This window comes from Corynebacterium ulceribovis DSM 45146, assembly GCF_000372445.1.
Classification (GTDB): domain Bacteria; phylum Actinomycetota; class Actinomycetes; order Mycobacteriales; family Mycobacteriaceae; genus Corynebacterium; species Corynebacterium ulceribovis.
On sequence record NZ_AQUY01000002.1, the window covers coordinates 1 to 229,488 of the forward strand.

The 229,488-nt window shown below is 58.8% G+C and carries 232 protein-coding genes, 4 tRNA genes, 1 rRNA gene, 1 other RNA gene, 1 pseudogene and 1 riboswitch (1 of these 240 only partly in view); of the genes and pseudogenes, 158 read left to right on the forward strand and 81 right to left on the reverse strand.

Annotated features, from left to right (window positions below):
- The first annotated feature begins 35 nt into the window (after positions 1-35).
- From rrf to A3EC_RS0105510, 3 genes are all read left to right on the forward strand, one after another.
- A 5S ribosomal RNA gene (gene rrf / locus A3EC_RS0105500) occupies positions 36-152 on the forward strand.
- A 216-nt stretch (positions 153-368) separates the two neighbouring features.
- Positions 369-1,133: a hypothetical protein gene (locus tag A3EC_RS13235; protein WP_018024178.1), complete on the forward strand. Its 765-nt coding sequence runs from the start codon at positions 369-371 to the stop codon at positions 1,131-1,133.
- 24 nt (positions 1,134-1,157) lie between these two features.
- Entirely contained in the window at positions 1,158-2,393 is a 1,236-nt protein-coding gene (locus tag A3EC_RS0105510) for an alpha/beta hydrolase (protein WP_018024179.1), read from the forward strand.
- 17 nt (positions 2,394-2,410) lie between these two features.
- On the opposite strand, the gene A3EC_RS0105515 is transcribed toward A3EC_RS0105510, so the two are convergent.
- Together A3EC_RS0105515 and A3EC_RS0105520 are read right to left on the reverse strand one after the other, a co-directional pair.
- Positions 2,411-3,055, reverse strand: coding sequence for a DUF3239 domain-containing protein (locus tag A3EC_RS0105515; RefSeq protein WP_018024180.1), 645 nt, complete (start codon positions 3,053-3,055; stop codon positions 2,411-2,413).
- Between the two features lie 57 nt (positions 3,056-3,112).
- The gene (locus A3EC_RS0105520; RefSeq protein WP_018024181.1) at positions 3,113-4,834 is read right to left on the reverse strand and encodes a DNA repair helicase XPB; all 1,722 of its coding nucleotides are present in this window, start codon (positions 4,832-4,834) and stop codon (positions 3,113-3,115) included.
- A 208-nt stretch (positions 4,835-5,042) separates the two neighbouring features.
- Between A3EC_RS0105520 and A3EC_RS0105525 the strand changes: the two genes are divergently transcribed.
- Positions 5,043-6,257 (forward strand): NRAMP family divalent metal transporter, encoded by a 1,215-nt coding sequence (locus tag A3EC_RS0105525; protein WP_018024182.1) that lies wholly within the window; start codon positions 5,043-5,045, stop codon positions 6,255-6,257.
- 12 nt (positions 6,258-6,269) lie between these two features.
- Positions 6,270-7,058, forward strand: a complete 789-nt coding sequence (locus tag A3EC_RS0105530) for a putative hydro-lyase (RefSeq protein WP_026162240.1) — start codon at positions 6,270-6,272, stop codon at positions 7,056-7,058.
- Between the two features lie 3 nt (positions 7,059-7,061).
- On the opposite strand, the gene A3EC_RS0105535 is transcribed toward A3EC_RS0105530, so the two are convergent.
- The 5 genes from A3EC_RS0105535 to A3EC_RS0105555 form a co-directional block, all read right to left on the reverse strand.
- The gene (locus A3EC_RS0105535; RefSeq protein WP_018024184.1) at positions 7,062-7,703 is read right to left on the reverse strand and encodes a GntR family transcriptional regulator; all 642 of its coding nucleotides are present in this window, start codon (positions 7,701-7,703) and stop codon (positions 7,062-7,064) included.
- 31 nt (positions 7,704-7,734) lie between these two features.
- Complete coding sequence (locus A3EC_RS0105540) at positions 7,735-9,531, reverse strand: acetyl/propionyl/methylcrotonyl-CoA carboxylase subunit alpha (protein ID WP_018024185.1); 1,797 nt, start codon at positions 9,529-9,531, stop codon at positions 7,735-7,737.
- Positions 9,528-11,255, reverse strand: coding sequence for a 5-oxoprolinase subunit B/C family protein (locus A3EC_RS0105545; protein WP_018024186.1), 1,728 nt, complete (start codon positions 11,253-11,255; stop codon positions 9,528-9,530). Before A3EC_RS0105545 ends, A3EC_RS0105540 begins: the two co-directional genes overlap by 4 nt.
- Entirely contained in the window at positions 11,252-12,025 is a 774-nt protein-coding gene (locus A3EC_RS0105550) for a LamB/YcsF family protein (RefSeq protein ID WP_018024187.1), read from the reverse strand. Before A3EC_RS0105550 ends, A3EC_RS0105545 begins: the two co-directional genes overlap by 4 nt.
- Positions 12,026-12,149: 124 nt before the next feature.
- The gene (locus tag A3EC_RS0105555; protein ID WP_040428294.1) at positions 12,150-14,531 is read right to left on the reverse strand and encodes a helicase-associated domain-containing protein; all 2,382 of its coding nucleotides are present in this window, start codon (positions 14,529-14,531) and stop codon (positions 12,150-12,152) included.
- Between the two features lie 52 nt (positions 14,532-14,583).
- Between A3EC_RS0105555 and A3EC_RS0105560 the strand changes: the two genes are divergently transcribed.
- A complete protein-coding gene (locus tag A3EC_RS0105560) occupies positions 14,584-14,787 on the forward strand; it encodes a hypothetical protein (protein ID WP_018024189.1) in 204 nt (67 codons plus the stop codon).
- 203 nt (positions 14,788-14,990) lie between these two features.
- Here the strand turns inward: A3EC_RS0105560 and A3EC_RS0105565 are convergent, their stop codons facing one another.
- Complete coding sequence (locus tag A3EC_RS0105565) at positions 14,991-15,584, reverse strand: resuscitation-promoting factor Rpf1 domain-containing protein (protein ID WP_018024190.1); 594 nt, start codon at positions 15,582-15,584, stop codon at positions 14,991-14,993.
- 12 nt (positions 15,585-15,596) lie between these two features.
- Positions 15,597-15,765: riboswitch (cyclic di-AMP (ydaO/yuaA leader) on the reverse strand.
- A 478-nt stretch (positions 15,766-16,243) separates the two neighbouring features.
- Here A3EC_RS0105565 and A3EC_RS0105575 point away from each other — a divergent pair.
- Complete coding sequence (locus A3EC_RS0105575) at positions 16,244-16,630, forward strand: cold-shock protein (RefSeq protein WP_018024192.1); 387 nt, start codon at positions 16,244-16,246, stop codon at positions 16,628-16,630.
- Between the two features lie 38 nt (positions 16,631-16,668).
- On the opposite strand, the gene A3EC_RS0105580 is transcribed toward A3EC_RS0105575, so the two are convergent.
- Both A3EC_RS0105580 and A3EC_RS0105585 read right to left on the reverse strand, forming a co-directional pair.
- Complete coding sequence (locus A3EC_RS0105580) at positions 16,669-17,190, reverse strand: DUF2771 domain-containing protein (protein ID WP_018024193.1); 522 nt, start codon at positions 17,188-17,190, stop codon at positions 16,669-16,671.
- Between the two features lie 34 nt (positions 17,191-17,224).
- Positions 17,225-18,103 carry a glutaminyl-peptide cyclotransferase gene (locus tag A3EC_RS0105585; protein WP_245532953.1) on the reverse strand — a complete coding sequence of 293 codons (879 nt, stop codon included), beginning with the start codon at positions 18,101-18,103 and terminating at the stop codon, positions 17,225-17,227.
- A 97-nt stretch (positions 18,104-18,200) separates the two neighbouring features.
- Here A3EC_RS0105585 and A3EC_RS11490 point away from each other — a divergent pair, with 97 nt between their 5' ends.
- Positions 18,201-18,830: a DUF3027 domain-containing protein gene (locus A3EC_RS11490; RefSeq protein ID WP_425386770.1), complete on the forward strand. Its 630-nt coding sequence runs from the start codon at positions 18,201-18,203 to the stop codon at positions 18,828-18,830.
- 21 nt (positions 18,831-18,851) lie between these two features.
- Here the strand turns inward: A3EC_RS11490 and A3EC_RS0105595 are convergent, their stop codons facing one another.
- Positions 18,852-19,142 carry a DUF2530 domain-containing protein gene (locus A3EC_RS0105595; protein ID WP_018024196.1) on the reverse strand — a complete coding sequence of 97 codons (291 nt, stop codon included), beginning with the start codon at positions 19,140-19,142 and terminating at the stop codon, positions 18,852-18,854.
- Between the two features lie 79 nt (positions 19,143-19,221).
- On the opposite strand from A3EC_RS0105595, the gene A3EC_RS0105600 reads away from it, so the two are divergent.
- Together A3EC_RS0105600 and A3EC_RS0105605 are read left to right on the forward strand one after the other, a co-directional pair.
- Entirely contained in the window at positions 19,222-20,712 is a 1,491-nt protein-coding gene (locus A3EC_RS0105600) for an NCS2 family permease (RefSeq protein ID WP_018024197.1), read from the forward strand.
- Positions 20,713-20,749: 37 nt separating this feature from the next.
- A complete protein-coding gene (locus A3EC_RS0105605; protein ID WP_018024198.1) occupies positions 20,750-21,598 on the forward strand; it encodes a TrmH family RNA methyltransferase in 849 nt (282 codons plus the stop codon).
- Here A3EC_RS0105605 and A3EC_RS11495 read toward each other — a convergent pair.
- From A3EC_RS11495 to A3EC_RS0105625, 4 genes are all read right to left on the reverse strand, one after another.
- The gene (locus A3EC_RS11495; protein ID WP_018024199.1) at positions 21,571-22,461 is read right to left on the reverse strand and encodes a DUF6928 family protein; all 891 of its coding nucleotides are present in this window, start codon (positions 22,459-22,461) and stop codon (positions 21,571-21,573) included. The genes A3EC_RS0105605 and A3EC_RS11495 overlap by 28 nt on opposite strands.
- An 18-nt stretch (positions 22,462-22,479) precedes the next feature.
- Positions 22,480-23,619, reverse strand: a complete 1,140-nt coding sequence (gene sepH, locus A3EC_RS11500) for a septation protein SepH (RefSeq protein ID WP_018024200.1) — start codon at positions 23,617-23,619, stop codon at positions 22,480-22,482.
- 106 nt (positions 23,620-23,725) lie between these two features.
- A complete protein-coding gene (serC, locus tag A3EC_RS0105620) occupies positions 23,726-24,859 on the reverse strand; it encodes a phosphoserine transaminase (protein ID WP_018024201.1) in 1,134 nt (377 codons plus the stop codon).
- 98 nt (positions 24,860-24,957) lie between these two features.
- On the reverse strand, positions 24,958-25,569 hold the full coding sequence (locus A3EC_RS0105625) for a hypothetical protein (RefSeq protein WP_156812864.1): 612 nt from the start codon (positions 25,567-25,569) through the stop codon (positions 24,958-24,960).
- Positions 25,570-26,167: 598 nt separating this feature from the next.
- Here A3EC_RS0105625 and A3EC_RS0105635 point away from each other — a divergent pair.
- Together A3EC_RS0105635 and A3EC_RS11505 are read left to right on the forward strand one after the other, a co-directional pair.
- Complete coding sequence (locus A3EC_RS0105635; RefSeq protein ID WP_018024204.1) at positions 26,168-27,463, forward strand: citrate synthase; 1,296 nt, start codon at positions 26,168-26,170, stop codon at positions 27,461-27,463.
- A gap of 150 nt (positions 27,464-27,613) precedes the next feature.
- Complete coding sequence (locus tag A3EC_RS11505) at positions 27,614-27,925, forward strand: FKBP-type peptidyl-prolyl cis-trans isomerase (RefSeq protein WP_018024205.1); 312 nt, start codon at positions 27,614-27,616, stop codon at positions 27,923-27,925.
- 106 nt (positions 27,926-28,031) lie between these two features.
- On the opposite strand, the gene A3EC_RS11510 is transcribed toward A3EC_RS11505, so the two are convergent.
- Together A3EC_RS11510 and A3EC_RS0105650 are read right to left on the reverse strand one after the other, a co-directional pair.
- Positions 28,032-29,252 carry an ABC transporter permease gene (locus A3EC_RS11510; RefSeq protein ID WP_018024206.1) on the reverse strand — a complete coding sequence of 407 codons (1,221 nt, stop codon included), beginning with the start codon at positions 29,250-29,252 and terminating at the stop codon, positions 28,032-28,034.
- On the reverse strand, positions 29,249-30,157 hold the full coding sequence (locus A3EC_RS0105650) for an ABC transporter ATP-binding protein (RefSeq protein WP_026162247.1): 909 nt from the start codon (positions 30,155-30,157) through the stop codon (positions 29,249-29,251). The genes A3EC_RS11510 and A3EC_RS0105650 overlap by 4 nt, the downstream gene beginning before the upstream one ends.
- A gap of 222 nt (positions 30,158-30,379) precedes the next feature.
- Between A3EC_RS0105650 and A3EC_RS0105655 the strand changes: the two genes are divergently transcribed.
- The 8 genes from A3EC_RS0105655 to gcvH all read left to right on the forward strand — a co-directional run bounded on the left by A3EC_RS0105655 (position 30,380) and on the right by gcvH (position 40,871).
- Complete coding sequence (locus tag A3EC_RS0105655; RefSeq protein WP_018024208.1) at positions 30,380-31,987, forward strand: FMN-binding glutamate synthase family protein; 1,608 nt, start codon at positions 30,380-30,382, stop codon at positions 31,985-31,987.
- Positions 31,988-32,006: 19 nt separating this feature from the next.
- Positions 32,007-32,870, forward strand: a complete 864-nt coding sequence (locus tag A3EC_RS0105660; RefSeq protein WP_018024209.1) for an aldo/keto reductase — start codon at positions 32,007-32,009, stop codon at positions 32,868-32,870.
- Between the two features lie 90 nt (positions 32,871-32,960).
- Positions 32,961-33,722, forward strand: a complete 762-nt coding sequence (locus A3EC_RS0105665) for an enoyl-CoA hydratase (protein WP_018024210.1) — start codon at positions 32,961-32,963, stop codon at positions 33,720-33,722.
- A 431-nt stretch (positions 33,723-34,153) separates the two neighbouring features.
- Positions 34,154-34,498, forward strand: coding sequence for a DUF485 domain-containing protein (locus tag A3EC_RS0105670; protein ID WP_018024211.1), 345 nt, complete (start codon positions 34,154-34,156; stop codon positions 34,496-34,498).
- 90 nt (positions 34,499-34,588) lie between these two features.
- Positions 34,589-36,154 carry a solute symporter family protein gene (locus A3EC_RS0105675; protein ID WP_425386771.1) on the forward strand — a complete coding sequence of 522 codons (1,566 nt, stop codon included), beginning with the start codon at positions 34,589-34,591 and terminating at the stop codon, positions 36,152-36,154.
- Between the two features lie 140 nt (positions 36,155-36,294).
- Positions 36,295-39,219, forward strand: a complete 2,925-nt coding sequence (gene gcvP, locus A3EC_RS0105680) for an aminomethyl-transferring glycine dehydrogenase (protein WP_018024213.1) — start codon at positions 36,295-36,297, stop codon at positions 39,217-39,219.
- Positions 39,220-39,229: 10 nt separating this feature from the next.
- The gene (gcvT, locus tag A3EC_RS0105685) at positions 39,230-40,426 is read left to right on the forward strand and encodes a glycine cleavage system aminomethyltransferase GcvT (protein ID WP_018024214.1); all 1,197 of its coding nucleotides are present in this window, start codon (positions 39,230-39,232) and stop codon (positions 40,424-40,426) included.
- A 55-nt stretch (positions 40,427-40,481) separates the two neighbouring features.
- Entirely contained in the window at positions 40,482-40,871 is a 390-nt protein-coding gene (gene gcvH, locus A3EC_RS0105690) for a glycine cleavage system protein GcvH (protein WP_018024215.1), read from the forward strand.
- 43 nt (positions 40,872-40,914) lie between these two features.
- On the opposite strand, the gene A3EC_RS0105695 is transcribed toward gcvH, so the two are convergent.
- The 5 genes and pseudogenes from A3EC_RS0105695 to A3EC_RS11515 form a co-directional block, all read right to left on the reverse strand.
- A complete protein-coding gene (locus A3EC_RS0105695) occupies positions 40,915-42,231 on the reverse strand; it encodes a TrpB-like pyridoxal phosphate-dependent enzyme (protein ID WP_018024216.1) in 1,317 nt (438 codons plus the stop codon).
- An 87-nt stretch (positions 42,232-42,318) separates the two neighbouring features.
- Positions 42,319-43,329, reverse strand: coding sequence for a DUF1906 domain-containing protein (locus A3EC_RS0105700; RefSeq protein WP_018024217.1), 1,011 nt, complete (start codon positions 43,327-43,329; stop codon positions 42,319-42,321).
- 109 nt (positions 43,330-43,438) lie between these two features.
- Positions 43,439-44,974, reverse strand: coding sequence for an FUSC family protein (locus A3EC_RS0105705; protein WP_245532964.1), 1,536 nt, complete (start codon positions 44,972-44,974; stop codon positions 43,439-43,441).
- Between the two features lie 337 nt (positions 44,975-45,311).
- On the reverse strand, positions 45,312-46,529 hold the full coding sequence (locus A3EC_RS0105710) for a NupC/NupG family nucleoside CNT transporter (protein ID WP_018024219.1): 1,218 nt from the start codon (positions 46,527-46,529) through the stop codon (positions 45,312-45,314).
- 47 nt (positions 46,530-46,576) lie between these two features.
- Positions 46,577-47,042, reverse strand: a pseudogene (locus tag A3EC_RS11515) (cytidine deaminase).
- Positions 47,043-47,232: 190 nt separating this feature from the next.
- Between A3EC_RS11515 and A3EC_RS0105720 the strand changes: the two are divergent.
- A complete protein-coding gene (locus A3EC_RS0105720; RefSeq protein ID WP_018024221.1) occupies positions 47,233-48,519 on the forward strand; it encodes a thymidine phosphorylase in 1,287 nt (428 codons plus the stop codon).
- 49 nt (positions 48,520-48,568) lie between these two features.
- On the opposite strand, the gene A3EC_RS11520 is transcribed toward A3EC_RS0105720, so the two are convergent.
- On the reverse strand, positions 48,569-49,828 hold the full coding sequence (locus tag A3EC_RS11520; RefSeq protein WP_018024222.1) for a TsoY family (seleno)protein: 1,260 nt from the start codon (positions 49,826-49,828) through the stop codon (positions 48,569-48,571).
- 209 nt (positions 49,829-50,037) lie between these two features.
- Here A3EC_RS11520 and A3EC_RS0105730 point away from each other — a divergent pair, with 209 nt between their 5' ends.
- The gene (locus tag A3EC_RS0105730) at positions 50,038-50,913 is read left to right on the forward strand and encodes an SDR family oxidoreductase (RefSeq protein WP_018024223.1); all 876 of its coding nucleotides are present in this window, start codon (positions 50,038-50,040) and stop codon (positions 50,911-50,913) included.
- Positions 50,914-50,918: 5 nt separating this feature from the next.
- Here A3EC_RS0105730 and A3EC_RS0105735 read toward each other — a convergent pair whose 3' ends face one another.
- The 8 genes from A3EC_RS0105735 to A3EC_RS0105770 all read right to left on the reverse strand — a co-directional run bounded on the left by A3EC_RS0105735 (position 50,919) and on the right by A3EC_RS0105770 (position 56,110).
- A complete protein-coding gene (locus A3EC_RS0105735) occupies positions 50,919-52,658 on the reverse strand; it encodes a pyruvate dehydrogenase (protein ID WP_018024224.1) in 1,740 nt (579 codons plus the stop codon).
- An 85-nt stretch (positions 52,659-52,743) separates the two neighbouring features.
- Positions 52,744-52,816: transfer RNA gene (locus tag A3EC_RS0105740), tRNA-Arg, on the reverse strand.
- Positions 52,817-52,935: 119 nt separating this feature from the next.
- On the reverse strand, positions 52,936-53,787 hold the full coding sequence (locus A3EC_RS0105745) for a CoA transferase (protein ID WP_018024225.1): 852 nt from the start codon (positions 53,785-53,787) through the stop codon (positions 52,936-52,938).
- Between the two features lie 86 nt (positions 53,788-53,873).
- Positions 53,874-54,068 (reverse strand): hypothetical protein, encoded by a 195-nt coding sequence (locus tag A3EC_RS0105750; protein ID WP_018024226.1) that lies wholly within the window; start codon positions 54,066-54,068, stop codon positions 53,874-53,876.
- A gap of 105 nt (positions 54,069-54,173) precedes the next feature.
- Positions 54,174-54,458, reverse strand: coding sequence for a mycoredoxin (locus A3EC_RS0105755; protein WP_018024227.1), 285 nt, complete (start codon positions 54,456-54,458; stop codon positions 54,174-54,176).
- Between the two features lie 10 nt (positions 54,459-54,468).
- Positions 54,469-54,765, reverse strand: a complete 297-nt coding sequence (locus A3EC_RS11525) for a glutaredoxin domain-containing protein (RefSeq protein WP_018024228.1) — start codon at positions 54,763-54,765, stop codon at positions 54,469-54,471.
- Positions 54,762-55,307, reverse strand: coding sequence for a dihydrofolate reductase (locus A3EC_RS0105765; protein WP_018024229.1), 546 nt, complete (start codon positions 55,305-55,307; stop codon positions 54,762-54,764). The genes A3EC_RS11525 and A3EC_RS0105765 overlap by 4 nt, the downstream gene beginning before the upstream one ends.
- Positions 55,304-56,110 carry a thymidylate synthase gene (locus A3EC_RS0105770; RefSeq protein WP_018024230.1) on the reverse strand — a complete coding sequence of 269 codons (807 nt, stop codon included), beginning with the start codon at positions 56,108-56,110 and terminating at the stop codon, positions 55,304-55,306. Before A3EC_RS0105770 ends, A3EC_RS0105765 begins: the two co-directional genes overlap by 4 nt.
- A gap of 108 nt (positions 56,111-56,218) precedes the next feature.
- Between A3EC_RS0105770 and A3EC_RS0105775 the strand changes: the two genes are divergently transcribed.
- On the forward strand, positions 56,219-56,461 hold the full coding sequence (locus A3EC_RS0105775) for an antitoxin VbhA family protein (protein WP_018024231.1): 243 nt from the start codon (positions 56,219-56,221) through the stop codon (positions 56,459-56,461).
- A gap of 1 nt (position 56,462) precedes the next feature.
- Positions 56,463-57,104 (forward strand): Fic/DOC family protein, encoded by a 642-nt coding sequence (locus A3EC_RS0105780; protein WP_018024232.1) that lies wholly within the window; start codon positions 56,463-56,465, stop codon positions 57,102-57,104.
- On the opposite strand, the gene A3EC_RS0105785 is transcribed toward A3EC_RS0105780, so the two are convergent.
- The 3 genes from A3EC_RS0105785 to pgi all read right to left on the reverse strand — a co-directional run bounded on the left by A3EC_RS0105785 (position 57,101) and on the right by pgi (position 60,251).
- On the reverse strand, positions 57,101-57,772 hold the full coding sequence (locus tag A3EC_RS0105785) for a DNA alkylation repair protein (RefSeq protein WP_018024233.1): 672 nt from the start codon (positions 57,770-57,772) through the stop codon (positions 57,101-57,103). The genes A3EC_RS0105780 and A3EC_RS0105785 overlap by 4 nt on opposite strands.
- Positions 57,773-57,776: 4 nt before the next feature.
- Entirely contained in the window at positions 57,777-58,535 is a 759-nt protein-coding gene (locus tag A3EC_RS0105790; RefSeq protein ID WP_026162252.1) for a 3'(2'),5'-bisphosphate nucleotidase CysQ, read from the reverse strand.
- A 72-nt stretch (positions 58,536-58,607) separates the two neighbouring features.
- Positions 58,608-60,251, reverse strand: coding sequence for a glucose-6-phosphate isomerase (gene pgi, locus A3EC_RS0105795; protein WP_018024235.1), 1,644 nt, complete (start codon positions 60,249-60,251; stop codon positions 58,608-58,610).
- A gap of 103 nt (positions 60,252-60,354) precedes the next feature.
- On the opposite strand from pgi, the gene A3EC_RS0105800 reads away from it, so the two are divergent.
- Positions 60,355-61,866, forward strand: a complete 1,512-nt coding sequence (locus tag A3EC_RS0105800) for an NAD-dependent succinate-semialdehyde dehydrogenase (RefSeq protein ID WP_018024236.1) — start codon at positions 60,355-60,357, stop codon at positions 61,864-61,866.
- Between the two features lie 34 nt (positions 61,867-61,900).
- Here the strand turns inward: A3EC_RS0105800 and A3EC_RS0105805 are convergent, their stop codons facing one another.
- Positions 61,901-62,194, reverse strand: coding sequence for a chorismate mutase (locus tag A3EC_RS0105805; protein ID WP_018024237.1), 294 nt, complete (start codon positions 62,192-62,194; stop codon positions 61,901-61,903).
- A gap of 78 nt (positions 62,195-62,272) precedes the next feature.
- Here A3EC_RS0105805 and pcrA point away from each other — a divergent pair, with 78 nt between their 5' ends.
- Entirely contained in the window at positions 62,273-64,735 is a 2,463-nt protein-coding gene (gene pcrA, locus A3EC_RS0105810; RefSeq protein ID WP_018024238.1) for a DNA helicase PcrA, read from the forward strand.
- A 3-nt stretch (positions 64,736-64,738) separates the two neighbouring features.
- On the opposite strand, the gene A3EC_RS11530 is transcribed toward pcrA, so the two are convergent.
- Entirely contained in the window at positions 64,739-66,235 is a 1,497-nt protein-coding gene (locus A3EC_RS11530) for a helix-turn-helix domain-containing protein (RefSeq protein ID WP_018024239.1), read from the reverse strand.
- A gap of 200 nt (positions 66,236-66,435) precedes the next feature.
- On the opposite strand from A3EC_RS11530, the gene prpD reads away from it, so the two are divergent.
- The 3 genes from prpD to A3EC_RS0105830 are packed head-to-tail and all read left to right on the forward strand — an operon-like array spanning position 66,436 to position 70,011.
- Positions 66,436-67,944 carry a 2-methylcitrate dehydratase PrpD gene (prpD, locus tag A3EC_RS0105820; protein WP_018024240.1) on the forward strand — a complete coding sequence of 503 codons (1,509 nt, stop codon included), beginning with the start codon at positions 66,436-66,438 and terminating at the stop codon, positions 67,942-67,944.
- Positions 67,944-68,849, forward strand: a complete 906-nt coding sequence (prpB, locus tag A3EC_RS0105825; protein ID WP_018024241.1) for a methylisocitrate lyase — start codon at positions 67,944-67,946, stop codon at positions 68,847-68,849. The genes prpD and prpB overlap by 1 nt, the downstream gene beginning before the upstream one ends.
- 16 nt (positions 68,850-68,865) lie before the next feature.
- Complete coding sequence (locus A3EC_RS0105830) at positions 68,866-70,011, forward strand: bifunctional 2-methylcitrate synthase/citrate synthase (RefSeq protein WP_018024242.1); 1,146 nt, start codon at positions 68,866-68,868, stop codon at positions 70,009-70,011.
- A 174-nt stretch (positions 70,012-70,185) separates the two neighbouring features.
- Here the strand turns inward: A3EC_RS0105830 and A3EC_RS0105835 are convergent, their stop codons facing one another.
- Positions 70,186-70,914: a M23 family metallopeptidase gene (locus tag A3EC_RS0105835; protein ID WP_018024243.1), complete on the reverse strand. Its 729-nt coding sequence runs from the start codon at positions 70,912-70,914 to the stop codon at positions 70,186-70,188.
- A 378-nt stretch (positions 70,915-71,292) separates the two neighbouring features.
- Between A3EC_RS0105835 and A3EC_RS0105840 the strand changes: the two genes are divergently transcribed.
- The 22 genes from A3EC_RS0105840 (at position 71,293) to A3EC_RS0105950 (ending at position 101,418) form a co-directional block, all read left to right on the forward strand.
- The gene (locus A3EC_RS0105840; protein WP_018024244.1) at positions 71,293-72,921 is read left to right on the forward strand and encodes a cell division protein PerM; all 1,629 of its coding nucleotides are present in this window, start codon (positions 71,293-71,295) and stop codon (positions 72,919-72,921) included.
- 4 nt (positions 72,922-72,925) lie between these two features.
- Complete coding sequence (locus A3EC_RS0105845) at positions 72,926-73,630, forward strand: type 1 glutamine amidotransferase domain-containing protein (RefSeq protein ID WP_018024245.1); 705 nt, start codon at positions 72,926-72,928, stop codon at positions 73,628-73,630.
- 10 nt (positions 73,631-73,640) lie between these two features.
- Entirely contained in the window at positions 73,641-74,261 is a 621-nt protein-coding gene (gene purN / locus A3EC_RS0105850) for a phosphoribosylglycinamide formyltransferase (RefSeq protein ID WP_018024246.1), read from the forward strand.
- A complete protein-coding gene (gene purH / locus A3EC_RS0105855) occupies positions 74,261-75,853 on the forward strand; it encodes a bifunctional phosphoribosylaminoimidazolecarboxamide formyltransferase/IMP cyclohydrolase (RefSeq protein WP_018024247.1) in 1,593 nt (530 codons plus the stop codon). Before purN ends, purH begins: the two co-directional genes overlap by 1 nt.
- Positions 75,854-75,928: 75 nt before the next feature.
- Positions 75,929-76,879, forward strand: a complete 951-nt coding sequence (locus A3EC_RS0105860; protein WP_018024248.1) for a sugar-binding transcriptional regulator — start codon at positions 75,929-75,931, stop codon at positions 76,877-76,879.
- A gap of 117 nt (positions 76,880-76,996) precedes the next feature.
- Positions 76,997-77,713, forward strand: a complete 717-nt coding sequence (gene deoD, locus A3EC_RS0105865; protein WP_018024249.1) for a purine-nucleoside phosphorylase — start codon at positions 76,997-76,999, stop codon at positions 77,711-77,713.
- Between the two features lie 4 nt (positions 77,714-77,717).
- Positions 77,718-79,148: an MFS transporter gene (locus tag A3EC_RS0105870; RefSeq protein WP_018024250.1), complete on the forward strand. Its 1,431-nt coding sequence runs from the start codon at positions 77,718-77,720 to the stop codon at positions 79,146-79,148.
- Between the two features lie 51 nt (positions 79,149-79,199).
- The gene (gene deoC, locus A3EC_RS0105875) at positions 79,200-79,853 is read left to right on the forward strand and encodes a deoxyribose-phosphate aldolase (RefSeq protein WP_018024251.1); all 654 of its coding nucleotides are present in this window, start codon (positions 79,200-79,202) and stop codon (positions 79,851-79,853) included.
- Positions 79,854-81,557: a phospho-sugar mutase gene (locus A3EC_RS0105880; protein WP_018024252.1), complete on the forward strand. Its 1,704-nt coding sequence runs from the start codon at positions 79,854-79,856 to the stop codon at positions 81,555-81,557.
- A 422-nt stretch (positions 81,558-81,979) separates the two neighbouring features.
- Positions 81,980-83,437 carry an ATP-binding protein gene (locus A3EC_RS0105885; protein ID WP_040428229.1) on the forward strand — a complete coding sequence of 486 codons (1,458 nt, stop codon included), beginning with the start codon at positions 81,980-81,982 and terminating at the stop codon, positions 83,435-83,437.
- Between the two features lie 295 nt (positions 83,438-83,732).
- Entirely contained in the window at positions 83,733-85,334 is a 1,602-nt protein-coding gene (locus A3EC_RS0105890) for a type I restriction-modification system subunit M (protein WP_026162255.1), read from the forward strand.
- The gene (locus tag A3EC_RS13045) at positions 85,331-86,464 is read left to right on the forward strand and encodes a restriction endonuclease subunit S (RefSeq protein ID WP_083879975.1); all 1,134 of its coding nucleotides are present in this window, start codon (positions 85,331-85,333) and stop codon (positions 86,462-86,464) included. Before A3EC_RS0105890 ends, A3EC_RS13045 begins: the two co-directional genes overlap by 4 nt.
- Before the next feature lie 414 nt (positions 86,465-86,878).
- Positions 86,879-87,118, forward strand: a complete 240-nt coding sequence (locus A3EC_RS0105905) for a hypothetical protein (protein ID WP_018024257.1) — start codon at positions 86,879-86,881, stop codon at positions 87,116-87,118.
- 297 nt (positions 87,119-87,415) lie between these two features.
- Positions 87,416-90,934 (forward strand): DEAD/DEAH box helicase family protein, encoded by a 3,519-nt coding sequence (locus tag A3EC_RS11540; RefSeq protein WP_018024258.1) that lies wholly within the window; start codon positions 87,416-87,418, stop codon positions 90,932-90,934.
- Between the two features lie 202 nt (positions 90,935-91,136).
- Positions 91,137-91,730: a TetR/AcrR family transcriptional regulator gene (locus A3EC_RS0105915; protein ID WP_018024259.1), complete on the forward strand. Its 594-nt coding sequence runs from the start codon at positions 91,137-91,139 to the stop codon at positions 91,728-91,730.
- A 198-nt stretch (positions 91,731-91,928) separates the two neighbouring features.
- Positions 91,929-93,527 (forward strand): carboxyl transferase domain-containing protein, encoded by a 1,599-nt coding sequence (locus A3EC_RS0105920; protein WP_018024260.1) that lies wholly within the window; start codon positions 91,929-91,931, stop codon positions 93,525-93,527.
- Between the two features lie 30 nt (positions 93,528-93,557).
- Positions 93,558-95,591 carry an acetyl/propionyl/methylcrotonyl-CoA carboxylase subunit alpha gene (locus tag A3EC_RS0105925; RefSeq protein ID WP_018024261.1) on the forward strand — a complete coding sequence of 678 codons (2,034 nt, stop codon included), beginning with the start codon at positions 93,558-93,560 and terminating at the stop codon, positions 95,589-95,591.
- 59 nt (positions 95,592-95,650) lie between these two features.
- A complete protein-coding gene (locus tag A3EC_RS0105930; protein ID WP_018024262.1) occupies positions 95,651-96,808 on the forward strand; it encodes an acyl-CoA dehydrogenase family protein in 1,158 nt (385 codons plus the stop codon).
- A 3-nt stretch (positions 96,809-96,811) separates the two neighbouring features.
- Positions 96,812-97,375 (forward strand): MaoC family dehydratase, encoded by a 564-nt coding sequence (locus tag A3EC_RS0105935; RefSeq protein ID WP_018024263.1) that lies wholly within the window; start codon positions 96,812-96,814, stop codon positions 97,373-97,375.
- A gap of 2 nt (positions 97,376-97,377) precedes the next feature.
- Positions 97,378-98,223: an HpcH/HpaI aldolase/citrate lyase family protein gene (locus A3EC_RS0105940; RefSeq protein ID WP_018024264.1), complete on the forward strand. Its 846-nt coding sequence runs from the start codon at positions 97,378-97,380 to the stop codon at positions 98,221-98,223.
- A 216-nt stretch (positions 98,224-98,439) separates the two neighbouring features.
- On the forward strand, positions 98,440-100,152 hold the full coding sequence (locus A3EC_RS0105945) for an AMP-binding protein (RefSeq protein WP_018024265.1): 1,713 nt from the start codon (positions 98,440-98,442) through the stop codon (positions 100,150-100,152).
- A 60-nt stretch (positions 100,153-100,212) separates the two neighbouring features.
- Positions 100,213-101,418, forward strand: a complete 1,206-nt coding sequence (locus A3EC_RS0105950) for an acetyl-CoA C-acetyltransferase (RefSeq protein ID WP_018024266.1) — start codon at positions 100,213-100,215, stop codon at positions 101,416-101,418.
- 49 nt (positions 101,419-101,467) lie between these two features.
- On the opposite strand, the gene A3EC_RS0105955 is transcribed toward A3EC_RS0105950, so the two are convergent.
- A complete protein-coding gene (locus A3EC_RS0105955) occupies positions 101,468-102,397 on the reverse strand; it encodes an AEC family transporter (protein ID WP_018024267.1) in 930 nt (309 codons plus the stop codon).
- 649 nt (positions 102,398-103,046) lie between these two features.
- Between A3EC_RS0105955 and A3EC_RS11545 the strand changes: the two genes are divergently transcribed.
- A complete protein-coding gene (locus tag A3EC_RS11545) occupies positions 103,047-103,838 on the forward strand; it encodes a hypothetical protein (RefSeq protein WP_156812865.1) in 792 nt (263 codons plus the stop codon).
- Between the two features lie 516 nt (positions 103,839-104,354).
- On the opposite strand, the gene rpsR is transcribed toward A3EC_RS11545, so the two are convergent.
- From rpsR to rpmB, 4 genes are read right to left on the reverse strand one after another with little or no spacing between them, the layout of a single operon-like run.
- Positions 104,355-104,606, reverse strand: coding sequence for a 30S ribosomal protein S18 (gene rpsR, locus A3EC_RS0105965; protein WP_018024269.1), 252 nt, complete (start codon positions 104,604-104,606; stop codon positions 104,355-104,357).
- Between the two features lie 9 nt (positions 104,607-104,615).
- Complete coding sequence (rpsN, locus tag A3EC_RS0105970; RefSeq protein WP_018024270.1) at positions 104,616-104,921, reverse strand: 30S ribosomal protein S14; 306 nt, start codon at positions 104,919-104,921, stop codon at positions 104,616-104,618.
- A gap of 3 nt (positions 104,922-104,924) precedes the next feature.
- A complete protein-coding gene (gene rpmG, locus A3EC_RS0105975; protein WP_018024271.1) occupies positions 104,925-105,089 on the reverse strand; it encodes a 50S ribosomal protein L33 in 165 nt (54 codons plus the stop codon).
- 3 nt (positions 105,090-105,092) lie between these two features.
- Positions 105,093-105,329 (reverse strand): 50S ribosomal protein L28, encoded by a 237-nt coding sequence (gene rpmB / locus A3EC_RS0105980; RefSeq protein ID WP_018024272.1) that lies wholly within the window; start codon positions 105,327-105,329, stop codon positions 105,093-105,095.
- Between the two features lie 529 nt (positions 105,330-105,858).
- Between rpmB and A3EC_RS0105985 the strand changes: the two genes are divergently transcribed.
- From A3EC_RS0105985 to A3EC_RS0106015, 7 genes are all read left to right on the forward strand, one after another.
- A complete protein-coding gene (locus A3EC_RS0105985; RefSeq protein ID WP_018024273.1) occupies positions 105,859-106,128 on the forward strand; it encodes a type B 50S ribosomal protein L31 in 270 nt (89 codons plus the stop codon).
- 15 nt (positions 106,129-106,143) lie between these two features.
- Entirely contained in the window at positions 106,144-106,317 is a 174-nt protein-coding gene (gene rpmF / locus A3EC_RS0105990) for a 50S ribosomal protein L32 (RefSeq protein ID WP_018024274.1), read from the forward strand.
- A gap of 277 nt (positions 106,318-106,594) precedes the next feature.
- The gene (locus tag A3EC_RS0105995; RefSeq protein ID WP_018024275.1) at positions 106,595-107,287 is read left to right on the forward strand and encodes a response regulator transcription factor; all 693 of its coding nucleotides are present in this window, start codon (positions 106,595-106,597) and stop codon (positions 107,285-107,287) included.
- Complete coding sequence (locus A3EC_RS0106000) at positions 107,284-108,738, forward strand: sensor histidine kinase (protein ID WP_018024276.1); 1,455 nt, start codon at positions 107,284-107,286, stop codon at positions 108,736-108,738. Before A3EC_RS0105995 ends, A3EC_RS0106000 begins: the two co-directional genes overlap by 4 nt.
- Positions 108,739-108,933: 195 nt before the next feature.
- Positions 108,934-110,154: a S1C family serine protease gene (locus A3EC_RS11550; RefSeq protein ID WP_245532954.1), complete on the forward strand. Its 1,221-nt coding sequence runs from the start codon at positions 108,934-108,936 to the stop codon at positions 110,152-110,154.
- Between the two features lie 40 nt (positions 110,155-110,194).
- Entirely contained in the window at positions 110,195-110,770 is a 576-nt protein-coding gene (locus A3EC_RS0106010) for a MogA/MoaB family molybdenum cofactor biosynthesis protein (RefSeq protein ID WP_018024278.1), read from the forward strand.
- A gap of 4 nt (positions 110,771-110,774) precedes the next feature.
- Entirely contained in the window at positions 110,775-111,002 is a 228-nt protein-coding gene (locus tag A3EC_RS0106015; protein WP_018024279.1) for a hypothetical protein, read from the forward strand.
- A gap of 120 nt (positions 111,003-111,122) precedes the next feature.
- Here A3EC_RS0106015 and mscL read toward each other — a convergent pair whose 3' ends face one another.
- The 4 genes from mscL to A3EC_RS0106035 form a co-directional block, all read right to left on the reverse strand.
- On the reverse strand, positions 111,123-111,551 hold the full coding sequence (gene mscL / locus A3EC_RS0106020; protein WP_018024280.1) for a large-conductance mechanosensitive channel protein MscL: 429 nt from the start codon (positions 111,549-111,551) through the stop codon (positions 111,123-111,125).
- 70 nt (positions 111,552-111,621) lie between these two features.
- On the reverse strand, positions 111,622-112,281 hold the full coding sequence (locus A3EC_RS0106025) for an SAF domain-containing protein (protein WP_018024281.1): 660 nt from the start codon (positions 112,279-112,281) through the stop codon (positions 111,622-111,624).
- 107 nt (positions 112,282-112,388) lie between these two features.
- Positions 112,389-112,610, reverse strand: coding sequence for an FmdB family zinc ribbon protein (locus A3EC_RS11555; RefSeq protein WP_018024282.1), 222 nt, complete (start codon positions 112,608-112,610; stop codon positions 112,389-112,391).
- 10 nt (positions 112,611-112,620) lie between these two features.
- Entirely contained in the window at positions 112,621-113,238 is a 618-nt protein-coding gene (locus A3EC_RS0106035) for a 5-formyltetrahydrofolate cyclo-ligase (protein WP_018024283.1), read from the reverse strand.
- Positions 113,239-113,354: 116 nt separating this feature from the next.
- On the opposite strand from A3EC_RS0106035, the gene A3EC_RS0106040 reads away from it, so the two are divergent.
- The 7 genes from A3EC_RS0106040 (at position 113,355) to A3EC_RS11565 (ending at position 120,023) form a co-directional block, all read left to right on the forward strand.
- Entirely contained in the window at positions 113,355-114,272 is a 918-nt protein-coding gene (locus tag A3EC_RS0106040; protein WP_018024284.1) for a UTP--glucose-1-phosphate uridylyltransferase, read from the forward strand.
- A 23-nt stretch (positions 114,273-114,295) separates the two neighbouring features.
- Positions 114,296-115,564: a molybdotransferase-like divisome protein Glp gene (gene glp / locus A3EC_RS0106045; RefSeq protein ID WP_018024285.1), complete on the forward strand. Its 1,269-nt coding sequence runs from the start codon at positions 114,296-114,298 to the stop codon at positions 115,562-115,564.
- A 36-nt stretch (positions 115,565-115,600) separates the two neighbouring features.
- Complete coding sequence (locus tag A3EC_RS0106050) at positions 115,601-116,275, forward strand: GNAT family N-acetyltransferase (RefSeq protein WP_018024286.1); 675 nt, start codon at positions 115,601-115,603, stop codon at positions 116,273-116,275.
- A 100-nt stretch (positions 116,276-116,375) separates the two neighbouring features.
- Entirely contained in the window at positions 116,376-117,623 is a 1,248-nt protein-coding gene (sepX, locus tag A3EC_RS0106055) for a divisome protein SepX/GlpR (protein WP_018024287.1), read from the forward strand.
- A 393-nt stretch (positions 117,624-118,016) separates the two neighbouring features.
- Positions 118,017-118,808 (forward strand): ferritin-like domain-containing protein, encoded by a 792-nt coding sequence (locus A3EC_RS11560; RefSeq protein ID WP_018024288.1) that lies wholly within the window; start codon positions 118,017-118,019, stop codon positions 118,806-118,808.
- Positions 118,809-118,871: 63 nt separating this feature from the next.
- The gene (locus tag A3EC_RS0106065; RefSeq protein WP_018024289.1) at positions 118,872-119,273 is read left to right on the forward strand and encodes a DoxX family protein; all 402 of its coding nucleotides are present in this window, start codon (positions 118,872-118,874) and stop codon (positions 119,271-119,273) included.
- Between the two features lie 21 nt (positions 119,274-119,294).
- Positions 119,295-120,023 carry a zf-HC2 domain-containing protein gene (locus tag A3EC_RS11565; protein ID WP_018024290.1) on the forward strand — a complete coding sequence of 243 codons (729 nt, stop codon included), beginning with the start codon at positions 119,295-119,297 and terminating at the stop codon, positions 120,021-120,023.
- A 6-nt stretch (positions 120,024-120,029) separates the two neighbouring features.
- On the opposite strand, the gene A3EC_RS0106075 is transcribed toward A3EC_RS11565, so the two are convergent.
- Positions 120,030-121,556 carry a dolichyl-phosphate-mannose--protein mannosyltransferase gene (locus A3EC_RS0106075; protein WP_018024291.1) on the reverse strand — a complete coding sequence of 509 codons (1,527 nt, stop codon included), beginning with the start codon at positions 121,554-121,556 and terminating at the stop codon, positions 120,030-120,032.
- Positions 121,557-121,591: 35 nt separating this feature from the next.
- Between A3EC_RS0106075 and rsmI the strand changes: the two genes are divergently transcribed.
- From rsmI to ssrA, 11 genes are all read left to right on the forward strand, one after another.
- Positions 121,592-122,479 (forward strand): 16S rRNA (cytidine(1402)-2'-O)-methyltransferase, encoded by an 888-nt coding sequence (gene rsmI / locus A3EC_RS0106080; protein ID WP_018024292.1) that lies wholly within the window; start codon positions 121,592-121,594, stop codon positions 122,477-122,479.
- A gap of 146 nt (positions 122,480-122,625) precedes the next feature.
- The gene (locus A3EC_RS11570; protein WP_018024293.1) at positions 122,626-124,407 is read left to right on the forward strand and encodes a BCCT family transporter; all 1,782 of its coding nucleotides are present in this window, start codon (positions 122,626-122,628) and stop codon (positions 124,405-124,407) included.
- Positions 124,408-124,453: 46 nt separating this feature from the next.
- Positions 124,454-126,295 carry a methionine--tRNA ligase gene (gene metG / locus A3EC_RS0106090; protein WP_018024294.1) on the forward strand — a complete coding sequence of 614 codons (1,842 nt, stop codon included), beginning with the start codon at positions 124,454-124,456 and terminating at the stop codon, positions 126,293-126,295.
- Between the two features lie 21 nt (positions 126,296-126,316).
- Positions 126,317-127,156, forward strand: coding sequence for a TatD family hydrolase (locus tag A3EC_RS0106095; RefSeq protein WP_018024295.1), 840 nt, complete (start codon positions 126,317-126,319; stop codon positions 127,154-127,156).
- 109 nt (positions 127,157-127,265) lie between these two features.
- The gene (locus A3EC_RS0106100) at positions 127,266-128,408 is read left to right on the forward strand and encodes a resuscitation-promoting factor (RefSeq protein WP_018024296.1); all 1,143 of its coding nucleotides are present in this window, start codon (positions 127,266-127,268) and stop codon (positions 128,406-128,408) included.
- A 21-nt stretch (positions 128,409-128,429) separates the two neighbouring features.
- Positions 128,430-129,302 (forward strand): 16S rRNA (adenine(1518)-N(6)/adenine(1519)-N(6))-dimethyltransferase RsmA, encoded by an 873-nt coding sequence (gene rsmA, locus A3EC_RS0106105; RefSeq protein ID WP_018024297.1) that lies wholly within the window; start codon positions 128,430-128,432, stop codon positions 129,300-129,302.
- Between the two features lie 27 nt (positions 129,303-129,329).
- Complete coding sequence (locus tag A3EC_RS11575) at positions 129,330-130,307, forward strand: 4-(cytidine 5'-diphospho)-2-C-methyl-D-erythritol kinase (protein ID WP_018024298.1); 978 nt, start codon at positions 129,330-129,332, stop codon at positions 130,305-130,307.
- 49 nt (positions 130,308-130,356) lie between these two features.
- Entirely contained in the window at positions 130,357-132,198 is a 1,842-nt protein-coding gene (locus A3EC_RS0106115) for an ABC-F family ATP-binding cassette domain-containing protein (RefSeq protein WP_018024299.1), read from the forward strand.
- A gap of 15 nt (positions 132,199-132,213) precedes the next feature.
- On the forward strand, positions 132,214-132,714 hold the full coding sequence (smpB, locus tag A3EC_RS0106120) for an SsrA-binding protein SmpB (protein ID WP_018024300.1): 501 nt from the start codon (positions 132,214-132,216) through the stop codon (positions 132,712-132,714).
- A gap of 114 nt (positions 132,715-132,828) precedes the next feature.
- Complete coding sequence (locus A3EC_RS0106125) at positions 132,829-133,473, forward strand: TetR/AcrR family transcriptional regulator (protein WP_018024301.1); 645 nt, start codon at positions 132,829-132,831, stop codon at positions 133,471-133,473.
- A 78-nt stretch (positions 133,474-133,551) separates the two neighbouring features.
- Positions 133,552-133,936: a transfer-messenger RNA gene (gene ssrA, locus A3EC_RS12740) on the forward strand.
- A 512-nt stretch (positions 133,937-134,448) separates the two neighbouring features.
- Here ssrA and A3EC_RS0106130 read toward each other — a convergent pair.
- The 6 genes from A3EC_RS0106130 to A3EC_RS11580 form a co-directional block, all read right to left on the reverse strand.
- Positions 134,449-135,027 (reverse strand): hypothetical protein, encoded by a 579-nt coding sequence (locus A3EC_RS0106130; protein ID WP_245532955.1) that lies wholly within the window; start codon positions 135,025-135,027, stop codon positions 134,449-134,451.
- 122 nt (positions 135,028-135,149) lie between these two features.
- Positions 135,150-135,758 carry a hypothetical protein gene (locus A3EC_RS0106135; RefSeq protein WP_018024303.1) on the reverse strand — a complete coding sequence of 203 codons (609 nt, stop codon included), beginning with the start codon at positions 135,756-135,758 and terminating at the stop codon, positions 135,150-135,152.
- Positions 135,759-136,535, reverse strand: coding sequence for an ABC transporter ATP-binding protein (locus tag A3EC_RS0106140; protein WP_018024304.1), 777 nt, complete (start codon positions 136,533-136,535; stop codon positions 135,759-135,761). It abuts the gene before it with no gap.
- Positions 136,536-136,537: 2 nt separating this feature from the next.
- Entirely contained in the window at positions 136,538-137,635 is a 1,098-nt protein-coding gene (locus A3EC_RS0106145) for a FecCD family ABC transporter permease (RefSeq protein ID WP_018024305.1), read from the reverse strand.
- Positions 137,619-138,848 (reverse strand): ABC transporter substrate-binding protein, encoded by a 1,230-nt coding sequence (locus A3EC_RS0106150; protein WP_245532956.1) that lies wholly within the window; start codon positions 138,846-138,848, stop codon positions 137,619-137,621. The genes A3EC_RS0106145 and A3EC_RS0106150 overlap by 17 nt, the downstream gene beginning before the upstream one ends.
- Positions 138,849-138,961: 113 nt before the next feature.
- On the reverse strand, positions 138,962-140,413 hold the full coding sequence (locus A3EC_RS11580; RefSeq protein ID WP_018024307.1) for a PepSY-associated TM helix domain-containing protein: 1,452 nt from the start codon (positions 140,411-140,413) through the stop codon (positions 138,962-138,964).
- Positions 140,414-140,559: 146 nt separating this feature from the next.
- On the opposite strand from A3EC_RS11580, the gene A3EC_RS0106160 reads away from it, so the two are divergent.
- Positions 140,560-141,057, forward strand: coding sequence for a hypothetical protein (locus tag A3EC_RS0106160; protein WP_156812868.1), 498 nt, complete (start codon positions 140,560-140,562; stop codon positions 141,055-141,057).
- Positions 141,058-141,065: 8 nt separating this feature from the next.
- On the opposite strand, the gene A3EC_RS0106165 is transcribed toward A3EC_RS0106160, so the two are convergent.
- The 5 genes from A3EC_RS0106165 to A3EC_RS12745 form a co-directional block, all read right to left on the reverse strand.
- On the reverse strand, positions 141,066-141,713 hold the full coding sequence (locus tag A3EC_RS0106165) for a DUF4352 domain-containing protein (RefSeq protein ID WP_018024309.1): 648 nt from the start codon (positions 141,711-141,713) through the stop codon (positions 141,066-141,068).
- A gap of 124 nt (positions 141,714-141,837) precedes the next feature.
- Positions 141,838-142,929 carry a GTP-binding protein gene (locus tag A3EC_RS0106170; RefSeq protein WP_018024310.1) on the reverse strand — a complete coding sequence of 364 codons (1,092 nt, stop codon included), beginning with the start codon at positions 142,927-142,929 and terminating at the stop codon, positions 141,838-141,840.
- Between the two features lie 31 nt (positions 142,930-142,960).
- Complete coding sequence (locus A3EC_RS0106175; protein WP_018024311.1) at positions 142,961-144,448, reverse strand: alanine/glycine:cation symporter family protein; 1,488 nt, start codon at positions 144,446-144,448, stop codon at positions 142,961-142,963.
- 87 nt (positions 144,449-144,535) lie between these two features.
- Positions 144,536-144,925, reverse strand: a complete 390-nt coding sequence (locus A3EC_RS0106180) for a fluoride efflux transporter FluC (protein WP_018024312.1) — start codon at positions 144,923-144,925, stop codon at positions 144,536-144,538.
- Positions 144,922-145,260 (reverse strand): fluoride efflux transporter FluC, encoded by a 339-nt coding sequence (locus tag A3EC_RS12745; protein WP_083879979.1) that lies wholly within the window; start codon positions 145,258-145,260, stop codon positions 144,922-144,924. The genes A3EC_RS0106180 and A3EC_RS12745 overlap by 4 nt, the downstream gene beginning before the upstream one ends.
- A 146-nt stretch (positions 145,261-145,406) precedes the next feature.
- On the opposite strand from A3EC_RS12745, the gene pgm reads away from it, so the two are divergent.
- From pgm to A3EC_RS0106195, 3 genes are all read left to right on the forward strand, one after another.
- Positions 145,407-147,068 (forward strand): phosphoglucomutase (alpha-D-glucose-1,6-bisphosphate-dependent), encoded by a 1,662-nt coding sequence (gene pgm / locus A3EC_RS0106185; RefSeq protein ID WP_018024313.1) that lies wholly within the window; start codon positions 145,407-145,409, stop codon positions 147,066-147,068.
- 68 nt (positions 147,069-147,136) lie between these two features.
- On the forward strand, positions 147,137-147,919 hold the full coding sequence (locus tag A3EC_RS0106190; protein ID WP_018024314.1) for a hypothetical protein: 783 nt from the start codon (positions 147,137-147,139) through the stop codon (positions 147,917-147,919).
- Between the two features lie 142 nt (positions 147,920-148,061).
- Positions 148,062-149,543, forward strand: coding sequence for a YeeE/YedE thiosulfate transporter family protein (locus tag A3EC_RS0106195; RefSeq protein ID WP_018024315.1), 1,482 nt, complete (start codon positions 148,062-148,064; stop codon positions 149,541-149,543).
- A gap of 34 nt (positions 149,544-149,577) precedes the next feature.
- Here the strand turns inward: A3EC_RS0106195 and A3EC_RS0106200 are convergent, their stop codons facing one another.
- Positions 149,578-150,828, reverse strand: coding sequence for a flavin-containing monooxygenase (locus A3EC_RS0106200; RefSeq protein ID WP_018024316.1), 1,251 nt, complete (start codon positions 150,826-150,828; stop codon positions 149,578-149,580).
- A gap of 177 nt (positions 150,829-151,005) precedes the next feature.
- Between A3EC_RS0106200 and A3EC_RS0106205 the strand changes: the two genes are divergently transcribed.
- From A3EC_RS0106205 to A3EC_RS0106220, 4 genes are all read left to right on the forward strand, one after another.
- Entirely contained in the window at positions 151,006-151,485 is a 480-nt protein-coding gene (locus A3EC_RS0106205; protein ID WP_051061038.1) for a MauE/DoxX family redox-associated membrane protein, read from the forward strand.
- Positions 151,486-151,534: 49 nt separating this feature from the next.
- The gene (locus A3EC_RS0106210; protein WP_018024318.1) at positions 151,535-152,242 is read left to right on the forward strand and encodes a DsbA family protein; all 708 of its coding nucleotides are present in this window, start codon (positions 151,535-151,537) and stop codon (positions 152,240-152,242) included.
- 78 nt (positions 152,243-152,320) lie between these two features.
- Positions 152,321-152,393 (forward strand) — tRNA-Ala (locus A3EC_RS0106215).
- Positions 152,394-152,563: 170 nt separating this feature from the next.
- A complete protein-coding gene (locus A3EC_RS0106220; RefSeq protein WP_018024319.1) occupies positions 152,564-153,829 on the forward strand; it encodes a tyrosine-type recombinase/integrase in 1,266 nt (421 codons plus the stop codon).
- A 48-nt stretch (positions 153,830-153,877) separates the two neighbouring features.
- Here A3EC_RS0106220 and A3EC_RS0106225 read toward each other — a convergent pair whose 3' ends face one another.
- The 8 genes from A3EC_RS0106225 to A3EC_RS12450 form a co-directional block, all read right to left on the reverse strand.
- Positions 153,878-154,114, reverse strand: coding sequence for a helix-turn-helix transcriptional regulator (locus tag A3EC_RS0106225; RefSeq protein ID WP_026162261.1), 237 nt, complete (start codon positions 154,112-154,114; stop codon positions 153,878-153,880).
- Positions 154,095-154,259, reverse strand: coding sequence for a hypothetical protein (locus tag A3EC_RS12925; protein ID WP_018024320.1), 165 nt, complete (start codon positions 154,257-154,259; stop codon positions 154,095-154,097). The genes A3EC_RS0106225 and A3EC_RS12925 overlap by 20 nt, the downstream gene beginning before the upstream one ends.
- 331 nt (positions 154,260-154,590) lie before the next feature.
- A complete protein-coding gene (locus tag A3EC_RS0106235) occupies positions 154,591-155,622 on the reverse strand; it encodes a hypothetical protein (protein ID WP_018024321.1) in 1,032 nt (343 codons plus the stop codon).
- Positions 155,615-156,202: a DUF6932 family protein gene (locus A3EC_RS0106240; RefSeq protein ID WP_018024322.1), complete on the reverse strand. Its 588-nt coding sequence runs from the start codon at positions 156,200-156,202 to the stop codon at positions 155,615-155,617. Before A3EC_RS0106240 ends, A3EC_RS0106235 begins: the two co-directional genes overlap by 8 nt.
- Positions 156,203-156,261: 59 nt before the next feature.
- A complete protein-coding gene (locus tag A3EC_RS0106245) occupies positions 156,262-156,735 on the reverse strand; it encodes a hypothetical protein (RefSeq protein WP_018024323.1) in 474 nt (157 codons plus the stop codon).
- A gap of 4 nt (positions 156,736-156,739) precedes the next feature.
- Complete coding sequence (locus A3EC_RS11585) at positions 156,740-157,108, reverse strand: helix-turn-helix domain-containing protein (protein ID WP_018024324.1); 369 nt, start codon at positions 157,106-157,108, stop codon at positions 156,740-156,742.
- A 55-nt stretch (positions 157,109-157,163) separates the two neighbouring features.
- The gene (locus tag A3EC_RS0106255) at positions 157,164-157,610 is read right to left on the reverse strand and encodes a hypothetical protein (protein WP_156812871.1); all 447 of its coding nucleotides are present in this window, start codon (positions 157,608-157,610) and stop codon (positions 157,164-157,166) included.
- A gap of 86 nt (positions 157,611-157,696) precedes the next feature.
- Positions 157,697-158,491 (reverse strand): helix-turn-helix transcriptional regulator, encoded by a 795-nt coding sequence (locus A3EC_RS12450; protein WP_018024326.1) that lies wholly within the window; start codon positions 158,489-158,491, stop codon positions 157,697-157,699.
- Positions 158,492-158,743: 252 nt separating this feature from the next.
- On the opposite strand from A3EC_RS12450, the gene A3EC_RS11595 reads away from it, so the two are divergent.
- The 50 genes from A3EC_RS11595 to A3EC_RS0106525 all read left to right on the forward strand — a co-directional run bounded on the left by A3EC_RS11595 (position 158,744) and on the right by A3EC_RS0106525 (position 196,897).
- Entirely contained in the window at positions 158,744-159,028 is a 285-nt protein-coding gene (locus A3EC_RS11595) for a helix-turn-helix domain-containing protein (RefSeq protein ID WP_040428233.1), read from the forward strand.
- Positions 159,029-159,058: 30 nt separating this feature from the next.
- Positions 159,059-160,009, forward strand: coding sequence for a ParB N-terminal domain-containing protein (locus A3EC_RS0106275; protein WP_018024329.1), 951 nt, complete (start codon positions 159,059-159,061; stop codon positions 160,007-160,009).
- A 1-nt stretch (position 160,010) separates the two neighbouring features.
- On the forward strand, positions 160,011-160,517 hold the full coding sequence (locus A3EC_RS0106280; RefSeq protein ID WP_018024330.1) for a hypothetical protein: 507 nt from the start codon (positions 160,011-160,013) through the stop codon (positions 160,515-160,517).
- An 84-nt stretch (positions 160,518-160,601) separates the two neighbouring features.
- Positions 160,602-161,045, forward strand: a complete 444-nt coding sequence (locus A3EC_RS0106285; RefSeq protein ID WP_018024331.1) for a hypothetical protein — start codon at positions 160,602-160,604, stop codon at positions 161,043-161,045.
- A 170-nt stretch (positions 161,046-161,215) separates the two neighbouring features.
- Positions 161,216-161,368 (forward strand): hypothetical protein, encoded by a 153-nt coding sequence (locus tag A3EC_RS12930; protein ID WP_018024332.1) that lies wholly within the window; start codon positions 161,216-161,218, stop codon positions 161,366-161,368.
- 211 nt (positions 161,369-161,579) lie between these two features.
- Positions 161,580-161,765, forward strand: a complete 186-nt coding sequence (locus A3EC_RS0106295) for a helix-turn-helix domain-containing protein (RefSeq protein ID WP_018024333.1) — start codon at positions 161,580-161,582, stop codon at positions 161,763-161,765.
- 2 nt (positions 161,766-161,767) lie between these two features.
- Entirely contained in the window at positions 161,768-162,118 is a 351-nt protein-coding gene (locus tag A3EC_RS0106300; RefSeq protein ID WP_040428235.1) for a hypothetical protein, read from the forward strand.
- Positions 162,111-162,374 (forward strand): hypothetical protein, encoded by a 264-nt coding sequence (locus A3EC_RS0106305; protein ID WP_018024335.1) that lies wholly within the window; start codon positions 162,111-162,113, stop codon positions 162,372-162,374. Before A3EC_RS0106300 ends, A3EC_RS0106305 begins: the two co-directional genes overlap by 8 nt.
- Positions 162,375-162,397: 23 nt before the next feature.
- Complete coding sequence (locus tag A3EC_RS0106310) at positions 162,398-162,724, forward strand: hypothetical protein (protein WP_040428237.1); 327 nt, start codon at positions 162,398-162,400, stop codon at positions 162,722-162,724.
- On the forward strand, positions 162,721-163,170 hold the full coding sequence (locus tag A3EC_RS0106315) for a hypothetical protein (RefSeq protein ID WP_018024337.1): 450 nt from the start codon (positions 162,721-162,723) through the stop codon (positions 163,168-163,170). Before A3EC_RS0106310 ends, A3EC_RS0106315 begins: the two co-directional genes overlap by 4 nt.
- Positions 163,163-163,696, forward strand: coding sequence for a hypothetical protein (locus A3EC_RS0106320; RefSeq protein ID WP_018024338.1), 534 nt, complete (start codon positions 163,163-163,165; stop codon positions 163,694-163,696). Before A3EC_RS0106315 ends, A3EC_RS0106320 begins: the two co-directional genes overlap by 8 nt.
- Positions 163,690-164,010 carry a WhiB family transcriptional regulator gene (locus tag A3EC_RS11600; RefSeq protein WP_018024339.1) on the forward strand — a complete coding sequence of 107 codons (321 nt, stop codon included), beginning with the start codon at positions 163,690-163,692 and terminating at the stop codon, positions 164,008-164,010. Before A3EC_RS0106320 ends, A3EC_RS11600 begins: the two co-directional genes overlap by 7 nt.
- 65 nt (positions 164,011-164,075) lie before the next feature.
- On the forward strand, positions 164,076-164,258 hold the full coding sequence (locus A3EC_RS0106330) for a hypothetical protein (RefSeq protein WP_156812873.1): 183 nt from the start codon (positions 164,076-164,078) through the stop codon (positions 164,256-164,258).
- Entirely contained in the window at positions 164,255-164,488 is a 234-nt protein-coding gene (locus A3EC_RS0106335; protein WP_018024341.1) for a hypothetical protein, read from the forward strand. Before A3EC_RS0106330 ends, A3EC_RS0106335 begins: the two co-directional genes overlap by 4 nt.
- Positions 164,485-164,913 carry a hypothetical protein gene (locus A3EC_RS0106340; RefSeq protein WP_018024342.1) on the forward strand — a complete coding sequence of 143 codons (429 nt, stop codon included), beginning with the start codon at positions 164,485-164,487 and terminating at the stop codon, positions 164,911-164,913. The genes A3EC_RS0106335 and A3EC_RS0106340 overlap by 4 nt, the downstream gene beginning before the upstream one ends.
- A gap of 301 nt (positions 164,914-165,214) precedes the next feature.
- Entirely contained in the window at positions 165,215-165,421 is a 207-nt protein-coding gene (locus A3EC_RS0106345; protein ID WP_156812874.1) for a hypothetical protein, read from the forward strand.
- A complete protein-coding gene (locus tag A3EC_RS0106350; RefSeq protein WP_018024344.1) occupies positions 165,418-166,107 on the forward strand; it encodes a hypothetical protein in 690 nt (229 codons plus the stop codon). The genes A3EC_RS0106345 and A3EC_RS0106350 overlap by 4 nt, the downstream gene beginning before the upstream one ends.
- The gene (locus A3EC_RS13240; protein WP_018024345.1) at positions 166,104-166,238 is read left to right on the forward strand and encodes a hypothetical protein; all 135 of its coding nucleotides are present in this window, start codon (positions 166,104-166,106) and stop codon (positions 166,236-166,238) included. Before A3EC_RS0106350 ends, A3EC_RS13240 begins: the two co-directional genes overlap by 4 nt.
- Positions 166,235-166,537 carry a hypothetical protein gene (locus A3EC_RS0106360; protein WP_018024346.1) on the forward strand — a complete coding sequence of 101 codons (303 nt, stop codon included), beginning with the start codon at positions 166,235-166,237 and terminating at the stop codon, positions 166,535-166,537. Before A3EC_RS13240 ends, A3EC_RS0106360 begins: the two co-directional genes overlap by 4 nt.
- A gap of 132 nt (positions 166,538-166,669) precedes the next feature.
- Positions 166,670-167,728, forward strand: a complete 1,059-nt coding sequence (locus tag A3EC_RS0106365; RefSeq protein WP_018024347.1) for an HNH endonuclease — start codon at positions 166,670-166,672, stop codon at positions 167,726-167,728.
- 449 nt (positions 167,729-168,177) lie between these two features.
- Entirely contained in the window at positions 168,178-168,657 is a 480-nt protein-coding gene (locus tag A3EC_RS11605; protein WP_018024348.1) for a MerR family transcriptional regulator, read from the forward strand.
- 717 nt (positions 168,658-169,374) lie between these two features.
- The gene (locus A3EC_RS0106380) at positions 169,375-169,620 is read left to right on the forward strand and encodes a hypothetical protein (protein ID WP_018024350.1); all 246 of its coding nucleotides are present in this window, start codon (positions 169,375-169,377) and stop codon (positions 169,618-169,620) included.
- On the forward strand, positions 169,577-171,061 hold the full coding sequence (locus A3EC_RS0106385; protein WP_156812875.1) for a terminase TerL endonuclease subunit: 1,485 nt from the start codon (positions 169,577-169,579) through the stop codon (positions 171,059-171,061). Before A3EC_RS0106380 ends, A3EC_RS0106385 begins: the two co-directional genes overlap by 44 nt.
- Complete coding sequence (locus tag A3EC_RS0106390; protein WP_018024352.1) at positions 171,058-172,506, forward strand: phage portal protein; 1,449 nt, start codon at positions 171,058-171,060, stop codon at positions 172,504-172,506. The genes A3EC_RS0106385 and A3EC_RS0106390 overlap by 4 nt, the downstream gene beginning before the upstream one ends.
- A gap of 11 nt (positions 172,507-172,517) precedes the next feature.
- Complete coding sequence (locus A3EC_RS12455; protein WP_018024353.1) at positions 172,518-173,753, forward strand: VG15 protein; 1,236 nt, start codon at positions 172,518-172,520, stop codon at positions 173,751-173,753.
- Positions 173,750-174,106 carry a hypothetical protein gene (locus A3EC_RS11620; protein ID WP_018024354.1) on the forward strand — a complete coding sequence of 119 codons (357 nt, stop codon included), beginning with the start codon at positions 173,750-173,752 and terminating at the stop codon, positions 174,104-174,106. The genes A3EC_RS12455 and A3EC_RS11620 overlap by 4 nt, the downstream gene beginning before the upstream one ends.
- Positions 174,107-174,303: 197 nt before the next feature.
- Positions 174,304-174,843: a hypothetical protein gene (locus A3EC_RS12460; protein ID WP_018024355.1), complete on the forward strand. Its 540-nt coding sequence runs from the start codon at positions 174,304-174,306 to the stop codon at positions 174,841-174,843.
- A gap of 49 nt (positions 174,844-174,892) precedes the next feature.
- Positions 174,893-175,825 (forward strand): phage major capsid protein, encoded by a 933-nt coding sequence (locus A3EC_RS0106410; protein ID WP_018024356.1) that lies wholly within the window; start codon positions 174,893-174,895, stop codon positions 175,823-175,825.
- Positions 175,812-175,997, forward strand: a complete 186-nt coding sequence (locus tag A3EC_RS0106415) for a DUF7302 family protein (protein WP_018024357.1) — start codon at positions 175,812-175,814, stop codon at positions 175,995-175,997. Before A3EC_RS0106410 ends, A3EC_RS0106415 begins: the two co-directional genes overlap by 14 nt.
- A 14-nt stretch (positions 175,998-176,011) precedes the next feature.
- On the forward strand, positions 176,012-176,485 hold the full coding sequence (locus tag A3EC_RS0106420; RefSeq protein WP_018024358.1) for a hypothetical protein: 474 nt from the start codon (positions 176,012-176,014) through the stop codon (positions 176,483-176,485).
- On the forward strand, positions 176,482-176,829 hold the full coding sequence (locus A3EC_RS0106425; protein WP_018024359.1) for a hypothetical protein: 348 nt from the start codon (positions 176,482-176,484) through the stop codon (positions 176,827-176,829). Before A3EC_RS0106420 ends, A3EC_RS0106425 begins: the two co-directional genes overlap by 4 nt.
- A 3-nt stretch (positions 176,830-176,832) precedes the next feature.
- The gene (locus tag A3EC_RS12935; protein WP_018024360.1) at positions 176,833-177,003 is read left to right on the forward strand and encodes a hypothetical protein; all 171 of its coding nucleotides are present in this window, start codon (positions 176,833-176,835) and stop codon (positions 177,001-177,003) included.
- 1 nt (position 177,004) lies between these two features.
- Positions 177,005-177,247, forward strand: coding sequence for a hypothetical protein (locus A3EC_RS0106435; RefSeq protein WP_051061021.1), 243 nt, complete (start codon positions 177,005-177,007; stop codon positions 177,245-177,247).
- Positions 177,247-177,603, forward strand: a complete 357-nt coding sequence (locus A3EC_RS0106440) for a hypothetical protein (RefSeq protein ID WP_018024362.1) — start codon at positions 177,247-177,249, stop codon at positions 177,601-177,603. The genes A3EC_RS0106435 and A3EC_RS0106440 overlap by 1 nt, the downstream gene beginning before the upstream one ends.
- 43 nt (positions 177,604-177,646) lie before the next feature.
- Complete coding sequence (locus A3EC_RS11630) at positions 177,647-178,258, forward strand: phage tail tube protein (protein WP_018024363.1); 612 nt, start codon at positions 177,647-177,649, stop codon at positions 178,256-178,258.
- 104 nt (positions 178,259-178,362) lie between these two features.
- Positions 178,363-178,641 (forward strand): hypothetical protein, encoded by a 279-nt coding sequence (locus tag A3EC_RS0106450; RefSeq protein ID WP_018024364.1) that lies wholly within the window; start codon positions 178,363-178,365, stop codon positions 178,639-178,641.
- Positions 178,642-178,694: 53 nt separating this feature from the next.
- Entirely contained in the window at positions 178,695-179,264 is a 570-nt protein-coding gene (locus A3EC_RS0106455; protein ID WP_018024365.1) for a hypothetical protein, read from the forward strand.
- Positions 179,265-179,280: 16 nt separating this feature from the next.
- Positions 179,281-185,226, forward strand: a complete 5,946-nt coding sequence (locus tag A3EC_RS11635; protein WP_018024366.1) for a tape measure protein — start codon at positions 179,281-179,283, stop codon at positions 185,224-185,226.
- Positions 185,219-185,968, forward strand: a complete 750-nt coding sequence (locus tag A3EC_RS0106465; protein ID WP_040428245.1) for a hypothetical protein — start codon at positions 185,219-185,221, stop codon at positions 185,966-185,968. Before A3EC_RS11635 ends, A3EC_RS0106465 begins: the two co-directional genes overlap by 8 nt.
- Positions 185,962-186,846, forward strand: coding sequence for a hypothetical protein (locus A3EC_RS0106470; RefSeq protein WP_018024368.1), 885 nt, complete (start codon positions 185,962-185,964; stop codon positions 186,844-186,846). The genes A3EC_RS0106465 and A3EC_RS0106470 overlap by 7 nt, the downstream gene beginning before the upstream one ends.
- A complete protein-coding gene (locus A3EC_RS0106475) occupies positions 186,843-188,006 on the forward strand; it encodes a hypothetical protein (RefSeq protein ID WP_018024369.1) in 1,164 nt (387 codons plus the stop codon). Before A3EC_RS0106470 ends, A3EC_RS0106475 begins: the two co-directional genes overlap by 4 nt.
- 13 nt (positions 188,007-188,019) lie before the next feature.
- On the forward strand, positions 188,020-189,120 hold the full coding sequence (locus A3EC_RS0106480) for a hypothetical protein (protein ID WP_018024370.1): 1,101 nt from the start codon (positions 188,020-188,022) through the stop codon (positions 189,118-189,120).
- On the forward strand, positions 189,113-190,273 hold the full coding sequence (locus tag A3EC_RS0106485) for a hypothetical protein (RefSeq protein ID WP_018024371.1): 1,161 nt from the start codon (positions 189,113-189,115) through the stop codon (positions 190,271-190,273). The genes A3EC_RS0106480 and A3EC_RS0106485 overlap by 8 nt, the downstream gene beginning before the upstream one ends.
- Positions 190,274-190,288: 15 nt before the next feature.
- Positions 190,289-190,939, forward strand: coding sequence for a carbohydrate-binding protein (locus tag A3EC_RS12465; RefSeq protein ID WP_018024372.1), 651 nt, complete (start codon positions 190,289-190,291; stop codon positions 190,937-190,939).
- 79 nt (positions 190,940-191,018) lie between these two features.
- The gene (locus A3EC_RS0106495) at positions 191,019-192,389 is read left to right on the forward strand and encodes a peptidoglycan DD-metalloendopeptidase family protein (protein ID WP_018024373.1); all 1,371 of its coding nucleotides are present in this window, start codon (positions 191,019-191,021) and stop codon (positions 192,387-192,389) included.
- A 5-nt stretch (positions 192,390-192,394) separates the two neighbouring features.
- Positions 192,395-192,748: a hypothetical protein gene (locus A3EC_RS0106500; protein WP_018024374.1), complete on the forward strand. Its 354-nt coding sequence runs from the start codon at positions 192,395-192,397 to the stop codon at positions 192,746-192,748.
- 432 nt (positions 192,749-193,180) lie between these two features.
- Entirely contained in the window at positions 193,181-193,570 is a 390-nt protein-coding gene (locus A3EC_RS0106510; protein ID WP_018024376.1) for a hypothetical protein, read from the forward strand.
- A 420-nt stretch (positions 193,571-193,990) separates the two neighbouring features.
- A complete protein-coding gene (locus A3EC_RS0106515) occupies positions 193,991-195,691 on the forward strand; it encodes an MFS transporter (protein ID WP_018024377.1) in 1,701 nt (566 codons plus the stop codon).
- Positions 195,692-195,703: 12 nt separating this feature from the next.
- Positions 195,704-196,126, forward strand: coding sequence for a pyridoxamine 5'-phosphate oxidase family protein (locus tag A3EC_RS0106520; protein WP_018024378.1), 423 nt, complete (start codon positions 195,704-195,706; stop codon positions 196,124-196,126).
- Between the two features lie 21 nt (positions 196,127-196,147).
- The gene (locus A3EC_RS0106525; RefSeq protein ID WP_018024379.1) at positions 196,148-196,897 is read left to right on the forward strand and encodes a fructosamine kinase family protein; all 750 of its coding nucleotides are present in this window, start codon (positions 196,148-196,150) and stop codon (positions 196,895-196,897) included.
- 32 nt (positions 196,898-196,929) lie between these two features.
- On the opposite strand, the gene nadE is transcribed toward A3EC_RS0106525, so the two are convergent.
- The gene (nadE, locus tag A3EC_RS0106530; protein ID WP_018024380.1) at positions 196,930-197,784 is read right to left on the reverse strand and encodes an ammonia-dependent NAD(+) synthetase; all 855 of its coding nucleotides are present in this window, start codon (positions 197,782-197,784) and stop codon (positions 196,930-196,932) included.
- 170 nt (positions 197,785-197,954) lie between these two features.
- Here nadE and ykgO point away from each other — a divergent pair, with 170 nt between their 5' ends.
- Entirely contained in the window at positions 197,955-198,077 is a 123-nt protein-coding gene (gene ykgO / locus A3EC_RS0106535; protein ID WP_003857945.1) for a type B 50S ribosomal protein L36, read from the forward strand.
- On the opposite strand, the gene A3EC_RS11645 is transcribed toward ykgO, so the two are convergent.
- Positions 198,074-198,649 carry a VOC family protein gene (locus A3EC_RS11645; protein ID WP_083879980.1) on the reverse strand — a complete coding sequence of 192 codons (576 nt, stop codon included), beginning with the start codon at positions 198,647-198,649 and terminating at the stop codon, positions 198,074-198,076. The two genes, ykgO and A3EC_RS11645, sit on opposite strands and share 4 nt — an antisense overlap.
- A gap of 321 nt (positions 198,650-198,970) precedes the next feature.
- Here A3EC_RS11645 and nrdH point away from each other — a divergent pair, with 321 nt between their 5' ends.
- From nrdH to A3EC_RS0106585, 9 genes are all read left to right on the forward strand, one after another.
- Entirely contained in the window at positions 198,971-199,204 is a 234-nt protein-coding gene (nrdH, locus tag A3EC_RS0106545; protein WP_018024382.1) for a glutaredoxin-like protein NrdH, read from the forward strand.
- Between the two features lie 99 nt (positions 199,205-199,303).
- The gene (nrdI, locus tag A3EC_RS0106550) at positions 199,304-199,777 is read left to right on the forward strand and encodes a class Ib ribonucleoside-diphosphate reductase assembly flavoprotein NrdI (RefSeq protein ID WP_040428360.1); all 474 of its coding nucleotides are present in this window, start codon (positions 199,304-199,306) and stop codon (positions 199,775-199,777) included.
- Positions 199,770-201,920, forward strand: a complete 2,151-nt coding sequence (nrdE, locus tag A3EC_RS0106555) for a class 1b ribonucleoside-diphosphate reductase subunit alpha (protein ID WP_018024384.1) — start codon at positions 199,770-199,772, stop codon at positions 201,918-201,920. The genes nrdI and nrdE overlap by 8 nt, the downstream gene beginning before the upstream one ends.
- Before the next feature lie 110 nt (positions 201,921-202,030).
- Entirely contained in the window at positions 202,031-203,023 is a 993-nt protein-coding gene (nrdF, locus tag A3EC_RS0106560; RefSeq protein ID WP_026162263.1) for a class 1b ribonucleoside-diphosphate reductase subunit beta, read from the forward strand.
- 382 nt (positions 203,024-203,405) lie between these two features.
- On the forward strand, positions 203,406-205,106 hold the full coding sequence (gene ctaD, locus A3EC_RS0106565) for an aa3-type cytochrome oxidase subunit I (protein WP_018024386.1): 1,701 nt from the start codon (positions 203,406-203,408) through the stop codon (positions 205,104-205,106).
- 198 nt (positions 205,107-205,304) lie between these two features.
- The gene (gene serB, locus A3EC_RS0106570) at positions 205,305-206,519 is read left to right on the forward strand and encodes a phosphoserine phosphatase SerB (RefSeq protein ID WP_169331403.1); all 1,215 of its coding nucleotides are present in this window, start codon (positions 205,305-205,307) and stop codon (positions 206,517-206,519) included.
- A complete protein-coding gene (locus A3EC_RS0106575; protein WP_018024388.1) occupies positions 206,516-207,253 on the forward strand; it encodes a peptidyl-tRNA hydrolase in 738 nt (245 codons plus the stop codon). Before serB ends, A3EC_RS0106575 begins: the two co-directional genes overlap by 4 nt.
- A 41-nt stretch (positions 207,254-207,294) precedes the next feature.
- Complete coding sequence (locus tag A3EC_RS0106580; protein WP_018024389.1) at positions 207,295-207,975, forward strand: hypothetical protein; 681 nt, start codon at positions 207,295-207,297, stop codon at positions 207,973-207,975.
- Between the two features lie 110 nt (positions 207,976-208,085).
- A complete protein-coding gene (locus A3EC_RS0106585; protein WP_051061022.1) occupies positions 208,086-209,129 on the forward strand; it encodes a phosphotransferase family protein in 1,044 nt (347 codons plus the stop codon).
- Here the strand turns inward: A3EC_RS0106585 and A3EC_RS0106590 are convergent.
- The 3 genes from A3EC_RS0106590 to A3EC_RS0106600 form a co-directional block, all read right to left on the reverse strand.
- Positions 209,124-210,722 carry an AMP-binding protein gene (locus A3EC_RS0106590; RefSeq protein ID WP_018024391.1) on the reverse strand — a complete coding sequence of 533 codons (1,599 nt, stop codon included), beginning with the start codon at positions 210,720-210,722 and terminating at the stop codon, positions 209,124-209,126. The two genes, A3EC_RS0106585 and A3EC_RS0106590, sit on opposite strands and share 6 nt — an antisense overlap.
- 122 nt (positions 210,723-210,844) lie before the next feature.
- Complete coding sequence (locus tag A3EC_RS0106595) at positions 210,845-212,872, reverse strand: ATP-dependent DNA helicase (protein ID WP_018024392.1); 2,028 nt, start codon at positions 212,870-212,872, stop codon at positions 210,845-210,847.
- 27 nt (positions 212,873-212,899) lie between these two features.
- Positions 212,900-214,222, reverse strand: coding sequence for a nicotinate phosphoribosyltransferase (locus A3EC_RS0106600; protein WP_040428364.1), 1,323 nt, complete (start codon positions 214,220-214,222; stop codon positions 212,900-212,902).
- Positions 214,223-214,291: 69 nt separating this feature from the next.
- Here A3EC_RS0106600 and clpS point away from each other — a divergent pair, with 69 nt between their 5' ends.
- The 8 genes from clpS to A3EC_RS0106640 all read left to right on the forward strand — a co-directional run bounded on the left by clpS (position 214,292) and on the right by A3EC_RS0106640 (position 220,075).
- Positions 214,292-214,591 carry an ATP-dependent Clp protease adapter ClpS gene (gene clpS, locus A3EC_RS0106605; protein ID WP_018024394.1) on the forward strand — a complete coding sequence of 100 codons (300 nt, stop codon included), beginning with the start codon at positions 214,292-214,294 and terminating at the stop codon, positions 214,589-214,591.
- Between the two features lie 21 nt (positions 214,592-214,612).
- Positions 214,613-215,170, forward strand: a complete 558-nt coding sequence (locus A3EC_RS0106610) for a DUF2017 domain-containing protein (protein WP_018024395.1) — start codon at positions 214,613-214,615, stop codon at positions 215,168-215,170.
- Between the two features lie 4 nt (positions 215,171-215,174).
- Positions 215,175-216,119: a P1 family peptidase gene (locus A3EC_RS0106615; protein ID WP_018024396.1), complete on the forward strand. Its 945-nt coding sequence runs from the start codon at positions 215,175-215,177 to the stop codon at positions 216,117-216,119.
- Between the two features lie 82 nt (positions 216,120-216,201).
- A complete protein-coding gene (locus tag A3EC_RS0106620) occupies positions 216,202-216,885 on the forward strand; it encodes a rhomboid family intramembrane serine protease (RefSeq protein ID WP_156812877.1) in 684 nt (227 codons plus the stop codon).
- A 14-nt stretch (positions 216,886-216,899) separates the two neighbouring features.
- On the forward strand, positions 216,900-217,775 hold the full coding sequence (murI, locus tag A3EC_RS0106625) for a glutamate racemase (protein ID WP_018024398.1): 876 nt from the start codon (positions 216,900-216,902) through the stop codon (positions 217,773-217,775).
- Positions 217,776-217,836: 61 nt separating this feature from the next.
- Positions 217,837-218,604, forward strand: a complete 768-nt coding sequence (locus A3EC_RS0106630; RefSeq protein ID WP_018024399.1) for an MBL fold metallo-hydrolase — start codon at positions 217,837-217,839, stop codon at positions 218,602-218,604.
- 59 nt (positions 218,605-218,663) lie between these two features.
- A complete protein-coding gene (gene rph, locus A3EC_RS0106635) occupies positions 218,664-219,434 on the forward strand; it encodes a ribonuclease PH (protein ID WP_018024400.1) in 771 nt (256 codons plus the stop codon).
- Positions 219,434-220,075: a non-canonical purine NTP pyrophosphatase gene (locus tag A3EC_RS0106640; protein WP_018024401.1), complete on the forward strand. Its 642-nt coding sequence runs from the start codon at positions 219,434-219,436 to the stop codon at positions 220,073-220,075. Before rph ends, A3EC_RS0106640 begins: the two co-directional genes overlap by 1 nt.
- Before the next feature lie 5 nt (positions 220,076-220,080).
- On the opposite strand, the gene A3EC_RS0106645 is transcribed toward A3EC_RS0106640, so the two are convergent.
- On the reverse strand, positions 220,081-220,461 hold the full coding sequence (locus tag A3EC_RS0106645; RefSeq protein WP_018024402.1) for a DUF3817 domain-containing protein: 381 nt from the start codon (positions 220,459-220,461) through the stop codon (positions 220,081-220,083).
- Positions 220,458-220,877 carry a hypothetical protein gene (locus A3EC_RS11650; RefSeq protein WP_051061023.1) on the reverse strand — a complete coding sequence of 140 codons (420 nt, stop codon included), beginning with the start codon at positions 220,875-220,877 and terminating at the stop codon, positions 220,458-220,460. The genes A3EC_RS0106645 and A3EC_RS11650 overlap by 4 nt, the downstream gene beginning before the upstream one ends.
- A gap of 95 nt (positions 220,878-220,972) precedes the next feature.
- Here A3EC_RS11650 and A3EC_RS0106655 point away from each other — a divergent pair.
- Positions 220,973-221,057 (forward strand) — tRNA-Leu (locus A3EC_RS0106655).
- Here the strand turns inward: A3EC_RS0106655 and A3EC_RS12750 are convergent.
- Entirely contained in the window at positions 221,021-222,061 is a 1,041-nt protein-coding gene (locus A3EC_RS12750; RefSeq protein WP_281163689.1) for an SLAC1 family transporter, read from the reverse strand. The genes A3EC_RS0106655 and A3EC_RS12750 overlap by 37 nt on opposite strands.
- The gene (gene bcp / locus A3EC_RS0106660) at positions 222,061-222,543 is read right to left on the reverse strand and encodes a thioredoxin-dependent thiol peroxidase (RefSeq protein ID WP_018024404.1); all 483 of its coding nucleotides are present in this window, start codon (positions 222,541-222,543) and stop codon (positions 222,061-222,063) included. The genes A3EC_RS12750 and bcp overlap by 1 nt, the downstream gene beginning before the upstream one ends.
- Before the next feature lie 89 nt (positions 222,544-222,632).
- Between bcp and A3EC_RS0106665 the strand changes: the two genes are divergently transcribed.
- From A3EC_RS0106665 to A3EC_RS12940, 3 genes are all read left to right on the forward strand, one after another.
- Positions 222,633-222,914: a DUF3618 domain-containing protein gene (locus tag A3EC_RS0106665; RefSeq protein WP_018024405.1), complete on the forward strand. Its 282-nt coding sequence runs from the start codon at positions 222,633-222,635 to the stop codon at positions 222,912-222,914.
- Positions 222,915-223,133: 219 nt separating this feature from the next.
- Positions 223,134-223,604 carry a hypothetical protein gene (locus A3EC_RS0106670; RefSeq protein WP_156812878.1) on the forward strand — a complete coding sequence of 157 codons (471 nt, stop codon included), beginning with the start codon at positions 223,134-223,136 and terminating at the stop codon, positions 223,602-223,604.
- A gap of 624 nt (positions 223,605-224,228) precedes the next feature.
- Positions 224,229-225,449 carry an IS30 family transposase gene (locus tag A3EC_RS12940; RefSeq protein ID WP_245532968.1) on the forward strand — a complete coding sequence of 407 codons (1,221 nt, stop codon included), beginning with the start codon at positions 224,229-224,231 and terminating at the stop codon, positions 225,447-225,449.
- Positions 225,450-225,537: 88 nt separating this feature from the next.
- Here A3EC_RS12940 and A3EC_RS0106680 read toward each other — a convergent pair.
- Positions 225,538-225,610: transfer RNA gene (locus A3EC_RS0106680), tRNA-Lys, on the reverse strand.
- A 342-nt stretch (positions 225,611-225,952) separates the two neighbouring features.
- Between A3EC_RS0106680 and A3EC_RS0106685 the strand changes: the two genes are divergently transcribed.
- Positions 225,953-227,152 carry a L,D-transpeptidase gene (locus A3EC_RS0106685; protein ID WP_018024408.1) on the forward strand — a complete coding sequence of 400 codons (1,200 nt, stop codon included), beginning with the start codon at positions 225,953-225,955 and terminating at the stop codon, positions 227,150-227,152.
- A gap of 3 nt (positions 227,153-227,155) precedes the next feature.
- On the opposite strand, the gene A3EC_RS0106690 is transcribed toward A3EC_RS0106685, so the two are convergent.
- From A3EC_RS0106690 to A3EC_RS12470, 4 genes are all read right to left on the reverse strand, one after another.
- Positions 227,156-228,130: an SdpI family protein gene (locus A3EC_RS0106690; protein ID WP_018024409.1), complete on the reverse strand. Its 975-nt coding sequence runs from the start codon at positions 228,128-228,130 to the stop codon at positions 227,156-227,158.
- A 71-nt stretch (positions 228,131-228,201) separates the two neighbouring features.
- Positions 228,202-228,555 (reverse strand): GntR family transcriptional regulator, encoded by a 354-nt coding sequence (locus A3EC_RS0106695; RefSeq protein WP_018024410.1) that lies wholly within the window; start codon positions 228,553-228,555, stop codon positions 228,202-228,204.
- A gap of 17 nt (positions 228,556-228,572) precedes the next feature.
- Positions 228,573-229,334: a hypothetical protein gene (locus A3EC_RS0106700; RefSeq protein WP_018024411.1), complete on the reverse strand. Its 762-nt coding sequence runs from the start codon at positions 229,332-229,334 to the stop codon at positions 228,573-228,575.
- Positions 229,331-229,488 carry the final stretch of an ATP-binding cassette domain-containing protein gene (locus A3EC_RS12470; RefSeq protein ID WP_018024412.1) on the reverse strand. 970 nt of this gene lie beyond the right edge of the window, so 158 of the gene's 1,128 nt are visible here — the last part of the coding sequence; the start codon falls outside the window, past its right edge — the gene reads right to left on this strand; it ends in the stop codon at positions 229,331-229,333. The genes A3EC_RS0106700 and A3EC_RS12470 overlap by 4 nt, the downstream gene beginning before the upstream one ends.

Here is a 229,488-nt window from a genome sequence, read left to right on the forward strand (position 1 = left end):
CACAACTATGGTTGTGTTTGTTGTTTCGTGTTTTTGTCGGTGGTTATAGCGGTGAGGTCACGCCCGGTCCCATTCCGAACCCGGTAGCTAAGCTTACCTGCGCTGATGGTACTGCACACGGGAGTGTGTGGGAGAGTAAGTCACTGCCGACATTAATTGTTTGTGGAGGAGTTCCGCCCCCTGTAGTTCTCAGGGGGCCGGGACTCCTCCACTTTTGTACCCATATGCAGAGGTTGTGGAAGGGCCTCATGCCTAGGGCATTTTTCGTGGCGTCGGTTGCTCATTTCTGCAACCTCTGGGTTAAGTTGGTCAAGCAACGATTCTGACCTGAATATATTTAGCGCGTCACTTTAAGGACTGATCGGAAAATGAACACCCCTTACGGCAACCAAGGCAATTACGGGCAGAACCAGAACTGGCAGCAGTCAGGCGTAGGGTATGGCCAGCAGGGGCATGGTCAACAGAACTACGGCCAGCAGAATTATGGTCAGCAACAGTTCGGCCAGCCCAACTACGGACAGTCTGCCGGCGGCTATCAGCAGCAGCCCGGCCAACAAGGCTATAGCCAACAGAATTACGGGCAACAGGCCTACGGCCAACAGAACTATGGTCAGCAAGGTTATGGACAGCAGGGTTACAACCAGTCCGCGTTCGGCCAGCAGCCTGGCGGTTATGGTCCCCAGAACTATGGCCAACCGCCAGCAAAGCGCGGTTCGAACAAACTGATGTACATCATCATCGCTGCTGTGGTCGCAGTGGTGGCCATTGGCGGCATCGCCCTTGTCATGGGCAGTGGCGGCCTATCGTCTGAGGACCGGGCAAAGACCGCCATCATGAATGACATCAAGAGCTATGGCAAGGGCCAAAAGCCTGGCAAAACAGACTTCAAGAAGGTGAATGAGGCCTTCTGTGAGGAGCAGAAGCTCTCCGATGAAGAAATTGCATCGTTAGAGAAGCTGACCGATGAACTTGGCGGCGCCGATGCCCAACCGGATGCCAGCAAGGTGCCGGAGCTGACGAAGGACGACATCGAAATCGATCCGAATGATGAAAACCGCGCCACCATCACCGACCCAGCCACGGGCATCAAGACCACTCTCATCAAGGAGAACGGCAAGTGGGTTTTCTGCTAACCCACCGCTGGTATAACTGGTGAGGTGAGCAATCCTACTGACCCTTCTGCAACCACTAACGGTTTCCGGCCGCTGACCTCCGAGGAAGAAAAACTCGATCAGCTGCTGGCATGGCTCGAAGAGCACACCACCCTGTTTTCTGCGTTAGCGCCCACGTTGATTCTCCAGGATCGCGCGACGCTATCGCCCGCAGAGTTTGCCGAATGGTCGGCGAAAGTGGAAGCTGCCCGTCAACAAGCAAATAACAATGCCGCCCGTCTCGGCGACGAAATCTCCCACGCCTCGCGGATGGTGCTGGGGGCCGCCGCCGACCAATCCCTGCCGTACCAACGCTATGCCGACGGGAAGGTGAGCTTCCGGGACGTTACGGTGCCAGTGACCACGTCCGGTTGGCACATCGACAGCTTGCCGCTTAGTGACGGAAGCAAGGACACCGCGCCAGCTATTGTCGGCGAGCCTGCGTCAGGCGCCGCAGCGGACACCAGCGTCGACGTACGCGTGTTTACCCCAACTAACCCGACGGGCAGCCTCATTATCGCGGCGCATGGTGGCAGCTGGTGGATGGGCAACGGAGCGTGCCGCGACATGCTCTTCGGGCCAGATGCGGCTGCGCTGGCGGAAGTTAGTGGGGCAGTGGTGCTCGACGTGGACTATCGGCTGGCGCCAGAGCATCCGTTGCCGGCGCCGATTAATGATGTGCTCGCGGTGACCCAATGGGCCCGCGACCATGCTGATGAGTTGGGAATTGACCCAGCCAAAATTGTGCTGTGGGGGACATCCTCGGGCGGGCACGTTGCGGCGCTGACAGCAGCAATTACTGCAGCCAGCGGTCGCGAGCCATACGCTGGGCTGTTGCTGACCATGCCGGCGTTGGACCTGACTGGGATTCGACCAGAGGTGTTGCGCGCGGTGTATGGGCAGCTGCTTGAAGATAGTTCGGCTTTTGTGTCGCCAGTGAAGATTGCGCCAGAGTTGTTACCGCCGACTCATGTCCAGCTGGCTGAACGCGAAGAGCTGGTGCGAGGCGGGGAGTCGTGGCCGGCGCCAGAGACCACTGTGACGACGCTGCTGGCGACCCACATTGTGGCCACACCGAAAGTCCAGCGTGAACGCATCGTGGACTTGGCTGTTGCGACGCTGCGGTTAACTAACACTGAACGGGACCTGCCGGAAGACCCAGACGCGACCTACTCTGCCGAAGCAGTGGACCAAGCCAACCGGCAGTCGTGGGGACCGGTGCTGCGGCCAGACGAACTCTAACGACGGACAGCCGCTGGCTAGTCCAGCGGGAGCAGGTCGAACTTGGTGGCGCGGACATCAGCGACACGATCGAGGTTGCGCCGCAGCGTGTGCCACTGCTGACCGTCAATATGCGCAATCGCATCGGCAACCACCTTGCGGTCTGGCGTGCCCCACGCAATCGGCATCGGGGAAATCTGATCCCACACCTCCTGGGCGCGCACGGAACGCCGGCCTGCCACCGCAACCGCAGGAACCTTTTCACCCTTGCGGCGAGCATGACCAGGCAGAGCCGTCACAGTGCGGAGCGCCAGCGCTGGACGAGGCGGGGCAGTCGGCTCCACAGCCATATTGACCAACGCCATAATCGTCATATCGCGGTCGCGAACCTCCGCAACCATCGCTGGGACCAGCGGGTAATTATCGAACACCTGCTGGGCGGTGCCAGTTTTCTTCGGGATAACCGGAATCAAAGCCAAGAACACCAGCGCCATGACACCCAGCATGATGGCCGCCATCCACGCCCACGGAGCACCGTCATTAAACAGGACGACTGCCACTGCACCGGCGACCAGCAGCACCGCCAGCACCAGTGCCGATGCCTGCATTCGTTTAGTGTCCCGGGAATACTCGTTATTCGCGGCGTTGAACTCCGGATCAACGGTGAACGAAAAGTCAGACATAGAACCCCTTTGCGTGCTGTGAATGGTGCTGCGAACTGTGCTGCATTTAATCAGTACTTAATCAGCTGCCGGAGGTAGCGTATCACCAGGCAACGACGGGCCCAGCAGCTCATCGGCGTCCACGATCCGGTAGGCGTAGCCCTGTTCGGCCAAGAACCGCTGCCGGTGCGCCGCATAGTCCGCATCCAACGTGTCCCTAGACACGACCGAATAGAAGTGTGCGGCGCCGCCGTCCTGCTTCGGGCGGAGCAACCGCCCAAGACGCTGCGCCTCTTCCTGACGGGAACCAAACGTGCCCGAAATCTGCACTGCGACTGATGCCTCTGGCAAATCAATCGAGAAGTTCGCGACTTTACTGACCACGAGTGTGGTTAATTCCCCGCGGCGGAAAGCGTCAAAAAGCTCCTCCCGCTTTTTATTGGACGTTTTACCTTCAATGACTGGCACGCCCAATTCCTCACCGAACTCTTCCAACTGGTCGAGGTACGCACCAATGATGAGTGTCGGCTCGCCCGGGTGTCGGTCCAGAATTTTCCGCACTACCGGCACTTTTGTGGCTGCAGTTGCGCACAGGCGGTAGCGGTCTTGGGAATCGGCGGTGGCGTAGACCATGCGCTCGGAATCCGTCATGGTGACGCGGACCTCGATGCAGTCCGCTGGGGCGATCCACCCCTGGGCCTCCATATCCTTCCACGGGGCGTCGTAGCGCTTCGGGCCAATCAAACTGAAGACATCGCCCTCGCGGCCATCTTCACGCACCAACGTGGCCGTCAGTCCGAGGCGACGGCGGGACTGCAAGTCGGCGCTCATCCGGAAAACCGGGGCGGGCAGCAAATGCACCTCGTCGTAAATGATCAGACCCCAATCGCGGGAGTCGAATAGCTCCAGCGCGCGGTATTCGCCCTTCGTCTTCCGGGTGACGACTTGGTAGGTGGCAATCGTGACGGGGCGGATTTCCTTCTTCTCGCCGGAGTACTCGCCGATTTCATCCGGGGTCAGGGTAGTGCGGCGCAGAAGTTCATCACGCCACTGGCGACCAGCGACAGTATTAGTCACCAGAATCAGGGTGGTGGCCTTTGCTTTTGCCATCGCTGTTGCGCCCACAATGGTTTTGCCGGCGCCACATGGCAGCACCACCACACCGGAACCGCCCGCCCAGAAGCTGTCGGCCGCCATCTGCTGGTAGTCGCGCAGCTGCCACGCCGGAACTTCCGGAACTTCCTCGGTGGCGGGTTTTCCCTCCTCCAGCAGCGCAATGTCATGAGCTTCACCGTCGACATAACCGGCGCGGTCCTCAGCAGGCCAACCAACTTTCAGTAGCTCCTGCTTGAGGCGACCGCGCTCAGATGGGTGCACTGTCCAGGTGGCGGCATCAATGGCCGCGCCCAGCATCGGCTTGATTTTCTTGTGGCGAATAATCTCTGCCAGCACCGCTGGGTCGGTGGACTCCAAGGTCAGGCCATGTGCCGGGTGCTTGACCAGCGTCAGTCGACCGTAGCGATCCATGGTGTCGGCAACGTCCAGCAACAGTGCCTGCGGGACCGGGAACCGGGAGTAGGTTTCCAGCGCGTGGACTACCTGTTCAGTGTCGTGGCCGGCGGCGCGGGCATTCCACAGTGCGAGGGGCGTGATCCGGTAGGTGTGGACGTGCTCTGGGGCACGTTCAAGTTCGGCGAAGGGTGCTAGGGCTACGCGGGCTGCTTCTGCGTTGGGGTGATCCACTTCTAATAGGACAGTTTTGTCCGACTGGACGATGAGTGGGCCGTCGCCAAATGCCACGGAGGCTCCTTCCGATGCCGGGGTTGGTGTAAACCACCATTATGGCATGTCCGTCAATTCTGTGGCCTGCGGAAGTCGGGTCGTCGGTGTGGTCGCGGCGCAGTGGTGGGGGTGATTTTCCCGGAAAGGGTTTACTAATCGTTCAACAATCTCTATATTTACGTTCAACAATCTCAAGTGACCTAGGTCACCGCCGAAAGGGAAATTGATGAGCGACACCCAAGCTATGTCACCCAAGAAGCGCGTAGCCGCTTCAGCCTCCGTGGGCGCAATGTTCCTCATGGCCACCAGCGCCATCGGCCCGGGCTTCATCACCCAAACCAGCCTGTTCACCGTCCAAATCGGGGCATCCTTCGCCTTCGCCATCTTGGTATCCATCCTCGTGGACATCGCCATCCAGCTCAATGTCTGGCGCGTCCTCGGCGTCACCGGCCAGCGCGCCAACGAACTCGGCAACGCCGTCCTACCGGGCCTTGGCTGGTTCATGGGCATCGTCGTATTCATCGGCGGTATCGTCTTCAACATCGGCAATATCGGCGGCACCGGCCTCGGCTTCAACGCCATGTTCGGCCTAGACCCACGCATCGGCGGCGCTATCTCAGCGCTCATTGCCGTGCTGGTGTTCGTCTCCAAGAAAGCCGGCCTCGCCCTCGACCGCATCGTGGTCATCCTCGGCGCCATCATGATTCTGCTCATGCTCTACGTCGCAGTGGTGTCCGCGCCGCCCGTTGGTGAAGCACTGAAGAACACCGTCATGCCGGAAGAAATCGACTTCCTCATTATCACCACCATTATTGGTGGCACCGTCGGCGGCTACATCACCTTCGCAGGCGCCCACCGCCTCATCGACTCCGGCATGACCGGCCCAGACTACGCCAAAGAAATCACTCGCGTGTCCGTCGCCGGCATCCTCGTCACGGGTGTGATGCGTGTGCTGCTCTTCCTCGCCATCCTCGGCGTGGTTGCCGGTGGTGTGGCGCTGTCCAAGGACAACACTGCCGCAGATGCTTTCCGCCACGCCGCTGGCGACATCGGTCTGCGAATGTTCGGCATGGTGCTGTGGGCCGCAGGCCTCAGCTCCGTCATCGGCGCGTCCTACACCTCGATTAGCTTCGTGACCAGCCAGAAAACCTCCCTGCGTACCCGCAATTTCCTCACCGTCGGCTTCATTGTGGTGTGTGCCATCGCCTACGTCATCATGAACCAGGCGCCGCAGAAGCTGCTGATTTTCGCAGGTGCCTTCAACGGCCTGATTCTGCCAATCGGCTTCACCGTGGTGCTGTGGGTACTCATTGCCCGCCGCGACCTGCTCCGCGGCTACAAGTACCCAATCTGGTTGATTGTCATCGGTGTGCTGTCCTGGGTCCTGACGATTTACCTCGGCTGGAATTCCTTCAGCAAAATCGGCGCAATCTGGGCTTAAGGAGACCGCATTATGCCCCATCCTGCACACGCAATGACACCTGCAGCGGCCCGCGCTCAATTCCGCGCCGGGCTGGTGGACCACACCTCGGGGTATAGCGCCGGTTACGCGCAAGCCAACTTGTTGGCCGTGCCAAAAGACTACGCCTTCGATTTCCTGCTCTTCGCCCAGCGCAATCCAAAACCGTGCCCCATCCTCGGCGTCCTTGAGGCAGGGCAGTACAACTCCGAACTGCTCCCTGGTGGCGATATCCGCACCGACATTCCGAAGTACCGGGTGTTTAAAGAAGGGGAGCTTATTGACGAAATCAGCGACGCTTCGAACTATTGGCGCGACGATCTCGTGTCCTTCTTAATCGGTTGCTCCTTCACATTCGAAGGGGCGCTGCAAAACGAAGGTATTTCGATCGCGCATATTGACCAAGGCCGCAATGTGCCGATGTATCGCACCAACATTGACTGCGCCCCAGCCGGTGTATTCCGCGGGAAGAAGGTCGTGTCTATGCGGCCGATTCCGGCGAGCCAAGTAGCGGACGCCGTGCGGATCACCTCCCGCTACCCAGCGGTCCATGGCGCCCCAATCCATGTCGGGGACCCAGCAGCCATTGGCATCACGGACATTAATCAGCCTGACTATGGCGAAGCGGTAGACATTCCTGCCGGAACCATTCCGGTGTTCTGGGCATGCGGGGTGACTCCGCAGTCAGTCGTGATGGAATCGCGGCCGTCGCTAGCAATTTCCCACGCACCGGGATACATGTTGGTCACCGACGTGCGGGACCTGCAGTATCAAGTGCCGTAACCGCTAATGCAGGCGCCTATCGAGCGGCAGCGTGCTCAGCTTTTCCCGGGTCGCCAACAGTGACTGCTGAAGCTGAGCGGCGGCAGCTGCTCGGTCGCCGACCTGCAGCTGCGCCACAATCTTCCGGTTCACAGCAACATAGTCCGAGTGAAACTCTGGGTGGCGCCGAGTCACGGTCAGGAACACCAGGCGCATCTGCGCCAGCACCTGCTCCATGGTGGTGTCCAAAATAGCTGAGCCTGCACCGGTGACAATTGCCCGGTGAAACTCCTGGTTGGTGTCGGCTACGAGCGCCGTCTCGCCAGCGGCAAGGTGTGCCTCGGCAGTGGAGACAATCTGATCGAGCGCAGCGATATCCAGATCCTCACCCCACAGCAATGCGGCTGGTTCCAGAAGAGAACGCGCCGTATAAAAATCATGAATTTCTGGCACGCCTGGTGACGCAATGAATACGCCGCGGTGCGGAATCCGAGTCACAATACCGCGCACCGTCAAAGTGGCAAATGCCTCCCGAAGCGTGTTTCGGGAGACATCTAAAGTTGCAGCGAGGTTAGCCTCATTCAGCTTCTCCCCGGGCTGGAACTTCCCGGAGGACACTGCCTGCAAAATTGCTTTTGTCGCTACACCGCGGGCTGATTGATCCATAGGTAGCACACTACCGCGCCCGTGTGAACTGCTAAGACACCACTGCCAGTACGTCGCCGCGCTGAACCTCATCGCCTGGGTTCAATGCAGCAAGCTGCACCTTGCCGGCCTGCGGCGCATGCACTGGCGACTCCATCTTCATCGCTTCAATAATGGCGATGGTTTGGCCTTCTTCGACCTCATCGCCGTCTTCGACCTTCCAGCCAACCAGGGTGCCGGTGTATGGGCACGGCACGCCGCCGCCGACACCGGTGGCCACCTCAGTGGCGGAGGCTTCTTGCGCCACGAAGGTACCGGCTGGGCGTGGTTCTGCTGGTGCAGCTGGCTTTGCGCCCCCAATCAGTGCGGTTGGGAAGGAAATGGTGTGCATTCGGCCGTCAATCTCAATACCGACATTGGTGCGGTCGACGTAGCCTTCTTCGACATCTTCCCAGCCGAAACCACGACCTGGCTGGTATTCCTTGTCCACCCAGTTGGTGTAGACATCCAAGCTCTCGCCGGTAAATGCTGGGTGACCAACAATATCGCGGTGGAATGGGATGACTGTGCGCACGCCCCGAATGGTCAATTCAGCCAGCGCATCTTCTGCCCGTCGCAAAGCAATGTCTCGGGTCGGGCCATGCACAATCAACTTTGCCATCAGGGAGTCGTACACACCTGGGATAGTGGAACCGGAACGCACACCGGCGTCGACCCGGATACCTGGACCGGTCGGGGCCTCAAACGTGGTGACGGTGCCTGGGGACGGCACAAAACCATTCGCAGCATCCTCAGCATTAATCCGGAATTCAAAGGCGTGACCAACCGGCTCCGGGTCCTGCGTGATAGACAGCGGCAACCCAGCGGCAATCCGGAACTGCTCCGCAATAATGTCCACGCCGGAGACAACCTCGGTCACCGGGTGCTCAACCTGCACGCGGGTGTTGACCTCGAGGAAGGACACCGTGCCATCCTCGGCGACAATGTATTCCACCGTGCCAGCGCCGGTGTAGTTCGCTGCCCGGCACAGCTTCCGGGAGCCCTCAATAATCTGCTCATTTTGTTCCGGCGTCAGGAATGGTGCCGGGGCTTCTTCGATCAGCTTCTGGAAACGACGCTGCACCGAGCAGTCACGGGTGCCAACCACAACGACGTTGCCGTGGGTATCGGCCAGCACCTGAGCTTCCACGTGGCGCGGCTTGGTCAAGAACTTTTCGACGTAGCACTCATCGTTGCCGAAGGCGGCGCGAGCTTCACGGCCAGCGGACAGGAAAGCTTCTTCAATGTCATCAATATTGTTGACGACCTTCAGCCCACGGCCACCGCCACCGAAAGCCGCCTTAATGGCAATTGGCATGCCGTACTGTTCGGCAAACGCGCGCGCATCTTCCCAGTTACTAATCGGATCCTGGGTGCCTGGGGCCAGGGGAGCGCCAGCAGTGGTGGCCAGCTGACGGGCGGCAACCTTATTGCCCAGGGTTTCAATCGCTTCTGGCGACGGACCCACCCAAGTCAGACCGGCGTCGATGACGGCGCGGGCGAAGTCCGCGTTTTCGGATAGGAAACCGTAACCAGGGTGCACCGCATCGGCGCCAGCGCGCACTGCAATGTCCAGCAGCGCTGGCACATTCATGTAGGTCTCTAGTGCGGAGACACCGCGCAGGGCGTAAGCTTCGTCGGCCGCTTGGATGTGCAGCGATTCGATGTCTGCTTCGGAGTACACCGCCACGGACTTCAGCCCGGCGTCGCGTGCGGCGCGGGCGATGCGCACGGCGATTTCGCCTCGGTTAGCAATCAGAACCTTGGAGACGTGGCCGGTGGGCGTGTGGGAAAGGTCTGGGGCGGTCATGAGAGCTCCTTGAAAAGTGGGGTGAGCGTATTGGGGTCAACCAGTTGGAAAGTGAGGGTGCCGCCTGGTGGCAGCTGACCTGCGATATCGAGGTCTTCAGGAATTACCGTGGCTATGACGGGGTAGCCGCCGGTGACAGCGTGGTCCGCGAGGAACACGACCGGCTGGCCATTCGGCGGCACTTGGACGCAGCCGCCGGACATGCCTTCGCTAGCCAGTTCACCGTCGCGGCAGCGGGTGAGCGGTGCTTGGCCTTCAGGTGCGGCTAGGCGCAGACCGATGCGGTTGGAGTGGCCGGTGACGGTCCAGGTGGTGTCGGCGAAGCGGCGTTGTTCGGATTCGGAGAACCAGTCATCGCGTGGGCCGAGGACGCAGCGCACGACACCGTGGTTGCCTTCGGTGGCTTTTTCGTCGGTGCCCCGTGGCCCAATTCGGATGGGGTTGACGGTGGCGCGGCGGACGGAGGTTTCCTCCAGGCTGCCGATGGACAGCACGTCACCGGCCTGTAGCGCGTCGGGGCCGAGCCCGGAGAGCATGTCCGTGGAGGAAGAACCGAGTACTTGGTGGGTGGCAAAACCACCGCGCGCGGCAATGTAGCTGCGCATACCAATTTCCGGCACCCCAACGGTGAGTGTCCAACCGGCGCGGACCTGGATTGGGGTGGCTAGGCCATGGCTGGTGACCGTCCCGAGCATATTGGTGGTGCTCACTGGGGTTTCGGCGCCGGTCACCGCGATAACGCTGTCCACGAGGGCAGTGAGTTTTAGCCCGCCGACATTCTCCAGCACCGCTGCTGCCGAGCTGTTGCCCACAACGTCGTTAGCCGTCCATGCGCTGGTGCGGTCCACAGCGCCGGAACCATTAACACCCAGGTCGGCGTAACCGGAGCGGCCTTGGTCTTGGTACACGGTGAGCAGTCCGCTGTTTTCAATGCGCACTGCCGGCCGGGATATCCCACCTGCGCGTCGTGGTTTTTTGCTTTGCGACGGAGCGGGCCGCGAATCGGGTTGCGGCGCATCGGAGTGGGCTGCGCCCGTCTGGTCGGTGTCGGCGCTAGTGCCACTGGCGGTGATGCTGGCGCTTGGTCGGACGGCGCGGTACGTGATGCGGTCACCAGGGCGCAGGTAGGCCGGATCGGTGGCGTAGGAATCCCACATTGGGGTGTCGGTGTGGCCGAGCAATTGCCAGCCGCCAGGGGATTGACGTGGGTATACCGCGGAGAACGACCCGGCTAGGCCCACCGCGCCCGCTGGTACTTCAGTGCGCGGGGAATCCAGCCGGGGGATATCCCAGTTGCCATGCTGCGGGTAGCAGTACATGAACCCGGGGGCGAAACCGCCGAAGGCACCGATCCAGGTTTCGGTGGTGTGCCGGGTGATGAGTTCCTCGGTGGTGATATTGAGCAGGTCGGCAACGGATTCGAGGTCCGCGCCGTCGTAGACCACGTCAATGCTGATTTCCCGGCCGCTACCGGCTGGGGTGGCTGGCGGCTGGAATGTTTTCAGGGCATGGAAGGCCGCGGTAGCGGCGGAGGCAGAGCCAACTTTCACCATGACGGTGGAGGCTGCGGCCACGATTTCGCGTTGACCGGGCAGCGGGTGGGCAGCTAGTTCGGCATGCCAGGCAAGGACATCATCCAAGGTGGGCAGGTCGACGAGCACCGCGCGGGTGCCGACTCGTCGGACACTCAGCGCTGGGGCGGGAATATGTGGCATAGCGGTCATGACGCAAAGCTCCGCTTCTCAATGCCCGCGGCTTTAAGCGCTTCAGTGATGGACCGAGTCATGTCGACTGCGCCAGGTGAATCACCGTGCACACAGATGGAATCGGCTTGTACTTTGATTTGGGTGCCATCGCTGGCGGTCAGGGTGCCAGTTTTTGCTAGTTCCACAACACGGTCGGCGACGAGCTTCGGGTCATGCAGGACCGCATTCGGTAGCCTGCGGGACACCAGGGTGCCGTCTGGGTTGTAGTTGCGGTCGGCGAAGGCTTCGCGGACCACGCGGACACCGGCTGCGTCGGCGATGTCAATGGCGATGGAGCCGGGCAGCAGCAGAAGTGGGACGTCGAGGTCGAAGGTGCGGTTGAACTTTTTGACTGAATCGACGACGACTTCGGCTTGTGCTTCGTGGTGCACGATGGCGTTGTATAGCGCGCCATGAGGTTTGACGTAGGAGACGCCGCGGCCGTTGACCCGAGCCAGCGTGTGAATCGCGCCGATTTGGTAGAGCAGCTCTTCGCGGAGTTCGGCGGGGTTGTAGTCAATGAAGCGGCGGCCGAAGCCAGGAATGTCGCGGTAGCCGGGGTGGGCGCCGATGGTGACGTTCGCTTGGGCAGCAGCCGCGATTGTCCGTGCGATTCCAACTGGTTCGCCGGCGTGGAAACCGCAGGCAACGTTGGCGCTGGAAATCAGCTCGATCATGGCAGTGTCATCGCTGACGGCATTACCGGCGGTTGCTTCGCCGAGGTCAGCGTTGAGGTCGATGGAGACCATTGGGCACCTCTTTCACCAAAACTGGGGGATTGTTCAACAATCGTTGGTGAAACTCTACTCACTTTTGGGTGAATAGTGAAGCGGGTCACGGTGTCAAGTGGGTAACAACCCCCGCCCAGTTCCGTTACTGACCAGTGACGTCGGTGATTCGGTGCAGCATGAAACGATGCACCGCTCCAGTGTCAGTGGCCACGGCATCCACCTGCCCACCAGTAACCGAAATCGGCTTGACTACTCGGGAGCCAGCCCGCCCATTGCGATCGACATAACTAATGGTCACAGTACGATTTCCGCGCGCCGCAGCTTGTAGTAGCGTGCGCAGTTCACTAGCGGCGATAGGCGAGTCGCCACTGTGTACTGTGTGCCCGCCCTGCTTGGTTGCCGCGCTTGCCGAATCCGCCCGTCGGATGGCCGCCACCGCCGCAGCAATGTGACCATCTCCGATCGTCGGTGCCCGCCGCATTCGGGGGGAAGCGACTTCCGTTTCGTCAAAAAGCCGAACTGGTTCCGGACGCACATTAATAACGCTTCCCTGGGAATCTTCCGGAATGGCGCGGTGCCCGGCATCACGGACTGCAGCAATGAGCTGCATCAGTGGCGCCTGACAAATCAACACCGTCGGCGCGAGCAACCGCAACCCAAGCGAACTAGCCGCCCGCAAGTTCATGATTTCCGCGAGCACAGCTGGCTCATCGCAGCGCAGGTAGCTGAGCGCCGGACCGCCGCGGAGCTGGCCTAGTCGCCGCGCAACATCATCGACCAAGTAGGTCACGGATTGCGGCACCGGCGTCAGCGAATTCTGCGTGAGGAACTGGGAAATCGCGGCGCCGGTCCACCCAGCCTCTAGCGCCCGACCCACCGACTCCGGGGTAATCCGATACATGCTGGCCAATCCGGGAGACTCCAGCTCCGCGCACGCACCCAGCATGGCGGCAGCCTCCGCGGTCAGCGGCCCCGGCGCCAGGATGGTCATATCGGCCTGCACCAGAATCTGCGATGTTGTCGGTGGCGTCAGCTTCTCCAGCGCAGCGACAGCATCCTCGTCGCTTGCCCCTGCCGCCGCGGCCGCTGACGACGACGCGAACATATCGCTGCCTACCTGCGGCACCACAATGCCAACGGCCTGCGCACTGGCCACCACCTGCTGCACCGTGGTTGCGGAGAACCGGTGCAGGTCCAACGGTGCGCGCCGCCCCATATCCGCCATCAGGTCGGCGGTGCGGTACTGCCCAGAGAGCTTAGTGACGGATTGGAGCAGCAAGCCCCGCAGGTCGCCAAGTGCTGGGTGCTGTGACTCTGGGCTAAAAAGTTCGCTGCTGCGCCACGGCGCCCACACGCTGTGTTGCCATGCCTGCAGAAGCATCGCCCAGCCCTGCGCAAGATCTGCTTCCAGCCAGGTATCGGCTTTCGCGGTGGGCGCCCAATAGTCATTGCCAGTGTCATTATCCGGCAGCGGTGATGGCGTACCGGACCCGATGAGGCCAGCGGCCTGTGCCAAACACGCAACCTCATGCATCTGCTCGGTGCTGACATCCAGCTCCGCCGTGAGCCGGCGCTGTTCGCGCACTCCGACGCCGCCGCTTTTGAGGGTGGCAGCGGGTTGAACGCTGAGCGTTTCGAGTAGCACCGTCACCAAGCGCGCGGTTTCTAAGGCGGTGCCAGCGGCCGCCTCGTCGGTGCTGGAAGCGACGGTAAGCTCCGCATCTGGCTGTGGGCGGAGCTGCGGCCGGATGTCGGCGGCGGATTGGCCGAGGAAGATGGTGCGCACTCGACGGGGCAACCGCACCGTCCCTTCGTTGACCCGCTGGAGCAGCCCGGCAGCAATCAAACGTGGCACGGGGGCAGCTGGATCTGCGTCACTTGCAGCATCTTTAGTGGAGCCAAGCCCGCCGGAGTCGGCAAGGGTCTGCAGCAGGCGGCGCTGCTGTGGGTCAATGTCAGCTAGTGCGTCGGCGATGGCTTCGGCATCGGCCTCAGAGTAGAGGCTGAGTAATGACCAGTCGGTGGGCAGCGCCGGCCAGACATCGGGGAGCACTTGGAGGTAGTCGGCGGTCGCGGAGTCTTTGCTGGCTTTGCTTGGCCGGCCGCTGAAAGTTCCGGTCGCGCCGGGCCCGTCGCCCCAGATAAGTCCGAACGTGCGCAGGGTATCGAGCGCGCCGCGGATATGGGTGACGGTTGGTTGCTCTCCCGCAGGGATTCCAGCTGCAGCAAGGGTGTCGCGCACATAGGCGGCGACGTCTGCGGCAGCGACCGCTTCGGTTTCAGCGCCGAGGTCCACAGCCGCTTCCAGCGTAGCTAGGGCGAGCGCGTCGAGGTGGGGGAGCGCATGGTGGATAGAGGCGCGCAGTTGCAGCCGCGCGGCGAGCATGTCGATGCCTGCGGGCGGAGGCGATACGGTGTCGGGTCGGTTTTTCAGTAATTCGGTGAGGAAGGCATCGTTCCGCGCTGCCAGCCATATCCGGAATGGGGGCAGTTCGGGGGATGTTTCTTCGGGTGAAATCGCCATGACCACCCCAGTTTAGCTATGAGAGGTGACTTAGTGCCGGTGGCATGCGATAATGACTGCCATGGCGAACATTGAAAAGAAGAACTACGTTGATCCGGGCTGGCCGCAGAACCTGGCCGCCGATGAGCACCCAGTAACCGAAATCGTGGCGAAGTGGGCTGGTGCGCTGAGCCCATTCGGTGAAGATGAGTTCCCAGTTCCAGCTGAGAACCTGCCTTACGTGCACCCATTCACCTCGATCAACCGCCCTAGCTAGTTCGCGTCCAGCATTCAGTTAGCTTTTTGACGGAAACAGGGGCCGCTTCCCGAGTGGAAGCGGCACCTTTTTGCGTGCCTAGATAGGTTCAAACGAGCTACACAAAAGCGCCTGCCCATGAGCTGAAATTGTCTCGCTCTGGACAGGCGCTTGTTGATGAAGCGGCGGCGAAAGCAATGGCTGCTTGGCTGCCACGCAGTCGCTTAGTTGAAGGCGTTGTATGCGCGGTTCAGCTCAGCGCGGTTGGCCTTGTAGAAGTTGTGAACTTCCTTTGGCAGAGCCAGGCCAGCGGAGCCGAAGGCGTCGACGAGAGCGGCGTATGCGCGGTCGATTTCCACAGCGTCGTCAGCCTTGGCCAGCTTGGCGACAGCCTGCTGTGCGGTTGGTGCTGGCTTCTTAGCAGCTGGCTTAGCTGCTGGCGCGGTGCGTGGGGTCGGTGCGGAGTTCAGGCCCAGACGTGCGGAGCATGCTGGCCATGCGCCCCAACCCTGACCTGCGAGTACCTTTTCGGCAACTGCGATCTGCTGTTCGCGGGTGGCCTGGTCAGCGGTTGCAGCGTACTTCTGGCCGCCGTATGCGTTCCAGGTCGATGGGGAGAACTGCAGGCCGCCGTGGTAGCCGTTGCCGGTGTTGATGGCCCAGTTGCCGCCGGATTCGCACTGTGCGAGACGATCCCAGTCGGAGTCTGGGGCAGCGGATGCGGTCGGTGCAAGCAGACCGGAGGTCACTGCGATGGCGCCGAAAGCGGCGACGGACAGGGTGGTGGAGCGGACGGTCTTCTTAGCGTGACGTGCCATTGTGGGTAAAGCCTCTCGTATTTCTATTCGCCGTCGAAGTTAGCTGTCGGGTTAGGGCGGAGGATGCCCTGCCGAATAATCGGCTTCACCCCTAGGCCACGGTTGTGACCAGACCAGCTGGCTTGCTGGGTGGTTTCTCCGACCTCGTCCAAAAGAAGAGAAAGATGTGCAGTATGGACTTCTTGCTCACCGCATTGATTGCCAGTCAGGACGAGGTTAGGCGGTGCCTGGCAACCGTTTGCGCGGCGCGTTGGGAACGAGCCTACCCGGTTTGTAACGAAATAGTCACGTTCTGGGTACATGAATGTTTCTGAGGGTTATCGTTTCGATATCAAAAGATGTTGACGTCTCAGCAGGTAGCGCAAAGGAATCGGGGGTTCCCCAAGGGGCTAGTGAAATTGCTAGAAGTGACGAAGGTCACTGTAATGCGTGCGAGGGGCTCAATAACAGTGGTCACACTAGTCACACGCGTGCCAGCGTAACTCGCCACCAGATGACCGCTGATTAACGTCAAAAAGCCCAAAAATTCGGTTTTGCACCCAGACGCGGTAGACTATTTAGTTCAATCTGCAGCACCAGCTGCACCGATTCGAAACTAAACTCAAACAAACCTCAATCAACGCAGTAATGCCTCACCCGAGAAATGGAGTGGTGACACTATGCCTATTGGCAAGGTGAAATGGTACGACCCAGAGCGTGGCTTCGGCTTCGTATCCAACCCCGGCGATGAAGATGTCTACGTCGGGCGGTCTGTGCTGCCGGAAGGCGTTGACGAACTCGACCGTGGCCAGCGCATGGAATACGAATACATTTCGGCTTCCCGTGGGCCACAGGTGCACCGGATTCTGGACCTAGGCAAGTCGCCGCGGGCAAAGAAGGCGCACAAGCACTCCGCAGAAGAACTCAACAGCATCGTCGCTGACCTGATGACTCTGCTGGAAAACGCGGTGCAGCCAGCACTATCCGCCGGCCGCTACCCGGACCACAAAACCGGGCGCCAAGTATCCGAGATTCTGCGCGCCGTCGCACGCGAACTCGACGCCTAAAGTCGCACGCCTAAGGCTGTAGCCCCAAGGCCGCACGCCTAGTGGCCAACCTCAATTGACCACACAACCTGCACCGGGGTTTCTTCATTATTGGAATCCCGGCCAATCAACAGAGACTGCACTTCGACTACCACTAGTCGGGCAGTCTCTTTTTTATCGCCGCCCACCTGCTTAGTCGGCTCAATCTCAATGCTGGATTCCTGATTAGCGGTGAAGTAGTCCTCAGAGTTCGCGGCAGGGTCGTCATAAATCCGCAGTAGCGACCAGTCGTGGTCGGCCACCTCAGGGTGAATATCCAACAGCATTTTCTCGCCCGCCGGAATCTTCACCAACGCCGGTTTGCGCTCAGAACAGGCCTCACCTGGCTTACACACCTGATACGGCAGCACTTCCGTTTCGGACCCGGCTACCTTCGCGGTCAGCGCGACCTCCTCCGGATTGGTGCCTGGCCGCTGGTTCCACCACTGCTGGAACACCACCGCGCCGGTCACAATGACTGCCACACCTGCCAGCATGGCGACCAAAATCCACAGGCGATTATCTTTACGCTTCGCTGCCACTTAATCCTCCGAGTAGACGATGCACCTCACCACTCTACTGCCCAGTGAACTCCACTTCGAACACGCGTGGCCAATACTTACCCGTGAGATACATCCGATCCGTGCCCGGGATATGGGCAATGCCATTGAGCACATCCGCCTGCGCTGCCTCCTGTTCCGTGAGCAGCCCAGACGCTTCCACCGCCGCCGTCACTTGCCCAGATTCGGGGTCAATGCGGTAAATCTCATCGCTTTGCCACACATTCGCCCACACCCCGGCCAGCGGCCCGTCCGCCACACACTCCAATTCATTGAGCATCGTGGTTGCCGCGCCGTTATTCGTGACGGTGAGTGTGCCGGTGGCATCGAATGTGTCGGGGTCGCGGAAAGTCAGGTCGCCGCTGCCATCGGACATCACCAGCTTGCCCGGCAGCGCGCACAGCCCCCACCCTTCACCGTCGTAGCTGGCGGTTCCGGTTTCCTTTAAGGTGTGAGCGTTGCGCTTAATGGCGGTGCCTGCTTTCCACGTCAGCTGCCAGACCGTGTCGCCAGTGCGGGTGAGACCTTCGCCGAACTGCTCCGGCGGCAAGTCCTGACTATCGCGTTGCCCGCCCGCCAGGTTCGTGCGGTAAATCCGCGACTGCCCGTACATGCCGGTGCTCACAATGAGGTCACCGTTGGCATCAACCTCCAGACCCTGGGTGAAACTCGTGCTATCCCAAGGGAAGTCAGCGACCACCGTGGGCGTTAATCGTTGCGGTTCCTTCGGCTGGGCGTCATTGCTTGTTGACGGATTGGTGCCACATCCGGCCAGCAGCAGCGCCGCCGCGCTCACTGCGACAACCGAGAAAAAGCCGGTGCGCGGCTGCCGACTTGAACGGGAAGGAAACGGGAACTGGGCGTGCATGCCCTCATCATGCCAGCGGTCAGCCATAATGAGGGGTGTGACTTCCCGTAACAAACGTCGACCGAAATCAAAGCACTTGCTCGGCGCAGCAGCCATTGACTTGGCGCGCCAAGCGCTGGAAGAGATGGACGAAGGCACGGTAGGTGACCATATGGGCGTGGTCCTCGGGGAGGATAACGTCGCAAGCCATCACTTTGAGGCGCATCTGCCGGGCTACCGTGGCTGGCACTGGGTGGCAGTCCTCGCGGCGGCCCCAGGCAGCGAACACCTCACCGTCTCCGAACTAGCGCTGCTGCCCGGTGACCGCGCACTGCAGGCCCCAGACTGGGTACCTTATGAAGACCGGATTCGTCCCGGTGACCTTGGCCCTGGGGACTTGATGCCACCTGCGCCAGATGACCCGCGCTTGGCGCCCAACCCGGACAATCCCGATGCCGACCCAGCCGAGCCTGGAAAAGTTCTGACCGCTGCAGGCCGGAAAGCTGCCATGAAACGGTGGCGACTCGGCGACACTGGGCCGGACGCCCCAATTTCGAAAACGGCAGAACCGCGGTGTCGCACCTGTGCTTTCCAGGTTCCAATTGATGGGGAAGTGGGCGAGCAGTTTGGCGTCTGCACCAATGAATATTCCGCTGATGGCCAGGTCGTGGCTCTGACCTACGGGTGCGGAGCTCATGCGGACACCCCGCAACCGGAAGTGGACCCGTATGCACCGCCGCAACGCTTCGACCAGATGCTGGACTACTCCGACTAGCCGTCGCGCCAGACTAAATCACTAGCCGTCGAGCCCGTCCTGGACCCATTGCGCGCCGCGGCGAACTGCGGTGCGCTGCCACGCGTACACACCCCAACCGAGTGCACCGGCAACCACACCTGCCCAGCACGTCAGTGCGGCTGCGGCCGTCCAACTGCTTTGGGTGGTGATGACAATGCCAGCTATGAGGAAGATCGCAATTCCGATGCCGAGCGCGGGCCGCGGATCATTGACAATGGCTGGTAGCTGCACTTCTTCTTTGTGTGCTGGTGGTGGCGCACTTTCCCCTGAGCTATCGGCACTGCTGGTCATTTGGCAATTTTCCTCCACAAGTGGAAATCTACCGGATGGACCAATTCCATAGTGACCGTCATAGACATAGGGGAACCAGATGACGCAACCTGACGTTGAGCAGCAGCCGCTGACCGAGCGGCCCGAGCCAACAAATTTCTTGGACCGCTACTTCCATATTTCGGAACGCGGCTCCAGCATCACCACCGAGCTGCGCGGCGGTGTTGTCACCTTCTTCGCGATGGCATACATCGTCATCCTTAACCCACTCATCCTCGGCACCGTCGCCGACCATGAAGGCACCACCTTGGGCATTGCCCCGGTAGCTGCCGCAACGGCTTTTGCCGCGGGGCTGCTGACCATCCTCTTCGGCATCATCGCCCGGTACCCATTCGGCCTCGCCGCCGGCCTGGGAATCAACACGCTGGTTGCCGTCACCTTCGTCGCCCATGAAGGCCTTACCTGGCCAGAAGCCATGGGCCTCGTGGTGATCAACGGTATTATCATCGTCATTTTGGCGGTGTCCGGCTTCCGCGAAATGGTGTTCCACGCCATCCCATCCGATATGAAGTCCGCTATGACGGTCGGTATCGGCATGTTCATCACCATCATTGGTCTGGTCGGCGCTGGTTTCGTCCGCCGCGTCCCAGACATCGCCGGAACCACTGTCCCAGTGGGCCTTGGCATCAATGGCTCCATCGCATCGCTGCCAACTCTGGTTTTCTGTGTTGGTCTGCTCATCTGCGGCATTTTGGTTGTTCGCAAGGTACCAGGTGGCCTGTTCATCGGTATTGTCGCCACCACCATTTTGGCGCTGATTGTCGAAGCCGTGAAGCCGTCCGGCCCGTCCTTCGTTGACGGTGAGCCAAACCCAACTGGCTGGAACCTTGCTGTGCCAACCGCCCCAGAATCCATTGGCGGTCTGCCAGACCTGTCGCTGCTAGGTAACGTCGACCTCTTCGGCGCTTTCCCACGCATCGGTTTCCTGTCGGTCACCATGCTGGTGTTCACCCTGCTGCTGGCCAACTTCTTCGATGCAATGGGCACCATGACCGGCCTGGGCAAGCAGGCTGGTTTGGCTGATAAGGATGGCGTGCTGCCAGACATGAAGCGCGCGCTGGTCGTCGAAGGCGCAGGTGCCGTCGTCGGTGGTGCGTTCTCCGTCTCCTCGAACACCGTCTACGTCGACTCTGCCGCTGGCATCGGTGACGGCGCACGCACCGGCTTGGCCAATATTGTCACCGGTGTGCTGTTCCTTGCCGCGATGTTCTTGACCCCGCTGTACGAAATTGTGCCGCTGGAAGCTGCCGCCCCAGTGCTGGTGGTTGTCGGTGCGATGATGATGTCGCAGGTCACTGACATTAACTGGCAGCGTTTCGACGTTGCCCTGCCGGCCTTCCTGACCATTGTCACCATGCCGTTTACCTACTCGATCGCCAACGGTATCGGCGTCGGGTTCGTCACGTTCGCCATCATGGGGCTGGCTGCTGGCCGCGGCAAGCAGATTCACCCATTGATGTACATCATCGCCGCACTGTTCCTGCTGTTCTTCGCTGCAGGCCCAGTCCAGTCCGCGCTGGCCGGCGCGTAACGGCCGCCGCTCCACGCGACCACGGCATTTTGTGACTATGTCCCGCACCACCGTGACTCCCATCCACATCACTGACCCAGCCGACCCACGTCTGGACGACATCCGCGACCTCAACCACAGCGACCGTCGCCCAGATCTCCCGGGCGGCAAAGGCTTGGTCATCTCTGAGGGCTTGCTAGTCACCCCACGCCTCATTGAGTCCAGGTTTCCGGTGGGTACCGTCGTCGGCTTCCCCGACAAGGTAAAAGCATTGCTTGATGACGAAAGGGTGTCGGAACTTCTGGCTGCTGACGATGCGGCGATCTACACCGTGGATCGCGACACTCTGAAAGAAGTCGCGGGGTTTGACATGCACCGCGGTCTGGTTGCCTGCGCAGCGCGAGCGCCGGAGCTTCCGGTCGCGGACATCATTGCCCAGTCCCGCACCTTAATGGTGCTGGAAGGGGTAGGTGACCATGAGAACATTGGCGCTATTTTCCGTAACGCCGCAGGCATGCATGTGGACGGCGTCTTGTTCGGCGCCGCCTGCGCGGATCCGCTGTTTCGGCGATCGGTTCGCGTTTCGATGGGGCAGGTGCTGCGGTTGCCGTTTGCAACGCTACCGGGCACCACGACGACGTGGCAGCGTTCTTTCGACATGCTCCATGACGCCGGCTTTCACACCGTGGCGATGACGCCAGCAGACGATGCCTCCGAACTGTGGGAAGCAATGGACCACGACAAGGTGGCCATTGTGGTGGGCGCTGAAGGGCCAGGCTTAACTCGGCATGCAATGCGGGCGTGTAGCCAGCGTGCCAAAATTCCGATGGCACCGGGCACAGATAGCTTGAATGTGGCTACCGCCGCGGCAATCGCTTGTTATGAGCGGTTGCGCTTTTGCAGCTGATTCCACACGGCGCGCCGGGCACGGTTAAGCCCTGAACCGGCTACTCGGAGCACCCGTTCTGTGGCAGACCAGCTAGTTTTCGCTGCGTCTTTGACCTTGTGCATAGCGTCACCGTCGACATCGCTATCGGCGACTTCGTAGTCGTCATAGCTATCAGCAGTATCTTCCTGGTCTTCGGTATGAGCTCGCTGGTATTCTGCAGCGAAGTCGACAGCAGATGTGCGGGGCGGCTTCCGGCCATCGACCGCAAAACCAGCCACTGGGATATCAAATTCATTGGCGGCTGGGTCGAATCCCAGCCAGTGCACCTGTGCCTCTGCAACTAGGTCCACTGGGTCGAATGGCAGGGAGATACCGCCGCGGTCACCGCCGCGTTTACCGGCCCAAAATGGCCCCTCGAAGCCTCCGGGGATTCCGATATCTTCGTAGATTTTGGTTTGAGACATGCACAAGCTGCGCACTAGCTTTCCAGCTCGCCAGTGGGCGTAACCTGCATGGCGGGTATCCGGTTCACTGTGGAATGCGAATACGTCAGTGGCTGAAATCTGCTCTAGCAGCCGAGGATCCACTGTGGACAGGTGCCGTGGGTCATCGAGCCGGACTTGCAGTACTGCTAGGCCGTTATAGCCCGCGACATAAATCTCAGCGGCGCCAACCGTGGCGGAGCGGTTGAGCGGGAAATCACCGAGGTGCGTGACTGGCAGCGTCGGGTTGAACTGAGCAAGGAACTTCCGGCCGAAGCCACGGTCGACTTTCGGATCGTTTGCAAGTACTTGCTTGGGTTCGGCGACTGTAGCAAACCAGAACGTGACAGCGGCGGCATGGTCAGAAGCCGACGACTGCGGGAAACTATTCGAGCTCATCACGGCTTCCTTTACACGCTATTTCTTACCCGTTGGCCGAACATCAAGCAGGACGTCGTCCCAGCTTGGAAGTACTGTCTTGCGACGGCGACGACGAGGCTGCTCTTCTTCTGGGTGCTGCAAGAAACTATCGGCTTCGGCATCGTCGACGTTCTGTGGCGCTTCCTCGGAAGGTTGTGACCCCGCGCCCACATGGCCGCCTGACTTTTCGTCCAGCACGATCCGGTCGGTGTCTGGACCTTGGCCACGGCCACCCTGGCCTTGTTGGGTTGGGGCATGCGAGCCAGCAGGGGTGCGACGCTGCGCAGTTGGGGCGGACGGCATCGCATCTTGGCCAGCAACATGATTGCTTGCGGCGCCACCCATCGGGCCCACTGCTGACAGGCTACGCACTGGGTTCGCAAAATCTGGGTCAATGAGGTCGGCAGCAATGTTGTTCCGAGCAACTGCAGTCGCAGCGCGACCGCCACCTGGGTGGAAGGACCATTCCGCGGTGCTGCTGGACAGTCCGACCTCAAAGTGCACGGCAATAATCCACTGGCCGGTGCGATCCCGCCAGGCATCCCATGTTGCTTCGGAAATGTCGTTGCCACGGGCAGCAAACGCAGTGTCGAGGACTTCCAGCAAGCTGAGTTCTGCTGGTCCATCGCTGCGCACTGGGCGAGCGTCTTTACCTAGCTCGGCGATGCGGGCCCGTTCGAGCAGAACTGGGTGTGCGAACGGCTCAATCTTGCGTTCTGCCATCCCGGTTTCTGCTGCAAGGTCATCGACAGAGGCCCCGGCGCGAACGCGGTCTTGGATTTCTCGAGGACGCAGCACAATGGTTGGTTTGGCAGGCTTTTCAGGTTCGGCAGGCGGTGCTGGCTGCTGAGGCTCAGCAGCAGCTTGCTTAGCAGCAGCTGGCTCCGCTGGTTTGTCCTCCCCAGACGCGGATTCCGGACTCTCGGAGTTCTCTGAGTCAGGGGTTTCGGCCGACTTGCTGTCGGAATTCGATGCCTGGTTTTCGTCAATAAGCAGTGCTTTGAGTTGACTAGTGACCGGCAGACGCATGCGGTTTGCCGTGGTGGCGGTGCCATCGGCGGAGTCGTCTGGGGCCACGAACTCGACGATGATCTCTTCGGCAGTGGATAGTTCTGCGTTGAACCGCAGCTCGCGCATGGATCCTCCTTAAAGATCAGTTCTAATAGCCCAGAATAGACGAAAGCCGCCGCATCCCCGTGGATTCCGGGGAAGCAGCGGCGTGTATGTCCGCAGGTTGGGCTAGTTAGGCCTGTGCCCAACCGTTGTCGAGGATGGTATCGATAGCGGCGGTCAGCTTCTCCACATCAGCAGTGTCGATAGCTGGGAACATGCCGATACGCAGCTGGTTGCGGCCCAGCTTGCGGTAAGGCTCGGTGTCCAGAACACCGTTCGCGCGCAGAATCTTCGCGATCTTGGCCGCATCGATGTCGTCGTTGAAGTCGATGGTGCCCACGACCAGGGAACGCTTCGCTGGGTCGGTGACAAATGGGGTGGCCTCAGCGCGGCCCTCAGCCCACTTGTACAGGTGGTTGGAGGAAGCGGTGGTGCGCTCCACCATGCCAGCCAGGCCGCCGTTTTCGTTCATCCACTTGACCTGGTTGTCCAGCATGAGCAGGGTGCCCACGGCTGGGGTGTTGTAGGTCTGGTTCTTGCGGGAGTTGTCAACGGCGGTCTTCAGGTCCAAGAATGCTGGGATGAAGCGGTCGGAAGCAGCGATCTTCTCGATGCGCTCAATTGCAGCTGGAGACATCGCAGCCAGCCACAGGCCACCGTCGGACGCGAAGCACTTCTGTGGGGAGAAGTAGTAGACGTCCGCCTGGGACATGTCGACTGGCAGGCCACCGGCACCGGAAGTTGCGTCAATAGCAACGAGCTGACCTTCGGAGCCTTCCGGGCGCACGATTGGCACCATCGCACCGGTCGAGGTTTCGTTGTGTGCCCAACCAATCAGGTCAACGCCTTCAGCGGTCTGTGGGGCAGGGGTGTCGCCGACCTCGGACTCAATGACAATTGGGTCTTCCAGCCATGGCGCCTGCTTAGCGGCCTTAGCGAACTTCGAGGAGAACTCGCCGTAAGAAAGGTGCAGGGACTTGTTCTCGATGAGGCCGAAGGTGGCCGCATCCCAGAACGCGGTTGCGCCACCCAGGGACAGCACAATCTCGTAGCCTTCTGGCAGGGAGAACAGGTTGGACAGGCCGTCACGGACCGAGCCGACAACGTCCTTGACCGCTGGCTGGCGGTGCGAGGTACCGATGATGTTCACTGCACCGTCGACAACTGCCTGCACCTGCTCAGGACGAACCTTGGATGGGCCACAACCGAAACGGCCGTCGGCAGGGAGTTGGTCTGCGGGCAAGACAGGGAACTGATCGGACATGGGCCAACCTTCTTTTCTTCTTCGACGCGGGTAAAGAATGTCAATATTCTACCCCGTATTTTATGCAAACAGGTGAAAGTATCCGGGCTTTGGGGGTATTAGCGGCCGGAAAGAATGTCGAGGACGTTGTTGGCGACGTCCGCCCAATTACTGCCGCCCTTCTTGCCGACAAGGTGCTTGATGGTTTCGTATTCAGCATCCGGGCAGCCTAGCGAGTTTTCGTATCGTGAGACGACAACCTTTGTGGCGTGGTCATTCTTCTTATTATCGGCTGCGTAAACCTCGATGACTGCTGAGTTCTTAGTTGAGTAGTCGTCAAGGCGAGGCGTCGAGTAGCACCGCACTGAAACTAGATTCAGTTTGTCATCGCCGGTGCCAATTGTTTCTGGGAAAGCGGTGTCGTCGGCGATGGCTTTCTCCTTCAGTGGGGACGAATCTGGGAAAGCGGGATTCTTTTCCATCCACTTGTCGATCTTCTCGGCTTTTGCGTTGCCATAGCCAATGACCACAGTATGGCCGGTGGTCCGTGTAGTCCGAGAACTAACGTTGTTCCTAGGGCTGTCACCCAGAATCTCACCACCAGAGGGCTTAAAGTCGGGGACGGTGGCGTTATAGGCGTTGGTGATCGTTACTGGCTCCGGTTCCCCGAGGCTGCAGGCGGTCAGGAACATGGTGGGGCAGGCGAGGGCTGCAAGAATAATTTTCTTCACATCTGCAGCCTATTTCATTGAGTGGTGTCTCTCTCATCAAATCGAGGTGGAGGGGGAGAATTTCGCGGATTTGGGCTAGGAAAAATGACCATCGATTGGCGTGGCACTCACATTTCGCCGAGTTAGCACGGTGAGTTTTCGCCGCATTTGGGGGCAAAGTTTGCGGTCTATAACTAGAAAGAAATGGGTTTTGCAAAGGTTGTGAAGATTGGTTTGAGGATAATTTCTAAATGAATGATTGGAGTTCACCCCGAGGGGGAGTGGTGGGGGGTAATAACGCTGTAGCCACCGTAAATGGCCGTGACGTGACGCAATGCACGTTTTCAGAGTAGAATTGAGGCAGCTAATTCCCCCCGCGGATTCCGCAATTTCTGCAAAGACTGTTGCGAGAGTCACACGTTTGTTAGTGTGTGTTCCAGTCCACGATTGTGGTGCACAATGAATACCGCAGGGGTTTCGGCTACCTGTGGCGCACTGTCTGAAGGTTTGACCGGGAAGGTTCGGCTTCGCAGGGCGGACATTCAGACATGCGGGTCACCGCAGAAGAAACTGCAGAGGGGTTAGCGCTCCTCAGAAGAAATAGAGCGAAAGGCTAGCTGTGGCTACTGAGAATTCTGACAAGGCTGTACTTCACTACCCTGGTGGCGAGTACGAGATGAACATCGTCAAGGCCAACGAAGGCAATGACGGTATCGATCTGGGCAAGATGCTGGCTAGCACCGGCTACACCACCCTTGACTACGGCTACGTGAACACCGGCTCGGTCGAATCGGAAATCTGCTACATCGACGGTGCAGAAGGCATCCTGCGTTACCGCGGTTACGACATCAAGGACCTGGCAGAAAACGCAACCTTCAACGAGGTCTCGTACCTGCTGATCAACGGTGAACTGCCAAACGAAGAGCAGGCCGCCAAGTTCAACACCAACATCCGCCGCCACACCCTGCTGGATGAGGACTTCAAGTCTCAGTTCTCCATCTTCCCGCGCAACGCGCACCCAATGGCAACCCTGGCTTCCGCGGTGAACATTCTGTCCACCTACTACCAGGACGAACTGGACCCACTGGTTCCAGAAAACAACGAACTGGCTATGTACCGCCTGATGGCTAAGGTCCCAATGCTGGCTGCATACTCGCACCGCGCCCGCAACGGTCAGCCATACATGTACCCAGACAACAGCCTGAACGCACGCGAGAACTTCCTGCGCATGATGTTCGGCTTCCCAACCGAGGACTACGAGGTTGACCCAATCCTGGTGAAGGCTCTGGACCGCCTGCTCATCCTGCACGCAGACCACGAGCAGAACTGCTCCACCTCCACCGTCCGCATGGTCGGCTCCTCCCAGGCGAACATGTTCGTCTCCATCGCAGCGGGCATCAACGCACTGTCCGGCCCACTGCACGGTGGCGCAAACCAGGCTGTTCTGGAAATGCTCGAGGAAATCGACAAGCAGGGCGGCGACGCGACCGACTACATGAACCGCGTCAAGAACAAGGAAAAGGGCGTCAAGCTCATGGGCTTCGGCCACCGCGTGTACAAGTCTTACGACCCACGCGCAGCCCTGGCCAAGGAAACCGCACACGAGGTCCTGAACCACCTCGGCGGCGACCACCTGCTGGACCTGGCCATGAAGCTGGAAGAGATTGCACTGGCTGATGACTACTTCATCACCCGTAACCTCTACCCGAACGTCGACTTCTACACCGGCCTCATCTACCGCGCGATGGGCTTCCCAACCGACTTCTTCACCGTCCTGTTCGCAATGGGCCGCCTGCCAGGCTGGATCGCTCACTACACCGAGCAGCTGAACGACCCGAAGAACAAGATCAACCGCCCACGCCAGATTTACACCGGCCAGGCACACCGCACCGTCACCCCACGCGACGCGCGCTAAAGCATTTGCTTATTGACGGCTAGGGTCGGCGTTCTTAGGAATGCTCTCCCTAGCCGTTTGGCGTTAACTCCCAACGATTTAAAAAGGACACCTGTANTGGCTGAACTCGAACGCCCAGAAGTTGAACCAAAGGTCGGCCCAAAGCCGGACATGCTGGAAATCAACGACATTGTTGTCGGCGACGGACCAGAATGCCCGAAGGGCGCCACCGTGAAGATCCACTACCTCGGCGTGGACTACGACACCGGTGAAGAATTCGACAGCTCTTGGTCCCGCGGCGAAGCCATCGAATTCCCACTGCGCAGCCTGATTTCCGGCTGGCAGCTGGGCATGCCTGGCATGAAGGTCGGCGGCCGTCGCGAACTGATCTGCCCACCGCACCTGGCCTACGGCCCAGCTGGCCGCCACCCACTCGGCGGCAAGACCCTGGTTTTCGTCATCGACTTGCTGGACGTGAAGTAAAACCAGTGCGCCACCGATAGTGGCGCCTATGAAAAGCCTGCTCGGAGAGATTCTCCAGAGCAGGCTTTTTCGTTATTGAAGCGTCCGCATGGTCGCGGACTAGGCACTATTTGGCGAGCTTCAGTGCCTTCGCCCACGTGACTCGTGCACCAGTCAGCATGATTGTGGCGCGGTAAATCCGGGCGCTGAGCCAGTTGACTGCCACCGTCGCAATGAACAGCAGCGCCGCAGACGACACCATCTGCACGTGACCGAATTCGCCACTGGCGTACATCAATGGGGCAGCGGCTGCCGAAACTGGCGGCAACCAACCAGCCACCTGCATGAACGTTGCGTCAGTGTTCATCCAGCCAAACATCGGCACATAAATGGTGAGCAAAGCAAGCAGCATCACTGGCATCTGCGCCGAAGACAGGTCTTCCGAACGACTCACAGTCGCACCAGTAGCGGCGTACATCGAAGCGAAGAAGAAGTACCCGAGCAGGAAGAAGAGAATCAAGTAGACCCACAGCATCAATGGCACATTGAGATCGATACCAAGATCCACCGTGCTCATGCCGATGGCGCCAATGAGTACCAACACTCCCATCTGAAGGAGCCCAACCGCACCAATGCCAAGCAGCTTGCCGGCCAGCAAGTCGAAAGGCCGAACGGTAGCCAACATGATCTCTACAACGCGCGACGACTTCTCTTCGGTGACCGACATACCGACGTTGCCGGCGAAAATCATAATTGCCATCATCATCAGACCCACGCCGACTAGGGCAACGAGAAGGGGCGCAATGGTCTCTATGCTGTCCTCTTCCTCGTCGAGATTCTCACTGGTGATGGTTGGCGAGCCTTTCAACTCAGCGACTTGTGCGGGGTCGACCCCGAGCCGTTCGAGGGCATTCGCCTCAGCCCAGCTAGCTAACGCGCTTTGAAGTAACGAATTCAACTCCCATTGCGGATTCTTCGACACCAAGCGCCAAGAATCTTGCCCATCTGCCTGAATCAACGCGGCCTTAGCGTCCCCGGATTCAACTACTTCGCGTGCCGTGTCTGGAGTGTCCACCACCATCGCCTGGTAATTCGGAGCGCCTTCCTGACCTGCTTGCGCGGTAATTGGCTTGAGGAACTCCGGTTCTTCCTGCACCACAGCAATCTGATCAGCTTCCGACTCAGATTTGCCGTCAGAGAGGAACGCCGTCAGTCCCATTGCGGCGATAATGCCGAGCACCATGATGACGAAGGTGGCAATGACGCTTTTGTTGCGGATGAATGCACCGAATTCGCGAGCGGCAACCAATTTGATGGCGCTGGCGGAAGAATATTTGTAGTCGCTCATTGGGCAATAACCTCCTGGTACAGCTCAGTCAGAGTTGGCAGCTTGCGGGCAAAGTGGTGCACCGGACCATGGGACAGTGCAGCGCGCAGTACCAGCTGGTCAGTGTCTTCTGGCGCGTCAGTTTCCAACGTCACCTGCGTCCATCCTTCTTTTTGCGCTACCGAGCGCACACCCGGCACATTGCCGGCCCAGCCAAATGGAGCGGTAGGGCAGTGCACCTCCAGAATCACTGAACCTGCGGCGCGCAGCTGCGCCACTGGGCCTTCGGCCAGCATTTTGCCGCCGCGGATAATGCCAACGCGGTCGCATAGGCGCTGCACCAGATCCAGCTGGTGTGAGGAAAACAAAACCGGAACGCCCTGCGCGGCACGTTGCTGTAGTGCGTCGGCCATCACTTGCACGGCGATCGGGTCCAAACCGGAGAACGGCTCATCAAGAATCAGGATCTGTGGGCGGTGCACCAGCGCAGCGGCCAGCTGGACGCGCTGCTGGTTACCCAACGACAACGTTTCAACTTTGTCGTCCTTACGGTCAGTTAAATTAAATGCCTCAAGCAGATCACTCGCGGACTGGCTGGCAGCCGCCTTATCCATGCCATGCAGGCGGGCGAAGTACACCAGCTGAGATTCGCAGCTGGCCTTCGGATAAAGGCCACGCTCTTCGGGCATATATCCCACGAGGCGACGCAGCGAATCGTCCATCGGCTGGTTTCCCACAAGCACTTGGCCAGAGTCCGCAGCCAACACTCCCATAGCAATCCGCATTGTTGTGGACTTTCCGGCACCGTTGGCGCCGACAAAGCCGTACGTCTCTCCGGGGTGGACGGTAAATGACATTTCGTCTAGAGCACGTAAGTCGCCATAGCTCTTACTCACTCGGTCGATGACAAGGGGATGACCAGCCATCTGAGCTCCTTCTTCAAGTGGGATTGAATGCGCATTCTCACAGTCTGTGCTTACTGAGAATGTTCCTACGGTCGAAGTTAATCGAAGAGCCGGATATGCGTTTGGGTAGGAAATCTGATTTCGCCCGAATATAAACGTCAATAAGCAGCGCCAACCTGTACCACCGGCCTAGTTAGTACCCGGGTGCCCCCGTCCGTTCAACAATGCTAGTAGCCTAAAAGCGTGATTAATCGTGCTGGAATTCTGGTCGTCCTTTTCCTATTCACAGCTGCCTCCGCCGCTTTGGCGTGGTTTGTATCGCCGTGGTGGTCCATCCTGGTGGCAATCGTTGTGTTCCTGGACTTGGTATGTGCCTACGACCTGGTCCAAACCAACCACTCCCTGCTCCGCAACTACCCAGTGCTAGGCCGGGCTCGCTACATCCTGGAGGCAATCCGTCCAGAGATGCAGCAGTACTTTGTAGAACGTAACTTCGACGGCCGACCATTCGACCGCGATACTCGAACCGTTGTCTACGAACGCGCCAAAGGCCTCGGTGCGAAAAAATCCTTCGGTACCGAACGGGAAATCACCGACCCAGGCTACGAATACCTGGTGCATTCCATGGCTCCGAAGGAAATGAAAACCTCCGACCCTCGCGTGCGGCTCGGCGGACCAGAATGCACCCAACCATACGACGCATCCATCCTGAATATCTCCGCCATGTCCTTCGGCTCGCTGTCACCGAACGCAGTCGAAGCGATGAATAAAGGCGCAGCCTACGGCAAATTTGCCCAGGACACCGGCGAAGGTTCCATCTCGCCGCACCACCTGAAGTATGGCGCTGACCTGTTCTGGCAGATCGGTACCGGTTACTTTGGTTGCCGCACCGCTGACGGCGGCTTCGACGAAGAGAAGTTCCGTGACAAAGCAGCCACCCCAGAGGTGAAAGCCACCTACCTGAAGGTGTCGCAAGGCGCGAAGCCGGGCCTTGGCGGCATGCTGCCGGGTGAAAAGGTTGACGAAGTCATCGCGGAAGTCCGTGGCGTGAAAGTGGGCGTCGGCGTGAACTCCCCAGCGCACCACCGCGTATACAGCACCCCACGGGAACTGATTCAGTTCATGGCGAAGATGCGGGAGCTCAGCGCTGGCAAACCAGTTGGCTTCAAACTGTGCGTCGGCTCCCGCGTGGAATTCCTGGCAGTAGTCAAGGCAATGCTGGAACTGGACATCTGCCCAGACTTCATCATTGTCGACGGTGCCGAAGGCGGTACCGGTGCCGCTCCACTGGAATACTCCGACCGCATGGGTATGCCACTGACCGACGGCCTGATGATTGTGCACAATGCCCTAGTCGGCGCTGGACTGCGTGACCGTGTGAAGATTGGTGCCTCCGGCAAAATTGTCACCGGTGTGGATATTGTCCGCCGAATGGCTATCGGCGCCGATTTCTGTAGCTCCGCTCGCGCCATGATGATGGCAACCGGCTGTATTCAGGCGCAGAAGTGCCACACCAACGAATGCCCAGTCGGTGTGGCAACGCAGGACAAGTCCCTGTGGAAGGGCCTGCATGTGGAGTCCCGCGGTGACCGTGTGCGCAACTACCACAATGCAACAGTGCGCCAGGCCGCGCAGCTGATCGCCTCCATGGGCCTGGAAGAGTTCGATGAGCTGGACCCATCCAAGGTGATGCGCCGCACGGACGTGACCCGCGCTGAAAGCTACGCTGAACTGCACAACTGGCTGCAGGAAGGCGAACTGCTAGAAGGCACTCGGTTTATCGGTTGGGCTGATGACTGGGATCGTGCGTCGGCAGATACTTTCTCTCCAAGCCGCCCAGCAAACGCCTAACTACGCGTAACCTAGGGGCATGAGTGATAACGTCGTGCCCCTAGAAATCCCAAGCACACAACTCAATGATGGCCAGTCCATGCCACAAGTTGGACTGGGCGTGTACAAAATGGATGATGACCAAGCCCAAGTGGCTGTGCTTGCCGCCATCCGGGCTGGTTACCGTCACATCGACACCGCAGTGTTGTACCACAATGAAACTGGTGTAGGCCGCGGTGTTCGCGACGCTATCGCCGAAGGTCTGGTCACCCGAGAAGACCTATTCATCACCACCAAAGTGTGGAATGACATGCAATCGGCGGATAACACCCGCAAGTCGCTGCAGGAGTCCCTGGACCGCATGCAGCTGGAATATGTCGACTTGGCGCTGGTGCATTGGCCAGCCCCGCAGTTAGGCACCTACATTGAGTGCTGGCAGACCCTGCTGGAAGCGAAGGACCGCGGCCTGATTCGCAGCGCTGGTGTGTCCAACTTCTTCCCTGAAGCGCTCGATGAGCTGGAGGAAGCGACTGGGCAGCGGCCGGTGTGTAACCAGATTGAAATGCACCCATGCTGGTCGCAGGCCGAGCAGCGTGAAGATAACGCGCGCCGTGGAATCGTGTCGGTGGGCTGGTCGCCGCTGGGGCGCGGTCGTCAGTTTGAGATGTCACCGATTCCGGAGTTGGCGGAAAAGTATGGCAAGACCCCAGCGCAGATTGTGCTGCGTTGGCATATTGAGCTGGGCAACGTGGTGATTCCGAAGACGACTAACCCAAGCCGCATGGTGGAGAACGCGTCCATTTTCGATTTTGCGTTGACTCCCGACGAAACTGCGGCCATTACCGCGCTGGATTCCGCCGATGGTCTCCAAGGAGGCGATCCGCGGACGTTCACCGGCGTTTAACCTGCTGCGTCCGCTGAGATAGCAGCGCACCTACCCCCACCGTGGTCATTTTTCCGCGGTGGGGGTTTTCTATCGCTACGCTAAGTTTTTGTGTTCGAAACTAACCCAGCTTCCCAAGACGTCATCTGCACCATCGACGGAAACGTCGCCCGGGTGCGGTTTAACCGCCCAGCAAAGCACAACGCACTGACTTCAGCGATGTGCCGGCAGGTCACTTCCTTCCTGCAGTCGCTTATTGACGATAAGGAAGTGCGTGTCGTGTTATTTGAAGGCACGGGCTCTTCGTTTTGCTCGGGTATGGACCTAGACGCCAAATTGACGGAGTCGACCTTTAGTGAAGATGCCCGTCAGATGCTGGATCTGATGCAGACCTTGCCGAAGCCAGTGGTGGCTAATATTCAGGGGCCTGCGGTGGGCGCAGGTGTGCAAGTGTCCCTGGCCTGTGATTTGCGGGTCGTAGGGAAGGACGCGTGGTTTCGGATTCCACCGGCGCGGCTAGGTATTGCCGTGGATAGCTGGACGATTCGGCGGGCGGCAGAACTGTTTGGCCCAGCGCGCGCTCGCGTCATGTTGCTCGCGGCGGAGCGGATTCCTGCTGAGGAAGCGTTTGCATGCCGCTTCGCGAGCATCTTGGGGGATAGCGCTGCGGCGGAGGAGTTTGTGGCGGAAGTTGCGGCGCTCGCGCCGCTGTCTCTCCAACATGCAAAGGTTGTGCTTAACAATGATGCAACACGTGATGCTGAGCTTGCGAACGAACGAGAAGCCTTTGCAGCGGTGTGGAAGTCCGAGGATTTAACCGAAGCGTTCTCAGCTCGGGCACAGAAGCGCCGACCAGTGTTCAAGGGGCAATAAAACAAGCTGTTTACCTGCAGAAATTGAGTAGCGGAACGCTGCTAGCTCCAATAGTTAATGCAGATTAACTGAAATGCTTCGGCTGTTTTTGCAGTGTGGCCCGCGTAATTGGCGGGGGGATTAGTGTTCCACATCACTATTTTCTTGATGAAAGTTAATTGCGATTGGGAAAGCTTGATATGCAGGGGTTTTGGTTGGCTTGGGGCGGTTTCCGCCCATGAAATGTTCTAAAATCAGCGCTAGATAGTTATTTTTCGGGGGTAGTAATTGAACTATTTCTAAGCTTTCTTGTGTCTTGGGTTACATATTGCAACCTTCACAGGGTAAGTTTCCTGCAAGAGCGTTAAAGGCGTGAGTTAACCCACATCTTGAGACGTTATGTGACTTAAGAGTCAGCAAGGCTCGAAGAGATATCAAGAGTAAGGACAACAATGTCGAATCCCAACCCGCAGGTGGCCGGGAAGCGCATCCCGACTCCGCAGGAGTATATGGAAGTTCAGAAGTCGCCTGAATTTTCCAAACTGCGCAGCACTTTCCTTGGCTTCACTGTTCCATTGACCGTCCTCGGTCTGGCATGGTTCATGGTCTACGTTTTGCTGGCCGTCTATGCGCCTTCCTTCATGGGTAAAGAACTTCCAGTCGTCGGCAACATCGGATTCCTCATCGGCATCCTCCAGTTCGTGACGACGTTCTTCATCACCTACCTCTACATTCAGTTCGCTAACAAGAAGCTTTCCCCTATGCAGGGCGAAATCGCACAGAAGCTGGAGGGCTAAGAAATGAGCCTCCTTACTAATGCATCCGCGTTCGCGCCGACCATCTTGGCGCAGGACGACACGCTGCCAGACACCAACCCAGTGCTGAACATGACGATCTTCGTCGCGTTCATCGTCATCACCCTGGCGGTTGTGACGTGGGTTTCCCGTGGCGGTAACAAAAAGTCTTCCTCCGAGTTCTACACCGGTGGTGCTTCCTTCTCCGGTACCCAGAACGGTCTGGCTATCGCAGGTGACTACCTTTCGGCAGCATCCTTCCTGGGTATTGTCGGTTCCGTCGCCCTCTACGGCTACGACGGCTTCCTCTACGCCATCGGCTTCTTCGTTGCATGGCTGATTGCACTGCTGCTGGTTGCAGAACCACTGCGTAACGTTGGTCAGTTCACCATGGCTGACGTGCTTGCCTTCCGTATGAAGCAACAGCCAGTCCGTGTGGCTGCCGCTTGCTCCACCCTGGGTGTGACCATCTTCTACTTGGTCGCGCAGATGGCTGGTGCCGGTGGTCTGGTCGCCGTGCTGCTGAACATCACTGATGCGAAGATGCAGGCCGTCGTGGTTGCCGTCGTCGGTGTCGTCATGATTGCTTACGTCCTCATCGGCGGTATGAAGGGCACCACCTACGTCCAGATGATTAAGGCAGTCCTGCTGATTGCAGGTGTTGCCATCATGACCGTGCTGGTCTTCGTCTCCATCAAGGGTGGCTTCACCGACCTGCTGGACCGCGCAGTTGAGCGCTCCTCTGAAGGCGTCAACGTCCTGGAGCCAGGTGCCAAGTACGGCAAGACTGAAGCTACCAAGCTGGACTTCATCTCCCTGGCACTGTCCCTGGTCCTGGGTGTTGCTGGTTTGCCACACGTTCTGATGCGCTTCTACACCGTGCCAACCGCTAAGGAAGCACGTAAGTCCGTTACCTGGGCAATCATCCTGATTGGTTCCTTCTACATCCTGACCCTGTTCCTGGGCTACGGCGCGGGTGCACTGGTTGGTCCAGAAGTCATTAAGAACGCACCAGGTGGCGCAACCGCAGCAGCTCCTCTGCTGGCGCTGGAACTCGGTGGCTCGGTCCTGATGGCCCTGATTTCCGCAGTTGCTTTCGCAACCGTGCTTGCAGTGGTTGCAGGTCTGGCAATTACCGCGTCTGCATCTGTCGGCCAGGACATCTACCAGGCTGTTATCCGCAAGGGTCAGGCAACCAACGAAGAGCAGGTTCGCGTTTCCCGCTGGACCGTCATCATCCTGGGTATTGTCTCGGTGCTGCTGGGTATCGCCGCAATGAAGCTGAACGTCGCCTTCCTGGTGTCCCTGGCATTCTCGGTGGCTGCGTCCGCTAACCTGCCAACCATCCTGTACTCCCTGTACTGGCGCCGCTTCAACACCACTGGTGCGGTCTGGTCCATCTACGGTGGTCTGATTTCCGCTCTGGTCCTCATCACCTTCTCGCCAGCAGTGTCCGGCGAGCCAACCGCGATGATTCCAGGCGCAGACTTCGCATGGTTCCCACTGACCTCCCCAGGTCTGGTCTCCATCCCAATCGGCTTCCTGGCAGGTATCATCGGTACCTTCATCGGCAAGCCAGACAACCTGCCAGAAAAGGCAGCAGAGATGGAAGTCCGCTCCCTGACCGGTGTGGGTACCGCAGAAGCTGTCGACCACTAAACGCGGCCGAACACAAACTACAACTGCAAAGCTACAACTTCATACTGTCCGAGACCCGCGGTGCGCTTCGACGCCCGCGGGTTTTGCATTGCCCATAAAGTCTCACACAGTCCGCCGTAGTGGCTCCTATGATGGAGACCATGAGTGCCTCATCCTTCGCCCGCCCGTACCGCGACCGGCATATCGGTCCGGACAGTTCCGAAACGAACGCCATGTTGGAGCGGCTGGGGTATGACTCAGTTGACGCTCTGATGGCCGCAGCGCTGCCGACAGACATCCGCCCTAGCGAGGTTCCACAGCTGACGAACCTGACGGAGCCGCTGTCAGAAGAGCAAGCCCAAGCCCAGCTGCGCCGCTTCGCCGATGCCAACACGGTGCTGCGCTCCTTTTACGGCCAAGGCTTCGCCGAAACTATCACTCCGCCCGTCATTCGCCGTGGTGTGCTGGAAGATGCTGGTTGGTATACGGCTTACACGCCGTACCAGCCGGAGATTTCCCAAGGCCGCTTGGAAGCGCTGCTGAACTTCCAAACCATGATTTCTGAGCTCACCGGCCTGCCCATTGCTAATGCATCACTGCTCGATGAGGCATCCGCGGTAGCCGAAGCCATTGGTCTGATGCGCCGCGCCAGTCGAAAAGGCAATCGGGTTCTGCTCGATGACCGGCTGCATCCGCAGGTTCTCGCGGTCGCACAGGCCCGCGCCCGCGCTATTGACGTTGACAGCGTTGTCACTAACCTCGCTTCCGGCATTGCGGGCGATGACATCATTGGTGCGGTCATTGCCTATCCAGGCACCGAGGGCGACATCACTAACCCCGAGCCGCTGATTACCGCGGTCCATGAGCGCGGTGGGCTTGCGACGGTGGTCACTGACCCGCTGGCACTGGTCACTTTGCGTGAGCCAGGCGCAATGGGCGCTGACATTGCAGTTGGTTCCTCGCAGCGTTTCGGCGTGCCAATGTTTTTCGGCGGTCCACATGCCGCCTATATGGCAGTCACCGATAAGTTGAAGCGGCAAATGCCAGGCCGCGTTGTCGGTGTGTCGGTAGACGCGGACGGTAACCCGGCCTATCGCCTGGCACTGCAGACCCGCGAACAGCATATTCGCCGGGAGCGCGCCACAAGCAACATCTGTACTGCGCAGGCCCTGTTGGCGGTCACCGCGTCGATGTATGCCGTGTGGCATGGGCCGGATGGCCTCAAGCACATCGCGTGGGGCATCCATGAGCTGGCGGTAGCGTTCGCCGATGCGGTCCGCGACGCCGGTGGGGAAGTGGCCCATGACCAGTTCTTCGACACCGTCACGGTGGTCGCCCCAGGGCAGGCCGCAGAGTTGGTGGCCGCGGCCGCCGCGGCAGGTTACCTCGTCAGAGAGCTTGATGACGATCATGTGACTGTCGCTTTTGGTGAAAGCGCAACCTGGGACGATGTGGCAGAACTAGGGGCTGTTTTCGGAACCGCAGCAATCTCGCAAGCTGAACCTTCCACGGTCGAAGCTGCGCCAACGGGCGAACCGCCGGCGCGCCGGGCAATCCCAGATGACGTTCTCCGCGACACTGAACCGCTGACGCACCGGAACTTCACCACGGTGCATTCAGAGACGCAGATGATGCGCTACCTGCGGGAACTAGCGGATAAGGATTTGGCGTTAGACCGCACCATGATCCCGTTGGGCTCTTGCACCATGAAACTGACCCCGACCGCTGGGATGGAAGCAATTTCTTGGCCTGCGCTAGCGAATATGCACCCCTTTGCCCCAGTGACGCAGACCGGTGGCTGGCGCGCATTGATTGCCCAGCTGGAGGACTGGCTTGCTCAGCTCACTGGCTATGCGCAAGTGTCTGTCCAACCGAATGCTGGTTCCCAAGGTGAACTTGCTGGGCTGCTGGCTATTCGCGGCTGGCACCTAGCTAATGGTGACACGATGCGCGACATTTGTCTGATTCCGCAGTCTGCCCACGGCACGAACGCGGCGTCGGCGGCGCTGGCGAACCTGCGGGTTGTCGTGGTCGCCACTGCTGAGGATGGTTCCATTGACTTGGCAGACCTAGACAACAAACTGGAGCAGCACGCGGGCCAAGTCGCCGCCATTATGATTACGTACCCGTCGACTCATGGGGTGTACGAAGATACAGTCCGCACTGTCTGCGACAAGGTGCATGCGGCCGGCGGCCAAGTGTATATCGACGGCGCGAACCTGAACGCGCTGACCGGTTGGGCACAGCCCGGCCAATTCGGTGGCGATGTCAGCCACTTGAACCTACATAAGACATTCACCATTCCGCATGGTGGCGGCGGCCCTGGAGTTGGGCCGGTTTGCGTCGCAAAGCACCTGGTACCGTACCTACCTGCCGACCCGAACGCGGCGGCCGACGGGGAAACCCACGGCGGTGTCCCGGTCACTGGTACTCGGTGGGGCAGTGCCGGAGTGCTGCCGATTTCGTGGGCGTATATCGCGATGATGGGGCCGGACGGACTGCGGGACGCCACCGCGTGGGCGGTGCTGGCAGCGAACTACCTGGCGGCGGAACTGTCGGAGTCGTACCCAGTGCTGTACACCGGCGCGAATGGGCTGGTGGCGCATGAATGCATCATCGATTTACGGGCATTGACCAAGGAAACCGGGGTGACTGCTGCTGATGTGGCGAAACGCTTGGTGGACTTTGGGTTCCATGCACCAACGCTGGCATTCCCGGTGCCGGGCACGTTGATGATTGAACCAACAGAATCGGAAGACCTCGGCGAACTGGACCGATTCATCGAAGCGATGCGGACAATTCGGCAGGAAATCGCCGAGATTTCGGATGGCGCGGTGAAAGTGGAAGAATCTGTGCTGCGCCGAGCACCGTTTACTGCGTACAGTGTGACCAGCAGCAACTGGGAGGAAACCTTCTCCCGGGAGCAGGCGGCGTTTCCAGTGCCGGGACTAGTGCGCAGAAAGTACTTCCCACCAGTGCGTCGAATCGACGACGCCTTCGGTGACCGTAACTTTGTGTGTACCTGCCCGCCGCCGGAAGCTTTTGACAGCAACTACATGTCAAAATCGGACCAATCGGACCAATAAGGAGAAATGCGTGACCTCGAACGAGTGGCGTAAGAGCCCGCTTCATGCCCAGCACGAAGCGCTTGGAGCAACCTTCACCCAGTTCGGTGGCTGGGAAATGCCGCTGAAGTACACCTCTGAGCTAGACGAACACCGAGCGGTCCGCGAGTCGGTGGGACTGTTCGACCTGTCGCACATGGGCGAAATCCGCGTGACCGGCAAAGACGCTGTAGCCTTCCTCGACCACGTCCTTATCTCCGCAATCGCACCGATCCTGGTGGGCAAAGCGAAGTACACCATGCTGGTCCAAGAAAACGGCGGCATCATCGACGACCTGATTGTGTACCGCCTCGGCGACGCCGAATTTATGCTGGTGCCAAACGCGTCGAACCGCTTGGAAGTATTTGAAGTGCTGTCTGAGCGGGTTGGGGCGTATGAAGTGACGCTTTCCGACGAATCAGGTGAAACGGTCTTGCTCGCCGTGCAGGGCCCACGCGCTGTGGACCTGCTGGAGACACTGCTGCCAGAAGAACAGCGGGAGGCACTCCATGAACTGCGTTACTACTCCTGTGGCACCTTCACCGTCAACGGCGTCGAATGCTTGGTGTCGCGTACCGGCTACACCGGCGAAGATGGCTTTGAAATCTACATCGGCTCCGAACACGGCGCTGACATGTGGAATGCCCTACTCGGGGCGGGGCAGCAGGGCGTTGAGCCGGCCATCGTTGACGAAGAAGACCCAATCGCTGCAGCAGTACTGAATGCTGTTGACGGCAGCAATGTGCTCAAGGTGATGCCAGCGGGTCTGGCTGCCCGTGACTCGCTGCGCCTGGAAGCTGGCATGCCGCTCTATGGCAAGGACCTTGGCCGCGACCGCACCCCGCTCGAGGCTGGCATGGAGCTGTTGCTTGGTCGGATGAAGCGCAACTACATTGGCCGCTCGAAGTTGGTGAACCAGCCGCAGCCAGATCAGCTGCTCATCGGTTTGAAGGGCGTGGGCCGCCGTGCTGCCCGCTCAGGCTATGAGGTTTTTGACAAGGAAGGCAACAAGGTCGGTGAAGTGACCTCTGGTGTGCTTTCGCCAACTCTGGGTTACCCGATTGCGCTGGCCTATGTGGATCGTTGGCAGACGAAGGTGGGTACGGAGCTCGAAGTGGACATTCGGGGGACCCGTCACCCCTTCGTGGTAACTCCTACGCCGTTTTACAACCGCAAGAAGCGCAAATAGGAAATACTGAATTCAGTATCTTTTCTAGGTAACCCCGTCCCGAAAGGAACCGGCAATGACTAACTTGCCAGCAGACTACTCCTACTCCGAAGAGCACGAATGGATCGACGCCACCGGTAACGTTGCCGGTCGCACCGTCCGCGTTGGCGTGACCAATGTGGCAGCGGAAGCCCTCGGTGAAATCGTATTCGTGGAGCTGCCAGTTGTGGGCGACACCGTCACCGCAGGTGAACCATGCGGCGAGATTGAGTCCACCAAGTCGGTCTCCGACATTTACTCCCCAGTGACCGGCACTGTCACCGCCATCAACGGTGAGCTGGATGCTGAACCAGGCACCATTAATGAGGACCCATTCGACGCCGGTTGGCTATTCGAAGTACAGGTCACTGAAGCAGGAGACCTGATGGACGCGGACGCCTACGCATCCGCGAACGACATCAAGTAGTGACTCACAGGGCCGGTAGCTACCGGCCCTCAGTGTGTGGTGTTTACAGGAAGTTGCCGTAGGACGGCAGGTCGAGGAAGCCGTTACCGGTCAGACCAATCAGGATGACTGGTCCGGTTCCTGGCGCGCCAGTGTGCTTAGCAGCTTCCGTCATTGCGGCCGCAATGGCGTGGTTAGACTCTGGTGCCGGAACAGTGCCTTCGCAGCGGGCGAATTCGATGCCAGCCGCAAAAGCGTCTTCCTGCTCAATGGCGACGGCGCTCATCAGGCCCTGCTCGACGGCGTGCGAGACCATTGGGCTCATTGCGTGGTAGCGCAGGCCGCCAGCGTGAATTGGGTCTGGCACAAATTCGTTACCAAGCGTGTGCATCTTCATCAGTGGGGTCATGCCCGCAACATCGCCGAAGTCGTAGCGGTATTCACCCTGCGTGAGCGATGGGCATTTCGCTGGTTCCGCCGCAATAATCTGCGGGGTGGTTTTCAGCTCTGGCATCACGTCAGAGCTCAGCATGCCGCCGATGAATGGGAAGGTGAGGCCTGCCAGGTTGGAGCCGCCGCCAGCGCAGCCGAAGATCATATCTGGGCCATCTTCACCGAACATCACCAGCTGCTTCATGGCTTCTTGGCCGATGATGGTTTGGTGCAGTACCACGTGGTTCAGCACAGAACCGAGGGTGTAGCGGGCGTTTTCAGACTGCACCGCCACTTCAATAGCTTCAGAGACCGCCATGCCCAGGGAACCTGGAGTCTCTGGGGCTTTTGCCAGCATTGCCCGGCCAGCTTCGGTTTTGTCCGATGGCGATGGGTTGACGGTGGCGCCGTAGATTTCCATCAACATGCGGCGGTACGGCTTGGAGTCGTAGGAGGCGCGGACTTGGAATACTTCCACGTCTAGGCCGAAGAACTGCGCGGCGAAGGCAAGGGATGCGCCCCATTGGCCAGCACCGGTTTCGGTGGTCAGGCGGGTGATTCCGTCGAGCTTGTTGTAGTAGGCCTGCGCGACGGCGGTGTTTGGTTTGTGGGAGCCAATCGGGGAGACCGATTCATTCTTGAAGTAGATGCGGGCGCTGGTGCCCAGCTTCTTTTCCAACCGGTGGGCGCGCGCCAGCGGTGATGGCCTCCAGATTTTGTAGATTTCCCGGATTGGTTCTGGGATATCAATGAATCGGTGTCCGGAGAACTCTTGGCTGACCAGTTCTGTTGCGAACAGCGCCGACATTTCTTCGTGGGTCAGCGGCTGCTTGGTGGCTGGGTTGAGGTGTGGTGGCATCGGTTCAGCGAAGTCCGCTGCCAGGTTGTACCAACGGGTGGGCATGTCTGCGTCAGCCAGGATGGCTTTTGTTGTTTCAGTCATGCCCATTAAAGCTACTCTGCCACGTGTGTCAGCTCACTATTGAGGACCGTTAGCTGGGCCTGCGGGAGGCCTGTTAGCCGGGCCTGCGGGAAACTAGCGCACGTACTTGAGAATCTGCGCTAGAACCTTGATGGCCTGCTGAATCTGCTGCATATTTGGCAGGGCATTGCCGTTCAGGGTTGGGATGCCTAGCTTCTTCAGCTCGGGTGGCAGTGGGATCATCGACGACAACGTAGGCGCCTGGCCATTGGTCGCCTGCTGGTTCTGCTGCGCTGGCTGGGACTGCTGTGCCGGCTTTTGCTGCACTGGCTTCGGCTGTGGGGTAGTGGTTGGCACGTCCACTGGCACGACTTTGCTGCCCGTGGCGCCTGGCTTCCACTGGCCCCAGTCACGGGTGTAGACATTGTTGACGTCTACCTCAACACCGCTGATGGTGGCCCGGTAGCCAGCTTTCTGGTGAATACTGGCCCGTGGGTGCAGTTTGCCTTGGGAACCCCAGTCGTGCTGCCAGAAGAAGCTACCCAGACCATCCTGGATGCACCACTGGATGGTGTTGTAGTTGCCGTAGACGCCCATGCTGTAGCCAGCAGCTTTCAGCGCCACTTGGCAGGCCTGCAGGTATGGCTTGACCTGGTTGGTGTACTGCGCGCGGGTGGGGTTGTCGTCAATAGCCATGTAGATCGGGCGGCCAGTTGGGCCACCAGCAGCCATATGCAGCGCAATTGCTTGCGGCACGTGGGTGGCAGCGCCCTTGGCACCGGTCAGCCAGTCCGCGGTGTTGGCGCGGCCGAATTGGTAGACCGAAGCGGTTTGCAGACCGAGGTTTGCCATGGCTTTGGTTTCGGCGAGGGTGACTGGCTTGCCTTTCATCCAGTCGGCGCCGGGGCGGCGCTGGGAGACGTAACGGACAGCGCCAATGTGACCTGCATTTTTCACAGCTGATGCTGCGGGTACGCCTGCGGAGAAGTCGATGACGGTACCGAGCACTGGGGCGGCGTGTGCTTTGGGTACCGGGAGGGCTGCGGTGGTGGCGGCAGCACCGGTGCCGATGGCAACTGCCGAGAGGATGGAACGTCGGCTGAAGGTGCGGGCGTTCTGGGTCATGACGAAAGGCTCCGTAACATTCGTAACATCTAAAACACATGTCACTCTAGTTACAGGAGTGTTACGGCGCTACTCCGCACTAGCCTTTCGCTATTCCTTGGCGGCAGCACTATCCCTTCGCTGCAGCGCGCACCTGCGTCGCCAAACCCTCAATCTCTGCCAGCGACAACTCTCGGTCCGGGTTCGCCGTGCAGTAATCCAAGAGGTGGTACCCGGCGGCCTGCACAGCCAGATGCTCCGGCTCCGCTGCTGCCGCTACGTCTGGGTGGTCCGCCGAAATCGCCTGCAACATCCGACGCTCCGCAAGCAGTTCGTACTGCAGGTCACGGCGTTGCTCCAAGGACTCAGCCGGCGTATTCGTCGCCAGCGACCCAATCAGGTTGCCCATCGCAGTAAACGACCGGGCGGTAATGTGCTCATGTTCAGCAACCTGCGCATTCGGGCGGAATAGCCACAGCGTCAACAACGCAAACACAAACGCAATTGCGGTTTCACCCAGACGCGACATCGCCACCGCACCCGCGTCGGAAGTCTGCCCGCCCATGAGCAGCGCCAGTGGGGTGGTGAAAATCACCGTGATGGCGTAGTTCTTCACCACAAAAATCTCCGCTGCAAACTGCGTGCACATCAATGCCACCAGCAGCAGTAACGCATTCGGTTCCAGCAGGAAAAACCCGACGTACAAGCAAATGCCAATAATCGAGCCCAGCATGCGGTGAATACCGCGCACAGTGCCGGGGATAAAGTTCGGTCCCCACTGCAGCGTGAGGAATACCGACACCACTGCCCAGTCTGGTCGGTCCAACTTCAGCGCAATCGACACCACAGACGCCGCGATGCAGGCCAATGCGATTTTCGAGGCAGTGACCATCGCATGACTGGTGCTGTGCGCCGACCGGTACATTCGAAACGCCATCGATGGCCGAGCCAGCGGAATCACGGTGCGGGTGGTGTCCACAAAAGCCGGGGTATCGCCCGCGCCAGCATCGGCTGCTGGGTCTGCTTGCGCCCGAGTGAGCTGAGCCAGTTCGAGTTGCGCGCGCGATGCTTTCTGCACCAGGTATTCCCGGTGCGGGTCAATGACGCGTCCGCCCAAAATCACCCGTGCGTCGGCCAGTGCGTTCCAGCATTCCGCCAAGGCGGTTTCCGCTTGGTGACGTTTTGAAACGCTGTGTCCGCCCGTTTCTTTAAAACTCTGCACAGCCCGCAGCAAAGTATTAACTGCAGCTTCCTCCGGACCACGCGGGTTAATCAGCCTCGGAGCCATGCCACACACCATCGCGGATGCCGCGCCGCATAGCGCCCACAATCCAACATGCAGTGGAGAAATGCCAATATGAGCAGTCATGGTTGCCGCGCCGGACACCATGACAATAAAGAACGGGCCAGGCGGGGGCAGACGCAGCGCATTGGCACAGTAGGCCAGACTGGTGGCCAGTGCTGTTGCCCAGATAGCTGACAGCAGCATCCACCAGTGGGAACCGCCGTCACCAATATTCGCCCACATCAATTGGCCGACGAATGCGCCACCGAGGCTGCCAGCGGTTAAGAGCGAACCAGCAATAGCGATGATGGAAATACGGGCACGATACGGGTGGCCTTCACCATAAATGACGGCGCAAGAACCGGCTGCCACCAGCAACATTTCCTGTTCGAAACCTAAAAGGTAGGCAATAAATCCAGGAATACCAATAGCTAGGGCAGCGCGAGTCGCGCCGGGCCAGCGTGGCCCGGGAGAGTTATAGGCCCAAAACAAGCGCCAGGGGTTCGGGCGGGCAGGAAGTGATTGCGGTGCAATTGGGTGACTTACTTCTGCTTCGCCGCTGGACACTGTGTACTAGGGCCTTTCTATATACGTCAAAAAGCGAGGTTTTTACTCCGCTGAATAACTTGGGGACCTATCCAGTCTAAGGGGCTTATGACAAAACCTGCTGGGAGGAGCTCGAGGGGCTGCACTTCCAGCGGGAATTGTTGATGGGAGATTAGGCGGCGACCACCACGCCAACGATGGCGGCGTTGAGCAGGTTCGTCAGGAAACCGCCGAGCAACGCCCATGGGCCCAGCTTGGCAACTTCACCGCGGCGTTCAGGGCACAGCCCGCCGATGGAGCCAATCTGAATGGCGATGGAAGACAGGTTCGCAAAGCCTGCCAAGGCGAAGGTGCTCAGCATGATGGCCTTTGGCGAGAGCTGATCCAGCATGCCGCTGAAGGAGGTGTAGCCAACGAACTCGTTGAGGATGGTTTTCTGGGCAATGAAGTTACCGACATGGGAGGCCTCAGCCCATGGGGTACCAATCAGCCAGGCCAGCGGAGCGAAGACAATACCGAAGAGGCCTTCCAGCGACCAGTTTTCTTGACCGAACCAGCCACCGATGCCGCCAATGATGGAGGAGAACATGGTGATCATGGCGATGAACGCAATCAGTAGGCAGGCAACCGCAACGGCAATCTTGCCGCCGGCCATTGCGCCGGAACCCATGGCGTCAATAACGTTCTCGGAGTTTTCATCTCGCACATCGCGCACGGAAGCATCCAAGTTGGACTTTTCGGTTTCCGGCATCAGGGCTTTGGCAATGATCAGGGAACCTGGGGCGTTCATCAGCGACGCGGCAAGCAGGTACTCCAGCGGCGCGCCCAGCAGGGAGTAACCAATCAGAGTCGAGCCAGCGACGGAGGCGAAACCACCGGTCATGCAGGCAAACAGTTCCGAGCGGGTCAGCTTAGGCAGGTATGGCGCAATGACCAACGGCGCCTCGGACTGGCCGAGGAAAATAACGGTCGATGCCCACACCGATTCAACCTTCGACGTGCCCATCAGCTTTTGGATACCGGAGCCGACAATGTCCACGAAAACTTGGATGACTCGGAGGTAGTACAGCACGCCGATGATGGCGCCGAGGAAAATAATGACCGGCAGCACATTCAGGGCAAAGACGAAGCCGCCTTCAAGTGGGAAGAGGCTACCGAACACGAAGGACGTGCCTTGGTTAGTGAAGTCGGTCAGTTTTTGTAGGCCATGGGAGACCGACTTCAGGGCGCGGAAGCCTGGCTCCCAGCTGAGCACCACAAACGCAAACAGGATTTGTAGACCAAAGCCGACCGCAAGGGTGCGCCATTTGATGTGTTTCCGGGATTTGGACAGCGCAAACACGATGCCAAAAATGAGCAAGATGCCGAGCAGGCCTTGGAGCCTATCCATTTGGAGTTGACCTCAATTCTGATATTGAGCGCAGGCGACCGGTGGAGCTAGAGGTCGTCGGGGCCGAAGGAGTGGGGAAGGATGGTGTCGAAGTCGTGCGATGCCGGGCCGGTAGGGCCTTCGACAATGACGCGTTGGCAGCCGAACTCATTGAGCACTTGGCGGCAGGCGCCACAAGGGAAAGTTGGGTTTGGGCTGTTCTTTAGACCGACAACCGCCGCCGCGAGGATGGTCGGGCGGTGGGGCTCTCCGGTGCCAGGGCCAGGGGCGCTGTCATTGGCGGAGGCAATCATGTGAAACGCTGCGTTGCGCTCGGCGCAGGTGCCGAGGGGGGTAGGAGGCGTTTTCGACGTTGCAGCCTGTGACGATGCGGCCGTCATCGAGGTAGAGAGCGGCACCGACTGGAAAGTGCGAGTATGGCGCGTAGGCGCGGGTGGCAGCGTCGCGAGCGAGTTCGATGAGCTCGGCGTCGGTTGGTGGGGTCGTCGTTATTGGGGCTGTGGTGGAGGCCATGATGTTCCTCATCTAGCTGGTGCTTTCACCATCGCACTCAGAACAACTCGTGAGAACATTAGTAAAAATCACCATTGACATTTGTTCTAGCTCTGATAATAATGAGAAGTGTCAACAACCACAAGCCCGTAAGTAGTGTGTCGGTTGTCACAGTGAGGGAAGGCCGACGCACCCCATCAGGAGGGAAATCGTGACCGAAAAATTCGATGCTGTGGACGTCATCCGCACTAAGCGCGATGGGGCTCGACTCAGCGACGACCAAATTGACTGGGTCGTCGACGCATACACCCGCGGCGTGGTCGCCGAGGAGCAGATGGCGGCGCTCAACATGGCCATCTTCCTCAAGGGAATGGACCGCTCTGAAATCTCCCGCTGGACCCAAGCCATGATTGACTCCGGCGAAACCATGGGCTTTGAGGCCCTATCCCGGCCAACCGCGGACAAGCACTCCACCGGCGGCGTCGGCGACAAGATCACCCTGCCGCTGGCACCACTGGTCGCCTCTTTTGGCGTTGCCGTGCCACAGCTGTCCGGCCGCGGCCTCGGCCACACCGGCGGCACCCTGGACAAGCTGGAAGCCATTCCGGGTTGGCAGGCTGACGTCACCAATGAGCGCCTGATGGAAATCCTGGAAGACCCAGGCTGCGTCATTTGTGCGGCCGGTGCAGGCCTGGCACCAGCGGATAAGAAGATTTACGCGCTGCGTGACATCACCGCCACCGTCGACTGCATTCCACTGATTGCCAGCTCGATTATGAGTAAGAAGATTGCCGAAGGTACTGCGTCGCTGGTGCTGGACGTCAAGGTCGGCTCCGGTGCCTTCATGAAGGACATCAACATGGCCCGCGAACTCGCCTCGACCATGGTGGAGCTGGGCAAAGACCACAATGTCATCACCACTGCGCTGTTGACAGACATGTCCACCCCACTTGGCTGCAAGGTCGGTAACGCACTGGAAGTGGAAGAGTCTGTCGAGGTGCTTGCCGGTGGCGGTCCAGCAGACATTGTTGAGCTGACGGTGGCTCTGGCCCGTGAAATGCTCACCGCAGCGGGCCAACCAGACGCCGACATCGAAGCGGCGCTGAAGGACGGCCGCGCGATGGACACCTGGAAGAAGATGATTCGTGCTCAGGGCGGCGACCCAGATGCCCCACTGCCAGTGGCGCCACACACCCACGACGTCATTGCCGATGCCGACGGCTACCTGACTGAACTTGACGCACTTGCTGTCGGTGTCGCGTCTTGGCGCCTTGGTGCTGGTCGTGCACGGAAGGAAGACCCGGTACAGAAGACTGCCGGTATTGAGCTGCATGCAGTTCGCGGCGACAAGGTGGTCAAGGGTCAGAAGCTGTTCACCCTGCATACAGAAACTCCAGAACGCTTCGATCGCGCCCTGGAGTCCTTGATGCCTGGTGTGAAGATTGGCCCAGAAGCACCGGAAGCTCGGGGCTCGGTGGTCCTGGACCGAATCGATTAGGCAAATATATCGGTCTTGCCTAGACCTGCGGTTTCCTTAAGCTGAAACCTTAAACCGAAACCTTGGCCTTAGCCGCTGGCGCAGCATCCGCGCTGGCGGCTTTAGTCATCTCTGCGCCGGTGCCGCGGAAAATCTGGTTCTTCATCAGCACGACAATCAGGCCAATGGTCGCTGCCTGAATCAGCCAAATCACAGCCAGGAGCGCGAAGTACACCGTGGAGTACTTGTCCACCACGCCGTTGGCCACCAGACCTGCGTGCACTGCGAAGTAGCCGAGCACACCCAGCGCCACACCTGGGCACACCATGGTGAACGCCACTGGCGACTGGTGCTTCTTGGTCAGAACGTAGTCATTGTAGAAACCGTTCGACTTCATAAACATGTGGCCGAAGAGTAGGAACGCTACCTGGATTGCCAGGCCAATGGTCAGCACCATGGCAACGGTCATGTTGTGGTTGCCTGCTTCGCCGGTGGCGTTGGCTTCAAAGAATGCCGCGCCGTGGGAGTTGCGCACGAAGGTGATGCCCCACAGGGTGACAATTGGTACTGGCAGCCACAGGGTTGCGGTGTTGACTGGTGCTAGGCCGTGGCGCAGCATCGACTTGATGCCCAGTGGCAGCATCGCCGCGAAAATCAGGATGGATACGGTGGCGAAGAAGATGGAGCCAGCCCAGCCGACGGAGGCGGTCGCCAGGTTTTGGCTCATTGCGGCGCCGGCAGCCATGCCCACGCCCACCATGGCGAAGGCAAACACGGCGAGGAGCTGGTTCAGACCGGTGTTTGCTTCAAACTTGAAATTGCCGCTGAAGATGTGGCGCGCAAAGCGGCCGTAGACGCGCAGTGCGTAGATCCCGATGGTGATGAAAATCGCCAGCGCTGCAGGTAGCGCAAATTCGATGATGTCCCACATGCGTGGCACCAGGGTGGCGCCGGAGACAAAAGCCACGTTCAGGGACATCGCCAGGGTCAGTGGCACAGCCATCAAGGTCACGCCCGCGTTGGAGTTGCGGGTGGTTTCAAACGCAGCGGTGCGGCGGAAGAGTGCGAATTCCTTCAGGTTCCACACGACCATTCGGATGTGCAGCAGCACAAAGGTGATGAGGCCGGCGTAGCCAATGATGATGGCGGCGCGCATCGGCGTTGGTCCGTCAGCCCATGCTGCCTGAATCGACTCGAAGGTCGGAATTGGGGTGCCTGGGTGCGGCGTGACGAACATGAACAGCATGAAGAAGAAGGTGGACATCCCGCCGAGCCCAAGGGCAGCGAGGAAGTACAGCGGCGAGTATTTTTCGCCGAGGTTGCGAAGCATCGTGTCGTTTCCTTTGGACAGACGGATAAATTTAAATACCCCGCGGGGTATGCGGTGGATAGTAAACCGGGTTGTCAGAAAAGGCAACAACACTGCGGTGGGCTGGGGGTAACCTCTGCTTTGCGACGGAATGGGTCACAACTCGCGTATCATCGCGCCCACAGTGCACGCCACTCAGCAAGTCGACTTCGACGGAAGTGAGAAACGCCATGACTGACCCACGGACAATCCACCCAAAACTCGACCCTGACGTGCAACACCAGCCGGAACCAGGGCTGGAAACACGGATGCAGCCGCAGGCCGATATCGGTCTCGAAAGTTATAAGGGCAGCGGCCGTCTCGCCGGCCGAAAAGCACTGATTACCGGCGGCGACTCGGGTATCGGCGCAGCCGTCGCCATTGCTTACGCTCGCGAAGGTGCAGATGTAGCCATCGCCTACTTGCCTTCCGAGCAGCCGGACGCCGACCGAATTATCGCTGCAATTGAGGATGCTGGCCAGAAGGCCTTCGCGTTCCCTGGCGATGTCCAAGACGCTCACCACTGCCAAGAACTAGTCGACAAAGCCGCAGATGCACTCGGCGGCCTCGACATCTTGGTCAATAATGCCTCCCGCCAAATCTGGCATGAGGGCATCGAGAATATTCCGGATGAGGAATTTGAAAAGACGATGCGCACCAACCTGTTCGGTAACTTCCGCGTCACCAAACAAGCGATGAAGTACCTCGAGCCAGGGGCCTCCATCATCTTCACCTCGTCCATTCAGGCTTATGAACCATCGGACACGTTGCTGGACTACGCCATGACCAAGGCAGCCATGAACAACCTGTCCAAGGGCCTGGCTACCCAGCTCACACCGAAGGGCATTCGCGTCAATGCCGTGGCACCAGGCCCGGTGTGGACGGTCCTGCAGCCAACTGACGGACAGCCACCGGAGAAACTGGATGGATTCGGCCAGCACACCCCATTGGGACGCGCCGGGCACCCAGTTGAACTCGCCGGTGCCTACGTCTTCCTTGCCTCTGACGAGGCAAGTTATGTCTCTGGTGAGACCTTGGGCGTCACCGGCGGCACGCCAACACCGTAGCCAGCTTATGGCCGCGGAATGTTGCGCATATTCGACGTCGCGAGCTCAAACATCCGACCAACACCGCCACCGAACACCGTCCGAGTAGCAGCCTTGGAAAAGCCCATAATCTGCTCCAAGGTGATATTTGGTGGGATCGACAGCGCATTAGGGTCGGTCACAACGTCAATAAGCACTGGGCCTGGTTCGGCGAGCGCGGCCGTTAAATCCTGCCGCAACCGCTGCGGATCCTCAATCCGAACCGATTTGATGCCGGCGCCCTCCGCAATCGCCGCGAAATTCACTGGGGCGTGGTCAGTTTGGAACTCCGGGTAGCCTTGGACCAGCATCTCCAGCTTCACCATGCCCAGCGACGAATTGTTGAAGGTGACGGTTTTCACGGGCAAGTTATGCAACTTCACGGTGAGGAGCTCGCCGAGCAGCATGCTTAAGCCACCGTCGCCGGACATGGAAATGACCTGACGGTTGCGGTCGGCGGCCTGCGCGCCGATAGCGTGGGGCAGGGCATTGGCCATCGTGCCGTGGCGGAAGGACCCCAGCATCTCTCGCCGGCCGGAAAAGTTGTTGATGTAGCGGGCGGCCCACACATTGCACATGCCGGTATCGGCGGTGAAAATCGCATCCTCTGCGGCGACCTCATCGAGGACGTCAGCCACATACTCTGGGTGAATCGGCGTGTGCTTATCCACGCGGGTGGTGTACGCCTCCACGACGGTATCGAGCTTCTTGTGGTGATTGCGCAGCTGCTTATCCAGGAAGCTGCGGTCAGTTTTCTCGTTGATATGCGGCAGGATGTTGTCAATTGTTGCCGCAACATCGCCGACGACAGGGTGCTGCACCGTGGTGCGACGACCGATGACGGCGGCATTGATATCGACCTGCGCAACGTTCTTCTTCGGCAGGAAATCGGAGTAGGGGAAGTCCGTGCCGAGCATAATCAGCAGGTCAGCGTCATTGGTGGCGTCGTGGCAGGCGCCGTAGCCAAGCAAGCCGGACATACCGACGTCAAAGGGATTGTCATACTGGATGAACATTTTGCCGCCGAGCGCGTGACCGATGGGGGCCTTGATTTTCTCGGCGAGGGCGAGAACCTGCTCGCGGGCGTCCTTGCAGCCATAACCGCAGAACAGCGCAACAGTGTCCGCCTCATTGATGGCGGCCACGAGGTTCGCAGCTTCGCGGGCATCGGGGAAGCAGACCGCCCGACCAGTGGCGTATTGCGAGTTGAGGAAGGTGTTGTCGTCGGCGTCCTGCATGGAAATGTCGCCCGGAAGGGCGAGCACTGACACGCCGTGGCCAGCCAGGGTTGACTGGATAGCGTTGTGTAGGACCCGGGCGCCCTGAGCTGGGGAGTTCACCAGCTCGCAGTAGCCAGAGCATTCCTGGAAAAGTTGTTCCGGGTGCGTTTCCTGGAAAAAGTTGGACCCAATCTGGAAACTTGGGATGTGCGAGGCGAGGGCAAGGACCTTCGCGCCGTTGCGGTGGGCATCGTATAGGCCCTGGATGAGGTGGGTGTTTCCGGGGCCGCAGGAGCCGGCGCACACGGCAAGTTCGCCGGTGACGAGGGATTCTGCGCCAGCGGCGAAGGCGGCGGCTTCCTCATTGCGGACATGCACCCATTCGATGCTGGACTCGCGGACGGCATCTGAAATGGGGTTCAGACTGTCGCCTACCAGCCCAAAGATACGCTTGACACCAATTTTTTCGAGTTGTGCGACTAGTTGCTCTGCGAAAGCGTGGGCCATGTCGATTCTCCTCTAAATAGCTGATTCGACTAACCCCAGTGTGCGTGCAGAAGGGGAGAGTTCGCTAGGAGTAGCAGAGGAAAAGCGCCCCAGAGAAGAATCGAACTTCCGACACCGTCTTTAGGAGAGACGTGCTCTATCCACTGAGCTACTGGGGCTTTCGCAGTGCGAACGCGGGCGTTCAAGCACTGCAATTAGCAACTATATATTCTGGCTAGCCGGTGAAGCGAACAGGGCTGCATGGAAACAGACGCACGAACCGGCCCGCAATCGAGCCTTAAGTAGCGACCAGCGGCACATCATGTTCTTCCGCCAGCGCCGCCCATTCCGCGGCCGTTCGAGTGGCAAGCACCCGGCCAATCTGCTCATGCGTGCACTCATCCTCGCTGAGCTCCAGCAAGGCCAACAGCCGGGCCATGAAATGCGGTTCCAACGCCGCCACCGCCACCCGACCCTCAGCAGTGTCATAAATCGAATACACCGGCAGCCCACCGCCCAGCAGCTGGTCCGGCCCAGTCAGTCCGGCTCGCAGTGGCGCGGACATCGCCACCGCGACATCAGACAGTGCCACTTCCCGGCGAACTCCAACCCCCAGACGACCGCGCGCCACCAGCGCTGTCGTTGCTTCCGCCACCGCCCGCTCGGCGCCAGCAAGATCAATAATCGTGGTTCGCGGCATATGTCCGTCAACAAGCAATCCGGCATCGGCCTGGTACGTCAGATCGTGGCCGGGAACGTCCGCCAACTCACCGGGGTAGCCGACAATATCCACCTGGCAGACCTGCGGATGGCGGGCATGCACGCTGGCGAAATCCAGACCCATGCGGCGCAGCGCCGACGCGCGCGAAGAGGTGAGCAGAATATCGGCGGCATCCAGCAGCTCCGCGATGTCGCGCTTACCGGCCTCCGACTTCACATCGACGGTCCGGAGCTCCTGGCCCACATGCAACTGCTCGTAAAACTCTGCCGCATACTGCTCCATCGGGTCGCCGGAAGGTGGCAACACCGTCACCACCTGCGCCCCGAGGGACTGCAGACGAGCGGCGGCGGCAGGGCCCGGCAGGTTCACCGCAATCGAAACAACACGGATGCCGTGCAGCGGAAGTTCAGCAGTTACGTCAAAACCCATGCCGCCATGGTAGGCAGCATGGGTCCGTAATTTTGGCGATTCGCAGTTTTACTGCATCGCCGGTGGGTGAGCAGTTCGCCGGTGGCTTAGTAGTTCGATGGTGGGTCGCTGGTGCCGAAGGATTCGTCCTGCCATTCATCGGCCAGCTTGTCAGGGTCTTCCGCGAAGTTACCGGAGGCATCACGCTCCTTCTGGGCTTCCTTCGCCTTGGCGTCGGCCGCTTCCTTCTTGGCCTTCCACTCTTCGCGGTCTTCGTTAGAAATCGGATTGTTGTTGCTCATCGTGTTCCCTTTCACATAGATCGGGTACTTCTTCGCAACTACCCATCGGGGGCAATCACTTAACCGCCACGGTAGCCCGCAAACCCCACCGCGTAAACCGTTTTCCTACGCTTCTTCGCGTTCTTTCAGCTTCCGCAGCACTTTCTTCACCGGCGGGTTAGTCATCGTCGTGCCATCCCAGAACTTCAGCGTTGGCACCACACGGTTACCGTCGTTCACCGATTCCACCCACGCCGAGGCCTCCGCATCCGTCTCCACATCAACGCGGTCATAGGCCACGCCCTCGTCGTCCAAACCCTTCAACAGACGTTGGCAAAATGGGCACCAGTCAGCAAAGTAGACGGTAAAAGCAGCAGTGTTAGCAGTGTTATCAGCGGTCAGTTCAGTCATGCCTCTGATTCTAGTCAGAGTTCAATTCCGCAATTTTCGCCATCACCTCGGCAAAAGTCGGTTGCGTCTGCACGGACCCATCGCGGTAGCGCACCGTCGGCACGGTATACGCCCCATCATTGACCTTCGCGACCCAATCCGCCGCCTCCGGTCGCAGTTCAATATCCACGAACCGAAAATCCGCCTTCGCCAGGCGCAGTTGCTTAAGCAGTCGCATGCACGGCGGGCAGGTGTCCAGCGCAAACACTTCCGCCGCGGGCTGGGCGGCCGATTCCGCGCCGGACGGTACCGCCTCGCCGCTGCTCATGCCCGTTCCCAGAAGGTCACCCGGTAGCGCGTCCCACTTGGCTCGCTGACCTGCGTCCGCCGCTCCTCGACGCACCGCCAGGGCTTACCGATCTCCGGTGCATGCACCGCACCTTCAATATCCAGGGGCTTTTCGACGAAAGTAACCGCCAACTGGTTCGCCAGCGGCATAGCCGCCTCATAAATCTGGCCGCCGCCGATCACCCAAATAGTTGGCTGGGCAGCTGAAGCGGGCGCATCGTCGAGGTGATCGTCAAAAAGCGCGGACGCTTTTTCAATGGCTTCCGGTACGGAGGCGGCGGACAGGGCGCCGGGGAAATCGGTGCTGGTGCGCGACACGACGATGTTGGTGCGGCCGGGCAGGGGACGGACTTTTGCCGGCATGGCTTCCCACGTGTTGCGGCCCATGATGACGGGGCTGCCGAGGGTGGTGCGTTTGAAGAAGGCGAGTTCTTCCGGCAGGTGCCACAGCATTTGGCGGCCGTCGCCGATAATGCCGTCTTCGTTTTGCGCCCAAATCAGGCCGATGCGAGGCTGACTCATACGGACACCTTCCCAGCGATATGCGGGTGCGGGTCGTAACCGACGATGTCAACATCCTCGAAGGCGTAATCAAACATCGACGCAGCCTTCCGCAACTTCAACTGCGGGTACGGGCGGGCATCGCGGGACAGCTGCTCGCGGACCTGCTCGACGTGGTTGTCGTAAATGTGGCAATCGCCGCCGGTCCACACGAACTCGCCGACCTCCAGGCCAGCTTGCTGCGCAAACATGTGCGTCAGCAGCGCATAGGACGCAATGTTGAAGGGCACACCGAGGAACATGTCGGCGCTGCGCTGATACAGCTGGCAAGACAGCTTGCCGTCAGCCACATACAGCTGGAACATCAGGTGGCATGGTGGCAACGCCATGTTCTCCAGCTCCGCGACATTCCACGCCGAAACGATATTGCGGCGCGAATTCGGATTGTTCTTCAGCGTGTCCAGCGCCTGCGAAATCTGGTCAATATGCCGGCCATCTGGGGTCGGCCAGCTGCGCCACTGCACGCCATAAACCGGACCGAGTTCGCCATCCGCATCCGCCCATTCATTCCAAATGCGCACGCCGTTATCCTGCAGGAACTTGACGTTGGAGTCGCCGCGCAGGAACCACAGCAGTTCGTACACAATCGACTTCAAGTGCACCTTCTTCGTTGTGATGAGCGGGAAATACTCACTCAAATCGAAGCGCATTTGCCGCGCGAACAGGCCGGTGGTGCCGGTGCCAGTGCGGTCATCTTTGCGGGTGCCGTGCTCCAGAATCTCGCGCAGGAGGTCTTCATACGGCGTTGGAATCTGTGGGGACATGCGGTTAACCCTAGTGGTTTGCGGCTCGAGATCGTACCCGAGAAGGATTCAACGATAGACCGAGGTTGACCTCCTTAGTAAGATGGAGGGAAACGAAAGGGGGACAGTATGCACGACGAATTCGATGTTGAAGGTGCCTGGCCTGAACTATTTGCGGACCTTAGCTACACGCAGCATGAATCGGTGCGGCAATCCCTCGCAGCCGGTTGGCATGAAGGCAATGTCCCGACGCGTGAAGACGTCGAGAATCTGACTGACTATGCCCGAGGTGCTATCGACTTTGCTGAATACCAACGCCGAGCGCGTGCAGCAGCGCTGCGAGGAGTCGGCGCGCTGAGCTCTGGGCGATAAATTGAGCGAGTTGGGGAGCTGGGAGTCGTACTTCTATCCAGAAACCATCGATCCCCATACTCGGCAAGGCACTCTACGGAACCTCTTTGGAGTTCGAGATGCAGAGGAACTCAAAAGGCTCGAATACGTTGAAGTAGCAGGTAGGACAGTCCAACTTCAAATTGGCGAAGAGTCGATTTGCAAAACATTCGATGCCAATCACTTGCGAGCAATCCACCGGCACCTATTCCAAGATGTTTATGAATGGGCTGGCGAGTTCCGCACAGTGGAGATTTACAAAGGTCCCGGTCGTGAATTTGGCAACATCAACGACGGTGAAATGCTGCGCTATCTCAGCGATGTCACGAAGCTGGTCCGAAGCCAGGATTGGCTCGCACTTAAACGGGACGACTTTGTTGAAGCAATCGCAAAAGTGTTTGCGTACCTTAATCAAGCGCATCCATTTCGGGAGGGGAACGGTCGTACATCCAAGCTGTTCATGCAGGATGTTTCAGCACTTTCACCGTTTCACTTTGACTTTGCGTTGGTCTCACCTGAGATTTGGGCGCAAGCATCTGCATTGAGCAGACCAGATCTGTTTGGGTATGAGCCCGAGCCTGCTTCCCTAATCCCTGTGTTCGAGGCCATCACGCTGCCGCGCTAAAGGTGTTTGAGCGCCTCCCGCTTGGACAGCGGTTGCATTTGCTGCTCATGCTTGGCAACAAACTCGCGAACCCATTCCGGCGCGGTCTTTGCATAGTCGCGCAGTGCCCAACCGATCGCTTTGGCAACAAAGAACTCGCTGTCGGCAAGGTTCGGCACAATACAATCCGCGAGCAGAGCCGTATCCGTCGTCGCCTTCGCCTGCAACTGCGAAAGAATGGCATATCGCCGGACCCAAAAGCTCTCGTGCCGCGCCCATGCCCGCATCACCTGCGCCGAACCTTCCGCGTCGTTGGTGCTTATTGACGTTTGGGCCTTCACTAACGCATCCACCAGATCCCACCAAGCGCCGTCAACCACAAAACGCTCAATGGTGGGCATCGCCGCCACGCTAAGAACTCGGGCATAGCGCACGAGAATGAAAATGGCGGCGCGGCGCTCATCACGGGACTGCGCGGCCTCCCACACTTCGGTGGCAGCGGCAAGAACATCATGCTCAGCGGGCGAGCGACCAAGGTGCTCCCTCGCTACGGCATGTGCCACCGCCCGAGTCTGCGGCACCGTCAGCCCGAGCATTGGCTCTGTGGTTCGCAGATACGCTTGCATCTCCGCGACCTTCTCCGGCCGGGCAAAAGGCCGGAACGCGGCGCGCAGATCGTCAATAAGCAAAAGGCTAGAAAGTGCCGTGTTCGTCGCGGTACTTCGCGGCGGCTTCCAGCAGGGTATCAGCCAGCTCCGGGCGGCAAATCAGCAGGTCCGGCAGGAACGTGTCTTCCTGGTTGTACTTCGGTGCGGAACCATCCAGGCGGGAGCAGTGCAGACCAGCGGCCCGCGCCACACCAACCGGGGCAGCGGAGTCCCACTCGTACTGGCCGCCGGCGTGAATGTACGCGTCATAGTCACCGAGCAGAGTGTGCATGGCCTTCGCGCCAGCCGAACCGAGCACCTCCACAGATGCACCGATCGCTTCAGCCATCGGGTTCGCAATGGCAGGTGGCCGGTTGCGGGAGACCACAACCTTATTGGCGCGTGGGCCCTTGACCATCTTGGCTTCTTCCGACCAGAAGGTGATGCCCTTATCTGGCAGGCCAACAGCTGCGTGGATTGGCTCGCCGTTTTCAATCAGCGCGATATGCACCGCCCAGTCCTGACGACCGGACGCGAATTCGCGGGTGCCGTCCAGCGGGTCAATGATCCATACGCGGTCGCGGGTGAGACGGTCTGGGTTGTCCATGGCTTCTTCAGACAGAAAACCGTCTTCGGGGCGGTGCTGGGCAAGCACCCGGGCGATCCAATTCTGTGCCAAGTCGTCACCGGCGTCGCCCAAAAAGCGGCCAGATAGCAGTCCGACATTCCGGACGCCTTTCAAAATCTCGCTGGTGCCCATAGCAAGTCGAAGGGTCAGGTTGGCATCATCCACATAAGCTGACATACCTACGATAATAGGTGAGAAATAACAAGGTGGCACGGCAGATCTTCCGCCATGCCACCGAGGGGCCAGCCCCTAGCGCTTAGCGCGGAACCAGGTCAGCAGCGCATCAGTCGATGCGTCACCGGAGTTTGGTGCCTCCGCGCCGGAAACCGCTGGCAGTAGGTTGTTTGCCTGCTGCTTACCCAGCTCCACACCCCACTGGTCGAAGCTGTTGATGCCCCAAATCACACCCTGCACAAAAGTGATGTGCTCATACAGCGCAATCAGCGCGCCGACGGTGAATGGGTCCAGTTCCTCCGCCAAAATGGTCGTCGTTGGTCGGTTACCTGGCATGACCTTGTGCGGTGCAACATCGGCGGCCACACCTTCCGCCAGAATCTCCTCTTCCGTCTTACCGAAGGCCAGCACCTTGGTCTGCGCGAAGAAGTTCGACATCAGCAGGTCGTGCATGGAACCTTCACCGGACGCGGTCGGCAGGTCTTCCTTCGGGCGGGCGAAACCGATGAAGTCCGCCGGCACCATGCGGGTGCCCTGGTGGAGCAGCTGGAAGAAGGCGTGCTGGCCGTTGGTGCCTGGCTCGCCCCAGTAGATTTCACCGGTTGGGCAGGTCACGGAAGTACCGTCGATGCGCACGGACTTACCGTTGGATTCCATGGTCAGCTGCTGCAGGTACGCAGGGAAGCGGGACAGGTCTTCGGAGTACGGCAGCACCGCGTGGGATGCGCAGCCCAGGAAGCTGGAGTACCAGACCCCAAGCAGACCCATCAGCGCCGGTACGTTTTCCGCCAGTGGCTTGGTGGCGAAGTGTTCGTCAACGGCGCGGAAACCATCGAGGAAGCGCATGAAGTCCATTGGCCCAATGACAGCCATGACGGATAGGCCGATGGCGGAATCGACGGAGTAGCGGCCGCCGACCCAGTCCCAGAAACCGAACATGTTGTCGGTGTCAATGCCGAATTCGGCGACCTTTTCCGCGTTGGTCGACACTGCGACGAAGTGCTTGGCCACGGCTTCTTCACCGGCGCCGAGCTGCTCCAACAGCCAGCGCTTGGCGGCATGGGCGTTGGCCAGGGTTTCCTGGGTGGTGAAGGTCTTCGATGCGATGATGAACAGCGTCGATTCCGCGTCCAAGCCGTCGAGCTGCGCAATCAGGTCCGATGGGTCGACGTTGGAGACAAAGCGGGCGTCAATACCGGCGGTGGCGTAGGTACGCAGCGCCTTGGTCACCATCGCAGGGCCCAGGTCAGAACCACCAATACCAATGTTCACCACGTGCTTGATGGTGCGGCCCGTCGAACCGAGCCATTCGCCGGAGCGCAGCGCCCGAGTGAAATCCCGCATGCGGCCGAGGACATCATGCACATCAGCGGCAACATCCTGCCCATCGACGCTCAGCGACTCTTCGGCTGGCAGACGCAGCGCAGTGTGCAGCACCGCACGGTCCTCCGTGGAGTTGATGTGCGCGCCGGACAGCATACGGTCGCGGTAGTCCTCCAGGTTTGCTGCTTCCGCCACGGCCACGAGCTTATTGACGGTTTCCTGGTCGACGAGGTTCTTCGACAGGTCAACATGCATTCCGGCCAGCTCAAAGGACAGGTCTGCTGCGCGGTCTGGATTGGTGGAGAACTTCTCACGCAGGGTGGTGGCGGTGGCGGTGTCCACGTGTCCGGCCACATCTTGCCAAGCTGGCGTGGTGGTGATGTCCTGGATGCTCATGTGCTCTCCTCAGCAGTCACGGATGTGCTTTCTGAGAACTAGCGTAGTTACGTTTTTACTCAAGTGCTGGGCATGTGACCGTCATCAGACGCATAGTGGGGGCATGGCTAATTCCTCTTCTGTTAACCGCGAAACCCTCCAGACCCAACTGTCCACCCAGCTTTTTCTCGGCGGCACTTTCTGCGATGCATCCGACGGGGAAACCTTCGAGGTTCGAGATCCCGCCGACGATTCCGTTATTGCCCGCGTCGCTTCCGCCACTGAAGCGGATGCGGAAACGGCGCTGGATCTTGCCGTCAAAAAGCAAAAGGAATGGGAAAATACCGCTCCACGTGACCGGGCGGAATTGCTGCGTCGCTGCTGGGAAGCGGTGATGGCGCACGCTGATGAATTGACGCTGCTGCAGACCTGGGAAATGGGTCGCGCGCTGCCGGACTCGGCCGGTGAAGTTACCTACGGCGCTGAGTATTTCCGCTGGTTCAGCGAGGAAGCGACCCGGATGCGTGGTGACTTCCGGCGCGCCCCAGCCGGTAACGGCCGGATTGTGGTGCAGCGACGTCCGGTGGGCCCGGTGCTGGCGATTACCCCGTGGAACTTCCCGTTGGCGATGGCGACCCGGAAGATTGGTCCGGCGCTGGCCGCAGGTTGCACAATTATTGTGAAGCCAGCGTCGAAAACCCCGCTGACCATGCTGTATTTGGCCAAGTTGATGAAGGACGCTGGGCTGCCGGATGGGGTGCTGTCGATTCTGCCGACCGCACGTTCTTCCCGTATTTCGGCGCTGCTGGCCGACCCGCGGCTCCGCAAACTGACTTTCACTGGTTCGACTGAGGTTGGGCAAAAGCTGGCGGCGCAGGCTGCGGAGCACAGCGTGAAAGTGTCGCTGGAACTCGGCGGGAACGCACCGTTTGTTGTGTTAGAGGATGCCGATATCGACAAGGCCGTCACTGGCGCATTGCAGGCAAAAATGCGCAACGGTGGTCAAGCATGTACCGCTGCGAACCGTTTCTACGTGCATGAATCCTTGGCGGAGGAGTTCATTGACCGCCTCGGCGATGGCATGGCCGAGTACCGGATGGGCGCCGGATGGAATGAGGGGGTCAAGCTGGGGCCGTTGGCGCAGCCTCAGCAGGTAGAGACCGTGCGGGAGCTTGTTGACGATGCGATCGCCGCTGGCGGCAGCGTGCTGCTCGGTGGGGAAGGCGAGATCGCGACTGGATGGAAAGGCCAAGACGCGGATGTTGCGCCGAATGAGTCGGGTTACTACTACCCGGCGACGCTGCTGGTGAATGTGCCGGACTGTGCGCGGGTGCATCGGGAAGAAATCTTCGGACCGGTGGCAGTGGTGAACACATTCACTGACGAAGCCGACGCGATTTCCCGGGCTAACGACACCGAATACGGACTGGTCAGCTACCTATTTACCCAGGATTTGAACCGGGCGTTGGACGTTGCGGAGCAGCTGGAATCGGGCATGGTTGCGGTGAACCGTGGAGTGCTGTCGGATCCGGCGGCGCCGTTTGGTGGGGTAAAGGAGTCCGGGCTGGGCCGCGAAGGTGGCTTCGAAGGGATCGACGAGTACACCGAACCGATTTACATCGGCCTAGAGGCTTAGCCGAGGGGTGGGCCTGGCGGCTGAGCGCAGCGGCTTAGCCGAGTCGCCCGCGGCCGAGGCGCAGCAAAATATCGGCGAGCTCTTGGCCTTCGCTGCCGAGCGCTTCCCGGTACTGGGACAAAATCGCTAGTTCACGGGAGTGGACCACGCGCATGCCGCCCGAGGCCAACCGGGTTTTACCGATTGCGTTGCTGACGGCGCTGCGTCGCTTCACTGCGTCAATAATCACCTTGTCTAGGCGGTTAATTTCCTCGCGGTACTGGCGGATTTCCGCGTCGGTGAGGGGGTTGTCGGTTCCGGTGTTTTCCCGGATTTCGAAGTCAGCCATGGTTTCAATAGTGCCACTTGCGTTCGAACATCGTCCGGCGCGGTCCTGTCTGAGCGACGGGGTAGCCTTGAGGGCGACATGGACAACCAGAATTTTGCGTACCCCAACCAGGCCACCCCGAATGCGTCGATTGCAGATGCTTTCGGCTCTTCCGTCGACCTTTTGGAGGGCTTGAACCCGCAGCAGGCCGCTGCAGTGACTCATTCCGGCTCCCCGCTGCTGATTGTGGCCGGTGCTGGTTCCGGTAAAACTGCTGTGCTGACCCGCCGGATTGCATACCTGCTGCGCAATCGGGGCCTACAGCCAGCGCAGATTCTGGCGATTACCTTCACCAATAAGGCCGCCGTTGAAATGCGTGAGCGTGTGCTGGGGTTGGTTGGGCCGGGCGCGGAACGGATGTGGGTGTCCACGTTCCACTCCACCTGTGTGCGGATTTTGCGGACGCAGGCGCAATTGGTGCCGGGGCTGAACAGCAATTTCACCATTTATGATTCGGATGATTCCCGCCGCCTGCTGGGCATGATTGCCAAGGACATGGCGCTGGACACGAAGAAGTTCACGCCGCGGGTCCTGGCAACGGCGATTTCGAATTTGAAAAATGAGCTGGTCACGCCGGAGGAAGCGGCGTCCGAGGCAGCGAAAACCCAAAATGGTTTCGATGACCTCATCGCCTCGGTGTACGCGGAGTATCAATCGCGGCTGCGGCAAGCGAACTCCGTCGACTTCGACGATCTGATTGGCGAAGTGGTGCGGATTTTCCGGGAATACCCCGAGGTCACCGAGTATTACCGGCGCCGCTTCCGCCACGTGCTTGTTGACGAATACCAGGACACTAACCATGCGCAGTACGCGTTAGTGAGTTTGCTGGTGGGTAAACCAAGCGACCCGGATGCCGCAGAATTGTGTGTGGTCGGTGACTCGGACCAGTCGATTTATGCCTTCCGTGGTGCGACGATCCGCAATATCGAAGAGTTTGAACAGGACTATCCCAACGCGACGACCATTTTGCTGGAGCAAAACTACCGGTCGACCCAGAATATTTTGGATGCCGCCAACGCGGTGATTGCCCGGAATGAGAACCGGCGGGAGAAGAAACTTTGGACCGCTCACGGCACGGGTGAGAAGATTTCGGGGTACGGCGCCGACAATGAACACGACGAAGCTCGCTTCATTGCCAATGCCATTGATGACCTTGTTGATTCCGGAGTGTGCAGCTACTCCGATGTGGCGGTGATGTACCGCACCAACAATGCGTCCCGCCCGATTGAAGAAGTCTTTATCCGACTGGGCCTGCCATACAAAGTGGTCGGCGGAACCCGCTTCTACGAGCGGAAAGAAATCCGGGACATTGTTGCCTACCTGCGGGTATTAGATAACACCGATGACTCGGTGTCGATGCGCCGCATTGTGAATACCCCGCGTCGCGGGATCGGCGACCGGGCGCAGGCGTTCGTTGCGCTGCACGCCGAGGACCATGCGATTAGTTTCGGCGCGGCGCTGCGAGATGCTGCGGAAGGCAAAGTCGCGATGCTCGGCAGCCGCGGTGCTAATGCGATTGCGAAGTTCGTGGAGATGCTCGATGGGTTGCGGGCCACGATGCCAAGTGCAGACACTGACCAAGGGCACAGCGGCCAAGAACACAATATTGGCGACTTGGTGGCGGCAGTGTTGGACGCCACTGGCTACCAAGCAGAGCTGGAAGCCTCGAATGACCCACAGGACGGCGCTCGCCTGGATAACCTCAATGAACTGGTGTCGGTCGCCCGCGAGTTTGCCTCCGAAGCTCGGAACCAAGCAGCGTTCCTCGCTGACGAGGCCGACAGTGAACTGACTGAAGGCGAACCAGAACCAGGTAGCCTGCAGGCATTCTTGGAGCGAGTCTCGCTCGTTGCGGACGCAGACCAGATTCCAGACGACGAACAAGGCCTTGTCACCTTGATGACCTTGCACACTGCGAAAGGTCTGGAGTTCCCGGTGGTGTTCGTTGCTGGTTGGGAAGACGGCCAGTTCCCACACATGCGGGCCCTCGGCGACCCTAAAGAACTGGCTGAAGAACGTCGCTTGGCTTATGTCGGCATTACCCGTGCCCGCAAGCGCCTCTACTTGACCCGGGCGAATCTGCGGTCATCGTGGGGTAGCCCAGTGACGAACCCGCCATCGCGATTCTTGAATGAAATTCCCGATGAGCTCATCGAATGGAGCGGCAACACCAGTGCCGGCGGGATGGGTGGTGGCATGAGCGGCTATGGCTCTGGCGGGTATGGCGGTGGCTACCGGAGCAATTCTCGGTTTGCGGGTACCGGAACGTCGACAAGCCCAATGGTGCAGCGCCGACCAGGCGGCCGTACTGGTGCTGGGCGCACACCAAACCGGCAACTGACGCTGGCGCCAGGGGACCGAGTCAACCACGACAAGTACGGGCTTGGCACCGTGCTTACCATCGACGGTGTGGGGCCGCGGGCAACGGCCACCATCGACTTTGGTGCGCAGGGCAAAGTCCGACTGATGCTGCTTGGTGGCGTACCGATGGAAAAGCTGTAGCGGTTAGTCGAAGAGGAACTCGTCGCGGCCAGTGATATCCACCGCGCGGGATTCCGCATCCGTGCTAGTCGTAGCGCCGCGAACATGGCGATACGGCACCGTCGGGGACTCCGCTTCCGAAATCACAATAGTTGCGCCGGCCGGTGGGAACGCCCGCTGCATACAATCCGTGCGCGGGCAGGTCGCACACCCCGGGCCAATCGGAATCGCACGAGACGGCTCCAAATCCATGCCCCGCGAGTACACCAACCGGCCCGCGTCAGCGAGATCGCAGCCAAGCCCAATCGCATACTCGGTAGGGATGGAATCGAAACCACCGTTTGCATGGCTGACCGCGCGGGCAATCCACAAGTAAGAACGCCCATCCGGCATCGTCGCCACCTGCCGGAAAATCGTATCCGGCCGGTCAAAAGCCCGATGTAACACCCACAATGGGCACGACCCGCCCTGGTGTGAAAAGTGAAACGCCGTCGCCGAATGACGCTTCGAAATATTGCCCGCCCGGTCGGTGCGCAACATAAACAGCGGCACCCCAGACGCGCCGGGCCGCTGCATCGTGCACAGTCGCTGCGCAGTGGTCTCGAAACCGGTACCAAAGCGGTCTGAGAGCCGGTCCAAGTCATAATGAGCCTGCTCCGCAGCCTTCAAAAACGCGGTGTAAGGCAGCAGGGTAGCGCCAGCGAAATACTGGGCGAGACCGAAATAGGCGAGATTACGGGCAGACTCATCTGGGAATGGGGAGCCGTCCAACGCGGCCTCCAACAGGTCGCCGTACTGCAAAAACGCCAGCTGCATCGCCATTTCAAATGCTGCCTGACTGCGGGTCAGGTCAGCGCGCAGCCGCAACACCCCAGTGGTTTCGTCGAAGACTCGGCGCGGGGCGAGCGCACCATCATCGTCAGCGGCAACCGGCACCCGAATCGAGCGGATGTTGTACTTGGCGCGCAGCAGCTTAGCCAGCCCATCAGCCCGGCCTGCGCGGGAACTTGGCAACTCGGTGCTCAGTGCCTCGGCGGCGCGGTCAAGCTCGTCGAAGTAGTTGGAATGGGCGTGGAAAAAGTCACGGACCGTTTCGTGGGCAGGTACCGGTGGCAAGGCTGGGGCAGTGGTGCCACCATCCGGGTCGGCTGCATCGACACTCCCTGCAGTAACGGAGCTAGCGCGGCGCCCCAACAAAATAATGTCCTGCGCCAAATCCGGAAAACGAGTCGCGAAATCCTCCAATACCGCTGGGTCAGTGCTGCGGGACAGTGCTGTGGTGAGCACCTGCTGCATGGCGGCGGCAGTGCGGGCAGCGCCAGCGCCGGAGAAGTACTCTGGCGGCACAGAAAACACCGAGGTCAGCTGCATCAACGTGGTGACCGTCAGGGGTCGGTGGTCGTTTTCCAGTTGGTTGAGGTAGCTGGTGGAAAAGCCGAGGGCATGAGCCATTTCCACTTGAGTGAGACCACGTTCTTTGCGTAGCGTGCGGATTCGAGCGCCGGCGAACACCTTCGACACTGGCAAACCTTCCTTTCTGAAGCTTCCGGAAACAACGTTGTTAATCGACAATAACTGCCTAGAGCAGGCATTTTCGCAGATTCCGCAATTTCGCTGGAGTTTGGCAACAAAGATACACAAGCCGAAACCGATCCTGTGTCCTGCATCACTCTTTAAGCTGCGGTTAATCATTTCGGTAGCAAAAGGAGAACGAAGGCAAAATGCAAAACCACATTGTTCGCACGCGGAAGTCGGCGGAAGAGTTCCCGCAGTCGGAGCACCTCGCGTGGAAGATCGCTGAAGTTGCAGCGGACCCAGTTGCCGTCCCGGCGGACACCGCAGAAATGGTCGTCAACCGCATCATCGACAATGCCGCTGTTGCTGCCGCGTCGGTGCTGCGCCGCCCAGTGTCCAGCGCCCGCGCCCAGGCTGTCGCCCACCCGTACAACCACGGCGCCACCGTCTTTGGCCTTGACGCATCCAAGCGCGTCTCCCCGGAATGGGCTGCCTGGGCCAACGGTGTGGCAGTGCGTGAACTCGACTTCCACGACACCTTCCTGGCTGCCGAGTACTCCCACCCAGGTGACAACATTCCGTCTATCCTGGCCGTGGCGCAGCACAAGCAGCTCGGTGGCCACGACCTCATCCGCGGTATCGCCACCGGCTACGAAATCCAGGTCGACCTGGTTCGCGGCATCTGCCTGCACGAACACAAGATTGACCACGTTGCTCACCTCGGCCCATCGGCCGCGGCAGGCATCGGCACCCTGCTGGGCCTGGATACCGAAACCATCTACCAGGCCATCGGCCAGGCGCTGCACACCACCACCGCCACCCGCCAGTCCCGTAAGGGCCTGATTTCCTCTTGGAAGGCGCACGCACCAGCATTCGCCGGCAAGATGGCCGTGGAAGCAGTCGACCGTGCCATGCGCGGCGAAGGTGCACCGTCGCCAATTTGGGAAGGTGAAGACGGCGTCATCGCATGGCTGCTGGGCGGCCCAGATAAGGAATACACCGTTCCGCTGCCAGGCCCAGGTGAAGAAAAGCGCGCCATCCTGGACACCTACACCAAGGAGCACTCCGCGGAGTACCAGTCCCAGGCGGTCATTGACCTGGCCCGCCGCATGCGCGACAAGATCTCCCACTTCGACGATGTCGAAAAGATTGTGCTGCACACCTCGCACCACACCCACTACGTCATCGGTACCGGCTCCAACGACCCGCAGAAGTTCGACCCGCATGCTTCCCGCGAAACCTTGGACCACTCGGTCATGTACATCTTCGCGGTTGCACTGGAAGACGGCACCTGGCACCACGAGCACAGCTACGCCCCAGAGCGTGCGCAGCGCCCAGAAACCGTCGAACTGTGGCACAAGATCTCCACGGTTGAAGACCCAGAGTGGACCCGCCGCTACCACACCCCAGACCCGAATGAGAAGGCCTTCGGTGCCCGCGCCGAAATCACTTTGAAGGACGGCACGGTGCTTGTTGACGAATTGGCAGTCGCAGACGCGCACCCACTGGGCGCTCGCCCATTCGCACGCGCCCAGTACGAGAACAAGTTCCGCATCCTGGCTGAAGGCGTGGTCGACGAGGCGGAACAGGACCGCTTCCTGGAAGCAGCCCGCAACGCCGCAGACCTGGCACCGGGCGAGCTGGACCAACTGAACTTCGCAGTATCGGATGAAGTTCTGGCGAAGGCTCCGCAGATTCCGAACGGCATCTTCTGATGAGCAGCACCCCATTTTCTCCAACTGCGACGCCAAGTGAACGTCGACAAGCGTTCCGAAACGGCCTGAACTCCGGGAAACTGCAACGATTCGTCGGGGCGCTGAACCCACTGGCCGCCCGGCTCATCCAAGACAAGGGCTTCGAAGGGGTCTACGTCTCCGGGGCGGTCGTCGCCGCGGACCTGGCACTGCCGGACATCGGACTGACCACCATGACCGAGGTTGTGGGACGCGCCCGGCAAACTGCCCGGGTTACCGACCTGCCGACCCTGGTCGACGCAGACACTGGCTTCGGCGAACCAATGTCCGCTGCACGCACCGTAGTGGAAATGGAAGATGCAGGCATCGCAGGTCTGCACCTGGAAGACCAGGTCATGCCGAAACGCTGCGGCCACTTGGATGGCAAAAGCGTGGTGCCGACCAGTGACATGGTCCGGCGCATCGCTGCAGCAGTCGAAGCGCGCCGCGACCCGAACTTCATCATCTGCGCCCGCACGGACGCACGTGGTGTCGAAGGGCTGGACGCCGCCATCGAACGGGCGAAAGCCTACGCCGATGCAGGTGCTGACCTCATCTTCACCGAAGCGCTTGCCGACGCCAGCGAATTCGAAGCATTCCGCAAAGCAGTCGACACACCGCTGCTGGCGAATATGACCGAATTCGGCAAATCCGAACTGCTGCCAGCCAGCACCCTCAATGACCTCGGCATCAACGCAGTCATCTACCCAGTGACCACCCTGCGGGTTGCGATGGGCGCGGTGGAAACCGCACTCGATGACCTCGCGGAGACCGGCACCCAGGCCGCGTGGCTGGACCGGATGCAGCACCGCTCCCGGCTCTACGAACTCAACCACTACGCAGACTTCAACTCATTCGACTCCTCCCTCTTTACCTACGGACGCTAAGGAAAGGCGAAATACCATGTCTGAACAGCCAAAAATCCACAAAGGCCTCAACGGCGTTGTCGTTGACTACACCGCAATCTCCAAGGTCAACCCAGAGACCAACTCCCTGACCTACCGCGGCTACCCAGTGCAGGAACTCGCCGCAGAATGCACCTTCGAAGACGTTGCCTACCTGCTGTGGAACGGCGACCTGCCGGACTGGCGCGAAGCAGAAAAGTTTGCCCAGCGCGAACGTGCCCTGCGCCCAATTGAGCGCAGCCTGCTGGACCTGATTAACTCCCTGCCGAAGACCTGCCACCCAATGGACGTGCTGCGCACCACCGTGAGCTGGCTGGGCACCCAGGACCCAACCGAGGGCGACGCCTCCTCCGACCAGGTGCGCCGCACCGGCCTGCGCCTGCTAGCGAAGCTGCCGACGATTGTCGCTTACGACCTGCGCCGTCGCCAGAACTTGGAGTTCATCCCGCCGACCCGCGACCGCGGTATCGCCGAGAACTTCCTGTACATGTGCTTTGGTGACGGACCGGACTCCCCAGCGAATAACCGCGACGCGGTGGAAGCGTTTGAGCAGTCCCTGATTCTGTACGCAGAGCACAGCTTCAACGCATCGACCTTCACCGGCCGTGTGATTACCTCCACCATGTCGGATGTGTACTCCGCAGTGGTCGGCGCCATCGGTGCACTGAAGGGCCCACTGCACGGCGGTGCGAACGAAGCCGTGATGCACGCGATGATTGAAATTGATGACCCAGCAACTGCGAAGCAGTGGGTGCTGGACAAGGTCAACTCCAAGCAGAAGGTGATGGGCTTTGGTCACCGCGTGTACAAGCGCGGCGACTCCCGAGTGCCAACCATGGAAGCGGCGATGCGCCGTATCGCTGCGTCCCACGATGGGGAGAAGTGGCTGGCCATGTATGACGAAATGCAGGCGGCGATGGAAGAGCGGACCGGCATCCTGCCGAACCTGGACTTCCCAGCTGGCCCGACTTACTACATGCTCGGCATCGACATTCCGTTCTTCACCCCAATCTTCGTGATGGCCCGCATTGTCGGTTGGACCGCGCACTTTGTGGAGCAGAACGAAGACAACGCTCTGATTCGTCCGCTGTCCGCCTACAGCGGCCCAGAGCAGCGACCAGTGCGGGAGGCAAAGTCTGCATAAGCTAATTCGACGTTAATTCCACCGAAAAGGGCCAGCATGTGCTGGCCCTTTTTGCGTTGGTTGTCAGTGGCTCACGGATGAGCGGTAGCGCGCAAAACAAAACGCACTGTGGCTGGGTCCCGTTTTCCCAGCGACAGTGCGTGTAGCGACAGTGCGCTTGAAGTATGTGCTTGTTTACAGCGAGATACCGCGTGCTTCAAGCCAAGCCTTCGGGTCAACTGGGGTGTTGCCGTCAGGGTGGATTTCGAAGTGCAGATGGGAGCCGGTGGAGAAGCCGCGGCTGCCCATGCCAGCGATCTTCTGGCCAGCGTAAACTTGCTCGCCAACAGAAACGTCAAGTGTTTCCATATGACCGTAGACAGAGACGGAGCCATCGTTGTGACGGATGCGAATCCAGTTGCCGTAGCCGGATGCTGGTCCGGAGTCGATAACGGTGCCAGCCATGACAGCCAAGATCGGCGTGCCGATAGCGTTGGCAATGTCAACGCCATTGTGCATTGAGCCCCAACGCATGCCGAAGCCGGAGGTGAAAGAGCCTGCAGCTGGCTTAGCGGTCTTCGGTGCGCGAGCCTTGGAGTCTTCCAGCAGACGTTGCTCGGTGAACTTCAGTGCCTTGTTCAGCTGGCTCTGAAGGTCACCCAGATCCTGAGGCTGTGCAATGTTCAGAACCTGTGGCGCGGAGCCGAAACCGTCGGTCAGGGCATCCTGGGCGCCATTAAGGGTAGGGGCCTGCTGGATTTGTGCCTGCTCGTTTTCCTCAGCATTAGCCTTGGCCACGCCAGCAGATGCGACGCTTGCGGCGCCGGTCGCCAGAGCGACAACCGTCACTCGACCTTTGGTTGCAGTCGAGGTAACTTGCTTTCGGTGCTTGCCACCACGACGGGTCTGGACGGCGATGCTCACGAATAAACTCCTCAATTTAGCTTCAGACTTTGGTTACAGGTAGAAGATGAAATGTAACCACTCTGTTATGCAATGCTGTTGACGATAACGAATCGTTATTAACATGGCAACCCATTTAGAGTGGAATGTCGGCAAAGTTGTTGAAACGGGTGGACTTAAATCTTTTCGCTGCACATCTAGTGCTTGACTGACCTGCAGTTATAGGCGGTTTCGCTTCGTTACATTTCAGTCGAAACGGGGGAGAAGTGACTGAAAGTACAAGTAAAATATTGGACATGTCACGTTAGTTGCTCGTAACAATCCCTTCGAATCAGCCTGAATCGGCATGAATCGGCATGGCAGTGGCCAAAACTTCCCCTCCAGTGGCACGGTTAGAGAGTGACTTCCAATCGACGCCCCTCAGCCGCTCATGGCCCACGTGGTCGTGGGCCCGGCCGACGTCGTCGCAGCAGCGATGCTTCGGCCGACCGTACCTTCCGGCCGAATCCTGCCGCAGAACAATCCCGCGACTCAAGCCGCGAACCAGAACCTGCCGAGACAGTACTTATTACTGACGCCACACATCCCACCGATGTCACCGGCGCGGACACTGCCGCCACCAAGCCATCGAAGGTAACGAAGACCTCCGAAGCGAAGACGGCCGACACTCCGCGCCCCAAGAGCCGCTGGGCTGAGTTCCTCCCGACCGCAGGCTGGACCGCCGCGATTCTCGGCATTCTTGTCGTATTAATAGCCATCACTACGCTCCTGCTCTCCGGCGCGGGTTACGGCACAATCCCAGCGGCCATCGGCACCACGTGGATGCTGGCACATCTGGCGCCCCTGGTTATTGACGGCACGGTCCTTGGGATGGTTCCCGGTCTGCCTGCCATGGGCGTGGTTGCTTTGGTGGCGGTGATGGTTCGCCGCGCCGTGAAGAAGCCGGTGTCGATTCAGGATGTGGGCGCGTTGGCGGCGGGCACTATCGGCGTGCCGCTGCTCATCACCTGCGCCGCCTGGTTGATGCTGTGGGACGCGTCAAAGGTGTATGCCATTGAACCGCCGGCGTTGTGGCGGGCGTTGTTGACCACCGCGCTGGTGCATGCGCTCGGTTTCCTCTTCGGTCTTGGTCAAACGTTATGGCGGGGCATGTCGCGCCATTACGGGCTGCCAGATGAGCTCATTGATGCGTCGCGGTTGGCAGGTCGTTGGTTAGCGACCTTGTCCGCTGCGGGGTTGCTTGTGTTGCTGGTGATGCTCGCGCTGCGCTGGGGCACCGTTCAGCAGGCCTTTGAAATTGCGCCGTCGGCGGGCGGCAAGGTCGCGCTGATGCTGCTGAATATTCTGTATCTGCCGAATGCGATTGTGGCGTCGGTTTCGGTGCTGTTGGGCGGCGACGCTTTCGTTGGGGTTGCGTCGGCCTCTTTGTTCGCGCTGACCCCTGGCACGTTGCCGCCGATGCCACTGCTGGCGGCGCTGCCGACGGGCACTCTTAATCCGTGGTTTGCCGCGTTGCTGGTGGTTCCGGCGGCGTTGGCAGTGTGGGTGACGCTGCGCCATTTCCGCGACGGGTCGGATTCCCCGCTCATTGAGGTCGGCGGCGCGACGGTGCTGGCAGCGTTGGGGGCGGCGCTCGCGTCGGCGACGTTAGGTGGCGAGCTCGGCTTGTATGGCTGGTCCGGCACCACGTGGTGGCTGGTCGGCGGCCTCGCGGGGCTGTGGTTGTCCGTTATTGGGACGTGCGTAGTGATGCTTGCGGTGTGGCGTGGGTATTTTGCGCTTGTTGACGACGAGGCTCCCGTTCCGGCTGACGAGGCTGCGACGTCGTCTCCAGCTGCGGCAACCGCACCGGCGGCGGCAGCAGCCGCCGCCGGGGAAGACGACATTGACCACGACGTTGACGACGACATTATTGATGACGGCGAAATCGTTGACGAACAATACGATGACGAAGACGTAGAACCCGACGACGAGACTGACGACGAAGAAGAGGACTACGCTGGGGAGCACGTCAACGAGGAGGAGTAACCCCATGACTTCTGTGCTCATGGCCCTATCGGCCGCATCCCATTGGACCCTATCGGACGGTACGAAACACCCAACCGGGTTTTGGGCGGAAGAGTTCCTCGTGCCCTACGGCATTTTCCGTGATGCCGGCTACGACATCACCATTGCCACACCCGGCGCCGTGCCACCCACAGTCGATGACATTAGCTTGGGTCCCGGTGGGCTCGTGCCACCCTGGACCGCAAAGAAGTATCGGGAAGAGCTGGCACACCTAGCGCCAGTTCTGGATGTGCCCGCAGACCTTCATAATATAAAGGCCTCCGAATACGACCTGATTTTCTTCCCCGGCGGCCACGGGCCGATGGAAGATCTCGCCGTCGACCCGGCAGTAGGGGAGCTCCTCAATGCTCGGTTGCGGTCCGATAAACCACTTGCGTTGCTCTGCCACGCACCGGCTGTGCTGCTGGCTACCGTCAATAAGCAGGGGCAGTCACCATTTGCCGGCCGTAAGGTCACCGCACTGTCGAACCGGGAGGAACTGCTCAATTCCTTTGCCAAGAAGGCGCCGTGGTTGTTGGAGGAGCGGCTGGTGCAGATGGGTGTGGACTATTCGAAGGGGAAAATCCCGCTGACGCCGCATGTTGTGCAGGACTGCAATTTGTTCACGGGGCAGAATCCGCAGTCGTCGAAGAAGTTAGCCGAAACGCTCGTGGAAAACCTCGGGCGGTAGACTTGGACAGGTGACATACCAACGGACTGAAAACGCCGATAAGCCACTGCGGGTCGTTGTCCTGGCCTCTGGCCAAGGCAGCTTGCTGCAGGCGCTGCTCGACAACCTCGATTCCGCGGCGGTGGACATTATCGCCGTCGGTTCCGATAAACAGTGCCCAGCCATCGAACGGGCCGAAGCTGCCGGCCGCACCGCCTTCGTGGTGCCCTTCGATGCTGCCGACCGCCCAGCCTGGAACCGCGCCCTTGCCGCTGCGGTGGCCCAGCATAACCCCGACCTTGTGGTCAGCGCAGGGTTTATGCGCATCCTCGCGCCGGAGTTTTTGAACGAATTCCCGCAGCGTGTCATTAATACCCACCCGGCGCTGTTGCCATCTTTCCCTGGCGCGCACGCGGTCCGCGATGCGATGGCGCATGGCGTGAAAGTCACCGGCTCCACCATCCACGTTGTCGACACCGGGGTGGACACCGGACCTATCTTGGCGCAGGAAGCTGTGGTCGTGGAAAACGACGACGATGAAGACTCCCTGCACGAGCGCATTAAGATTGTGGAGCGACGGCTCCTCGCAGACGTGTTGACCACCATTTCCCGAACCGGGTTTTCCATCAGCGGACGAAAGGCATCTTTGTAATGAGCGACCACAAGGCGATTAAACGAGCACTCATCAGCGTGTATGACAAGTCCGGGCTAGAAGACCTCGCCCGCGGCCTGGCGGAAGCTGGTGTAGAAATCGTGTCGACCGGTTCGACCGCCCAGCGCATCGCCGATGCCGGCGTCGACGTCATTCGCGTGGAAGAACTCACCGGCTTCCCAGAATGTTTGGAAGGCCGCGTGAAAACCCTGCACCCACGCGTGCACGCCGGCATCTTGGCCGACACCCGCAAGGACGACCACCTCAAGCAGCTCGACGACCTCGGCGTTGAACCATTCCAGCTGGTCGTGGTGAACCTGTACCCATTCACCGAGACCGTCGCATCCGGCGCTGACTTCGACGCCTGCGTGGAGCAGATTGATATCGGCGGTCCGTCGATGGTGCGCGCCGCGGCAAAGAACCACCCTTCCGTGGCCATTGTGGTTGACCCTGAGCGTTATGACGAAGTGGTCGCCGCCGCCAAGGGCGACGGCTTCAGCCGTCAGGAACGCACCGCTCTGGCAGTCGACGCCTTCCGCCACACGGCTTCCTACGATGTGGCCGTGGCAACCTGGATGGGCGCACAAGCAGAAGGCGCCGAAAACGGTGCAGGCGCTGGCAGCGACGGTCTGGTTGACTGGACCGGCATGGCTGTGGAGAAGAAGCAGACCCTGCGCTATGGCGAAAACCCACACCAGGCAGCGGCGCTGTACACCGACGCGAAAGCCGGTGGCCTGGCTAATGCTCAGCAGTTCCACGGCAAGGAAATGAGCTACAACAACTACGCGGACTCCGATGCCGCCTGGCGCGCCGCGTGGGACCACGAGCGTCCATGCGTGGCAATTATTAAGCACGCAAACCCATGTGGCATCGCAGTGTCCGACGAATCCATCGCGGCGGCCCACCGCGCCGCCCACGCCTGCGACCCAGTGTCCGCTTTCGGTGGCGTTATTGCCGTCAACCGCGAAGTGTCCGTGGAGATGGCTAAGCAGGTTGCGGAAGTGTTCACCGAAGTGATTGTCGCGCCGGGCTACGAGGACGGTGCGATTGACGTGCTGTCGCAGAAGAAGAACATTCGTATTCTGCAGGCCGATGTGCCAGTGCGTGAAGGCTTGGAGTCCAAGCAGATTTCCGGTGGCGTGCTGGTTCAGGAACGCGACACCTTGCAGGCAGAGGGCGACCAGGCTGCGAACTGGAAGCTGGTTGCTGGTGAAGCGGCTTCCGAGGAAGTCCTGAAGGACCTGCAGTTTGCGTGGAATGCAGTGCGTTCGGTCAAGTCCAATGCCATCCTGATTGCTGCTGATGGCGCGACCGTCGGTGTCGGCATGGGGCAGGTCAACCGCGTGGACTCGGCGAAGCTGGCGGTGCAGCGGGCGAACTCGCTGGCCGGTGACGAAGAGCGTGCCCGTGGCGCAGTTGCTGCCTCTGATGCGTTCTTCCCATTTGCGGATGGTTTTGAGGTGCTGGCGAAGGCTGGCGTGACTGCGGTTGTGCAGCCAGGCGGTTCCATCCGCGACGAAGAGGTCATTGCCGCTGCGGAAGCAGCTGGTGTGACGATGTACACCACCGGTGCGCGCCACTTCGCGCACTAATTTCACTGCTGCGCAGTGGCCGCTACGGCGGTAGCTGCGCAGCACTTGAACCCGCTCCGGAAAGGAGCACTTGACATGTTGGATGCCCGTGATGCCCAGGCCATTGATGCGGCAAAGCTCTACTACCTGCAAGAACTCAGCCAAGCTGAAGTTGCTAAAGAGCTCGGAGTATCACGGCCCACTGTGTCGAAATTGCTGACCCACGCGCTGGAGCGGGGCTACGTCACCATTACGCTGACCGACCCGCGGGAAAGCGCCGATGAGATTGTTGGCAAGCTATGCGCTACCTATGGGCTGAATTCCGCCCGGGTGGTGCGGCCCGCGACGATGGATGATGCCGAGTTGGTGCAGCAGCTGGGCAACGCGGGCGCTGCCGTGGTGGAAGAGCTAGTTGACGATGGCATGTCCCTAGGTGTGTCCTGGGGCGAGACCATGTTGTCCATGGCGGAACATCTGCGGCAAACGTCAAAAAGCGGAGTGACCATTGTGCAGCTCAAGGGCGGGCATTCGCACAGTCAGCGCAGTACTAATGACTTGTCCACGCTGACGAAGGTGGCGCGGGCGTTTAATGCCGACACGAAGGTGCTGCCACTGCCGGTGATTTTGGATTCTGCGCAGGCGAAGGAGCTGGTGGTGCGGGACCGGCATATCGCGCAGATGCTCGCGGCCGGTGCGAATGTGGACGTGGCGGTGTTCACTGTGGGGGATGTGCACCGGGAGAGTTTGCTGCTGAACCTCGGGTATCTCGAGGAGACGGAGATTGATTTTCTGCTGGATAGTGCGGTGGGGGATGCCTGTTCGCGGTTTTATACCGTCGACGGGAAGGTGGCGGCGCCGGAGATTGATGCCCGCACGGTGGGGATTTCGCTGCCGGATTTGGCGAAACGGCCGGTGCGGATTTGCATTGCGGGCGGTACAAAGAAGGTAGCGGCCATTGCGGTTGCCCTGCGGATGGGCTTGGTGACGGATTTAGTTATCGATCATCATACGGCGGAGCGGGTGCTGCAGTGGCAATCGTCACAATGATAGAACAATTGTAAAATTGGATATTGACATATGTTCTGTGTGAGCCTATCGTTAAAGGTGACTTAGTAAGGCACCTGGTCAGTGCACTTCGGACCCACACCACTGATAGGAAAGAACATGTCCGACCAGAGCACCCCACACATCAACCCACGCGGCGTCGACATTGCAGAAACCGTCTTGATGCCCGGCGACCCACTTCGTGCCAAGTACATCGCAGAGACCTACCTGGACGACCTGGTCCAGTTCAACGAGGTCCGCAACATGCTCGGCTACACCGGCACCTACAAAGGCCACCCAGTGTCCGTCATGGGTTCCGGCATGGGTATGCCATCGATTGGTATCTACAGCTGGGAGTTGATGAACAAGTTCGGCGCGAAGAAAATCATTCGCGTCGGCTCCATTGGTTCGCTGCAGAAGGACGTTGACCTGTATGAAGTCATCGTCGCAGCGTCGGCTTCCACCGACTCGAACTACCTGAGCCAGTACAACATTCCAGGCCTGTGGGCACCGACCGCCTCCTGGAAGCTGCTGCGCGCCGCCGTTGAAGAAGCCGAACGCCAGGGCGTGACTGTGCATGTCGGTAACGTTCTGAGCTCCGACATTTTCTACAACGCCGACGAGACCGTCAACGCTCGCTGGGCAAAGATGGGCGTCCTCGGTGTCGAAATGGAATCGGCCGCGCTCTATGCCAACGCCGCCCAGGCCGGCATTGATGCCTTGGGTATTTTCACTGTCTCTGACAACATTTTCGCAGGTACTTCCGCCAGCTCCGAGGAACGCCAGACCGCGTTCACCCAGATGATGGAAATCGCCCTGCCGCTCGCAGGAATCTAACGCCATGACCAACTCAACCGGCGACACTAAGCTCGCAAAAGCAACGGCCGCTGCCACCGACCCAAAGGTAGCTGTGCCTATCTTGCTGTTCACCTTCGTGTTCAGCCTGATTATGGACAACGGTTTCAAGACCATGACCATGCCAATGGCCGCCGGTCTGGGAATCTCCGACAACACCGCCAGCCTGCAGGCCTCCCTAGCTGGTGTCATCATCGGCATCGGCGCGGTGGTCTACGCCGCGCTCGCGGACTCCATTTCCATCCGCAAACTGTTGCTGGTCGGCATCGGCCTGACCGCACTCGGCTCGATTATCGGCTTCATCTTTTCCTCTTCGTGGCCGATGGTGCTGGCTGGCCGCTTGATTATGACCGCTGGTCTGGCCGCTGCGGAAACCCTGTACGTCATTTATGTGACCAAGCACCTGGGTGAAAAAGACCAGAAGAAATACCTGGGCTTTTCGACGGCCGCTTTCCAAGCTGGCTTGCTCTTCGGTGCTCTGACCTCGGGCTTTGTCTCCACCTACATTTCGTGGACCGCAATGTTCCTCATCCCACTGTTCCTGATTTTGACGGTGCCCGTCATTATCAAGACTGTGCCGGAGGACGAAGCTGTCGAAGCACACCTGGACATCTACGGTCTGCTGCTGATTTCGGTGTTCGCGACCTGCTTGATTCTGTACATCCAGGCGTTTAACTGGATTTGGCTCATCCCGACGGTCATCGGTGTGGTGCTGTTCGCCATGCACGTCCGTGGTTCCAGCCGCGCGCTGGTCAAACCAGAATTCTTCACCAACGGCCGCTATGTGTGGGCCATTGTGCTGGTGTTCATTGTCTACTCGACGCAGCTGGGTTTCATTATCTTCTTGCCATACGCCGCCCAGGACCTGCATGGTCTGTCCGGCGATAAGACAGCGCTGTTGATGGTTCCTGGTTATGTCTGCGCGATTTTGGTCGGGGTGTTCTCCGGCAAGATCGGTGAGTACTTGTCCTCGCGCACCACGATCCGCCTGGCGCTGCTGATGATTTCCGGTTCCCTGGCAATGGCCGCCTTCTTCGTGGAAACCAACATCGCCACCTTGATTGTTGCGATTATCTTCTTCGCATCTGGCTTTGCGCTGCTCTACGCGCCGCTGGTCAATACCGCGCTGCAGAATATTCCGGCTGCCAAGTCCGGCATTGCGATTGGTTTCTACAACTTGACCATCAACATCGCCATCCCACTGGGCATTGCTTACACCGCAAAGTTCATGGATATGGGCACCCGCTTCTTGGGCAGTGTCTCGGTATCCACTACTGAGCAAGGTGAGCTGTACACCACGGTGCTGTGGATTCTCTTCGGCATCTCCCTGGTCGGCGCCATCATCTACGTCCTCGCAGACCGCGCGATGCTCGCTACCGAACAGAAGCAGGGCGTACCTGCTGAAATCCCGGTCTAACTCTTCTCCTTTTCTTCTACTCCTTCTTTCTTCCCGTAAAGGATGATTTCCATGATTACTCGCGCTGAGCTTGCCCAGATGATTGACCACACGCTGCTGAAGCCAGAATCCACCGCCGACGATGTCGCCGCGCTGGTCACTGAGGCCGCTGACCTGGGCACCTACTCCATCTGCATTTCCCCATCCCAGCTACCAGTTGAGGTCCCCGAAGGCCTGCACATCGCCACCGTCGTCGGTTTCCCATCCGGCGCCGTCAAGGCCAACATCAAGGCCGCCGAGGCCGCCCAGGCCGTTGCCGATGGTGCCGAGGAAGTCGACATGGTCATCAACATTGCGTTGGCTAAGCAGGGGCTTTTCGACGAATTGAAGGAGGAGATCGCAGCCGTGCGTGCCGCGGTCCCAGCTCCAGGCATCTTGAAGGTCATCATCGAGTCGGCTGCATTGACCGACGAAGAGATTGTCGCTGCCTGTGAAGCATCCGAAGCCGCTGGCGCGGACTTTGTGAAGACCTCCACTGGCTTCCACCCAGCTGGTGGTGCCTCCACGCACGCCGTGGCTTTGATGCGCAAGACGGTCGGCGACCGCCTTGGCGTGAAGGCCTCCGGTGGTATCCGTACCGCCGCTGATGCGCAGGCGATGGTTGATGCGGGTGCGTCCCGCCTGGGTCTGTCCGCTTCGCGGAGCATTCTCGAGGAGATGAAGTAAATGTTTACCGGCGACGGTGTACAGAAACTTCTGGCCACAGCCCGCGAATGGGCGGCCCACGACCCGGATGAAACCGCGCAGGCACAGGTCCTGAATTGGGCAAACCTGGTGGAAACTGATGGCCCAGATGCCGCTGAAGCGTTGGCGGAGCTGAGCAAGTCTTTCCACGGCCCGCTGTCCTTTGGTACTGCTGGTCTGCGGGCGGAGGTTGGGCCGGGTGAGTCCCGCCTGAGCCGCGCTGTCATTATCCGCACCACTTATGGTCTGACTAGCTGGGTGCAGCAGCGCATTGGGGCCGGAGAGCAGCCAGTTATTGTGATCGGTTGCGATGCCCGCCACGGTTCGGCCCAGTTCCAACAGGATGCTGCTGAGGTCGTGTCTGCGCTGGGTGGCCGAGCATTGGTATTGCCAGCGAAAAATCCAACTCCGCTGACGGCGTTTACCGTCAAAAAGCTCGGTGCGGATGCTGGCATTATGGTGACTGCCTCGCATAATCCACCAGCAGATAATGGCTACAAGGTGTACCTAGGCGGGCGGGTTGCTTCCGGTCCTGCCGAGGGCGTGCAGTTGGTGTCGCCTGCCGATAGCGAGATTTCGGCGGCGATTGCGGCGGCGCCAGCGGCAAGTTCGGTGCCCCGCAACCGGGACCTGATTGAGCCGATTGATCCGCGCAGCGACTATGTGGATCGCGCGCTGAGCTTGGTCGGCAAACACACCGATGTCGTGATTGCGCTGACCGCCATGCACGGTGTTGGTGCCGCGCTGGGTAAGGAAATTCTGGAGCGCGCTGGTTTCACTGTGTCGCTGGTGGCGGAGCAGTGCGACCCAGACCCTGACTTCCCAACGGTGGCATTCCCGAACCCAGAGGAGCTGGGCGCGCTGGATTTGGCGAAGGCTCATGCCACGAGCATCGGTGCGGATGTCATTATTGCCTACGACCCGGATGCGGACCGTTGTGCATTGGCGACCCCGGATGCCGATGCCGAGGGTGGTTGGCGTCAGCTCACCGGTGATGAGACTGGCGCGCTGCTCGGCGAGTACATTGCGTCACATGGTTTGACCAGCGCTGATAGTGCGTTTGCGAATTCGGTGGTGTCTAGCCGGTTGCTGTCCTGCATTGCGGAGCACCACGGTTTGGCCCATGCGACGACGCTGACTGGCTTCAAGTGGATTGCCCGCACCCCGCACCTGGCGTTCGGCTACGAGGAAGCCATTGGCTACTGCTGTGACCCAGCTGCGGTGGCGGATAAGGATGGCATTTCCGCGTCCGTTGTGGCTGCCAGCCTGGTGGGTGAGTTGAAGGCCGCCGGAAAGACGCTTGATGACGCATTGGATGACCTGGCACGGACCCACGGTCTGTATTTGACGGCACCGCTGACGTTCCGAGTGGAGGACCTGTCGCTGATTGCCAAGGGTATGGAGAAGCTGCGGACGCAGCCACCAGCTGAGCTGGCTGGCGCGCCGGTGGCGACCGTGATTGATATGGCTCTGGATGGGTTGGGCATTGGTGCCACGGACGGCATGTACTTCTTGACGGACCGCAATGACCGCGTGATCGTGCGGCCATCGGGTACCGAACCGAAGCTGAAGTGCTACCTGGAAGTGGTTGCCCCGGTGGAGGTCGGCGCGGAGGTTCCGCGGGCGGCTGCCCGGGAGCGGCTGGCGAAGATTGCCGCTGATTTGAAAGCTCACCTAGGAATGTGAGGTGCTCTGGCATTACCTAGGTGTTTGAGTGGCCTCCTGCTTGGATTCGTCCGAGTGGGAGGCCACTTTTGCGGGTTGAGAAACTGAATATGGTAACTGTCGGCCTGCCGTCAGGGGCAACTTCCTACAAGCTTCCCACTTAACTTCCCAAAGTGTTATGTCGAGTGGGAAGTTAAGTGGGAAGTTGGCATTGACCGAGCTGAATCGCAGCGACCTGGGCTTTTGTGGATTTGGTATGTATACGCCGTAACTACGTCGCCGTAACGTGTCGAAGAAACGCGAAAATTTCGACACGTTTTTCTGACATGTAAACGCCGTAACCATGCCGGCGGACAGGAAGAAGCGCTTACTTCCCACAAGCTTCCCACTTGGCTTCCCAAAGTGTTATGTTGAGTGGGAAGCTGAGTGGGAAGCAGAGGTTGATGGAACCAGAGCAACTAAAGTCAATTGTTGACACGCTGCGGCTTGTTGGCACCGATAAGCAACAGATAGAGGTGAAGAACGGCATTGGAAAGTCGGTGCTTGAGACTTTGAGTGCCTTCTCAAATGCAAATGGTGGCCTTCTGATTGTCGGCCTGGATGAATCCTCAGGGTTCCTGCCAGATCCTGACTTTGACGCTCGAAAGATGCAAGACGCTTTGCAGAGTCAATGCGCCAAATTAACTCCTGTTGTCAGACCCCTGATTGACATTGTGCCATTTGAGGGGAGTGTGCTCTTGGTAGCGGAAGTGCCGGAGCTGGTTTCCACTGAAAAGCCTTGTTTTATTACTGACAGGGGGCAATATAGCGGTAGCTATGTTCGTGCAGGTGACGGGGATATGCGACTCTCACGATATGAGGTAGATCGACTCCTCGAAGAACAGGTGCAGCCGAAGTGGGACGAAGAAAAGGTTGAAGAAGCCGGGCTTGCTGACCTAAACCCCGGTGTGCTTGATGGGTACCTTGAGCTGCAGAAAGCGCGACGCCCCAAGACCTTTCGGGAAGGGAATGATGATGCATTAAGGCGGCTTCGTATTATGAAGGATTCGCATCCGACGCTGGCATCGTTGCTTGTCATGGGGGAGTATCCACAGGAGTTCTTCCCTCGCTTGACAGTTTCTTTTGCCAACTTTCCGGGAACTGGCAAGGGCGACATTACTCAGGGCGTTCGATTGCTGGATAGTGCGACGCTGGCAGGCACTATTCCTGAGTTAGTGGATGCCGGTATTGAAGCCGTGAAACGAAACATGCGTACTGGTGCGCTGATTGGTGAGAAGTATCGGTCTGAGCTTCCAGACTATCCGCCGGTTGCGGTGCGTGAGGCTTTGGTGAATGCCTTGATGCACCGAGACTATTCTCCACATGCCCAAGGTAGTCAGGTGCAGATCAATATGTTTGTAGACCGCCTAGAAATCACAAGCCCAGGCGGGCTGTATGGGGGAGTCACTGTCCATAATCTGGGTAAACCCGGAGTTAGTTCCACACGAAACCAGCGTCTTTCTTCGTTCCTTGAGGACGTGAAGTTCGACAGCGGTGGAAATGAGACAGGTGTTGTGGCTGAAAATCGTGGTACCGGGATCGCCACAATTAATCAGTCTTTGGCAGATGCGCTGATGCCTCCTCCCGATTATCGCAATCGATTGGATAGCTTTACGATCGTTTTCCATCGGCGGCGAGTAGCGTCTGAAGAGCGATATGGCAGCGCCTTCGATCAAGTCCTCGCTGTGCTCAGGCGACAAACCTCCGCCTCTACGTCAGAGCTAGTTAAAGAAACAAGGCTTAGTCGTTCGGCTGTTCAAAAGGCTGTCAATGAGTTGATAGCGGATGGCTTGGTCGAGCGTACGGAACCAGTGAGAAGTCCGAAGCAGCGGTATCGGATCCGTCCGGAGCAAGCTGAGTAATGGTGTGTCCACAAGCTTCCTACTTAACTTCCCAAAGTGTTATGTTGGGTGGGAAGTTCAGTGGGAAGTTGGGGTTAAATGCACCCATTCGCATTGAACTGGGCTTTTGCGGTTTTGACATGTACACGCCGTAACCACGTCGCCGAAACGTGTCGAAGAAACGCGAAAATTTCGACACGTTTGTCTTACGTGTACACGCCGCAACCATGTCGCCGGTAGGCAAGTGCGCATCCTCGCACATCTGTTCGTCATGCTGCCGCGAAGGCTGTCTGCACTCGTCGGTACTGTTGATTGTGTGATTACGGGAGCTTTGAAGAACCAGGTTGATGCCATTTGGGATGTCTTTTGGTCGGGTGGCATTACTAACCCGATGAATGTGATTGAGCAGATGACGTATCTGCTCTTCATTCGTCAGCTGGATATCCGCCAGGACACTATCGACCAGAAGCGTGCGTTTGGCGTCGCAGTCCCAGAATCGGAGGACCTATTTTCCGCTGAACAGCAGCACCTGCGCTGGAAGAACCTGTTGGCGCAGACCGATCCTCAGGCACTGCACCAGACTGTTAGCTCTGAGGTGTTTCCGTACCTGCAGACTCTTGGCGGCATCGGCATGTCTGAGTACATGCGTTCGGCGAACTTCGGTATTTCAAACCCGTCGACACTGCGTAATGCGATGGCGAAGCTGAATGAGTTGGATATCCGTAAGAAGGATATTCTCGGTGACTTGTACGAGTACATGTTGTCCAAGCTCAGCACGTCGGGGACGAATGGTCAGTTCCGCACGGTGCAGCATGTGATTGACACAATGGTGGAAATCATGCGCCCGCAACCTGGTGAGAAGATTATTGACCCAGCTTGCGGTACTGCGGGATTCTTGGTGAATGCTGCGGAGTATATGCAGTACAACCACGGTGATGCGCTGATGGAAAGGTCTGCTAAGAAGACTTTCGAAACGGATACCTTCTGGGGCTATGACTTCGACAGCACCATGGTCCGCATTTCCGCCATGAACATGTTCATGCATGGCTTTGAGGAACCAAATATTGCTTACCGCGACTCATTGGCGAAGTTTGAGGGTGACGCCGAACAATTGCTGGGTTCTTTCGACCTGATTCTTGCGAACCCGCCGTTTGCGGGTAAGACCGATAAAGACAATATCGACTCTGACCTGAAGGAACTCGGTGTAACCACCAAAACGGAACTTCTGTTCCTGCTTCGCTTCTTGTCTTTGCTGAAGGTTGGTGGGCGAGCGGCTGTCATAGTCCCAGAAGGCGTCCTCTTCGGCAGCACTCGAGTGCATAAGGCAATTCGTAAGGAACTTATCGAGAACCAGAGTCTCGATGCCGTGATCAAATTGCCATCTGGCACTTTCAAGCCATACACTGGTGTATCCACCGCCATTTTGTGCTTCACCCGGACCGATGCTGGTGGCAATGGTACGGATAGTGTATGGTTCTATGAGGTGCTTTCTGACGGATTGAGCCTCGACGACAAGCGAAATGCGCTACTTGAACCGCAGTTCTTGGGGCCGACGCCGACTGTGAGGATGCCGAAGGAAGACGACCCGAATGATCGACCAGAACGAGCGGAACTGACGGACGAGCAGCACCAGAAGAACAATCTTCCTGACTTGGTTGCCCGGTTTGCGGAGCGAGCTGGTTCTGAGCCCGATCGTGCCCGCACTGAGCAAAGCTTCTGTGTTCCTGCATCTGAAATCGCAGACAATGATTATGACCTCTCGATGAACCGGTACAAAGAGATTGTCTTCGAAGAAGTCGAAACACGAGATCCTCTGGAGATCATCGCGGAGATCGAATCACTTGACGCTGAGATCGCCAAGGGAATGATCGATCTGAAAAGCCTCTTGGGCGGACAGAACTGGGAGACAGACAAATGAACTGGCCCACGGTGAAACTTGGAGAGGTATGTGAAGTCGTAGGGGGCGGGACCCCTAAGACAGGAATACCTGAATACTGGGATGGTGATATACCTTGGCTTACTCCACGAGATCTTTCTTCTCACCGGGAGCTCTTTATTTCAAAAGGAAGCCGATCAATTTCTCAAGCTGGTCTTGAAAAAAGCTCAGCCCAGTTGCTTCCTGCTGGAACTGTGCTTTGGAGCAGCCGAGCTCCGATTGGCCATGTTGCTATCGCATCGAATGAGATCGCTACCAACCAAGGCTTCAAAAGCTTCGTTCCTGGTCCAAAAGTGGACTCGCAGTATCTTGCGCAAGTTCTGCGCTTTATGAAAGAACCTCTACAAGAACTTGGAACTGGTGCAACGTTCAAAGAAGTCTCGGCAAAGAGAGCGCGAGAAATATCAATTCCTCTCCCTCCTCTCGAGGAGCAAAAGCGGATTGCTGCAATACTGAGGGTGATGGAAACTCAGATTTTGAGAGTTGAAAAAGAAACTGAACTGTTGCATCAAGTCCGATTCGCAGCATTTGCGAGATTAAGCCATCAGACGAGGGTGAGTTTGAACGATGTAGTGGAAATTCGTTCGGGCCAAGTTGACCCAAAGCACCCAAAATACCGTAATTCACCACATGTAGCTCCCAATGCGTTGATGTCTGGCGAAACCGCCATTGGGCCGTTGAACTCCTGCGCTGAAGATAGGGTGACGAGCGGAAAGTATCGCTTTGAAAAAGGTGACGTTCTTTACTCAAAAATTCGTCCTTACTTGAATAAGGTCGTTGTGGCAGAACTAGACGGTGTTTGCTCAGCCGACATGTACGCACTAGTTCCGAAGGCACCTCTGACTCCATATTTTCTACGTGAACTTTTGGCGACACCTAGTTTCCTCGCTTACGCGGACCGGAACTCTGGACGGTCTTCAATACCGAAAATCAATCGCGACTCGCTTATGCGGTATGAACTCAATATTCCACTGGAAAATGAGATTGAAAAGTTCTCCAAAGTAGCAGTTCGGATTCAGCAACAAATCGGGATACTGAATCGGAAGAGAAGTGCGCTAGAACTGCTGCGAGTTTCACTCGCTTCTAGGCTATTTTCCAAGAATATGGGCTAACGGCTCTTGGTTTTCCCAGTGTTAACTTACAGCCATGTTGTTCGACTAGCTGACGTGATACTGTCGAACTGAATGACGAAAGCCCCGACCTGGGGTGTGCAGCGTCGGGGCGGGGTCTGTTACTTGCAGGTTTCAGACGACTTCACTCTAGGTGCTGCAACTGATGCATTCCCACTTGGGGAGTACTCCTCCCCTATAAGGAGGTGCCAAAATGGCACGAATAGTACCGCGCAGCGCCAGAAGTGGAAGGTTCGTTTCAGTGGCAACAGTTCGGCAGCAGCCACGCACAACAGTAACTCAGGTGCTGCCAAATAAATCAAACGGTAAATCATTCCGATCCGCTATTTCGGGGAAATACGTCTCAGAAGCTACCGCGAAGCGACACCCCTCAACCACGATTGCAGAGGGTGGCGCATGATTAAGTTCGAGTTCGACGAAAAAGGTATGAAAAATGTGGTTCGGGAGCGTTTTCGTGAGGTAAACGCTGAGCTCCAGAAGCTAGCTCGTCGAGAAAAGGGAAAGTCTGTGGGCACGGTTAAAACCCGACTACGGCAGCTGCTTCGAAAATACGACATCGAGCTAAAGGAACCCGTTCTGCAACAGTATGCAAAAGCTATATGCGAAGGAGAGCCAGTGCAGTTTGACGTGAAGTAGTCGAGCTCGAGTCTCACTTCTAGGTAGAAGCAGTCCATAGATACAAAGCAGTCCGGAGTAGCTCTCTTGGGCGGCTTTGCATCGCCTCAGCCTCGATACGAGTCCCTTTCAGTCTCCAATGAATTGCGCCTTAGAGATGAAGTGCATCCTTGCTGCAACTGTTGTGCTATACGAAAATGTTGGCCTTGAACAGGGTGTTTCCTACATTTTCTGTGCGTTGTCACGTTAAGCTGGTAGAAGATTTGAGGCGTTTGTGGACGTCGTTAAGCCCCTGTCCGCAAGAACCGAAGGACCGTAATGACTCAACCAACCGGAACCCAAAGCAACTTCGGCTTTGTCGGATTAGCATTCCCTGCACTGGCAAACGACTGCCGCCAAGTGGAAGACTCCGCAGTGTCGAACCCGCGGGCAGCGATGATGCAAGCACGGTTCATTACGGAACAAGTAGTCAAACACATCTGCGCGTTCTACCGCATCGACATGGTCGGTACTTTTGCGGACTGGCTGCGGGCCCCAGCGCTGCGCCGGAACGTGCCGGAAGTCATCCAGAACAAAATCCATACTGTCCGGAAACTAGGCAATGACGCCGCGCACTCCGGGGCGTTCATCTCTGCCGACACCGCCGCGCACACTGTCGCACACCTCTACGACATTCTGGTGTGGGCTGCCGGAAACGTCTCTGGGCGGGGGCAAGCAGCCGTACCTGCTGGACGGTTCAACCCGAAACTGCTGGCAGCGAAACCACGACAAGCCCCAGCAGACGAAGCCGCGCTACGACGACTACACGCCAACCTGAAAACGCGGGATGCGCAGCAGAAGCAGACTGAATTGCTGCTATCTGAAGAACAAGAAAAGCGGCGTGCCGCCGAAGAAGCGCACCTGAAAGAACAGGCGCGCTTTGTGGAAGCCGCAGCCAAAGCCAAAGAAGGCCAAGAGCGCATCAATGAGCTTGAAGCTGGGCGGGCGGAACTTGAACGGCAACTCGCGGAGCTGAAAGAAAAGCATCGGTCGGAACTCGCAGCGGCACAGACGGCGGCCGGGCAAGTGGACACCACCGACCGGTTGGCCATCAGCGAAGCCGAAACCAGACGCGACATCATCGACCCAATGTTGGCAACCGCGGGGTTCTCCAAGAAACTGGGAAACCTGCGGGAAGAAGTCACACTGCCAAGCGGCCGCGCGGACTACGTCCTCTACGGCTCGGACGGAAAAGCCATCGCCGTTGTAGAAGCGAAGAAACCCGGAGTGACGATTGCCGCAGGGCAAGAACAAGCCCGTGAATACGCCGACGACCTAGAAAAACAATACGGGCAGCGGCCACTGATCTACTACACCACCGGGCATATTGTGCACCTATGGGATGACGCCGCGAACGTACCGGGCCTTGGCGGCTACCCGCCGAGAGAAGTGGAAGGCTACGCCACCGCGGACGAACTGCACCAAATGATGTGGAAACGCGCCAACCGCAAACCACTGAAAACCCTGACCGTCGACCCAACAATTGCTGGGCGGCCCTACCAGCAAGAAATGATCCGCTCGGTAACCGAACACCTTGAAGCCGGGCACCGACGGGCGCTGCTAGTGATGGCTACCGGCACCGGCAAAACACGCACCGCCATTGCGCTGACAAAACTGCTGCAGCAAGGCGGGTGGGTAAAGAACGTTCTCTTCCTCGCTGACCGGAAAGCACTGGTGAACCAGGCCGCCCGGAACTACCAGAACATTTACGGCGAAGCTGGGGTAGTGAACCTGCTGGAAAACCCTGGCGGTACCGGCACTGTCTACGCCTGCACCTACCAGTCAATGATGGACAAACTGGGCACTGAATTCAGCCCATATGCCTTTGACCTGGTGATTGTCGATGAAGCACACCGCAGCATCTATCGACGCTACGCCCGGATTTTTGAATACTTCGATGCCATGCTGCTGGGGCTGACCGCCACACCGCGCAACGAAATCGACCACAATACTTACGCCATGTTCAACCTGGAAGATGGCAAACCAGTGGGCAACTATGGGCTGAAGCAAGCCGTTGACGAAGGCTTCCTAGTTCCGTTTCGAGCATTCACCAGCGACACCACGGTGCTGCGACGCGGCGTGGCCTACAACGACCTCAGTGCCGAAGAGAAACTGAAGTGGGACACCCAAGACTGGGGCACAGACGACGACGGCAACCCCCTTGAGCCGCCTGCGGAAGCCTCCGCCGCAGAGATTAACGCAAATTTATTCAACGTCAGCACCATCGACGAAGTGCTGCGACAAGTGCTCGAACACGGTATCAAGGTCCAGGGCGCCGACCGGCTGGGCAAGACCATCATTTTTGCGCGAAACACCATACATGCGGAGCTGATTACTGAGCGGATGCAGGTGATTAACCCAGTGCTGAACACCCGGATGATCACCCACGAGAGTAGCCGCGCAGATGTACTGATTCGCCAATTCGAAAGTATGAAAACTGACAGCATTGATGTGGCTGTTAGCGTCGATATGCTTGACACCGGTATTGACGTGCCAGCCGTGGTGAACTTGGTGTTCTTCAAGCCGGTGTATTCGCAGACCAAGTTTTGGCAGATGATTGGGCGCGGTACCCGGCTGTGCCCGAACCTACTGGGGCCGGGCGGCGACAAAACTGAGTTTTATGTTTTCGACTATTGCGGCAACCTGGAGTTTTTCGGCAGTGAAGAACCAGTGGCGGCCACACAGGGATCGGGACAGAAATCAATATCTGAACGACTATTCGTCCAGCGGCTGAAGCTGGTGGAAGAACTCGACGGTGGCGAAGTACGTTCGGCAATTATTGACCTGCTGCAAAGCCAACTGCAGCATGTGCCGGAGAACAGTCCGCTGGTTCGGCCACATCAGCGACCACTGTTGGAGATCTACCGCGCGCCGAAAGCATGGGAGAACATCACCGCGGCGCAAATTGCTGAAGTGGAGCAGCACTTGGCGCGGCTCCCGTTTGCTAGCGCCGGTGACGACGAATACGCCAAGCGTTTTGACCTGCTGATTCTGAATCTCCAGTTATCCGCGCAGCAAGGTAAAGAACTGACCGGGGCGAACCACCAGCGGGTACAAAAACTGGCTAAAAACTTATTGACGAAAACCAACGTCCCGGAAATTAACCTGCAGGCCTCACTGTTGGAAGACTTGTTGTCTGAGCAGTGGTGGGCGGAAGCAACCGTTGATGACCTAGAACTGGTGCGCCGTAACATTCGCGGTTTGGTGCAGAAGGTGGATCGGGCTCAACGCAACGCGGTGACCATCGACATTGCCGATGAAATTGGTGAGTTGACAGTGGTTGACTTCGGAAAAAGTAGTGCGCAGGGGACTGTTTTGGTCAGCAGCATTGAAGAACAAGCCCGGGACGTGCTGCGCCGCAATGGTGAATCGCTGGTCCTGCGGAAGATTCGCAGTGGAAAGCAGCTCACCGACACTGATGTTGAGGCTTTAGAACAGCTTGTAGCCACTTCCGGTGGGATTGATGTTGCCGAGTTGCGAGAGGAACTTGGCATGCCGCTGTCGCTCTTTGCTCGGTCTGTGGTCGGCCTCGATGAAGCCGTCGCACGCGACGCCTTCGCCGACTTCCTTGCCGATTCGACACTGACTGCGCTGCAACTCAATTTTATTCAAAAACTAATTGGTGGCCTGGTGCATAACGGCTACCTGCACATGAAGGATATTTTCGAGGCTCCGTATTCGGACAATGGGACACCGATTGATGTCTTTGATGGGGACGTTGCCCGGATTACGGATATTGGGGATCGGCTCCGGCGCATTCACGACAGTGCGATCCGCGAGTCGAAAGACGCCAATTAACCAGTGAGCACACTAGAGAAGGCTGGCTTGGTCGGGTAGGTCAGTTGTGTCGCTGTGCGTCTTTGTGGCTGGATTTGGTGGGGGAGTAGTCGAGTTTTTACCGGTCTGGGTTGGACAATCTGACCAATTTTGGTGAAAACGGTCAGTTTGCCGCGATTAACTCAATAAGCTCAGCCGCAAACCGCCCGACCTAGGAGGACGCATGACTACACGCCTGGTGGCCAAAGAGCAGCGCCGCCAAGAACTCATCGCCGCAGCATCCGAAATCATCGCCGAACGCGGCTATCATTCCACTCGACTCGAAGACGTTGGCGCCGCCGCCGGAATCTCCGGCCCCGCCGTCTACCGGCACTTTTCCGGAAAAGAAGACCTTCTCGGGGCGATCCTCATTGAGATTTCCGAACGCCTGCTGGCAGGAGGGCGGCGCATCGCGCTCATCGCGAAACAGACTGGGGCGGACCCCACCGAAACAATGCGTGAACTGGTGCGTTTCCATGTCGAGTTCGCGGTGACCGAACCGGACCGAATCTTGGTGCAAAGCCGAGAACTCGGCAATCTGTGTGCCACGGATAACCAAAAGGTGCGGGCGCTGCAGCGTGAGTACATCGAAATCTGGTCAGCATTCTATGCCGATGCTATGCCTCACCTGGGCAAAGAGGCAGTTCGGCTGCGGATTCAACTCGTTGCCGGTCTGATTAACTCTGCCTATCACCTGCGGCGATGGGCAGAGAAAGATGTGATGCGCACCGAGGCTTCGGCAATGGCATTGCGGGCGTTAGACCTTGTGAAGGGCTAACCACCGTTTTGTTAACGTTGCAAAACTTTATAGGTCAGGCTGGGTTAAACAGTGTTCAGTTATAACTAGTTCACCTTTACAAACTTTTCATGTGATTAAGTTCGCGAAAAGCGTGCAAAGTGGCGCAGCTCACTCTATGGTTTCAAGCAAGTTAGTTGGAATTAACTAGAACCAATCCGCACGACCACGGAGGAAACCATGTCAGCACCGGTAGCAACCGGAGACGGTGTCGCCACTTCTAACCGCGAGGCGCACCTAGCCCTCGTCGAAGACCTACGCGAACGCCTCGCCACCGCAGCACTGGGCGGCAGCGAAAAGGCCCGCGCCCGCCACCTCTCCCGCGGCAAACTGCTGCCGCGCCAGCGCATCGAAGAACTGCTCGACCCAGGTTCCCCATTCCTCGAAGTCGGCGCTCTCGCCGCCAACGACCAATACGATGGCCGCGTCCCAGCCGCAGGTGTCGTCGCCGGTATCGGCCTGGTTAAGGGTCGCCGCGTCATGGTCGTTGCCAATGACGCGACCGTCTCTGGTGGCACGTACTACCCAATGACCGTCAAGAAGCACCTTCGCGCCCAGGAAATCGCCGCAACCAACCACCTGCCATGCGTCTACCTCGTGGACTCCGGCGGCGCGATGCTGCTGAACCAGGACGAAGTCTTCCCAGACCGCGACCACTTCGGCCGCATCTTCTTCAACCAGGCCAACCTGTCCGCGAAGAACATCCCGCAAATTTCCGCCGTCATGGGTTCCTGCACCGCAGGTGGCGCCTACGTCCCAGCGATGTCCGACGAAACCGTGATCGTCAAAGACCAGGGCACCATCTTCCTGGCCGGACCACCGCTGGTCAAGGCCGCAACCGGTGAAGACGTCACCCCAGAAGACCTCGGCGGCGGTGTACTGCACACCCGCACCTCCGGTGTCTCCGACCACCTCGCCCTGAACGACTACGACGCCCTGCACAAGGTCCGCGACATTGTCGACACTTTGCCGCAGTCGCCGAAGCCAACTTGGGATGTGCGCGACGCTGTTGAACCAAAGCGCCCACAAGAAGACCTGTACGACATTGTTCCGGTCGACCCGAAGGTGCCATACGACGTTCACGAAGTCATCGAAACCATCGTTGACGGCGGCGAATACCACGAGTTCAAAGCCGAATATGGCACCACACTCGTCACCGCCTTCGCCCACATCTTCGGCCACCCAGTCGGCATCATCGCCAACAACGGTGTCCTCTTCGGCGAATCCGCACAAAAGGGCGCGCACTTCATTGAGCTGTGCGACCAGCGCCGCATCCCACTGGTCTTCCTGCAGAACACCACCGGCTTCATGGTCGGCCGCGAATACGAGGCCGGCGGCATCGCTAAGCACGGCGCGAAGATGGTCAACGCTGTTGCTACCGCTCGAGTGCCAAAGTTCACCGTCGTCATCGGTGGTTCCTTCGGCGCTGGCGCGTACTCCATGTGCGGCCGCTCCTACTCGCCACACTTCCTGTGGATGTGGCCAAACTCCCGCGTCGCCGTCATGGGTGGCCCACAGGCGGCCATGACCCTATCGACCGTGCGCCGCAACCAAATTGAACGCTCCGGTGGTGAATGGTCCACCGAGGAAGAAGCTGAATTCCAGCAGCCAATCCTCGACCAGTTCGACCGCCAGTCCAGCTGCTACTACTCAACCTCCCGGCTCTGGGACGACGGGGTCATCGACCCAGCCGACACCCGCCGCGTACTCGGAATGGCCCTAGACGTATCCGCAGGCACCCCAATCGGCGACACCAGCTTCGGTGTCTTCCGCATGTAACCGGCCACCACATAAGAAAGGAGCGAAACAATGAACCACATCACCACCGTCCTGGTCGCCAACCGCGGCGAAATCGCCTGCCGAGTCATCCGAACCCTTCGCGAACAAGGCATCACCTCCGTCGCCGTCTACTCCGACGCCGACGCCGGCGCCCTGCACGTGCGCGAAGCCGACCTCGCCGTCCACATCGGCCCATCGCCAGCCCGCGAATCTTACCTGGTCATCGACAAAATCATCGACGCCGCCAAGCGCAGCGGGGCACAGGCCATCCACCCGGGCTACGGCTTCCTGTCCGAAAACGCTGCCTTCGCCAAAGCCTGCGAAGACAACGACATCATTTTCATGGGCCCGCCGGCCTCCGCGATTGAGACCATGGGCGACAAGATTTCCGCCCGAGCTGCCGTCGAATCCCGCGACGTGCCAACGGTCCCTGGCATCTCCCGCGTCGGCCTGACCGACGAAGACATCATTAACGCCGCCCCAGACATCGGCTTCCCAGTGCTGATTAAGCCATCCGCCGGTGGTGGCGGTAAGGGCATGCACCGCGTCGAAAAGCTGGAAGACCTCGCCGCCGCACTAGTCACTGCCCGCCGCGAAGCCGCCTCCGCATTCGGCGACGACTCCCTGTTCCTCGAGCACTTCGTCGACACCCCACGCCACATTGAAGTCCAGATTGTCGCCGACAGCCACGGCAACGTCATCCACCTCGGCGAGCGTGAGTGCTCCCTGCAGCGCCGCCACCAGAAGGTGATTGAAGAGGCCCCATCGGCGCTTCTTGACGAAAAGACGCGAGCGGAAATCGGAGAAGCCGCATGTGACGCTGCCCGTTCGGTAGGCTACGTTGGCGCCGGAACCGTCGAATTCATTGTCTCCGCGAAAAACCCAGAGCGTTTCTTCTTCATGGAGATGAACACCCGCCTGCAGGTCGAACACCCAGTAACCGAAATGGTCACCGGCATTGACCTAGTGGAACTGCAGCTGGCGGTTGCCCGCGGCGAAGAGCTGCCGGTTGCCCAAGAAGATGTCACCTTGACCGGCCACTCCATCGAAGCCCGTGTCTACGCCGAAGACCCAGAAAACGGCTTCCTGCCAACCGGCGGTACCGTCACCGCACTGGCGGAACCATCCGGCACCGGCATCCGCGTCGACTCCGGTATCGTCGCCGGCTCCGAAGTGACCTCGCTGTACGACCCAATGCTCATGAAGGTCATTGCCCACGGCGCGGACCGCGACGAAGCGATGGACCGACTCGACCGCGCCCTGGCAAACACCATTGTTGCTGGTGTCGGCGTCAACACTGACTTTTGCCGCTTCCTGCTAGCTGACGAAGAAGTCCGCGCCGGGTGCCTCGACACCGGACTGTTGGACCGAGTTGCCCCAGACTATGTCGCCTCCTCGGTGCCAGACCAAGCACTGGTTGCCGCAGCCATGGCATGGCTCGGCGAGCGCTGGCCAACCGAGACCTCCTCGCCATGGGCCTACCCAGATGGTTGGCGCCCAGGCCGTCACATCGCATCCCATATTCGACTGGATGACGGCAAAAATGACCAGCTCGTTGCCGTTGAAGGCACCCCGAGTAGCGCCACGGTAATCGTCGGCAAGCACGTTGCTGGCCTGGATAAAACCGACGGTGACGACGCTGACCAGCCGGAACCACGCGAATACGCCGCGTCCATCCGCCGCAACGGCGAACGGTGGCAACTGACCATCGACGGTCTGGCCAGCTACTGGACCATCGATGTGGCCGGGGAAGACATCGTCGTCGGCGGCAACGACGGCACCTGGGCGCTGAAGCAAAAAGCAACCGTCGCAGGTGGCGCCGGTGGGGAAGCGGACGCCGACGGCATCATCGCCGCACCAATGCCAGGCACCGTCATCGCCCTGTCCGTCGCCGACGGCGACACCGTCACCGCCGGCCAACCAGTCCTGGTGGTCGAAGCCATGAAGATGGAGCACACCCTCACCGCCGGAATCGACGGCGTCGTGTCCATCAAATGCGCAGCCGGGCAACAAGTCCCAGCCGGTGAAGCCATCGCCGTCATCACCCCAGCCGAAGACAACTAACCCCCACAACTCGGGTGGTCGGCCACGCGCCGACACCCACAACGCAAAGGACTCACACCATGTTTATCTCCACCAACGACCTGCCAGAAGAGTACGCATCGCTGCAGGAAGGCGTTCGCGAATTCGCCAACGATGTTGTCGACCCAGTGGCCTACGAGCATTACAAGAACCACACGTTCCCATACGACATCGTCAAGCAGATGGGTGAAATGGGCCTGTTCGGCTTGCCATTCCCAGAAGAATACGGCGGCCAGGACGGCGACTACTTCGCCCTCGGCCTGGCGCTGGAAGAACTGGCACGCGTCGACCAGTCCGTCGCCATGACCCTGGAAGCTGGCGTCGGTCTAGGTGCCATGCCGATTTACCAGTTCGGTAATGAAGAACAGAAGCAGAAGTGGCTGCCAGACCTGGCTGCTGGCCGCGCACTGGCAGGCTTCGGCCTGACCGAACCAGATGCGGGCTCCGACGCGGGTGCCACCCGCACCACCGCAGTAGAAGACGGCGACGAGTGGGTTATCAACGGTAACAAGCAGTTCATCACCAACTCCGGCACCGACATCACCAAACTGGTCACCGTCACCGCTGTCACCGGCACTCGCGACAACGGCAAGAAGGAAATCACCACCATTGTCGTGCCAAACGGCACCCCAGGCTTCGATGTGCAGCCGTCCTACGACAAAGTGGGCTGGAACTCCTCCGACACCCACCCACTGGCCTTCAACGACGTTCGCGTCCCACTGGAAAACCAGCTGGGTGAGCGCGGCCGCGGCTTCTCCAACTTCCTGTCCACCCTCTCCGAAGGCCGCGTCGCCATCGCCGCAGTGGCCACCGGTGCTGCACAGGGCTGTGTCGACGAATCGGTGCGCTACGCCAAAGAACGTAACTCCATGGGCCGCGCTATCTCCGAATACCAGGCGATCTCCTTCAAGATTGCCCGGATGGAAGCGCGCGCACACGCCGCTCGCACCGCCTGGTACGACGCGGCGGCAAAGATGCTGGCCGGCAAGCCATTTGCCCGCGAAGCATCCATCGCCAAGATGCTGTCCTCCGAAGCAGCAATGGACAACGCCCGGGACGCCACCCAGATTCACGGCGGCTACGGCTTCATGAACGAATACCGCGTTGGCCGTCACTACCGCGACTCCAAGATTCTGGAAGTCGGCGAAGGCACCACCGAAGTTCAGCTGATGCTGATTGCCCGCGGACTGGGGATGTAACCGATGAGCGACAAAAACACCGGCACTGACGCTGGCAACACCGGCACTGACGCTGGCAACTCCGGCACTGAAGCGACGCGCGAAGTAGTCCAGCGTGGCCTCTGGTTCGAAGAATACGAAGAAGGCGTCTGCTACAAGCACCGTCCAGGGCGCACCGTCACCGAAGCCGACGACGTGGTCTTCACCACCCTGACCATGAACACCCAGCCACTGCACCTTGACGCCGCATGGTCAGCCACCCAGCCAGGGTTCGGCGGCCAGCGCCTAGTCAACTCCATGTGGACCATCTCCACGGTTGTTGGCCTGTCCGTCTCGCAGCTGACGCTGGGCACCATCGTCGCGAACCTCGGCTTCACCGAAGTCAGCTTCCCGGCACCAATGTTCCACGGCGACACGCTATACGCAGAAACCATCTGCCGCAGCAAGCGACTATCCAAGTCCCGACCGAACCAAGGCATCGTCGAGCTGGAACACATCGGCCGCAACCAAGACGGCACCGTCGTCTGCCGCGCCGTGCGCTCCACCCTCGTCCAATGCGACCCAACCAAGGCAAACAAGGAGGCCTAACCATGACTTCCTGGATTCCAGCAGGCCCAGCCATCCTCTTCGCACCAGCGGACCGGCCAGAGCGTTTTGCCAAAGCCGCCGAACGCGCCGACATGGTCATCCTGGACTTAGAAGACGGCGCCCGGCCAGAAAACCGGGCCGCAGCCCGACAGGCCATTATCGACGCCGGGGAGTCCGGAGAACTGGACCCGCAGCGCACGATCGTGCGGATTAACCCGCCAGAGACCCCGGATTACGAACTCGACCTCCAATACGTCAAAAAGTCCACATTCACCCAGGTGATGCTTCCGAAGGCCGAAGCAGCCGCCGACGTTGCAGCACTTGGGGAGCTTGGACTGCAGGTCATCGCGCTAATTGAAACGCCGCGCGGAGTGCTCAACGCCGCGGAAATCGCTGCGGCGGACGTAACGGTGGCACTGTTCTGGGGCGCCGAAGACCTCACCGCCGGGCTCGGCGGCACCGCATCCCGGTTCGCCGAAGGGGAAGCCAACGCCGGCACCTACCGTGACGTGCCACGCTTCGCCCGCGCCCAAGTCCAACTCGCAGCCGCCGCCTACGGGAAAGCCGCCCTGGACTCCGTACACGTCGACATCGCCGACGAAACCGGACTGCGGGCCGAAGCACTCGACGCGGCCGCACTCGGATACGCCGCGACCTGCTGCATCCACCCCAAGCAGGTCGGCACCATCCGGGAGGCCTACCAACCAACCGAAGCCCAAATCGACTGGGCCACACGGCTTCTCGCCGAAGCCGAGAAGAACGCCGGTGCCTTCAGCTTCGAAGGACAAATGGTCGACGCGCCACTATTCCGCCAAGCAGAAGTCATCGCGCGCCGGGCCGGACGCTAACCACCTGGGCCGGACGCTAACCACCGGGGCCGGACGGTAACCACCTGGGCCACCGAACCGGCGGCCCATAACACTTCAAAACAAGTTTTGGGCCGAAAACGACATTCCGGCCCGAAACCCACACAAAACCTCTACATTCCTCTCTAACCTCTCCCACCAATTAACCCCACCCACGTTCGAGGACAGTGCTCGAACTTCTGAAATCTGGAGAACGCCATGACAACCACACTCACCACCGACGGTCGTTTCGAATCCACCACCTTCGGTTCCACCCTGGTCGCCGAAGACGGCACCGTGATGTCCCACGTCCGCGGCGGCGGCATGGAACAGGGCTTCGCGCCACTGCGGCAGGAAACCCTGGCGGAAAACCTCCGCGCGACCGTAGAAAAGTTCCCGAACCGCGAAGCACTGGTTGACGTCTACGCCGACCAGACCTTCACCTACCAGGAGCTGTACCAGATGGTGCTGCGCCTAGCGACGGCTCTGCACCGCAAGGGCTACCGCAAAGGTGACTCCATTGCCGTGTGGTCCCCGAACCGCTGGGAATGGGTTATCGCACAGTACGCCTGCCACTTCCTGGGTCTGGTGCTGGTGAACGTCAACCCGACCTACCGTCAGGTCGAACTGAACTACGTGCTGGACAAGGCCAACGTCAAGCTGGTGTTCGCGCCGCCACGCTACAAGGACTCCGACTACCGCTCGATGCTGATTGAAGCCCGCAAGCAGCGCACCATTGAGGTTGAAGAAGTTGTGTACTTCGGTTCGCCGGAGTGGTACGACATGACCAACGGCGACATTGAGGACCTCTCCGATGTTGCCGCTGAAGTCCAGGCGGATGACCCAGTGAACATTCAGTTCACCTCCGGCACCACCGGCTTCCCGAAGGGCGCCACCCTGACCAGCAAGAACATCCTGAACAACGGCTACTCCATCGGTGAGCTCCTCGGCTACACCGAAAAGGACCGCGTCTGCATCCCAGTGCCGTTCTTCCACACTTTCGGCATGGTCATCGGCATCATCGCAGTGTTCTCTCACGGCGGCACCGTCATCATCCCAGGGCCATCCTTCAAGCCACGCGAAACCCTGAAGGCAGTGCACTCGGCACGCGCAACCTCCCTGTACGGCGTGCCAACCATGTTCATTACCTCTCTGGAAGAGCTGCACGAAGCAGCCGACTACGGCAGCCCATACGATCTGTCCTCCCTGCGCACCGGCGTGATGGCGGGTACCTCCTGCCCATCGAAGACCATGCGTGAAGTCATGGACCAGATGAACATGCACGAGGTCGCGATTTGCTACGGCATGACGGAAACCTCCCCGGTGTCCTGCCAGACCCGTAAGGACGACCCGATTGATAAGCGTGTGAACACCGTCGGCCAGGTCATGCCGCATGTGGAACTGCGTATTGCCTGCGAAGACACCGGCGAGACGGTGCCGCGTGGTGTGGCTGGCGAAGTGCTGGTGCGTGGCTACTCCGTGATGAAGGAATACTGGAAGCACCCGGAAAAGACCGCCGAAGCTATCGACGCCGACGGCTGGATGCACACCGGTGACCAGGGCGTTATTGACGACGAAGGCTACGTGTCGATTACCGGCCGCATCAAGGACATGCTGATTCGTGGTGGCGAGAACATCTACCCACGTGAAATCGAAGAGTTCCTGCACACCCACCCAGCGATTGTTGACGCGCAGGTCATTGGTGTTCCGGATGACAAGTACGGTGAGGAAATCATGGCGTGGGTCATTTTGCATGACGACGTTGACGACCTGACTCAGGCCGACGTTGCCGAGTTCGCCCACGGCAAGCTGTCCCGCCAGAAGATTCCGCGCTACGTCCACGTCTGCGACTCTTTCCCGATGACCGCATCCGGCAAGGTTCGCAAGGTCGAAATGCGCGAAGCAGCCCCACGCATCCTCGGTTGGGTTTAAGAATAGAAAAGGAAATGTGTCGCGGCCGATGTGCCGCGGCCGTAACGAAAGGTTTTTGACATGAGCACCATTCCACAGTCCCCAGATGACGTCGTTATCCTCGGCGCCCGCCGCACCCCGCAGGGCAAGCTGCTTGGCCAGCTGGCGGATTTGTCCGCAGTAGACCTCGGCGCCGCCGCGATTGCCGCGGCCGTGGAGTCCGCGGGGGTTGAGCCCGAGGACATTCAGCACGTGGCATTGGGCCAGGTTTTGCTTGCCGACGCAGGTCAGAATCCAGCTCGACAGGCCGCTGTGAAGGCTGGTTTGCCGCTGACCACTGGCGCCACCACTGTGAACCGTGTTTGCCTGTCGGGCTTGGACGCTGTGATTCAGGCGACGCGCATGATTCGCGCAGGTGAATTGGATGTCGCAGTTGCTGCTGGCCAGGAGTCCATGACTAATGCGCCGCATGTGGTGTCCGGTTCCCGCAAGGGCCGCGCCTACGGCGCGATGCAGATGCTGGACACCTTGGAGCGCGACGCACTGACCGACGCGTTCAATGGTGAGTCGATGGGTGTGAACTCTGACCGCGGTAACGCGGAGCGCGGCATCACCCGCACTGAGCAGGACGAAGTGGCGGCGCAGTCGCACCAGCGTGCGGCTAAGGCATGGGAAGAGGGCGTCTTCGACGAGGAAATCGTGGAGATTTCCATTCCGCAGCGCAAGGGTGACCCAGTTGTGGTCCGCGAAGATCAGGGCATCCGCCCGCAGACAACTGTGGAGTCGCTGGCGAAGCTGCGTCCGGCGTTCTCCAAGGATGAGTCTGCGACCATTACCGCTGGTAACTCGTCGCCAATTTCGGATGGCGCCGCCGCTGTGGTGATTGCTCGCCGCAGCTGGGCAGAGGAGCGCGGCCTGGAGCCGCTGGCAACCATTGGTGCTTCCGGTGCGGTTGCTGGTCCGGACACCTCGCTGCACTCGCAGCCATCGAATGCGATTAAGGCGGCGCTGGCCCGCGGCGGCTGGGACGTGGCGGACCTGGACTTCATCGAAATCAATGAGGCCTTCGGTTCCGTCGCGGTGCAGTCGCTGAAGGACCTGGACTACCCGCTGGAGAAGACCAACATTCACGGTGGTGCGATTGCGCTGGGCCACCCAGTTGGTGCGTCCGGTTGCCGTCTGGTTGTGCACGCTGCACATGAGCTGGCTCGCCGCGGCGAAGGCAAGGCTGCGGTTGCCTTGTGTGGTGGCGGCGGTCAGGGCGACGCGCTGCTGATTTACAAGTAAACCGCTGCGCACCCAACCAGAACTTGCCTCTGGGGAATGGGTTAAGGGGTTAGCCCAGCAAGAAGGCAATGAGTAGCAACGCCGGGAGGCAGGCCACTGTGGTCAGCACCCCGGCGTCGCGCGATCCTACGGTGCCAATGTTGTAGCGCGTCGCGTAGTTGAACACGTTTTGCGCAGTGGGAAGCGCTGCCATGGTCACGGCCGCCAACAAAGCGTCATCACGCATACCAAAAGCGAAGTGCGCCAACACATATGCAATCAGCGGCATGACAACAATCTTCAGCGCCGACGAGACAACCACTGCCCGCCGCGGCGACACCCCACGCTCCAACACCGACGCCGACGCCAGCGAAATGCCGAATGCCAGTAGTGCCATCGGGACCATTGCGCCGGCCAGCAAATCAATGGGCGTTTTGACGAATTGGGGCAGCGCAATCCCACTGAACCCCCACGCCATGCCGGCAAGAGCCGCCAACAGAATCGGATTCGCGAACGGGGTGGTGATGATCTTGCGGAGGTCCATACGCTCGGATTTCGCGGTCACGATGTCGAGGTACGCAAGGGTGACCGGGGCGTAGAAGGCAATCTGGAACAGCATCACAGGCACAACCGCGCTGGAGTCCTTCAGCACTGCGATGGCGATGGGGATACCCAGATTGCCGGCATTCGAATACGACGAGGCCAGCGCGCCAATCACTGCAGGTGCGCCGCGTTTATTCAGGAACAATCGGCCGAGGATGAGGTAGATTGTGGCCGTCAATAAGGCGGAAAGCGCGGCCACCGCCAACGGCAAGTGGAACAACGACGCCGGGTTGGTGTCTGCGAGGATGCCGAATAGCAGCGCGGGCGTGGCGATCCACACCACCGCCATGCTCAGGACGTAGCCGGCGTTCGGGCCGAGGGTGCCGAGGCGACCGACGAGCCAGCCGACCAGGATGATCAGCGTGACGGAACCGAAACCGGTGATGAGTTCGAGCATGGGGTGGGGCGGGCTCCTTTGGGGTTGGGCTGGGGTTGGGTGGGGGGCTGGGCGTGTGCGGTGGTGCGGTGGGGCTGGCTGGGTGCCGGCGGGCAGTGGGCGGTGGTGCGGTGGTTGGGTGGCTGGCTGGGCGGCGGTGCGGTGGGCGGCGTTCCCCCGAATGGTAGCGCAGGTGGAGATGAGGCTGGCTGGCTCATTTCAGGAGGGAAGGAAGGTTGGGTGCGGGGTTGCAGTGCGGTGAAGCGATTGCGGAGGGAACCGTGAGTCCGCAGAGGCCGTCCATCTTGGTGTGGGTTGCGGTGTGCAACGGCAGCAAGGAGGAGAAATGCAGGGAGGGGCTGGGGGAGGCGGCGTTGCGGGTGGGCAAAGTCGGCGGAAGCGGAAGGTGCAGCCGAGGCTGGATTTGCCCGTTAATGCGGATGGGCTATTGGTTACCTCCGAGCACAGGAGTCGAATTCGCACGCTAGCGGGGCGCGCAAGAAACGGAACGGCGATAAGACTCGCCCGAGGTAAATATGTGCCGAGCGCTCATTGGTCTGAAATGAATCGCTCAGAGCAATTCAGGCTCAAAGTATTGGCGCTAGTCCCAAGAAACGCCGACGGGGTCATTACCGGTGCGGCCGCATTAGCCCTTCACGGAAGCTGGATCATGACGAAAAATGCAGAGCTGCGAATCATCGGCGGTGGCCAAGAGTTTCGGAAGCAGCCCAATTGCAAACGTGTTGAAGAGCAGATCCACAGGGAGCATGTGACATTTGTCGACGAGAGACGTACCGCGGTCCTGGCGAAAGCGGCATTCGATGAGTGTCGATCGCGGGCACCGAGGGGCACTAAGCGGCCAGACCTGCGAGGGACAGTACTGGCCGTCGAAGGGGCTCTGAACTGCGGAGCTTCCAGGGAAGAGATGTTGAAAATGCCTGACCTTTATCCACGGGTGCACGGGCGAAAGCACTTTGCTGAAGCTCTACAGGTTTGTCATGGGTTTTGTGAATCTCCAGGCGAAGCATTGACGAAAGTTGCGTTGATTGAAGCTGGATTCGGCTTCCACCAAATGGGGGTTGGCTCCCATCGGGTGCTTGAGCAGGTAGAAATTCGTACCTCAAAGAGCCGGACGGGGCGATCTGAATTCGTGGCCAGAGTGGACTTCTATGTTCCGGCGCTGGGTTTGGCAATTGAATTTGACGGTGCGACTAAGTACCAGCGAAGTGCCGTAGTGCCGGACAGTAGTTCGCAACGAACACTGATGACGCGGGAAATTCACAGGGAGCGAGCCATCCGAGCGCTGGGTTGCGACGTTCTTCGGGTTGAATGGTCCGAGGTGCTCCAACCAAATGCGAGCTTTCGCGAAAAGGTACGCAAAGTGGTCGAGGCACGAGAACTTGCATTGCGAAATGGTGCTGCTGAGTTCATTGGCGAAGCATATTTCATTCCGACGTCTTGATAATCGCCGCGATGGGGCGCTGCCATCAAGGCGGTTGCAGCCAGGATGGGCGAAGCGTGACGGTGTGGGGGATAGGCGGTCGCTGTGCGGCTGATGGAAGGTGCAAGAAGGTGACTCGACGATGCGTACTGACGATGCGTACTGACGATGTGTCGCGACGATGCGTAGTGGAGAATTACTGGCTCGAGCGGAAGTACAAGGGGCAAACAGTGCTGGCAAAAGTGTATTAAGTACCAGTAATTCGAAATCGACCATGGATTGTGAGCACGAGGCACAAGAATCGCCAGCAACAACGGTGCCTGCGCATGCAAAAAACGCCCGGCTCAACCCTGAGCTCGCGCGGAAAGCGCGGGAGCCCGCACATTCAGTGCGAAAGGGGAGCGGGGCGGTTTAAGGTTGTCCGAAGTGTTCGTTTTACGAACCTGCCGGCACTAGGTCGCGTGCAACCTGGCGCCTACCAGCGAAAAGTCGCTGGCCCAGCTTGTCGAAAGGCCAGCATCAAGCCGGCCCAGCGATTTAGCGGCTGGTGAAAGGCAGCAGTGCCATTTCGCGAGCGTTCTTCACTGCGGTGGCAACCTGACGCTGCTGCTGCGGGGTCAGGCCGGTGACACGACGGGAACGGATCTTGCCGCGGTCGGAAATGAACTGACGAAGCAGGCTCACGTCCTTGTAGTCGACGGTTTCGACACCAGCGGACTTCAATGGGTTCTTCTTTGGGCGACGGGACTGTTCAATCCGCGCCTTCTTAACAAAGTTACGCTTAGCCACTGTTTTCTCCTACCAGCTGGACTTGCGGACGCCCGGCAGCTCACCGCGGTGAGCCATTTCGCGGACGCGGACACGGGACAGGCCGAACTTACGCAGGAAGCCGCGTGGGCGACCGTCGTGAGAGTCACGGTTACGGACGCGCACTGGGGAAGCGTCGCGTGGCTGACGGTTCAGTTCGAACTGTGCATCCAGGCGGTCTTCGTCAGAGGTGTTCGGGTTCTTGATGATTGCCTTGAGCTCGTTACGACGCTCGGCGTAGCGCTCGACGATAGCTTTACGCTGCTCGTTCTTAGCGATCTTGGACTTCTTCGCCATTGTTTAGCGCTCCTCTCGAAATTCGACGTGCTTCTTGGCGATCGGGTCGTACTTCTTCAGGGAAATACGGTCCGGGTTGTTGCGCTTGTTCTTACGGGTCACGTAGGTGTAACCGGTGCCCGCAGTGGACTTCAGCTTGATGATTGGACGAATGTCATTACGTGCCATGGGTTAAATCTTCTCTCCCTGGGCGCGCAGCTTTGCCACGACAGCTTCGATACCGAGCTTGTCAATGGTGCGCAGACCCTTTGGCGTGACGTTCAGGGTTACAGAGCGACCTTCGGATGGAAGGTAGAAAGAGTGGCGCTGCACGTTGGGGTTCCAACGGCGGGAGGTGCGCCGGTGCGAGTGAGAGACGGAGTTGCCGAACGACGGCTTCCGTCCCGTGACCTGGCATTTCGCCGACATGGGGTTCTCCTTATACAGCCCAGGATGCAACCGGTTGCGACGCACAGCGAGGGAGATCGTCACGCACACACTGGCAATGTGTGGCGGAGAAATGATCGAGGCGCCGTCGTGCCAGTGCACGGGCAAAAAACGAATCTTTAGACAACAGCAAGGGCTAACCCTACAGCTCGCTGCCTGAAAAACCTAATCCCCTGGGCAAACGCGCCATTTGCGGCCCACTCACGCCAGGCGAACCGCCCACTCACGCCAGGCGAACCGCCCACTCACGCTAGTCACCAGACCTACGAGCATGCGCCGCAGCTGCGGAATTTCAGGATCGGCCATGCGCAGGTGTACAGTACCAGGTTGTTGTTATCGGTGCTTTGCGGTCCGTGGCGCCCCGGCGTCCGCGACGTGCTACTCCGATGCAGTAAATAGCAATCATCGTCCACCCAACTCAGGCACGATCTGCGCCTTATATATACGCACCAATCAAGCGTTATCTGCGCGCCGAACCGACCTGAAGTTCAATCCTGAGGGAATCGATTTAATGAAGAAGGATATCCACCCGGATTACCACCCAGTGGTTTTCCAGGATGCTGGTACCGGTCACAAGTTCCTGACCCGTTCGACCGCATCTTCGGACCGCACCGTCACCTGGGAAGACGGCAACGAGTACCCACTCATCGTTGTTGACGTCACCGCAGAGTCCCACCCATTCTGGACCGGCGCGCAGCGTGTCATGGACACCGCTGGCCGTGTCGAGAAGTTCCAGAAGCGCTACGGCGGCCTTGCTCGTCGTCGCAAGAAGAACGCTTAAGGAGGAGGAAAACCCATGGCAGTTCCAAAGCGCCGGATGTCCCGCGCCAACACCAACATGCGCCGTTCCCAGTGGAAGGCCGACAATGTCGCCCTCCAGGAAGTCAAGATCGACGGCACCACCTACAAGATTCCACGCCGCCTGGTGAAGGCTGCACAGCTCGGCCTGGTCGACCTGAAGCAGTTCTAAGCTTTTCGGCTGAAGCCTTTCGACCGAATCCGTTTGGCGAAAGCGTTCCGCCTGACACCTTTAGGCCCGGGCCGCAGCTTTCGCGGCCGCGTAACTACCGCCCCAATTCCCTGCACCGCTGCAGTGGGTTGGGGCGGTTTTGTTTGGGCTTTTTGACGTTTACCTGTAGCTCTGCCTCTAGCTCCATGACCATCTGCCAGCGGTTCTGCGGCCCAAATTGGGTTATTTCTGGGCAGTTCTCAGCGCGAACTTACCTCCACGATGCACAATGGTTGTTATGAAAGTTTTGGTAGTCGATGATGACCAAGCCGTCCGCGAGTCGCTGCGCCGCTCCCTGACGTTCAACGGATACGAAGTTACGCAGGCTGTTGATGGCGTAGATGCGCTGCAGAAGATCGAGGAAGCCCGACCAGACCTGGTGATCCTCGATGTGATGATGCCGAAGAAGGATGGCCTGGAAGTATGTCGTGAACTGCGTAGCCGCGGCGACGACCTCGCAATCCTCGTGCTCACTGCGCGCGATGCGGTGTCTGAGCGAGTCGCTGGCCTTGACGCCGGTGCCGACGACTACCTGCCGAAGCCGTTCGCGCTGGAAGAGTTGCTAGCGCGCGTGCGCTCCTTGCTGCGCCGCGCCAACCTGACTGGCGAAGAGGGCGGTGCCGGTGAAACCTTGCAGTTTGAGGACTTGTCGCTGGACCCAGAGACTCGCGATGTGTTCCGTGGAGAACGCCCAATCAGCCTGACCCGCACCGAATTCGCACTTCTGGAACTGCTGATGCAGAACCCCCGGCGGGTGCTGTCCCGCGCGCTGATTCTGGAAGAAGTGTGGGGCTATGATTTCCCAACCACCGGAAACGCGCTGGAAGTGTACATCGGTTATGTGCGCCGAAAGACCGAAGCAGGCGGTGAATCCCGACTGATTCACACCGTCCGTGGTGTCGGCTACGTTCTCCGGGAGACTGCCCCGTGATCCCTGGCCGCCCACCCGCACATGCGGATCAGGCGGCAGTTGAGGATGAAAGCGGCAGCTGGACCCGCAATATCTCCCTCCGATGGCGCCTGACCTTCTTGACCGCCGCCATTGTGGCACTCGTGGTGGCGTTGATGACCATCGCCGCCTTCTTCACGGTGCAAAACACCATGTACCGAGAAGCAGATGCCAATATGCAGCGGCAAGCTAGCCAGCTGCTCAGCTCCCGCTACGCATCAGAGTTTGCACTCGATGCGGCGTGGACGGGGGAGAACCTCAAAATCCTGAACCCGAACCTAGACGCGATGTACTTTGCGCCTGGGGTGTTTGCTGGCCGCGGTGACACGATTGAGCTGACCGCCACCGAAATTTCGGTGCTGCGCGGCAACAAGGAATCGTCATTCCGCACCGATGAAACCAAACAAAAGCGCATCTATGCGGTCCACGATTCCTCCGGTGGCACACTGGTGCTGGCACAGGACTTGGGGCCGACCCGAGATTTGCTGCGCTCACTGGGCGTCGTGCTGCTGATGATCGGTGCTCTCGGTGTGTTCGCAGCTATTGGTGTTGGCACCACGGTGTCGACCGCTGGTTTGCGGCCGATTGGTCGGCTGCGCCGTGCTGTTGACTATGTCACCGAGACAGATGATTTGAAGCCAGTCGCGGTGCATGGCGACGATGAACTTGCGCGTCTTGCCCTCAGTTTCAATGAGATGGTCTCATCGTTGATGGCGTCGCGGCAGAAGCAGGCCGAATTGGTTGCCGATGCTGGCCATGAGCTGAAAACTCCATTGACGTCGTTGCGGACGAATATTGAACTACTGATGATGGCGAGCCGTTCTGGTGGCTTGGATGAAAAGGACCGCCAAGACCTCGAGCGTGATGTGGTCGGGCAGATCGATGAACTCACCACCCTCGTCGGCGACCTCGTGGACTTGGCGCGTGAAGATGGCCCGCAGCAAGTCATTGAAGACGTCGATTTGGCAGAAGTGCTGGAGAATAGTTTGGAGCGAGTTAAGCGCCGGCGCCCAGACCTGAACTTCGAAATGGCAACAGAAACATGGCATGTATTCGGTGACCCACATGCACTTGGCAGGGCTTTGCTGAATTTGCTGGATAACGCTGCGAAGTGGTCGCCAGATAACGGTACGGTTCGCGTCAAAATGCAACGCCGCGGCGACGCATTGATGGAAATCAGTTTTGCGGATTCTGGTCCCGGGATTCCGGTGGAAGACCGAGCCAAGGTTTTCGAACGCTTTTACCGGTCCATTCAGTCGAGATCGATGCCTGGATCCGGCCTCGGCTTAGCAATTGTGCAGCAAGTGGTGGTTCGCCACGGCGGCACGATCACGATTGGCGATTCGAACGATGGCGGCTGTTTGATGGTGGTTTGCCTGCCTGGTGTCGCGGAGGAGCCAGTAACAAATGGCGAATCCATTGACATTCAGTAGACGCTTCTAAGGCCGAGCTCAGTTCCATTCGTCATAATGTTCTTTATGAATGGTCAAAATCAGTTCGGCGGCACCGGTTCCGGGGCTCCGCGGAACAGCATGCACGGTGATTGGGCGGATAGCTCGGGTTCCTGGGCTCGGAGCAATGAAGCCACACCACCCACGAGTGCATTCAATCCGGTAACCCACACCGGCATGCAATCGCCTTCGCATGTTTCCCAACAGTCGCCTTTCGCATCAGGCTCGCAGTCGGGGATGACGGGGATGTCCACTGGCGGCGGGCAACCGCCGTACCCGCCAACCGGACAAACTATGTACCAGAATGATGGCGGTAATCGTCGACAAGGCGGCGCCAAAGTAGGGGTCGTGACTGCAGCTGCTCTCGTGCTGCTTGGCGGTGGCCTCGGCGGGGCCGTGGGCGGGGCGTTAGCGTCCAATGGCGACTCCGGCGTAGTCAACTCGCTGAAGGAGGAGCCACAGTCGGCGAACCATGCTTCGCCCGAAGGCTCGATTGAGGCAGTGGCGGACAAAGTGCTGCCATCCGTAGTGTCCATTTTTGTGGAAGCTGGCTCATCTAGCGGGCAGGGCTCCGGTTCGGTGTTGTCCTCCGACGGCCTCATCCTGACGAACTACCACGTCATTGAGGCAGCCGACAAAGACAAAGAAGCCCTCATGGCGGTACGCCTGAATGACGGTACGGTGCATCCGGCCGACCTAGTGGCAGGTGACCCATCGTCGGATATCGCGGTAATCAAGATTCGCGATGTCAATGGTCTGACCCCAATTCAGTTGGGCAATTCGGATGACCTGAAGGTGGGGCAGCAGGTGGTGGCGATTGGTTCACCACTGGGGCTGACCTCCACGGTGACCTCTGGCATTGTGTCCGCGAAGAACCGGCCGGTTCGTGCTGGCGGCGCGGATGGCAGCACCCAGTCGATTATCGACGCGATTCAGACCGATGCCGCCATTAACCCAGGTAACTCCGGTGGCCCGTTGGTCGACTTGGCTGGCAACCTCGTCGGCATTAACTCGGTGATTTCCACGACCAGTGAAAAGTCGGGCTCTATTGGCCTTGGCTTCGCCATTCCAATTAACCAGGGCCGTCGTATCGCCGATGAGCTGGTGGAAAAAGGCAAAGCAACCCGAAGCGTAATTAACGCCCAGATTGAGTCGCGGCCAACGGTGCTGGGGGCGAAAATCGTCAAGGTGAATAAAGGCGGCGCCGCGGAGCGGGCAGGTCTGGAGTCAGGCGATATTGTCATTAAAATCGGTGATCGTTCGATTTCCGACGGCGACGGACTGATTGCTGCGATACGGTCACATCAAGTCGGTGAAACAGTGACGCTGACGGTCGTGGACGAAAAAGGCGGAAATGAACGCGAAGTCGACGTCACCATTGAAGCGGCATCTGACTAGTTAAGCTGCGAAAACAAGCTGCGAAGATAAGAGGATAAACATGGATGCCCTAGACCAAATTCGGACGGACCGCCTCGGCGGATCGGAAGAACCAGCTCCGGAACATTTGGACCAAATTGAAATTGACCTCCACGAAACTGCAGGTCAGCGTCGTGCATTGGTCGCGTTGGTAGAAGATAACGGCAACGGAGAAAGCGGTCGCATCTGCGAACTCACCGCGGAGCTCCTTGACGAAGGTGGCTTTACTGTCGATGCCGCGCTGACCGTGCCACGCGAAGTAGACCGGATCCGTGAAGCCATTGAAACCGCTGTGGTGGGCGGCGCGGACCTCGTCATCACCATTGGTGGCACCGGTGTCGGACCGCGCGATGTCACCCCAGAAGCAACCCTCGACGTGCTCGATATGGAAGTTCCGGGCATCGCCGAAGCTCTGCGGAACTCCGGCCAAGTAGCTGGCGCTACCGAAGTGCTGCTCTCGCGCGGCCTGTCCGGGATTTCCGGGTCGACGGTGGTAGTCAACCTTGCTGGCACCCGCGGCGCTGTCCGCGATGGCATGTCGACGTTGTGCCCGCTGGTGCATCTGTTGCTGGATGAGCTGAATACGTGGGAAGGGTAGCGCTGTGACCGAAAAGGTTTCGCGGGGTCGACGTCGTGTTCGCCGGATCGCTAACGGCGACACAGCAGCGCTCAATCCGCAACGCACCGCTTTAACGCCACGGCACCGGGATGCACAGAAAATCCAGACGCTGGATGAGCCGGCACCGGAAACAATAGAAGAACTGGAAAAATCCACCCTCAACAATGAGTTTTGGGCAGAAGAAGAGCCACCCCACTACTCCGAACGCTAACCGAAGTTAGTGCAGGGAGCCGTAGGGTGGCTTCTTGCTAGTTGGCGCGCTTACGTTTCGCACGCTTACGTTTGGCGCGCTGCCAGCTAGCGACTGGCGCGCAGCCAACTGGCATGCAAGCTATGCGCGGTGTGCGCCGCCGGTCGCTTCGCCGTCCTGCTTAGCCAGCAGGTCGCGGATGTCTTCCAGCAGGATTTCGGTGTTCGACTTTTCGTCCTCTTCTTCGTCAGCACCGATCTTGGCCTTGCGGCGCTCTTCCAGCTTGTTCATCGGCATCACTAGGATGAAGTACACGACGGCAGCGATAATCAGGAAGTTAATGACTGCGGAAACCAGGCCGCCCAAGTCAACGAAAGTCGCTGGGTTGTCTGGAAGCAGCTGGAAGCCCCAGCCCAACTCCTGGTCGCCACCGAAGACGGCGAGCAGTGGGGTGATGATGGCCTCAGTGAACTTAGTGACAATGCCGGTGAATGCAGCACCGACAACGACACCGACGGCAAGGTCAATGACGTTGCCGCGCATGATGAATTCTTTGAACCCCTGGAGCATGGAGCTTCTCCTCAAATTGTAAACGTGGTATTAGTTCCGGTCGGGAGCTTAATCCCACTGAACACAATAGTCATTGTGGAGTGGTCAACAAAAGGGATAACGGGCCAGAAAGCCCAGCTGCGGCCACTTCTGCAGCTTCGTCACGGGAAAGTGCAACGAGAACGGCAGCGTCCGTGTCGGAGTCCGCATTGAGGGTAGTAATAACCCGCCCACCTGCAGCAATTACCCGCGCGTCCCCAGAATTTCGCTGCGTGGACACAATGTCTACTGCATCTCCAGTGTGCAAATGTGCAACTAAAACCGGGTCGTTCGGTCGGATTGACACAATATGAGATCCGCTGTGGTTTTCGTCACCAGCGCTGATTTTTGCCACTAAACTGTCCGAAACCAAACGCAATTCCGTCAAAATTTCACCCCGCCCCACCGGTCCGATCGGAATAGAACCCACAATTTCGGCATCCGGCGCCAACGCAAACTCCGGCACTAGCTCCATCGGCACCAGAACGGTCTCTACGTCAGCATCAGTCAGTGGTTCCCCAGCCACCAACTCCGTTTTCGCCACCACAACACGGGCGGCATCAGCCGGCGGCGCCACCGCAGGTTGCAGCAACGTGGCAGCAGCAATCAGCACCAACACGCCAGCTGCGATCCGCCGCAACAGCACAATCCGCGGCCACCCCGGGGTGCGCAAGACCGTCAGCAGCGACGGCGAATGTTTCCGAGTGCCCATAACTCGAGTTCCCCTCAGTTAGCGTCCTTCATAACGTCAAAAAGCTCAATGAAACGGACGCAGGGGACGGGCAAACGGTTCCCTATCGGCGGGGCTAACCCGGGGAACTAGTTGGCGGAAGCGCTCGAATTGCTGCCGGAGCTGCCGGAATTGCTGCGCGAATCGGTGCGGTAGAAACCGGAACCATTGAAGGTCACGCCGATGGAACCGAACACTTTACGCAGGTTGCCGCCACATTTCGGGCATTCAGTGAGGCTGTCGTCATCAAAGGACTGGCGAATGTCGAAGGCGTAATTGCAGTCCTTGCAGCGGTAAGCATAGATTGGCACGGCCCCAATTTTAGTGCTTATTGACGGAGCGAATTGCCGTCGGGGTAACAATATGTGTCACCGGAACGTCATGCGGCTCGGTCGGGATGTGCTCCCGCAACTCCCACGGATACAGGCACAGCAGGCGCGGGGCACTGTCCGAAGCAAGCGGTAAGGACTGATCGTAGAAACCGCCACCGCGGCCCATCCGCATGCCGGAGGAATCTCCTGCCAACCCCGGAACAAAAATCACATCCGCCACCGCAATCGCATCAGCGCCCAGCGCAGGGCCAGTCGGCTCCAACAGATCCATCCGGGCCGGCGCCAAGGACGACGCATCCTGATACTCCGCCCAATCCAACGGGCCAGGCGCCCCAACAATTGGCAGCAACACCCGCACGCCAAGGTCTTTCAGCTGCTGCGGCAACGACGTGGTGCCCGGCTCCATGCCAAGCGGGACATAGGTGGCAACCGTATATGGGGGCGCAGGCGGCGCGTCCGACATGGCGCGCTCAGCCAAGGCACCCTGGACGAAGGCGAGCAGCAGTGCGGTCAGTGCCGAGTCCAAGGGAGTGCGCTGGTCATCGGGCAGATCGCGGCGCCGCGCGAGTAGTTCCATCCGTAGCATTTGCTTAGTGTCGGCGGTCATTGGCGCGTCCTTTCTGGGGCACGAAATGTGCGCCAAATAGTAAGGCATATGTAAGAAAGTGTAATTGGCCGAGTCAATAACCGAGAATGAGCAACCTGCCCGGTAGGGTTGCTTCTATGACCCAACCTCACGCCGATTCCGTGCCCTTCCGCACCGTCATTGTGCCGGCTGCGGGCTTGGGAACCAGATTCCTGCCAGCGACTAAAACTGTGCCAAAGGAACTGCTGCCTGTAGTCGATACCCCAGGTATTGAACTGATTGCTGAAGAAGCAGCGAAGGCGGGTGTCAAGCGGCTCGCGGTGATTACTGCGCCGAACAAAGACGGGGTGATGGCCCACTTCCAGCGGCACACCGAACTGGAAGCCACCCTGGAAGAACGCGGTAAATCAGAGCAACTGCGCAAGGTGCAGCGCGCCGCCAACATCATTGACGCCGTGCCGGTGCTGCAGGAACAACCGCTGGGCTTGGGTCATGCGGTACTGCAGGGCGAAGCTGTGCTCGACGACGATGAAACCGCTGTTGGCGTGATGCTGCCGGACGACCTGGTGCTGCCGATGGGCGTGATGGAAGACATGGCGGCCGTGCGGGAAAAGCTCGGCGGCAGCGTGCTGTGCGCACTGGAAGTGCCACGGAGCCAGGTGTACAACTACGGCGTTTTTGAAGTGTCCGATGAAGCTACCGGCATGGACCGCACCCTGCGGGTCACCGGCATGGTGGAAAAGCCATCACCGGAAGAAGCACCATCGAACCTCGTGGCCACCGGCCGCTACCTGCTGGACCGCGCGATCTTTGACGCGCTGCGCCGCACCAAGCCTGGCCGTGGCGGCGAAATTCAGCTCACCGATGCCATCGAAATGCTGATTCAGGAAGGCCACCCAGTGCACATTCTGGTGCATGATGGGGTGCGCCACGACCTCGGTAACCCCGGCGGCTACATTGCCGCGTGTGTGCACTTCGGTCTGCAGGATGAGACCTACGGGCCGACGCTACGCGAATTTATTACCAAGCGGCTGGCTGAAGACGAAAGCAACTGAGGTAGGCGAGAGGGACCACGCAGATGCGTTCAGTGGAAGAACAACAGGCTCTGATCACCGCGGCGGCGGTGAGCCCGGAGCCAGTTCGGGTTGCCATTTCCGAAGCACTCGACTTGATGTGTGCCGAAGAAGTTGAAGCCACTGTTGCGCTGCCCGGGTTCCCGCAATCGGCGATTGATGGCTACGCCGTCCGCGCGGTCGATATGACGCCGCGACCAACCGGTGACGATGCCGACGCCCCTGCCGATGACAGTGTCGCGGAAGTGTCACTGCCGGTGGTTGGCGATGTCTCCGCTGGCTCGAAACACCCACTGCGCCTGCAACCACGGCAGGCAGTGCGGGTGGAAACCGGTGCGCCGCTGCCAACTCTGGCTGATGCGGTGTTGCCGCTGAGCTGGTCTGACCGTGGGCAGAAGCGCGTGTCGCCGCGCCGGAAAGTGAAAACCGGCGACTTTGTGCGCCGCGTTGGTGACGATATTCAGCCCGGCGATGTTGCGGTCAGCTCCGGCAGCATTATTGGTCCGGCGCAGGTGGGGTTGCTTGCGGCAGTCGGCCGGTCGAAAGTGCTGGTCCATCCGCGGCCCCGGGTGTCGATTGTGACCTTCGGCGCGGAGCTGGTCGATATTGACCGCGAACCAACTCTCGGCCAGGTTTACGACGTGAACTCCTATGCGCTGGCAGCTGCTGCCCGGGAGGCGGGCGCCGAGGTGCACCGCGTGGGTGTGGTGTCCGGCGAGCCGCGCAAAATCCGGGAAATCATTGAGTCGCAGTTGCTGCGCAGCGAAGTGTTAGTCATTTCCGGCGCTGTCGGTGGCGCCGCGGCGGACCGCTTCCGCGAGGTGCTGGCCGAACTGGGCGAGTTGGATGTCAGTCGCGTTGCCATGCACCCAGGTTCGGTGCAGGGTTTCGGCACGCTTGGTGACGATAAGATTCCGACGTTTTTGCTGCCGTCGAATCCGGTGTCTGCGTTGGTCGTATTTGAAGTGATGGTGCGGCCGCTGATTCGCATTTCCTTGGGCAAACGTAACCCACGCCGTCGCACTATTGCTGCTCGGGTGATTTCACCAGTTGACTCGGTCTGGGGTCGACGCGGTTATATCCGCGGCCAGCTGATGCGTGACCGAGATACCGGCGAGTATCTGGTGCAGCCTTTGGGCGCAGCTACTGGCGCGCCGTCGCACCTGTTAGCGGGGCTGGCAGAAGCGAACTGTTTGGTGGTTATCCCAGACGACATCACGGATATCCGTCCGGGTGATGTTGTCGAGGTGCTCTTTTTGTCCCAACGCAGCTAAGTCTGCGGCAGCTTCTTCACGGAAGGTTCGCTACCGGTGTATCTTTCAGCGCCGCCCGTTGGCCAGGGCAAACACTCGGCGATGCATCCCGGGTGGCCATATTCCACCGAGCAGGTTGCCACGCGCCGCGGCACCGTGGGGTTGCGGCCATTGCGGTGGGCTGATGGCGATGCGTGGCGACGTTTACGGGTCTCGGATGAGGAGTTGCTGCGCCCGTATGAGCCGACGGTGGCAGGGGAGTGGGCGCAGGCCCATGACCGGCAGGGCTGGCGCTCATCATTTCAGCAGTTGCGGCATTTGGCTCTGACGGGGGCGGCAGTGCCGATGGTCATTGAGGTCGATGGTCACTTCGCTGGACAGTTAACGCTCGGAAATATTGCGCATCGTCCGGTCAGCAGTTGTTGGATTGGCTATTGGGTGCATAGCAATTTCACTGGCGGCGGGGTGGCAACTGCTGCGGTGGCCCTTGGCGTGGACCATGCATTTGGCCCAGTGGGGTTGCATCGCGTGGAGGCGACGGTGCGCCCAGATAATGCTGCGTCGCGTGCGGTGTTGTCGGCGAATGGTTTTCGGCAGGAAGGGTTGCTGCGCGCTAATTTGCATATTGATGGCCGCTGGGAGGACCACTTGTTGGTGGCGCAGGTAGCAGGGGAGCATCGGCGCTCTGCGGTGGCGAGGTTGGCTGCGGCCGGTAAGTTAGAGCTGTTGTGATGCTTCTGTGACGCATGCGGCGGCGTGTTTGCACGGGCTTGAGTAACTTCATCACTAACCTGTAAAGCCAGTTATCCATATTCAGGAAGGTGGCCGTCCGTTGTCCAGTTCCCTCCTGCTCATCCTGATCGGTGTGGTCTGGCTCTTTGTGCTGGCGCCACTTGCGGTCAAGTCGATGAAGCCGATTCGTCGTACCTCCGATGCCCTCACCGAGACCCGTGTGCTGCACAAAGGTGGCTCGGAGTTGCCGACTCGGAAGCGTCGCCCGCAGGTGACGCGGGCCGATATCCGTGAGCACAACCCAGAACTCGACGACTTGGAAACGGTGGACGCCGACGAGCTGAGCGACGAAGAAGCTCAGCTGATTGTGGAGGATGAACCGGAAGCCATCATTGATGGTGATGAGGTGTTGGAACTCGAAGCCGTCGAGATCGACGATGCTGATGACGCCGACGATGCTAATGATGCTACCGATACCGAAGATGCTGACGATGCGGAATCTGAGTCTGCGGCGGAGCTAACGTCACCAAGCCCTATCATTGCGGACAGCACTGATGATTCGGTCAGCACGGACGTGCTGGCTGATGACGCGGCGGATGAAGAATGGATGTCCAGCTACGTCCTGCCGGAAGATTTGATGGTGCTTGATGACGAAAGCGAGCACCCGGAAGCTTTGGACCGCAGCTTCGCAGGGGATAGTGACCCGGAGTTTGCGGAAGCTGACGGCTCCGAAACCACTGCCGATGCTGATGATGCTGTGGCCGCTGGCGCCGGTGGGGTTGATGGCCAATTGGACGAAACAGGTGCTGTTGAGGGCGCAGCGGACGACGCGGCGGATGAAGCAGCGCTGTTGGACAGCCCAGATGAGCTGACCGAAGAGGACCTCGAGTTCCTGCGTCGGCGAAAGGGCCGCGGCTACTTGGACCCGGAAGCAGAACGTCACTATGCGGAGCTGCGATTCCAGCGCCGTCGCCGCTGGGTACTGGTGCTGCTTGGTGTGCTGGTGGCCTCCCTGATTGCCGCTGTGGTGCTGAAGTCGGCGCTGATGTGGGCGGTGCCAGTGGCTGCTGCCGGACTGCTTGGCGCGTACCTGTGGTACCTGCGTAAGACGGTGCTGGCGGAAAAGGCCCTGCGGAAGCGCCGAATTCACTACCTGCGTCGCGCGCGACTTGGTGTGCGTACTGCTGCCGCCGACGAGATGGGTATCCCGGAGCGACTGCGTCGCCCAGGCGCTGTGGTGCTGGAGATTGATGACGAAGATCCAGTCTTCGAACACCTGGAGTACACCGAGTGGCATCCAGAGCTTGACGATGAGTTCTCCGATGAGGACCACCGACACGCGGGCTAGGGGTAGCTCGCGATTTCATTGCAGACCGGTGCCGCTGCTACGATTTTGACAACGCATTTACTAGAAGAAATGTGGATTTGAAGGGTCTTCCGAAGGGGTTCGGGAGGCCCTTCTTTTGTGTTTGCTTACCTTCCGCCATATTTCTATTTGTGTCGATAGTTGATCTATCAATCCATAGGTCACACCAGTGGGCATAAGTGGTGGGAGTCACTGGCGGTACCCCATTCCTCGGGAAGTCGGAAGTTCCCAAAATGCCTGAATATAGCGATATTCACAAGGCAATCTCAGATTGGGCGTGACCTCAGGAACAACGGCTGGATCGTCGCTCAAATTGTGCATTTCCTATGCCACCATGTCGGCACCACAGAAAAATCAGAAAGGTAGTAGCCAACAATGGCACGATTCAACAACTCCCGCGCTCCGCGAACCGGCGCACGATGGACTCGCACTCTTGCTGTCACAGCAACAGCAGCTCTTGCACTCAGCGTCGCTCCGACCGCGGCTGCGCAGCCAGCAGATGCGGGAGCCGTCGGCTCTTCGGATGCTCTCGTGAGCTTCTTTAAAGCGACGTCCAAACTTTCGTCAACAAGCCCCATTGGCGGCGGGGACAGCAACACCGAAACGAACCCGCAACCGGAACCGAAGGAAACCTCGCCGCAGCTGAGCGATGAGCTGGCCACGCTGCAGCTGCTGCAAGAAGAAGAGCGCATGGCGCGGGACCTGTACCGGGCGCTTGGGGAGAAGTGGCCGGCACGGCAATTCGAGAACATCCCGAATTCGGAACAGATGCACATGGAGCAGCTGGGACAACTGCTGGATGAAGCTGGGGTGCCGCGCGCCGGGGAAGGGCTGCCTGCCGGCACCTACGCTTTCCCGGAGCTGCAGGCGCTGTATGACGGATGGCTGGAACGGGGGTTGACCTCGCGGACGGAAGCTTTCCAGGTGGGAATCGAGCTGGAGAAGCAGGACATTGCCGACCTGGAGAAGGCGCGGGATGCCGCGACCGATGAAGCCTTGAAGTCGGCATATAGCAACCTGATTGAGGCATCGAAGCGGCATCTGCAGGCGTTTACACGCGGGTTGAACGGTGGCGGGATGGGGCCGGGCCACGGCGGTCCAGGTCAGGGCGGTAACGGCCCAGGCCACGGCGGTAAGGGGCCGGGTCACGGTCGCGGCGGCTGGTAACTACAGCCCGTATCCCGGAATGGTGCCGCCACTTCCGCAGCTGAAACAGGTATCTTGTTAGCCATGAATAATCCTTGGGTCCGTGATGCCGCGCTCGTCGTTCTGCGTCTGATCCTCGGCGTCATTTTCATTGCGCATGGCTGGGACAAGGTATTTGTCGACACGATGCCAGAGACCGGCGGCCAGTTTGCGGCGCTGGGGGTGCCGCAGGCTGCGGTGTCGGCGTGGATTGCCGCGTTCGTGGAGCTGCTTGGTGGCGGCCTGCTCATCCTCGGTTTGCTGACCACAGCGGTTGCCGCGGTGCTGGCACTGGAGATGCTGCTGGCCTTTTGGTTCGCGCACGCCACGAATGGCATTTTTGTTGCCGACGGTGGTTCCGAATTAGTGTTAGCGCTATTCGGCGGGCTGATCATTCTGATTGCGTTTGGTGCAGGCCGCGCCAGCTTAGACAAGCTGTTCACTTAAGGATTCACCGAGGGTTTCACCATGGACTGCCAGGAAGTTCGGCGGGCACTATCGGCTCGTCTGGACGGCGAGGATAGCGGCGTTGACGACGATATTGTCGACGCCCACCTTGCGGGCTGCGCGGACTGCCAACGGTGGTTCGATGAAGCGGTCGCGATTAACCGCAAGCTTTCCGTTGGGCTAGCCCCAGAGCTTGAGCTGCAGGTTCCAGACCTGTCGGATGCCATTTTGTCGACGATGGATCAGTCGCCGCGTCGCCGAGTATCCGGCTGGCAGGTGGCGATTGCGCTGGCCCGCATCTCCGTGGTGCTCGTCGCGGTGTTTTTGCTGGTCTGGGCGGTGCAATTGCTGGTGGGGACAACTGCTGCCGATCAGTTCTTGCCGCTGACCACCGCTGCCAATAACCCGGCCGGCGAAGCCCAGGACCCCGTTACGGCGCGCCTGCTGGTGGACGCCGCGGCCAGCCGCATTGCGTTGGCATTCGGCCTGTTCTGGGTGGCATGGCGACCGCAGTCGGCATCAGGGGCATTGCCGATTTTCGGTGCATACACCGCGTTTTCACTGGGGTTTTCTACCCGCGACCTGGTCTTGGGTTACCTCACGCTCAGCACGATTGCGGCGCAGGTATTGCTGGTCACCGCATGCCTGGCCATTGCGGTGATTTGGGTGGGTACGGTTTTCGGCCGGCCAGACCTGTCCGCAGCGTTGCGGGGCATTGCCGCTCGGCCGGTTGACGGTTTCCAGGCTTAGTGACGGTTACTGCCACGACGGCAGCCACATCCGTAGCTCCCACCCGAGTTGCGAGACTTCCAAACCGACCATCAGCGGGAGGAAGAACAAGAACAGGGCAGTCACGGCCCCAAGGTAAATGCTGTACAACAGGGCTCCGGATGGCGCGCGGCGCAGCTTCCCCAGCAGCATGGCCAGCGCAATGATGACAAATGGGATCATCGCAGTGGCGTAGAAGAAGTACATCTGCCGGTCGTAGGTGACCACCCACGGTGCCCAGGAAGCAATGAACCCGACAACTGGCAGTGCCCATCGCCGCGATAGTCGCACTAGCCACAGCCACGTGGCCAGCAACATGACGGGGACAAGCAGCCACCACACGGCCGGGTTGCCGAAAAGCATGAGCGCTTCGTGGCACTTTCCGCCGCAGCCGTCAGTTTCTTTGTTGTAGTAGAGCATTGGGCGGCCGGACCAGAGCCACTGCCAAGGCTTGGACTCCCATGGATGCTTATGGCCGGAAGACGTGGTTAGTGAACCGTGGAAGCCGAGCACGGAGTTTTGGTAGTACACCCAGGACTGCAGAGTTTCTGGCAGCAAACCGGACCGTCCTTCGCGCGGGGCGGTGTCAGTGCCGGCAACGTGCCGGTAGACGCTGGTCTCGGAGGCGAACCAGGCCCGCCATAGCCACAGGTGAACGGCCGCTGGCACCAGCACAATGGACGCCACTGCAGCGGGCACATCGCGCAGCAGGGTGCCGACAAGGGGCCGCTTGACCCCGTAGCGGTTGCGCAATGCCCAGTCGAAGCCGAAAGTCAGCAGCCCGAACGCGGCAATGAAATACAGTCCGGACCACTTCACGCCCAACGCCAGGCCCAAGGCAATGCCAGCACCGAAACGCCACCAGCGCACACCAAAGCGCGGCCCGAGACTGCTCACAGAGACCCGGCCAGCTAGATAAGCGCTGTGCATCCGGCGGTGGACGTCGTCGCGGTCCACGATGAGAAAATAGGCGGCGAGTACGACGAAGGCTGTAAGGAAAATGTCGAGCATCCCCACGCGGGAGCTCGTCAGCAAGACTCCTTCACCAATGGCAAGGACACCGGCTGCAAACGTCGCCCAGCGGTCGTGGGTGAGGCGACGCACAATAGCCATCACCAGCAGCACCACGGCGATGCCTGCGAGCGCTGCCATGAATCGCCAGCCCAATGGGGTGTAGCCGAAGAAGAACTCTCCGACTGCCATGATTTGCTTCGACAGGGGTGGGTGGACCACCAGACCGAATCCAGGGTTGTCTTCGATGCCTCCGACCAGCGCATTGTCGGTTGACCGGAGAATCTGCCACGCCTGCGGGACGTAGTGCTTTTCGTCGAAAATCGGGGTGCCAGCGTCGCTGAGCCGGTTCAAATACATGAAGCGTGTGAGGAGCGCCAAGAAGCCGAAGAGCCCAAATATTGCCCAGTCTGCCGCCAACATCGGGTAGTGCCGCGGTGGTGCAAGCACGGGATGTTTGAAGGTGGTGGGCGCGGTTGGTTGCGCTTCGGTCGTGGCTGTCACCTCCCCGACAATAGTTGGTGTGTAACGATGGGGGCATGACCATGCATGAACCGTCGGGTGAACTCGATACTTCCCAGACTCCAATTCGGGGTGGCATTGTGGTGGCTGCAACTCCGCTAGGAAATCTGGGCGATGCCACTGACCGGCTGCGGATGGGCCTGGCGCAGGCCGATGTCATTGCTGCGGAGGACACTCGTCGGCTGCGGCAGTTGGCGAACGCGTTGGGGGTAGAACTGCGCGCGAAGGTGGTGTCTAACTTCGACCACAATGAAGCAGAACGCACGGAAGGTTTGATTGCGCAGGCGAAAGCAGGGCGCATGGTGCTGGTGGTGTCGGATGCGGGCATGCCGGTGGTGTCGGATCCGGGGTTGGCGATTGTGCAGGCTGCCCACGACGCGGATGTGCCAGTGACATGTCATCCGGGCCCGTCAGCGGTGACAACCGCCCTTGTGCTGTCGGGTCTGAACGTTGGTCATTTTGCTTTCGACGGTTTCGCTCCGCGGAAGCAGGGTGCGCGCCGGGCCTGGCTGGAGACGCTGCGCACGGAACGTCGTGCGGTGTGCTTTTTTGAGTCGCCCCATCGGTTGGATAAGACGTTGGCGGACGCAGTTGCGGTGCTTGGCCCGGATCGGCGGGCGGCGGTGTGCCGCGAGCTGACGAAGCTGCATGAGGAGGTTCGCCGAGGCACCCTCGCGGAGCTTGCGGCTTGGGCGGTCGATGGTGCGCGCGGTGAAATCACCGTGGTCATTGAGGGCGCGTCGGCTGCTGACGCTGCCCCGGATTTGGCGGAGCTTGTCAGCCAGGTGCAGGAGTTGGTGGGGCAGGGGATGCGGATGAAGGCGGCGTGCCGACAGGTTGCGGCGGGCTTTGCTGGGGTGTCCGTCAATGAGCTTTATGACGCTACCATCGCCGAGAAATCTTAATTGTTATGTCAATGTAATGTCTGTCCCAGTTGGTGGGGACACCCAGCGGTGGAGCACATCACGGCGCGATAACAGTGTGCCGGCGAGTGGCAACATTGACGCTCAGTGATTAGCCAACCAGGGAAATCTGCGTAACCCTGGAAGTTATGTCTGAGCAGAACCATAGCGAGTCGATAGAAGAAGCTGAGAGTCCGAACACTACCGTCGTCACTGAAACCACCGCACCATTGCCAACCGAGGAGGATGTCCCGTTGGCAATCGACGATACCGATGGTCCCCTCATTGACTGGACTGTGACCGGCATGGCCGGAATCGCGATCGTCGCCGTTCTGTTGTGGGGCCTCATCGCCCCAGACCACTTCGCCACCTTCGCCAACGACACCTTGAGCAGCGTTGTCGACAACTTCGGCTGGCTGTTTGTCCTCAATGGCACCATCCTGGTGTTCTTCGTGCTGGCAATCGCCGTCTCCCGCTTCGGTGCCATCAAACTGGGCAAAGATGATGAGGAACCGGAGTTCCACTACGTCTCTTGGATTGCGATGATGTTCGCCGCCGGTATGGGCATCGGTTTGATGTTCTACGGTGCTGCCGAACCGCTGACCTACTACTCCGATGGCGTACCTGGCCACCAGCCACATGAGGTTGGCACTGCCATGGCTACCACCATGTTCCACTGGACCTTGCACCCGTGGGCGCTCTACGCCATTGTTGCCATGTCGATCGCATACGGCTCTTTCCGCTTGGGTCGTAAGCAGCTGATTTCCGCGGCGTTCATCCCGCTCATTGGTGCCCGCGCCGCCGAAGGCGTCATCGGCAAGCTCATTGATGCGCTCGCAATTTTCGCCACCGTTTTCGGTACCGCAGCTTCGCTGGGTCTGGGCGCGGCACAGATTAAGGCCGGCCTGTCGATTAATGAGATCATTACTAACCCAGGCAACCTCACCTTCGTGGGCATCGTGGTCATCCTGGGACTCGGCTACCTGGCCTCAGCACTGTCGGGTGTGAGTAAAGGTATTCAACTGCTGTCCAACACCAACATGGTGCTGGCTGGCTTGGTGGCACTCTTCGTCTTTGTGCTGGGCCCAACGGTCGCCATCCTGAACCTCATCCCAACATCCATTGCCAACTACTTCGACCAGTTCTTTGAGATGGCGGGCCGCACCGCGGACTCCGCAAATGGCACCGCCGGTGAATGGCTCGGCGGCTGGACCATCTTCTACTGGGCATGGTGGCTGTCTTGGTCCCCATTCGTTGGTATGTTCCTGGCCCGCATTTCCCGCGGCCGCACCATCCGCGAATTCGTCTTCGGCGTGCTGCTGGTGCCATCAGCGGTGTCCGTCGTCTGGTTCGCCATCTTCGGTGGCTCGGCGATTAAGGCCGAACAGGCCGGCGAATCAATCGCCGCTGACTCGGTGGAAGAACAGCTCTTCGGCCTGCTGGACTCCTTCCCAGCTGGCACCGCCGCTTCGATGATTGCCATGGTTTTGCTGGCGACCTTCTTCATCACCTCCGCGGACTCTGCCTCAACCGTGATGGCCACCATGAGCCAGAACGGCCGACTGGCAACCTCCCGCTGGGTCGTGGCCTTCTGGGGTATTGCCACCGGCGCGATTGCACTGTTGCTGCTGCTCACCGGCGGTGAAGATGCCCTGGGTAATGTCCAGTCGGTCACCATTTTGGCGTCTACACCATTCGTCTTCGTCATTATCGGCCTGATGATTTCGCTTACCCGCGGCCTCACACAAGACCCGATGTACCTGGACCAGCGCGAACAACGTATCTTCGCGCTGCAGATGGCCCGTGAGCGCCGCATCCGCGAAGCCGCTGAACGCAAGGAAGTACAGGCGCAGCGCCGCAGCGAAAACCAACTTCGACGGCAAACCCAGCGCGACGAACGTGCTCGTCAAAAAGCTCTGAAGTTCAAATAAACCCCCGGTGCACTGAAGTACCCCGCGTCCACTAGGCTTGTTACCCATGTCGAAGACTGTGCTGACTGCTGTTGCCTGGCCATATGCAAATGGTCCCCGCCATATTGGCCACGTGGCCGGGTTTGGTGTGCCATCGGACGTGTTTGCCCGTTACCAGCGAATGGCGGGCAATGACGTTCTGATGGTGTCCGGCACCGACGAGCACGGCACTCCGCTGCTGGTACAAGCCGAAAAAGAAGGCGTCACCGTCCAGGAACTGGCGGACCGCTACAACCGGCAGATTGTGCAGGACCTGGCGGGCCTTGGCCTGTCCTACGACCTGTTTACCCGCACCACCACCCGTAATCACTACGCCGTGGTGCAAGAGCTTTTCCGTGGCCTGCACGACAATGGCTACATGATCCGCCAAATCACCATGGGCGCGATCAGCCCATCGACTGGCCGCACCCTGCCGGACCGCTACATCGAAGGCACCTGCCCAATTTGTGGTGCCAGCGGCGCCCGCGGTGACCAGTGTGACAACTGCGGTAACCAGCTCGACCCGTCCGACCTCATCGACCCAGTGTCGAAAATCAACGGCGAAACCCCGAAGTTCGTTGAAACGGAACACTTCCTGCTGGACCTGCCGGCCCTCGCTGAAGCGCTCGGCGCATGGCTGAAGGAACGCGAAGACTGGCGTCCGAATGTGCTGAAGTTCTCCCTGAACCTGCTGGAGGACCTGCGGCCACGCGCGATGACCCGTGACATCGACTGGGGTGTGCCAATTCCACTGGACGGCTGGGCAGATAACAACGCTAAGAAGCTGTACGTGTGGTTTGACGCGGTGGTTGGCTACCTGTCTGCCTCCATCGAATGGGCCGTGCGCAGCGGCGACCCAGAAGCATGGCGCAAGTGGTGGAATGCCGACGCCGAGTCCTACTACTTCATGGGTAAGGACAACATCACGTTCCACTCCCAGATTTGGCCAGCAGAACTGCTCGGTTACCAGGGCACCGGCGCTAAGGGCGGCGACGCAGGCGAGTTCGGCATGCTGAACCTGCCAACCGAGGTTGTCTCCTCCGAGTACCTGACCATGTCCGGCTCGAAATTCTCCTCCTCCAAGGGCGTCGTCATTTACGTCAAGGACTTCCTGGCGGAATTCGGCGCCGACCCACTGCGCTACTTCATCGCAGTTGCCGGCCCAGAAAACAACGACACCGACTTCACCTGGGATGAATTCGTGCGCCGCGTCAACAATGAGTTGGCGAACGAGTGGGGCAACCTGGTCAACCGCACGGTGTCCATGGCCCACAAAAACTTCGGCGCGGTGCCAACCCCAGGGGAGCTTATTGACGCCGATCTCGAGCTGCTTGACGAAGCTGCCGCCGCCTTCGACCTTGTTGGCGACGCACTGAGCAAATCCCGGTTCAAGGCAGGTATCACCGAAGCGATGCGCATTGCCGGTCGGGCAAACCAGTACATTGCTGCGCAGGAACCATGGAAGCTCGCGAAGGATGAGAGCCAGCGCGAACGCCTCGCGACCGTGCTGCATACTGCACTGCAGGTGGTTTCGGATGTCAACACCATGTTGACGCCATACCTGCCGGAAAGTGCGCAGAAGATTCACGAAACCCTGGGCCGCACCGGCATCTGGGCTGCGATGCCACAGATTGAAGAAGTCACCGACGACTTTGATGTCGAAGTGCAGGGCGTCGGCGTGCCAGAGGCTGGCCGCAGCTACCCAATCATCACCGGCAACTACCAGGACCAGCAGGCGCACTGGGGTCGTACCCCAATGGAGCCAGGAACCGAACTGGCGAAGCCCAAGCCACTATTCCAGAAGCTGGACGTGGAGCTTGGCGAAACCGGTCCGGAATGGGCACCGGTGCAGCCCAAAGAATCCGAATAGGAGAACGGAGACCCCGCCGCAATGGCCCGCAAACCCCGCCCAATTGCACAACCAGCTGAATACCTGACCCCACTATTTGACGCGCACACCCACTTGGCCAGTACTGGTGCCAAGACTGCCGAAGAGGTCAAAGAACTGCTGGATAAGGCGGAAGCAGCTGGCGTGGTGGGAGTCTGCACCGTCGGCGATGGCCTAGCTGAGGCCGAGCTTGCGGCGGAACACGCCACCATGGACCCGCGGGTGTGGGCAGCCGTTGCCATTCACCCGACTCGGGCGAAAGAGCTGGTGTACAGCGACGATGTGAAAGCGCGCCTGGCTGAATTGGCAGCGCAGCCGCGGGTCGTGGCAGTCGGGGAAACCGGGCTGGACTGGTACTGGCTCGAAGACATGGACAACTGTGCGAACCGGGAAGAGCAAGAAGAATCGTTGCGGTGGCATGCGAAGCTGGCCCAATCCGTCAATAAGCCCCTTATGATTCACAACCGAGAAGCTGACACGGACCTGCTACGGGTGCTGGCGGATATCGAACCGGTAACAACGGTGATTTTGCATTGCTTTTCGTCGCCGCTGGCGGTGGCGGAAGAGGCGATTGAGCGCGGATATGTGCTGTCTTTTGCGGGAAACGTCACATTTAAGCGCAATGACGAACTGCGCGCCGCAGCGAAACTGTGCCCGCAGGATCAGATTCTTGTGGAGACCGATGCGCCGTATATGACTCCGGAACCATTCCGTGGATCCCGCAATTCATCTGGGATTATTGGCCATACCGCGCGGTTGCTCGCCGATGTTCGGGGGGATGCGCCAGAAGAATTGGCTGCCACTGTGACCGCAAATGCGCGACGAATTTACGACATCAGCTAAAAATAAAACCATTCGACAAGCGGTTGCTGTTATCGTATTGTGATGTTCATTGTTTGCTCGGCCATTGAAGACCGGCCAGCCGAGCTAAAGACTTAGGAAGTACCTCACAGTGGCACGACACAAGCGCACTATTAACCGCCTGAATAGCTCTTCATCGACCACGCTGCGCCTAGCAACCGGCGGCATGCTGATGACCCTGGTAGCTGGCGGTGGTGCTGCAGTAGCCAACGCGAAAACCATCACCCTGGACGTCAACGGGGAAGCCGTCGAGCTGACCACCGTGCGCGGCAATGTTGCCTCCGTCCTGAAGCAGGCCAACATTGAGGTCAGCGATAAAAGCGTAGTGACACCGGGCATTGACCAAGTAGTGGCGAATAACGACACCATTACCGTTCGGAACCTGCGCCCAGTGACCCTGTCGATTGACGGGGAAAACAAGCAGATTATGTCCACCGCGCTTACCATCGATGAGCTGGTTGAACAGGTCGGAAACTTAGACGGTAAAACCGTCACCAACGCTGCACTCAATGCCGAAATCCCTGATGACGGCATGGAAGTGAAGGTGCGCACCCCACACGACATCACCGTCAAAGACGGCGCTGGCCGCACCGTGAAGATGAACATTGCTGGCTCCACCGTCGAGGAAGTCCTTGAAGAGCGCGGTGTCGAACTTGGCGAACACGATAAGGTCACCCCGGCGCTGGATGCGAAGGTCACTGACGGCACCGCCATCAAGATCACTCGTGTGGAGAAGAAGCAGGTCACCGAGACTGAAACCTTTGAAGCGAAGCCGGAGTACACCGATGACCCAGAAATGACCGAAGGTGACGAAGAAGTCACCGAAGAGGGCGTCGACGGTGAAAAGGAAGTTCTGTACACCGTGACCATGGTCAACGGTAAGGAATCTGACCGGAAGTCCGTCTCCGCGAAGGAACTGAAGGCCGCGAAAGCCGCGAAGATTACTCGTGGCACCAAGCCAAAGAATGAAGCACCAGCTGTCGCCAACGGCAGCGTCTGGGACCAGCTGGCACAGTGCGAAGCTGGCGGCGACTGGTCGATTAACACCGGCAATGGTTTCTCCGGTGGCCTGCAGTTCACCCCATCGACGTGGGCAGCATTCGGCGGCACTGAGTACGCCCCAGCAGCCCATATGGCCTCCCGTGAGCAGCAGATTGCGGTTGCCGAGAAGGTTCGCGCAGGTCAGGGTTGGGGAGCATGGCCAGCCTGTACTGCGAAGATGGGCCTGCGGTAGTCCAGTAGCTACGCTGAAGTTGTGACCGACCAAAACTCCACTGTCCAACTGCTTGGCCCCGTTGAAATTCGGACGCTCGCCGAGCAGCTTGGTATTTCGCCTACGAAAAAACTGGGCCAGAACTTTGTGCACGACCCGAATACGGTTCGGCGCATTGTTACCGCCGGTGGTGTCACCGCCGATGACCATGTCGTTGAAGTGGGCCCCGGTCTGGGTTCACTGACGTTGGCGCTGCTGGAGGTCGCACGGCACGTCACAGCGATTGAGATTGACCCGCCGCTTGCTGCCCAACTGCCGACGACCGTGGGGGAGCGGGCACCGAGCAAAGCCGAGAACCTCGACGTGGTGCTCTCTGACGCGCTGGTGGTCTCCGGCGCGGACCTTGGCGCCCCATCGGCGCTGGTAGCGAACCTGCCGTATAACGTCGCGGTTCCGGTGCTGCTGCATCTGCTGGCAGAGGTTCCGTCCCTGCGCCGCGTCCTCGTGATGGTGCAGTTGGAGGTCGCCGAACGCCTCGCCGCGGAACCGGGCAGCCGCACCTACGGCGTCCCATCGGTCAAGGCCGGTTTTTATGGCACCGTCCGCCGCGCCGGAACCGTCGGCCCAAACGTATTCTGGCCAGTGCCGAAAGTTGATTCCGGCTTGGTCTATATGGAGCTTTTTGACGAAAACACCGCGCCGTGGCCCGTGACGGAAGAACTGCGGCGGAAAGTGTGGCCGCTGGTGGATGCCGCTTTTGCTCAGCGTCGGAAGACACTTCGCGTGGCATTGGGCACGGTATATGGCAGCCCAGCTGCCGCGGAGCAGGCGCTGGTGGCGGCGGGCATTGACCCGAAGTTGCGGGGTGAAAAGCTCACTACCGCGCAGTTTGTGCACCTCGCGCAGCTGTCCTAGAAGCGCCTTGAGTACAATGACGGCATTGTGAACTATGACCACCGCAATGCTGGCTCCGCCCCAGTAACCGCTGTTGCCCACGCCAAGGTGAATTTGCACCTGGGGGTTGGGGATTGCCGTAGCGACGGCTTCCATGATTTGGTGAGCGTTTTTCAGTCGGTGGACTTGGCAACTCGCGTCACCTTGACTCCGTTGGATTGGGCGTTGGAGTCCGCGGAGTCTGCGGTCCATAAGCTGACGGTTGCCGGCCCAGATGCCGCCGACATCCCCACCGATCAGTCCAATTTGGCGTGGCGGGCAATCGACCTAGCGATGGAACGCGGTTTCGTCCGCTCGGATGAATGCGTGCCAGTCGACATTCATATCGACAAAGCGATTCCGGTGGCCGGTGGTATGGCTGGTGGTTCCGCTGATGCGGCAGCAGCATTGGTGGCGGCGAATGAACTGTGGCAGTTAGGTCTGACTCGCGAAGACCTCTTCGAAGTCGCGGCGGAACTTGGTTCTGATGTGCCGTTTTGCCTGCATGGCGGGACCGCTATTGGTACCGGTCGTGGGGAAGAGTTGACCCAGGTGCTCACCCGTGGGCAGCTACACTGGGCATTAGCCTTTTTTGATGAGGGACTCGGCACACCACAAGTATTCCGTCGCCTCGATGAACTGCGCACTGACCTAACCCGGCCAGATAACTATGCGCGGCTTGCGCAGCCAATGGAATTGTTGCGTGCTTTAGCTAGCGCTGACATCCAATCCGTCGCAAAGCACTTGCACAATGACCTGCAGATACCTGCAACGGAGATGCGCGCTGATGTCGCTCGCATCCTGCAGGTGGGGACCGACGCTGGGGCGTTGGGCGCATTGGTGTCGGGTAGCGGTCCGACCTGTGCCTTCCTGTGCGAGTCGGCGGAGGTAGCACTGCAGGTGGCAGATGAGCTGGCGGCTAACCCAGAATGTGGCCGGGTGCTCACGACCAGTTCGCCAGCCACTGGCGCGCATTTAGTGAAGTAACTGGTTAAGTAGTTGGACACGTAAAACGACAATCGGAGTGAGGTAGTTCGTGGCAGCCCATCCAGTAAACCTGGTCAATGCGGAAAATGTGACGCTGAATTATGGCCTGAAGACGGTGCTGGACGAGGTGAGTCTGGGCGTCCAAAAGGGCGACCGCATCGGCGTTGTTGGCCTTAATGGCGGTGGTAAATCCTCCCTGTTACGCGTGTTGACGCATACCGAAGAGCCGAACTCCGGCCGAGTTTCGCATATGACGGACCTGCGGATGGCTGTGGTGACCCAGCAGGCCAATCTTGATGACGACGCCACCATTGCTGATGTCGTGCTAGCCCCGTTGGGGCTGGCGGAGTACGAATGGGCCTCGCAGGCGCGGATTCGTGACATTCTGGAGGGCCTCGGCCTGACAGATTTGGGGCTCGACACGAAAGTAGGGGAGCTGTCCGGTGGCGAACGCCGTCGCACAAACCTCGGTGCGGCGCTGGTGCGCGAACTTGACCTGCTGGTGCTGGATGAGCCGACCAACCACCTGGATATTGAAGGCGTGGAATGGCTGGCGCAGCACCTGCTGGCCCGGGACTGCGCCCTCGTGGTTGTCACACACGACCGTTGGTTCCTTGACACAGTGGCGACGCTGACGTGGGAAGTCCATGACGGACAGGTTGATGTGTATGAAGGCGGCTATAACGACTGGGCGTTTGCCCGGGCGGAACGAGCGCGCCAAGCCGATGCGATGGAACAGCGCCGCCAGAATCTGGCGCGCAAAGAATTGGCTTGGTTGCGCCGCGGTGCACCAGCGCGCACCTCGAAGCCGCGCTACCGCATTGAAGCTGCTGAAGCGCTGATTGCGGATGTGCCGGCGCCGCGAAACAAGATTGAACTGATGAAGTTCTCGCAGCGCCGCCAAGGCAAGATTGTGGTGAACCTGGAAGATGCGACGCTGGCATCGCCGGATGGTCGAGTGCTGGTCGAAGACCTGACGTGGCGGCTCGCGCCGGGCGAACGCATCGGCCTCGTTGGTGTGAATGGTTCCGGTAAAACCACACTGTTGCGGGCGATTGCTGGGGAAAAGGAATTGGAATCGGGCCGACGCACCGAAGGCAAAACGGTGCGGTTGGGTTGGCTGCGCCAGGAACTCGATGATCTGCCAATGGACATGCGTGTGCTCGATGCTGTTGAAGATGTCGCGGCGCGCATCGATTTCGGTAAAGGTGAACTGACCGCATCGCAGCTAGCGGAGCGGCTCGGCTTTTCCCCGAAACGGCAGCGCACCCCGATCAAAGACCTCTCCGGTGGTGAGCGCCGCAGGCTCCAGCTGACCCGCGTCCTGATGTCCGAGCCGAACCTACTGCTTCTTGACGAGCCAACAAACGACTTGGACATTGACACCCTGCAGGAACTAGAAGACCTGCTGGATAACTGGCCGGGCACACTCGTGATCATTTCGCACGACCGCTACTTGGTGGAACGAGTTTGTGACGTCACTTATGCACTGTTTGGCGATGGCAAGCTGACCAACCTGCCAGGAGGAATCGAATCCTATTTGGCGCGACGTCGGGAGCTTGCGGCTGCGGACATTGGTGGGGCTGCCCCAAAACGTCAACAAGCCCAGAAGGGCGGGGACACCGCGGAAACCGCAACGGCCGCACCAAAGTTGAGCAACCAGCAGCAGCGGGAATTGCATAAGGAAATGTCGAAGATTGAACGGCAGATGCAGAAACTGCAGCAGAAGGAAACGCAGCTGGAGGCCGAACTGGCGGCCGTGAGCGCGGACATCGCCAACCTGGATACCGCGAAGTTGGCGGAGTTGGATAAGGAACGTCAGGAAGTAGCTGAGCAGCGCGAAGGGCTCGAAATGCGCTGGCTGGAGATTGGTGAAGAGCTGGAAGGGTAGTACGGTTGAACGTCTATGGCTAAGAAGTCGAAGAAGAGCAGCAAGATTGAATCCGCCGGTATCGTAGCGACGAACCGGAAAGCTCGGCATGACTTTAATATCCTAGAGACCTACGAAGCGGGCATTGCGCTGGTAGGTACCGAGGTGAAAGCACTGCGGGAAGGCAAAGCGAGCCTGGTTGACGCTTTTGCCACCATCGATGACGGTGAAGTGTGGCTGCGCGGGCTGCATATCCCGGAGTATTCGCATGGCACCTGGACGAACCACCCGCCGAAACGCAACCGCAAACTGCTGCTGCACCGCGGGGAGATTGACTCGCTGATGGGCAAAGTGCGTGACGGCAATAAAACCCTGCTACCGCTGAGCCTGTATTTCAAGAACGGCCGGATGAAAGTCGAACTTGGGCTTGCGCAGGGTAAACAGGATTATGACAAGCGGCAGGATATTAAACGTCGCACGGAAGAGCGAGAGATTACTCGGGAGCTGGGCCGGAAAATCAAGGGCATCAACGCCTAGTGCAGTACATTTATTTTTTTCCTATAATTCCAGGTAGAGTGATGAAAATAGCTATCAGTAGGATGGCTTTGCACACAAACTAGGCTTTAGTTAATGCCGTTAGGGTTAACGCACATGACTATCAACAACACTGTGAATCGGACGAACTCCATCGATTCAGTGATTCATGAAGCAGCACGTGCCAGCTTCATCCACCAGGGCGTGCGAAAGACGACCATTGCGTCGATTGCCCGTGATGCCCGAGTATCCCGGCCGACAGTGTATGTGCGATATAAAAGCGTGGACGAAGCGTTGGCACAGGTGTTGCGTGCTGACGCAATGAAAGTGCTGGAAGTGATACCAGACCACGCCACGACCGTTAACGAGATTGTGGAATGCGTGCTGGCTTTGGAAACTGCGCTGCGGACCAATGAGCTGTACGCGTCCCTGATTGAATCGGATCCGCGCGTGTTCACCTTCGCGATTTTCCAGAATCAAGCGCCGCCGCAATTGCTGGCGAACCAGCGGATGGAAACGCTGATTAAGCAGGTTCAAGAAGCACAAAGCTCCGGCTGTGGGGGCGGTGGTCGATTGATTCGGCAGGGTGACGCACACCGTATGGCTACGATGCTGCTGTTTATGATTCAAACCACAGCATTTTCGGTGGATGCGCTGGCGCAGGTGCTTGGCGGGTTGGACGCTGCGCGCGAAGAGTTTGGGGTGCAGGTGCTCAACTACCTCAGTGACTGCGAACGAAGCTGCGGGACGGTTGGCGCGTAAGGCTCTTGACCTTGTGATATAAGGCGGCTAGGATGAATTATCCGCTTGGTTGAAGTGCGTACCCGCTGAGCGGCAAATGGGGTCGATCGGTTTCGACTTCGTTTATTTAGCTAGGGGAAGCGTGCCGGTGCAGGCTAGAGACCACCGTAAGCGTCGTAGCAACCAATAAACGCAGAGAAGAACTCTCAGCGTGACTACGCCCTCGCTGCCTAATTAACCCAGCGACCGCGTGTCTGTCAGCCCGGACGGGTCATCGGTCCGGATCCTGGCATCAGCTAGATGACTCACCCCGCACCTGAGTCACCGGGAGTGCAGGGGGACACCACACTGGTGACTGGGCCCGTCTTCTGAACATGTTTGGCTGAGTCAGAGGGTCGAGTAAGGCGAAAACCGCCATTCTGCGCACGGAGAAGCCCTAGCAAAGAGACGAAGGACCCGGGTTCAATTCCCGGCGACTCCACTGACAAACCCCCAGTTCCTATGTAGGAGCTGGGGGTTTGTTGTTTCGTGCATCTCCCAGCCTCGCTAGAAACGCAATGCCGCCCTAAGGCGTAATGCGTCAACTTAGGGAAAGAGGTAACCTAGCGATCGGCTGTGGAGGATTGGGGGCCTATTCATCTCGTGGTGGCCGGTCGGTTGAACCGGCTCTACCACGCTGGAATACATCAGCTCATCCGGAACATTGCCCGGGGCAGCACACGTATCCTTCTCCGCGCCAACCACTGCACCGAAACGTTAGGTAACGTGACTAATTTCTGTGCGTCATCCGTGCACGGAATCTCAATAAATAAATCTGCGGCCTTGGCATGTGCCGCCCAAGTACACGCCGGGCCCGCGGCAACGGCGTGGAGGACGACGATGTCTAATTCATCGGGAGCATCGCTGAGCAGATTCCGTCGGAAAGCGTGGACTAAAAGCGTACGGGCACGGCCTCGGGGAGGTAGGCCGCTTGCGGGAGAGTAAGGAGCGTACCCGCTAGCTGTGGTCTACCCAGCGCAACAGACTATATAGAAAACGAGTGGAGCCAGGCATGAAATTACTGCCGTGGTGGAAGAAAGGGTCAAGCGAGGTCGTAATGATTCGCCCAGGCGTTGACGAGCTGTCTTCCAGAACAATCGCGCCAACTTCTTCCCAGTTCCCGGCAGCATTCTTCTCGTCCAGACGAACCAGTGTCTGCGCCCCGGCCGATTCGCTAAGGTAAGCGCCATGGTGATGCCAAATAGTGGCCTTGGAAGTCAGGTACTTCCAGGCTGGATGCGTTGGCGAATCCAAACGAATTCCTGGGTCTTCACCCACAGACCACCACCAGAAATTGGTAGGCCGATCCATATGAATAAGGCCAGGTACCCAGGTTTCGGCTTCATTAATGCCCAGGACAACCAAGGTGTTGCCACGCTGTGCAACTTCAAGGAACTCGTCGGCATGGGCGCGAACCAGGTCTGGGTGCATACGGTCGGCCAGAATCACTGTCTCGAATCCGTCCAAATCACCTGGCTGCAGCTTCGGCAGGTAGAACCAGGTTGGCTGATGGGCAAGTACAGCCGGGTCTCGCATTGTGGTCAGGTGAAAATAGCAGCCATTATGCACAATCGCGAGGCGGCTAGCGTCCAACGGCGCCTGGTCAGTCCTCTTTAATACCGAGCCATCGGGAAGGACCGTGTGTGGTAGTGAATTTTTCATCGGGATAGCAACCAATCAATCAGCTGTGGGTGGATTCGTGCGGCAGAGTTCTGGTCACCCGCAAAAACGGCAAGTTCAATTCCTGGATGAATGAGTACCTGACCTTTTCCATAGGCGTAGACGTAATCAACAGGCAGCTTGTGCGGTCCAATGTGCGAGGCAATCACTGCACCACGTGGATGGTTGAGCGTGTATCCCCGCGCATAAAAACCCGTGACGCCGCGCCGTGCGGAAATATCCAGAAAATCGACTCCATTCCACACTGGGTGTGCGTCACCCGCGGATAGATACAACTCAGCGGGTGCTGCATAGTCAAGCTTGCGGAAATCGCCCTGACCAGGCAAGAACTTCACAACCGGGTGGCCCATCAGCGCAACCCGACCACCCTGACGGATAAACTCCTCGAGCTTATCGCTACAGGTCGACAAGAACTGTTGGTCCACTGCCATCGAAATAAGCACACCGGATACACCAGACAGGTCTGCATCTGGAAAATCGTAGGCATCCAAGTGCCGTACTTCGTTCAGTGATGGCGTCTGCGGCGGCACCATCGAGGTCGCGCCCATGCGAAGGTACAGAACTAGTTTGGCTTGTTTATCAGTCATTTAAGAATCCTTTTCTTGTTGGTGGACGCTTTCGTATCTGGTGACAAGCACTTCCCGGCTACGATTGCCATCTGGGATGGTGTGCCGGAACAGGTCAATTCGGTACAGATCGCTCAGCACTTCGTCATTAAGCAAAGAGTGGGTCCGGCCTGCATGGACAGTGCCGGTGGAACCCAGAACAAGAGTTTGTCCGCCAAGATGCAACGCGTGTTCCGGACTGTGTGTGGACAGCATCACCGCCATTCCTTCTGCTTTCAGATCTGCAAGCAGCTGCAACACCAAGGCTTGATTGTGCAGGTCGAGTGCCGATACTGGCTCGTCGAGGATGAGGGTTTGGCATTCGGTAGCTAGCGCGCGTGCGATGAGCACTAACTGTTGCTGGCCGCCGGACAGTCGAAGGAAGGGACTGCTGGCTACATGCAACAGGCCCACGCGCTCAAGGGCGTTGGCCGTAACTCGATAATCTTCCGAGCCGGGCTGCGCAAACATGCCGAGTTTTCGGGCTCGCCCCATCAACACCATGTCGAAAACCGTATAAGGGAACACTCCAGCGGTGGCCTGTGGCACGAAGCCGATTTCGCCAGTACTAGTCACCGTGCCATGGGTCGGGGCAGTAATGCCCGCGCATAAGCTCAATAGGGTGGACTTTCCAGCGCCATTCGCCCCGAGCAGATTGGTGATTGTGCCAGAGGCGATGGAAATATTGACGTTGCGGAAGATCCACCGCTCGCCGTAACGGAATCCGACGTCGTTGGTACGAAGAGTTGTTTCGGGCATGCTTAGTCCTCGATTGCTGCGTTCTTGTGAGATACCCGAAGAAGCCAAATGAATACCGGTGCACCGACGACAGCTGTGAGAATGCCGACGGGTAATTCTGCACTGGCAACAGAGCGCGACAGGGTGTCAATGAGTGCGAGGTATCCGGCACCAATGAGGATGGACAGCGGCAACAGGGTTCGATGATCGGGACCGACAAGCAGCCGCGCAATATGAGGCACGACAAGACCAACCCAGCCAATCACGCCGGAAACTGCAACGGCACCTGCAGTAATCAGAGCCACCATTGCCAACAAGGCGATGCGCAATGGTTGGGGATTGATGCCGAGTGAACGTGCTTCGTTATCGCCAAGGCTCAGAACGTTAATGCGCCAGCGCAAACTCAAAACGATCGTGGCGCTGAGCGCAATAGGCACCAGTGCGACCACCACTTTTGACAACGATGCGGCGCTAAGCGAACCCATGAGCCAGAAGACGATTGACGGCAAGGTGGTGTAGGGGTCCGCGATTGTGGTCACTAGGGACACCAAGGCAGAAAAAAGTGCACTGACGACGATACCTCCCAGGACGATCATCAGGATGGAGCCGCCACTGCGTGTTTTTCCAACGCTGATGACAATCCAAATGGATAGCAGCCCAATAGCAAAAGAAAAGCCGATGAGCCAGAAAGTTCCGAGGCCAAGCAGCAGCGCGATAACACCGCCGAATGAAGCGCCAGAAGAGACCCCGATGACTTGTGGACTGACCAACGGGTTGCGGAATACCGCTTGCAGGGTTGCGCCGGCAAGCGCCAACCCACCGCCGACAATCATGGCCAGTAGCACTCTGGGCAGCCGTGAGCCGAGGACTACCTGCTCTTCTTGTGTGGTCCATGTTTGCCGTAGGTCAAAGTAGTGACCAATCAGTATGCGAAGCACCTCATTGAATGGAACATGAAAGCGTCCAGCGGACAACGCGCCAATGAAGACTGCAAAAACCGCTACTGCGGCAGTGATGAGCACACCGACAGACTTGCGGTGGTGCAAACCTTCAGCGTGGTCGGAAGCAGCGGGAAGCTCTCGCGCTTCGCTTTGTCCGGATAGTTTAACGGAAACGGTCATAGCTTTTGCTCTGTGCATTCGCAGGAACCGCGAGGATGCGGTCGATCTGTTCATCGGTGAGCTTGTGGTCGTAGAGGAACTCGTACGCCTTTTTCATGTTGTCGCGAAGTGGGAAATCAGCGACCTCTGGGTGAAGCAAAGAGGTTGTCCACTGCCACATCAGATTCGATTCATTGCTTGGCGGATCCCACGCAAAGCCGCCGTTTGGAATCTTGTACACCCGCTTGTTTTTGACGGCATCCATATCTGCAAAGAACGGATCCGAATACATGGCGTCCGGAGTAGCCGTGGAGAAGTTGCCGATGAGCACAACTTCCGGGTTCCACGACAAGAGTTCTTCTTTGGACACCTTGATTGATGAGCCTGACCCTGCCTTCGTGCCTACGTTTTCGCCGCCGGCTAGAGTCATCCCGAAGTCCATGTAGGAATCGGTGCCTGCGACCTGCATTTCGTCGTAGTTGAAGATTTGGACCACACGAGGGCGCTGTTTCGTTTTGGCAACGGCCTCTTCTACGGCTTTGCGGTCACGGTGCATATTGCCCAGAATCTTCTGGCCACGCTCCGGTTTCCCGACAAGTTTAGTGAACATGGACACCCAGGTCTCTAGGTCTTCCTGCGTTCCATACAGGATGAGCAGTAGTTCAAGCCCGGCTTGTTCAATCGGCGCAACGATGTCGTTGCCCAGATGTCCCCACTGGATAACAACATCGGGATTCTGCGCGGCAATAGTTTCAATGCTTGGGACGAAGTCATTTCCGGCTGCAGCTTCCGGAAGCTTCATTAGTTCAGGGAACATTTCGCCGAGGAATCCGCGCTTTGCTTGCATTTTGCTGGCTTTATTGATGGCAACCAGTTTGTCCATACCCTGGTCTGCAGCGATAAGCATGGACGGCGCTGGAATTACTGTCGTTGCAATCCGCTCCACAGGACGGTCGAAGGTGACTGTCCGCCCCTTCTGATCGGTGATGTCAAAGGAGCCGGTTGATGGTGAATCCGCATTGCTGCTGCGGGGCCCAGACGTAGGCTGCGTTTCGCGCGTAGAACACCCGGCAAGGCCAACTGCGGTGCCGCTGCCAAGTATCAAGGCGGCCTTGAAGAGGCTGCGCCTGCTGAGCAACAGCCCGTGTTGTTGCCTCACCGTGAGAGAGTCGCTGTGTTGGATCGCCGCCGCCTGGTCGGAACGGCGTGCTGACGGGTTGAGACCAGAAGTCAAGGTAGAGCTCCTTTCAATGAACGAAAGGAATCTTAAGCCTCAATATTGAGGTAAGGCAAGCCTTACCTAATGTGTTGGGTGTTAGGCTGGGCAACGTGGTCTGTCCGCGGCTTTTAGGTGATGTTTTCCGCAGCGCCAGCTGGGGGTCTATCAGGAGTCCTACCGCCGCTTCGTTTGCTGGCAACCTTTTGATATGTAACCTCCGCTGCGGCGAAAAGCATGAGCGAGATACCAAATAGCGGCGCAATGATGGCGTAGCCAGCAAGGCAGAGCAACAGGCCTGCTAGAGCTTTCTTGCTCGTCGCATTCCAGTTGCCGCTTGAAGGCAGCCGGCCGAAACCCGAGCCCTTACCGCGCCGGAACCACATGAGGTACCCGTATCCGATGGTTACCATGATGCCGACCGCCAGCAGCGCCAGCGCCGCCTGAGTCGCCCACCCCAACAAGATGCCCATATGCGCTTGGATAAGCCAGTCAGTCACTTTCGCCGGTAGCGGCCAATCCGCAAACGCAACATAATCAACGCGTGCACCGGAGACCCCGTTAACCGTGATGGTGTCGTTGCTGAACTTGTTCGGCAGGCGGTTTTCCGTTACTGTCCACGCTTGGCCCGGTTTAGCAGGTGCCTTCAGTTCGACCATGTCTTTAAGCCCTGCGCTGCGCGCCGCGAGCAGTACAGTGTCGGCTTCTTTGAAAAGCGCGAGAGAATCTACGAGGTGAGCTATGGCGGCATCACCATGGGTGCCACCGTGTTCAGCATGCGGGTCAACTGGGGTGGCGGCTGCACTTCCCGTCGGCGCTGCCATCTCTACGACAGGTTTTGGCGCGCGCCAATTCAGTTGTGTACGTAGTTCACCAATATTAGCGCCTGCCACCGACGACCACGTCAGACCAGTCACCGTCAGAAACAGCAACCCTGGCAGCACCACCAGTCCCAGCATTGAGTGTGTCTTCACGGCGCCATTTCGCTTGGACCCTTCTTTACCGCGGGCAATCTTCTTCCGCCGCGCCCACCACAGCCACGTTCCCGAAATCGCAAGCGCCCCCATCCACGATGCCGCCAGTTCCGAGTACAGTCGCCCGGGTTCGCCTAGCCATAGATTCTTGTGGCCGAGCGAGATGAATTGCCGCAGCGGAAGTGAGTTGTTCGACCCTGCAACTGGCATGTCTCCGGTTACTCGCAAGTCGCCTGGGTCCACAAATACGGCTTGGCGTTGGCCTTGTGGCAGTTGTGGGTTTGTGAACAGTACCCGTGTTGTCCGGTCGTCATTGTCGAAGACCTGTACTGCGTTGAATGCCAGTTCTGGGTGCACTTTTTGTGCCGCAGCAATTTGCTCTGACACTGGTCGTGCTTCTTGTTCGGAGGTCGCAGTGAGCGTGTCCCGGTAGTAGATGTTTTCTGCGGTCGGCGCCAGAGCGTAGAACAGTCCGGACAACGCCGCGACAAACAGCAGCGGTGCGATGAATATGCCGGCGATGGTATGGAATCGGTGCAGGAAACTACGGACACTTCGCCCCGCGACTCGAGGCGGAGAACTTTCTGATGCTGTTTTCAGATCTGTCATGGCTAACTTGTCGGCTGAAACATTGCACAAGTTCCGGTCAAATGTGCAGCCCGTCACCCGCAAATTGCCCACCTAAAAAGTTCCCGAAAGCTGCGAAATTTGTTCAAGTTAGTGAAGAAATGCAGGTTATGGGTACATTGGACAGTATGGACGCACAGTCGAAGCCGATGGATATCTGGCGGATCGAACATCCCAGTGGTGGGACGATTGAAGTGTTCGCTGGGACTGCGGAACAGCTGCGTGAAGTCGACCCCGAGTTCCCGCGGGTCGGGCCGAGTAAGCGGCGGCGGGTGACGGTCAGAGCACATGGCAAAGTGGTTGCGCGTTTTCGACGGCCCTTCCCATGCGCCATGGAAGTCAGTCGCTTCGCACCTGAATTGGCGCCCGGGTCCTTCGGCTATGATCAGACCTTTGGCGCGCCCTACCTGCGGATTGAGCCGGATATTGCGGCGAGGGAAATCAGCGAAATCTGGGTGAGCCTGGGGAAGGGGCGCAAAAAGGTATCTCCGCCGCCGGGGTCGGCAGCGGAGATACATGAGCTAGCTGTGCAGTTGTCCCCGTTACGTCGGTGGACCTACCCGCTCGCGCGCAGGTGGCGCTCTATTGTGCTCTTTTTCGTATTCGGAATGGGCAACTTTAGCTAGGCCGGTGGTTACATGGTTGCAGACCAGGTTGGCTTGGTGGAGCTGAACAAGCTGCCTTCGTACTCAACCTTGTTTTCACCGGACTCTGGCGCGCCGTCGAAGCAGATAGCGCCGCTGGTCTTTCCGCCAGCAGCAAGCTCCGCGGTTTCCAGCGTCTTCATGTCTAGGCCAGTGAAGGTGGTGTCAGCAATGACTCCGCTTGGGCGGTGCAGTTTGAAGTCGAACTGGCTGAAGTGCTTGGATTTGTCGGAATCATTCGCCAGGTCAACGTCGGCGCAGGTGTAGGAGCCCAAGACGTCGGACTCAGCACGCAGGTTGCTGACGGTCACCTTCATGCCCTTGAAGTCGACGGTTTCGCCAATTGCCACATCTGTCTGTGGCTTTTCGTCCTTCTTCTTGTTATCCGCTTGGGTGGCCTGGCCGTCAGCACGGTCCGTCACGGCAGTGTCTGTGCCCGGCGTTGTCGTGGTGTCAGAGTCGCCACCACCAACCATGGCGCCGCCGATGGCTAGGGCAGCGATGATGCCGACCACCCATGGCCACTTCTTCTTTTTCTTCGGCTGCGGCATCGGCGCCTGCGCGTACTGGTTCTGTGGCATGCCTGCCGGGGTGCCGTCACCGTAAGGGTTGTGCTGTTCTGGGGTTGGAGTGGTCATGTCTTTCCAAACTGTCGTGGCTACCTGATAGCCAATCTGGACCGCTCATTGCGGTTCGCTTATATAGCTATCAGGCGGCTCAGACAGGGATTTCTGACAAAAACCCCAAATTCGAAAAGAGAATCTAATATTCAGCTAAGAGAGCCATGGTCTCTTCGTCGGTAAGCATTGCCTTTTCAAAACGCTGCAGTGCGGCTTCGCCGTCGAAGTTCACCCCAATAAGCACAACTTCATTGGAAGGTTTCACGCCAGCGGCGTTCCATGGGGCAGCAGGGCTGATGGTCAAGTTCGGGCCCGCCTGCGACCACACATGGGCCAGTTCCAACTGGTCCGCAAGCCAGCAGTGCCCCTTCGAGCGCACCATGCCGTTGGTAGCGCGCAGAGCCTTCACCAAACGCTCCCGATCGAACGGACGATCGCCACGGAAAGTAACCGAAGAGATGCCGTACTCTTCCGTTTCCGGAGTGTGCGGGTTATTCAGTTCTTCCCAGTAGCCGTTGTAGGTGGCCGCAGTTTTCTCGTCGTAAAGGTGCGCGTCCAGAATCAGGTTCGCACCGACTTCGCCATTGGTCACGCGCATGATTCGGGCGCGTGGGTTCATCGCGCGGACAGCATCTTCGGTTGCGCGGGCCCAGTCTTCGTCCACCAGGTCAGTTTTGGTCACCAGGATAAGGTCGGCGAATTCCACTTGGTCCACCAGCAGGTCGGCGACGGTGCGCTCGTCATCTGGGGTTGCCTGCTGGTCGGCGTCGGCGAGTTTGCGGCCGGTACGCAGGTGGTGCAGGAATGTGGAGGCATCCACCAGGGAGACCATGGTGTCGATTGGGGCGACATCAGCCAGCCGGGTGCCGTTTTCAAATTCCCACTCGAAGGTGGCGGCCACTGGCATTGGCTCCGAGATGCCGGTCGATTCAATGACAATCTGGTCGAATTCACCAGAACGTGCGAGCTTATCGACGGATTCGACCAGGTCTTCGCGCAGGGTGCAGCAGATGCAGCCGTTAGATAGTTCCACGAAGCGGTCTTCGCCGCGCTCAAGATAGCTGCCGGCGGCAATCAAGTCGGCATCGATGTTGACTTCGGAGAAGTCGTTGACAATCACGGCGAGCTTGCGGCCGGCGCGGTTGGCAAGCAGGTGATTGAGCAGGGTCGTTTTACCGGCCCCGAGGAATCCGGACAGGACTGTTACTGGCGTTTGTACTGGGGAGTCAGTCATTCCGCCAATAATAGTCCTATGAAAACGATTATCAATAAATCCGGTCGCCCGGGGATTCATTCATGTATTTTGCCGGTGGCCGCTGAATCAAATGTTCCTGCCCCTGGCCAATCAAGAAATCCTCCACCTGGTCGACGGACGCGCGCAGCGCCGGGTCAAAGTCGAGGTAGGCCTTGGTTTCCCGGGCCACCAGACCGGACAGCAGCAACAGGCCAATCAGGTTCGGCAGTGCCATCAAACCGTTCGCAATGTCAGAGATATTCCACACTGGCTCCAGCGGCAGCGTCGCACCCACAAAGGCGACAAAGGTGAACATCCAGCGGTACGGGGTGGTGCCGCGGCGGCCTACCAGTCGTTCGAAGGACCGCTCGCCGTAGTAGGACCAGCCCAGCAGGGTAGAGAAGGCAAAGAACACCACAGAGATAGCCACAATGTAGCCACCCCATTCGCCCGGCAGACCCTTCTCATAGGCGGCAGAAGTCATTGCACCAGCGGAAATCAACAGGCCATCGTCGCCAGTTGCCTTCCACACCCCAGTGGTGACAATGGCTAGGCCGGTAATGGACACCACGATAATGGTGTCGATGAAGGTCTGCGTCATGGAGACCAAACCTTGGCGCACTGGGTGCGTGGTGGTTGCAGCCGCTGCGGCAATTGCTCCGGAACCCATACCGGATTCGTTGGAGAAAATACCGCGAGCCACACCCATCTGCAGCGCCAGCAAAATACCGGAGCCCAGGAAGCCACCAGCAGCCGCAGTGCCGGTGAATGCGTCAGTGAAAATCAACGCCAGTGCCTCTGGAATGCTGGATGCGTTCATCACGAGCACCCACAGGCCGCCGCCGACGTACAGCACAATCATCATTGGCACGAAAGCTGCCGCGACTTTACCGATTGCCTGTACGCCACCGAGTAGCACCGCGCCAAGCAGCACGAAAATGACAGTACCGGCGAACATCGGCGAGATATTAAATGAGGATTCCAGGTTCGTGGCCACCGCATTGGCCTGCGTCATGTTGCCGATACCGAAGGATGCAATGGTCGCGGCCACCGCGAAGAACACTGCTAGGAACTTGCCGAAGTTGTTGCCCAGACCGCGTTCTAGGTAGTACTGCGGGCCACCGGCCTGTTCACCGGCTGCGTCGGTGGTGCGGAAGCGCACACCGAGGAATGCCTCCGAGTACTTCGAGGCCATACCAATCAGGCCCGTAATCCACATCCAGAACAGCGCGCCGGGGCCACCGACGGAAATGGCGGTTGCCACACCCACAATGTTGCCGACACCGACCGTCGCGGCCAAGGCCATCGCTAGCGCTTGGTATTGCGACACGTCGCCGTCGCCTGCATCATCTTTCCGGTCAATCAGGCCAAGGCGCAATGCGGAAAACAGTTTGCGCAGTTGAATGCCGCGCAGCCGAATGGTCAGCACAATGCCGGTACCCAGTAGCAGCGGGATCAATAGGAATGGGCCCCAGACGAAGCCGCCTATTGTTTCCAGGGTTGAATTGAAGGATTCCATGCTGCAAAAGTACCTAGAGTAGGCCATATTCTGGGGACTTCCGACCAATTAGTTACTTATCGACGAAAACCCACACGCCGTCAGCCCCTAACGAAGGTGCAACCCGAGCCAGGCCGCTGCCACCCCTGTTCCTACTGTCACGATGAGGTAGGCAACAGCCCTGCCATCTGGGGGTGAACGGCGCGCTAAGGTCACTATCTCCCCGGCCAGCGTCGACCAGGTGGACGTAGCCCCCGCGAACCCGAGCATGGCCAGATAACCAAAGGAATAATCCAGCAGACCACCGATAGCGATGCCGAAGGCAAAGGAACCCACAATATTTGCCGCCAGGGTCCCCACGTACTTCGGTAGCGTCACCCCGAGGCAGTAACGCGTCAACCCACCAACAGCTGCGCCAACTGCTGTGAGCAGCAGCAATACTGGCCAGGACGCCAGATCAGTCAGGTAGGGCAGTTCCGTATTCATTTCGGTGTTCATTTGTCGTGTCCCCGCACCGCCAACCAATACGCCAACGGGCACACCACGACAGTCACCGCCGCTGGCAACCAGCCGGTGCCTTCCGCGAGCGGCAACGCGAATGCAGAAAATGTGGTGAATCCGCCGCACAATCCAGGACCGAGTAGTGGGGTAAAGCGCCTGGCCCTAACCGTCACTAAGCCCAAAAGGGCGCAACCTGCCGCATTGACCGCAACAATCAGCCAGGGTCCGGGGAAGGCCACCGAAAGGACGAGGCGTAAACACGCTCCGACGGCGGCGCCGAGGCTGACTTGGGCAGCAGCACGCGGGTCGAAGGCGGGGGCGGGGGAGGTCACGGACCTAGTGTAGCGGCGTCGGGAAGCGCGCTGCGGCCCGGCGAATCCCCATAAATGGGAGAAAAGTGCGGCGGCGGCTGCACGATCGGCAATTTCAAGGGAGACTGGAACTTACATCGCACCCTAGCCGCAAAGGGAGTCGGAAAATGGCTAATCACGAACGTGCTGGCATGCTTGCGCAGCCACAGGACCTCATTGACGTAGCTGCGCTGGTCACCGCGTACTACACCAAGCATCCAGACCCAGAAAACCTGGACGAACAGGTCGCGTTTGGTACCTCCGGCCACCGGGGCTCCAGCTTGGACACCAAGTTCAATGAGGACCACATTTGGGCCACCACCCAAGCCATCGTCGATTACCGCTCCGCACAGAACATCGGTGGGCCGCTGTACATCGGCCGCGACACCCACGGGCTGTCCGAACCAGCAATGACCTCCGCGCTGGAGGTGCTGGTGGCCAACGGCATCACCGTCATGATTGACGCCGCCAACGGTTACACCCCAACCCCGGCAGTATCCCGCGCTATCCTCAGCCACAACGCGCAGCTCGACGGCGGCGTGACTGGCACCGACTCGCGCCGCGCCGACGGCATTGTCGTCACTCCATCGCACAACCCACCACGTGACGGCGGCTTCAAATACAACCCACCGAACGGCGGCCCAGCCGACACTGACGCCACCGACTGGATTGCCAACCGTGCCAATGAGTACCTGCGCGCTGGGCTCGATGGCGTCAACCGCGCCTCCCTCGGCAGCGCGGACCCAACCCTGCTGGTTAAGTACGACTACATGGCGAACTACGTCGGTGAACTGCCAAATGTGGTGAACCTTGACGCTATTCGCGAATCCGGGCTGCACATCGGCGCGGACCCAATGGGCGGGGCTTCCGTGGACTACTGGGGCGCTATCGCACAGGCATACAACTTGAACCTTGAAGTGGTGAACCCGCTGGTCGACGCTACGTGGCGCTTCATGACCCTGGATAACGACGGCAAGATTCGGATGGACTGCTCCTCGCCAGCAGCGATGGCCTCCTTGGTGCATAACCGCGATAAGTACGACATCGCCACTGGTAACGACGCCGACGCCGACCGCCACGGCATCGTCACCCCAGATGCGGGCCTGATGAACCCGAACCACTACCTGGCCGTTGCCATCGACTACCTGTTTGCACACCGTGACGGCTGGAACCCAGCGACCGCCGTCGGTAAAACTTTGGTGTCCTCCTCGATGATTGACCGCGTCGTTGCGGACCTTGGTCGCAACCTGGTGGAAGTTCCGGTGGGCTTTAAATGGTTCGTGCCGGGGCTTATTGACGGCAGCATTGGCTTCGGTGGTGAAGAATCCGCGGGCGCGTCCTTCCTGCAGAAGGACGGCACCGTGTGGTCGACCGATAAGGACGGCATTATCATGGACCTGCTGGCTGCGGAAATTACTGCAGTGACCGGTAAGACACCGTCGCAGCGCTACGCCGAGCTGACGGAAAAATTCGGCAGCCCCGCGTATGCCCGCACTGATGCCGAAGCGAACCGGGAACAGAAGGCGATTTTGAAGTCACTGTCGCCGGAGCAGGTCACGGCTGACACCCTTGCGGGGGAGCCAATTACTGCAAAAATGACGGCCGCGCCGGGCAATGGGGCACCGATCGGGGGGCTTAAAGTGACCACCGAGAGTGCCTGGTTTGCAGCACGACCATCGGGGACCGAGGACAAGTACAAGATCTATGCTGAGTCCTTCCGTGGTGAAGAGCATTTGGCGAAAGTTCAGGCTGAAGCACAGGCAGTCGTGGCAGAGGTGCTTGGCCAGTAAGCCACGTGCCCGGGGCAGAATTCGGCGGGTGGCAGTGAAAGGTTCTGCCACCTGAGGAGGATGCCCACATGAGCATCAAACCCGGTTTTATCCGGACCAAGCTGGGCGGATGGCGCACAAAGCCTGACGCTAGCTGCACACATGCCAGCCCCGATACCGCAGGGCTGGTGAAGGTCGACGGAAATTACTATTACCCGACCGAAGAATGGTCTGAACTTGATGACCAGCAGCAGTACGCCTGCGAATGCGAAGCGGCGGCGCTCAATGCACAGGACCATGTGTTGATTGGTCCTTCCGCCGCGGCGCTGCATGGCTATTGGGTGCGCACCGACCCGAAACCGCACGTTCGGACTGTGCCGGCAACGACCATGGCGCCGCATGATTACGAGGATTTCCATGGCGCCCTGGTGGAAAAACCGCTGCCGGCGGTGACCACGACCACCGAATTAGATGGTTTTGTGCCTGGTTTTATGGCTGCCGAATGCGCCGTTGTTGATGGCGATATGGAGCAGAAGGACCTTAAATCGGCGGCGAAACAGCTGGATAGTCCGCGAGCCTGCGCCCACATGCGCCGAATTTCGCAGTTGGCGGATGGTGCATCGGAGTCCGCGGAAGAAGCGCTGTTTTTCGCGGCGATGCATGAGAACTTGTCCGATCTTTTCACCCGGGTGGGTGAGCCGCGGGAGAAAGTTTTCATGTGCCGCACCTCGGATAAGGCATCGCTCGGTCGGACAGACTGGTGTTGGCCGCACCTGGGCGTCATTGTCGACTACGCCTCGCCGGAGCGGATTAGGTCGTTCATCGGCGAATCGCGCGCCGCGGCGACCTATGAAGACTGCAGGTCGGAGTGACTTTTAAGATGCCAGCGGGGTAGGGATTCAGCTGAGAGAAGCAGAGGTAGCAAACTTTATAGACAGAGCGGTCTAGACAGATCGGTCTGTATGTCCTAATGTGGGTCGGGAAAATTACCAACGACTCGCATTAGGAGCTCTCATGATCGCTACTGGGTTAGGTCTAGGCATTGTCCTAGGCATCGTGCTGCAACGCGGGCGGTTCTGCGTCACCGGAATGCTCCGGGACATCTTCACTCGCAAAACCTTCCGACCACTGACCGCACTACTCATCGTTATCTCCATCCAAGCCATCGGCGTCGCCGCGCTGACCGCCGCTGGGATTATCACGCCGAAAGTGTCGAACTTCGCGCCAGCCGCCGTCATTATCGGCAGCCTGCTCTTCGGCATCGGCATCGTCCTAGCAGGCGGCTGCGCAACCGGCACCTGGTTCCGCTCTGGTGAAGGCCTCGTCGGTTCCTGGTTGGCCCTGGCCGGGTACGCAGTGTCCGCCGCCGCCATGAAGACCGGCCCGCTTTCGGGGCTTAATGACGCATTGGCTGACCGCACAATCAATGCCACCACGATCCCACAGACTCTAGGCGTGTCACCGTGGGTGTTTGCCATCGCACTTTCCGCACTGACTGCGTATCTAACTGCCTTTTATCTGCGCCGCGAAAAGCAGCGCCCAATCGCACAGCTGCGCCGCCACTGGACCAAGCGTTCGCTGCACCTGTACACCGCCGCCGTGCTGGTTGGCCTTATCGGAGTGGTTGCCTGGCCACTGTCCGCCGCAACCGGCCGCAACTCGGGATTGGGAATCACGACACCTTCGGCAGACACGGTCAACTACCTGGCAACCGCAAACCCAGAATCGTTGAACTGGGGCACCCTGCTGGTGCTCGGTATTTTGGTGGGCTCTTTTGTTGCCGCGAAGTTCGCTGGTGAGTTCCGCGTTCGAGTACCAGATGCTGTGACCTCGGTGCGCAGCGTTGTCGGCGGCTTGCTGATGGGCGTAGGCGCTGCTTGGGCAGGCGGCTGCACTGTCGGCAATGGCATGGTCCAAACCTCGTTGTTCTCGTACAAGGGTTGGGTGGCACTATTGTTCACCGCAGTTGGGGTGTACATCGCCGCGAAAATCTGGCTGAAGCCAACGAAGAACGTATCGCCAGTTGACGCTGACCTCGCCGCTCTTGATGCCGAGCTGGATGCCGAGCTCGACGCAGAGCTAGATTCTGAGTTGGATGCTGAGCTGGCGCAGAACCCGAGTGCCGGTTTCGGAAGCCCACGGTCGGTAAACGTCAATAAGCCCACTGGTGCGGACAGTGACCCTGCCCTCAAACTGGCGGTGGCTGCATCGCCGGTGCTGCTGAAAACGCGGCCGCAGGAACCGGCCGCATCGGAATTGCGGGAAGTGGCGCCAGGTAAGTTTGCGCTGGACACGCTCGGGGCAGTGTGCCCATTCCCGCTGATTGACGCGCGGGCGGCGATGGCGCAGCTCGAGCGGGGGCAGACCTTAGTGCTCGACTTTGACTGCACCCAGGCCACCGAAACCATCCCGGAATGGGCGGCGGATGAGGGTTACACCATCTCCGACTTCCATGCCACTGGCGATGCCGGCTGGACTATCTCGGTGACCAAATAGGTCGGGCTAGGCGGGCAGGGCTGGATAGGTCGCGCTAGCCCAGTGCGTGCTCGTAAGCGTGGTAGAACTTCTTCGACTCAATCTGATCGGCGATAAAACGCGCGTCGTGCCAACAGCCATAAATAAAGCTGGACGCACGGCGCGACTGCCACGGCAAACCAACAAAATACAGGCCATGAGCTTGGCCAATACCACGGTGGTGCAACGGATTATTGCGCTCATCGACAGCGCCGTCGACCTGGAGCCAATCGTAATTGCGGGCGAAACCGGTCGCCCAAATCACAGTGGAAATGCCGTTAGCGGCAAAGTCGAGCTCAAGAATCGGGTTGACCACACAGTCTGGGTATTCGCCTAGCTCATGAGCCTCCGGCTCGGCAGGCAGCTCAATATTATTGGTGGCGACATACTCATCTGCTTCCTGGAGCAGCTCCAAGTAGCGGCGGTCGCCATCATCCAAATTCGCGCGCAGATCGTCAGCGAACTGCAAAGCACCGTCCTGGTAGCTCTTTGCCAGGCCAAGGAGGGTGATTCCCGACGCCGCCATCTTGCGGAAATCAATCGTGTTACCGCCCTTAGCGCCGGACATAGCCATCGCCACCGGGGCGCCGCCGTCCTCCGGAACCGCCGCATCCCACCGGTGCAGCACACCCATCCACCAGATGATGTCGCGATTACGGTAGCGACGTGGCGGACGATCATGTGGTCCGACCGCGAGGAATACCTCACGACCAGCTTCACGCAGTTCCTCCGCAATCTGCACGCCGGAAGAACCCGAACCAATGACAAGAACGCCGCCGGCTGGCAAGTCCTGCGGGTTACGGTAGTCATCCGAGTGCAGCTGGGTGACGGGTGCATCCGCCGGAATCACCGGCGGGATGACTGGAATCTGGAACGCGCCAGTGGCAGAAACGACGTAGTCGGACTCGAAATCTCCTGCGGAGGTTTCCGTCAAAAAGCCCCGGGTGATCGGGTTGCGGGTAACCTTCCGCACCTCCACGCCCTCGCGGATGTCGCCGCAATGATTGGCAGCGTAATCCGCCATGTAGTCGGCGACGCCATCTTTAGGGACGAAGTCATCGCCGTGGACGCTGTGTTCAGCGCGAGGGAAGCGGTCATGCCACGCAGGGCCATTGGTGACCAGGGAATCCCAGCGGCCAGTGCGCCAGCGTTCCGCGATGCGGTCTTTTTCCAAGACAACATGGCTAATACCTTTGTTGGTCAGGTGTTCGCTCACTGCGACGCCGGATTGGCCACCGCCAACCACAACTACATCGACTTTCTCCACGTGGGCACCTCCTGGGTATTGGACTAGGAGCCTTGGTCAGGCTAGAAGTTCCCATTGTTTCTAACAAAAGAAGCAGTAGGGGAGCGAATTAGAACGCAGGTCATGCCGGGGTATCGTTACATTAATCACAATAAAAAGGGCTGGAGAGGCACCGTAGTGGCTAATAAATTAAATGACATGTCACTAAATACGACAACGGAAACCGCGGGGCCGACCTGGCGAGCGGTCGTCAGTTTCCTGTGCCGCTTCGGCCTAGCTGCCATGTGGCTATTGAGTGGCTCCATCAAACTCAGCAACTTCGTAGACACGCAGCAATCCATCGCCGCCTACGAACTATTCCCGCAACCACTCCACGAACCACTAGCGCTGACACTGGTTTCAGTGGAACTCATCCTCGGAGTGCTGCTGCTCCTTGGCCTATTCTTGCGGCCAGTAGCCATCGCCACTGGCGTAGTGATGGTCATCTTTATCGCCGGTATCATTTCCGCATGGGCGCGGGGCCTTACAATTGACTGCGGCTGCTTCGGCACCGGCGGATATAACGCGTCAGTTGGGCCGCAACAGTACATGCTCGATATCCTTCGAGACATCGGGTTTATGCTCATGGCAGCATGGACCTTTAAATGGCCATTTTGCCGCCTGGCATTACATCCGTAGTGCCACCGCGGTCGTGCCCGAACCAGTTCAGGTTAATTAAGGAAAATACGTGAGTACCAAGGTTAAGAACCCAAACGATTCCGGCTCTGGATTCATTGTCGCAATCATTGCGGTCGTTGCCGTCATCGCCGCCGTCATCGGTGTCGTGCTGTACATGGGACGCAGTAAAGAGGCCGACGAACTGGCGAAATCGTTCCCAAGTGCAGAAGTGAACGCATCCGTCGCATTCGATGGGGCAGTAGTGGTCTTCAAAAAGGACGGCGCAGCCGCGAAATCTGCAGACCTCTACGAAGACTTCAGCTGCACCTACTGCGCGCAGCTCGACGCCGCCTCCGGCGAAGATGCACTCAAGGCGATCGAAGCTGGGGACCTCGAACTGCGCGTACACACCCTGAACTTCATGGACCGCGGCGCAGACGGCCACTCCACCGAAGCCATGGCGGCATTCGAAACCGTCGCACACAGTGGCGACGCCAAGCTGGCTTGGAACTACCGCGCCATGCTGATGCGTGACCAGCAGAAGGTGTTCAACTGGTCCAAGCAGGACTTCGCAGATGCCGCCAAGGTGATGGGTGCATCCGACGACGTAGTGAAGAAGATTGCCGATGGTGCTGGCATCGACGAAACCAAGGCTAATGCTGAAACGAACGCCGAAACCCTTCGCGCTGCCATCAACGAAGTGTCCTCCCCGCACGTCCTGCAGGACGGCAAGCAGGTCGACCAAAACGGCTGGGTTGAAACCGTAACCAAGAAGTAAAACCTCATTCACTCCTGCTGTCTACCTGCGGATTTGGCTTTAGCTGGCGCTCGAGGGTAACTTAGCAGGAGTGCTTAAGGGGCTATGGCGCAGTTGGTAGCGCACCACACTGGCAGTGTGGGGGTCACGGGTTCGAATCCCGTTAGCTCCACAGGTCAAACCCCAGTTCCCGCCCGGGAGCTGGGGTTTTGTCGTATCTACCTGCACTAATGCATTTCCCTTACGTGCGGATAGGTGGGGTTAGATAGGGTTAGACGTGGTTACATTTGGCACGAATTTGGCACGGTTTTGGCACGGCCTGTATGCACCCTAGGAGCAGTCTTGGCAGAGTTCGGAAACATCCGCGAGCTTCCATCTGGGCGATACCAAGCACGGTACTTCTACCGCGGCACTTTCTACAAGGCTCCTTCAACCTTCCGTACCGAGCGTCTGGCCGCATCGTGGCTCACCAAAGAAGAAGAGCTCATCACCTTCGACAAGTGGACCCCACCACAAGACAGGCAAGCCAAAAAGGCTAAAGACGAAGCCCGGAAACGACTCGGCACCGTCACAGTAGGGCAGTGGCTAGAAACATTTCACGATGGCCTGCGCACGCGAATGCGACCTATCAAGGAATCGACCCTCCAGTCGTACATGCGGGCGGTGAACGGTCGCATCATGGCGCCCATCCCGCCCGGTGACAGTGTCCACGACATCACTCGACTCAAGAACATTGCCCTGTCTGACCTGACGAAGGATGACGTACACAGGTGGTGGGACGCGCTCGGCCGCACCTACGACACCCCAACGATTAACCAGAACGCTTACAAGCGGCTCCGCGCCGCCCTGGCCCACGCTGTCGAACGAGACCTCATCGACGCTAACCCCGTGTCCGTGCGGGACGCTGCAGCCCGCGTCAAACGCAAAGAAAAGTACCTGCCGGAAGACTGGGAACTCAAAGCAATCCTGAAGGAGATGCCAGCCCGCTACAAAGTCCTCACTTCACTGGTCCTCTTCCACGGCCTGCGCATCGGCGAAGGCATCGCCGTCGAACACCCACACCTCCAGGTCATCGGCGAAGTACCCTATGCCCCGCGCATCATCGTCACCGTCGAACAGAACGCACAACGACTCGTTGAAACCGGCCCCGACGGCAAACGCCACACCTACCTCAACTGGCAATCCACAAAAACCGATGCCGGCGTAAGGGAGGTGCCCATCATGGCCAGCCACACCCAGCTCTTCTTCGAGCACCTAGAGCAGTTCCCACCCGTCACCTGCACAGTCCGCTGCGACGACGGCACCAAAACTGTCAGTCCACTGACTGTGACCGAGAACGGTAAACCAGTGATGGATACTTCCTACCGCTCACGACTCACAGCAGCCGAAAAGCGCGCAGGAGTATCCACCGAAATCCACCCACACTGCGGCCGCAACTGGCTCATCACCCGACTAGCCGAACAAGGAGCCCACCTGAAAGAAATCGGCAAACTCCTCGGACAAACCGACCTCGAAACCATCACCAACATCTACATGAAGGTCCGCGCCGGGCGGACGGACATCTTGATGGACAAAGTAGACGCATCACTGCAACAAGACGAAGCTTAACCCACCTGACCAGCGGGCGAACTATCAAGGATTCTCTGACAGTTGCCTCTATCTGCCACCGGGCGCGCCGGGCACGGGGGAGCCGGGACGGCTTGCATGCCAGGCTTTGACGGCTTCTGCGTCCCAGAGCGGGCTGCGAGCGTCGAGGTGTCCGGCGGCGGCTGGTGCAATGCCGCGGGCGACGTAGTTGGTCCACGTTGCGTTTGTGATGTTGCACCAGGCGGCGCAGTCTTTGACGCGCCAGAGCTCGCGCCCCGTGTCGGAATCAATGATTGTGGGGTTCATTGGAGTCCTTCCTTCCGAGCATGAGAATGCTGATGGTGAGCAGGATTCCCATGATGATGAGCAGTGCTGGATGTGGGGTGCTCGACAGGGCGTAAGCAGTCAATATGACTGCGAATGCGGCTGTGCCAATAGCGAATTTGTTCATAGCTCCTTTCCTTTCTGTGTTAGCGCTGTAATAGTGGAGGGGTGACCCCGTGGTCAGGGAAGTAGGGTTTTCCTGACCCGGGGTCTTATCGGCGGTGTTTCCCCTTGTATCTAGGTGTGCGGTTCTGCCACACGCTAACTACTTGGAATATTGTGCCGATGATGGATACAACCAAGGCGGCTATTTCCATCTGACCTCCTTCCACTATTTTGTTGTTTCGTGCATCTCTCACCTGCACTGCATCCAGTATAACGCACTAGGGCGGCATGTGTCAGCTTGGAGAAGTGGAGACTGGTATAAAAATTCGTGTGAATAACACGCGAGGGAACTTTTAGATCCCGTCAATGGAGGCTTGGTCTCCAAAGTTCGTATCGGGGGCGGGTGCGCTTTTTGCGTCTAAAAGTTTTCGTGAGGCGGGCTGTCGCTTTTTTCCGAGGCTTTCGGTTTGGGTGATTTCGATGGCGCATTGGACCCATCCGCTGAAGGTTGGGTCTTGGGGGAGAGCGCGAATTGAAGCGATGAGTTTGTCATCGGCATGATACGTGTGGGATTTGCCGTTTTTCTTTTTGAGGTAGACGGAGTTCTCGGAGTTTTTCCAGCCATCTAGCTCGAAGATGGCGTTGTCAAGGGTGGTCGTTTCCTTCGGTTCCTCTAGAACTCTGAGTAAGACTGTGGCGTGGGCGGATGTTGTGGATGCCCGGTAGGTGTCGTGGCGACGTTGCCGAATGGAGATTTCGGCGTCGATGCGCTGGGTGCTCATGATGGTAGCAACGCGATGAATGCCAATGCGTGCAGCAGTAGGCAGGTTTGCGATGCAGGCGTCGTAGTCTTCCGAAGACAATGCAGTTAAGACGGTGCGTAGGGCCTCGTCATCCAGGCTAAGTAGCGCTTCGTTGTAGTCCAGCGATGGGGTGGAAGTCGATGCATCTTCGTGTGGTGGCCGTTCGGGGGCCTGGAGCTCGATAACGACGGAGCCGGGTTTGATTGCTGAAATTTGCAGGGGCTTGCCTACATCGCTGATGTTGATGGGGTTGGAGTGTTGCTTCTTCTTGATGTCCTCGGCGCGTGTCTTAGCCACAGCTGATGTTGCGTCGGAGATTCCGGAGAGGATGTCGCTCATAGCTGGTGCGTCCATGGAATGGCCGTGGACGCCGTCGCCGGTGAAGCGAATTTCTGCGCAGGCCATTTCAGGGCCGGTTTCGTAATCCCAGACTTTTTCCAGCTGTTCGTTACCTTGGACGATGCCGCCATAGAGCTGTCCAAGCTCAAAGGCGCAAGTCTCAGGCCGGGTGTGGCAGTCCCGAATAGCTTGAACGAGCAGTTCTTCCACGCTTGCTTGCGCATGGTTGGCCATGTCATTCATCGAAAATCACCTCCACGAACCCTTTCTTCTGCGATTGATCATCGCTGCCTTTGACTCCGGAAAACGTCTGCCTCCACAATTCACGCATGGCGGGATTGTCTACAGCAAAGTATGCGTCAATGAGCCCACCCATGGGGTGAAGTTTCCCGGTGGTTCCTTCCCGGGACGTGACATCATGCAGCGTGCGCAGCGGAAGCATTGCTTCACGTTCCATCTTTCTAACGCCGCTGGTACTTGTGAAGTACACCAAGTCAGCATCACGAGGTTTGTCCGTCTTGTGCGTCGTGAATCCGCCGTTAACCCACAAGGTAAGCGGCTCATCACGCAGTACTTGCCTGACGATGGAAACATGAATACTCAACGTCTGGAAAATCAGCGCCCGGCGATTCTTTGTTGGCTCCGGGGCTTGTTCCACAAAACGCCGGTAAACCTCATTGAGCGTTGCTCGGTGAATGCCCTCCGGAAGCGAATGAAACGGCGGATTGCATAGCTGTGCCGGCAGCCCGCCAGTTAAGCATGCCTCAACCGGTGACAGCGGTGTCTCCGCGTGCGCCGCCGACGGTATCGCATTCTCCACCATCACGCACCCGAGCCTTCGTGCTGGGCTGTTGTCGTTGCCATGTTGTCTTTTACCTGGCGCTAGTTGTCCTCGGTGTCGCGCTTATGCAGGTTTTCCGAGTTGCGAAGGTAGTTGGCAAGGTCGGATTCCATGGATGCCGGGAATTCCGGGGCTGGGGTAGCGACGGTACGGCTGAGCATGACAATGTGCGCCTGGATGACTGCCAGCAGGCGGGGGAGTGCATAGTCGATGGCGAAAGCGCGGACGGCGGAATCAGCGTCATCACTGGTGAGGTCGTGTTCACCGTTGAATTTCCAGATGCCGCGGATGATGACGCTGAATGTGGCGTAGGGGCCACCAAGGTCAATATCGAGCTGGGCTTCGATGGATTGTTCAAAAATCCCGATGGAAAAGCTCGCGGCGAAGTCGGAGTTTTTATCCTTGTCGGCCGGGGTAATTAGGGTGCCTGATTCCAGGTCGTTGCGTTCGACCTGTGATTTGCCGGTTTCGAAGGTGACGGAGGTGGCATGTGAGAGGAGGGTGTCGAGGTTCATGGTGCTAGATGCTTTGCAGGTATCCGTGATGGGTGGAGCTATAGGTAACCCGCGCCCGTGCCGTCATTTCAGGGGCGTCAGACCAGCTAAGTCGCTCACTGAAAACATCCGATGGTGCAGTGGTGGTCTGCTTGCGCGCGGACAAGGTGAGGGATGCGTTGATGGCTGCTGCGTACTTTTGCAGGGTGCTCATGGTGAAGTTGGTGCCACCTTTTTCGAACCGGTAGACCATCGCTTCATCGACGCCCATTTTTTCAGCGACCTCGGAAACGGAAATGTTCAGATCGCGTCGAAGCTTGCGCAGGCTGCGAACTAGTTTTACCTGCTGTTTAGCATTTTCAATGCTGGTGGTTCGGCGGTTGAAGTGTTTCATAATGTTTCCCTTTCGCCTCACAGTCTGACATATAAGTCAGTCCCGTGGTGAATCATTAGGGGGTATTGCACAGCCGAATCCTGAACTGCATGTTGGTCCTGCACCAGCTGCGAGCGCAATCGATCGCCATAACAATCTGACGGTCTTGCTTCTCCTGAATCTGACGGGTGCTCCTCCCCTCAACCTCTTTCTTGCCGAGGATGCAGAACAACACTTCATCATCGCCCTGGCCATTCACATACTGAACGTCCGTGAAGTACGACCGAAAAAACGTCGTGGCGTCAGTGTGCTCAATACGTAGCTCGCCAAGCCATTCCAGAGGATCGGGCCACTGACGCAGCTTTTTCATCGCTTTCCGCCCAATTTTCGTGCGATACGAAGAATTTTCGTTCACGCCGCGATAGATAGCGGCGTTGTCCTCTTCGTCCAAGCCTTCCTCAACAGCTACCTGGACCATGCCAACGAGCAGGCTGTAGGCGTAGGGGTCGTTCTTTTCCAGCACGTCTAAATGCTTCTCGTAAGCTTCAGTGGAATGCAGTGTCGCGCCAGGCTCGTTGAGCCGGCACCAGTGGTCGTCCCTATCTACCATCACGCACCTGCACCAGCGTTCCCTGTCGCCCTTTCATTCACAGTCCGCCGTGCACCAGTGTGAGGTGCCGCCGCCGCACGATTCCGCCCGCCAGCCACACCGGCACCAGCCCCGCCGAGTCCGTCCTGCGCATCCCACAAAGCAAACGCTGCCCGCACAAGCTCCACACGCCGCGCCTCATCGAGCGCCGCAATCGCCCGCGGCAATTCCTCTTCAGCTTGCGCGAGAATCACGGCCTGGACGAAGCCGGGCAGTTCATCAAGGTTTCGCATGGATTCCCGGAGCGACCCGAGGTCTACGCCGGGCTGCTCCGCCGCGTCACGCCGCTGCTCGTCGGTGTTCGTCGCTTGGGCGGTTTCGGCGATGCGAGCCCAGGCGGATGACGATAGGCCGAGGTTGGCGAACTTCTCTTCCAGGAGGGAGCCAAGTGAGTAGCTTTTCATTGTGTCGGCGATGATGCGTCCGCCAACGTTGGTGGTTTTTTCGAGGGCAGCTGCTTTTGGGGCGGAGAGTTGCTTTTTGACGAGTGGGGGCACGAGCTCATCGGGCAAGGATTTAATCTCGCCGACGCTCATCTCTGTTGGCTCACCACCGGCTTTGATGGCGTCGAGTGAGCCAGGCCGCCACAAAAGCGCACGCTCGATACGCGCGCGGGTGCCTGTTCGCGTCCAAGACTCTCCGCGTTCGATGGCGCTAATGGTGCGCGAAGAAACTTCGGACGCGCTAGCTAATTCAGCTTGGCTGAGCCCGAGTTCACCTCGACGGCTTGCAATTTCATCCCCGGGGCTTCTCATAGCTTCCAGTGTGGCAGAAGTCTCGTTGAAAGTTAATCCAGGGATTCTGGCCTAAAAGCCGCAATTTGCAAGAAACTGCAAGCGGTAATTACAGCGAATGAAAGCTGGGCTACCAGCAACTTTGGCGCAAGTTCAAGAAACTTCAGCTCTCCGGGTTGACGGGCTTCATATAACTTCAGTAGGGTGATTGTTAGATGAAGAAGTAACTGGAAGTGATGAATTATGAAACTAAGCACGGAATGCCCGGTTCCAGTGAACGAATGGGTCCGAGTTGGGGAGACGCTTCGGTTCTTTCGAACCATCCGCGGATTCGAAACCGGAGAGTTCGCCAATCGGCTCGGCATTACTCAAGTTCACCTCAACAACATCGAAAAGGGTCGGCGCAAGTTGACGAACAGCGTTTTGGCTCGGGCGGCCGAAACCCTTGCTTGCAAACAAATCGCAATCATGATTCCCCGCGATGACCAGCCAGCAATCCCAGACATCGACTACCGGGACCCAAACCACAAACGCACCATCACCTACCAACGCACATAAACGCGCCGGGCAAGCGAAAGGAGAAGAGCAATGACAATCGCAATCAACGGTGTTGACCGTCATGCAGAGTTTTACCCGTTGCTGGACCAGGACGCTCTTCAAGTCCTCGCCGATGACATCAAGGACAATGGGCAACGCGACCCAATCACTGTCACCGAGGATGGAATCCTGGTTGACGGACGTAACCGCCTTGCAGCCTGCAAAATCGCGGGGGTTGAACCGAAGTACGAAATCTTTGAAGGCGACGACATTGGTGCCTTCGTCCGTTCCAAGAATGAGCGACGTCACCAATCAACCGGGTCGCGCGCCATGTCCACTGCATTGTCCCTGGCCTCTGATGGATACCGGGAAAACGGTCGGTGGAAACGTGGAAGCCTAGATAATGGCGGATCCGCCATTAGCGGATGGTCTCACCGGATGAAAGAAGCCGGACTCATCATCGATGAGTTGCCGGAACTCGCCGAAGACGTCGTGTCCGGGGATATCTCTCTGGATGAAGCTTTCAAGCTGGCGAAGAGCGCTCGAGACGATAGAGAAGCCGAAGAGCAAGCCCGTGCAGCATTTGAAGAACAGCGAATCCGCGCAGAGCAAGAAGCGAGGGAGTTCTTCCAGGCCAATAAGCTGGCGGCGAACTGGTACGCCGACCAGCCTTCCGGGAAATTCGATACGTGGCAGATCACGAAGCAGGCCTACCTGGAACACGATAGGCAAGCTCGCTGGGAAGAAGAAAAGGCGCGGCTCGCCCAAGAAGCAGTACAGAAGGAAACCAAAGAGCGTATCGAGCGGCACGCGCGCTACCTCGAAGCCTTCGTCAATAACTTCTTTATTGGCCTGGACATGATGGACGACCCTGAACGCGAAGAAGTCCTTACGGCGGCGCCGAAACGCATCGCCGACAAGTTCAAAGCAATCGAAAACGCATGCCTGCGCCCGATGGGCGAACCGCAGTGTGAAGAGCTTCGAGACTTGCTGGGGTGTTGACATGAGCATTACAGACAGAATCGCAGCCAGGCTCAATGAACGCCGGCCAGACCGCTACATCAACAAAAGCTGGATAAATGACGTAGCCGATTCAATCCCCTTGGATGCGTCCGAGTTTGAGGCACTGGCACGCCAGTACCTCCGTGCCCAAGCTAAGGAAATCGAAAACGGGCTGACAAAGACCGGCAACCAGATTGCCCGAGACTATGCCCGAACAGGGCAGGAGCCATTGTCCTGGGAAATCGTCGGGAATGTGCCCATCTCCATCATGAACACCGTCATCGAGAACGGTGAGCCAAAGAGATTCAGGGAGCGAGTCAAGCTTTCTGCAGCCACATCGAAAGACCTTCAACTGTGGGCTCAGACTGAACGCGCTGCAGCTGAACGGGACTACGCGACCCGAATGGAGACGGTTGCCGGAATCGAACTGTGGGAACGCAAACTCCGGACAACAAAAGCTCGTACCTGGGGCGAATACCAAAAACGAAACCACAAAGACGCGGCATAGCCGACCGTCGGGCACTGGGGAAGGTGTCCGGCACCAGGGCGGGAACACCGCCCGTAATCGTCAACAAGCAGAAGGAACGAGGCAATGCGAAAGACTAATCCCAATGAACAACTGACTCCGCAGCGCCATGCGGCCATCCGGGAAGCGCTCGACTGCCGATACCGCGACGCGGGACGCGCGCCCAACGGCCGGCCTGGAAACCGCAAAGTTGTCTCAGTTTCACCAGGCGAAGCCACCGCCATCGTTGAAGTTCTCCATCCAGACCAATACGCACAGCTTGAAATTGAACACCCCCGACTGTTGATCGCGGACGTGTCTCAGGCCATGAAACGTGCAGGAATACTTCGTCCCGGAAAGTACTGGGTGGCAGCAGATCGGCAAGGCCGAATTGTGCTCCAGGAGGAAGAGACACTGCCGGTTCAATTTGTACGTAACTATCACCGCGCACGACGCAAACGCTGGCGTTATGCACTGTTGCAGCGCCTCGGTTTGAAACAGAAACAGCCAAATGGGGAACACCGTTGGTGACAAACCCATTGCGGCTGAAAAGTACCCCAAGGCTGTACGCCGAATCGAAACTCCGCGTGTACCGAAGTTGCTCCCGAGCGAGCCACACAGTCAGTGGGGCGAAACCTAGCGAAGCAAGCTACAGCAGCAAAGAAATATCCACGAACCAGAGATTAGACGGGACCAAAACGATGAATGACAACGGGATTGAGCAGCTACTTGGCCGTGAGGACTGGCCGCCGGTGACCTGGGAAACGCGCTTTATTGGTGGCGTCCTGGTCGTGCTGGGGCTGCTCGCGGGCCTGACGACTCTCAATGTGCTTATCAGTGTTTTCTCATTGTGAAAATCCCGGCTTGTAGCTGGGTGGCCCGCCAGGTTGGCATGGCGGCGGTTCGATTCCGCCGCGGGGCACTGGTGTCCGCGTTCACGTCGTCTTTAGTTCGGCTGCGGCTAAGCAACCCACCTATGGGCGGGACCTACTCCCTCGCTTGGGGCGCTGCGTGGACACCTCCTAACCAACGACTTTGACCAGTTTTGACCAGACAGGAACCCCGATGACTACATCTGCACCGGCTGAATGGCTCACCGTCGCGGCGGCAGCCGAGCTTATCCAGGTCAGCCAAGACACAATCCGCGAACTCATCAATGACAAGAAGCTGAAGGCAACCTACTTCAGCGCCAGGTGCTTGCGCGTCAATCGTGCATCCATCGACAAGCTTGCCGCGAAGAACATGGTGTGACGATGAGCCGGACAGGTGAAGTGACAGTGCTGACCGTTCTGTATGTGAACGGCGGCTGGGTGCCCGTCGCACAGACCGAAGATGACGGACTGCTTGTCGGGGCGCTTGGCACCGCGAACGCATGTGATGCGCTCACGTTCCCGCCGCCGCTTGCGGTGGTGCCGGCAGATGGAGCTGCCGGGTTCCTGACCCTGGAGCAGCTATGCGCGTGGGGCGACGCGGTGTCGGATGCCGCGGCGGTGCAGACCCGTGAACTGGCACAGATTGTGCAGACCTGGGCGAAGAGGTGCGCGTTGACTACGGGCGTGCACTGGGTGGCCTTACCGGAAGAAAAGGATATTGAAAATGTGTAACCAAAATTGTGAATCATGCTCGGATTGCCGGTCTTTTGACGCTCATGCCGACCAGGCCTTGGACCTGGTGGACCAAGTGCATGCTGCCGAGATGACCGTGCACGCGATTGAAACGCTTGTCCCGGATTGGTCGTGGGCGCACACCGCACGGATGTGGGGCGTGGCGCTGGCGCAGGCCATGCTCATTGCTGCTGTGGTGGTGCCTCTCGTGCTGGCGCTGGCCTGGGTGGTGGTCAAGGTGAGTCTGCTGTGGTGAGGCGGCGCAGCGCAAGAATCGCGGTGTCGTGCCCGAAGTGCGGCCTGCCTGTGTGGCGGGTGGAGCAGCCGAACGGCAAGGCGCTGCTGATTGATCCAGCGGTGGACGAGGACGGCACTGTGATGCTGTTTCGCCGCCAGGTCGATGGGATGGGCACCACGAAGCTGCTGTGTGAAATTCTTCCGCGACACGAAGCCGCGCTGACCGGTGAAACGCTGCACCAGCTGCACGCTATGAGCTGCGCCGCGACACCCACGCGCAAGCCGAACCCCATGCCAGACCACATCAGGTCACTGCTGATTTCCCGCGGTCACCTGTCCCCACCACTGAATGAAACGGAATCCCAATGAGTCAAGTCACAATCCCGCTGTGGGTCGCAAAATCCTTGGCGGAACAGCAATCACCCGATGCGGCGGCTGCTGCGCTGCTTGAGGACGCGATTCGCGCGGCCCGCATCCGCCCTGTCACGCCACGTTCTCGTGGATTGTTGGCAAAGCCGTGCCTGGTCACCGTGGACGGTGAGCAGATTGAGGGCACCATCATCCAGGACAAGCCAGAAGGCGGAGCACTCGAAATCGCCGTGCTTGCAGATTTGCCGTCAGGCGTGGACCACGTTGAAGTGTCCATCTCGGATGTCAGTGTCTTAGTCACGGGTGAGGAGGCTGTGCGTGACGTCATCGCCGGGTGGCACGAGACCTGGGCGCGGCTGGCCGTTGACGGCGCTCCGGTCGATGACCCAGTGGTGGAAGCGCTGAAGCTGGCTCACGACTCTGTGGAGGCCGCGCTCAATGTCTAACCGTGGCCACGATTGGTATTTGGCTCTGGTCGATGTGGACCAAGTTCACCCGGAGGTCAAGCACCTGCAGTTGCCGGAACGGGCCGTGTGCCTGGCCGCCAGCGTCAGGGGCAAAGCGCCGGTGCCTGTGCTGGTGCGAGATGGCCAGCACCCGCTGGGCAGTCGCATCGTGTGGGTGTCGGCGAAGTCGCTGACCCGCGTCGATGTCCCAGCGTTTCATTCGGCCCCGGTGGCAGGGCAGTGGCGGCTGATTCCCGTCGGGGAAATGCTGCTGCTGCAGTCCACCACGTCGGAAGCGTTGTGCTTCGCGCTGCATAACTCTCAGCTCAAGGCCTTGGGGCATGCCCTGGGGCGGGAGTGGGACCGGGCGACGCTGTGCAGTGAGCATGACAGAGCTGTCCACGCGCTGAAGATGTTTGAGGTCGCGCGGGCTGACATGTCCGAATCGACAGCAGCCAGCGTCGGGGACACTCTGCGCCGCTGGGTCGCATCAACCGCACCGAATGAGGAGGCCGACGAATGCTGACCTTGCGGAATCTGAAAGACCAGACCTGGCGTGAGCATGCGAAATGCGCTGGCAAAGACCCGCTCGCCTATGAGTCACAGCCGCTGAAAGGCGGGAAGGCTAGCAACATTTTCGAAAACCTTCGGAAGCTGGACCGGGACGCGGAAAAGCTGTGCGAAGGCTGCCCAGTGCGCCGGGATTGCGCCCGTGATGCCCTGGAAAACGACGACCGCGGAATGGTCCGCGGCGGCGTGTGGGTGCCTGCCGTGCAGTCGAACCGCCGCACTGCCCGCAGGGCCCGGGCTTTGCTCGCAGAAGTCGCGGGGGTCAAGTGATGACCGGAGGAGAGAACGGCATGCATTGGGACATCTGTTTCAGGACTCCGACGAAGCACCCGGTGATGCGTGACATGGAGGTAGCGCACTTTGTCCTGCAATTCCACAATCTGGATTCGGTATCTGCGATGCAGGTGCCAATGACGGTTGAGCAGCTGAATCGAATCGCCACGGCCGCGAAAACTGCAGCGAAGGAGCTGGAAGACCACATTGTGCGGAATGCGACCAGGAAGCGAGGCAGCAAATGACTGTCATCGACATTGCGAAGAAGCTGCATGCGGAGGATTTCCGGCGCCGCTTCGGGCGCAAATATTCGCGTCGAGTGCCGGTGCCGTCGTGGGACAAGCTCGAACAGGCGCGGCAGCAGGAATTCATTGCCATGGTCCAGGCGGTACTGGCTGGTGAAACAAAACTCGGAGGTCAGCGGATTGAGACTTGGGCGCAGGACATCATCCGGGAGGAGGCGAGCAAGCAATGAGCGCCGAAGCTGCAGAACAATTCCGCATCGCGAAGGCATATGAGGCTGCGACTTCAAAGCGTCGTCAGCAAGGCGACGGAGTCGTCGTTACGCCGCCGGAAATAGTCGACTTCATCAACCGGGCTGTGACAGACATTCTGCAAGACAAATGGGGCGTGAGCGTTGATGATGTCCGCGTATTCGTCGAAGACCCGTTTGCCGGCACTGGCATCTTTGGGGCAAGGCTCCTGCAGACCGTCGGAGATGACCAGGTGCAAGGTGTGGTCGACCGGTTGAAGTGCATCGAGATTGATGTGGACGCGGCGGACATTGCAGAGCACAACATCCGGCGAATTGCCTACGCTCGCGGGGCTTTCCCGCCGCTAGACCGTCGGATTGTGCAGTGCGCAGACACATTTTCCGTTCCGCCAGGCGGTGAGCGCTGATGGGCAAGCGAAACCGCGGACGCCAAGTGGTCCAGTGTTTGCGATGCGGTGGACTGAAAATCCATGAAGCGCGTGGATTGTGCAAGTGCTGCTACAACCACCTGCGAGAGCAACGCTGCAGGCATGGAGAGTCACTGGACCAGTACCCGAAGTTGGGCGGATTCGGCCAATGGTCAGGATTCACCACCGCAGTCAGCGAAACAAAAGCAGACCAAATCAGAAGAAAACTCGACCCGAATCACATTCCAATGAAAGAAGCATCATGACTTATTCCGAGAATGACAAGAAATTGCTTCGGAAAATGCGTGAAGAGGGACCAGCCGCAGCAATTGAGGAAATGCTCGTGGACCCGGACGAATTCGAAGATACGGATTTGAGAGAAGCCGCCGGGAGAATTGATGACGAATACCGCAGCTATATTGACGAGATTTACGACGACATCGTTCTGTTCGACGACGCTATTGAAAAGATTGATGAAGCAATCGAATTGATTGAGGAAAGACAATGATTAAGACTGATGACACACAATTCATGGTCGATTGCGACCCGAAGGAACTGCGGGACGCGCTGCGTGCAATCGTCAAAGTTCCATCCACCAAGAAAGATGATGCCCACCTGAATCTGATCAGATTCAAAGCAGATGAAGGCGGCGACCTCTTCATTTTCGCTGCGAATCGGACAATGCAGGCGCAAGCCCAAATCACACCGACAGCTGTCATCATGCCTGGCGAGTGCGCAATCAGCGTCCGAGCCGCGAAAGCTTGGATTCAGTGGATTGATGTGCCGGAAGATAACGGGCACATCGAGCTGACCCTGTCCATCGCGGCGAATGGGCCAGCCGCATCACTCATCGAGTCCACTGGCACCCGCGACGAGGACCACATCATCCAAGACGCTAATCTCGCTGTCCCTGACACTGCGCCAGAGGTCCTGGACATCATCGCGGGAGTCAGCCCAGTCAGCTTGGACTTCACGTCACCATCCTTACTGCCCTTTGACGCAGCAGCGCTCATTGCGGCGGCTGGCAAAGCCGTCGCCGCGCCAGCCATCATTTCGCGCATGCACCAAGGACGAAAAGCATTCGCAGTCATCGCCGGAAAGGCCTGCACATTCAAGGCGTCGATTTTGGCGTGGCCGGCTGCCGGACGCTTCGATGCATTGACCGGAGAATTCATTGAGGACGACGCCGCATGACATTCATCGCAGCCGTGCCAATCATCATCATCGCCCTGGCGCTCATAGCGGCAGCGGCATTCACGCCAAAAGAATCATGGTGGCTCGCCAAAAACTACTGGCGACTAATCAGAAAGGACTCAACGAAATGACGACACAAGACCATCAGTCGCTCATGATTACCGAGCTGCGGGACATCAAAGATGCGCCAGAAGGGACAATTGTCCGAGCTGACCAGGGCGCGCTTTTTGAGAAAGACCGCGGAAAGTGGAGCGATGGCGTCGATGCCATCTACACGGATGGCGAGCTGATGGAATTCGCCCCACTCGAAGTGAAGTTTTGGCCGACCTCAAGAGCAACTGTTGACGGTCACCCACTCCTTTTCACAAAAGGGGAAACGAAAGACACCACCACCGTCGTCCAAGCAAGACCCACAAGAGGAATGCTGTGACCAGCCCACCACGCCGGGCCAGGTGCCCGCCCACCAAAACCAAGAACCCACGTTTCATCCGCTGAATGTCTTTGAATGTCAGGAGTCCGTTATGCCACGTTGTGGACAGCCCCGGTCCGGGAGTGATGCCTAATGGCGTGGCAGCGAACCTCAGACACCATCAATGAGCACCCGGTGTATTCACAGCTCATGGAGATTGCACTGGAGCGGAACGACCCGCGCCTGGTCGGCGAGATTCGCGGCTACGTGGACATGTTGTACACGTGGTCGGCACTGAACTTCTCCGACTATGTCGTCCCCTATGGTGCAGCGGCTAAGCAGATTGGCCCGCTGCGTGTGGATGAGGCAATGGCGCTGATGGAACAGATTGGTGTGGCCGAGCGTGTTCACTCGGCAACGAGAAAGCAATGGAAGCTGATGCGCCAGGAAGAGTTCATCAACCTCATCACTCGTGATGAGCGGATGATGAAAGCGAAGCGGCGCCGCGACCAGAACCGCGGCGGGCTGATTGTCCCTGTCCTGCTGCGCGATGGTGACCACTGCCGATACTGCGGCACGGAGGTTAATTGGAAAGACAATAAGAATGATGCCGGTGGCACTTTTGACCACCGCGAACCAGAGAAAGAGACCACCCCAGAGAACTTTGTTGTGTCATGTCGTGCGTGCAACCGTGCACGTGCTGACCTCCCTTTACCAGATGCAGAACTGCCGCTGATGGAGGTCCCAGAGGTCCCGGTCTACGGTGATGTGACTCGGCAGAAGCTTGCAAGGTGGAAGTCCGTCGTTGCTCGAACCTGCCTGTCGATGGGGATTGATAACCCGCTGACAGGTGAGCGGTACAGCAACGACATGAACGAGCGTCCGGTTCCCGTCCATGTGTCGGTTGAGCCGCCTGCGCACCGAGTATCTGTTCCTTCGACGAATGCTAATGGTCACCACCGCAACAGCAGTGGTGACCCGGAGCCCGGCCTGCAGCCGGTTGATCCGCGTTTGGCAGGCGATACAACGACGCAGGACAGTGACGTTCACCCAGTACCTAACACCAGCCTCCCCGCCAGTAAGGCTGCCCCTTCAACCATGCCGCCGAGCGCTCCCCGCGACAACCAGTCGCAGGGTGAGCCCCGGGACCGTGACGCTTCTGCTAGCCGTCAGGTTTCGGGAACCAAGCGGCGCCGCCGGCGCAAGCGATAGTTCCCCGCCGGCACGAGGTCTGTCCGACCTGAGCAGCAAAGCAGGTGGGCAGACGGCACGCGTTGACATGCACTTCGTCAGCGTGGTCTTTCGCATGCCAGAAACCTATTTGTCAGCCGAGAAAATCTAGCCCTGCAGAGGAGGGGGCAGAGTTCCGGACACCGGGTCGGGACGGGTCGGGTCGGGACGGGAAAGCATTTACATCCAACCTTCCTTTCAGATTCATGACTTCCTCTTCTTTCAGCCGAGCTCTTTGTGATTACCTTCTAGCCTTTGAGAGGACTGCCGCTGTGTTGTCTGAGATTGACCAAGACCGTTTGGGTAGGGCCCTGGTGTTGATTGAAAAGCATGCCCCCCACCTGGACGAGTTGATAGCCCCGGGTACCCCGGCCTCCGGGACGAACGCCGGGCGGGGTGTCTCCCAGCCCCGGTCACGCCCACCACTATCTATGAACCCGCTTGTGCTGAAGATGCAGCTGCAGGACGGGCTACGGCGGTGGGCTATCCGTGTGTGCTTCGCTCATGGTCTGCTGAGCCCTAAAGGTTCGCAGCCGAGTGTATGGGCGAACTGGTTGTACGCGCAGCTGCCTGAACTGTGTGCGCTCGAGAGTTCGAACACGGCGGTGGAAGAGTTCGAACAGTTGGCGCGTGAGCTGATGGATGTGGTGCTGCCGCCTGAACCTGTGCGTCAGCCTGGTGAGCGTGTGGTTCCACAAGCTGGAACCGCGAATCAACTGTCACAAGCAGCAGCAGTCCTTGGATATCCAGTCTCTAAGCACACCATCAGGCATTGGGCAAAGACCGGGAAAATCACCGGCACCATCCGCCAAGACGGGGCAGTCGAGTACCAGCTCGATGAAGTCATGAACCTGGCCAAAGGCATGCAGCAACGAATCGCAGAAACCCATGAGGTGAACCGACGTGCCTAAAACCTCTGACCAGCGTTTATACCCCACGTTTGGTATGCTGGACGCAAGCAAGCCGTGGGCATTGGTGAAGAAACCTCTGACCAGGGCTTTCGTCGTATCTGGTGGTTGCTGATGTCACGTACAGCCGACCGCCACTACCGCCGCCGCCGGGCAAAAGCCCTCAAAGGTGATGACCTTGTCTGCGCCTGGTGCGGCGGGCCAATCGATAAAGCGTTGAAGTGGCCGCACCCATTCAGCGCGTCAGCGGACCACATCACGCCAGTAGCCGCCGGAGGACACAACCGAGGCCCACTGCAACCGATGCACTTGAGCTGCAACCAATCCGCAGGAGCCAAGGGCCATCGCAAGCCACCGCAATCCAAGCGCCGGCACCAGAGGAATTGGGGCTAACCATGACCCAACGCGCCTGGTCACAGTTGTCACCCTGGGGAGAGAACCCCAGGACACGGCCCGTTGCTTAGAGGGCCCGCGTTGCTTGGATACCTCCCCTGACCTGCGAAAACCAAGTGGGACAAGAGTGTGACAGGCGGGAAAACCAAACCGAGGAGGTGCCATGTGCTGAACGGGAAAAGCTGCATTGTTTGCGCAGAACCTCTGACCGGCCGTCAACGCTTATTCTGCTCTGCACGCTGCAGAAAGCGAGGGCAGCGGCACCCAGATAAGTATCCAAAGCCAGACAAACCACAGCTGGCAGTAGTCACGGCACAGAAACCACCCATGAAGACCGTGGGGCGCATCTCAGCAGCAGTCAACGCAGGAAAGCGGGAAGAAATCCTGGACGCGCTGTTGCAGCGCCTGGCCGTCGAAATCGACGTGTCTGATGACGCTCGCATCATCGCGCCACTGGCTGGCCGCATGCTCGACATCATTGACCGCACCCAACCGGAAAACAACGAAAACAAGAAGGGAGGACTGCTAGATGAACTCACTGCACGCCGTGCCCGACGCGCCGAGGCTAGGTAGCCAACAGCCCACCTTCCTCCATAAGCCACAGACAGAACCAGTCGACTTCTATGACGGCGAAGACGCAGTAGACCTCTCCGCAGCACTCGGACTGATTCCTGACGAATGGCAAGAAGGCGTCGTTACCGGAATCATGGCCCGCGGCGAAGACGGCCAACTGGTTGCCAAACGCGCCGGGCTGTCTGTTCCACGTCAGAACGGTAAAAATGGCGTGCTGGAAATCGTTGAGCTGGCTCAAATGGTGCTGCTTGGGCGGTGCGTCCTACATACGGCACACCAAGTGAAGACTTCGAGGAAGGCCTTCAAGCGGCTTTCTGCGTACTTCGAGGAAAACGACGAGTTGGCTGCGATGGTCAAGACGATTCGGCGGGTCAACGGCCAGGAGCTCGTGGAGCTGACCAATGGTGCAACGTGTGAGTTCGTGGCACGTTCGAAAAGCTCTGCTCGTGGGTTCACCGTTGACACCTTGGTGCTCGATGAGGCCCAGGAGCTGACGGAGGAAGCCCTTGAGGCTCTGATGCCGACTATCTCGGCGGGGCCTGCCGATGACCCGCAAATCATCATCATGGGGACACCGCCGGCTCCGACGGACCCAGCAGGTGACGTGTTCCGCAGGACACATGATGAGGCGCATGCCGGAACGGACCCACAGTTGTGGTGGGCGGAATGGTCGGTTCTCCCTGACTCTGGTGGCGCTGAGATTGATTCAGACGAAGTAGATCTATGGTTCCAGGCGAATCCAGCGCTGGGCAAGCGCATGCGGCTGGAAACAGTGCAATCAGAGCGCAAGACGCTTTCTGATGAATCATTCCGCCGTGAACGTCTTGGGATGTGGGAGCAGGAGCGTACTGCCCGTGTGCTGCCGATTGAGGATTGGCAGGCGTGCGCTGACCCGAATGTTACTGACGATGGGGAGCCTGTCGCGATTGCCGTGGACATTTCCCCTGGGCGTGATGCCGCGTCCATCGTGGCGTGTGGAATGAGTCTGGAAGGTCAAGTGTGGGTAGACGTGGTGGAGAACCGCCGCGGCACTCCTGAGTGGGTGATTCCGAGGCTCAAGGCGATTCTGGAGAAACAAGCTTGCCGAGCCGTGTTGATTGATGTCCTTTCACCAGCAGGGTCGCTCATTGACCCGTTGGAAGCGGAAGGCATCAAGGTATCGAGGACCGGTTCCAACATTCTTGCGGCAGCAACCGCGCAGATTTACGACGCTGTGATGTCGCACGAACTCAGGCATATGGACCAAACCAGCCTGAACCTGGCTGCCGCAGCTGCCCGCAAGCGCAAGCTCGGTGATGCCTGGGCGTGGAATCGCTCAAACCAAGACGCTGACATCACGCCTTTGGTGGCAGCAACGCTGGCCTACACAGGCCGCACATACACACGCGCCAAACGGCCAGTGAAGCCCGTGAAACCGAAAAGGAAGGTGGTGGTCTGGTGAGCACCCTCGACGCTCTAACCCGAGAAGAACAAGCATTGGTGACCAAACAGCTTGGCCAACTATCCAAGTTCAGCGCTGTAAACCAGGTTCACGAGGCGTACTACGACGGTTCATTCGCTGCGAACATCCTGAACATCTCCACCCCAAAACACATAGGCCGTATCCTCCGAACCGTCTCCGGGTGGGCAGGCACCGCCGTAGACGTTCTCGAGGAGCGCCTTGACTTCCTGGGATTTGCCGATGATGACCTACTTGATGTGTTCATGGACAACGCCCTGGACGAAGAATCCGGGCAAGTACACCTCGACACACTCATTTATGGCATCGGCTTCGTCTCGGTCACCGCAGGCACGGGAAACGAACCCGAAACATTGGTGCGTGGCCACGACGCGAAGAACACAACCGGAATTCTGAACCCACGCTCCCGCATGCTCGAAGCGGCACTAACCAGAGAAATCAAAGATGGCGAAGTGAAGGGAATGGAACTCTGGCTCCCAGACCAAATCGTCACGGCAAAACGTGCCAGCGACAGCGCACCATGGGAAGTCACCGACCGAACCGCACATAACTTCGGAGCAGTACCACTCGTCCCATTCATCAACCGCGCACGAACCGGAAACCGATACGGAAAATCCGAAGTCACAGCACCACTACGCCGATACGCAGACGCAGCGGTCCGCACCCTCATCTCCATGGACGTCAACCGCGAATTCTTCTCCGCACCACAGCGATACGCCATCGGCATGGACCAAGAAGACTTCGTCGGCCCTGACGGACAACCACTAAGCCCCTGGCAAATCCTCACCGGCCGTATCTGGATGACCGGCCCCATCGACGAAGACGAAAAGACACCCAACCTCGGCGAATTCTCACCACAACCACCAGGCCCATTCCTCGACCAAATCGAAGGACTAGCCCAGCTCGCCGCAGCAGAAGCCGGACTACCCAGCCATTACTTCGGGCTCCGCGGCGACCAAGCCACTTCCGCCGACGCTATCCGCGCCATGGAAGCACGCCTTGTAAAACGTGCAGAACGTCGCCAAAAGTCCTTCGGCCGTTCCTGGGCCCAAGTCTCAAAACTCATTAGAGCCGGACAGCAAAACACCACAGTCGCAGAAGCAGAAGCATCCACAACCCGATGGGGAAACCCAGCAACACCAACCGTCGGCGCAACCATGGACGCCATGGTCAAAGCTGTCCAAGCCGGAGTCGCGCCGGGCAATTCTCGTGTGATTTGGGATCGTGTTGGTTTCACTCCGGAGGAGCAGCGTCTGTTGGAGCGTGAATCCATTGCGCGTCGCCTAAGTGAGCGTGCGGCGATGCTTTCTGGGGCTTCCAGGATGGTCAGCGAGTCCGACCGTGAGGCGGCTGGCGCGGGAGCTGCAGTTGAAGCTGATGCAGGGTTGGATGCATTTGTTCGTGGGCATGATTCCAGTGGGTTGTAGGGAGGTTGGCCATGAGTGATGACTTTCCGGGGTATGCACTGACGTTGGACCACCTTCGGATGCTGGCGCAGCAGGATTTGGCGGACTGGTGGGCTAACACCAGCCGGTTATCTCCTCCAGTGCGAATGGACACGCTCCGTGAGGCATTTCACGCAATTCAGAGCGCATACGGAGAACAAGCAGCGTTAATGGCTGCAGAGAACCTGTTTCTAAAGCGCTCTTTGGATGAGTCTCTGTCGCAATTGGAGTTTCCGGCAATTGCTGAACCAGTGGCTTATGAGAAGGCGGCTGCTGGGTTTAACTGGGCGACTGCGAAGTACCGTGAGGATTTTGACCCAGAAGATTTAGGTGAAGCGCAAGGAAAGCTTTCGGGCGTGCTTAACCGTTTGGTTGCGCAGCCGGCACACGATACGCATGCGAATGCGATTATTGCTGCAGGGACGGGCTATGCGCGCGTGCCGGAACCTGGCGCGTGTAGCTTTTGCTTGATGTTGGCGTCCCGTGGGGCTGCGTATTCACGTGAAGCTGTGGAGTCAGCAAATCGGTATCACGATAATTGCCGATGTGTGGCGATTGAGGTGAAGGATGATGCGTCCTTGCCGCGGATTAATCGTGAGCTGAAGCAATTGTGGGATTCGACGGGGAAGAAGCTGGGAGCGACTCCAACGGACCGTCAATTCCAGGAGTCGTTGATCAGGTACAAGAACAAGACGCCTGATTGGGTTCCTCGCGATGCTGTGAGGTTCAGTGATGTGCCCAAGAACAATCGCGGTCTGCATCCTGGGGTGAAAAGTGTCGAAGAATTGGACAAGCACCACTTGTTTGGGACTCCGTCCACATTGGCTTCAACCGTGCGGACAAAACAGGAGCAAAGAATTTACGACTCTGAAGAACGCGTGATTGATTGGATTAAAGGCAATGGGGCATCGGAAGTTCGAAGAGTAGGCTTAGCTAGTGAAGCCGTTCCTTCGCTGCCGGAAGATTTCAGTAAGACACCGGACATCGCGGTTGAGGGCTTAACTGCCGATATTAAGACGATACGTGCAGCTAAAGGGATTCAAAAGAATGCTAAAAAAGGGGCGGAACAATCGGCAATGCTGATTTTCGACGTTCGTGATTCGGAGCTTCAGCGGAATGAAGTATTGCGGTCCGGGAAGAATGCAGTCCGCGATTACGGTGATAGGCTTGAGCGGATAGTAATCATAGGTCGTGATTTTACTTTCCTATGGGAGGGAGGGGCTGGATGAGTATTTATCCGACAATCGACATTGTGGCAGGCCCAGAGAGTTTTGAGGAAGTCAAAGCTGTGGTTAATTCGCTTCTGCCAGGGCTCAAGCTACCATTCGGAGAATTCAGGCGACCATCAGTTTTCCTGACTCCTCAAGATGAAGTCATCGCATCAGTCGCTACTGACGCTCTGGATGGAGAACCACTTGAGCGTTTTGCCAAGCTTTTTGGTCAGCTATGCGAACACACAGACTGGGAGCTCCGGTTGGACTGGGACGACGCTGAGTCAGCTTTGATTGATTTTGACCGTTCCTACTTATATCGAGCACGTGGAAACAATCCTCCAATTCAGTACGACCCGTATGCTGTATAGTTACGCGTCTTAGTTAGTCTGCCTCCTTCCCCAAAATTGCCGGAAGGAGGTATTTTTATTCCAATTTTGAGCCGCCTGGTTGGGTAAGTATCGGGTTCGATTCCCGGTTCGGCTGCTGCGAAACCCCACAGTTCTGCTCGTCGCGGACGTGGGGTTTTGCCATGTCACAAGACAGTTTCCCAGGAGGAGAAAACACCATGCCCACAGAAGACAGCACACAAGAAGTTCCAACACACGACGAACAGAACCAGGATGATGACCACCAGGACGAGCACAAGGACGAGCAGGTAGCTGGAGACGCTGCGGGAGATAAACCGGAGATGACTCGGGAGGACCTTCTTGCTGCGCTGGCGAAGTCTCGTCGACAAGCGGCCAAGTACCGGGTGGAGCGTAATGAACTGCGCCCGCTTGCGGACAAGGCACGGGAGTTGGAAGAAGCCGGCAAATCTGAGCTGCAGAAGGCGCAGGAGCGTATTGCTGCCCTGGAGGCAGAAAAGCAGGCCGGTGAACTTGAAGCTGAGCGTCTGCAGATTGCGGCGAAGCACGGTTTGCCAGCGGAACTCGTTACCGGTGCGGATGCGGAAGCTATGGAGTCAATGGCGTCAGCGTTGGCGGCGTTTGTGGGCAAAAAGCTGGAGGAAAAGAGCAAGCCACGTCTTCCAGTGGTTAAGGCTGTGGGCCGTGAATCAGGTGGCGTCGACCCCGATGCGCGGGCAAGGCAAATCCTTGGCCTGTAGGTAACAATCTAGCCACCCGGTGAGCGGGTGGAGAAAGGAGACGTCTGACATGGCGACTCTGACAAATGAATCGATTCTGAAGGGTGAAGGCGGCTCTGGTCTTCTGCCCCGAAGTGTCTCGAATGAAATCTGGAAGGCTGCAACTGCCCAGTCTGTTGTGCCTTCCTTGGCGAAGTCTCACCCTGTAATCCTGGGTGAGAACATTATTCCGGTGCTGACGAAGCGCCCATCGGCATCCATTGTCGGTGAAGGCCAGGATAAGGCTGATTCTCAGCTCGAAGTGGGTGCGAAGTCCATCAAGCCGATTAAGGCGGTTGTGGGCCTGGAGTTCACAATGGAGACTCTGCACTCGAATCCGGCGAATGTGCTGGATTTGATGTCCGGTGAACTGTCGGACGCTCTGGCCCGCCAGATTGACCTGGCGATTTTCCACGGTCGGCAGGCATCGGACGGAAAGAACCTATCTGGTAGCCCAGAGTTCATTAACCAGACCGAAAAGCGAGTGAAGCTGTCTGGGCTGCCGGAAAAGGCGGACGCTGAACTGTGGGATGGCTACAACATCCTTGTCGATGCGGATAAACCGCACGATTTCACGGGCTTCGCGATGGACCCTCGTCACGTGGGTCTGATTGCGAATGCTCGCGATAAGGAAGGGCGCCGACTGAACCCAGAAATTCCGATGGGTGGTTCTGTCACGTCTTATGCGGGCATGCCGGTGGCTGTCTCTCGGTCGGTTTCCGGTCAGATGGATGCGTCTGCGGACACGAAGGTGCGTGCTTTCGGCGGCGACTGGAATTCACTGCGATTCGGTCGCGCGCTGGACATCTCCTTGAAGAAGATTGAGTACGGCGACCCATTCGGCAACGGTGACCTGCAACGCCGTAACGCTGTGGCATTCCTGACAGAGGTCATCTTCGGTTGGGCAATCCTGGATAAGAATGCGTTCGTTGCCTATGAATTGAGCACCGATGAAGCACCTTAAGAACAAGGCGACAGGCACCGTGGTCACTGTTCCTGATGACTCTGGTGCTTCGCTGGTCGCTTCTGGTGGTTGGCAGGAAGTGAAGGCCGCTGGTCGTAAGAAACCTGCAGCCGTGAAGAAGACATCGCCTGAATCGGTACCGTCCGACCAGGAGCCCGTCGCTGACGAATAGCTAAGGAGGCTGTCATGTCATTTGAAATCGATATTGACGAAATCCTCCTGTTCAACAAGGACCTTGACCGAGACATGGTGAAGGTCCTGATCCGTGACGGCATGGCGCTGGCTTCGAAGGTCGCCCCGTGCATCATGGACGATGATTTCGCATTCCAGAATGCGGCTGCGGCCATTATCCGTGGTGCGATTCTGCGGTGGGCTGAGTCTGGCTCGGGGGCATTGTCCTCGGAACAGGCAACAGCTGGGCCGTTTTCGCAGACGTTGAGTTACGACACACGCCAGGCGCGTAGGTCGCTGTTCTTCCCGTCTGAGGTCATGGAGCTGCAGAAACTCTGCAAGCAAAATTCGGGTGCCTTCGCTGTTGATACGGTCCCCGTGGTTGATGTGATGCGGCATGCGCCCGAATGCTCAACGTGTTTTGGCGCTCCGGAGCAGCGGTGCACGTGCGGTTCAGTGGTGAACGCGGGACGGGGGCCATTGCGATGATGTCAAAGTTTCCGCTGACGAGGACAGTGCTGGTTGCCAGGCGCAGCAGCACAGGCAAGAGCCGATTTAATGATGCCACGGTCTCTTTCGCCGCCCCGGTTGAACAGAAGGTGTTTGGCTGGGCATCGCCGACGATAGAGGAGCAAGTCACCGCAGAGCACGCAGGTCGTGTCATTTGGGATGTGACGTTGCTAGCTCCTAGCGGCGCGATTGAACTAACTGACCAGGTGATTATCGACAGCGACAGGTTTGAGGTCACACATATCGGGAACTTTGACAATGGCCCGGTCGGCTGGCTTGAACCGGGTTTGGAGTCGATACAACTGAAACTGGTGAAGGGATAAACAATGATTCGAGTCGTCACTGCACTGCAAGATGACCCTATCGAGCATGACTGCCCAGCATGTGAAGTCACTGATACCGGAGCTCTGCTGATTCTTGCTGATACTTCCGGCATGACCGTGTCCGCTGGGTATGCAGCAGGCGTGTGGGCTTCGTTTGAGATGGATGGTGCCTGATGTGAAGCTCATCCGAATCAAGAAGTGGCGCCTGAAAGGCTTCGAGGAGATTCGACGTGCCGGGTGGGTGCAAGACCTAGTAACCCAGGAAACTCGCCGAGTGAGGAACAACCTGCCTGATGGCTATGGCTGGTCTGTTGCCCAAGGCAAAACGCGTTTCCGTGGGATTGTGTACACGGACAGCATTAAGGCTCGTCGGCATAGCCGTAAGCACAATGCGCTGTTTAAGGCGTTGGGGTCGTGATGACTCCGAATGAGCTGGTTCAGCATGCGTGCCGTCTGGTGACGGATGTTCCGGTTGTGTCGAAGGTGCCGATGGAACGACCGCCTTTGTTCGTGCGTGTGGACCAGGCAGCGCCGAGGGTGCTGTCGCCTGTGCACCAGCGGTGCCGGGTGATGGTGCAGGTCTACGGGCAAGACCTTGAAGAAGTGTTGGAGCTGTCCGACCAGCTGCGCAGGCAGTTGGAAGACTTCGACATGTGTCACGACCGGGCATTTGGCTCGGAGGAGATTGACGGTCCGGTGGACTTCCAAGACCCGGACTTACCCGAGATACAGCGGTGGCAAATCACCGCACTCATTTACATGGCCACTAGCTAACCGGGCTAGGGCCTTTTCTTATGCCTAAAGGAGGCAAAACATCATGGCTGATATGCGCAATCGTTCCAATGTTCTTGTTGGTGCACCTGATGTGAAGGCATCTGGTGGTGCCCAGATTGGTGACGTCGCCAAGGGCGCGCAGGTGCCGAAGGACGCAACCACTGAAGTGACTGACCTGAATCAGGCAGCAGTTGGTTACGTGTCCGAGGATGGCATCACTAAGACCGTGGACCGCTCGACCGAGAAGATTAAGGACCACAACGGCGACACCATCATCGTCCTGACCTCTGACCACTCGGTCATGCTCAAGCTGACCGTCATGGAAGCCGCAAACGCGGCACTGCTGAAGGCCATCTTCGGCACCGACAACGTCACCATCGACGCTGACGGAAAGAAGATTAAGGTCGCCGACAACGCCGATGACCTGCCGCACTACTCATGGCAGTTCGACATCAAGGGCGGCCCGAAGTCGAAGATTCGAGTATTCGCACCAGACGGCCAGGTCACCAACGTCGGCGACGTCAAGTACGTCCGCAACGACGTCATCAAGTACGAACTCGAAATCGAGTGCTACACCGATGACGAAGGCAACAAGTGCTACCAGTACATCGACCGCGAGGAGGCATCTACTGCCCCAAGCAGCGACGACTCCTAACAGCTGACCGCTGATGGCCCTGGGGTTCGGGAGACACCCCAGGGCCACTCAACCAATGTCTCCCCACACTCTTCACTCACACCGACTTGAAAGGTCTCCCAACCATGGCACTCGAAAAGTTCCACTTCACCACCGCTGACGGCGTCGAAATCGTCGTCCCATTTTACCTTGATGCAATCAAGCGCAAGCACATCAAGAAGATTAAGCAGCTCATGAAGGAAGCTGGCAGCCCAACTGACGCCGATGACGATGTTCTCTTTGAGTACGCAAACCTCGATGAAAAGACTCTCGACCAGATTGATGAGTTGTCCGGTCGTGATTACATGAAGTTCATGGAAGGGTGGATGGAGGAATCTAAGCTGGGGGAATCAGCAGCCTCCTAGAGGCGCTCGATGAAGACCACAAGTTCAGGCAAGCCCTCGAGTACGACCTGCTCGTGCTCGGGTTTCGCCTGCGCTGGGTCGGCGATGGTGTTCACGACTTCACCTTCATGGATCTGCTCACCATCGTGAACCAATCACCGGCGCACTCCGCTACCGTGCGCCACCTCGACCCAGACACTCACACCTGGGGATTACAGGAGCAGCTGCAGGCCACCATTTTCGATGCCCTGGCCGGCATCTCCTGGCAGCTCGGTGGTGACAAATCAAACAAGCCGAAGCCGCTCCCTCGCCCTGGCGTTGACGGCTACAAGCAAGACAACAGTGGCACGGATGACAGCTCCGCTACGGCTGAATCAACACCAGCGGTCGATGACCGGGACCCATTCGATGAAAACGGAACCGGCGGCGTATTCCGAGGCGAAGCCACCCCAATCGACGAACTCAACGAATGGCTGGGCTGGACCACCAACCCACAAGAACAAGAACCAACAGCCGAACCATATAGCCGCAATGAGCTAATCATCGCCGAGTACAACACCGGCACCACCACCTACAAGCAACTCGCTGCCAAGCACGGAGTATCCGCGTCCACAGTAGGACGCATCATCCGAGCAGCGCGCTAACCAAAGGAGGCCCATCATGGCTCAAATCGCAAACGCATGGATTTCCATTATCCCGGAAACCTCCAAAATCGCGCCGGGCATCAAAAAGGCTTTGAGGGACGCGGAAGGTAACGCTTCCAAGTCGGGCACCTCCATCGGGTCGAAGCTGTCTGGTGCCGTCAGCAAGACGCTGAAGATTGGTGCAGCGGGTGCAGGTGTGGCCGCTGGTGGTGTGTTGGCATCGGCGATGGCGAAGGGCTTTAAGCGTCTCGATGCCTTGGACCAGGCGCAGGCGAAGATGCGTGGTCTGGGCATTGAGGGTACGCGGCTCACGTCTGTCATGGAGTCGGTCTCGAAGTCTGTGACTGGCACTGCCTTCGGGCTTGATGAGGCCGCAGGCTCGGCAGCGAAGCTGACGGCAGTTGGCGTCAAGATTGGTGCTGACCTTGACCGAAGCATGAAGCTGACAGCAGATATTGCAGCGCAGGCTGGCACGAATATGGATGATATTTCTTCCATCATGGCGAAGGTCGCCGGCGCCGGGAAAGTGACCGGTGAGACGCTGGCGCAGCTTGATGACCGTGCCACTGGTGCAGGTGCAGCTATCGCGAAGCACCTGGGAGTGTCCATTGAGGAGATGCGCAGTCAAGTGTCCAAGGGCCAGGTGTCCCTTGAGGACTTCCAGGAGGCGATGGAGAAGCACCTGGGTGGCGCTGCCCAGAAGACCGGTGAAACGTTTAAGGGCGCTTTCGCAAACATGAACAGCGCTCTCGGGCGGTTCGGTGAGAAGCTGCTCGCGCCGGTGTTCAAGGCGTCGCCTGCACTTTTTGGGTCTGTCGGCAAATCTGTGGACATCATGGGCAAGGCGATTGAACCGGCAACTGAGCGTTTGGGTAATGCACTGACTCCTGCGATGGAGAAACTAGGCACCACTCTGGAAACCAAGATTGCACCCGCCGCGGGTGAGGCGGCAGGGAAGTTTGCTGACTTTTTGGCGAAGACCATCACGGATGGGCCAGATGATGGCCCACTGTCGAAGATGGGTGATGCGCTGAAGGGCATTGCCGAGTCTGCGAAGGAAGCGTGGCCGTCTATTTCGGAGCTGGTGAAGTCCTTGTCGAAGGCGTCTGCGTCTCTAAGCATTTCGACTTGGCAGATGCTGGCTGACGTTATGAATGCGGCGGCTCCGCTCATTTCGAATGTGCTGGTGCCAGCGTTGAATAAGCTCGCCAAGGTCACGTCGGAGAACCCGGAACCGACTCAGAAGCTGCTGACCGGAATCTTGGGATTCATGGCAGTGAAGCGTATTAGTGGTCCGCTGCTGACAGGTGCGAAGGCTGTGAAGACTTTTGGTGGCGCCGCGAAGTTCGCCGGTGGTGCTCTCAAAGGCGGTGGTGGTATCGGCGGTGCGATTATGCGCATGGCAGCGGGCGCTAAGTCCGCGAATCCACTGATTGCCAAGATGGGCGGGGCGGCGCAGAAGACGTTCCATGGTCTGCTCGGGATGAGAAACGCCAGCAAGAAGGTGTCTGATGTCGCAAGCAAACTAGGCAAGGTGTTGACCTCTGGTGCGGCGAAGGGCTTTAAAGCTATGACCACCGCTGGTCGAGTCCTAGGTAAGGTTCTGGTCTCTGGTGTGACGAGGGGACTGGGGCTTGCTGCCAAGGGCATGAAGGCTCTAGGCGCGGCAATTGCCGCGAATCCGGTTGGTGCGATCGTCACGGGCCTCGCACTTATCACAGCTGGGCTCGTGTACTTTTTCACGCAGACCGAGACCGGCAAGCGTGTCTGGGGCCAGTTCATGAATTGGCTAAAGAGTGCATGGGAATCGGTCGTCAGCACCGCAAAGGCCATCTGGAAAGGCCTGGGCGAGTTCTTCACCGGGCTGTGGGAAAGCATCAAGACCAAAACCCAGGAGGCATGGGACGCGGTCGTGTCCACGGTCACCGCCATCTGGGATGGCGTCGTCGCAACGGCAACAACTGTGTGGCAGGGCCTGGTGGACTTCTTCACTGGCCTCTGGGGCGGTATCAAGTCTGCCGCGCAAGCCGCATGGAATGGCATCGTGTCGGTCATCACCGCAGTGTGGAATGGGCTGGTCGCGTTCTTCACGCGAACGGTGCAGGGCTGGACGCTGATTCTGACCACTGCTTGGAACGGGATTAAGACTGCGGCACAGGCCGTGTGGAACGGCATCGTCGCAGTCATCGTTGGCGCATGGAACGGATTGAAAACCTCCATCACCACCATCTGGACGGTCATTCAGAACGCCATCCAGTTCGGCTGGGACTTCGTGAAGAACCTGGCAGTACGCACCTGGACAGCCATTAAGGACAACGTCCTTAAAGCCTGGGACGGTCTGAAGAGCGGCATCCAGTCCGGAATCAACGTCATCAAGCGCGGCATCTCTGGGTTCGTCGATGGCTCGAAGAAGAAATTCGACGAGTTCATCAAAAAGATTCAGTCAATGCCAGGGAAGATTAAGTCCGCATTCTCCGGCGCCGCAAACTGGCTAAAGGATGCCGGCCGCAACATCATTCGCGGCCTGGCCGACGGCATCAAGTCCGCCACCGGCTGGATTGTTGACGCCATCAAATCGCTGGTGCCAGATTCTCTGGAACGATTCCTTCCATTCGCTGACGGCGGCTTCTTCTTCGCCAACGGCGGCGTGAGCGAAAACCACCAAGCAATGATTGCCCGCGCTGGCTCCGGTTCGACCCCTTTCCGTGTGTGGGCAGAACCGGAAACCGGCGGCGAGGGTTACATTCCATTGGCACCGGGCAAGCGGACCCGCTCGGTTGCAATCATGGGTGAAATTGCCCGCCGCTTCGGCCTGACTCTGCTCGGCAAGAACGGAGAGCACATCGGCGGTGCCGGCCACCGTGCGTTCGCCCCAGTTGGTCAAGCGTTCGCCAACGGCGGCATCGTCGAGTCAATGACGGCCTGGGCCAAGCGCAAGCACCCAAGCCTGCAAGTCACCTCGACCTACCGCAACACCCCGGACCACCACGGCGCCGGGAAAGCTGTGGACTTCTCCAACGGCTATGACACGACGCCGGAGATGCAGGCGATGGCCCGCGACATCTACAAGAATTACGCCGACCAGACCTTGGAACTGATTCACTGGCCGCTCAATGGCTGGCAGAACCTGAAGAACACCAAGCCACTGAACTATGGCGAGCCAACCAATAGTCAGCACCGCAACCACGTCCACTGGGCAATTGCAGCACCGTTGAAGGAATCAACAGGCCGAGGCAATAACACCGGCGGAAAGGGTGCCACGTGGGGCCCACCATTCTTCGTCGGCGAAATCGCCCGCAAGGCACGAGACATGTCCCTGGACGGACTCGCCGCGAAAATCGGCGTGGCCACCGCACTGGTTGAATCCGGCAACCCGCTGAAAATGTACGCCAACCGGGCGGTACCCGAGTCACTCAAATACCGCCACGACGCGGTCGGCTCAGACCACGACAGCGTTGGCCTTTTTCAGCAGCGCGACAATGGGGCATGGGGCACCGTCAAACAACGAATGACCCCATATGACAGCGCCGGCATGTTCTTCAACAAGCTCAAGTCGTTCGACTATCGGTCGATGGATCCAGGTGCAGCAGCCCAGAAGGTGCAGGTAAGCGCGTTCCCAGGGCGCTACGCCACTCAAATGGCAACAGCTCAGCAACTTCTGGACAAGTACGCATACGCCTCTACCGGCGGAGCAACCAGCCAAGATGCAGATGGAAACTCCACCGCGCCGGGCGTCTCGGTGTCCTCAGCCCCGTCGATTGAGTGGGGTGAGGCATCGCAGGTTTTCTCGGAGGTGCAGAAGAAGCGCCGTTGGCGTGAGCAGCTGGCGCGCTGGCGTAAGGGAGCCTTCGACTCGGGAGGCATCGCACAGGGCAAGGGTTTCCTGCTCAAAGACACCGTGAAGCCGGAGCGTGTGCTGAACCCGACGAATACCAAGAGCTTCGACAAGCTGCCGCCGGTGCTGGCAGATGTGGCGAATAAGCTGGGTATGTCTGCTGCAGCGCAGCGCATGGCTGCGCAGGCGACGAACAACATCGCCGCCGCAGTCAAGAGCTTCACGGCTTCGGACGCTTTGGCCTACGGCGAGCGTCTGGGCTTCGGTGAGTTCACTGGACTGTTCAAGGGCAGTGTCGGTGCATATGAGGAGATGGAGCGCAGCTTCGTCGCCCAGGTCGATGCCGCGGACGGGCTCAAGCAGGCCGAGAAGAATCTGGCGGAGGCGCGGGCTGAGTATGCCGCGGCGATGTCGGATAGCACTGAGCTGACTGTCAAGCAGCAGCGCAAGCTTGATGACGCATTGAAAGCTGTCGAGGATGCGAAGAAGCCGAACAAGAAGGGCGAGGTCAACGCGGATAAGGTCGCGAAGGCTGAGCTTAAACTTGCTCGGGTTCGTGAGGATATTGCTGCCGAGCAGGAGAAAGCGGGGGTCAAGCAGTCGGACACGGCGATGCAGGCGGCGGAAAACCTGCTGAAGGCAGAAGCTGACCTGGCTGATGCCCGTCAAACTGTGGCGCAGGTGGCAGCAGCCGCGGGTCATGCTGAAATTGCGATGGCGATTGAGGTTGTTGACCTGGGGCTGCGGCTGGCGGACAAGATTGTCGGCGCTGTGATGCAGGCACGCTCGCAGGTCTCGCAGGCCATGGCGTCGATGATGCAGTCGGTGTCAGAGCTGGTGTCGATGACTGATGCGCTTCGTGATCAGGTGTCGGTGCTCGGTGTGGAAGCTGCTGCCGCGAAACTTCAGGTGATGGATTCGCTCCGTGGGATCCGTCTGGCTCAGTTTGATGGGGTCAGGGCGCAGCTTGAGGCTGCGAAGACTGTTGCGGATATTGAGAAGAAGTTTGCTGCGCAGCGGAAGGCGGATGCTCGTGCCGCGATGTCGAACTACCGGGACTTGTCTTTGACGTTGGACCGGTGGCGGTGGAGTCTGCGCAATGGCATTGACTCTGCTTTGGATGACATGGCGGAATGGTCGGATGAGTCGCGGGCGCTGTTTGCGGAGCTGCAGGCGGCGCAGATTGGTCGGCAGATTGCTGAGAAGCAAGCCCAGATCAACGTGCTCAAAGCGACGTTCCAGCATCAGCGTGCTGTCCATGACCTGGTGTCGGCGACTACGTCACTGGGCATTGCTGCGGAAAAGCTCGCGGCGATGAGCGGGACCGCGTTCGGATTCAATTCGGTCGAAGCGACGATCGGAAGCAGGTACACCAGCCTGCTGGCGGAAAAGGCGAAGCTGAAAGCGGACAACGCGCACATCGGCACCTGGATAAACCCCGTGAACTGGTTCACGTCGATGCCTGCGGCGTCGAAGCGAATCCGGCAGATTGACCAGGAGCTGGCGCAGCTGGCGGCGATGGATGAATTCAAGCAGTTCAGTCCGGATCAGCTGGCAGAGGTCAAGCGAATTGAGCGGTCTGCGGGCTTCATGGGGTTCTTTGGTGCCAGTGACAAGGTCGCCGACATGATCAAGAACTCTTCTCTTGGTGATGCGGCGCGTGCGCTGGATCGTGCCCGGTTTGAGCAGTCGCTGATTGATGCTCGTCATGCCAATGAGCTGGCGAAGCAAGATTTGGACCGCAAGCAAGCTGAGGTGGACCAGGCGCAGGCTCTGTTCCCGTTGGAGACCCTGTTGGCGCAACTGACAGCGAAGCAGGATTCGGAAAAAACGTGGGCTGAGTACTGGCGCGAAAACGATGAAGGTGTCAGGGAAGCACTGGCGGCACTGGCTGCGTTCCAGTCTGATTCATCGACGGCGCTGGGGCAGGCCGCGAAAACTCCGGCAGTAATGAACATCAACATGCCGGCAAACAAGACCTCCTACAGCGCGGAGGAAGTGCAGGGGTTGATTGACCAGATGAACAAGGCGCAGTCGGAGCTGGACATTCGTGTTCAGAAGCTGGAGAAGCCATCGGCATCGGCGTCGGATGTGGTGGCTGGAAAGAAGGTGGTTGCCGGTGCCTAGTGTCAGGCTTGAGCTTGTCTCTCCGTCGGGGGATTCTTTTGATTTGATTTCCCCGCACCGTCGCTATGCGGTCGCTTTCATTGAGGGCGAGACGCTTGAGGGGCTGGTGGGCAGCTTTGAGGATTCCGCGGAGCTAGTCCCGGGGGTTCCTGGGGCTGTGTTCCGTCCGGAGGATAGGGCAGTGCATCCGCTCGCGGGCTCGTTCACTGCTGTGCTGGCGGATGCAGACGCCTATGGCCGTTTCTTTGCGGCGTGGTCAACGCGGGTGCCTAGTGCCCTGCGGCTGACTATCGACGATTCCTTGTTTGTGCTGCCGGCACGTTTGGCGGCGGCGTTGCCGTGGCCGTCGTCGAAGATTCGTCTGGGCAGTCGCATCCCGGTGAGTGTCGTCGCTGACGGTGGCGTGTGGCTGCATCCGCAGGAGGGTGACGGGGAGGTGACCATCATGAATTTTGGTGATGTGGACATCGCCCCGACCATTCGGTGGGAGGGTGACGGCGGGACGATGGTTCTGGAATCAGGCGCGCGCCTGCAGTTGCCGCCGACCGAGCAGCCGCGGTTCATTTCGATGGACTCTCAGACCGCGTCGATGGTGCACGGGCCGGGCGGCGCTGTGGATGAAGAGCTCACTGCAACGGTGGCTCCTTTTGGTGAGCTGATTCCACCGGGGCAGTCGGCCACAATTCTGGTGCCAGAAGGTGCAACTGTGATTTGGAACGTGGGGGTGCTGTCGCCATGGTGACCCCTGAACAACGCTTTCCGGACTACAAAAGGCACATTGATCATGTGGTGGCCACGCATGGCCAGTGGGTCGGCGTGTGTGATGAAGAGGGCTGGCCGATTGCGGACATCACCCCAGTGGTGGCGCTCTCCGCCCCAGAGATTCGCGGGGACACAGCATCAGTCGAGGCCACTGTCGCGGTGGAGCCTTCTTCGCCGCTGGTGGCTGAACTCATTGGTGACGGGCTGTCCGCGCCGTTAGAGGATGGTCAGTTGACTCTTGCGGGGGAGAAAGCTCGCTTGCTGGTTGTTCAGCGCCCAGACCGGCGTGTGGCCTATACGGTTACGCACACGGTCGCTGCTGGCGTATCGGGGCCGTCACAGTTGACGATTCACGGGGTGGATCTGATTGAGGGTCTGACGATGTGGCCGTGCCCGTCCATTCCGGCGGAGTGGGGCCGCGCGAAATTCACCGAGTGGGATACGGATGCGTCGGGGCAAAAATATGCCACGAGCCGGGAATTGGCTCGGGTGGAGTTCGGCACCGCCGTGGACGGCTACACCGTCCGTGGCCCCGCGGTGACGGTGGTGCGCACGCTGATTCAGGATTCTCTTGATGCGGTCAATGATCTGATGGGGTGGCGGGAGCGGCCACACATGGTGGTGCATTGGCCCGATGAGGTGGACGAGTCGGATGAGCTGCTCATCCGGACGAGCGATGACACGGTGTGGGAGACCATCGCCGCGCCTGCACATGCAGCGGGTCTGACGATTCACGTGGACTTGTGGTGGCCAGGCGACGGCGACTTTCGCTTCCGGGTTTTCCGCGACCCGGACATCTTCGTTGAGGCCAGCGCAGACTTTCCCATCCAGTTGGTGACGGTGGAGGTGACGAAATGACCAGGCTCTATGCGACTGCTGGTGAGCTGACGATTGTGCGACGGCTCGCGGCGATTGCATTCGGTGAGTGGAAAGTCGATTGGCCTGATTCTGTGCCAGAGGACCAGCGCCCCACACTGGCAGATGACCGTGAGCATGGCTTTGTGTCACGGCTTGCTGGTGATGCTGGTCGGATGGGGCGCCGTTTTGTCCGTGCTGACATCACGATCACTGCCGCAGAATTCGATGAGCATGGTGACCAAGTGCCACACACCGGCCACAGCAATGCGGAAGCGATTCTGGATGCGGCGTTGGAGCAGACGGCGGAGGAGGCAGTCATTGAGCGGGACATCACCCGCGCTGGGCTGCGTGGTGCTGTCCCCGGCAAAGACTTCTGGGTCGGCAAGATGGTCGACGTTGTGGTCTGGGATCGGGTTTTGCCGTTGCCGGTCACGGCGATTGAGGCGGTGACGCAGGCTGGGGCGGTGATTGACTGGTCTGTGACTGTCGGTGGGCAGCTGGTCAGTGATGATGCGGGGCGGCGTCGGGCGAACGCGGAGTTGGAGCGGTCTGTGTGGGCTGAGCGTCGGCAGCGTCTGCGGGATGTGGAGCGGGTCGAGTCCAGGGCGCGTGAAGCAAAGACGGTGGCCGATGGTGCTGTGGAGGCTGCAGCTGGCGCGGCACTTGATGCGCAAGTGGCGGACACCCGCGCTTTGGAGGCTGACCGCAAAGCGGAGCAGTCACTGGAGCAGTGGCGCGCAGCCAAAGATGAGTTGGACCAGATGCAGTCACGTCAGATTGAGCTCAATCGCCGCTACATCGCGGCTTTGAATGACATTCAGCAGGTCATTGGTCGGGAGTCTGTTCGCATGATTTCGGCGAAGCAGGACAAGTGGGCCGCGGATGATTATGTGCGGCTTGATATGCCGAGCTGGCGCCGACGGCTCAAGATTCAGGCGAGGTCGAGCTGGCAAGGCACAGGGTTGCTCAATGTCCGCTACAGCGGAGGCAGCGTGGTCGCCTATCAGATCGAGTTCACGGAGGACTATTCCCATACGTTCGTTGTGCCGTCCGGGACTGTGGTCGGGGCCACCCTCTGGTACCAGGTCCACCGCGGCGGGAGCTTTGAAATCGGGGACATTGAAATTGATCCGGAACCGGAGCCGGAGGGCGAAGGATAGAAAGGAGGCAGTCATGCCAAAAGTTTCAGGACTGTTGCGTACCGTGACCGACAGGCCAGACAGCGTGGTCTCTGTCGGAGTGCGTGCGGCTAAAACAAGGGGATACAGTGGCGGAATTGTCACCGCACAGACAGAGGCCATCCCAGTGGAAAACGGGCATGTCGAGTTTGAACTGCTGCCGGGGCCCGCTGTGATGGCACTGCAGCATGTCGGATTTGGGCGTCCCACCACTCTGGAAGCAATTCCGTTGCTGGTCGGCGACACCGACATCGACTTGGAGGCCGCTGCCGCAGCGGGCGCCGCAGTGGACGGCAAAACCGCAGAAGAACTGGGCGCTCTGCAGGAACAGATTGGCCAGTGGGTCAGCAAAACCGCCGAGCACATGCGAGCAGCTGAAAAGTCAGCCCAGGACGCGCAAACCGCAAGAAACCAAATAACCGAGCTCAATCAGCAGGTCCACCGGGCACAGGAGACAGTGATGGACACCGCCAACACTGTCAGTCGGCTGAAAGAAGAGACCGTCGCCGCAGCCGACAATGCTGACAAGTCAGCAACCAACGCCCATGAAGCTCAGGAAGCGACCTCCGCGACAGCGCGCGAGGTCACCATCGCGGTGGTGCAAGCTCAGGACCAAATCCAGTCACTGACGACGTTGTCAAAGCAGACGACGAAAACCCTTGCTGACATAACAACCATGGCAGCTGACGTGGAGAAGGCCGCACGCCGAGCAGAGGACGCCGCCGAGAAGGCCACTGCCGACGGTGTGCATCCTGAAGAAGTCGAAGAGGTCCGCAAAATCGCTGCCGACGCGAAAAACCGGTGGCTGTCAGATGGCCAACCAAAAACCATCACCGACGTTGAAAACGCAATTGCCCAGGCAGTGTCACAAATGGAGAACACGATCCACGATGTGTCCCAGGACTTAACCCGGAAGGCTGACAGCAGCGTCATTGCAGGAATGACTCAGCGACTAGAGGAAATGGACGAGAAGGTCGATGGTGCCGTCGCCCGTGTTGAGTCGGTGGAAAAGCAAACCTGGCAGATTCACGTCGTCTCTGAACTTCCGGACGACCCTGCCCCCTACACCTGGTATGCGGTGGTCGACGATGCTTAACATTGGTTCTTCCCGAGTCAACCGGCTATTCATCGGCGATCGGGAAGTCACAAAGCTATATCACGGCAGCGACTTAGTCTTCACCAGCGGCATTCAATTCGTCGCCGATATGTGGGCATACATGCTCCCCTGGGCAAACCAGGTCACCGAGAGACTGTTCTCCAGCAACGAGCTTCCTTCATCAACGAAATTCACCACCAACACCAAAACCAACCACATTGGGCTTGACCTCGCGCCGGGCGACCAGGCCCATTGGAGGGGAATCCACTTTTCCCGTGACGCGGACACCATTCGAGTGGAAGTGGACACGGATAGGTCAGGCAAAGCGTCGATGAAGCTGCAAGGCACTGTGCCGAGCGACTTCACAACCAACCGTGTCTACGTGAACTTCTCCACAGGAAAGGATTGGTACGGCTTTCGCAGTCGATTATGGATTAATGGCACCGCAGTGGACACAAAGACCAATGGCGGAGCCGTCACACTCTCCGAGAATATCGTCAGAGAAGGCACAGTTTCCACGACTGGGCACTGCATCGTTCGGCTGGGTGAAACGCAAAGTGACGTCACGGCGAAGGCCGACGGCAACGACCTCACAGACTTTCCCACACCGACAACGAAAAAAGAGATTGGATTTGTCAAATCCGCGATGCAGCTGGGGGTGATGCTTCAAACACCAATTCGAGAACCTGGGCTCTTAGTCGTACCAGACCAGACCCAAGCCATTGCGATCGCAATCGGAGGCGGTGGAGGCAGCTACTACGACACCGACTCTCACGGCGAACCAGGCCTATCAGACGCCATGACCATCGGCGCAGGCTCATATCCAGTCACCATTGGTCAGGCAGGGGCAAACGGAACCTCAAAAAGACGTGTTGGAACCAACGGCACAGCAACTGTTCTCAAGCAGTTGACCCTTGCGGGAGGCGCAGGTGCACTGCAACCAAACGGAACAGGCTCAAGGTCTAACCTCACATTCACCCGCGCGTTCCCCGAAAACATCAACATCACCGTCAACAACATCGGAAGAGGCGGCTGGTGTCAGGAATGGACGGATACCGACTACGACACCGGGTCCTTCTCATACAGCTATACATACAGCAATCCACAAGGCGGCGCCATCATCCCGATCTTGACTTGGAAAACCGAACCATAGGTAAAAGGACATGCTATGAACATCAACCTGCAAACACTCACCAAAACACAATTCGATGCTCACTTGCGCGCGGTCTTGGCAGAACAAGATCGTCGCCGCGCACTGCCACACGTGGAACAAGCCCAAGCCAACGTCGTCAAAGAACTCCAAGACGCCGGAAAGCTCCCACTGCCCGACGCACTGTCCGATCCAGACCACCTTCCAGAGAACCTCGATGACATCCCAGCCTGGGCAAACCCAGGCACCGACCACTCGGCTATGTACCGCCACGGCGACATCGTGTCTCACGATGGCCGTGTCTGGCAGTCCACACATCCACACCTCAACCACTGGGAGCCAGGAGCCACCGGAATCGACAACCGGGTTTGGCGGGACATCACACCAAAACCTGAACCAGACCCGACAGAGGAAACACAGACACCAGACGACCAAGCCCAAGAGCATCCAACTGCTGACGAAGAGCCACCAGCAGACGAAGAACCAACAGCCGAAGCATCAACACCACAGCCACCCGAATACACCGACAACCGAAGCTACAAAGCTGGCGACACCGTCACCTATAACGGAAACACCTACCAGGCGCAGCAAGACCACTTTTCCGCGCCGGGCTGGACTCCTCTGAACGCCCACATGATGTGGAAGCGAACCGAGCCAGCAGCTGGATAGCTGCTTGACCAGCAAAAAGACGTAAGCACCCACGTCGGGTGCATTTTTTATGCCCAACCCACAGAAAGGAGAAACGCACATGACCAAAACATTCCACCCAATGAAAAGCGGCACCTACCGCGTCTCATCCGGCTACGGCCAACGCTGGGGAACGATGCATGCCGGAATCGACTTCGCCGCACCAATCGGCACACCACTTTATGCGGTCGCCGACGGCGTCGTAGTCCAGGGCAACGATCGCCAAAAAGGCAGCGTCGCAGGGTTCGGCTCCTGGATCTGGATCGACTGCCAAGCAAGCTGCGGGAAAGACTTCATCTACGGCCACGTCGACCACGAAGGCATCCTCGTAAAAGCAGGTGACCGAGTGCGCGCCGGTCAGCAGATTGGTGTCGTCGGAAATGAGGGCCAATCAACAGGTCCGCATCTGCATTTTGAGGTGTGGGGAAGCCCCGGCCGTCTTGGTGGGAGTCACCAGGACCCGGCTGTGTGGCTGCAGGGCAAACCGTCACCGGGCGGGAATGCCCAGCCTGCAGAGAAGGAGACACCATTGGCAGGAACAATCTTCGGCATCGACATTTCCGAGCACCAACGTAATTTTCCATTGTCGAAGGCTAAGGCCGAGGGGATGGAGTTTGTGATTCTGCGGCTGTGTGACGGCACGCATGTGGATTCGCTTTTCAAGTCACATCTCGCGGATGCAGAGCACAATGGTCTGCTGGTCGCCACCTATTGGTATCTTCGCGCACCTAGCGAGGGCACGACGATTAGCCAGCAGGTCGATGTCATTGACCGGCAAATGGGCGGGCGTCGAGACCTGGGCGTGTGGATTGACGTGGAGTCTGTGTCACGCTCTGGCGCGAAGCTATTGTCTGGCGGTGACGTGTGGTCGGCGAAGCGTGAGTTGGAGCGCCGCGGCTACCACGTCCCGGGAATCTATTCGGGGGCGTGGTATTGGGAGCACATGCGTGGCGGTGAGCCTTCCATGAGCGGGCTTGGTCACTTGTGGTGCTCGAATTATGGTCGCAACGCCACAGGTCAACCCCGCAACATCTATGAGGCGGATGGCGGGGCGAACCACCGCGGCTGGAGCTACCCGTTAGGCGACCGCAAGCCCGACTTGCTGCAGTTCGGGTCGAATGGTCTGGTCGCAGGCCAAGCCGTCGACGTCAACGCTTTCAAGGGCGCTCGTTCAGAGCTGGCAAAGATTTTTCACCCAAAGACGAAGGCTCCATCAGGGGCTTCACCAAAGAAAGGACTCGCGTTAGGCATGGACACACGGATTCAGTCACAGATTGACCCAGGGAAGCGGCCAAAGGTGTCGGAATTCATCGCGTGGAATGACGCACGGAATTTCCGCATTGAGGCAAAGCTTGACTTCCTGATCGCAAAAATGGGTTTCGACCCACACCAGGTGGCGGCGGAAGCTGTCGCCCGAGAGATTGGACGGTGACACAAATGGACCAGGCAACGAAGTGGCGTCGCATCATTTATGCGGTGCTTTCTGCTCTTTTGACTGTGCTGGCGGCGTACGGGGTGCTCACCTCGGAGCAGGCAGAGACACTCACTGACGTCATTGAGAAGCTTCTCGTGGTGTTGGTGCCGATTCTTAGTGCTTTCGGCATGGGGGTCTCCTCTGTGAAGACAAAGCGCGGCTCTGATGACCCGGCGACGACCCAGGACGTGGAAGACGCTCGGCAGGAAGGTTACCGCGATGCGGTCCGAGACCTGGCCCCAGTTGAAGGGGTTGCAGAAAATGATGCGTTGAAACGCATGCGAGATTTGATGAACGGCCAGGCCTATGACCGGTAGATGCCAGACGTCAGATTTCGGGCGGTGCTTAGCAAATGTAGTTGAGCCGACCCCGAGGAAAATCTCTGCGTTTTGGGCAGTGTTCGCCTGGAGCAGGGTGATTGCCTATTGGGGATTTACCCCGAAGCAGCTGGCCCTGACAGCGCAGATACTTCCAACTGATTGGGGGATTGAATTGCTGTGGGGAGTGCCGGCTGTGCTTTTGACGGTCGGAGCTTTTCCTTTGGGCAACCGAAAGATGATTCGCGTGGCCCGGTCGGTTGGCGGGGCGTTGCTATCCGGGGTGTTCGCGTGGTGGGCAACCGTCTTTTTGGTAGACGAATCGAGTAGGTCGTGGCTGTCTGCGACGACCTACGCTACCTTTGCGGTTCTGTTGCTGTCACGAGCAGTGCTTCTCGGAAGGGATAGGCCTCCAGAAAAGGGCGTGGTTGGATGACTGACCAAACTGTTCTTGCCGCGCTGATCGGTGGGGTCGTGTCTGTGATCAGCGCGATTTTGCTGCTGCGTGGTCGCAAAGAAGAAGTCGAGGGCGAGAATTTGCGCGCGCTGATTCAGGGGCAGGCTGATCGGATTGATCATCTGCAGACCTGGCAGAGGGAACAGGAGACGTGGAAGCGCGACATGGAGAAGCGCTTGGAGTTGGAGCGCCGGCGGCGAAGTTCGCTTTTCGAAGCTTTGGAGTCGATGGTGCAGCCGCTTGAGGAGTTGGAGGAGTGGGTGCGCACTGGTGCGAAACCGCCACCGCCGAAGATTCCGCGTGCAGCCCGGATCCGTGAGTTGCTGGAAGCAAATGCTAGGAACCCGCCGTCCAAAGACAATTGAAAAATGCGTGAGCCCCCACTAGGTCATCGTTGCCTAGTGGGGGCTCTTTTTCATTCAAATTTCCGGCCTGGAAAGCGCTCTTTCACCGCCCTGATTTGGCACGAATTTGGCACGAACTGCTGCATAAAATGCACAAGCGGGCGTTGAACTGCGCCAATGGTGGCATTTCGTCAAGCCCCGTTAGCTCCACAGGTCAAACCCCAGTTCCCGCCCGGGAGCTGGGGTTTTGTTATGTTCGGGTGGCCATGGTTGGGCGTGCGCTCTTTGGCATGCTGCGTGACCGTTTTGGTGTGAACTGGAGCGTGGATGCCGGGTAGGTGTTCCGGGTAATTCCGTTCGTCACTTTTTAGTGACAGTGTGTCACCTACGGGGCTATTATAGGGATGACGTTTTTGAACAAACCCAATACAGGACTGGCAGGTGAACACGTTGTCGGCACCACAAACCGCAGACACCATCCATAAACCCACGCCAAAAGACTGGGGTGCACTGGCGGTCCTCGCCAGTGGCCTCGGCCTCATTGTTTTGGACGGCACCATTGTGGGTGTTGCGCTGCCGGACATTATCCGCAGTATCGACCTGAATCTCACTGATGCTCAGTGGGTGAACAGCATTTACGCCGTTTTGCTCGCGGCGCTACTGCTATCCACCGGCAAAATCGCCGACCGCGTCGGCCGCAAACGCCTCTTTCTTCTTGGCCTAGTCATTTTTGCGCTCGGCAGTGGACTAGCCGCGCTTTCCGGTTCAGCCGCGCCGCTCATTGCCTCCCGCGCAGTACAAGCCGTCGGCGCTGCCATGATTATGCCGTCCACGCTATCCACAGTGAACGCCACGTTCCGCGGTAAGTACCGCGCCGCTGCATTCGGCGTGTGGGGTGCGGTCATCTCGGGCACCGCCGCAATTGGTCCGTTGGCAGGTGGCGCGCTGACCCAATTCGCATCTTGGCACTGGATCTTCTTGGTTAACCTGCCGCTGTGCCTGATTGTCCTTATTGTCGGCTTCTTCACGGTCACCGAAACCAATGCCCCATCGGATCTGCCGGGCTTTGACGTTGACGGCGCGCAGCTGTCCGCCATCGGCTTCGGTACCTTGGTTTTCGGCATTATCGAAGGCCCAGAACTGGGCTGGTGGAGTCAGAAAGCGCCCCTGACCATTGGTCCGTGGACCTGGTCGGAATCCGCCCCGATTTCCCCAGTTCCAACTGCACTGATCGTGTCGGCCATCGCGCTGGCACTGTTTGTGCGCTGGGAAATCCACCGCGAACGCGTGCAACGCTCCCGACTTCTGGAACTGTCTCTGTTCGGGCTGCCAACCTTCTCCTGGGGCAACCTGACCGCTGCAATGGTCGCAATCGGCGAATTCGCCATCATCTTCGTGCTACCGCTGTACCTCATTAATGTCTTGGGCCTTTCCGTGCTCAACACCGGGTTTGTGCTTGCTGCAATGGCAGTCGGCGCTTTCGCGTCTGGGGCGGCGGCTCGCCACTTGGCAGCCAAATTCGGTGCCCCGGGCACAGTGCTGATTGGTCTTGGCCTTGAGATGGTCGGTGCGGTTTGGTTGGCGCTGACCGTCAGCGGTGAGGGCAGTGGTTGGATGGCTGCGGCGCCGTTGGTGCTTTACGGCCTTGGTTTGGGGTTGGCGTCTGCGCAGTTGACGGGCACGGTGTTGCAGGACGCGCCGGTGGAAGTATCTGGTCAAGCGTCGGCGACCCAAAGCACGGTGCGGCAGATTGGTTCGGCGCTGGGGACTGCAGTGGCGGGTGCAACGCTGTCGGTGGCGCTTGCTAATTCCTTGCCGAAAGCCCTGGAAAATGCCAATTTAACTGGCGAGGTGGCAGATTCTTTCGCGGAATCGACCCGCCAAACCGCGGGCACCACGATTGCCATCCTGCGTGGTCAGGGCGGGCATAGCCCGTTTGGGGGTGCTACGGACACTGCAATCCGTGCGTTGTCTGATGGTTTTGCTTCCGCAACCCAGGTGTCCTTGTTTGTTGCTGCCGGTTTCTTGATGTTGGGCTTCATTGGTGCGTTGCGAGTCCTTCAGGTCTCCCGGGACCCGAATCGACCGGGAGCGGGGGGAGCCGCCAAGCCACAGGACACCCCACAGAATGCGAAAGAGTGACAGAATAGAACCATGGCTGATATCGAGAACCCAGTAGAAGTTTTGACCCCAGACGCTGCCCTGGAACTGATGGGCACCCAGCAGCTTGGCCGCTTGGTAGTTCGTCTGACCAACGATTTTGACCTGTACCCAGTGAACTTTGTCGTCAGCGAAGGCAAGATTTACTTGCGCTCCGCTGAAGGCTCCAAGCTGTTCACCGTTGCTCTGAACGAGCAGGTCCTCTTTGAGGCTGACGAGCACGAAAATGACCAGGCTTGGTCCGTCATTGTGAAGGGCCACGCACGTATCTTGGACCGCAACGAGGACATTCAGAAGGCAGACACCCTGCCGCTGAAGCCGTGGATTCCAACCCTGAAGTACAACTACGTGGAGATCACCCCGGACACCGTGTCTGGTCGTCGTTTCCAGCTCGGCGCGGAGCCGGAGCGCTACTAATCTGCATGCAGGTGCGGTTTCATGACTAGTTTCCGGAAACGCCCCGCCGAGCCGGACTCCGCGCGCGCTGAAGCTGCCGGGTTGCGGTGGCTGCGCGAGGCCAGCAGCGCCGTGGTCGAGGTTGTGCTTGTTGACGACCACATGATTGAAACCGCTCTTGTGCGCCAGGTGCCACCGACTGCCGACTTAGCGCGCACAGCTGGCTTTGAGCTGGCTCGAATTCACGCAGCTGGCGCCGAGGCTTTCGGCGCACCACCGCCTGGCTGGGACGGCCCGAATTACATTGGCACGCAGTTCCAGTTCTGCCGCCCGACGGATAATTGGGCGGAATTCTATGTGCACCAACGAGTGTTGCCCTTTGCGGAGGCTGCGGTGCGTCGTGGCAATCTGAGCCTCGGCGGCTATGACCTTGTCGACGCTGCATGCGCCGCAATCTGTAGTCATGACTGGGTAGGGGAACCGGCCCGCATCCATGGGGATCTGTGGTCGGGCAACCTGCTTTTCGGCGATACCGGCCCCGCTTTTATCGACCCAGCAGCGCACGGCGGCCATCCAGAGACCGACCTAGCAATGCTCCATTTATTTGGTGCCCCGTTTCTGGATGACATTGTCGCGGGATACCAGCAGCACACGCCGTTGCGGGAGGGCTGGCGCCGCCGCATTCCAATGCATCAGCTGCACCCCCTGGCTGTGCATGCGGTAACGCACGGCCCCGGCTATGGCAGCGAACTTATCCGCTGTGCGAAAGACACCCTTGCCGCCATTGGTTAAGAACCGGACGGCGGCTTGGGGCTAGTGGCCAGTTACCACGTGTCAAACGGGCTGCGCGGCAAGTGACGCTTGTGCTCGCTGCGACGGTAGTGCCCTTCGATGGTGCTGGCAGCTTCCGGAGAAACCTCACCTTCACCCTCGAGGTAATTGTCGATATCGACGTACCGCACTCCCAGTGCTTCCTCATCAGCCAGCGCTGGCCGGTCATCTTCGAGGTCTGCGGTCGGAACCTTCTCCCATGCCCGAGGCGGCGCACCTAATTCAGCGAGCAGCGCCGCGCCCTGACGTTTCGTCAGCCCCGTGAGCGGCGCCACGTCGCATGCCCCATCGCCGAATTTGGTGTAGAAACCGGTGACTGCCTCGGCGGCATGGTCGGTGCCCACCACAAGTAGCCCAAGTTCTCCCGCGACAGCATATTGCGCAATCATGCGCTGGCGGGCTTTGACGTTGCCTTTGTTGAAGTCGCCGAGTTCAGCGCGGTCCAGTTGGCCAGCGACTGCCGCAGACATGGCATCAGTCGCTTCTTGAATATTGACGGTCAGCGTCTGGTCGGGGCGGATGAACTCTAATGCCATTTGGGCGTCAGCTTCGTCAGATTGTGTGCCGTATGGCAGGCGCATGGCGACAAACTGCACATCAGATGCCGGTTTGTCGGAGCGGACCTGCTCGACAGCTAGTTGGCATAGTCGTCCAGCCAGGGTAGAGTCCTGACCACCGGAGATGCCAAGCACATAGCCTTTGAGGTTAGTGGTGCGGAGGTATTCTGCGAGGAAGTCAACGCGTCGGGTGATTTCATCAACGACGTTGATTTCTGGTTGTACATGCAGCGCAGTCCTAATAGCGGCTGCAGTATCTGATTCGGTGCGTGTTTCTGGTTTGTCGGTCATGACGCCAAGTCTACGTCGCCGGTCAGACAGCGGTTTTGGTTCCGGCCGGACCGTCGACTATGCTGGACACTCGTGTTATAGCGCTCGATCCATTGTGGGTTTCTACGATGGATTTCGTAGCGCATCGGCCTGCCCGCTTTTGGGCAATGAATTACGGAAAGGAGCGCCCGATGAAGGTTCGCAATTCCCTTCGGTCGCTGAAGAACAAGCCGGGCGCTCAGGTTGTCCGTCGCCGCGGCAAGGTTTACGTCATCAACAAGAAGGAACCACGCTTCAAGGCTCGCCAGGGCTAAGAAAAGTTCCTAGGATTAACGGTCACTCGGTTTCCGAGTGGCCGTTTTTCTTTGCGCTTTTGACGGTTACGCTCCGCTTCAGGGTGAGCTGACAGCGCAGACCACAGATGGTCGAGCTTCGTTTGGTTGTCCACAAACGCTTGGAGGGACACTGTTTGATTGAACATGAATGTGTGGTCAGGACCGCCATCGGTCGCTACGAACCATTGCCCAGCAAGCTGGAAATCGCTGTACATCAGTGCACCGGATACTTCCGGATTTGGATGCGTAACACCTCGATCGCCGTCAAAAAGCACAATGTACTTGCTGATTGCGGCGTCGGCTTGAGGGCTTTCGCCAACAAATAGGAACTGCGGGGTGATGAAAGGCCGCGGATCGCCTTCTGGGGTCGTCAGGGCGAGTTGCCAGCACACGCCGAAGCGGTCGGCGAGCCAACCGTAGCGCTGCATGAGCGGGTATTCGCCAAGTGACATGAGGACATGCCCGCCGTCGACGAGTCTGGTCCACGTATCGTTCAGGCGCTGCTCGGCGTCTGGGTGGATGGAGGGGGCGATGTGTTGAGGGCTCGACATGGCTTCACTACTATTTGGAAACTCGGTCTCACACCAGTGTGACTTGGTGAACACTAGGTAACTTTTGCCGGAAGTTACACGTTTGGGACTCTAAATCTGGCTTCAAATGACACTCATGTGACCACATGTAGTGGCCGCGTAAGTTACGAGCTGGGAATATCATGAGTGTAACTACTACATGTAGTGTGACTAGACCTTTTCAACCCCTAAGTGTAGTGTTTTCGTTGTTGCCTCTAAAGGCGGAAAAGCGGGCTTGAGAGTCGGATTTGCCCTCAAAAATCTGATACTCGTAGCCGAATCACACTTCTCAAGGGGAGCGCCATGTCCATCACCGTTTACTCCAAGCCAGCTTGCCAGCAGTGCACCATGACCACCCGCGCACTCGACCGTGCCGGCCTCGACTACACCGTCGTTGACATCAGCGAAGACAATGACGCTCGCGACTACGTCATGGCGTTGGGCTACCTGTCCGCACCAGTTGTAGAAACCGGCGAAGACCACTGGTCTGGCTTCCGTCCAGACCGCATTAAGGCTCTGCAGGCTCTAGCTGCCTAGTTCGGTCGAGGGGCCACCCCTTCGTCAAAAAGCGGAAAACCGCAACCACAAGTAAACAGAAGCAGTAACCACCACTAGACGCGAAAGCTGTTGATGCCGGTGCTTGTAGTTTATTTCTCAAGTACTACCGAAAATACCCACCGATTCGTGCAGAAGCTGAATCTGCCGGCGCAACGAATTCCGCTGCGGCGCATTGACGGCGAACTTGAAGTGCACGAACCGTTCGTGCTGATTACCCCGACCTATGGTGGTGGGGCATCGATTTCCGGGCAGAACTCGCGGCCGGTGCCGAAACAAGTGATTCAGTTCCTGAACAATCCAGACAATCGCAGCTACCTGCGAGGAATTATCGCCTCTGGAAACTCGAACTTTGGCACCGACTTTGGGATTGCCGGAGACGTTATCTCCGGAAAAACACGCGTGCCGTACCTGTATCGATTCGAACTGATGGGTACACCAGAAGACGTCGCAAGGTGCCGCGAGGGTATCTTGCAATTTGAAGCAGAACTTCGGGAGGCCGGAGTGTTGGACCTTCCGAACGTGACACAAAACAAGGAGAAAAAGGTTGGCTAGCACCGGTAACACCGTCGAACACCTGCCAGAAGACGAACTCGACTACCACGCGCTGAACGCGCTGCTGAATCTGTACGACGACAATGGTCAGATCCAGTTTGATAAAGACCGCGCGGCGGCCCGCCAATTTTTCCTGCAGCACGTTAACCAAAACACCGTGTTCTTCCACGACCTGGAAGAAAAGCTGCACTACCTCGTAGAGAACAAGTACTACGACGGCGAAATCCTGGATAAGTACAACCGCGACTTCGTCAAGGACCTGTTCAAGCAGGCCTATGACAAGAAGTTCCGCTTCAAGACATTCCTCGGTGCCTTCAAGTACTACACGTCGTACACCCTGAAAACCTTTGACGGCAAGCGTTACCTAGAACGCTTCGAAGACCGCGTCTGCATGGTTGCACTGACCTTGGCCGACGGCGATGAGACCCTAGCCCGAGAACTGGTCGATGAGATTCTGGCGGGTCGCTTCCAGCCAGCCACCCCAACCTTCCTGAACTCCGGTAAAGCACAGCGCGGCGAACCTGTGTCCTGCTTCCTGCTGCGCATTGAAGACAATATGGAATCGATTGGCCGGGCGATCAACTCCTCGTTGCAGCTGTCCAAGCGCGGCGGCGGTGTGGCGCTGCTGCTGTCGAACCTGCGTGAACAGGGTGCACCAATTAAGCACATTGAGAACCAGTCCTCTGGCGTCATCCCCGTGATGAAGCTGCTGGAAGACTCCTTCTCTTACGCCAATCAGCTTGGCGCACGTCAAGGTGCTGGCGCGGTGTACCTGCATGCGCACCACCCGGACATTATGAGCTTCTTGGACACCAAGCGGGAGAACGCGGACGAAAAGATTCGCATTAAGACGCTGTCCATCGGCATTGTCATTCCGGACATCACTTTTGACCTGGCTAAGCGCAATGACGACATGTACCTATTCAGCCCATACGACGTGGAGCGCGAATACGATAAGCCATTTGCGGACATCAATGTCACCGAGCTCTACGACGAGCTGGTGGAAAATGACCACATCCGCAAAACCAAGATTAACGCCCGCCAGTTCTTCCAAACCTTGGCTGAGCTGCAGTTTGAGTCCGGTTACCCGTACATCATGTACGAAGACACCGTGAACGCCGCGAACCCAATCGAAGGCAAGATCACCCACTCCAACCTGTGCTCGGAAATTCTGCAGGTTTCCACCCCATCGGAATTCAACGCTGACCTCAGCTACAAGACCGTGGGTGAGGACATTTCTTGTAACCTCGGCTCGATGAACGTGGCGATGGCCATGGATTCGCCGAACTTTGAAAAGTCCGTGGAAGTGGCGATTCGCGGCTTGACGGCAGTGACGGACCAGACCTCCATTGACTCGGTTCCGTCCATCCGCCACGGCAACCAGATGGCGCACGCTATTGGTCTGGGGCAGATGAACCTGCATGGCTACTTCGGCCGGGAACACATCCACTATGGCAGCGAAGAAGGCATCGATTTCACCAACATTTACTTCTACAGCACCTTGTATGCGGCGCTGAAGGCCTCTAACAAGATTGCTCGGGAGCGCGGCGAAACTTTCCACGGTTTTGAAAAGTCGAAGTACGCCACCGGTGAGTTCTTTGACAAGTACATCAACCAAGAGTGGAAGCCGAAGACTGCCCGTGTGCAGGAACTCTTCGACAACTCCTCGGTACATGTGCCAACTCAGCAGGACTGGGTGGAACTGAAGGAGCAGATCCAACAGCACGGTCTGTACAACCGCAACTTGCAGGCCATTCCGCCGACCGGTTCGATTTCGTACATCAATAACTCGACTTCGTCGATCCACCCAATTGCCTCGAAGATTGAAATCCGCAAGGAAGGCAAGATTGGGCGGGTGTACTACCCAGCGCCGCACCTGGACAACGACAACCAGGAATTCTTCCAAGACGCCTACGAAGTGGGCTACGAGAAGATTATTGACACCTACGCCGCTGCGACCCAGCATGTCGACCAAGGCCTGTCTCTGACCTTGTTCTTCAAGGACACTGCCACCACGCGTGACATTAACCGTGCGCAAATCTACGCATGGCGCAAGGGCATCAAGACGCTGTACTACATTCGTCTCCGCCAGATGGCCCTGGAGGGCACGGAAGTCGAAGGCTGCGTAAGCTGCATGCTGTAACGGCAAAGCGCCGGCACTGTTTTCCGGTGCCGGCTTTGTCCATATTTTGAACTTATTGAATCCCTATATATAAGGAGAGGGTTGTGAGCGTCGATAAGCGCGAGCAGGCGATTACGCCTGCGCACCGTGAGCTGCATCCAGAGGTTCGAGAGAACCCAATTGCAGCCATCAACTGGAACCTGATTCCAGACGAGAAGGACCAGGAAGTCTGGGACCGTTTGACCGGTAACTTCTGGTTGCCGGAGAAGGTGCCACTATCAAATGATATTCAGTCGTGGCGCACTCTGAACGAATACGAGCAGACCTCCACGATGCGCGTGTTCACCGGTCTGACCATGCTGGACACCATTCAGGGCACCGTCGGTGCGGTATCGCTCATTCCAGATGCGGTCACCCCGCATGAAGAAGCGGTATACACCAACATCTCCTTCATGGAATCGGTGCACGCGAAGTCCTACAGCTCCATTTTCATGACGCTGGCGTCCACGCCGCAGATTAACGATGCCTTCCGCTGGTCGGAAGAAAACGAGAACCTGCAGAAGAAGGCGAAGATCATCCTCGAATACTACGAGGGTGCGGACCCGCAGAAGAAGAAGATCTCTTCGGTGCTGCTGGAATCCTTCCTGTTCTACTCCGGCTTCTACCTGCCGATGTACTGGTCGTCGCGCGCGAAGCTGACCAACACCGCGGACATTATTCGCCTCATTATTCGTGACGAGGCTGTTCACGGCTACTACATCGGCTACAAGTACCAGCGTGGCCTGGAGCAGCTGACTCAGCAGGAGCGGGATGATTTGAAGGATTACACCTTCGAGATGCTCTACGAACTATACGAGAATGAGACGCAGTACACCGAAGACCTCTACGACGAGCTCGGCTGGACTGAGGACGTCAAGCGCTTCCTGCGCTACAACGCGAATAAGGCGCTGAACAACCTGGGCTATGAGGGATTGTTCCCAACCGACGATACGAAGGTGTCTCCGGCGATTCTGTCGGCCTTGTCGCCGAACGCGGATGAGAACCACGACTTCTTCTCCGGCGCAGGTTCCAGTTACGTCATGGGTAAGGCGGAATCGACCACCGATGACGACTGGGATTTCTAACGCGGGCTAGACTTTTCCCGTTGAATTGATAGGGTTAGGGGTATCTTCAGCCAATAGCGTAAGGCTTGGATTTGAGCTTATTGACGTTATTGGGTGAGAGCTCCTAACCGTTGAGAAGTGGAGCTGCAGATGTGCTGTCTGCGGCTCTTAACTTTTCTTAAGTAATTGGGCCGAAATGGGGGCGGAGTGGCGAACTATTCTTATCCCCCGTTAAGCCCCCCGAATTCTGCCTACTCTTTAGGATTTCTGAGAGTAGGACTAGACTCATCGAACGTAGCCAGAGGGTGGGGTAGGGAATCCACACTCAACCCTCTAAAATCAAGGCACATAAATCCTTGAGAAACCAAGGCAATCAAGGTTTCTCGCTTAGTCAGGAGGACAAATGACCGCCGTCGCGCCAAAGCCCGACCACACTGCTGTTGTGGTCGAACGGCCGGCACCAACCGGGCACTCCCGTAAGGGCTCTCTTGCCTGGAATATGCTGACCACCACTGACCACAAGCAAATCGGCATTATGTACATCATCATGTCGTTCTGCTTCTTCTTCCTCGGTGGCCTCATGGCACTGCTTATCCGTGCGGAGCTTTTCCAGCCGGGCCTGCAGTTCTTCTCTAACGAGCAGTTCAACCAGCTGTTCACCATGCACGGCACCGTGATGCTGCTGCTGTACGGCACCCCAGTCGTTTGGGGCTTTGCTAACTACGTGCTGCCACTGCAGATTGGCGCACCGGACGTGGCGTTCCCACGTCTGAACTCGTTTGGTTTCTGGATCACCACCATGGGCGGCATTCTGATGCTGTCCGGCTTCCTGACCCCAGGCGGTGCAGCTGACTTCGGTTGGACCATGTACATGCCACTGGCAGACGCAACTCACTCCCCAGGCGTCGGTTCTGACCTCTGGATCCTGGGTGTCGGTCTGACCGGTATCGGTACCATCATCGGTGCTATCAACATGTCGACCACCATTCTGACCCTGCGTGCTCCAGGTATGACCATGTTCCGCATGTCCATCTTCACCTGGACCATCCTGACCACCTCGGTCCTGGCTCTGCTGATTTTCCCAGTTCTGACTGCAGCCGCTCTTGGTGTGCTGTACGACCGTAAGCTCGGCGGCAACATCTACTCGCCTGCAAACGGTGGCGCCATCCTGTGGCAGCACCTGTTCTGGTTCTTCGGCCACCCAGAGGTTTACGTTCTGGCTCTGCCATTCTTCGGCATCATCTCCGAAGTTGTTCCAGTGTTCTCCCGTAAGCCAATCTTCGGTTACGCTGGTCTGATTTTTGCGACCCTGTCGATTGCTGCACTGTCCATGGCTGTGTGGGCACACCACATGTTCGTCACCGGCGCTGTGCTGCTGCCATTCTTCTCCTTCATGACCTTCCTGATTTCGGTTCCTACCGGCGTGAAGTTCTTCAACTGGGTCGGCACCATGTGGAAGGGTCACCTGACCTTCGAAACCCCAATGATTTGGGCACTGGGCTTCCTGGTGACCTTCCTGTTCGGTGGCCTGACCGGTATTATGCTGGCTGCTCCACCACTGGACTTCCACGTGTCGGACACCTACTTCGTGGTTGCTCACTTCCACTACACCCTGTTCGGTACCATCGTGTTCGCATCCTTCGCTGGTGTGTACTTCTGGTTCCCGAAGATGACCGGCCGCATGCTGGACGAGAAACTGGGCAAGATTCACTTCTGGCTGACCTTCATCGGCTTCCACACCACCTTCCTGGTTCAGCACTGGCTGGGCAACGAAGGTATGCCACGTCGTTACGCTGACTACCTGGAGACCGACGGCTTCACCACCCTGAACATGATTTCCACCGCTGGTGCATTCATCCTGGGTCTGTCCGTTATCCCAATCGTCTGGAACGTCTTCAAGTCTTGGCGTTACGGTGAAATCGTGACCGTCGATGACCCATGGGGTTACGGCAACTCCCTGGAGTGGGCAACCTCTTGCCCTCCTCCACGTCACAACTTCACCTCGCTGCCACGTATCCGCTCTGAGCGCCCAGCCTTCGAGCTGCACCACCCACAGATGGTGGAGACCTCCCGCGCAGAAGCACACGTTGGCCCACGCCTCTAATTGAAGTTCGGACTCCGGTAATCCGGAAGAGCTGACTACTTCCTCCTTATACGGAGCCAAGCGAAACCCGTCCCGCAAGGGGCGGGTTTTTGCGTTGCATACTCAATGCTGCCTTTTTGCGGTGATGTGGAACAATGGGTAATCGTGACTAACACTGCCGATGCTGCTCTCAACCCAACTGTCAGTTTGTCGCCGGACATGGTGCCGGCCGTGGTTACCGTAAGTGGTCCCGACCACCCTGGTGTCACCGCCGCATTTTTCCGCGTGCTGGCGGCGCACAAAGTTCAGCTGCTCGACGTGGAACAGACTGTGTTCCGCAACCGCCTAGCTATTGGCGCCCTCATCGGCTTGCTGCCCGAGCGCCTAGAGACCTTGGAAAGTGGCCTGAAGGAAACCCTGAAGGCGCACGGCATGTCAGTGGACATCTCCGAAGGACACGTCGAAGGCTCATCCGCGTCAACTCACGTCGCGGTCGTACTCGGAAACCCAGTGCGAGCATCCGACATCTCCAAGGTCGGCCAGACCCTAGCGAACTATGGCGCCAACATTGACACCATCCGCGGTATCGCCGACTACCCAGTGACCGGTCTAGAGCTGGCGCTGACCGTCCCGGATTGGGAGCCAGGCAAGGCACAGTCGCTGCGTAAGGCATTGGCAGAACTGTCCATGGAGATCGACTTGGACATTGCTATTGACCGCGCGGGACTGAACCGCCGCGCTAAGCGCCTGATCTGCTTCGACTGCGACTCCACCTTGATTCAGGGTGAGGTCATTGAGATGCTTGCCGCCCACGCAGGTAAAGAAGCGGAAGTCGCTGCGGTGACGGAACGTGCGATGCGCGGCGAACTCGACTTCGCCGCGTCCCTGCATGAGCGCGTGAAGACGTTGGCCGGTCTGCCAGCCACCGTTATTGACGAGGTAGCAGAACAAATCGAACTGACCCCAGGCGCCCGCACCACCATTCGGACGTTGAAGCGCCTAGGCTTCCGCACCGCCCTGGTATCTGGCGGGTTCGAGCAGGTCATCGATGGGCTTGCCGACGATTTGGGCATTGACTATATGCGGGCCAACACTCTGGAAATTGTTGACGGCAAGCTCACCGGCCGAGTGCTCGGTGAAGTAGTGGACCGACAGGCAAAGGCACGCTACTTGGCTCAGTTCGCCGAAGAGTCCGGTCTGACGCTACAGAACACGGTTGCGGTTGGCGACGGCGCTAACGACATCGACATGCTGTCGGTTGCTGGTCTGGGTATTGCGTTTAATGCCAAGCCAGCGCTGCGCGAGATTGCGGACATGTCGGTGAACCACCCATTCTTGGATGAGGTGCTATTCATGCTGGGTATTTCCCGCGACGAAATTGACGACGCTGACCTCGCCGACGGCACCGCCCGTCGTGTGCCACTGGAACAGTGAGCGACAGCTTCGCCATTGCTTACGCCCGACTAGCGGAGCTCAACTCCCGACCTGACCCCGGCCATGAGGAGGAAGGCACCGCCCGGGCAATGAATATTGTCCTGGAAGTTCCGAAGTCTCCTCGGCCGCCACGCACTCCACTACTGGAAGCTGCAGCTATCGCGGTGGTCGGACTGTGTCTCAGTGATGAAGCGGGCGAAGACAGCCCGCTCGCCGCGGGCTTAGCCGCATGGTACGGACTGCGGATCCGGAAGATTGCTCGCCGCGCTCGGAATAAGGCGTGGGAGGACGTACAGAAACGCCCTGGTTTTACTGCGAATGTGGCCGGTGCTCAGGCACGAGCCTTCAAGCCAACGCTCATTTCCGAGACACCGGCACCGCTGGCCAAGCTACAAATCGGCGGCACTGACCTAGAGCCTGACTCGCCAGGGGAACCAGACCCACAGCTGCCGCTCATCCTTGTCGACGCCGACTTAGGCATGACGGTTGGCAAAGCAGCAGCGCAAGTTGGGCATGCGTCGATGTTGTTGGCAGCAGCGCTGCCGGAAGCTGATGCGCGTGCGTGGGCGGAGCACGGCTTTGCGCTCCAGGTACGAGAAGTGCCACGGACGGACTTCGACACGAAAGTAGCAAACGCGCAGCGTGCTGGGGATGTTGTGGTGACAGTGCAGGACGCGGGGTACACGGAAGTTGCCCCTGGTTCACAAACGGTGGCGGCGATCTGGCCAAGGTAGGGTGCTAACCAAGTTAGCGAAGAACCCGAGGAAGCCAGATAATGAATCAGCAGTACGATGCTTGGAATGAATACGTAGAAAAGACGCACAACATTCCGTCGCCAAGCGGACTACCGAACCACGAACCCTACGGCAACGATTCTGGGCAGGGCAGTGGTGAAGGCGGCAATCGCACCGCGCTGTGGCTTGCTGTCGTGATGCTGGTGGCCCTGGTGGCCTCGTGGGGACTGTTCTATTTCCCCGGCGGTACTCGGGATAAACCTGATGACTCTGCCACCTCGGACAGCAGTGAAGCGTCAAGCAGCCAATCGTCGCCTTCGTCATCTCAGCCGCCGACAGAGCAGCCCTCTGAGTCACCAACCAAGAAGCCGTCGCAGCCCGGCGACGATAATTTAGCGGAGCACATCACTACCCGAGGCTGGGTGGGCACCCCTGGCGCTATGTGCAACGGCACCGACAAGTGGGTATTTGCAGGTCAAGGCAATGGCAATAAGGTTGTCATTTGCAAGGTGGGTGAGGCCGGTGGCCTGTACTACCGCGGTCACGTCAACGGCGGCGACTGGGAGCAGGATGTGGACATGAATGCTTCGAATGTTGCGGGCACGTATTTCGAAATCCCATCGACGCCCGATTTGATTATTGTGTCGGCCGCCGGGCTGAAGGTGGAACGCGATGGCGCTGTGATCCTCGATTCGCCTTTTACGGAAACCTATCCGCAGTAGCACCGGCGGTAGCCCACCCCACAGTTGGAGCCTGCGCTGAAGCGCGACAATGAAGCCACATATGCTGGAGTCAGTGACATTGTTAATTGCCCGTGCAAATGGAGGATGACATGGCCGACACCGCAACCACTGTGGACTACCCGTTTGACGCCGACCGGGTACAAAGCTGGCTCACCGACATAACCGGCACCCTCGCCGGGCCGCTGCAGTTCCGCCGCATTGGCTCGGGCCGCTCCAACCTGACGTACTTGGCGCAAGACGCTGCCGGCAATAAAGCTGTGCTGCGTCGGCCACCGCTCGGCGAGGTGGAAATCACCAGTTCGGTGCATGATGTCGCCCGCGAAGGCCGCATCCTCAAGTCGCTGGCCGATAGCCCCGTCCCCGTGCCCCGCATCTTCGGCTTGTCCACGGACCCAGCGCTCTGCCCGGCGCCACTGCTAGCGATGGAATTTATCCCCGGCCACGCCATCGATTCCATTGCCGCGGCCGAGTCCATGTCCGTCCACGCCCGGATTGTGGCGACCGAGGGGCTTATCGACGCATTGGTGGGTCTGCATTCCATTGACGTTGATGAGGTTGGCCTGCGGTCAATCTCTATCCCCGGTTCTTTCGCACAGCGGCAGCTGGCGCGGTGGGGTAGCCAATGGGAGCGCATCCGCACCCGCGAATCGAAAACCATGGCAGAGCTCACCGAACGGCTGCGCAGCGCGCTGCCACAGGAGACGGAAGAGCGATTGGTGCATGGCGAATGGTCGCTCGGCAACCTGATGTTTGACCCGACCAGCGGCGAGCTCAATGCGGTGCTGGACTGGGAGCTGGCGACCGTCGGCGACCCACTAGCCGATGTTGGGCGACTGCTCGCAGCCTGGCCGGAGCGAGATTTTGTGCTGCCTGGTTCGGAAGCCGCGACGGTGGAGGGATTCCCAACAGCCACAGAACTTGCCCGGCGCTACCTGACCAAAACTGGCCGCAGCGCTGAGGACCTCAAGTTCTGGCAGCTGCTGGGCATGTGGCGGTTGGTGATTATTGCCGAAGGCGTGCTCAATCACGTGCAGCATTCCGGCATTGCCGCACCGGTGGGTGCGGTCTCTGAGCAGGACGTTGACCTGCTCATTGACCGGGCGCTGGCATTCGCGGACCGCGCGGACCTATAGCGCCTTTTCGGCCTGTTCCGCCGCATCGCGGGCCCGCAAGTCCTTCCGCAGGATCTTGCCGGTGCCGGACTTTGGTACTTCTGCGACGAATTCTACTTCGCGGACACGCTTGTATGGGGCGACGCGTTCACCGACAAAGCGCATAATCTGCTGCGGCGTGATGTCCTTGCCGGATTGCAGCACCACGTAGGCTTTCGGGATTTCTTCGCCTTCGCGAATCACGCCGACGGCCGCGGCGTCCGCGATATCCGGGTGGGACAGTAGTACTGCTTCCAGTTCTGCTGGCGGCACCTGGTAGCCCTTGTACTTAATCAGCTCCTTGAGCCGGTCGACGACGTAAACATTGCCGTCAGCATCAACTTCAATCATGTCGCCGGTGCGCAACCAACCTTCGTCGGTGAGTGCTTCCTTGGTGGCCTCGTCATTGTTCAGGTAGCCGACCATCACTTGTGGGCCGCGCAGCCACAGTTCACCCGCGGGGGAGCGCCCCTCCGTTGGAACTGGGATTTCTTCGAGCGTCTCCACATCGACGTTCATGTATTCGGTGTTGACCGCCACCGGTCCGATGGATCCCAGCGGTGTGGACATATTCGGCCGGGCATGTGCCAGCGGCGAGGTTTCGGTCATGCCGTAGCCTTGGTTGACTTCAACGCCAAGCCGGTCGGCCACCGCTTGTGCGAGCCGTTCGTCCAGGGCCGCGGCGCCAGAGAATACGCCCCGCAAGCTGGACAGGTCGTACTGGTCAACCATCGGATGCTTGGCCAGCGCCACCATCACCGGCGGCGCGACGAAGCTGTAGGTGATGTCATATTGCTCATGCAGCGCGAGGTATTGCTCCAGGTCAAACCGAGGCATGGAGATGAATTTGAAGCCCCGCTTGATGGCATTGTTCACGATTGCGGTCATCCCGTAGATGTGGAAGAACGGCAAAATCGCCATGACGGTGTCATTTTCCGTCAGCCCCAATCCGTCATCAAGCACCTGAATCTGTGCGACGTTCGCCACGAGGTTTTTATGGGTGAGCTTGACGCCTTTTGGCTTGCCGGACGTGCCGGAAGAATATGGGATGACGGCCAGGTGGGTGGCGGGGTCAAAGCTGATGTCTGGGGCGGGGAGGTCTTTTTCGGTCAGCGGCAGCAGGCCTTGCGGGCCGTCGGCAACAATGACTCGCCATGATGGGATTTTTGCTTGTGCTGCGCCGTAAATGCCGCTGTGCCCAATGATGTTCATGGTCACGAGGGCGACGGCATTGGCGTCAATCAGCTGCTTGGTGATTTCCTCGGGGGTGTACATCACGTTCAGGGTGGTGACGGTCGCCCCGGCGCGCATGATGCCGTGGAAGGAAATGACGAAGGCCAGCGAGTTTGGCATGTGCAGACCGACGACGTCGCCTGGTTTGATGCCCATGTCGGCAAGCGCACCGGCGAAGGCGTCAATTTTTTGGCGGAGCTGGCGGTAGGTGAATTCGCGGCCGTCGATGCTGTCGACCATGGCAACGCGGTCCAGTTTCGCCTCGTCCATGTCGGCGAACAGGTAGTCGTAGAGCGACAGGTTCGGAATCTCAATCGGCGCGTGTGGGCTTTGTACTGGCATGGTGGTCCCTTCGTCAGTAGCACTGTGAATACACCTGTCATGCTAGGCATGCCGGAAGGCTTCCCACCGGGGTTTCCAGTTATTTACTGATACCTTTTTCGTCGCCGCTACCAGCCAGGGGCTTATTGACGATTACGCCCAGCGCTCACCAGACGCTGAAGCGCGTTAACCGCCACATCGACAGAACCGGTTTGCCACATCGGGGGAATGCTCGCCAGCAAGAAACTGCCATAGCGTGCTGTGGCAACGCGCGAATCCAAAATGGCGACCACTCCACGGTCATCGGTGGCGCGCAGCAGGCGGCCTACGCCCTGAGCCAGCAGCAATGCGGCGTGGCTAGCGGAGACCGCCATGAACCCGGAACGGGGCTTATTCAGGTCGGCAGCTTCCTGGCGGGCGGACATTAGCGGATCGTCGGGGCGGGGGAATGGGATTTTGTCGATGATGACCAGGGAGAGGGATTTTCCGGGGACGTCGACCCCTTGCCAGAAACTGAGGGTGCCGAAGAGACAAATGTTTTCGCTGGCGGCGAAGCGGTCGACTAGCGCGCCGGTGGAGTCTTCACCTTGAACCAGGATGTCGAAAGGTAGGCGGCCGCGCATTTCTTCGGCGGCAGCTTCGGCGGCGCGGCGGGAAGTGAATAGGCCCAGGGTGCGGCCGCCTGCTGCCATGATGAGTTTTTCCATGGCGTCGAAGGCTTCTGGGGAGGTGCCGTCGCGGGAGGGGCGTGGCAAATCTTTGGCTACACAGAGGATGCCTTGTTTGCCGTAGTCGAAGGGGCTGCCGACATCCATGGCCGTAAACTCTCGCGGGCTCAGGCCCCAGCGTGTCGCCATCGCTTCGAATTTGCCGCCGATGGCGAGGGTGGCGGAAGTCAGCACAGTGGTGCATTCGTCAAACAGGTTGGTGCGCAGCAAACCTGACACCGACAGTGGGGCCACATACAAGGTGCGGGAACCTTTGTCGGGATCTGTCATCCACACCACATCAAACGGGATTTCGCGGCCGTCTGGAATGGTGAAACCTTCAAGCAGTCGGTCACACGCCGAAACCACTTCCTCAAGGCCTGCGAGCGCCAACATGAGGTCAGGGTCGGCAGGGCCGGATTCTGGGCTGACTTCTTGGCGCTGGCCACCGAGGTCCAGCAGCATGAGCCCGGCAGCGGAGTTCAGCTCCACGATGGCGGCGGTGACGCTATCCGGTAGTTCTTTCCATCGGCCGATCCAGGTTTCATTGAGCTCGTTGAGCTGTTCACCGAGGGCGTCACCTGCTTCGCGCAGGGAATCCGCGGCAGCGGTGGAACCTTTCTTACCGGCCAGCTTTGCCAGTGGCGCAATGGTGGCGGGGGAGAGCTCCGCGGTGGCAACGCCGGTGACGCGGTCCTCCAGTTCGTGGGCCTCGTCGACGATGACCACATCGTGGGTGGGCAGCACATTATTCGGGCTCATGGCGTCAATAGCTAGCAGCGCATGGTTGGTGACCACGACATCGGCTTCGTAGGCTTTATTGCGGGCTTTTTCCGCGAAACACTCCGAACCAAACGGGCACTGGGAAGCGCCGACACATTCCCGGGAACTGGTGGACACCCCGCGCCAAGCACGATCCGAAACCCCGACTTCTAGGCGGTCGCGGTCACCATCTTCAGTTTCGTCAGCCCACTCATGAAGGCGGACGGCTTCCTGCGCCAGGCGAGAGAGCTGACCGGGTTCAATCAGTGCGTCGCCTTCCGGCGCTTCGGCTGCTTCCTTCACTTTTCGCAGGCACAGGTAGTTATTACGGCCTTTGAGAATGGCGAATTTGGGTACCTGCGGCAACTTATCCGCCAGCGCTTTGGTCAGAGTTGGTAGGTCGCGTTCAATGAGCTGGCGCTGCAGAGCAAGGGTCGCCGTGGACACGATGACGCGGCGGTCGGATTCGCCATCAGCGAGCGATGGCTCATTCGAGGAGGTGTAGTGCAACGCGGGGACGAGGTAGCCGAGCGATTTACCGGTACCGGTACCAGCCTGGACTGCTAGGTGTCGCTGCTTATCAATGGCGGTGCCGACGGCTTTCGCCATCGCAACCTGCCCGTCGCGCCGGGCGCCGCCAAGGGCGGCAACAGCGGCGTCGAGAAGATCCACAATGGCAGCAGCGTCATGTTGTTCAGGCACGACTGCCAGCGTACTAGGTCGGGCAGATTACTCGGCCCAGCGCACGGACAGGACCGGTTCGTCGCGGGACAACGCCAGGCCTTCCCATGGCAGCGTGACCAGTGCTTTGGCCAGGTGAGCGCGGGCCTGTTCCAGGGTTGGCACATCGGGTAGCACTTCACCGTTTTTAATCAGTTCGGTGGTCAGTGGCACTGCGGTGAGAGTACCGACCGTTGGGGCTTGTCCGCCGAGTGGGAACGCAATTTCTTCCACGGCGGTACCGGTGGCGCGGCAGGCACGGATAGCTTGCTTCGCGCCGCCATGGGAGTGCTTGCCACGGGAGCGTTTAGCGACCGGCACTCCGTCGACCTCCACGAGCTTGTACACCAGGCCGGCGGTAGGCGCACCAGAGCCGGTGACCACAGACGTACCGACACCGAAAACATCGACTGGTTCGGCACGCAGTCCGGCAATGGCATATTCATCGAGGTCCGAGGACACCACAATCTGGGTGTTGTGCGCGCCGAGGCCATCGAGTTGCGCGCGCACCTGACGTGCCAGCACACCAAGGTCGCCGGAGTCGATGCGCACTGCAGCAAGCTCAGGACCTGCAACCTTGATGGCGGTTTCCACGCCTTGGGTGATGTCGTAGGTGTCGACCAGCAAGGTGGTGTTCACACCGAGGGAATCGATTTGGGCTTGGAACGCGGCTGCTTCATCCGAGCCGTTCTCGTCCGTGTGCAGCAAAGTCCAGGAGTGTGCGGAGGTGCCGGCCGATGGGATTCCATAGCGGCGGGCGGCTTCCAGGTTGGAGGTGGAGGTAAAACCGGCGAGGTATGCGGCGCGGGCGGCGGATACTGCGGCGTATTCGTGGGTGCGGCGCGAACCCATTTCGATGATGGGGCGGCCTTCAGCGGCAGTGACCATGCGGGCTGCGGCCGACGCAACAGCGGAGTCGTGGTTCAGGATGGACAGGATGATGGTTTCCAGCACGACACATTCGGCAAACGTGCCGGTCACGGTGAGGATGGGGGAGCCGGGGAAGTACAGTTCGCCTTCGCGGTAGCCGGTGACATCACCGGAGAACTTGTAGTCGAGCAGATACTTTTTGGTGGTGTCGTCGAGGAATTCGAGGCTGTCGACTTGTTCTTGGCTGAAGCTGAAATCCTGGATGGCGCGCAGCACACGTTCGGTGCCAGCGACCACGCCGTAGCGGCGTTCGTTGGGCAGGCGCCGACCGAAGACTTCGAAGCTGCAGTGCCGGTCAGCGGTGCCGTCGCGCAGCGCCGCCTGCAGCATGGTCAGCTCGTACATGTCCGTCATCAAGGCGGTGGAGCGGGTTGGGCCGTGGATTTCAGTTGAAGAAGTCACAGCACCCACTTTATCCGCTTTGGGCTGCCACTAGCTGCCAAATTACATTTGGCTCACTAGGCTATGGGTATGACTTCACCTGCCGCGACCCCAACTGAGATTCGGGATACCGACACCATTGTCGAGGAGAACTTGCCGTGGCTGTGCATTTGCTGGGATGACCCGGTTAACTTGATGAGCTACGTCGTGTACGTGTTGCAGTCACTGTTTGGGTTTGACCGCAAGCGCGCCACGGAGTTGATGATGCAGGTCCACAACGAGGGCAAAGCCGTCATTAGTTCTGGCGAACGCGACAAAGTGGAAGCTGACGTCAAAAAGCTCCATACCGCTGGGCTATGGGCCACCATGCAACGCGCCGACGCACAGTAACCGAAAGGAACCGAAAAATCGATGGAAGCCTGGAAGCGCCGCCGTGGCCTGTTCGGGGGTCAGGTAAAGATTTCCACCCAGTTTGAACCGATTGAGCGGGAAGTGCTGGGCAATTTGGCGGCGACGGTCGCGGATCGGTTGATGGAGCGTGCACAAAGTGGTCCGCGTGATGAGTTGGAAGAGCTCACGGGGATGCGCACCGGTAACTCTGAGCGACCCTCCGACCCGGCATTAGCGCGGTTGCTGCCGGATTTTGAAAAGCCGGAAGATGAAATCACCGACGGTGACAATGCGTTGATGCGTAGCCTCCACGAGGCGGATATTACGACGGCGAAACTGCAGAATCTGCGGGAAGTTGTCGAGATGCTGGGCCCAGATGGGACGGTCAATGTGGTGCTCAACGAGGGTGAAGCCAATGCGTGGCTCGTCGCGCTCAATGACATTCGGTTGTACATTCACACGCTTCTGGAGGCGCAGGAACCGGGCGCCCGCCCGCAGCTTCAGGAAGCAACCCAGCAGACCTACCTGTGGCTGAATTTCTGCCAGGAATCGCTGCTGGAAGCATTAATTGGGGAGTAAAACGATGCTTATTGACGTTCCGGGGGTCCGTGTTGGCCACCAATCTCTAGGTGATACTGGCGTGACGGTGGTGGTGACGGAAGCTGGGGCGATTGCATCGGTGGATGTTCGCGGCGGTGGGCCCGGTACCCGGGAGACCGATCTGCTGGAACCGCATAATACGGTGCAGCAGATTCACGCGGTGACCTTGTCCGGTGGTTCAGCATTCGGGCTGGCAGCGGCCGATGGGGTGATGCAGGAATTGGAACAGCGCGGCATCGGTTTCCCAGTGCTGGGTGAAGACGTACCTGGCCCGCGGGTGCCGATTGTGCCGGGAGCTGTCATTTTCGACTTGCTGGTGGGCGACGCTGCGCACCGGCCAACTGCTGCCGATGGGGCAGCAGCGGTCCGTGATGCCTTCGCTGAGCCGGCTGCAGCAGCCCAGACCAGTGGCTCGATTGGGGCGGGTTGCGGCGCCACCGCCGGGGTGCTTCGCGGTGGTTTTGGGCAGGCCAGCCAGCAGGTTGGTGAGTTTGTGATCGCCGCGGGAGTCGTGGCGAACCCGGTCGGCGCAGTGGTGGATAAGACCACGGGCCGGTTGTTCGGGGACGGGGCTCGCGCGGCGGTAAACGTCAATAAGTTCAATGAACTGAAAGGCCTGCTGACCAAACTGAACACCACCATCGGTGTGGTGGCCACCAACGCCCCTGTGACTAAAGCGCAGGCGAAACGGTTGGCGATGACGGGTCACGACGGCTTAGCGCGGGCGGTCCGGCCAGCGCACTCGCCGCTCGATGGGGACACGCTGTTTGCGCTGTCGACCGGAGACGGCACTGGGGTTGGCATTGAGGAAATGGTGGCGCTGTCGGCGGCCGCGGCCGATGTCGTGGAAGCGGCGATTGTGGACGCGGTAGTGCATGCTAGTTCGGGATATGGGCTGACGGCATGGCAGGAACTTGTAGAGCAGTAGTCGGCTCGGTGACCTGCGTGCGGAGCAGCTGGAGCGCAAAGAATCACTGTGCGTTTCGGCTTGGTGCAGTAGCCTGTCACACATGAGCTACCAGCAGGGTTACCCGGGAATGCAGCCGCATATGTCCGTCACGGTCGACAATGTCGATGTTGAACGCAAAATTTATTGGAAGATGGCGCTGGCCTATGCGGCCATTTTCATTGCCATCATTTGGGTTGTTCAGCTGATTAACTGGGCCACCGGCGGACTACTGATCCAATACGGCATCCACCCGCTGGACGTGTCCTCGCTACCGGGTATTGTCACTTCACCATTTCTGCACTCCGGTTGGCCACACCTGATTGCCAACACGGTGCCCGCAGCACTATTCGTGTTCCTGATTGCCTTGTCCGGGCCGAAACCATTCTGGGAGGTCACCGGCATTGTCACGGTTATTGGCGGGCTGGGGACGTGGCTGCTCGGCGGAGTTGGTACTAACCACATCGGTGCCTCCGGCCTGATTTACGGCTGGTTGGCCTACCTGGTGATTCGAGGTTTGTTCAACCGCAGCATCATCCAGGTGCTGCTCGGTGTGGTGCTGGCGTTTTTCTACTGGGGCCTGATTTTTGGTGTGCTGCCAACTGACGCCGGTATTTCCTGGCAGGCGCACCTATTCGGTGCGATTGGCGGTCTGGTTGCTGGCGGCACCATAACCTCTGATGACCCGGCTGAGCTGATTCAGAAGCGGCAGCGGAAGAAGGCGTTGAAGCAGTCGGGGCGGCGCTAAGGCACAATAGCGATATGACTTTTCCGAGCGAATTTCCCGCATCCGTTGACCGCAACGCACCAATCGGGATTTTCGACTCTGGTGTGGGTGGACTGACGGTAGCCAGGTCCATCATGGACCAGCTGCCGCATGAATCCATCCTGTACATCGGAGACACTGCGAATGGGCCTTATGGTGGGCGCAGTATTTCCGATGTACGGGAATTGGCGGGCAATATTGCGGACGAATTAGTTGCCCGCGGCTGCAAAATGCTGGTCATTGCCTGCAACACCGCCTCGGCGGCGTTTTTGCGGGATGCCCGGGAACGCTACCCAATCCCGGTGATTGAAGTGATTGTCCCTGCGGTGCGCCGCGCGGTTGCCACCACCCGTAACCACAAGGTGGGCGTCATTGGGACCTCCGCGACGATTCGGTCGCAGGCTTACCAAGATATGTTTCAGGCTAACCCCGGAATTGAGGTCACCGCGGCGGACTGCCCCCGGTTTGTGGACTTCGTGGAACGAGGTGTGACGTCCGGTCGCCAAATCTTGCAGTTGTCGCAGGGCTATTTGGCTCCGCTACAAGCCGCGGGGGTAGATACCCTCGTTCTTGGGTGCACCCACTACCCACACCTGTCGGGTGTTATTCAGTTGGCGATGGGGGACCATGTGACATTGGTTTCTTCGGCGGAAGAGACTGCGAAAGATGTGCTCCGCACACTGTCGGAAACGGACATGTTAGCAAAAACCCCCGGTGACCTCGATGGAGATGGTGTGCCGGATGTGGAGGATGCCGCCCCGGTGGCTACGCGCCGCTTTGAATGCACGGGCGACCCGGAAAGCTTTGAAAAGCTCGCGGTGCGTTTTTTAGGTCCACATGTGACCAATGTCGCAAAGAATCCCACTTTATAAGCCCGATCACAAGTAGCGTGTGGCTTGTTAAAAAGAAGCTGAATCGTGGCAAGGTAGATCTATGGAATTGACTGTGCTTGGTTGCTCCGGAAGTCTGTGTGCCCCAGACAATCCAGCGTCGGGCTACCTACTCAAACGCGCCGGCACCCCAACTCTCATGTTGGATTTCGGCCCTGGTGTGATGGGGGCTGTGCAACGGCACGCTGACCCCGCCACGTTGGATTTGGTCATTTCGCACCTGCACGCGGACCACTGTTTGGACATCCCAGGTCTACTGGTGTGGCGCCGCTACCATCCAACTGCGCCATCGACTCAGCGCAATCTGCTCTTCGGGCCAGAAGATACGGCCACCCACGTCGGGGATGCGTCCGCGGACCATTCAAAAAACTTTGATGACCTCTCCGACACCTTTGACGTGCGTCACCTGTCGCATGGCATGAAGTTCACCGCGGGTGGCTTTGACATTGAAGCGATTGAAATGGTGCACCCGTGTGAAGCTTATGGTTTCCGAGTGCAAGACCCAGATGGCAGCGGAGTGTTGGCGTACACCGGTGACACTGCGTGGACCGACAACCTCATTGACTTGGCCCGCGACGCTGATGTGTTTATGTGCGAAGCCACGTGGTGCGGCAGCAATGACGCCAATGTGCCAGGCATGCACTTGGACGGCGCGGAAGCTGGCCGAGCTGCCCGGCTAGCTGGCGCCAAGCACCTTGTGCTTATTCACATCCCACCGTATGGCGATGCGGAAGCTGCAATGGCGGCGGCTCGCACGGAATATGATGGCCCGATTACCCTTGCCACCCCAGGCATGGAGTTCAACATTTAGCAGTCACCGGAAGCTGTGCCACCGAAGGCCGGAGGGCGGCGCGCGCTAGGGTGGAAGGCATGACTTCTGACTTCCTGCGCGCCGATGGCCGCACCTTGGACCAGCTCCGCCCGATCCGCATCACCCGCGGTTTCACCTCTAACCCTGCCGGCAGTGTGCTGGTCGAGTTCGGCAACACCCGCGTGATGTGTACCGCATCGGTAGAGGCAGGCGTGCCACGGTTCAAGCGTGATTCCGGTGAAGGCTGGTTGACTGCGGAATACGCCATGCTGCCGTCGTCGACACACGACCGCATGCCACGCGAATCAATGAAAGGCAAAGTCAAGGGCCGCACTCACGAGATTTCCCGTCTGGTGGGCCGGTCACTGCGCGCCGCGATTGACCTGCGGGAACTGGGGGAGAACACCATCAACCTAGACTGTGATGTGCTGCAGGCCGACGGCGGTACCCGCACCGCATCCATCACCGGCGCCTATGTTGCCCTTGCTGACGCATTGACCTACCTCAAGGCAGCTGGGCTCGTCATCGGAAACCCACTGAAGGCACCAGTAGCTGCCGTGTCCGTGGGCATTATTGACGGCCGGGTCTGCCTAGACCTGCCTTACGAAGAAGACTCCCGGGCTGAGGTTGACCTCAACGTAGTTATGGACGCTGATGGCAACTTCGTCGAGGTGCAGGGCACTGGCGAAGCTGGGGTGTTTAACCGGACGCAGCTCGGGGAGATGCTCGATGTGGCAGCTAAAGGCTGCGGCGAGCTAGTGGCGCTGCAGCAGCAGGCACTGGCCGCGCCGTACCCAGGTGTGCTGCCTACTGTCGGCGAGGGCATCTAATGCAGTTGTTGCTGGCATCGAATAATCCGAAGAAGGCTAAGGAACTGCACCGAGTGCTCGCCGCAGCACATATCACCGGTGTCGAACTGTTGACGCTTAAAGATGTGCCTGCTTATAACGAGCCAGTCGAAAACGGCCGTACTTTTGAAGACAACGCGCTGATTAAAGCACGTGCTGGTGCCGCGAACTCAGGCCTGCCATGTTTGGCTGATGACTCCGGCCTCGCTGTCGACGAACTCAATGGCATGCCCGGTGTGCTGTCAGCTCGATGGTCTGGCGGCGATGACCAAGCAAACAACGACCTACTATTGCACCAGCTGGCGCACGCGCCAGCTGAACGCCGCGGCGCGAAGTTCGTCTCGGTGTGTGCGCTTGTAGTTCCCGGCGGCGCCGAAGGCGCTACTGGGGCAGCTGGGGCAGCAGAATATGTGGTGCGCGGCGAATGGCCAGGAACAATCGCTTTTACGGAAACCGGCGACAACGGTTTTGGCTACGACCCATTGTTCCTCCCGCAGGAGCAGGAAGATCCAAAAAATCCGGTGAGCTCTGCTGAGCTAACACCGGATCAAAAGGATGCTCTGAGTCACCGTGGCCGCGCCTTGGCACAGCTTGTGCCAGTGCTGCAGCAGCTGCTGGGGTAGGTGGCCTAGTCCAGCTTGTCCAGCTGGAACTGCGCCACGACCTCTTCGCGGCGCTTCTTCTCTACGTAGAAGGACAGGAACGGCACCACACCGCCCAGTGCGGTGACCATCCACTTGCCTGGGGACCAGCGTGCCTTCTGGCCTAGGTTCACAATGGTGATGAGGAAGATGAAGTACAGCAGGCCGTGGACCTGCGCAATGATCAAACCGGCGCTGTCGAGCCAGTCTGGGGTGTCGGCACGGAAGACGCCGTACTTCAGAATCATCTCCACGACCAGCACCAGCAGCATCACACCCGTGGCATAGGCGGCGATGGAAAAGCCTTTCAGTGCGCCGCGCACTCGCTTCTGGCGAGCAGGGTGGACGGTGGTGTTGCTTTCGGTCATTTGTCTTGCTCCTGATTGCTAGTGGTGTTGGTCCGCGGTGGTAGGAAATCCTCCGGGATCTCCGTCATCACCGCGTCGCGTTGTGCCTTCCGGCGCGCGATGGTGCCGTCTTCGTCAACAAGCTCCCCCGACTCCAACGCCTCTTCTTCCTCCCGTTCCGATTCATACTTCAGGAACTGGCGGTAAGCCCAAATGAAGAAGATGCCGAACGCTGGCCATTGCAGCGCATAGCCAAGGTTCTGGAAGGACCCTGACGCTGATTCCCAGCGGGAGAACTGCCAATACGACAAGCCCAAGGTGGCTAGCGCGGCGACGAGGACGAAAATGAGCGTGCCAATATGCTTACGCTTGGAGCTCTTCCGCGGCCGGGCTGGGGGAGTGGCTGCGGATTCGGATTTGTACTGCTTATCGGACACAACGACCAGCTTAGCTAATAGTTCGGCGGGGTCGATTATTGAAGTACGGAGCGACCCGTTATTATGGGGGAACGCATGCACCACCAAGTGCATCGGCGCCCGTGGCGGAACTGGCAGACGCGCTGGATTTAGGTTCCAGTGTCTTAGGACGTGGGAGTTCGATTCTCCCCGGGCGCACCAACGAAATCTCTTTTGCGGAGCAGCAGCGCGGACAGCGCCCCCGCAGTCGCAATGGCAATGTGCAGTGCCAACACCACCAAGAACGCCACACTGACGACATCCAACCACGCGGTCGCAGTGCTCGTGCCCAAGGTATGAGTGCCCAAACAGAGGGTGCCCACGGGGAACGTGGCTCCCCACCAACCTGGTGTGTATGTCGGCCAATGCAACGTGGCGGACCAATACTTGTAGGCGGCATAAACTGCCGGTGCGATGCCGACTGCTAGCATCGCGACACCATAGCCGATACCCACCGCGGAAAACCGGGAATCATTCGTCAAAATGATGGCGGCAGCGGTGGATTGGCCCACCACACCCAGCGGAATCCAATTCGTTCCGGCTAGCTGCGGTGGGATATGCAGTCGCCTGCGCCTCAGCTGGAAGTACAGGTAAGCAAACAGCGGCACTGCGGTGACAAAGCTAAAGGCGAAACACGCCAAAGCTACCGCCCAGATTGGCGTATGCAGCCATTCCGGGATCTGCGCTGAGCCGGCCAGTTGCGCGCCAGACGTTGCCGACACCATGGGCGTGACCAGCGCCAGTCCCCACAGGAACTGTGGCTCGCCGATAAATCTGCGCAGCTGCCACACCCCGACGACAAACCCGACTGGGGTGGCAAGAAGCCAGCTCACTGCCTGCGGCCATACTGAGCCGGTGGCAGTGGTCCACGCGCTGCCGAGCGCCAGTGTTCCCATTACTGCCATGCCCCACGGCGCCATAAACGGTTGGGCAAATGCGGGATTTCGGTGCCGAAGGAAACCAACTGTCAGCACAAAAAACACGCAGGTAGCCGCAGCGAGGAAGGCATAGGACAGGTATGTCAGTGGGGCGCTGCCGAGGCGCGTTCCGTGTACATGACTGAGTGTGGCGGCGATAGAAATACCCATCAGGGACCCCGCCCACGCGGGACCTGCGGGAGGGAGGGCCGAGGTGGCGCGCCGCGGCTCAGCCGAACGCGCAGACACTACAGGCTGGCGTCGCGGCGAATCCGAGCCACGTGGCCGGTGGCCTTGACGTTGTACCAGGCCTGCTCAATTTTGCCGTCCGCGTCGACGAGGAAAGTCGAGCGAATGACACCCTGCACTACCTTGCCGTAGTTCTTCTTCTCCCCAAACGCGCCCCACGCCTGCATGACTTCTTTATCTGGGTCCGACAGCAATGTGAAGTTCAGGTCGTGGTCATCGCGGAACTGCGCCAGCTTTTCTGGCTTGTCCGGGCTGATGCCAATGACCTCGACGCCATCGCTGTTGAGCTGAGCGAAGCTATCCCGGAAGTCGCAGGCTTCGGTGGTACAACCAGGGGTGTTGGCGCGTGGGTAAAAGTAGACGAAGACTTTTCGGCCCGCGAAGTCGCTGAGGCTAACTTCCTTACCTTCGTCGTTGAGCAGCGTGAAAGCTGGGGCAGTGGTGCCCGGTTCCAACCGGATGGGTGCATTGTTTTCAGTCATGTTCGTCAGCCTACCGACGGATTGGCGGCTAGCGTGGGACGGGTAGCGTAGTATGTGACCAAAAGATAAGTACCCAAAGGGAGACCTTCGTGACTCGCAGCATTGATGCCATCCAGCGCGATATTGAGCGCACCCGTACCCAGCTGGCCAGCACCCTTGACGAGCTTGCTGGTCGCACTCGCCCACAGGCGCTGATGAACGACGCCAAGACTCAGGTAACTGATTCCCTGCGCAGCCCAAAGGTGCTGGCAGTTATCGGCGGCATCGCAGCTGTGGTTGCTGGTGGTATCGCCTTGGCGGTCTCCAACAACAAGAAGAAGGACCGCGAGTTGGACCGCATTAAGGAACTGCTGCAGTCGGCGCGCGACTAATTTTGGTTCCAGTACTGCAGGATTGACCCGGCTTCGGCCGGGTTTTCTGCCTTTTGACGACTTGGGAGTCGGCCAGCCTGATAGTCTAGTTGACGAGGGGACGGAAGGCGTTTCCTCGGATGTATTCGCTTTCAGGTAGGGGAATCATATGCGAAAATGCTAAAAGCTGTGGCAGCCATATCAATTGCTGTATCAATGTATACAGTTCCAGCTCAGGCTATGGCTGCCGAATCCTCGCCGCAACAAACGCTCGCAGGTACGCAACCCGTTAGTGACAACCTGTCAGAGACACCAGCTTTCTTAGGCGGCGAGCTTCATGGTCTCACTACGCAAACTTTGTCTGTTGATGGTTATGGTGACATTGTCGCAACCATTGATAACGACTCTGGAGAGATAACTGGTACATATCCGGATGGTTCCACGAAGACGATCACCGCAGTGGACGGTGCTCGAGTACTTCAGGATCGCCTTAGCGATGGCACCCCAGAGCAAATTGCCAATCTGCAGGTTTCCATGCAATCACGTATTTCGAAGGCGCAGGTTTGCCCCTACGTTGTCGGCTTAGTTGGCACTGGGCATGCTTTTGCCTGGGGGCAAGTGCTCGCATTGGCAGCAGTTAATCCCGCCATTGCACTATTGGCTGCTCTAGGCGAAGGCGCATTCTGGGTATGGGTATCTACCCACTGCTAAGAAAGGAGAAACCAATGTCACTATTCGTGATTGGCGTTGTGGTGTTTGCAGCTGGGTGTACTGGCTATGCCTTGGGTCTTCGGAAACGCATGAAGTCAGATCCGACCCTTCAAGGAAAAGGCCTCAGGGCTCTCTTTAAGAACCAATAGCAGGCAAACTTGCTGGTGAAGTCCCGTCCTCACCTGTTAACCGCTTTTTGACGGAGCGGATTCTAGTGGTCGTCGAAACACCTGACATGGAAAGTGGTTGGTGTTTGCGATGTCTAAGTGGGATCCTGGCCAGCACGTTGTCGATGAGCTGTGTGCCTTGGTGGCTGCGGGTAGCTCGGTGCGCTGCGCGGCGAGGGCGCTGGGATTGTCGGAGTACACCGCTTGGCGGTGTGTACGCGAGCGTGGTGTGTCAACCCGGTCGTATGTCCGGCTGACGAAAACGCAAGAACAGGACATTGCTGCACGGTGGCGGACAGGTATGGCCCCGATGGATATTGTCCGGCAGACTGGGGTTGGCTCCTCGCAGGTGTACCGCATTGGGATTGAGTTGGGGCTATGGCACCGCAATCCTCATGGGCGTCGTGCGAAAGCCACCACGTTGCAGTGCGCGTACTTGCAGCTTCGTGTCGGGGCGCTGGGGCGCCGGGATGCTGCTGCGGCAACCGGTATTAGTGAGCGGACCTGTTTGGATATTGATAAAGGATTGATCAAGTCTCCAGGTGTCGGGAGAATTCCATTTGTCCCTGATGGGCCGGATACTTTCCTTTATAAAAGACTCATGCAGTTGCTGGAATACGTCGATGGTCGGGTATCTGTGCCGGTTCAGGTCATCGAACAAGAACGCATCGACCGTCGCATTAGTTTGCGGTACTTGAGTATTGAAGAGCGTGAGCAGATCTTTGACTTGCGGAACAAAGGCTGGGGTGTGCGGCGGATTGCGCGGCATGTGAATCGGTCCCCCGGCACGATCAGTAAAGAATTGCGGCGCAATAGTGATGACTTCGGGTTGTATACGGCCACCGGTGCGCATCGGAAGTCGGTGTTGCGGCGATTTCGGCCGAAGGTCCGCAAAGTCGATGCCAACCGGCAGTTACGGCAAGTGGTGTGGGATATGTTGCGGCAGCGGTTGTCGCCGGAGCAGATTGCGGGTCGGTTGCGGAAAGACTATCCCGAGGATCAGACTATGTGGGTGTGTGCTGAGACGATTTACCAAACACTGTTCTTCCAGGCTAAAGGCGAGCTGAAGAAGGGGATCGCTGGGGCACTGCGGCAAGGTCGTGCGGTGCGCCGCACACAGGGCACTCGGGCTAATAGGCCGCGGTTTGTTGACCCGATGGTGATGATTTCCCAACGGCCGGCTGCTGTGGAAGACCGGGCTGTGCCGGGGCATTGGGAAGGCGACCTTATTTTAGACAAAGGCAACAAGTCCGCGATTGGGACGTTGGTGGAACGTCAGACGCGGTATGTGATGTTGTTGCATCTGCCTGATGGGCATGGTGCGGCGCAGGTCCGGGACCGGCTGGTGGAGACGATTGGGGAACTGCCGCAGCATCTGCGGGGGTCGCTAACTTGGGATCAGGGTAGTGAAATGGCTGGGCACTTGTCGTTTTCGGTGGCGACGGATTGCCCTGTGTATTTCTGTGATCCTGCGTCGCCGTGGCAGCGTGGGACGAATGAAAACACTAATGGTCTGTTGCGGCAGTATTTTCCGAAGGGGACGGATTTGTCGGTGTATTCCAAGGAGGACTTGGAGTATGTGGCGTTGGAATTGAATCGTCGGCCGCGTAAGACGCTTGGCTTTGATACCCCGGCGGATCGGATGGTTCGGTTGCTAGAGTCAGGTGCTGAAAACTGAGGCAGTATTTCGCCGACCACTAGAATCCGCCGGTTGCATTAAAAACCCCTGGCGGTGATGATTTCTCATCACTACCAGGGGTAGTGGGTGCGCCATCAGGGTTTCGAACCCCGGACCCACTGATTAAGAGTCAGTTGCTCTACCAGCTGAGCTAATGGCGCGTGTTGCATGTTCAGAAGCAGCTTGTGCTGTTTCCTCGTTGGCAACGATGGATACTTTAACCGCCTGTTCATCTTCACACAAATCGCCTGCTCAGGATGGGAAAATGTCCGTCAATAAGCTCTGTTTTGGTATTTAAAACGGCGAGGAGTGGCGCAAGGTAGCGGGTATACCGGATTGTGACCATAAAACGGGGCTTTTCGGTGGGGCAAAGTATGTCAAGTGGATTACATTGGTCTATGCAATCAATGGGGGATGTTATAGAACGACACCCGACCACGATTTAGCCAGTATAAGAGTGAAGTTGAAACAACTTAAGAACTGTGTCGGTGAGGTACGGAAGAATGTTTAGTGGTGTGGCTCGCCGCAAGGCGGCTCGTGCGGGGGCAGCAGCGCTCGTAGTGGTGGCAATGACGGCAATGTCCGCGTGCACCATTGACAACGGCAACGGCTCCGGTGACCAACAGGGCGGTTCTGGAGACCCGACCTCCACCGTCGAAAAGCTCAACCCAGTGGTGTCCGTAGCGGATAATGCCACTGATGTTGACCCAGCCAAGCCCATCACCTTCGAAGCAGCGCCCGGCAACACCATCGAATCGGCAACGCTGACCAACGCCGAAGGCATCGAGGTCGACAGCAAGTTTAACGATGACCGCACCACCTGGACCACCAATGAAGTCCTTGGCTACGGCAAAACCTACACCCTGGAAGTGAAGTCAGGCGGCGACACCACCGAACGTAGCTTCACCACCGTCATCCCGAACTACCAGGCCAGCGCCTATGTCGCGCCGATGGAGGGCTCCGTTGTCGGTGTGGGGCAGACCATCGCGGTGCGGTTTAGCTCCCCAGTTTCGGACCGCAATGCGGCCCAAGATGCAATTGAAGTGAAAACCAGCCCAGAGGTGGAAGGAGCATTTTTCTGGGTCAATAGCCAAGAGGTGCGCTGGCGGCCAGCGGAATACTGGAAGCCGGGTACTGAAGTAGAAGTCAAGGCCAACATTTACGGCGCTGACCTCGGCGGTGGCATGTACGGCATGGAAGATGCCGCCACGAAGTTCACCATCGGCGACGAAGTGAAGGCCGTGTCCGACGACGCCACTAAGACGGTGTCAGTGTACAAGAATGGTGAGCTGATTCGCTCCATGCCAACGTCGATGGGTACCTCGCAGTGGCCAACTCCAAATGGTGTGTACATGGTTGGCGACAAGCATGAAACGCTGGTGATGGACTCGACGACCTACGGCTTGGCCTACGATCAGGGTGGTTACAAAACCACCGTCGACTATGCCGTACAGATGAGCTACTCCGGCATTTACTTCCACGCCGCGCCGTGGTCAGTGTGGGCGCAGGGGAGCCAGAACACCTCGCATGGTTGCCTGAACCTGTCCTATGACAACGCTAAGTGGGTCTACGACAATATGAAGCGCGGCGACATCGTTGAGGTGAAGAACACCGAAGGCGAAACCCTCTCCGGCTATGACGGCCTGGGCGACTGGAATATTCCATGGGAAACCTGGAAGGCCGGCAACGCCGACCAGGTTTAAGATTTACTTCTGCAGGTGCTCGCGAATTGCGCGGGCACCTGTTTTTGCGTCATCGACCGTGATGTAGAAATTCCGGCCATTAGTGCGGGCAATGTGTAGCCCTTCGCCGCCACGCACGAGCATCGCTTGGCCCTGAGCTCCAATGCGCCAACCCCAGCCGCCCCAGCTGCCCGGCTCAATCGTGGTGGCTTCCACTGTTTTGATGTCGGCGTACGCAATGCTGCCCCGTGGGATGCCCAAAGTGCTCTGCCAGTGCACGCCCTGTGCGTCAACCCGCACTTTCACGCCGAGGAACATCGGAACGACCACAATCGGCACCAAGACAATGACCGACATCAGAATTTGAATTATCAACGAGTCGTAAGCCGCAAAAATGATTGGCACTACGAATGCTGGCGTTAACAGCGCAATGAGCCACATAAACACCGCTAGCTTTTTTGACGCTCGAGCTTGTCCAAACCACACCGCATTGGTGCCAGGCGCCAAGTTCAACGTACTGGTGTCAGGGGTTTCGCTGTCCTTGCTTGTTGACGGCGGGGGAGTGATGAGCGCTAAAGCGATACCGCCCAAGAGTGGCAAACCGAAGAGTGCCGCAGCGACACTGCCCGGAATAACTATTCCTTCGGCCGATTCCAGGCCGACTTGTGGCCAGAGCGTGCCGGGGATGAGGGCGGTCATGAGGAAGGACGAGGTAGCGCCGAAACCAGTGAGGAAGCGCGCTTGTCCGCCAGAAGCATTACCGAAGACAGCGAAGAGCTGGATGCCGCACATGGCGACTGCGATTGCTGGCAGCATGTAGATGGCCGCGAAGGAATCGTAGCCGTCGGCGCGCATTGGTATGCCAGTGAAGTGTGTGGCAATCGGGTCTGGGAGCTGGCTTTTCACGGATAGGGCCCAGACGAGCGCGGCGATGGCGGCGAGGATCGGCGGAGTGAGGGTGAAGGCGAGGTAGCGGCTTCGAGTCATTGGGGTGTTCATGGGAGTAACTTTCGGTGTGCAGTTGGGCTGGAGTGCTGGATGTTGGGCTGGAGTACTGTGCAATTGGGCGGCTAACGCAGTCCGCGTTGTCGGAGCCCTTGCTCGACGGTGGCCAAGCTGATGCGATGTCGCTGCGCTAGGGCGGTGAGAAGATCCATGGCTTGCTCGACTTCCGGTGGGGAGTCCGGGCTGGCGATGACTGTGGCGCCGCGACCACGTCGGAGTTCGACCAAGCCGTCATCGCGGAGCTGCCGGTAGACCTTGAGGACAGTGTTGCGATTGAGATCAAGGGAGTCCGCCAGTTCATGCGCAGCGGGTAGGCGCTCACCAACTTTGATGTGGCCGTCATTAATCTGCCGTTTGAGTTCAGACTCCAGCTGCGAATAGATCGGCGTCGGGGAGATGGGATTAATGGTGAAAAGCACGGGCTAGTCCGATCCTTCTAGTTGAGATCTCGAACTTGGAATCGTTTCAGGCACACGGCTAGGAAGACGCACATCAGTACGCCTGTGATGGCAATAGATGTCCATGGGATACCTGCATCTGGGGTTTGGGCAAACGAAGTGAGCCCGGCGGGACTCCATTTTGCTGCTGACGGTATGAGCTGAAGGGCGGCGCATACGACGATGTACGCCACTCCCGCTGCGGCAGAACCGAGAGTTGCTGCGCCTAACGCAGCCGTCCCAACTGCAACAACAATGATCGAGCAGGCAAACAGCAACCAGAAAATGGTCAGGAGAATGGGATGCTTGAGGTCCGCCCAGCCAACGTTAAAAAATATGCTGGTAACGCCAAGCACTATTGCAGTTGCTGCGGAAATGACAGCGAAAACAATGGCGCTAACCGAGCCTACTGCCGCAATCGCCAGTTTCGAACGTGGCACTTCATGGCTGAGCACAGCCAAGGCGGTGCCACGGGTGAGGTCAGAGCCTAAACTGCCGGCTGCAACCACAGCTACCAGGACGGCAAGGAGTTGATTGAGGTTTGATGCCCATTGCATCCAAGCGTCCATCGACGTTGGTTCTGGGAGTGCATCGGTGTTAATCAGCCCGTCGGATCCGACCGCTTGGGCCAGGATTTCCGGAAGATAGTAGGCGGAAATGGGGGCTAGTAGTGCAAATATTGCGCTGGCGATAACCAGAACCCACAAGGTCCACGAGCCGGTTAGTGCATGGAATTGTCGGCGCATGAGTAGATAAGTCATTTGGAGCCTCCAAGTGCCTGAGCAAAAGCTTCTTCCAAGTCGCCAGCAGGTTGGAACTCAATGTCTGAGCCACCCAGAGCTTCCAGGCTGTGGCGGAGCTCGACCTGCTGAAAGTCATTTTTGGGTATGTGAAAGCTGGCTCGAATGGCATTGG

Coding starts and splice junctions, on each gene's coding strand:
- A3EC_RS0105765 (WP_018024229.1), bottom strand. CDS start 55,307: ATGAGTCAGCCTCGCATCGGCCTGATTTGGGCGCAAAACGAAGACGGC.
- A3EC_RS11600 (WP_018024339.1), top strand. CDS start 163,690: ATGCTGACCTTGCGGAATCTGAAAGACCAGACCTGGCGTGAGCATGCG.
- A3EC_RS13240 (WP_018024345.1), top strand. CDS start 166,104: ATGACATTCATCGCAGCCGTGCCAATCATCATCATCGCCCTGGCGCTC.
- purH (WP_018024247.1), top strand. CDS start 74,261: ATGAGCGACCACAAGGCGATTAAACGAGCACTCATCAGCGTGTATGAC.
- rpmG (WP_018024271.1), bottom strand. CDS start 105,089: ATGGCACGTAATGACATTCGTCCAATCATCAAGCTGAAGTCCACTGCG.
- rsmI (WP_018024292.1), top strand. CDS start 121,592: ATGACCATGCATGAACCGTCGGGTGAACTCGATACTTCCCAGACTCCA.
- A3EC_RS0105745 (WP_018024225.1), bottom strand. CDS start 53,787: ATGGGTTTTGACGTAACTGCTGAACTTCCGCTGCACGGCATCCGTGTT.
- smpB (WP_018024300.1), top strand. CDS start 132,214: ATGGCTAAGAAGTCGAAGAAGAGCAGCAAGATTGAATCCGCCGGTATC.
- A3EC_RS0105650 (WP_026162247.1), bottom strand. CDS start 30,157: ATGGCTGGTCATCCCCTTGTCATCGACCGAGTGAGTAAGAGCTATGGC.
- A3EC_RS0106580 (WP_018024389.1), top strand. CDS start 207,295: ATGAATCAGCAGTACGATGCTTGGAATGAATACGTAGAAAAGACGCAC.
- A3EC_RS0106350 (WP_018024344.1), top strand. CDS start 165,418: ATGATTAAGACTGATGACACACAATTCATGGTCGATTGCGACCCGAAG.
- A3EC_RS0106645 (WP_018024402.1), bottom strand. CDS start 220,461: ATGACCGAAAGCAACACCACCGTCCACCCTGCTCGCCAGAAGCGAGTG.
- A3EC_RS0106640 (WP_018024401.1), top strand. CDS start 219,434: ATGCAGTTGTTGCTGGCATCGAATAATCCGAAGAAGGCTAAGGAACTG.
- A3EC_RS0106195 (WP_018024315.1), top strand. CDS start 148,062: ATGATCGCTACTGGGTTAGGTCTAGGCATTGTCCTAGGCATCGTGCTG.
- A3EC_RS0105730 (WP_018024223.1), top strand. CDS start 50,038: ATGACTGACCCACGGACAATCCACCCAAAACTCGACCCTGACGTGCAA.
- A3EC_RS0106585 (WP_051061022.1), top strand. CDS start 208,086: ATGGCCGACACCGCAACCACTGTGGACTACCCGTTTGACGCCGACCGG.
- A3EC_RS0106240 (WP_018024322.1), bottom strand. CDS start 156,202: ATGGTGGAGAATGCGATACCGTCGGCGGCGCACGCGGAGACACCGCTG.
- A3EC_RS0105550 (WP_018024187.1), bottom strand. CDS start 12,025: ATGGTCTCCATCGACCTCAACGCTGACCTCGGCGAAGCAACCGCCGGT.
- A3EC_RS11545 (WP_156812865.1), top strand. CDS start 103,047: ATGACGAAAAATGCAGAGCTGCGAATCATCGGCGGTGGCCAAGAGTTT.
- A3EC_RS11505 (WP_018024205.1), top strand. CDS start 27,614: ATGCTGGAAATCAACGACATTGTTGTCGGCGACGGACCAGAATGCCCG.
- rpmF (WP_018024274.1), top strand. CDS start 106,144: ATGGCAGTTCCAAAGCGCCGGATGTCCCGCGCCAACACCAACATGCGC.
- A3EC_RS0106285 (WP_018024331.1), top strand. CDS start 160,602: ATGCGAAAGACTAATCCCAATGAACAACTGACTCCGCAGCGCCATGCG.
- A3EC_RS0105790 (WP_026162252.1), bottom strand. CDS start 58,535: ATGTCAGCTTATGTGGATGATGCCAACCTGACCCTTCGACTTGCTATG.
- A3EC_RS0106160 (WP_156812868.1), top strand. CDS start 140,560: ATGGACGCACAGTCGAAGCCGATGGATATCTGGCGGATCGAACATCCC.
- A3EC_RS0105940 (WP_018024264.1), top strand. CDS start 97,378: ATGACTTCCTGGATTCCAGCAGGCCCAGCCATCCTCTTCGCACCAGCG.
- A3EC_RS0106470 (WP_018024368.1), top strand. CDS start 185,962: ATGGTGACCCCTGAACAACGCTTTCCGGACTACAAAAGGCACATTGAT.
- A3EC_RS0105535 (WP_018024184.1), bottom strand. CDS start 7,703: ATGGATCAATCAGCCCGCGGTGTAGCGACAAAAGCAATTTTGCAGGCA.
- A3EC_RS0106475 (WP_018024369.1), top strand. CDS start 186,843: ATGACCAGGCTCTATGCGACTGCTGGTGAGCTGACGATTGTGCGACGG.
- A3EC_RS11550 (WP_245532954.1), top strand. CDS start 108,934: ATGCAATCGCCTTCGCATGTTTCCCAACAGTCGCCTTTCGCATCAGGC.
- nadE (WP_018024380.1), bottom strand. CDS start 197,784: ATGACCGACAAACCAGAAACACGCACCGAATCAGATACTGCAGCCGCT.
- gcvP (WP_018024213.1), top strand. CDS start 36,295: ATGAGTGCCTCATCCTTCGCCCGCCCGTACCGCGACCGGCATATCGGT.
- A3EC_RS0105700 (WP_018024217.1), bottom strand. CDS start 43,329: ATGACCCAGAACGCCCGCACCTTCAGCCGACGTTCCATCCTCTCGGCA.
- A3EC_RS0106125 (WP_018024301.1), top strand. CDS start 132,829: ATGACTATCAACAACACTGTGAATCGGACGAACTCCATCGATTCAGTG.
- A3EC_RS12935 (WP_018024360.1), top strand. CDS start 176,833: ATGATTCGAGTCGTCACTGCACTGCAAGATGACCCTATCGAGCATGAC.
- serB (WP_169331403.1), top strand. CDS start 205,305: ATGGTGCCGGCCGTGGTTACCGTAAGTGGTCCCGACCACCCTGGTGTC.
- rpmB (WP_018024272.1), bottom strand. CDS start 105,329: ATGTCGGCGAAATGCCAGGTCACGGGACGGAAGCCGTCGTTCGGCAAC.
- A3EC_RS0105800 (WP_018024236.1), top strand. CDS start 60,355: ATGGCTAATTCCTCTTCTGTTAACCGCGAAACCCTCCAGACCCAACTG.
- A3EC_RS0106480 (WP_018024370.1), top strand. CDS start 188,020: ATGCCAAAAGTTTCAGGACTGTTGCGTACCGTGACCGACAGGCCAGAC.
- A3EC_RS0105950 (WP_018024266.1), top strand. CDS start 100,213: ATGAGCACCATTCCACAGTCCCCAGATGACGTCGTTATCCTCGGCGCC.
- A3EC_RS0106670 (WP_156812878.1), top strand. CDS start 223,134: ATGGCTGCCGAATCCTCGCCGCAACAAACGCTCGCAGGTACGCAACCC.
- rpsN (WP_018024270.1), bottom strand. CDS start 104,921: ATGGCGAAGAAGTCCAAGATCGCTAAGAACGAGCAGCGTAAAGCTATC.
- A3EC_RS0105735 (WP_018024224.1), bottom strand. CDS start 52,658: ATGGCCCACGCTTTCGCAGAGCAACTAGTCGCACAACTCGAAAAAATT.
- A3EC_RS0106440 (WP_018024362.1), top strand. CDS start 177,247: ATGACTCCGAATGAGCTGGTTCAGCATGCGTGCCGTCTGGTGACGGAT.
- A3EC_RS11645 (WP_083879980.1), bottom strand. CDS start 198,649: ATGTCGAGCCCTCAACACATCGCCCCCTCCATCCACCCAGACGCCGAG.
- A3EC_RS0106010 (WP_018024278.1), top strand. CDS start 110,195: ATGGATGCCCTAGACCAAATTCGGACGGACCGCCTCGGCGGATCGGAA.
- A3EC_RS0105905 (WP_018024257.1), top strand. CDS start 86,879: ATGATTAAGTTCGAGTTCGACGAAAAAGGTATGAAAAATGTGGTTCGG.
- A3EC_RS0106380 (WP_018024350.1), top strand. CDS start 169,375: ATGAAGACCGTGGGGCGCATCTCAGCAGCAGTCAACGCAGGAAAGCGG.
- A3EC_RS0105600 (WP_018024197.1), top strand. CDS start 19,222: ATGACGCAACCTGACGTTGAGCAGCAGCCGCTGACCGAGCGGCCCGAG.
- A3EC_RS0106520 (WP_018024378.1), top strand. CDS start 195,704: ATGGCTGATATCGAGAACCCAGTAGAAGTTTTGACCCCAGACGCTGCC.
- glp (WP_018024285.1), top strand. CDS start 114,296: ATGCGTTCAGTGGAAGAACAACAGGCTCTGATCACCGCGGCGGCGGTG.
- A3EC_RS0106130 (WP_245532955.1), bottom strand. CDS start 135,027: ATGCGAGACCCGGCTGTACTTGCCCATCAGCCAACCTGGTTCTACCTG.
- A3EC_RS11560 (WP_018024288.1), top strand. CDS start 118,017: ATGGCACGATTCAACAACTCCCGCGCTCCGCGAACCGGCGCACGATGG.
- A3EC_RS0106495 (WP_018024373.1), top strand. CDS start 191,019: ATGACCAAAACATTCCACCCAATGAAAAGCGGCACCTACCGCGTCTCA.
- A3EC_RS0106315 (WP_018024337.1), top strand. CDS start 162,721: ATGAGTCAAGTCACAATCCCGCTGTGGGTCGCAAAATCCTTGGCGGAA.
- A3EC_RS0105925 (WP_018024261.1), top strand. CDS start 93,558: ATGAACCACATCACCACCGTCCTGGTCGCCAACCGCGGCGAAATCGCC.
- A3EC_RS0106500 (WP_018024374.1), top strand. CDS start 192,395: ATGGACCAGGCAACGAAGTGGCGTCGCATCATTTATGCGGTGCTTTCT.
- A3EC_RS0106165 (WP_018024309.1), bottom strand. CDS start 141,713: ATGACCACTCCAACCCCAGAACAGCACAACCCTTACGGTGACGGCACC.
- A3EC_RS0106275 (WP_018024329.1), top strand. CDS start 159,059: ATGACAATCGCAATCAACGGTGTTGACCGTCATGCAGAGTTTTACCCG.
- bcp (WP_018024404.1), bottom strand. CDS start 222,543: ATGACTGAAAACAATGCACCCATCCGGTTGGAACCGGGCACCACTGCC.
- murI (WP_018024398.1), top strand. CDS start 216,900: ATGACTTTTCCGAGCGAATTTCCCGCATCCGTTGACCGCAACGCACCA.
- A3EC_RS0106280 (WP_018024330.1), top strand. CDS start 160,011: ATGAGCATTACAGACAGAATCGCAGCCAGGCTCAATGAACGCCGGCCA.
- A3EC_RS0105565 (WP_018024190.1), bottom strand. CDS start 15,584: ATGGCACGTCACGCTAAGAAGACCGTCCGCTCCACCACCCTGTCCGTC.
- A3EC_RS12465 (WP_018024372.1), top strand. CDS start 190,289: ATGAACATCAACCTGCAAACACTCACCAAAACACAATTCGATGCTCAC.
- A3EC_RS0106025 (WP_018024281.1), bottom strand. CDS start 112,281: ATGGGCACTCGGAAACATTCGCCGTCGCTGCTGACGGTCTTGCGCACC.
- A3EC_RS0105555 (WP_040428294.1), bottom strand. CDS start 14,531: ATGGCGATTTCACCCGAAGAAACATCCCCCGAACTGCCCCCATTCCGG.
- A3EC_RS0105770 (WP_018024230.1), bottom strand. CDS start 56,110: ATGTCCCCACAGATTCCAACGCCGTATGAAGACCTCCTGCGCGAGATT.
- A3EC_RS0106330 (WP_156812873.1), top strand. CDS start 164,076: ATGCGTGACATGGAGGTAGCGCACTTTGTCCTGCAATTCCACAATCTG.
- A3EC_RS0105880 (WP_018024252.1), top strand. CDS start 79,854: ATGTTTACCGGCGACGGTGTACAGAAACTTCTGGCCACAGCCCGCGAA.
- A3EC_RS0106485 (WP_018024371.1), top strand. CDS start 189,113: ATGCTTAACATTGGTTCTTCCCGAGTCAACCGGCTATTCATCGGCGAT.
- A3EC_RS0106245 (WP_018024323.1), bottom strand. CDS start 156,735: ATGAACCTCGACACCCTCCTCTCACATGCCACCTCCGTCACCTTCGAA.
- A3EC_RS0105945 (WP_018024265.1), top strand. CDS start 98,440: ATGACAACCACACTCACCACCGACGGTCGTTTCGAATCCACCACCTTC.
- A3EC_RS0106415 (WP_018024357.1), top strand. CDS start 175,812: ATGAAGCACCTTAAGAACAAGGCGACAGGCACCGTGGTCACTGTTCCT.
- gcvH (WP_018024215.1), top strand. CDS start 40,482: ATGACTAACTTGCCAGCAGACTACTCCTACTCCGAAGAGCACGAATGG.
- sepH (WP_018024200.1), bottom strand. CDS start 23,619: ATGCGCGAGCTGCGGTTCAACGCAGAACTATCCACTGCCGAAGAGATC.
- A3EC_RS0106590 (WP_018024391.1), bottom strand. CDS start 210,722: ATGCCAGTACAAAGCCCACACGCGCCGATTGAGATTCCGAACCTGTCG.
- A3EC_RS11495 (WP_018024199.1), bottom strand. CDS start 22,461: ATGAGCTCGAATAGTTTCCCGCAGTCGTCGGCTTCTGACCATGCCGCC.
- A3EC_RS0105775 (WP_018024231.1), top strand. CDS start 56,219: ATGCACGACGAATTCGATGTTGAAGGTGCCTGGCCTGAACTATTTGCG.
- deoC (WP_018024251.1), top strand. CDS start 79,200: ATGATTACTCGCGCTGAGCTTGCCCAGATGATTGACCACACGCTGCTG.
- A3EC_RS11510 (WP_018024206.1), bottom strand. CDS start 29,252: ATGAGCGACTACAAATATTCTTCCGCCAGCGCCATCAAATTGGTTGCC.
- A3EC_RS11520 (WP_018024222.1), bottom strand. CDS start 49,828: ATGCTTCGCAACCTCGGCGAAAAATACTCGCCGCTGTACTTCCTCGCT.
- A3EC_RS0106040 (WP_018024284.1), top strand. CDS start 113,355: ATGACCCAACCTCACGCCGATTCCGTGCCCTTCCGCACCGTCATTGTG.
- A3EC_RS0106180 (WP_018024312.1), bottom strand. CDS start 144,925: ATGAACACCGAAATGAATACGGAACTGCCCTACCTGACTGATCTGGCG.
- A3EC_RS0105845 (WP_018024245.1), top strand. CDS start 72,926: ATGACTTCTGTGCTCATGGCCCTATCGGCCGCATCCCATTGGACCCTA.
- pcrA (WP_018024238.1), top strand. CDS start 62,273: ATGGACAACCAGAATTTTGCGTACCCCAACCAGGCCACCCCGAATGCG.
- A3EC_RS0106225 (WP_026162261.1), bottom strand. CDS start 154,114: ATGAACCCCACAATCATTGATTCCGACACGGGGCGCGAGCTCTGGCGC.
- A3EC_RS0106615 (WP_018024396.1), top strand. CDS start 215,175: ATGCTTATTGACGTTCCGGGGGTCCGTGTTGGCCACCAATCTCTAGGT.
- A3EC_RS11620 (WP_018024354.1), top strand. CDS start 173,750: ATGAGTATTTATCCGACAATCGACATTGTGGCAGGCCCAGAGAGTTTT.
- A3EC_RS0105515 (WP_018024180.1), bottom strand. CDS start 3,055: ATGTCTGACTTTTCGTTCACCGTTGATCCGGAGTTCAACGCCGCGAAT.
- A3EC_RS0105540 (WP_018024185.1), bottom strand. CDS start 9,531: ATGACCGCCCCAGACCTTTCCCACACGCCCACCGGCCACGTCTCCAAG.
- A3EC_RS0106420 (WP_018024358.1), top strand. CDS start 176,012: ATGTCATTTGAAATCGATATTGACGAAATCCTCCTGTTCAACAAGGAC.
- A3EC_RS0105995 (WP_018024275.1), top strand. CDS start 106,595: ATGAAAGTTTTGGTAGTCGATGATGACCAAGCCGTCCGCGAGTCGCTG.
- A3EC_RS0105935 (WP_018024263.1), top strand. CDS start 96,812: ATGAGCGACAAAAACACCGGCACTGACGCTGGCAACACCGGCACTGAC.
- A3EC_RS0106365 (WP_018024347.1), top strand. CDS start 166,670: ATGGCGTGGCAGCGAACCTCAGACACCATCAATGAGCACCCGGTGTAT.
- A3EC_RS0105830 (WP_018024242.1), top strand. CDS start 68,866: ATGTCTGAACAGCCAAAAATCCACAAAGGCCTCAACGGCGTTGTCGTT.
- A3EC_RS0105915 (WP_018024259.1), top strand. CDS start 91,137: ATGACTACACGCCTGGTGGCCAAAGAGCAGCGCCGCCAAGAACTCATC.
- A3EC_RS0106335 (WP_018024341.1), top strand. CDS start 164,255: ATGACTGTCATCGACATTGCGAAGAAGCTGCATGCGGAGGATTTCCGG.
- rph (WP_018024400.1), top strand. CDS start 218,664: ATGACTTCTGACTTCCTGCGCGCCGATGGCCGCACCTTGGACCAGCTC.
- A3EC_RS0106425 (WP_018024359.1), top strand. CDS start 176,482: ATGATGTCAAAGTTTCCGCTGACGAGGACAGTGCTGGTTGCCAGGCGC.
- A3EC_RS0106450 (WP_018024364.1), top strand. CDS start 178,363: ATGGCACTCGAAAAGTTCCACTTCACCACCGCTGACGGCGTCGAAATC.
- A3EC_RS0106340 (WP_018024342.1), top strand. CDS start 164,485: ATGAGCGCCGAAGCTGCAGAACAATTCCGCATCGCGAAGGCATATGAG.
- A3EC_RS0106690 (WP_018024409.1), bottom strand. CDS start 228,130: ATGAACACCCCAATGACTCGAAGCCGCTACCTCGCCTTCACCCTCACT.
- A3EC_RS0106320 (WP_018024338.1), top strand. CDS start 163,163: ATGTCTAACCGTGGCCACGATTGGTATTTGGCTCTGGTCGATGTGGAC.
- A3EC_RS0105530 (WP_026162240.1), top strand. CDS start 6,270: ATGCCCCATCCTGCACACGCAATGACACCTGCAGCGGCCCGCGCTCAA.
- A3EC_RS0105985 (WP_018024273.1), top strand. CDS start 105,859: ATGAAGAAGGATATCCACCCGGATTACCACCCAGTGGTTTTCCAGGAT.
- prpD (WP_018024240.1), top strand. CDS start 66,436: ATGCAAAACCACATTGTTCGCACGCGGAAGTCGGCGGAAGAGTTCCCG.
- A3EC_RS0106630 (WP_018024399.1), top strand. CDS start 217,837: ATGGAATTGACTGTGCTTGGTTGCTCCGGAAGTCTGTGTGCCCCAGAC.
- A3EC_RS12930 (WP_018024332.1), top strand. CDS start 161,216: ATGAATGACAACGGGATTGAGCAGCTACTTGGCCGTGAGGACTGGCCG.
- A3EC_RS0105675 (WP_425386771.1), top strand. CDS start 34,589: ATGACGATCTTCGTCGCGTTCATCGTCATCACCCTGGCGGTTGTGACG.
- A3EC_RS11490 (WP_425386770.1), top strand. CDS start 18,201: ATGGACGAAGGCACGGTAGGTGACCATATGGGCGTGGTCCTCGGGGAG.
- pgi (WP_018024235.1), bottom strand. CDS start 60,251: ATGAGCATCCAGGACATCACCACCACGCCAGCTTGGCAAGATGTGGCC.
- A3EC_RS0105585 (WP_245532953.1), bottom strand. CDS start 18,103: ATGGCTGACCGCTGGCATGATGAGGGCATGCACGCCCAGTTCCCGTTT.
- A3EC_RS12460 (WP_018024355.1), top strand. CDS start 174,304: ATGCCCACAGAAGACAGCACACAAGAAGTTCCAACACACGACGAACAG.
- A3EC_RS0105575 (WP_018024192.1), top strand. CDS start 16,244: ATGCCTATTGGCAAGGTGAAATGGTACGACCCAGAGCGTGGCTTCGGC.
- A3EC_RS11635 (WP_018024366.1), top strand. CDS start 179,281: ATGGCTCAAATCGCAAACGCATGGATTTCCATTATCCCGGAAACCTCC.
- A3EC_RS0105525 (WP_018024182.1), top strand. CDS start 5,043: ATGAGCGACACCCAAGCTATGTCACCCAAGAAGCGCGTAGCCGCTTCA.
- A3EC_RS0106095 (WP_018024295.1), top strand. CDS start 126,317: ATGGCCCGCAAACCCCGCCCAATTGCACAACCAGCTGAATACCTGACC.
- A3EC_RS13045 (WP_083879975.1), top strand. CDS start 85,331: ATGAACTGGCCCACGGTGAAACTTGGAGAGGTATGTGAAGTCGTAGGG.
- A3EC_RS0105805 (WP_018024237.1), bottom strand. CDS start 62,194: ATGGCTGACTTCGAAATCCGGGAAAACACCGGAACCGACAACCCCCTC.
- A3EC_RS0106300 (WP_040428235.1), top strand. CDS start 161,768: ATGAGCCGGACAGGTGAAGTGACAGTGCTGACCGTTCTGTATGTGAAC.
- A3EC_RS11565 (WP_018024290.1), top strand. CDS start 119,295: ATGGACTGCCAGGAAGTTCGGCGGGCACTATCGGCTCGTCTGGACGGC.
- A3EC_RS0106170 (WP_018024310.1), bottom strand. CDS start 142,929: ATGACTGACTCCCCAGTACAAACGCCAGTAACAGTCCTGTCCGGATTC.
- A3EC_RS11630 (WP_018024363.1), top strand. CDS start 177,647: ATGGCTGATATGCGCAATCGTTCCAATGTTCTTGTTGGTGCACCTGAT.
- A3EC_RS0105930 (WP_018024262.1), top strand. CDS start 95,651: ATGTTTATCTCCACCAACGACCTGCCAGAAGAGTACGCATCGCTGCAG.
- A3EC_RS0105860 (WP_018024248.1), top strand. CDS start 75,929: ATGTTGGATGCCCGTGATGCCCAGGCCATTGATGCGGCAAAGCTCTAC.
- A3EC_RS0106205 (WP_051061038.1), top strand. CDS start 151,006: ATGTCACTAAATACGACAACGGAAACCGCGGGGCCGACCTGGCGAGCG.
- A3EC_RS0105955 (WP_018024267.1), bottom strand. CDS start 102,397: ATGCTCGAACTCATCACCGGTTTCGGTTCCGTCACGCTGATCATCCTG.
- A3EC_RS0105595 (WP_018024196.1), bottom strand. CDS start 19,142: ATGACCAGCAGTGCCGATAGCTCAGGGGAAAGTGCGCCACCACCAGCA.
- A3EC_RS0106190 (WP_018024314.1), top strand. CDS start 147,137: ATGAGCATCAAACCCGGTTTTATCCGGACCAAGCTGGGCGGATGGCGC.
- ctaD (WP_018024386.1), top strand. CDS start 203,406: ATGACCGCCGTCGCGCCAAAGCCCGACCACACTGCTGTTGTGGTCGAA.
- nrdH (WP_018024382.1), top strand. CDS start 198,971: ATGTCCATCACCGTTTACTCCAAGCCAGCTTGCCAGCAGTGCACCATG.
- A3EC_RS0105920 (WP_018024260.1), top strand. CDS start 91,929: ATGTCAGCACCGGTAGCAACCGGAGACGGTGTCGCCACTTCTAACCGC.
- A3EC_RS0105705 (WP_245532964.1), bottom strand. CDS start 44,974: ATGTTGCTGGTGGCAGCCGGTTCTTGCGCCGTCATTTATGGTGAAGGC.
- A3EC_RS12455 (WP_018024353.1), top strand. CDS start 172,518: ATGAGTGATGACTTTCCGGGGTATGCACTGACGTTGGACCACCTTCGG.
- metG (WP_018024294.1), top strand. CDS start 124,454: ATGTCGAAGACTGTGCTGACTGCTGTTGCCTGGCCATATGCAAATGGT.
- mscL (WP_018024280.1), bottom strand. CDS start 111,551: ATGCTCCAGGGGTTCAAAGAATTCATCATGCGCGGCAACGTCATTGAC.
- A3EC_RS0105750 (WP_018024226.1), bottom strand. CDS start 54,068: ATGAGCAACAACAATCCGATTTCTAACGAAGACCGCGAAGAGTGGAAG.
- deoD (WP_018024249.1), top strand. CDS start 76,997: ATGTCCGACCAGAGCACCCCACACATCAACCCACGCGGCGTCGACATT.
- A3EC_RS0106360 (WP_018024346.1), top strand. CDS start 166,235: ATGACGACACAAGACCATCAGTCGCTCATGATTACCGAGCTGCGGGAC.
- clpS (WP_018024394.1), top strand. CDS start 214,292: ATGACTTCACCTGCCGCGACCCCAACTGAGATTCGGGATACCGACACC.
- ykgO (WP_003857945.1), top strand. CDS start 197,955: ATGAAGGTTCGCAATTCCCTTCGGTCGCTGAAGAACAAGCCGGGCGCT.
- A3EC_RS0106620 (WP_156812877.1), top strand. CDS start 216,202: ATGAGCTACCAGCAGGGTTACCCGGGAATGCAGCCGCATATGTCCGTC.
- A3EC_RS13235 (WP_018024178.1), top strand. CDS start 369: ATGAACACCCCTTACGGCAACCAAGGCAATTACGGGCAGAACCAGAAC.
- A3EC_RS0106685 (WP_018024408.1), top strand. CDS start 225,953: ATGTTTAGTGGTGTGGCTCGCCGCAAGGCGGCTCGTGCGGGGGCAGCA.
- A3EC_RS0106385 (WP_156812875.1), top strand. CDS start 169,577: ATGAACTCACTGCACGCCGTGCCCGACGCGCCGAGGCTAGGTAGCCAA.
- prpB (WP_018024241.1), top strand. CDS start 67,944: ATGAGCAGCACCCCATTTTCTCCAACTGCGACGCCAAGTGAACGTCGA.
- A3EC_RS0106410 (WP_018024356.1), top strand. CDS start 174,893: ATGGCGACTCTGACAAATGAATCGATTCTGAAGGGTGAAGGCGGCTCT.
- A3EC_RS0106295 (WP_018024333.1), top strand. CDS start 161,580: ATGACTACATCTGCACCGGCTGAATGGCTCACCGTCGCGGCGGCAGCC.
- A3EC_RS11580 (WP_018024307.1), bottom strand. CDS start 140,413: ATGACAGATCTGAAAACAGCATCAGAAAGTTCTCCGCCTCGAGTCGCG.
- A3EC_RS0105560 (WP_018024189.1), top strand. CDS start 14,584: ATGACTGCCATGGCGAACATTGAAAAGAAGAACTACGTTGATCCGGGC.
- A3EC_RS0105755 (WP_018024227.1), bottom strand. CDS start 54,458: ATGACTGAACTGACCGCTGATAACACTGCTAACACTGCTGCTTTTACC.
- A3EC_RS0106065 (WP_018024289.1), top strand. CDS start 118,872: ATGAATAATCCTTGGGTCCGTGATGCCGCGCTCGTCGTTCTGCGTCTG.
- A3EC_RS11540 (WP_018024258.1), top strand. CDS start 87,416: ATGACTCAACCAACCGGAACCCAAAGCAACTTCGGCTTTGTCGGATTA.
- A3EC_RS0105660 (WP_018024209.1), top strand. CDS start 32,007: ATGAGTGATAACGTCGTGCCCCTAGAAATCCCAAGCACACAACTCAAT.
- A3EC_RS0106035 (WP_018024283.1), bottom strand. CDS start 113,238: ATGACCGCCGACACTAAGCAAATGCTACGGATGGAACTACTCGCGCGG.
- A3EC_RS0106345 (WP_156812874.1), top strand. CDS start 165,215: ATGCGTGAAGAGGGACCAGCCGCAGCAATTGAGGAAATGCTCGTGGAC.
- A3EC_RS0106610 (WP_018024395.1), top strand. CDS start 214,613: ATGGAAGCCTGGAAGCGCCGCCGTGGCCTGTTCGGGGGTCAGGTAAAG.
- A3EC_RS0106305 (WP_018024335.1), top strand. CDS start 162,111: ATGTGTAACCAAAATTGTGAATCATGCTCGGATTGCCGGTCTTTTGAC.
- A3EC_RS0105545 (WP_018024186.1), bottom strand. CDS start 11,255: ATGACCGCTATGCCACATATTCCCGCCCCAGCGCTGAGTGTCCGACGA.
- A3EC_RS0105695 (WP_018024216.1), bottom strand. CDS start 42,231: ATGGGCATGACTGAAACAACAAAAGCCATCCTGGCTGACGCAGACATG.
- A3EC_RS0105670 (WP_018024211.1), top strand. CDS start 34,154: ATGTCGAATCCCAACCCGCAGGTGGCCGGGAAGCGCATCCCGACTCCG.
- A3EC_RS12450 (WP_018024326.1), bottom strand. CDS start 158,491: ATGAGAAGCCCCGGGGATGAAATTGCAAGCCGTCGAGGTGAACTCGGG.
- A3EC_RS0106510 (WP_018024376.1), top strand. CDS start 193,181: ATGACTGACCAAACTGTTCTTGCCGCGCTGATCGGTGGGGTCGTGTCT.
- A3EC_RS12925 (WP_018024320.1), bottom strand. CDS start 154,259: ATGAACAAATTCGCTATTGGCACAGCCGCATTCGCAGTCATATTGACT.
- A3EC_RS0106235 (WP_018024321.1), bottom strand. CDS start 155,622: ATGAATGACATGGCCAACCATGCGCAAGCAAGCGTGGAAGAACTGCTC.
- A3EC_RS0106525 (WP_018024379.1), top strand. CDS start 196,148: ATGACTAGTTTCCGGAAACGCCCCGCCGAGCCGGACTCCGCGCGCGCT.
- A3EC_RS0105870 (WP_018024250.1), top strand. CDS start 77,718: ATGACCAACTCAACCGGCGACACTAAGCTCGCAAAAGCAACGGCCGCT.
- A3EC_RS0105605 (WP_018024198.1), top strand. CDS start 20,750: ATGTCCCGCACCACCGTGACTCCCATCCACATCACTGACCCAGCCGAC.
- pgm (WP_018024313.1), top strand. CDS start 145,407: ATGGCTAATCACGAACGTGCTGGCATGCTTGCGCAGCCACAGGACCTC.
- A3EC_RS11570 (WP_018024293.1), top strand. CDS start 122,626: ATGTCTGAGCAGAACCATAGCGAGTCGATAGAAGAAGCTGAGAGTCCG.
- A3EC_RS11605 (WP_018024348.1), top strand. CDS start 168,178: ATGAACCCGCTTGTGCTGAAGATGCAGCTGCAGGACGGGCTACGGCGG.
- A3EC_RS11525 (WP_018024228.1), bottom strand. CDS start 54,765: ATGAGCAGCGGCGAGGCGGTACCGTCCGGCGCGGAATCGGCCGCCCAG.
- A3EC_RS11585 (WP_018024324.1), bottom strand. CDS start 157,108: ATGAAACACTTCAACCGCCGAACCACCAGCATTGAAAATGCTAAACAG.
- A3EC_RS0106700 (WP_018024411.1), bottom strand. CDS start 229,334: ATGACTTATCTACTCATGCGCCGACAATTCCATGCACTAACCGGCTCG.
- A3EC_RS0105710 (WP_018024219.1), bottom strand. CDS start 46,529: ATGGATAGGCTCCAAGGCCTGCTCGGCATCTTGCTCATTTTTGGCATC.
- A3EC_RS0106140 (WP_018024304.1), bottom strand. CDS start 136,535: ATGCCCGAAACAACTCTTCGTACCAACGACGTCGGATTCCGTTACGGC.
- A3EC_RS0106135 (WP_018024303.1), bottom strand. CDS start 135,758: ATGACTGATAAACAAGCCAAACTAGTTCTGTACCTTCGCATGGGCGCG.
- A3EC_RS0105885 (WP_040428229.1), top strand. CDS start 81,980: ATGGAACCAGAGCAACTAAAGTCAATTGTTGACACGCTGCGGCTTGTT.
- A3EC_RS0106145 (WP_018024305.1), bottom strand. CDS start 137,635: ATGACCGTTTCCGTTAAACTATCCGGACAAAGCGAAGCGCGAGAGCTT.
- serC (WP_018024201.1), bottom strand. CDS start 24,859: ATGTCCGATCAGTTCCCTGTCTTGCCCGCAGACCAACTCCCTGCCGAC.
- A3EC_RS0106175 (WP_018024311.1), bottom strand. CDS start 144,448: ATGGAATCCTTCAATTCAACCCTGGAAACAATAGGCGGCTTCGTCTGG.